General features: G+C 57.1%; 212 protein-coding genes and 2 tRNA genes (2 of these 214 only partly in view). 110 read left to right on the top strand and 104 right to left on the bottom strand.

Annotated elements, in window-relative coordinates:
- From guaA to ACR0LY_RS04320, 10 genes are all read left to right on the top strand, one after another.
- A protein-coding gene (gene guaA, locus ACR0LY_RS04275) for a glutamine-hydrolyzing GMP synthase (RefSeq protein ID WP_170348526.1) crosses the window boundary here: on the top strand, positions 1–250 show its 3' portion. Its footprint begins 1,310 nt before the window's first position; 250 of the gene's 1,560 nt are visible here — the last part of the coding sequence; the start codon falls outside the window, past its left edge; the stop codon is at positions 248–250.
- A gap of 95 nt (positions 251–345) precedes the next feature.
- Entirely contained in the window at positions 346–1,251 is a 906-nt protein-coding gene (locus tag ACR0LY_RS04280) for a DMT family transporter (protein ID WP_170348525.1), read from the top strand.
- Between the two features lie 121 nt (positions 1,252–1,372).
- On the top strand, positions 1,373–2,506 hold the full coding sequence (locus ACR0LY_RS04285; RefSeq protein WP_170348524.1) for an OmpP1/FadL family transporter: 1,134 nt from the start codon (positions 1,373–1,375) through the stop codon (positions 2,504–2,506).
- Positions 2,507–2,748: 242 nt separating this feature from the next.
- On the top strand, positions 2,749–3,639 hold the full coding sequence (locus tag ACR0LY_RS04290) for a hypothetical protein (RefSeq protein WP_170348523.1): 891 nt from the start codon (positions 2,749–2,751) through the stop codon (positions 3,637–3,639).
- A gap of 98 nt (positions 3,640–3,737) precedes the next feature.
- Positions 3,738–3,962, top strand: a complete 225-nt coding sequence (locus ACR0LY_RS04295; protein ID WP_480567086.1) for a hypothetical protein — start codon at positions 3,738–3,740, stop codon at positions 3,960–3,962.
- Positions 3,963–4,181: 219 nt separating this feature from the next.
- Entirely contained in the window at positions 4,182–5,054 is an 873-nt protein-coding gene (locus ACR0LY_RS04300; RefSeq protein WP_170348522.1) for an ATPase, read from the top strand.
- A 39-nt stretch (positions 5,055–5,093) separates the two neighbouring features.
- The gene (gene metA, locus ACR0LY_RS04305; protein ID WP_170348521.1) at positions 5,094–6,032 is read left to right on the top strand and encodes a homoserine O-acetyltransferase MetA; all 939 of its coding nucleotides are present in this window, start codon (positions 5,094–5,096) and stop codon (positions 6,030–6,032) included.
- A 7-nt stretch (positions 6,033–6,039) separates the two neighbouring features.
- Positions 6,040–6,987: an alpha/beta fold hydrolase gene (locus tag ACR0LY_RS04310; protein ID WP_170348520.1), complete on the top strand. Its 948-nt coding sequence runs from the start codon at positions 6,040–6,042 to the stop codon at positions 6,985–6,987.
- Positions 6,988–7,036: 49 nt separating this feature from the next.
- The gene (gene ppk2 / locus ACR0LY_RS04315; protein ID WP_170348519.1) at positions 7,037–7,906 is read left to right on the top strand and encodes a polyphosphate kinase 2; all 870 of its coding nucleotides are present in this window, start codon (positions 7,037–7,039) and stop codon (positions 7,904–7,906) included.
- A 75-nt stretch (positions 7,907–7,981) separates the two neighbouring features.
- Complete coding sequence (locus tag ACR0LY_RS04320) at positions 7,982–8,596, top strand: TetR/AcrR family transcriptional regulator (protein WP_170348518.1); 615 nt, start codon at positions 7,982–7,984, stop codon at positions 8,594–8,596.
- Between the two features lie 3 nt (positions 8,597–8,599).
- Here ACR0LY_RS04320 and ACR0LY_RS04325 read toward each other — a convergent pair whose 3' ends face one another.
- From ACR0LY_RS04325 to ACR0LY_RS04375, 11 genes are all read right to left on the bottom strand, one after another.
- A complete protein-coding gene (locus ACR0LY_RS04325) occupies positions 8,600–9,658 on the bottom strand; it encodes an adenylate/guanylate cyclase domain-containing protein (RefSeq protein WP_170348517.1) in 1,059 nt (352 codons plus the stop codon).
- Positions 9,655–10,023: a group I truncated hemoglobin gene (locus tag ACR0LY_RS04330; protein WP_170348516.1), complete on the bottom strand. Its 369-nt coding sequence runs from the start codon at positions 10,021–10,023 to the stop codon at positions 9,655–9,657. The genes ACR0LY_RS04325 and ACR0LY_RS04330 overlap by 4 nt, the downstream gene beginning before the upstream one ends.
- A 128-nt stretch (positions 10,024–10,151) precedes the next feature.
- A complete protein-coding gene (locus ACR0LY_RS04335) occupies positions 10,152–10,994 on the bottom strand; it encodes a glycosyltransferase family 25 protein (RefSeq protein WP_170348515.1) in 843 nt (280 codons plus the stop codon).
- Between the two features lie 134 nt (positions 10,995–11,128).
- A complete protein-coding gene (locus ACR0LY_RS04340) occupies positions 11,129–12,349 on the bottom strand; it encodes an aminopeptidase P family protein (RefSeq protein ID WP_170348514.1) in 1,221 nt (406 codons plus the stop codon).
- A 160-nt stretch (positions 12,350–12,509) separates the two neighbouring features.
- The gene (locus tag ACR0LY_RS04345) at positions 12,510–13,721 is read right to left on the bottom strand and encodes an ABC transporter permease (RefSeq protein WP_170348513.1); all 1,212 of its coding nucleotides are present in this window, start codon (positions 13,719–13,721) and stop codon (positions 12,510–12,512) included.
- Positions 13,722–13,727: 6 nt separating this feature from the next.
- Positions 13,728–15,002: an ABC transporter permease gene (locus ACR0LY_RS04350; protein ID WP_170348512.1), complete on the bottom strand. Its 1,275-nt coding sequence runs from the start codon at positions 15,000–15,002 to the stop codon at positions 13,728–13,730.
- 70 nt (positions 15,003–15,072) lie between these two features.
- The gene (locus ACR0LY_RS04355) at positions 15,073–16,170 is read right to left on the bottom strand and encodes an ABC transporter substrate-binding protein (protein WP_170348511.1); all 1,098 of its coding nucleotides are present in this window, start codon (positions 16,168–16,170) and stop codon (positions 15,073–15,075) included.
- A gap of 110 nt (positions 16,171–16,280) precedes the next feature.
- On the bottom strand, positions 16,281–17,372 hold the full coding sequence (locus ACR0LY_RS04360) for an ABC transporter ATP-binding protein (protein ID WP_170348510.1): 1,092 nt from the start codon (positions 17,370–17,372) through the stop codon (positions 16,281–16,283).
- A 146-nt stretch (positions 17,373–17,518) separates the two neighbouring features.
- A complete protein-coding gene (locus ACR0LY_RS04365; RefSeq protein WP_170348509.1) occupies positions 17,519–18,229 on the bottom strand; it encodes a maleate cis-trans isomerase family protein in 711 nt (236 codons plus the stop codon).
- Entirely contained in the window at positions 18,226–19,371 is a 1,146-nt protein-coding gene (locus ACR0LY_RS04370) for a M24 family metallopeptidase (RefSeq protein WP_170348508.1), read from the bottom strand. Before ACR0LY_RS04370 ends, ACR0LY_RS04365 begins: the two co-directional genes overlap by 4 nt.
- Positions 19,368–20,411, bottom strand: a complete 1,044-nt coding sequence (locus ACR0LY_RS04375) for a pyridoxal-phosphate dependent enzyme (protein ID WP_170349389.1) — start codon at positions 20,409–20,411, stop codon at positions 19,368–19,370. The genes ACR0LY_RS04370 and ACR0LY_RS04375 overlap by 4 nt, the downstream gene beginning before the upstream one ends.
- A gap of 85 nt (positions 20,412–20,496) precedes the next feature.
- On the opposite strand from ACR0LY_RS04375, the gene ACR0LY_RS04380 reads away from it, so the two are divergent.
- Both ACR0LY_RS04380 and argE read left to right on the top strand, forming a co-directional pair.
- Positions 20,497–21,681 (top strand): M24 family metallopeptidase, encoded by a 1,185-nt coding sequence (locus ACR0LY_RS04380; RefSeq protein WP_170348507.1) that lies wholly within the window; start codon positions 20,497–20,499, stop codon positions 21,679–21,681.
- Positions 21,678–22,835, top strand: coding sequence for an acetylornithine deacetylase (gene argE, locus ACR0LY_RS04385; protein WP_170349387.1), 1,158 nt, complete (start codon positions 21,678–21,680; stop codon positions 22,833–22,835). The genes ACR0LY_RS04380 and argE overlap by 4 nt, the downstream gene beginning before the upstream one ends.
- On the opposite strand, the gene ACR0LY_RS04390 is transcribed toward argE, so the two are convergent.
- Genes ACR0LY_RS04390 through ACR0LY_RS04415 form a run of 6 tightly spaced genes read right to left on the bottom strand, consistent with a single transcriptional unit; the run spans position 22,832 to position 28,517 of the window.
- Positions 22,832–23,698 (bottom strand): urea carboxylase-associated family protein, encoded by an 867-nt coding sequence (locus ACR0LY_RS04390; RefSeq protein ID WP_170348506.1) that lies wholly within the window; start codon positions 23,696–23,698, stop codon positions 22,832–22,834. The two genes, argE and ACR0LY_RS04390, sit on opposite strands and share 4 nt — an antisense overlap.
- A 29-nt stretch (positions 23,699–23,727) precedes the next feature.
- On the bottom strand, positions 23,728–25,206 hold the full coding sequence (locus ACR0LY_RS04395; protein WP_170348505.1) for an aldehyde dehydrogenase: 1,479 nt from the start codon (positions 25,204–25,206) through the stop codon (positions 23,728–23,730).
- Positions 25,207–25,214: 8 nt separating this feature from the next.
- Entirely contained in the window at positions 25,215–26,249 is a 1,035-nt protein-coding gene (locus tag ACR0LY_RS04400; protein ID WP_170348504.1) for an LLM class flavin-dependent oxidoreductase, read from the bottom strand.
- Positions 26,250–26,261: 12 nt separating this feature from the next.
- On the bottom strand, positions 26,262–27,170 hold the full coding sequence (locus tag ACR0LY_RS04405; protein WP_170348503.1) for a flavin reductase family protein: 909 nt from the start codon (positions 27,168–27,170) through the stop codon (positions 26,262–26,264).
- Positions 27,167–27,946, bottom strand: coding sequence for an alpha/beta fold hydrolase (locus tag ACR0LY_RS04410; protein ID WP_170348502.1), 780 nt, complete (start codon positions 27,944–27,946; stop codon positions 27,167–27,169). The genes ACR0LY_RS04405 and ACR0LY_RS04410 overlap by 4 nt, the downstream gene beginning before the upstream one ends.
- Positions 27,918–28,517 (bottom strand): amino acid synthesis family protein, encoded by a 600-nt coding sequence (locus ACR0LY_RS04415; RefSeq protein ID WP_170348501.1) that lies wholly within the window; start codon positions 28,515–28,517, stop codon positions 27,918–27,920. The genes ACR0LY_RS04410 and ACR0LY_RS04415 overlap by 29 nt, the downstream gene beginning before the upstream one ends.
- A 107-nt stretch (positions 28,518–28,624) precedes the next feature.
- Between ACR0LY_RS04415 and ACR0LY_RS04420 the strand changes: the two genes are divergently transcribed.
- The 5 genes from ACR0LY_RS04420 to ACR0LY_RS04440 all read left to right on the top strand — a co-directional run bounded on the left by ACR0LY_RS04420 (position 28,625) and on the right by ACR0LY_RS04440 (position 34,612).
- A complete protein-coding gene (locus tag ACR0LY_RS04420; protein WP_170348500.1) occupies positions 28,625–29,482 on the top strand; it encodes a LysR family transcriptional regulator in 858 nt (285 codons plus the stop codon).
- 84 nt (positions 29,483–29,566) lie between these two features.
- Positions 29,567–30,817, top strand: a complete 1,251-nt coding sequence (locus ACR0LY_RS04425; RefSeq protein WP_170348499.1) for a sarcosine oxidase subunit beta family protein — start codon at positions 29,567–29,569, stop codon at positions 30,815–30,817.
- 12 nt (positions 30,818–30,829) lie between these two features.
- Entirely contained in the window at positions 30,830–31,117 is a 288-nt protein-coding gene (locus ACR0LY_RS04430) for a sarcosine oxidase subunit delta (RefSeq protein ID WP_068335048.1), read from the top strand.
- Complete coding sequence (locus ACR0LY_RS04435) at positions 31,114–34,059, top strand: sarcosine oxidase subunit alpha family protein (protein WP_170348498.1); 2,946 nt, start codon at positions 31,114–31,116, stop codon at positions 34,057–34,059. Before ACR0LY_RS04430 ends, ACR0LY_RS04435 begins: the two co-directional genes overlap by 4 nt.
- Positions 34,052–34,612 carry a sarcosine oxidase subunit gamma gene (locus ACR0LY_RS04440; protein ID WP_170348497.1) on the top strand — a complete coding sequence of 187 codons (561 nt, stop codon included), beginning with the start codon at positions 34,052–34,054 and terminating at the stop codon, positions 34,610–34,612. The genes ACR0LY_RS04435 and ACR0LY_RS04440 overlap by 8 nt, the downstream gene beginning before the upstream one ends.
- Positions 34,613–34,620: 8 nt before the next feature.
- Here ACR0LY_RS04440 and ACR0LY_RS04445 read toward each other — a convergent pair whose 3' ends face one another.
- Together ACR0LY_RS04445 and ACR0LY_RS04450 are read right to left on the bottom strand one after the other, a co-directional pair.
- A complete protein-coding gene (locus tag ACR0LY_RS04445) occupies positions 34,621–35,625 on the bottom strand; it encodes a GlxA family transcriptional regulator (RefSeq protein WP_170348496.1) in 1,005 nt (334 codons plus the stop codon).
- Positions 35,626–35,669: 44 nt separating this feature from the next.
- Positions 35,670–35,918, bottom strand: a complete 249-nt coding sequence (locus ACR0LY_RS04450) for a hypothetical protein (protein ID WP_170348495.1) — start codon at positions 35,916–35,918, stop codon at positions 35,670–35,672.
- Positions 35,919–36,084: 166 nt separating this feature from the next.
- On the opposite strand from ACR0LY_RS04450, the gene ACR0LY_RS04455 reads away from it, so the two are divergent.
- Positions 36,085–36,954, top strand: coding sequence for a LysR family transcriptional regulator (locus ACR0LY_RS04455; protein WP_170348494.1), 870 nt, complete (start codon positions 36,085–36,087; stop codon positions 36,952–36,954).
- Position 36,955: 1 nt separating this feature from the next.
- On the opposite strand, the gene ACR0LY_RS04460 is transcribed toward ACR0LY_RS04455, so the two are convergent.
- Both ACR0LY_RS04460 and gcvA read right to left on the bottom strand, forming a co-directional pair.
- Positions 36,956–37,567, bottom strand: a complete 612-nt coding sequence (locus tag ACR0LY_RS04460; protein ID WP_170348493.1) for a YrbL family protein — start codon at positions 37,565–37,567, stop codon at positions 36,956–36,958.
- Positions 37,568–37,633: 66 nt separating this feature from the next.
- Positions 37,634–38,572, bottom strand: a complete 939-nt coding sequence (gene gcvA, locus ACR0LY_RS04465) for a transcriptional regulator GcvA (protein WP_170348492.1) — start codon at positions 38,570–38,572, stop codon at positions 37,634–37,636.
- Positions 38,573–38,685: 113 nt separating this feature from the next.
- Between gcvA and ACR0LY_RS04470 the strand changes: the two genes are divergently transcribed.
- Complete coding sequence (locus ACR0LY_RS04470) at positions 38,686–39,393, top strand: SDR family oxidoreductase (RefSeq protein ID WP_170348491.1); 708 nt, start codon at positions 38,686–38,688, stop codon at positions 39,391–39,393.
- A gap of 40 nt (positions 39,394–39,433) precedes the next feature.
- Here ACR0LY_RS04470 and ACR0LY_RS04475 read toward each other — a convergent pair whose 3' ends face one another.
- From ACR0LY_RS04475 to ACR0LY_RS04495, 5 genes are all read right to left on the bottom strand, one after another.
- Positions 39,434–39,910, bottom strand: a complete 477-nt coding sequence (locus ACR0LY_RS04475; RefSeq protein WP_170348490.1) for a hypothetical protein — start codon at positions 39,908–39,910, stop codon at positions 39,434–39,436.
- Positions 39,907–41,970 carry a glycosyltransferase gene (locus ACR0LY_RS04480; RefSeq protein ID WP_170348489.1) on the bottom strand — a complete coding sequence of 688 codons (2,064 nt, stop codon included), beginning with the start codon at positions 41,968–41,970 and terminating at the stop codon, positions 39,907–39,909. Before ACR0LY_RS04480 ends, ACR0LY_RS04475 begins: the two co-directional genes overlap by 4 nt.
- Positions 41,967–43,049, bottom strand: a complete 1,083-nt coding sequence (locus ACR0LY_RS04485) for a glycosyltransferase family protein (RefSeq protein ID WP_170348488.1) — start codon at positions 43,047–43,049, stop codon at positions 41,967–41,969. Before ACR0LY_RS04485 ends, ACR0LY_RS04480 begins: the two co-directional genes overlap by 4 nt.
- A gap of 5 nt (positions 43,050–43,054) precedes the next feature.
- On the bottom strand, positions 43,055–43,363 hold the full coding sequence (locus ACR0LY_RS04490; RefSeq protein ID WP_170348487.1) for a hypothetical protein: 309 nt from the start codon (positions 43,361–43,363) through the stop codon (positions 43,055–43,057).
- A gap of 77 nt (positions 43,364–43,440) precedes the next feature.
- Positions 43,441–45,000, bottom strand: coding sequence for a hypothetical protein (locus ACR0LY_RS04495; protein WP_170348486.1), 1,560 nt, complete (start codon positions 44,998–45,000; stop codon positions 43,441–43,443).
- A 1,025-nt stretch (positions 45,001–46,025) separates the two neighbouring features.
- On the opposite strand from ACR0LY_RS04495, the gene ACR0LY_RS04500 reads away from it, so the two are divergent.
- The gene (locus tag ACR0LY_RS04500) at positions 46,026–46,985 is read left to right on the top strand and encodes a radical SAM protein (RefSeq protein ID WP_170348485.1); all 960 of its coding nucleotides are present in this window, start codon (positions 46,026–46,028) and stop codon (positions 46,983–46,985) included.
- A 50-nt stretch (positions 46,986–47,035) separates the two neighbouring features.
- On the opposite strand, the gene ACR0LY_RS04505 is transcribed toward ACR0LY_RS04500, so the two are convergent.
- The 10 genes from ACR0LY_RS04505 to pyrH all read right to left on the bottom strand — a co-directional run bounded on the left by ACR0LY_RS04505 (position 47,036) and on the right by pyrH (position 59,140).
- Positions 47,036–47,125: transfer RNA gene (locus ACR0LY_RS04505), tRNA-Ser, on the bottom strand.
- 90 nt (positions 47,126–47,215) lie between these two features.
- On the bottom strand, positions 47,216–49,651 hold the full coding sequence (locus tag ACR0LY_RS04510) for a DUF3772 domain-containing protein (RefSeq protein WP_170348484.1): 2,436 nt from the start codon (positions 49,649–49,651) through the stop codon (positions 47,216–47,218).
- The gene (locus ACR0LY_RS04515; RefSeq protein WP_170348483.1) at positions 49,651–50,685 is read right to left on the bottom strand and encodes a cysteine synthase A; all 1,035 of its coding nucleotides are present in this window, start codon (positions 50,683–50,685) and stop codon (positions 49,651–49,653) included. Before ACR0LY_RS04515 ends, ACR0LY_RS04510 begins: the two co-directional genes overlap by 1 nt.
- 69 nt (positions 50,686–50,754) lie before the next feature.
- Positions 50,755–51,870: an NUDIX domain-containing protein gene (locus ACR0LY_RS04520; protein WP_170348482.1), complete on the bottom strand. Its 1,116-nt coding sequence runs from the start codon at positions 51,868–51,870 to the stop codon at positions 50,755–50,757.
- Positions 51,871–51,900: 30 nt separating this feature from the next.
- Positions 51,901–52,341 carry a TrgA family protein gene (locus tag ACR0LY_RS04525; RefSeq protein ID WP_170348481.1) on the bottom strand — a complete coding sequence of 147 codons (441 nt, stop codon included), beginning with the start codon at positions 52,339–52,341 and terminating at the stop codon, positions 51,901–51,903.
- 16 nt (positions 52,342–52,357) lie between these two features.
- A complete protein-coding gene (locus tag ACR0LY_RS04530; RefSeq protein ID WP_170348480.1) occupies positions 52,358–53,566 on the bottom strand; it encodes an SAM-dependent methyltransferase in 1,209 nt (402 codons plus the stop codon).
- Positions 53,567–53,635: 69 nt separating this feature from the next.
- Complete coding sequence (locus ACR0LY_RS04535) at positions 53,636–55,057, bottom strand: cryptochrome/photolyase family protein (RefSeq protein WP_170348479.1); 1,422 nt, start codon at positions 55,055–55,057, stop codon at positions 53,636–53,638.
- Positions 55,058–55,105: 48 nt separating this feature from the next.
- The gene (locus tag ACR0LY_RS04540; RefSeq protein ID WP_170348478.1) at positions 55,106–56,332 is read right to left on the bottom strand and encodes an aminotransferase class V-fold PLP-dependent enzyme; all 1,227 of its coding nucleotides are present in this window, start codon (positions 56,330–56,332) and stop codon (positions 55,106–55,108) included.
- Between the two features lie 258 nt (positions 56,333–56,590).
- On the bottom strand, positions 56,591–58,177 hold the full coding sequence (locus ACR0LY_RS04545) for a BCCT family transporter (RefSeq protein ID WP_170348477.1): 1,587 nt from the start codon (positions 58,175–58,177) through the stop codon (positions 56,591–56,593).
- A gap of 210 nt (positions 58,178–58,387) precedes the next feature.
- Positions 58,388–59,140, bottom strand: coding sequence for a UMP kinase (pyrH, locus tag ACR0LY_RS04550; protein ID WP_170348476.1), 753 nt, complete (start codon positions 59,138–59,140; stop codon positions 58,388–58,390).
- Positions 59,141–59,236: 96 nt separating this feature from the next.
- Between pyrH and miaA the strand changes: the two genes are divergently transcribed.
- The 5 genes from miaA to ACR0LY_RS04575 all read left to right on the top strand — a co-directional run bounded on the left by miaA (position 59,237) and on the right by ACR0LY_RS04575 (position 66,970).
- On the top strand, positions 59,237–60,142 hold the full coding sequence (gene miaA / locus ACR0LY_RS04555) for a tRNA (adenosine(37)-N6)-dimethylallyltransferase MiaA (RefSeq protein WP_170348475.1): 906 nt from the start codon (positions 59,237–59,239) through the stop codon (positions 60,140–60,142).
- Between the two features lie 312 nt (positions 60,143–60,454).
- Positions 60,455–62,125 carry an ABC transporter substrate-binding protein gene (locus ACR0LY_RS04560; RefSeq protein WP_170348474.1) on the top strand — a complete coding sequence of 557 codons (1,671 nt, stop codon included), beginning with the start codon at positions 60,455–60,457 and terminating at the stop codon, positions 62,123–62,125.
- Between the two features lie 136 nt (positions 62,126–62,261).
- Positions 62,262–63,308, top strand: a complete 1,047-nt coding sequence (locus ACR0LY_RS04565; RefSeq protein ID WP_170348473.1) for an ABC transporter permease — start codon at positions 62,262–62,264, stop codon at positions 63,306–63,308.
- 13 nt (positions 63,309–63,321) lie between these two features.
- Complete coding sequence (locus ACR0LY_RS04570) at positions 63,322–64,785, top strand: ABC transporter permease (RefSeq protein WP_170348472.1); 1,464 nt, start codon at positions 63,322–63,324, stop codon at positions 64,783–64,785.
- Positions 64,786–64,882: 97 nt separating this feature from the next.
- Positions 64,883–66,970, top strand: coding sequence for a dipeptide ABC transporter ATP-binding protein (locus ACR0LY_RS04575; protein ID WP_170348471.1), 2,088 nt, complete (start codon positions 64,883–64,885; stop codon positions 66,968–66,970).
- A gap of 127 nt (positions 66,971–67,097) precedes the next feature.
- Here ACR0LY_RS04575 and ACR0LY_RS04580 read toward each other — a convergent pair whose 3' ends face one another.
- Positions 67,098–67,676 carry a lytic transglycosylase domain-containing protein gene (locus tag ACR0LY_RS04580; protein ID WP_170348470.1) on the bottom strand — a complete coding sequence of 193 codons (579 nt, stop codon included), beginning with the start codon at positions 67,674–67,676 and terminating at the stop codon, positions 67,098–67,100.
- Positions 67,677–67,882: 206 nt separating this feature from the next.
- Here ACR0LY_RS04580 and ssb point away from each other — a divergent pair, with 206 nt between their 5' ends.
- A complete protein-coding gene (gene ssb / locus ACR0LY_RS04585; RefSeq protein WP_170348469.1) occupies positions 67,883–68,377 on the top strand; it encodes a single-stranded DNA-binding protein in 495 nt (164 codons plus the stop codon).
- An 18-nt stretch (positions 68,378–68,395) separates the two neighbouring features.
- Complete coding sequence (locus ACR0LY_RS04590; RefSeq protein WP_170348468.1) at positions 68,396–69,466, top strand: site-2 protease family protein; 1,071 nt, start codon at positions 68,396–68,398, stop codon at positions 69,464–69,466.
- On the opposite strand, the gene aroB is transcribed toward ACR0LY_RS04590, so the two are convergent.
- Both aroB and ACR0LY_RS04600 read right to left on the bottom strand, forming a co-directional pair.
- On the bottom strand, positions 69,467–70,579 hold the full coding sequence (gene aroB, locus ACR0LY_RS04595; protein ID WP_170348467.1) for a 3-dehydroquinate synthase: 1,113 nt from the start codon (positions 70,577–70,579) through the stop codon (positions 69,467–69,469).
- Positions 70,579–71,166 carry a shikimate kinase gene (locus tag ACR0LY_RS04600; RefSeq protein ID WP_170348466.1) on the bottom strand — a complete coding sequence of 196 codons (588 nt, stop codon included), beginning with the start codon at positions 71,164–71,166 and terminating at the stop codon, positions 70,579–70,581. The genes aroB and ACR0LY_RS04600 overlap by 1 nt, the downstream gene beginning before the upstream one ends.
- Positions 71,167–71,245: 79 nt before the next feature.
- Between ACR0LY_RS04600 and ACR0LY_RS04605 the strand changes: the two genes are divergently transcribed.
- The 4 genes from ACR0LY_RS04605 (at position 71,246) to ACR0LY_RS04620 (ending at position 75,235) form a co-directional block, all read left to right on the top strand.
- Positions 71,246–71,395: a hypothetical protein gene (locus ACR0LY_RS04605; RefSeq protein WP_170348465.1), complete on the top strand. Its 150-nt coding sequence runs from the start codon at positions 71,246–71,248 to the stop codon at positions 71,393–71,395.
- On the top strand, positions 71,385–72,908 hold the full coding sequence (locus tag ACR0LY_RS04610) for a hypothetical protein (RefSeq protein ID WP_170348464.1): 1,524 nt from the start codon (positions 71,385–71,387) through the stop codon (positions 72,906–72,908). Before ACR0LY_RS04605 ends, ACR0LY_RS04610 begins: the two co-directional genes overlap by 11 nt.
- 2 nt (positions 72,909–72,910) lie before the next feature.
- Positions 72,911–73,864, top strand: coding sequence for a tyrosine recombinase (locus ACR0LY_RS04615; RefSeq protein ID WP_170348463.1), 954 nt, complete (start codon positions 72,911–72,913; stop codon positions 73,862–73,864).
- A 63-nt stretch (positions 73,865–73,927) separates the two neighbouring features.
- Positions 73,928–75,235, top strand: coding sequence for an HlyC/CorC family transporter (locus ACR0LY_RS04620; protein ID WP_170348462.1), 1,308 nt, complete (start codon positions 73,928–73,930; stop codon positions 75,233–75,235).
- A 55-nt stretch (positions 75,236–75,290) separates the two neighbouring features.
- On the opposite strand, the gene ACR0LY_RS04625 is transcribed toward ACR0LY_RS04620, so the two are convergent.
- Positions 75,291–76,859: an ABC transporter substrate-binding protein gene (locus tag ACR0LY_RS04625; RefSeq protein ID WP_170348461.1), complete on the bottom strand. Its 1,569-nt coding sequence runs from the start codon at positions 76,857–76,859 to the stop codon at positions 75,291–75,293.
- A gap of 194 nt (positions 76,860–77,053) precedes the next feature.
- Between ACR0LY_RS04625 and ACR0LY_RS04630 the strand changes: the two genes are divergently transcribed.
- From ACR0LY_RS04630 to ACR0LY_RS04650, 5 genes are all read left to right on the top strand, one after another.
- Positions 77,054–79,471, top strand: coding sequence for a GcvT family protein (locus ACR0LY_RS04630; RefSeq protein WP_170348460.1), 2,418 nt, complete (start codon positions 77,054–77,056; stop codon positions 79,469–79,471).
- The gene (locus ACR0LY_RS04635; protein ID WP_480640582.1) at positions 79,449–80,102 is read left to right on the top strand and encodes a nucleotidyltransferase family protein; all 654 of its coding nucleotides are present in this window, start codon (positions 79,449–79,451) and stop codon (positions 80,100–80,102) included. The genes ACR0LY_RS04630 and ACR0LY_RS04635 overlap by 23 nt, the downstream gene beginning before the upstream one ends.
- Before the next feature lie 767 nt (positions 80,103–80,869).
- Positions 80,870–82,306, top strand: coding sequence for a DegQ family serine endoprotease (locus tag ACR0LY_RS04640; RefSeq protein WP_170348458.1), 1,437 nt, complete (start codon positions 80,870–80,872; stop codon positions 82,304–82,306).
- Positions 82,307–82,487: 181 nt separating this feature from the next.
- Positions 82,488–83,168, top strand: coding sequence for a response regulator transcription factor (locus ACR0LY_RS04645; RefSeq protein WP_170348457.1), 681 nt, complete (start codon positions 82,488–82,490; stop codon positions 83,166–83,168).
- Entirely contained in the window at positions 83,161–84,531 is a 1,371-nt protein-coding gene (locus ACR0LY_RS04650; RefSeq protein ID WP_170348456.1) for a sensor histidine kinase, read from the top strand. The genes ACR0LY_RS04645 and ACR0LY_RS04650 overlap by 8 nt, the downstream gene beginning before the upstream one ends.
- Here the strand turns inward: ACR0LY_RS04650 and ACR0LY_RS04655 are convergent.
- Genes ACR0LY_RS04655 through ACR0LY_RS04665 form a run of 3 tightly spaced genes read right to left on the bottom strand, consistent with a single transcriptional unit; the run spans position 84,528 to position 86,734 of the window.
- Positions 84,528–84,995, bottom strand: a complete 468-nt coding sequence (locus ACR0LY_RS04655; RefSeq protein ID WP_217360539.1) for a CYTH domain-containing protein — start codon at positions 84,993–84,995, stop codon at positions 84,528–84,530. The genes ACR0LY_RS04650 and ACR0LY_RS04655 overlap by 4 nt on opposite strands.
- Complete coding sequence (locus tag ACR0LY_RS04660; RefSeq protein WP_170348455.1) at positions 84,992–85,747, bottom strand: ParA family protein; 756 nt, start codon at positions 85,745–85,747, stop codon at positions 84,992–84,994. The genes ACR0LY_RS04655 and ACR0LY_RS04660 overlap by 4 nt, the downstream gene beginning before the upstream one ends.
- A gap of 3 nt (positions 85,748–85,750) precedes the next feature.
- On the bottom strand, positions 85,751–86,734 hold the full coding sequence (locus ACR0LY_RS04665; RefSeq protein ID WP_170348454.1) for a CHAD domain-containing protein: 984 nt from the start codon (positions 86,732–86,734) through the stop codon (positions 85,751–85,753).
- Positions 86,735–86,791: 57 nt separating this feature from the next.
- On the opposite strand from ACR0LY_RS04665, the gene ACR0LY_RS04670 reads away from it, so the two are divergent.
- Entirely contained in the window at positions 86,792–87,103 is a 312-nt protein-coding gene (locus ACR0LY_RS04670; protein WP_170348453.1) for a hypothetical protein, read from the top strand.
- Between the two features lie 388 nt (positions 87,104–87,491).
- Positions 87,492–87,839 (top strand): TfoX/Sxy family protein, encoded by a 348-nt coding sequence (locus tag ACR0LY_RS04675; protein WP_170348452.1) that lies wholly within the window; start codon positions 87,492–87,494, stop codon positions 87,837–87,839.
- Positions 87,840–87,892: 53 nt separating this feature from the next.
- Here the strand turns inward: ACR0LY_RS04675 and ndk are convergent, their stop codons facing one another.
- Both ndk and ACR0LY_RS04685 read right to left on the bottom strand, forming a co-directional pair.
- Complete coding sequence (gene ndk, locus ACR0LY_RS04680) at positions 87,893–88,315, bottom strand: nucleoside-diphosphate kinase (RefSeq protein WP_008757405.1); 423 nt, start codon at positions 88,313–88,315, stop codon at positions 87,893–87,895.
- A gap of 102 nt (positions 88,316–88,417) precedes the next feature.
- The gene (locus ACR0LY_RS04685) at positions 88,418–89,620 is read right to left on the bottom strand and encodes a multidrug effflux MFS transporter (RefSeq protein WP_170348451.1); all 1,203 of its coding nucleotides are present in this window, start codon (positions 89,618–89,620) and stop codon (positions 88,418–88,420) included.
- Positions 89,621–89,724: 104 nt separating this feature from the next.
- Between ACR0LY_RS04685 and ACR0LY_RS04690 the strand changes: the two genes are divergently transcribed.
- From ACR0LY_RS04690 to ACR0LY_RS04720, 7 genes are all read left to right on the top strand, one after another.
- Positions 89,725–91,578, top strand: a complete 1,854-nt coding sequence (locus ACR0LY_RS04690; protein WP_170348450.1) for an ABC-F family ATP-binding cassette domain-containing protein — start codon at positions 89,725–89,727, stop codon at positions 91,576–91,578.
- The gene (locus ACR0LY_RS04695; RefSeq protein ID WP_170348449.1) at positions 91,575–92,195 is read left to right on the top strand and encodes a MarC family protein; all 621 of its coding nucleotides are present in this window, start codon (positions 91,575–91,577) and stop codon (positions 92,193–92,195) included. Before ACR0LY_RS04690 ends, ACR0LY_RS04695 begins: the two co-directional genes overlap by 4 nt.
- Positions 92,196–92,236: 41 nt before the next feature.
- Positions 92,237–92,818: a retropepsin-like aspartic protease family protein gene (locus ACR0LY_RS04700; protein ID WP_170348448.1), complete on the top strand. Its 582-nt coding sequence runs from the start codon at positions 92,237–92,239 to the stop codon at positions 92,816–92,818.
- A 59-nt stretch (positions 92,819–92,877) separates the two neighbouring features.
- Positions 92,878–93,498, top strand: coding sequence for an ImuA family protein (locus ACR0LY_RS04705; protein ID WP_170348447.1), 621 nt, complete (start codon positions 92,878–92,880; stop codon positions 93,496–93,498).
- Between the two features lie 64 nt (positions 93,499–93,562).
- A complete protein-coding gene (locus ACR0LY_RS04710; protein WP_170348446.1) occupies positions 93,563–94,777 on the top strand; it encodes an MFS transporter in 1,215 nt (404 codons plus the stop codon).
- Complete coding sequence (locus ACR0LY_RS04715) at positions 94,774–95,370, top strand: YceI family protein (protein ID WP_170348445.1); 597 nt, start codon at positions 94,774–94,776, stop codon at positions 95,368–95,370. Before ACR0LY_RS04710 ends, ACR0LY_RS04715 begins: the two co-directional genes overlap by 4 nt.
- Positions 95,371–95,440: 70 nt before the next feature.
- Positions 95,441–96,661, top strand: a complete 1,221-nt coding sequence (locus tag ACR0LY_RS04720) for an MFS transporter (RefSeq protein ID WP_170348444.1) — start codon at positions 95,441–95,443, stop codon at positions 96,659–96,661.
- A 30-nt stretch (positions 96,662–96,691) separates the two neighbouring features.
- Here ACR0LY_RS04720 and ACR0LY_RS04725 read toward each other — a convergent pair whose 3' ends face one another.
- Entirely contained in the window at positions 96,692–98,365 is a 1,674-nt protein-coding gene (locus tag ACR0LY_RS04725) for a flotillin family protein (RefSeq protein WP_170348443.1), read from the bottom strand.
- A 32-nt stretch (positions 98,366–98,397) separates the two neighbouring features.
- A complete protein-coding gene (locus ACR0LY_RS04730; RefSeq protein ID WP_170348442.1) occupies positions 98,398–99,114 on the bottom strand; it encodes an OB-fold-containig protein in 717 nt (238 codons plus the stop codon).
- Positions 99,115–99,368: 254 nt separating this feature from the next.
- Here ACR0LY_RS04730 and metG point away from each other — a divergent pair, with 254 nt between their 5' ends.
- The 3 genes from metG (at position 99,369) to ACR0LY_RS04745 (ending at position 105,661) form a co-directional block, all read left to right on the top strand.
- Positions 99,369–101,087 carry a methionine--tRNA ligase gene (gene metG, locus ACR0LY_RS04735; protein WP_170348441.1) on the top strand — a complete coding sequence of 573 codons (1,719 nt, stop codon included), beginning with the start codon at positions 99,369–99,371 and terminating at the stop codon, positions 101,085–101,087.
- A 266-nt stretch (positions 101,088–101,353) separates the two neighbouring features.
- A complete protein-coding gene (locus ACR0LY_RS04740) occupies positions 101,354–102,520 on the top strand; it encodes an efflux RND transporter periplasmic adaptor subunit (protein ID WP_170348440.1) in 1,167 nt (388 codons plus the stop codon).
- 3 nt (positions 102,521–102,523) lie between these two features.
- Positions 102,524–105,661 carry an efflux RND transporter permease subunit gene (locus ACR0LY_RS04745; protein ID WP_170348439.1) on the top strand — a complete coding sequence of 1,046 codons (3,138 nt, stop codon included), beginning with the start codon at positions 102,524–102,526 and terminating at the stop codon, positions 105,659–105,661.
- A gap of 35 nt (positions 105,662–105,696) precedes the next feature.
- Here ACR0LY_RS04745 and glpD read toward each other — a convergent pair whose 3' ends face one another.
- Positions 105,697–107,283, bottom strand: a complete 1,587-nt coding sequence (gene glpD, locus ACR0LY_RS04750) for a glycerol-3-phosphate dehydrogenase (protein ID WP_170348438.1) — start codon at positions 107,281–107,283, stop codon at positions 105,697–105,699.
- Positions 107,284–107,471: 188 nt separating this feature from the next.
- Here glpD and ACR0LY_RS04755 point away from each other — a divergent pair, with 188 nt between their 5' ends.
- The 6 genes from ACR0LY_RS04755 (at position 107,472) to ACR0LY_RS04780 (ending at position 112,218) form a co-directional block, all read left to right on the top strand.
- On the top strand, positions 107,472–108,233 hold the full coding sequence (locus ACR0LY_RS04755; RefSeq protein WP_170348437.1) for a DeoR/GlpR family DNA-binding transcription regulator: 762 nt from the start codon (positions 107,472–107,474) through the stop codon (positions 108,231–108,233).
- A gap of 114 nt (positions 108,234–108,347) precedes the next feature.
- Positions 108,348–108,503 carry a DUF5993 family protein gene (locus ACR0LY_RS04760; RefSeq protein WP_170331252.1) on the top strand — a complete coding sequence of 52 codons (156 nt, stop codon included), beginning with the start codon at positions 108,348–108,350 and terminating at the stop codon, positions 108,501–108,503.
- 10 nt (positions 108,504–108,513) lie between these two features.
- Complete coding sequence (locus ACR0LY_RS04765) at positions 108,514–109,080, top strand: disulfide bond formation protein B (RefSeq protein WP_170348436.1); 567 nt, start codon at positions 108,514–108,516, stop codon at positions 109,078–109,080.
- Positions 109,081–109,114: 34 nt separating this feature from the next.
- Positions 109,115–109,477 (top strand): DUF3302 domain-containing protein, encoded by a 363-nt coding sequence (locus ACR0LY_RS04770; protein WP_170348435.1) that lies wholly within the window; start codon positions 109,115–109,117, stop codon positions 109,475–109,477.
- Between the two features lie 21 nt (positions 109,478–109,498).
- Positions 109,499–110,644, top strand: a complete 1,146-nt coding sequence (locus tag ACR0LY_RS04775; RefSeq protein WP_170348434.1) for an HlyD family secretion protein — start codon at positions 109,499–109,501, stop codon at positions 110,642–110,644.
- An 11-nt stretch (positions 110,645–110,655) separates the two neighbouring features.
- On the top strand, positions 110,656–112,218 hold the full coding sequence (locus ACR0LY_RS04780; protein WP_170348433.1) for an efflux transporter outer membrane subunit: 1,563 nt from the start codon (positions 110,656–110,658) through the stop codon (positions 112,216–112,218).
- 3 nt (positions 112,219–112,221) lie between these two features.
- On the opposite strand, the gene mprF is transcribed toward ACR0LY_RS04780, so the two are convergent.
- Both mprF and ACR0LY_RS04790 read right to left on the bottom strand, forming a co-directional pair.
- Positions 112,222–114,831, bottom strand: coding sequence for a bifunctional lysylphosphatidylglycerol flippase/synthetase MprF (gene mprF, locus ACR0LY_RS04785; RefSeq protein ID WP_170348432.1), 2,610 nt, complete (start codon positions 114,829–114,831; stop codon positions 112,222–112,224).
- Positions 114,832–114,933: 102 nt separating this feature from the next.
- On the bottom strand, positions 114,934–115,362 hold the full coding sequence (locus tag ACR0LY_RS04790; RefSeq protein WP_058280995.1) for an Lrp/AsnC family transcriptional regulator: 429 nt from the start codon (positions 115,360–115,362) through the stop codon (positions 114,934–114,936).
- Positions 115,363–115,448: 86 nt separating this feature from the next.
- Here ACR0LY_RS04790 and rocF point away from each other — a divergent pair, with 86 nt between their 5' ends.
- The 3 genes from rocF to ACR0LY_RS04805 are packed head-to-tail and all read left to right on the top strand — an operon-like array spanning position 115,449 to position 118,339.
- Positions 115,449–116,369, top strand: a complete 921-nt coding sequence (rocF, locus tag ACR0LY_RS04795; protein WP_170348431.1) for an arginase — start codon at positions 115,449–115,451, stop codon at positions 116,367–116,369.
- Positions 116,369–117,289, top strand: coding sequence for a citrulline utilization hydrolase CtlX (gene ctlX / locus ACR0LY_RS04800; RefSeq protein ID WP_170348430.1), 921 nt, complete (start codon positions 116,369–116,371; stop codon positions 117,287–117,289). The genes rocF and ctlX overlap by 1 nt, the downstream gene beginning before the upstream one ends.
- A 9-nt stretch (positions 117,290–117,298) precedes the next feature.
- Entirely contained in the window at positions 117,299–118,339 is a 1,041-nt protein-coding gene (locus tag ACR0LY_RS04805; protein ID WP_170348429.1) for an ornithine cyclodeaminase, read from the top strand.
- 52 nt (positions 118,340–118,391) lie between these two features.
- Here ACR0LY_RS04805 and ACR0LY_RS04810 read toward each other — a convergent pair whose 3' ends face one another.
- The 3 genes from ACR0LY_RS04810 to ACR0LY_RS04820 all read right to left on the bottom strand — a co-directional run bounded on the left by ACR0LY_RS04810 (position 118,392) and on the right by ACR0LY_RS04820 (position 121,508).
- A complete protein-coding gene (locus ACR0LY_RS04810; RefSeq protein ID WP_170348428.1) occupies positions 118,392–119,795 on the bottom strand; it encodes a TRAP transporter large permease in 1,404 nt (467 codons plus the stop codon).
- A gap of 3 nt (positions 119,796–119,798) precedes the next feature.
- Positions 119,799–120,428, bottom strand: coding sequence for a TRAP transporter small permease (locus ACR0LY_RS04815; protein ID WP_170348427.1), 630 nt, complete (start codon positions 120,426–120,428; stop codon positions 119,799–119,801).
- Between the two features lie 63 nt (positions 120,429–120,491).
- A complete protein-coding gene (locus tag ACR0LY_RS04820; protein WP_170349382.1) occupies positions 120,492–121,508 on the bottom strand; it encodes a C4-dicarboxylate TRAP transporter substrate-binding protein in 1,017 nt (338 codons plus the stop codon).
- A 418-nt stretch (positions 121,509–121,926) separates the two neighbouring features.
- Here ACR0LY_RS04820 and acs point away from each other — a divergent pair, with 418 nt between their 5' ends.
- The 8 genes from acs to ACR0LY_RS04860 all read left to right on the top strand — a co-directional run bounded on the left by acs (position 121,927) and on the right by ACR0LY_RS04860 (position 131,340).
- The gene (gene acs / locus ACR0LY_RS04825; RefSeq protein WP_170348426.1) at positions 121,927–123,891 is read left to right on the top strand and encodes an acetate--CoA ligase; all 1,965 of its coding nucleotides are present in this window, start codon (positions 121,927–121,929) and stop codon (positions 123,889–123,891) included.
- A gap of 7 nt (positions 123,892–123,898) precedes the next feature.
- On the top strand, positions 123,899–124,582 hold the full coding sequence (locus ACR0LY_RS04830; protein ID WP_170348425.1) for an adenylate kinase: 684 nt from the start codon (positions 123,899–123,901) through the stop codon (positions 124,580–124,582).
- A 184-nt stretch (positions 124,583–124,766) separates the two neighbouring features.
- Entirely contained in the window at positions 124,767–125,051 is a 285-nt protein-coding gene (locus ACR0LY_RS04835) for a DUF4212 domain-containing protein (protein ID WP_170348424.1), read from the top strand.
- Positions 125,052–125,056: 5 nt separating this feature from the next.
- Positions 125,057–126,841: a sodium:solute symporter family protein gene (locus ACR0LY_RS04840; protein WP_170348423.1), complete on the top strand. Its 1,785-nt coding sequence runs from the start codon at positions 125,057–125,059 to the stop codon at positions 126,839–126,841.
- 109 nt (positions 126,842–126,950) lie between these two features.
- Positions 126,951–128,774, top strand: coding sequence for a DUF294 nucleotidyltransferase-like domain-containing protein (locus ACR0LY_RS04845; protein ID WP_170348422.1), 1,824 nt, complete (start codon positions 126,951–126,953; stop codon positions 128,772–128,774).
- A 43-nt stretch (positions 128,775–128,817) separates the two neighbouring features.
- A complete protein-coding gene (locus tag ACR0LY_RS04850; RefSeq protein ID WP_170348421.1) occupies positions 128,818–129,336 on the top strand; it encodes a hypothetical protein in 519 nt (172 codons plus the stop codon).
- A 1-nt stretch (position 129,337) separates the two neighbouring features.
- Complete coding sequence (locus ACR0LY_RS04855) at positions 129,338–130,750, top strand: 3'-5' exonuclease (protein WP_170348420.1); 1,413 nt, start codon at positions 129,338–129,340, stop codon at positions 130,748–130,750.
- A gap of 89 nt (positions 130,751–130,839) precedes the next feature.
- Positions 130,840–131,340, top strand: coding sequence for a flavin reductase family protein (locus ACR0LY_RS04860; RefSeq protein ID WP_170348419.1), 501 nt, complete (start codon positions 130,840–130,842; stop codon positions 131,338–131,340).
- Positions 131,341–131,343: 3 nt separating this feature from the next.
- Here the strand turns inward: ACR0LY_RS04860 and ACR0LY_RS04865 are convergent, their stop codons facing one another.
- The 3 genes from ACR0LY_RS04865 to ACR0LY_RS04875 are packed head-to-tail and all read right to left on the bottom strand — an operon-like array spanning position 131,344 to position 133,576.
- Positions 131,344–131,823, bottom strand: a complete 480-nt coding sequence (locus ACR0LY_RS04865) for a DUF6505 family protein (protein ID WP_170349381.1) — start codon at positions 131,821–131,823, stop codon at positions 131,344–131,346.
- The gene (locus ACR0LY_RS04870; RefSeq protein WP_170348418.1) at positions 131,823–132,518 is read right to left on the bottom strand and encodes a biotin/lipoate--protein ligase family protein; all 696 of its coding nucleotides are present in this window, start codon (positions 132,516–132,518) and stop codon (positions 131,823–131,825) included. The genes ACR0LY_RS04865 and ACR0LY_RS04870 overlap by 1 nt, the downstream gene beginning before the upstream one ends.
- Entirely contained in the window at positions 132,515–133,576 is a 1,062-nt protein-coding gene (locus tag ACR0LY_RS04875; RefSeq protein WP_170348417.1) for an Mrp/NBP35 family ATP-binding protein, read from the bottom strand. Before ACR0LY_RS04875 ends, ACR0LY_RS04870 begins: the two co-directional genes overlap by 4 nt.
- Before the next feature lie 108 nt (positions 133,577–133,684).
- On the opposite strand from ACR0LY_RS04875, the gene ACR0LY_RS04880 reads away from it, so the two are divergent.
- The gene (locus ACR0LY_RS04880; protein ID WP_170348416.1) at positions 133,685–134,413 is read left to right on the top strand and encodes a c-type cytochrome; all 729 of its coding nucleotides are present in this window, start codon (positions 133,685–133,687) and stop codon (positions 134,411–134,413) included.
- On the opposite strand, the gene ACR0LY_RS04885 is transcribed toward ACR0LY_RS04880, so the two are convergent.
- The gene (locus tag ACR0LY_RS04885) at positions 134,407–136,359 is read right to left on the bottom strand and encodes a 4Fe-4S binding protein (protein WP_170348415.1); all 1,953 of its coding nucleotides are present in this window, start codon (positions 136,357–136,359) and stop codon (positions 134,407–134,409) included. The genes ACR0LY_RS04880 and ACR0LY_RS04885 overlap by 7 nt on opposite strands.
- 221 nt (positions 136,360–136,580) lie before the next feature.
- On the opposite strand from ACR0LY_RS04885, the gene ACR0LY_RS04890 reads away from it, so the two are divergent.
- The 11 genes from ACR0LY_RS04890 to ACR0LY_RS04940 all read left to right on the top strand — a co-directional run bounded on the left by ACR0LY_RS04890 (position 136,581) and on the right by ACR0LY_RS04940 (position 146,179).
- A complete protein-coding gene (locus ACR0LY_RS04890) occupies positions 136,581–137,135 on the top strand; it encodes a DUF3305 domain-containing protein (RefSeq protein WP_170348414.1) in 555 nt (184 codons plus the stop codon).
- Complete coding sequence (locus ACR0LY_RS04895) at positions 137,132–137,719, top strand: DUF3306 domain-containing protein (protein ID WP_170348413.1); 588 nt, start codon at positions 137,132–137,134, stop codon at positions 137,717–137,719. The genes ACR0LY_RS04890 and ACR0LY_RS04895 overlap by 4 nt, the downstream gene beginning before the upstream one ends.
- Positions 137,720–137,723: 4 nt before the next feature.
- Positions 137,724–138,335 carry a TorD/DmsD family molecular chaperone gene (locus tag ACR0LY_RS04900; RefSeq protein WP_170348412.1) on the top strand — a complete coding sequence of 204 codons (612 nt, stop codon included), beginning with the start codon at positions 137,724–137,726 and terminating at the stop codon, positions 138,333–138,335.
- Between the two features lie 61 nt (positions 138,336–138,396).
- The gene (locus tag ACR0LY_RS04905) at positions 138,397–138,585 is read left to right on the top strand and encodes a twin-arginine translocation signal domain-containing protein (RefSeq protein WP_170348411.1); all 189 of its coding nucleotides are present in this window, start codon (positions 138,397–138,399) and stop codon (positions 138,583–138,585) included.
- Positions 138,586–138,717: 132 nt separating this feature from the next.
- Positions 138,718–141,612, top strand: a complete 2,895-nt coding sequence (locus ACR0LY_RS04910) for a formate dehydrogenase subunit alpha (protein ID WP_170348410.1) — start codon at positions 138,718–138,720, stop codon at positions 141,610–141,612.
- Positions 141,613–141,624: 12 nt separating this feature from the next.
- Positions 141,625–142,218, top strand: a complete 594-nt coding sequence (fdh3B, locus tag ACR0LY_RS04915; protein ID WP_037307340.1) for a formate dehydrogenase FDH3 subunit beta — start codon at positions 141,625–141,627, stop codon at positions 142,216–142,218.
- A 110-nt stretch (positions 142,219–142,328) separates the two neighbouring features.
- Positions 142,329–142,679, top strand: a complete 351-nt coding sequence (locus tag ACR0LY_RS04920) for a putative quinol monooxygenase (protein ID WP_170348409.1) — start codon at positions 142,329–142,331, stop codon at positions 142,677–142,679.
- A gap of 27 nt (positions 142,680–142,706) precedes the next feature.
- Positions 142,707–143,906, top strand: coding sequence for a formate dehydrogenase subunit gamma (locus ACR0LY_RS04925; RefSeq protein WP_170348408.1), 1,200 nt, complete (start codon positions 142,707–142,709; stop codon positions 143,904–143,906).
- Positions 143,907–145,184, top strand: a complete 1,278-nt coding sequence (locus ACR0LY_RS04930; protein WP_170348407.1) for a c-type cytochrome — start codon at positions 143,907–143,909, stop codon at positions 145,182–145,184.
- Positions 145,181–145,306: a hypothetical protein gene (locus ACR0LY_RS04935; protein ID WP_264187089.1), complete on the top strand. Its 126-nt coding sequence runs from the start codon at positions 145,181–145,183 to the stop codon at positions 145,304–145,306. The genes ACR0LY_RS04930 and ACR0LY_RS04935 overlap by 4 nt, the downstream gene beginning before the upstream one ends.
- Positions 145,307–146,179, top strand: coding sequence for a helix-turn-helix transcriptional regulator (locus ACR0LY_RS04940; protein ID WP_170348406.1), 873 nt, complete (start codon positions 145,307–145,309; stop codon positions 146,177–146,179). It begins immediately after the preceding gene.
- A gap of 6 nt (positions 146,180–146,185) precedes the next feature.
- On the opposite strand, the gene ACR0LY_RS04945 is transcribed toward ACR0LY_RS04940, so the two are convergent.
- The 9 genes from ACR0LY_RS04945 to ACR0LY_RS04985 form a co-directional block, all read right to left on the bottom strand.
- The gene (locus ACR0LY_RS04945; RefSeq protein ID WP_170348405.1) at positions 146,186–147,001 is read right to left on the bottom strand and encodes an ABC transporter substrate-binding protein; all 816 of its coding nucleotides are present in this window, start codon (positions 146,999–147,001) and stop codon (positions 146,186–146,188) included.
- A gap of 18 nt (positions 147,002–147,019) precedes the next feature.
- Positions 147,020–147,754 carry an ATP-binding cassette domain-containing protein gene (locus ACR0LY_RS04950; RefSeq protein ID WP_170348404.1) on the bottom strand — a complete coding sequence of 245 codons (735 nt, stop codon included), beginning with the start codon at positions 147,752–147,754 and terminating at the stop codon, positions 147,020–147,022.
- The gene (locus ACR0LY_RS04955; protein ID WP_170348403.1) at positions 147,747–148,460 is read right to left on the bottom strand and encodes an ABC transporter permease; all 714 of its coding nucleotides are present in this window, start codon (positions 148,458–148,460) and stop codon (positions 147,747–147,749) included. Before ACR0LY_RS04955 ends, ACR0LY_RS04950 begins: the two co-directional genes overlap by 8 nt.
- Positions 148,461–148,614: 154 nt before the next feature.
- Positions 148,615–149,604 (bottom strand): ABC transporter substrate-binding protein, encoded by a 990-nt coding sequence (locus ACR0LY_RS04960; RefSeq protein WP_170348402.1) that lies wholly within the window; start codon positions 149,602–149,604, stop codon positions 148,615–148,617.
- Positions 149,605–149,660: 56 nt separating this feature from the next.
- Positions 149,661–150,506 (bottom strand): ABC transporter permease, encoded by an 846-nt coding sequence (locus tag ACR0LY_RS04965; protein WP_170348401.1) that lies wholly within the window; start codon positions 150,504–150,506, stop codon positions 149,661–149,663.
- Positions 150,503–151,420, bottom strand: coding sequence for an ABC transporter permease (locus tag ACR0LY_RS04970; RefSeq protein ID WP_170349379.1), 918 nt, complete (start codon positions 151,418–151,420; stop codon positions 150,503–150,505). The genes ACR0LY_RS04965 and ACR0LY_RS04970 overlap by 4 nt, the downstream gene beginning before the upstream one ends.
- Before the next feature lie 7 nt (positions 151,421–151,427).
- The gene (locus ACR0LY_RS04975) at positions 151,428–152,222 is read right to left on the bottom strand and encodes an ABC transporter ATP-binding protein (protein ID WP_170348400.1); all 795 of its coding nucleotides are present in this window, start codon (positions 152,220–152,222) and stop codon (positions 151,428–151,430) included.
- A gap of 56 nt (positions 152,223–152,278) precedes the next feature.
- A complete protein-coding gene (hydA, locus tag ACR0LY_RS04980; RefSeq protein WP_170348399.1) occupies positions 152,279–153,733 on the bottom strand; it encodes a dihydropyrimidinase in 1,455 nt (484 codons plus the stop codon).
- 91 nt (positions 153,734–153,824) lie between these two features.
- Positions 153,825–155,075: a Zn-dependent hydrolase gene (locus tag ACR0LY_RS04985; protein WP_170348398.1), complete on the bottom strand. Its 1,251-nt coding sequence runs from the start codon at positions 155,073–155,075 to the stop codon at positions 153,825–153,827.
- 171 nt (positions 155,076–155,246) lie between these two features.
- Here ACR0LY_RS04985 and ACR0LY_RS04990 point away from each other — a divergent pair, with 171 nt between their 5' ends.
- Together ACR0LY_RS04990 and ACR0LY_RS04995 are read left to right on the top strand one after the other, a co-directional pair.
- Entirely contained in the window at positions 155,247–155,855 is a 609-nt protein-coding gene (locus ACR0LY_RS04990) for a TetR family transcriptional regulator C-terminal domain-containing protein (protein WP_170348397.1), read from the top strand.
- A 108-nt stretch (positions 155,856–155,963) separates the two neighbouring features.
- The gene (locus tag ACR0LY_RS04995) at positions 155,964–156,260 is read left to right on the top strand and encodes a putative quinol monooxygenase (RefSeq protein ID WP_170348396.1); all 297 of its coding nucleotides are present in this window, start codon (positions 155,964–155,966) and stop codon (positions 156,258–156,260) included.
- Positions 156,261–156,473: 213 nt separating this feature from the next.
- On the opposite strand, the gene preA is transcribed toward ACR0LY_RS04995, so the two are convergent.
- The 3 genes from preA to ACR0LY_RS05010 are packed head-to-tail and all read right to left on the bottom strand — an operon-like array spanning position 156,474 to position 160,014.
- Positions 156,474–157,778, bottom strand: coding sequence for an NAD-dependent dihydropyrimidine dehydrogenase subunit PreA (gene preA, locus ACR0LY_RS05000; RefSeq protein ID WP_170348395.1), 1,305 nt, complete (start codon positions 157,776–157,778; stop codon positions 156,474–156,476).
- An 18-nt stretch (positions 157,779–157,796) separates the two neighbouring features.
- Positions 157,797–158,633: a methyltransferase domain-containing protein gene (locus ACR0LY_RS05005; RefSeq protein ID WP_170348394.1), complete on the bottom strand. Its 837-nt coding sequence runs from the start codon at positions 158,631–158,633 to the stop codon at positions 157,797–157,799.
- Between the two features lie 46 nt (positions 158,634–158,679).
- On the bottom strand, positions 158,680–160,014 hold the full coding sequence (locus ACR0LY_RS05010) for an NAD(P)-dependent oxidoreductase (protein WP_170348393.1): 1,335 nt from the start codon (positions 160,012–160,014) through the stop codon (positions 158,680–158,682).
- Positions 160,015–160,326: 312 nt separating this feature from the next.
- On the opposite strand from ACR0LY_RS05010, the gene ACR0LY_RS05015 reads away from it, so the two are divergent.
- From ACR0LY_RS05015 to ACR0LY_RS05025, 3 genes are all read left to right on the top strand, one after another.
- A complete protein-coding gene (locus tag ACR0LY_RS05015) occupies positions 160,327–161,322 on the top strand; it encodes a hypothetical protein (RefSeq protein WP_170348392.1) in 996 nt (331 codons plus the stop codon).
- Positions 161,323–161,394: 72 nt separating this feature from the next.
- Positions 161,395–162,687 carry an O-acetylhomoserine aminocarboxypropyltransferase/cysteine synthase family protein gene (locus ACR0LY_RS05020; RefSeq protein WP_170348391.1) on the top strand — a complete coding sequence of 431 codons (1,293 nt, stop codon included), beginning with the start codon at positions 161,395–161,397 and terminating at the stop codon, positions 162,685–162,687.
- A 3-nt stretch (positions 162,688–162,690) separates the two neighbouring features.
- The gene (locus ACR0LY_RS05025) at positions 162,691–163,449 is read left to right on the top strand and encodes a GNAT family N-acetyltransferase (RefSeq protein WP_170348390.1); all 759 of its coding nucleotides are present in this window, start codon (positions 162,691–162,693) and stop codon (positions 163,447–163,449) included.
- Here ACR0LY_RS05025 and ACR0LY_RS05030 read toward each other — a convergent pair.
- A complete protein-coding gene (locus ACR0LY_RS05030) occupies positions 163,405–164,100 on the bottom strand; it encodes an SIMPL domain-containing protein (protein WP_170348389.1) in 696 nt (231 codons plus the stop codon). The genes ACR0LY_RS05025 and ACR0LY_RS05030 overlap by 45 nt on opposite strands.
- Positions 164,101–164,309: 209 nt before the next feature.
- Between ACR0LY_RS05030 and ACR0LY_RS05035 the strand changes: the two genes are divergently transcribed.
- Positions 164,310–166,157, top strand: a complete 1,848-nt coding sequence (locus ACR0LY_RS05035) for a hypothetical protein (RefSeq protein ID WP_368040126.1) — start codon at positions 164,310–164,312, stop codon at positions 166,155–166,157.
- A gap of 40 nt (positions 166,158–166,197) precedes the next feature.
- On the opposite strand, the gene hppD is transcribed toward ACR0LY_RS05035, so the two are convergent.
- Positions 166,198–167,295, bottom strand: a complete 1,098-nt coding sequence (hppD, locus tag ACR0LY_RS05040; RefSeq protein ID WP_170348387.1) for a 4-hydroxyphenylpyruvate dioxygenase — start codon at positions 167,293–167,295, stop codon at positions 166,198–166,200.
- 145 nt (positions 167,296–167,440) lie between these two features.
- On the opposite strand from hppD, the gene ACR0LY_RS05045 reads away from it, so the two are divergent.
- Positions 167,441–167,896, top strand: a complete 456-nt coding sequence (locus ACR0LY_RS05045) for an Lrp/AsnC family transcriptional regulator (RefSeq protein ID WP_058281113.1) — start codon at positions 167,441–167,443, stop codon at positions 167,894–167,896.
- Positions 167,897–167,915: 19 nt separating this feature from the next.
- Positions 167,916–169,796, top strand: a complete 1,881-nt coding sequence (locus tag ACR0LY_RS05050; protein ID WP_170348386.1) for a monovalent cation:proton antiporter-2 (CPA2) family protein — start codon at positions 167,916–167,918, stop codon at positions 169,794–169,796.
- Positions 169,797–169,824: 28 nt separating this feature from the next.
- Here the strand turns inward: ACR0LY_RS05050 and cobT are convergent, their stop codons facing one another.
- Positions 169,825–170,838 carry a nicotinate-nucleotide--dimethylbenzimidazole phosphoribosyltransferase gene (gene cobT / locus ACR0LY_RS05055; protein WP_170348385.1) on the bottom strand — a complete coding sequence of 338 codons (1,014 nt, stop codon included), beginning with the start codon at positions 170,836–170,838 and terminating at the stop codon, positions 169,825–169,827.
- Between the two features lie 79 nt (positions 170,839–170,917).
- Between cobT and cobS the strand changes: the two genes are divergently transcribed.
- A complete protein-coding gene (cobS, locus tag ACR0LY_RS05060) occupies positions 170,918–171,682 on the top strand; it encodes an adenosylcobinamide-GDP ribazoletransferase (RefSeq protein WP_170348384.1) in 765 nt (254 codons plus the stop codon).
- Here cobS and ACR0LY_RS05065 read toward each other — a convergent pair.
- The 6 genes from ACR0LY_RS05065 to ACR0LY_RS05090 all read right to left on the bottom strand — a co-directional run bounded on the left by ACR0LY_RS05065 (position 171,679) and on the right by ACR0LY_RS05090 (position 177,577).
- Positions 171,679–172,449: a potassium channel family protein gene (locus ACR0LY_RS05065; RefSeq protein ID WP_170348383.1), complete on the bottom strand. Its 771-nt coding sequence runs from the start codon at positions 172,447–172,449 to the stop codon at positions 171,679–171,681. The genes cobS and ACR0LY_RS05065 overlap by 4 nt on opposite strands.
- 114 nt (positions 172,450–172,563) lie before the next feature.
- A complete protein-coding gene (locus ACR0LY_RS05070) occupies positions 172,564–173,079 on the bottom strand; it encodes a CarD family transcriptional regulator (protein WP_170348382.1) in 516 nt (171 codons plus the stop codon).
- A gap of 282 nt (positions 173,080–173,361) precedes the next feature.
- Positions 173,362–173,700, bottom strand: coding sequence for a ferredoxin FdxA (gene fdxA, locus ACR0LY_RS05075; protein ID WP_170348381.1), 339 nt, complete (start codon positions 173,698–173,700; stop codon positions 173,362–173,364).
- A gap of 66 nt (positions 173,701–173,766) precedes the next feature.
- The gene (locus ACR0LY_RS05080; RefSeq protein ID WP_170348380.1) at positions 173,767–174,132 is read right to left on the bottom strand and encodes an RNA-binding S4 domain-containing protein; all 366 of its coding nucleotides are present in this window, start codon (positions 174,130–174,132) and stop codon (positions 173,767–173,769) included.
- Positions 174,133–174,138: 6 nt separating this feature from the next.
- The gene (locus ACR0LY_RS05085; RefSeq protein WP_170348379.1) at positions 174,139–176,946 is read right to left on the bottom strand and encodes a helicase-related protein; all 2,808 of its coding nucleotides are present in this window, start codon (positions 176,944–176,946) and stop codon (positions 174,139–174,141) included.
- Positions 176,947–176,968: 22 nt separating this feature from the next.
- A complete protein-coding gene (locus tag ACR0LY_RS05090; protein ID WP_170348378.1) occupies positions 176,969–177,577 on the bottom strand; it encodes a tetratricopeptide repeat protein in 609 nt (202 codons plus the stop codon).
- 30 nt (positions 177,578–177,607) lie between these two features.
- On the opposite strand from ACR0LY_RS05090, the gene ACR0LY_RS05095 reads away from it, so the two are divergent.
- The 3 genes from ACR0LY_RS05095 (at position 177,608) to ACR0LY_RS05105 (ending at position 180,778) form a co-directional block, all read left to right on the top strand.
- Positions 177,608–177,898, top strand: a complete 291-nt coding sequence (locus ACR0LY_RS05095) for an SCP2 sterol-binding domain-containing protein (RefSeq protein WP_058280950.1) — start codon at positions 177,608–177,610, stop codon at positions 177,896–177,898.
- On the top strand, positions 177,898–178,875 hold the full coding sequence (locus ACR0LY_RS05100) for an alpha/beta fold hydrolase (protein ID WP_170348377.1): 978 nt from the start codon (positions 177,898–177,900) through the stop codon (positions 178,873–178,875). The genes ACR0LY_RS05095 and ACR0LY_RS05100 overlap by 1 nt, the downstream gene beginning before the upstream one ends.
- Before the next feature lie 82 nt (positions 178,876–178,957).
- Positions 178,958–180,778: a M3 family oligoendopeptidase gene (locus ACR0LY_RS05105; RefSeq protein WP_170348376.1), complete on the top strand. Its 1,821-nt coding sequence runs from the start codon at positions 178,958–178,960 to the stop codon at positions 180,776–180,778.
- Here ACR0LY_RS05105 and ACR0LY_RS05110 read toward each other — a convergent pair whose 3' ends face one another.
- From ACR0LY_RS05110 to ACR0LY_RS05120, 3 genes are read right to left on the bottom strand one after another with little or no spacing between them, the layout of a single operon-like run.
- On the bottom strand, positions 180,779–181,654 hold the full coding sequence (locus ACR0LY_RS05110) for a DMT family transporter (RefSeq protein ID WP_170348375.1): 876 nt from the start codon (positions 181,652–181,654) through the stop codon (positions 180,779–180,781).
- Positions 181,655–181,667: 13 nt separating this feature from the next.
- Positions 181,668–181,937, bottom strand: coding sequence for a DksA/TraR family C4-type zinc finger protein (locus tag ACR0LY_RS05115; protein WP_170348374.1), 270 nt, complete (start codon positions 181,935–181,937; stop codon positions 181,668–181,670).
- Positions 181,938–181,994: 57 nt separating this feature from the next.
- Positions 181,995–182,969, bottom strand: coding sequence for a Gfo/Idh/MocA family protein (locus ACR0LY_RS05120; protein WP_170348373.1), 975 nt, complete (start codon positions 182,967–182,969; stop codon positions 181,995–181,997).
- A 152-nt stretch (positions 182,970–183,121) separates the two neighbouring features.
- On the opposite strand from ACR0LY_RS05120, the gene ACR0LY_RS05125 reads away from it, so the two are divergent.
- Positions 183,122–184,300: a dipeptidase gene (locus ACR0LY_RS05125; RefSeq protein ID WP_170348372.1), complete on the top strand. Its 1,179-nt coding sequence runs from the start codon at positions 183,122–183,124 to the stop codon at positions 184,298–184,300.
- A gap of 207 nt (positions 184,301–184,507) precedes the next feature.
- Positions 184,508–185,587: a fasciclin domain-containing protein gene (locus tag ACR0LY_RS05130; RefSeq protein WP_170348371.1), complete on the top strand. Its 1,080-nt coding sequence runs from the start codon at positions 184,508–184,510 to the stop codon at positions 185,585–185,587.
- Positions 185,588–185,635: 48 nt separating this feature from the next.
- Here the strand turns inward: ACR0LY_RS05130 and rpoH are convergent, their stop codons facing one another.
- Both rpoH and ACR0LY_RS05140 read right to left on the bottom strand, forming a co-directional pair.
- Complete coding sequence (gene rpoH, locus ACR0LY_RS05135) at positions 185,636–186,532, bottom strand: RNA polymerase sigma factor RpoH (protein WP_170348370.1); 897 nt, start codon at positions 186,530–186,532, stop codon at positions 185,636–185,638.
- A 146-nt stretch (positions 186,533–186,678) separates the two neighbouring features.
- A complete protein-coding gene (locus ACR0LY_RS05140) occupies positions 186,679–187,713 on the bottom strand; it encodes an RluA family pseudouridine synthase (RefSeq protein ID WP_170348369.1) in 1,035 nt (344 codons plus the stop codon).
- On the opposite strand from ACR0LY_RS05140, the gene ACR0LY_RS05145 reads away from it, so the two are divergent.
- Entirely contained in the window at positions 187,712–188,017 is a 306-nt protein-coding gene (locus tag ACR0LY_RS05145) for a DUF6476 family protein (protein ID WP_170348368.1), read from the top strand. The two genes, ACR0LY_RS05140 and ACR0LY_RS05145, sit on opposite strands and share 2 nt — an antisense overlap.
- A 3-nt stretch (positions 188,018–188,020) precedes the next feature.
- Here ACR0LY_RS05145 and ACR0LY_RS05150 read toward each other — a convergent pair whose 3' ends face one another.
- The 6 genes from ACR0LY_RS05150 to ACR0LY_RS05175 form a co-directional block, all read right to left on the bottom strand.
- Positions 188,021–189,004, bottom strand: a complete 984-nt coding sequence (locus ACR0LY_RS05150; protein WP_170348367.1) for a hypothetical protein — start codon at positions 189,002–189,004, stop codon at positions 188,021–188,023.
- Positions 189,005–189,035: 31 nt separating this feature from the next.
- Positions 189,036–190,034: a glycosyltransferase family 2 protein gene (locus tag ACR0LY_RS05155; protein WP_170348366.1), complete on the bottom strand. Its 999-nt coding sequence runs from the start codon at positions 190,032–190,034 to the stop codon at positions 189,036–189,038.
- 110 nt (positions 190,035–190,144) lie between these two features.
- A complete protein-coding gene (locus ACR0LY_RS05160) occupies positions 190,145–192,142 on the bottom strand; it encodes a hypothetical protein (protein ID WP_170348365.1) in 1,998 nt (665 codons plus the stop codon).
- The gene (locus ACR0LY_RS05165; protein WP_170348364.1) at positions 192,139–193,080 is read right to left on the bottom strand and encodes a hypothetical protein; all 942 of its coding nucleotides are present in this window, start codon (positions 193,078–193,080) and stop codon (positions 192,139–192,141) included. The genes ACR0LY_RS05160 and ACR0LY_RS05165 overlap by 4 nt, the downstream gene beginning before the upstream one ends.
- A 5-nt stretch (positions 193,081–193,085) precedes the next feature.
- Complete coding sequence (locus tag ACR0LY_RS05170) at positions 193,086–194,069, bottom strand: glycosyltransferase family 2 protein (RefSeq protein ID WP_170348363.1); 984 nt, start codon at positions 194,067–194,069, stop codon at positions 193,086–193,088.
- Positions 194,070–194,960: 891 nt separating this feature from the next.
- Positions 194,961–195,902: a response regulator gene (locus tag ACR0LY_RS05175; RefSeq protein ID WP_170348362.1), complete on the bottom strand. Its 942-nt coding sequence runs from the start codon at positions 195,900–195,902 to the stop codon at positions 194,961–194,963.
- A 558-nt stretch (positions 195,903–196,460) separates the two neighbouring features.
- Here ACR0LY_RS05175 and ACR0LY_RS05180 point away from each other — a divergent pair.
- Positions 196,461–197,201 (top strand): acyl-homoserine-lactone synthase, encoded by a 741-nt coding sequence (locus ACR0LY_RS05180; protein ID WP_254437169.1) that lies wholly within the window; start codon positions 196,461–196,463, stop codon positions 197,199–197,201.
- A 403-nt stretch (positions 197,202–197,604) separates the two neighbouring features.
- Complete coding sequence (locus tag ACR0LY_RS05185; RefSeq protein ID WP_170348361.1) at positions 197,605–198,741, top strand: response regulator; 1,137 nt, start codon at positions 197,605–197,607, stop codon at positions 198,739–198,741.
- 63 nt (positions 198,742–198,804) lie between these two features.
- Here ACR0LY_RS05185 and ACR0LY_RS05190 read toward each other — a convergent pair whose 3' ends face one another.
- Complete coding sequence (locus tag ACR0LY_RS05190) at positions 198,805–200,055, bottom strand: cytochrome P450 (RefSeq protein WP_254440169.1); 1,251 nt, start codon at positions 200,053–200,055, stop codon at positions 198,805–198,807.
- Positions 200,056–200,440: 385 nt separating this feature from the next.
- Between ACR0LY_RS05190 and ACR0LY_RS05195 the strand changes: the two genes are divergently transcribed.
- Positions 200,441–201,874, top strand: a complete 1,434-nt coding sequence (locus ACR0LY_RS05195) for a sensor histidine kinase (RefSeq protein ID WP_170348359.1) — start codon at positions 200,441–200,443, stop codon at positions 201,872–201,874.
- An 835-nt stretch (positions 201,875–202,709) separates the two neighbouring features.
- Here ACR0LY_RS05195 and ACR0LY_RS05200 read toward each other — a convergent pair.
- A tRNA-Leu gene (locus ACR0LY_RS05200) sits at positions 202,710–202,796 on the bottom strand.
- A 142-nt stretch (positions 202,797–202,938) separates the two neighbouring features.
- Between ACR0LY_RS05200 and ACR0LY_RS05205 the strand changes: the two genes are divergently transcribed.
- Together ACR0LY_RS05205 and lipB are read left to right on the top strand one after the other, a co-directional pair.
- Positions 202,939–203,598 (top strand): DsbA family oxidoreductase, encoded by a 660-nt coding sequence (locus ACR0LY_RS05205; RefSeq protein WP_170348358.1) that lies wholly within the window; start codon positions 202,939–202,941, stop codon positions 203,596–203,598.
- A 39-nt stretch (positions 203,599–203,637) separates the two neighbouring features.
- Entirely contained in the window at positions 203,638–204,294 is a 657-nt protein-coding gene (gene lipB, locus ACR0LY_RS05210) for a lipoyl(octanoyl) transferase LipB (protein WP_170348357.1), read from the top strand.
- 289 nt (positions 204,295–204,583) lie between these two features.
- Here lipB and ACR0LY_RS05215 read toward each other — a convergent pair whose 3' ends face one another.
- Positions 204,584–205,528, bottom strand: coding sequence for a cation diffusion facilitator family transporter (locus tag ACR0LY_RS05215; protein ID WP_170348356.1), 945 nt, complete (start codon positions 205,526–205,528; stop codon positions 204,584–204,586).
- A gap of 81 nt (positions 205,529–205,609) precedes the next feature.
- On the opposite strand from ACR0LY_RS05215, the gene ACR0LY_RS05220 reads away from it, so the two are divergent.
- The gene (locus tag ACR0LY_RS05220) at positions 205,610–206,035 is read left to right on the top strand and encodes a MerR family transcriptional regulator (RefSeq protein WP_170348355.1); all 426 of its coding nucleotides are present in this window, start codon (positions 205,610–205,612) and stop codon (positions 206,033–206,035) included.
- Here ACR0LY_RS05220 and ACR0LY_RS05225 read toward each other — a convergent pair whose 3' ends face one another.
- Positions 206,036–206,455, bottom strand: a complete 420-nt coding sequence (locus ACR0LY_RS05225) for an HIT family protein (RefSeq protein ID WP_170348354.1) — start codon at positions 206,453–206,455, stop codon at positions 206,036–206,038.
- Positions 206,456–206,759: 304 nt separating this feature from the next.
- On the opposite strand from ACR0LY_RS05225, the gene ctaD reads away from it, so the two are divergent.
- The 4 genes from ctaD (at position 206,760) to ACR0LY_RS05245 (ending at position 210,850) form a co-directional block, all read left to right on the top strand.
- A complete protein-coding gene (gene ctaD / locus ACR0LY_RS05230) occupies positions 206,760–208,418 on the top strand; it encodes a cytochrome c oxidase subunit I (protein WP_170348353.1) in 1,659 nt (552 codons plus the stop codon).
- A 162-nt stretch (positions 208,419–208,580) separates the two neighbouring features.
- Positions 208,581–209,609: a bestrophin family protein gene (locus ACR0LY_RS05235; RefSeq protein ID WP_170348352.1), complete on the top strand. Its 1,029-nt coding sequence runs from the start codon at positions 208,581–208,583 to the stop codon at positions 209,607–209,609.
- Positions 209,610–209,714: 105 nt separating this feature from the next.
- On the top strand, positions 209,715–210,314 hold the full coding sequence (locus ACR0LY_RS05240; protein WP_170348351.1) for a 2-hydroxychromene-2-carboxylate isomerase: 600 nt from the start codon (positions 209,715–209,717) through the stop codon (positions 210,312–210,314).
- A 44-nt stretch (positions 210,315–210,358) separates the two neighbouring features.
- Positions 210,359–210,850, top strand: a complete 492-nt coding sequence (locus ACR0LY_RS05245; protein ID WP_170348350.1) for a DUF2244 domain-containing protein — start codon at positions 210,359–210,361, stop codon at positions 210,848–210,850.
- A gap of 25 nt (positions 210,851–210,875) precedes the next feature.
- Here ACR0LY_RS05245 and ACR0LY_RS05250 read toward each other — a convergent pair whose 3' ends face one another.
- Positions 210,876–211,361, bottom strand: coding sequence for a GatB/YqeY domain-containing protein (locus ACR0LY_RS05250; RefSeq protein WP_170348349.1), 486 nt, complete (start codon positions 211,359–211,361; stop codon positions 210,876–210,878).
- Between the two features lie 183 nt (positions 211,362–211,544).
- Between ACR0LY_RS05250 and carA the strand changes: the two genes are divergently transcribed.
- Positions 211,545–212,711, top strand: a complete 1,167-nt coding sequence (gene carA, locus ACR0LY_RS05255; protein ID WP_170348348.1) for a glutamine-hydrolyzing carbamoyl-phosphate synthase small subunit — start codon at positions 211,545–211,547, stop codon at positions 212,709–212,711.
- Positions 212,712–212,795: 84 nt separating this feature from the next.
- Positions 212,796–214,673, top strand: a complete 1,878-nt coding sequence (locus ACR0LY_RS05260; protein ID WP_170348347.1) for a twin-arginine translocase subunit TatC — start codon at positions 212,796–212,798, stop codon at positions 214,671–214,673.
- Here the strand turns inward: ACR0LY_RS05260 and ACR0LY_RS05265 are convergent, their stop codons facing one another.
- The gene (locus ACR0LY_RS05265) at positions 214,674–215,321 is read right to left on the bottom strand and encodes a GntR family transcriptional regulator (RefSeq protein WP_170348346.1); all 648 of its coding nucleotides are present in this window, start codon (positions 215,319–215,321) and stop codon (positions 214,674–214,676) included.
- Between the two features lie 100 nt (positions 215,322–215,421).
- Between ACR0LY_RS05265 and ACR0LY_RS05270 the strand changes: the two genes are divergently transcribed.
- The 3 genes from ACR0LY_RS05270 (at position 215,422) to ACR0LY_RS05280 (ending at position 217,674) form a co-directional block, all read left to right on the top strand.
- Positions 215,422–216,066: a pyrimidine 5'-nucleotidase gene (locus ACR0LY_RS05270; protein WP_170348345.1), complete on the top strand. Its 645-nt coding sequence runs from the start codon at positions 215,422–215,424 to the stop codon at positions 216,064–216,066.
- An 86-nt stretch (positions 216,067–216,152) separates the two neighbouring features.
- A complete protein-coding gene (locus ACR0LY_RS05275) occupies positions 216,153–216,401 on the top strand; it encodes a hypothetical protein (protein ID WP_170348344.1) in 249 nt (82 codons plus the stop codon).
- A gap of 76 nt (positions 216,402–216,477) precedes the next feature.
- Positions 216,478–217,674 carry a UbiH/UbiF family hydroxylase gene (locus ACR0LY_RS05280; RefSeq protein ID WP_170348343.1) on the top strand — a complete coding sequence of 399 codons (1,197 nt, stop codon included), beginning with the start codon at positions 216,478–216,480 and terminating at the stop codon, positions 217,672–217,674.
- A gap of 10 nt (positions 217,675–217,684) precedes the next feature.
- Here the strand turns inward: ACR0LY_RS05280 and ACR0LY_RS05285 are convergent, their stop codons facing one another.
- Positions 217,685–218,812: an aminotransferase class V-fold PLP-dependent enzyme gene (locus tag ACR0LY_RS05285; RefSeq protein WP_170348342.1), complete on the bottom strand. Its 1,128-nt coding sequence runs from the start codon at positions 218,810–218,812 to the stop codon at positions 217,685–217,687.
- Between the two features lie 233 nt (positions 218,813–219,045).
- On the opposite strand from ACR0LY_RS05285, the gene ACR0LY_RS05290 reads away from it, so the two are divergent.
- Positions 219,046–219,747 carry a GntR family transcriptional regulator gene (locus ACR0LY_RS05290; protein ID WP_170348341.1) on the top strand — a complete coding sequence of 234 codons (702 nt, stop codon included), beginning with the start codon at positions 219,046–219,048 and terminating at the stop codon, positions 219,745–219,747.
- Positions 219,748–219,753: 6 nt separating this feature from the next.
- Here ACR0LY_RS05290 and ACR0LY_RS05295 read toward each other — a convergent pair whose 3' ends face one another.
- Together ACR0LY_RS05295 and ACR0LY_RS05300 are read right to left on the bottom strand one after the other, a co-directional pair.
- Positions 219,754–220,212 carry an Lrp/AsnC family transcriptional regulator gene (locus ACR0LY_RS05295; protein ID WP_170348340.1) on the bottom strand — a complete coding sequence of 153 codons (459 nt, stop codon included), beginning with the start codon at positions 220,210–220,212 and terminating at the stop codon, positions 219,754–219,756.
- Positions 220,209–220,664 (bottom strand): Lrp/AsnC family transcriptional regulator, encoded by a 456-nt coding sequence (locus ACR0LY_RS05300; RefSeq protein ID WP_170348339.1) that lies wholly within the window; start codon positions 220,662–220,664, stop codon positions 220,209–220,211. The genes ACR0LY_RS05295 and ACR0LY_RS05300 overlap by 4 nt, the downstream gene beginning before the upstream one ends.
- A gap of 92 nt (positions 220,665–220,756) precedes the next feature.
- Here ACR0LY_RS05300 and ilvC point away from each other — a divergent pair, with 92 nt between their 5' ends.
- Together ilvC and ACR0LY_RS05310 are read left to right on the top strand one after the other, a co-directional pair.
- A complete protein-coding gene (ilvC, locus tag ACR0LY_RS05305) occupies positions 220,757–221,818 on the top strand; it encodes a ketol-acid reductoisomerase (RefSeq protein WP_170349375.1) in 1,062 nt (353 codons plus the stop codon).
- 78 nt (positions 221,819–221,896) lie between these two features.
- The gene (locus ACR0LY_RS05310) at positions 221,897–222,799 is read left to right on the top strand and encodes a DMT family transporter (RefSeq protein ID WP_170348338.1); all 903 of its coding nucleotides are present in this window, start codon (positions 221,897–221,899) and stop codon (positions 222,797–222,799) included.
- Here the strand turns inward: ACR0LY_RS05310 and glmM are convergent.
- The 6 genes from glmM to ACR0LY_RS05340 all read right to left on the bottom strand — a co-directional run.
- A complete protein-coding gene (gene glmM / locus ACR0LY_RS05315) occupies positions 222,796–224,139 on the bottom strand; it encodes a phosphoglucosamine mutase (RefSeq protein WP_170348337.1) in 1,344 nt (447 codons plus the stop codon). The two genes, ACR0LY_RS05310 and glmM, sit on opposite strands and share 4 nt — an antisense overlap.
- 34 nt (positions 224,140–224,173) lie before the next feature.
- On the bottom strand, positions 224,174–225,172 hold the full coding sequence (folP, locus tag ACR0LY_RS05320; RefSeq protein ID WP_170348336.1) for a dihydropteroate synthase: 999 nt from the start codon (positions 225,170–225,172) through the stop codon (positions 224,174–224,176).
- Positions 225,169–226,089: a dihydroneopterin aldolase gene (locus ACR0LY_RS05325; RefSeq protein WP_170348335.1), complete on the bottom strand. Its 921-nt coding sequence runs from the start codon at positions 226,087–226,089 to the stop codon at positions 225,169–225,171. The genes folP and ACR0LY_RS05325 overlap by 4 nt, the downstream gene beginning before the upstream one ends.
- A gap of 102 nt (positions 226,090–226,191) precedes the next feature.
- Positions 226,192–227,565 carry a multicopper oxidase family protein gene (locus tag ACR0LY_RS05330; protein ID WP_170348334.1) on the bottom strand — a complete coding sequence of 458 codons (1,374 nt, stop codon included), beginning with the start codon at positions 227,563–227,565 and terminating at the stop codon, positions 226,192–226,194.
- A gap of 73 nt (positions 227,566–227,638) precedes the next feature.
- Complete coding sequence (locus ACR0LY_RS05335) at positions 227,639–228,280, bottom strand: cell wall hydrolase (RefSeq protein WP_170348333.1); 642 nt, start codon at positions 228,278–228,280, stop codon at positions 227,639–227,641.
- Between the two features lie 186 nt (positions 228,281–228,466).
- Positions 228,467–230,028 carry the 3' portion of a putative PEP-binding protein gene (locus tag ACR0LY_RS05340; protein WP_170348332.1) on the bottom strand. Its footprint extends 1,000 nt past the window's final position, so only the last 1,562 of its 2,562 coding nucleotides appear in the window; its start codon lies beyond the right edge, outside the window; its stop codon occupies positions 228,467–228,469.

The raw sequence follows: 230,028 nt of genomic DNA on the forward strand, positions 1-230,028 counted from the left end.
TATCTGGCAGGCTTTTGTTGCCATCCTTCCGGTACGCACCGTCGGTGTGATGGGTGACGGACGCACATATGATTATGCATGTGCGCTGCGGGCTGTAACCTCGGTCGATGGCATGACCGCCGACTACTATCCGTTCAGCCACGAATTCCTCGGTGAGACCGCCACGCGGATCATCAACGAGGTCAAGGGCATCAACCGATGCACATATGACATCACCTCGAAACCTCCGGGAACGATTGAGTGGGAATGACAAAAAGCCGGGCTTTGACCCGGCTTTTTTGTTTAAGTCCTGCAAGAAACCCATAGGTTTTAAATTAGAATTTCGCGATTCCCGCAGGCAGGTAAATGGACAGCAGCAGACCGCAGATCGGCAAAGCCGCGCTTTGGATGACGGGGGCAATTGCCTCTTTCTCATCGATGGCGGTTGCCGGCCGCGAATTGAGCGTGGCCCACGATACATTCGAAATCATGTTTTACCGCAGCCTCGTCGGCATCCTCGTTGTAGCGGTGATTCTGACACTGTCGCGCAAATGGGATCAGGTCTCGACATACAGACTGGGGCTGCACGGCGTCCGAAACCTGACGCATTTTATTGGTCAGAATTTGTGGTTCTACGCGGTAACCGTCATTCCTCTGGCACAGGTTTTTGCGCTTGAGTTCACGCAACCCATCTGGGTGATCCTGCTGTCTCCGCTGCTGCTGAAGGAACGGCTAACACCTGTACGCGCGCTGTCTGCCTTGATTGGTTTTGCCGGTGTCCTGCTTATTACCCGCCCCGGTGCCGTGCCTCTGAGCGCTGGTATTTTGGCTGCTGCCATGTCTGCGGTATTCTTCGCATTTACAACGATTTCCACCAAAACCCTGACCCGTTTTGCCAGCATTGGATGCATCATGTTCTGGCTGACCGTCATGCAGGCTGTCCTGGGATTGATGGCCGCAGGGATCGATGGGCAGATCGCTCTGCCAACCGCGAACACGATCCCCTTCCTGGTATTGATTGGGTTGGCAGGACTACTGGCGCATTATTGCATCACCAACGCTCTGGCTATTGCGCCTGCGACTGTGGTTGTACCGTTCGATTTTGTCCGCCTGCCCACAATTGCCGTGATCGGAATGATTCTGTACCACGAGCCGCTGGATCACTGGACGCTGCTAGGGGCCGTCGTGATCTTTTCGGGCATCTTTTTGAACGTGCACGCCGAAAATCGTAACAGTTTGGCAACAGTTTCCCGACACACTCACCCTGAATAACGCACCGTCACTAGTTGACGGTAATATAACCCTCAAGAAAGTATCGAGCACCACAAGACAGATCGGCCTTCACCACTCGATAGTCCGGTCTGAATAACAGGACACCTTTTGGGAGGACAGAATGAAAAAAGCGCTTCTACAGGCGTGCGCGGTGTGCGTTGGGACAACAGGAGCTTACGCCGGCGGTCTGGATCGTAGCGGACAGGGTGTCAATATCCTGTTCGAAGAGGGATCAGTTGTACAATTCCGTCTCGGCTATACTGATCCAAGCGTAAGCGGCACTCAAAATGGCGTGGATTCCGGCAATGTTGCCGAGTCATTCTTCACACCGCATTTAGCCTATAAACATGCTTTTACAGACAGGCTGGATTTCGCACTGGTCTATGATGAGCCGTTCGGCGCGGATATCGAGTATCCGTCAAACTACCCGTTGTCGATTAACCCGACAACGCCGTTTGGTGGGCGCACGGATGTTCTGCGCGCCAAAGCGGATGTGGACGCAATTACTGCGCTTGTTCGGTATAAATTCGACGGTGGCTTCAGCGCTATCGGAGGTCTGCGCGCGCAACGTTTGAAAGCCAACGTGGCAGTACCCGCCGCTGCGGGGTACGAAGTCGACACAGATTCTGACATCGCATTTGGGTATGTCGTCGGCGTTGCGTGGGAAAAGCCAGAAATTGCCGCACGTGTGGCTCTGACTTACAACTCAAAAATCACACACGATTTTTCCCAGACAGAGTCATTCAACTTCGTGCCGCCTGTATTCCCGCCTAGTGCGGTACTGGTCACAGCGGAAACCGAGTCTGAGATTGAATCACCTCAATCCATCAATCTGGATTTCCAAACCGGTGTAGCCCCCAAAACATTGCTGTTTGGTTCAATTCGATGGGTGGACTGGCCGCAAACTGTTTTTGCGCCGCCCAACTATGTCAACATTGTCGGGGATAACCTCGTCGACTACGAAGATGATACGTTCACGTATACGCTGGGGCTCGGCTATCAGTTCTCGGAAGAGTTTTCGGGTGCGGTAACTGCTGGATATGAAACATCCACTGGTTCCGAAGTCACAAATTTGGGCCCGACAGATGGGTTCTGGAGCCTTGGGCTCGGTGGAACCTACTCTCTCGAACGCGCTCAGATTTCCGGTGGTGTCCGGTATACAGACATTGGAGACGCCACTACCACCACCGGGGGAGAATTCAGCGGCAACAGCGCTTGGAGCGTCGGCTTCCAAATCACCTACTCGCTGGGCTGATCCGCAACAGAGTGAAACGTTGGACCCCGCCCTTCCGGCGGGGTTTTTCTTTGCGGGCTATCCAAAATATGAATTCCAGAAACCTCATTGCGTTAAAGCCACAGTTTCCGTCAATTCGTCGGTATCACAATCTCACATTAGTTTTCTCTCTGTCGGTCCCTGGCCGGATCAACTAGGGGACCGGCACAACAAAAAAAGAGGACACTACATTGTTGAATCCAGGCAAAATTTCAATATTAGCAATGATTTCACTGACCCCGGCTATTGCAGGCGCACAGGAATTTAACGGTGCTGCCACCTTGGGCTATGGACAATCTTCCATTTCCAACGGCGGTGGCGATTTCGGCACCTTCACCGGCGATTTCACCGGTACTTTGAGCTTCGACAACGGTCTGCACTGGGGCTTTGACGCCAAGTATTACAATGCCGATCCCGACAATATTTCCGGGGATGTTTCCCTGTGGGATCTGGGCACGACATTGAACTACCAATTTGACAACGGCGGCGTTCTGGGTGGCTATCTCGACTATGCCGATTTCGATTCTGGTCTGGGGCTCAACCTTTCCAGCGATGTGACTTCGTACGGTATTTCGGGCGGGTATGTCGTTGAAAATGCCGGGTTCGAAGCCTGGATCGGCGAATCGGAAACCTCCCCAAGCCTGCCAAACGGCACGGATTGGACCGATTTCGGCGCACGATTCCGCTATCAAGTGTCGGATAGTGCCGTATTCGGCGGTCACTATGTTCGCAGCGACGTGTCAGGTGGTGGCGTAAACCTTGACCTATATAGTGTTGGCCTTGGCGGCTACTATCGGTTCAACAGCGGTTGGGGGACTTATGCAGGTCTCGTGCATCAGTCGTTTAGCGATCTTGATTTGGACTACACAACGCTTGGCATCGGCGTGGATTATAACCTGCTTGAGATCAGCGAGATCCCAGGCCAAGTGTCTCTGGAGTTGGCCAGAACGGATATCGATGTCGGCGGTGCAAGCGGCGATATCGACACCCTTCGCTTTGGTCTGACCTTCCCTCTTGGCGGTCGCACTTCCTCCACTCCGCTCAACAGCGTAGCGCGTGCGGCGATGGCCCCGCGTCACAACGCTCTGACAACGCTGGAAGACACCACTTTCTGAGGGTTTAGTACAACCTGCAAATCTCTGGAAAACCCTGCCTGTGCGGCAGGGTTTTTCTTTGCGCAGTTTCCAAGTCGGTAGAATCTTGGATAATAAAAATGGGCAAGGCCGTACTAATACACCTTTCCTCAACGAATTGGGCGAACTTTTTTGCTTGGCGTGTTCTGGGCTATGCTGATGCGTTGGCTGGTTACCCCAATCCAGCGTTTAACTTTTTTGCGCTGTCCGCGCCTTTGTATGGCTTTTTTGTTATGGGTATGTTGGACGAAGCGGCTCCGTTTTCCCTGCGGGCCGGGGGCGATTTCATATCTAGGCCGTACTGACCTGGGCTCTAAAGTCAGTGACGACGATTTTTGGCGTCACCACAGGGGCATTGTTTTTTAAACGATGAACACCTGATCTGATCTCTCGCCATAAAGGTGGGGCTTAGATACTAGGCGGTGCAGCCGCCATCAGGCCGTTGATCCAAATCCGTTCGGGTACACACGATTGACGCCACCCGCTGCCCGTTTTAGCAAGGTCGCAAAAAAGGACGGCGGACAATGATCTACAGCTCGGCAAAAGATTGGCGCGATGCGGCGCGAAAAAAGGTGCTGTTCTTTGGCATGTCGGGCCTGGGCAAAACCTATGTGTCGAACGTGCTGCGCGACTCGGGCGATTGGTTCCACTATTCGATCGATTACCGCATCGGTACCCGGTACATGGGCGAATACATAGCCGACAACGCCAAAGCCGAGGCGATGAAAGTCCCCTTTCTGCGCGAACTGCTGTTGTCGGATTCGATCTTTATCGGCTCGAATATCTCGTTCGAGAACCTGACGCCTGTCGCCGCCTATTTGGGTAAGCCCGGAAATCCGGCGCTAGGTGGTTTGGAACTGCCCGAATACAAACGCAGGCAGGAACAATTCCGGCAGGCGGAAATTCACGCGCTTCTGGATACCGAGTATTTTATCGACCGGGCACAACGTCTGTACGAATACCCGCATTTTATCTGCGACACCGGCGGGTCGATCTGCGAATGGGTAGACCCGTACAACCACACCGATCACGTGCTGTCCGAACTGTCTCGCCAAACCTTGATGATTTGGATTCAAGGGGATGAAGATCACACGGCAGAGCTGATCAGCCGCTTTGATAAAGCGCCCAAACCGATGTCTTATCAGCCTGAATTCCTGGTACGTGTTTGGGACGACTATCTGACCCAGCATAACTGCCGATCCGAGGATGTAGACCCCGACGCGTTCATCCGCTGGACTTACGCGCAGGCGCTGGCGCATCGGCAACCCCGCTATCAGGCGATGGCGGACAATTGGGGTGTAACAGTCACCGCTGATGACATGCACAAGGTCCGTGATGCCGCTGATTTCGATGAGTTGATCGAACGCACCCTTGAGACCCGCGCAAACCGGGCTTAATTACCGCCTCTACACTGTAACTCCAAAGGCTTGTACCTGATGCCGATCAAGATCCCCTCTGACCTGCCCGCATTTGACGTTCTCACCCAAGAGGGCGTATCGGTCATGGCCGAGGATCAGGCAATGCGTCAAGACATTCGCCCCCTGCGGATCGGGTTGCTGAATCTGATGCCCAAGAAGATTCAGACTGAAAATCAGTTTGCCCGCCTGATCGGGGCGACTCCGTTGCAGATCGATTTGTCGCTGATCCGGATGACGGAACACCGCACCAAGAACACCGCGGCCGAGCATATGGCCGAATTCTATCGCCCTTTTCAGGAGGTGAAGGACGAGAAATTTGACGGGCTGATCATCACCGGTGCCCCGATTGAGCATCTGGAATTCGACAACGTCACCTATTGGGACGAAATGCGCGAGGTGTTCGAATGGACGCAGACCAATGTGCATTCTACCTTTGGTGTGTGCTGGGGTGGAATGGCGATGATCAATCACTTCCATGGCGTCAAGAAACATATGTTGGACGCTAAGGCGTTTGGTTGTTTCCGGCATGCGAACCTTAATCCGGCCTCGCCGTTCCTGCGCGGATTCTCGGATGATTGCGTGATTCCGGTCAGCCGCTGGACGGAAATGAAACAGAATGAGATTGATGCCGCTAACGGTTTGGTAACCCTGCTGGGCAGCGACGATGTCGGTCCCTGTCTGGTCGAAGATCGGAACCATCGTGCCATCTATATCTTCAACCATTTCGAATATGACAGCGATACGTTGAAGCAAGAATACGACCGCGATGTTGCCAACGGCACGCCGATCAACGTGCCCATGAATTACTATCCGGACGACGATCCAAGCCAGACACCACAGAACAGGTGGCGCAGCCATGCGCATTTGCTCTATGGCAACTGGATCAGCGAGATTTATGGGACAACGCCCTATGATATCAATCGGATCGGTGTCGATCAGACCGATCTGAGGGCCTGATCCGGTGATGCGCGTCGGCCTCATAGCTTTGACTTTGCTGGTCTTGCTGTGGGCCCTCGCACTCTGGCGCGCTGGTCGGAATGAAGCCCGTGCCGAAGCCGCCTTTCCCCCCGAAGGTCAAATCGTCGAAGTCAATGGCATCCCAGTGCATGCAGTGGTGATGGGTGAAGGCCCGGATGTTGTGCTGATCCATGGGTCCAGCGGCAACACGCGCGACATGACCTTTGCCTTGGCTCCTATCCTGGCGGAAAACTACCGTGTGATTGTGTTTGACCGACCGGGTTTGGGGTATAGCGCCAGCTTCAATCAGGACGGTGAAACCATTGAGGAGCAAGCGGAAATTTTGCAAAAGGCCGCGGCTCAACTGGGTGCGGAAAAACCTATCGTTGCAGGGCAAAGCTATGGCGGATCCGTCTCACTTGCTTGGGCTGTTACGCGGCCAGACAATATCTCGGGGCTGGTCCTGATCGCAGCTGCCGCCATCCCGTGGGAGACACCTCTGGACGGGTTCAACACATTGGCGGCGACACCCACCGGCAATGTCACCGCCCTGCCCCTGATCACTGCCTTTGTGCCCGAATGGTACGTTGAAAAAGCTTTGGACAAGGTGTTCGAACCGCAAACCGCACCCGAAGGATATGCCGACCATTTCGGCCCCGGGCTGACCATGCGCCGGGCTTCGATGCATGCAAATGCCAAGCAGCGCGCCAATTTGCTGGAAGAAGTCCGCGCCCTACAACCGCGATACGGCGAGATCGACGTGCCGACCGAGATCGTCCATGGTACCGCCGATGATACCGTTGGGTTGGGCTGGCATTCACATCGACTGATCGAACAAATCCCCGGCGCGGAACTGATTGAACTGCCTGGAATTGGGCACATGCCACAGGTCGTTGCTGCACCCGAAGTTGCTGCCGCCATCGACCGTGCCGCGCAACGTGCGGGTTTGCGTTAGGCCCGCCGCTAATCCATAGTAGGATATGGATTTTATGGCGAGGTAACACATGGCCCGTTCCGAAAAAGGCTCCATCGAAAAGTACTTTAAGAATGACGCCCCGAAAGAGGTGCGTTCGGCCATCGAAAAGTCCGAAAAAGGCGACATCCTGAACCCCACCTACCCTTACGACGAACGAATGAAGCGTAAGGAATACGAAAAACAGATGGAAAAGCTGCAGATTGAGCTGGTCAAGATGCAGTCCTGGCTCAAGGAAACTGACCATCGCATTTTGCTTATTTTCGAAGGTCGGGACGCCGCTGGCAAAGGGGGCACGATCAAGCGGTTCCGCGAAAACCTGAACCCACGCGGCGCACGCAATGTTGCGCTAAGCAAACCGTCGGACACTGAGCGCAGTCAGTGGTATTTTCAACGATATATCGCACATTTGCCTGCCGCTGGTGAGATCGTGTTCTTTGACCGCAGCTGGTATAACCGCGGTGTTGTTGAAAACGTCTTTGGCTTTTGCACAGCAGAAGAACGTGAACGGTTTTTCCGACAGGTCCTGCCGTTGGAAACCGGTTTGGTGAATGACGGGATCAAACTGTTTAAATTCTGGCTCAATGTCGGACGAGCAGAACAGCTCAACCGTTTTCTGGCGCGTGAAACTGACCCACTGAAGCAATGGAAACTCAGCCCGATTGATATCGCGGGTCTGAACAAATGGGATGAATACAGCCAGTCGATCGAAGAAACCCTGACGCGCAGCCACACGGAACACTGCCCCTGGACCATCGTGCGATCCGACGACAAGAAACGCGCGCGGCTGGCGGCCATTCGTACGGTTCTGCACGCGCTGGACTATGACGAAAAAGACGAAGACGCCATAGGCGCGAATGACCCCGATATCTGTGGCGGGCCAGAGATTTGGGATGCGTGACAGGTGGTGGACGAATGTCTTTTCGCGAATTATGTCATGAATTCTATAACTTGAAAAAGGGCACCTGAAGCAGGAATGACAAAACGCGGGTATCACCACGGGAACCTGAAACAGGCTTTGATCGAGGCTGCCCTGTCTCTGATCGAAGAAAAAGGTCCGACCGGCTTTACCCTGTCTGAAGCGGCGAAAACCGCCGGCGTCACCCCCGCTGCGGTTTACCGGCATTTCCACGGGCGCGAAGACCTGATCGCCGAAGCCGCCCGGCAAGGGTTCGAGATGTTCTCGGATCTGATGCAATACGCCTATGACAAGGGCCAGCCCTCAGCGCTCGCCGCGTTCGAGGCGACAGGCCGTGCCTATCTGGCATTTGCCCGCAAACATCCTGGCCACTACATCGCGATGTTCGAAAGCGGGATTTCGATCAATCGAACGCCTGAACTATCCTTGGCCGCAAACCGTGCCAAAGCAGTACTGGAGAAAGCGGCGGCTGATCTGTCGCAACACATTCCACCGGAAAAGCGCCCGCCCGCATCCATGTTCAGCGCCCATATCTGGGCCATGAGCCACGGCGTTGTTGAACTTTACGCCCGCAACACTGGCGCCAGTTCCCCCTTTTCACCCGAAGACTTGCTGGAATCCGGCATCGGCATCTATTTGCGGGGTTTGGGGTTGGTGCCGCAGGACGACTGACAATCAGAACCTGCTCAGCGGCTGTGGTGCGCTGAGGCCAGAGGTGACGTTAATCAACTCCATTTCCCCCATGCCTTTGATATCCACGCGCCCGATATCCGCGACCTGGAACTCATCAATCAAGGCAAATTTCATCTCTTCCGGGGCGACGATATGCATTGGGTTTGCAAAGACTTGCAGGCGCGAAGCAATGTTCACAGCCGGACCGAACACGTCATAGACGTATTTCTGTATCCCAACGACAGAGCCCACCGCAGCCCCCATGCCAAGGCCAATCCGGGCCTGCCATTTATGGGGGTGACTTTCGTTTCGCCGCTCCAGATACCGCAGGAAGCGAACGGCGCAATGTGCCACGGCCGTGGCATGATCCGGTGTCGCGTCAGGCATACCAGACACCGCCAGATAGGCGTCACCGATGGTCTTGATCCGCTCGCATCCGAATTGTTCGACGATACGGTCGAACGCAGTGAAGATGTCGTTCAACTCGCTTAACGTGACGGTTGGATCGGTCTTGGCGGCGAAATCGGTAAAGCCCACGAAATCCAGCATCACCACCGACACCTGATCATATAGCTGCGGCGTGACGACACCGAAGGTCTTGAACTCTTCGTACACCGCCCGCGGCATAAGGTTCAGCAGCAACCGCTCGACACGCTCTTTCTCACGCTCCAATTCGCGCGTGTTGCGTTCGACCATTGTCGAGTAGCTATCGATCATGCTTTCCAGTTCGCGTATGCGGGTAATGTTCTGGCATTCCACAACCAAAACCTGTTCAGACAAGCCATTCGCCAGCGATACAGCCGTTGCAAAAATCAGCGTTCTGCGTTTCGGCTTGATCTGCAATTCAACGGTGTATCGAAGCCCCGATTGCTTGACGTCCTCCAATTCACGCTGATCCAAAGATGGGAGCAAATCCAGCAGCGTCTGTCCTTCGGTCGGAACCCCAAACCATTCGGCAAACGGCCCATTGTGAAACACAAAACTCAGGTCTGAGGCACGCACAACAGCCACGCCAACTCCGATCGCCCGCAGCAACTGTTCGTTTATCGCTGAAATACTCATGCGGCGTCACGGGTTACAATAATTGCGCGTTTGGATTCAATGGCGTTCAAGGCGATCTTGATGTGACCGTCTTCCATACCGTGCATAGAAAGGGCCTCGGCAAATAGTTCGGCCATCTCATCAAAATCCGCATGAGAGATATTCAGGTGTCGATGAACCGCCTCAATCCTGTCATCGCTAAAAGAAGCAGGACCACCAACCAGAGAAGACACGAACTTGGTCTGGTGATCGATCAGGCGCGGCATGTCGATGTCTTCGAAATGACCACCGATCTGATCGGAGTCCAATGCCATTTCATAGAACGTCATAACGATCCGACTGATCGTTTTGAATCCGCCGTATCTTTCATAGATTGTCTGACTCACACCGCACACCCAAGCTTCAACCACAAAAACACTGAAAGCTTATATCAAACTGACAGTTTTGTTAACGCTTATGCGAGGGTTACCAGATCAATGGTCACAAACGCCCTTTGGGCGGCCTATGTAACAAGTTAGACGTTCAGGTCTTCGGCGCAGGGAATAAAGCCCGCAAACCCACCCTGTGCCAACAACCTGTCCTGCCCGCCAGCGCGCCAATACAGTTTGCGCCGCGCGGCTTGCAGCTCGCGGCGTATACGGAACCCCAATGGCCCCTTGTCCAACCCGCTGTTGGTTTTCTGATCCTGCGACCGCTCGCTAACCTTGACGGGTTCGGCGGTCTGCTCCTGCTGCTTGGACCACATCATCTGTACCCCCACCGCCGGAAAACACTGACACATGCGCCAGTCGGGACGTGGGAGCGAGATAAAGTCGTCCAGATGGTCCGAATACTCCTCAGACCAGGACAGCAGTTTGCGACAAGCCGCTTGCGTCAGAATGTAGGCAGCAGAACTGGGGGCCATTTCCAACATTGGGCGAACTGGAACGCCTGCAATCGTCTCAAGCGGCCCGAACCGCATGGAACGTGGTGAATAATCCAGCTTGATCAGATCAAAACCCGCATCATCCGCCAGCAAAGCCGCGATGACGGCCCCGGCCTGAGCCGACATTTCAACGTCATCCTCAAAAATCGCTACCTTGCTCAGGTTCTGATCCACAGCAACCCGCCAAACGGCGCGGTGGCTTTCAAAACAGGCGATTTCGCTTTGCGTCAGCCCCCATCGGGTGCCGGTGCCGGGAACGTAGCAATTGTCATCCAGTGCGCCGGGTTGCTGACCGTCCACTGCGCTGAACCGCTGTGCGCCACGCAATCCTGTGTCGGCGAACTGACCTTCCATGAACTTGGCCCGCTCGGGCACCCGATCCAGGTTAATAAAATAGGCAGCGGCTCCCGATGGCAGTTCGTAATGTCCCACGGCGCATCCTTTCAAACACTGTCGTCAGATACACACCGCTGAGCCGGACAATCAACCCCAACAGGGCATGACCACGCTGACCCTTGCCGTCAACGTGAGGCAGGAAAGGCAGATCGCCCTTCCTGCTGATCCGATCAGGTGCTGATCGTGTTGTGTTCGGGGCCATAGGGGAAGCCGGTGATGTTTTCGGCACCGGAATCCTCGACCACAAGGATGTCATGCTCGCGATACCCGCCTGCGCCTTTCTGGCCTTCGGGGATCCACAGCATCGGTTCAATGGATACGACCATACCGGGCTCCAGCACAGTGTCGATGTCTTCGCGCAGCTCAAGCCCAGCCTCGCGACCGTAATAGTGGCTGAGAATGCCGAAGGAATGACCATAGCCGAACGAGCGGTATTGCAGCAAACCTTCGTCAGCGAAGAACCGGTTGATCTCTTCACAGATTCCAGAGCAGGTCGCGCCGGGTTTGATCAGGCTCAGGCCCAACTCATGCGCAGCGACATTCGCCTTCCAGATGCGCAGGCTTTCGGCGTCGGGTTCACCCAGAAACAAGGTGCGTTCCAGCGCAGTGTAATAGCCCGAGATCATCGGGAACGTGTTCAGCGACAGGATATCGCCCTTTTGCAGCGCCCGTTTTGTGACCGGGTTATGCGCCCCATCGGTATTCAGACCGGACTGGAACCAAACCCACGTGTCGCGATATTCTGCATCCGGATAGGCGCGCGCAATCTCAGCCTCCATCGCGTCGCGACCGGCCATGGCGATCTCAATCTCGGTCGCGCCTTCGCGGATCGCGGCGTGGATGGCCGCGCCACCGACATCAGCCGTACGCGCACCACCTTTGATCAGATCAATTTCTTCCGCAGATTTCACCATGCGCGCGGCCATCGTATCCGGCGCGATGTCCACTAACTCCGGCCCGCCCAACATGTCCAACGCCGTATCGCGCATCGCCAGTGTCATGTGATCGCCCTCGATACCGATCCGTCCCGCAGGCCCAATCAGGCTGGCCACCGCACGCCAATAGTTGTTCCGTTGCCAATCGGTATAGATCACATTCTCTTCGACCGAGCGCCGCCAAGGCTGGCCAGCGTCGATATTCGCCGAAACCGTGGTGCAGCTTTCTTGGGTGACAACGCAGCCATACGGGCGCCCAAACGCGCAATATAAAAAGCCCGAGTAGTAGGCGATGTTGTGCATCGACGTCAGCAGCACCGCCGGGATATCACGTGCCGCCATCGTCGCACGCAGGCTGGCCAGACGTCGGTCATATTCTGCCTTGCTAAACGGGAGCGGCGCCTTGTCACCATTGTGGCTGGTGAAGAACTCGGGGCGATTGATCAGGTCTTTCATCTTCTCTCTCCTCAATGCCGGACAGGCAAAGCCCGGCCACAAGTCCCGGCGTTCAGGACAAGCGGCCTCGGGAACCGAGAGCCATGCACCCCGCGTTGCGTCACGACGCCATCGTGACCGAGGTGCATGGTGAAATCGCTAAATCAGCTTTCGAGTCGCGTCAAGCCGGGCTGAGACCCCGCAAGCGTTCAGACCGACGCCGCAGCAGCTCGACCGTGGTCAGCAGCGCAATCGAGATCACAACAAGAATGGTCGCAACCGCCAGAATGGTCGGGCTGATCTGCTCGCGCAGGCCAGTGAACATCTGCCAGGGCAACGTTTTCTGACTGGCCGAACCGACGAACAGAACCACAACAACCTCATCAAACGACGTGATAAAGGCGAACAAGCCACCCGAGATTACGCCCGGCAAGATCAGCGGCATCTGGATTTTGAAGAAGGTCCGTACCGGTCCTGCCCCCATATTCGCCGCGGCCCGTGTCAGGGATCGGTCAAACCCGACCAACGTCGCCGTCACCGTAATGATAACGAACGGAATACCCAGAACCGCATGAGCCAGAACAACTTTGATGTATCCGACAAAGTTCTTGTCCATGCCCAATGTTCCCTCCATGAAACGACCGATGTCGCTGTAGAAAAAGAACATACCCGTGGCCGAAATGATAAGCGGCACAATCATGGGCGAGATCAGGATACCCATGATCGCCCGACGACCGGGCACGTGCGACTGGCTGAGACCAATGGCAGCCAGCGTCCCCAGTGAAACCGATATGACGGTCGCGATTGGCGCGATAATCAGCGAGTTTTTGAAACTGCGCTGCCATTCATTGTTGGTGAAGAAATCACGGTAATGCTTCAGCGAGTAGCCTTCGGGGTCCAAACGCAGCATCTCAGGCGTGAAGGTAAAGAAGTCCTGTGCGTTGAACGATAGCGGCAAAACCACAAGGATGGGCGTGATCAGGAACACGAAGATCGCGCCGCAGATAACCCGAAACAGGTAATGTCCAAACACCTGCTGGCCCGTCAAATAGGGCAGCAGCCTTTGCCGATAGCGCCCCTCGTACAGCCAGAAGATGAAGAAGGCAAAGAACCAACCGGCCAACAAGCCGACGATCAACCCCGTAAATCCGGCGAACAGAAAACCGATCACCCCCATCCCAAGAATGGTGATCCAGCGTGCGACACGTTCATTGTCCAGAACCGTGATATAGACCCAGGCCAGCGCCGCCATCAGCGCGGCACCTATCAGGATGCCCAGCAGGGCACTGCCCTGCCCGGCCCCGACGAACATGCCGAGGAAACCTCCGGCGGCGGCGACTGTGGGCAGAACCATCGACAACGGCTTGCGGGATATTGGTGTAAGTGCTGCCATGATATTTTATCCCAATTTCACGTTATCGATGCCCACGATCTTGTCGTAGCACCAGTACAGAAGCATGACGACCGCCAGCAGGATCGTCCCCAACGCCGCAGCCAGTCCCCAGTTCAGCGAGGACGAGATGTGATACGCAATCCGGTTCGAGATGAAGACACCCTTGGTGCCACCCACGATCTCGGGCGTGATGTAGTAGCCAATGGCCAGAATGAACACGAGGATCGAACCGGCCCCAATTCCCGGAATTGATTGTGGGAAGTAAATCCGCCAGAAAGTAGTCCAGTTGGTGGCCCCCATCGACTTGGCCGCACGGGTATAAGACGGCGGGATCGTCTGCATCACCGAATACATCGGCAGGATCATGAACGGCAGCAGGATATGCGTCATCGCGACGATCGTGCCGATCTGGTTGTTGATGATCACAAGTCGCGCATCATCTGCGACCAACCCAAGCCAAACCAGAGTTTCGTTAATGACACCTTGTTGTTGCAGCATCACTTTCCAAGCCGAAGTTCGCACCAGAAGCGATGTCCAGAAGGGCAACAGCACCAGGATCATTAGCATGTTTGAAACACGCATCGGCAAATTCGCCAACAGGTAGGAAACCGGATAGGCCAGCAGGATACAGGACCCAGTAATGATCAGGGACATGAACAGCGTACGGCCAAACAACTTTACAAGTATCTGCTTGTCTTCCGGCTGCGCAGAAACTCCGTCGGGCGTCAGCCTTAAATCGACGGCGGCAAGAAAATAACCGGGGGTCACGTTTCGGGAATGGGTCTTGATCACACGCCAGTTTTCGACGTCCCCCCATCCTTTGTCCGCGTCAATAAGCTTTTCTTTGAACGGCGCATCCGCTTCAGGGTCCCATTTCCGGATTTTTCGACCGGATTTACGGAACAGGGACGAGATGCCCGGTTCTTCATAGTTCAACCGTGATCCCAACCGGGTGTGTTTCTTTTCAGCAACCGCAACGATCATATCATTGACAAAGGCGTCATAGACGGCCTCGTCCGGCAGTTCGCCGCTTTTTTCATCCCAATTTTCCAACGCCACGACCGTCAGAGGCAGCGTTTTTTCCACGATACCGTTTTCCACCGAACGGAACAGCATCGACGCAATCGGAATTATGAACGAGAACAGAACGAACAGAAGAAGGGGCGCAATCAATAACAGAGCGCGCAGCTTTTGCCGTCTTAGTGAACGTGCCAGAGATTGCTTGAGCGGCGTTCCGTCCGCGGCCAGCATCGGTCCTGCGTTTTGGCTTGCGTCTGTCATCAGTGCCCCTTGGTTTTATGGGTCAAGGGGCAGCGTGCCGCCCCCTGACTGTTTTTTTGAACTTGAAAGGTTACTGCGACAGCCAGGCCTGGAAACGTGCGTCCAGATCATCGCGGTAGTCAGCCCACCATTCGTAGTTGTTCACAAAGGTGTTCTTCGCGTTACGCGGATCGGTCGGCATGTGCGGTGCCATGTCGATACCCAGATCGGCATGCTTATCGACCAGAGGCGCCGAGGACTTACGTGCCGGACCATACGAGATGTATTTTGCCTGATCCGCCAGACGCTGTGTATCGGACGAGAACCGGATGTAATCCAAGGCCCGTGCCTCACGCTCAGGGCTCAGACCAGCCGGGATCGCCCAGCCGTCCAGATCAAACATCTGCCAGTCCCAAGCCATGCCAACAGGCTGATTCTGCTCGACAATCATCGAGAACAGACGGCCATTATAGGTGGACCCCATAAAGATCTCGCCATCAGCCAAAAGCTGAACCGGCTCGGCGGCGGCCGACCACCAGATCGTCTGATCCTTGATCGTGTCCAGCTTGGCCAACGCACGTTCAACACCCTCTTCAGTTTCAAGCGTGTCGTATACGTCTTCGTAAGCTACGCCATCACAAAGCAGGGCCCATTCCATATTGGCGATTGGGCGTTTGTTGAGTGCGCGTTTGCCTGGATACTTCTCAAGGTCGAATACATCGCACGCTCCGGTCGGAGGCTCTACACCTTCTGGCACCATATCGGTGCGATAGCCGAAGGTTGTCGAGTATACGATCGTCGGAATATAGCAAGGTGAGACAAGTTGATCGCCAAAGTCCTCAGACGCTGGTGTTCCATCAGGCGCAGGGGCCAGATGCACGTCGGGGTCGATTTCAATAATCAGGCCTTCGTCGCAGGCTCGAATATTGTCAGCGGCTTCAAGATCGACAACGTCCCACGTGACGTTACCCGCTTCGTTCATAGCGCGCAGCTTGGCAACACCTTCGGGCGAGCTGTCATCATTCAGAATGGTGACACCAGTCTTTTCCGAATAGGGCTCGTGATACGCTTTCAACTGCGATTTGGAATACGCGCCGCCCCACGAGACGATTGTCATCTCTTCGGCCATAGCGCCACCAGCAATTGCGGCAACCGCACTCGCCAATAGAGTGGTTTTGGTAACTTTCATTGTTAACTCCCTGTTATTCCCGTTAATTTTAGCTTTTCAGATCAGGTCACGGGGTGCCTGATCATCTGATATCCCGCGCGTCCGGGCAGAGCGCGCGGGTATTTCCTTGCTCAGGCGTCAAGCGCCCGGCAATCATGGGCCAGCCAGCCGATTTCAACCTCTTGGCCCGGCTGCAGTTTTACCGCATCCGGCGCGTTTCGGGTTTTGATGATGAAATCGTCGTTCCCCGCAACAGACAGGCGGAAGCGGAACACGTCACCCATATAGATGAATTCTTTGACCGTTGCCTTCAGCGTATGCGCATCGGCGTGCAGACGATCTTTGTTGAACTCGACCCGTTCGGGGCGGATGGAAACCTTGGTCCGATCTCCCGGGTTGTGGACGTTTACCGGTTTGGCGTCAATCTCAGACCCATCGTCCAAAGCCACCACGCATGAATCGCCGTCGATGGATTTAACAACGCCTTCCAACGTATTGTTTTCGCCAATAAACTGCGCAACGAAGCTATTTTCGGGTTCTTCGTACAGAAGATCGGGTGGGGCCAATTGCTGAATGCGCCCATCGTCAAACACTGCGACACGGTCCGACATCGTCAACGCTTCGGTTTGGTCGTGTGTCACATAGACCGTGGTGATCCCAAGCTCATGCGCCAGTCGGGTGATTTCAAACTGCATATGTTCGCGCAACTGTTTGTCCAGCGCGCCCAGCGGTTCGTCCATCAACACCAGTTCGGGTTCGAAGACCAGCGCCCGCGCCAAGGCGATACGCTGTTGCTGACCACCCGAAAGCTGCGCCGGACGGCGGCTGCCAAATGCCCCCATCTGAACCATATCCAGCGCGCGCTTGACCTTTTCCTCGCGCTGATCCTTGCCCATTTTCCGCACTTCCAAAGGAAAGGACAGGTTTTCGGCCACGGTCATGTGCGGAAACAGGGCATAGTTCTGGAACACCATCCCGATGCCACGTTTATGCGGGGGAATATTGTTGATCGGTTTCCCGTCCAACATGATCTCACCATGCGTGGCGGTTTCAAACCCTGCCAACATCATCAGGCAAGTTGTCTTACCAGACCCTGACGGGCCCAACATTGTCAGAAACTCACCTTTTGGCAACGAGAGGTTTAGATCTTTTACAACGAGTATTTCACCATCATAAGACTTCTGGACACGTTGAAACTCGACGAACGCAGCGTCATTGGACATATACCGACTTGGCTCCCTGTGCGGTCTGTTGGTTGCCCGGTTTATCCGGATCTCAAAGACCATTGGGGACATTTAAGGACATGCAGGGCGCGCCGTGCAACCAAAAATATATTTGAAGCACTACAATTTTGGATACGGTCACCCCTTCAATGATGCGAATTCAGTTCCCGCATGTGCCACGCAAGGCTTTGATTGCTGGACAAAACCGGCTTTCCTAGCCGCTCCTGAATCTCACGGATCGCATCAAAAGTTCTTAGATTTGTGCAACTTAGAAAAATAGCTTCAACCGAAGAATCAGCACCTAGCTTGAGCGCTGCATCAACCACAGAGCGCCGCGAAATGCGCACAACTTTCGATTCTTCAGCCTCTCCGAACGAGCCGAAAACATCCATTGAAACCCCGTTTTCGGCGAATGCCCGACGTAATGGTTCGTTCACATCTTGTATATATGGCGACAGCAGCGCGAATTTTGAGACTCCCAAATGCGCCGCGCAGGCCGATGCAGCACGCAAGGGATTGGTGACCACAGCGGCATTGCAGGTCTCTTGTACCATACGCTCGACCTGCTCGGACCCGATGACCGAACTGGCGGATGTGCATCCATATCCAACCACCTTGTAGGGGCGAATTTTCGGCAGCAAATCCGCCGCTGCGGGCAATGCCTTTTCCATTTGCGCCAAGGTATCGGTCGTAACTTCAGTTCCGCTTGGAATACGCGAGACATAGATCGGATAGGTTCGATCGGCGAAATAGGCATTGAACTCGGGCTCAATGGTCTCATCCGTTTGCAAAACGATCAGGCCCATTGGTGAGGCAGCTGGATCATCCGCATCCAACGTATAGGGAAGATAGCTCATATCTGGGGCAACTCCGGACCGACTCTTGGGCTGATAAAGCGCGGTGCGCCTTGCGTGATGACGATATTTTCTTCGTGGACCAGTATTTTATCGCCCACGGCGATGCCTGGCTCTAATGTCAGGACCATCCCGGGTTCCAATACCGTGTGATCCGATGGGATCAGAGAAGGCCATTCCGTCAACGACATGCCAAGGCCATGTCCCAACCTCCCTGCACCGGTGTCTTCGCTGTTTCGGGACAAGATCGCGTTCATTGCTTGGAACAGATCAGCTGCAGTTGCGCCTGGGCGTGCCGCTTCAAACCCCGCATCTGATGCTTCGATCAACGTGGCATAAGCGTCGCGCACTTGCGCCGACGTCTGCCCGACCGACCAATTGCGGTCGTAATCGCAAAAATACCCGTCCCACACCAAGCCTGTGTCCAACATTAAAACATCCCCCGACACCAATGCGGTTGGACGGGCTGGAGAGATCACGTCGGCATACCCGCCCTGCTCGGCCCCGCCAGCCAGATACGGCACCCAATCCGCGCCTTCCTCAAGGCACAGCATCTGAAAACGGCGGAACACCTCGTCCAAAGCAACATCTTCTCCGGCGATCTCGGGCACGCGTTGAAAGGCCCTGCCCCCGATTGCGCAGGCGGTTTCGATCTTGGCGATCTCTGCCTCGGATTTCACCATTCGCAACGCACGGAGAATACCTCCGTCGCTGACCAGACGACGGGAACCCAACCTTTCCTGCAACCTGTTAAGATCGGCCAAAGGCATGCGAACATGGGTTTCGTGACCATCCGGCAGACCGATTACCGCATCTGCAGGGCAGATTTCGAACAAAGCGTCGGCCAGCAGGCTAACACCATCGTCGGTCAAGTCCGGCGCGCTCCAGGTGCGAATGTCTTCGATCCAGGTTGTCGCCATCAATGCCGCCCCGATCGATGGGATGACGGCGATCGGTTTGCCAGTTGCAGGCACGATCAGGTACCACGGGCGCGTCGGGCTTTCCCAAAACCGGGTCAGATACCCTGTAAAATAGCGAACCTCGGGTTCTGTGGTCAGCAACAGCGCCGACAGCCCCTCTTGCGCCATCCGATGTTGCGCACGCTCGGTCCGCGACTGGAATTCGGACGCTTCAAAGCCCCTCATTCGGCAATCTCTGAGATAATGCACAGAACACGAGCATTTGGTTCGATGCCCAGACCCGCCCGCGCATCCGCATTCATCACGGCGGCAACCCCCGCCCCGCCCGAAGCCGTTGTAGCGATGCCAGCATCGGCCATTGCGGGAAGATGTTCAGTCACCTGCTCATCGGTCAGGGTCAGGAAACTGTCGGCATCCCTGGCCAATCCGTTCAAGGCAATCAGAGACGGTTCCTTGCAATCGAGACGCCCCATGACGCTGTCCGGACCATCGGCGAACACGCAGGCGCCAGCCTCAATACTGGCTTGCAAGGCCGGAGCTGCATCGGGTTCGACAACGATGATCTGAGGTTCTTGCCCCCAAGCCGTCCTCATATAGGCTGCGGCCGCTCCGGCCAAACCACCAACACCGGCCTGCAACATGATATGGGTCGGCACTTGCGGGCATTGGCGCACAGCTTCGGCGGCCATCTGCAGGTACCCCTCCATCAGAGTATGCGGCAGTTCGTAATACCCCTCCCACGAACTGTCCGACAGCAATATCCATCCGTTATCCCGCGCTGCTTTACTTGCAGCCTCCATGCTGGCGGCATAGTCCACGCCCTCGCGCACAACATCAGCACCCTGAGCGCGCAGGCGTTCGGCAAAACTTTCGGGTACGGTGTCTGCGATATAGACGACAGAATTGGCCCCGAAACGGCTCGCACCGGACGCGACGCTTAGGCCGTGATTGCCTGCGCTGGCGGTGACATAGGTCCGACCCGCCAGTGTCGAGGCGTCCGGGTTTTCCGCGATATCCGCCGCATGGCGCGCGATGACATAGGCCGCACCCAAGGCTTTGAACGACCCCAGATCCATCCGACCACGTTCATCCTTTGCCCACAGGTGTGCGACATCGGCCAACCCCTTCACTTCGGTCAGAGGCGTTTCTTTGTCCGACAGGCAGCGTGCGATCAATTCTGACGCGCGCGCGACATTGGTCGAAGGGTACGGCGCGGCCTCGATCAGTTTCTGGCCGCCGCGATGAGGGTTGGATGTGATTTTCAATTGAGCGTCTTTCCTGAGTTGCCCATTGACGTGATCGGATTCGTCAAGTTCTGTCAACAAAACTCGGTCACCACAGGAGCGTCCCATGGCCCATGCCAATCCGGCATTCAGCCCATCTGAGTATGATCGTCGGCTGGCAAAGACGCGTGCTGCCATGGCAGCAGCTGGTCTGGATGCGCTGTTCATTGAAGACCCGTCTAATATGACATGGCTGACGGGATATGAGGGTTGGTCATTCTACGTGCATCAGGGCGTATTGGTTCTGCATGACCGTGATCCGATTTGGTGGGGCCGCAATCAGGACGCCAACGGTGCCCGGCGCACGGTCTGGATGAAAGACGATCGGATTCGCGGGTACGCGGATCACTATGTGCAATCGACCGCCCGCCACCCGATGCAGGACCTTGCAGCTTTGATCCAGGACTGTGGACTGGCAGCGGGTCGGATCGGTGTCGAATTGGACAACTACTATTATTCGGCCAAGGCGCATCTGACCTTGATGGCCGAACTGCCGCAGGCCGAACTGGTCGACGCGAATGGGTTGGTGAACTGGCAACGCGCGGTGAAATCAGACGAGGAAATCACCCTGATGCGCAAGGCCGCGCGCATCTCGGAACATGTCACCGACGGCGTGATTGACCGGATTGAACCCGGATTGCGCAAGAACGAACTGGTCGCGCAGATTTATCACGATGCAATCTCGGGTGTGGGTGAAGACTGGGGGGATTACGCTGCCATCGTGCCCTTGCTGCCTTCGGGCAAGGATGCTGCCGCACCGCATCTGACATGGGATGGTGCGCCCTTCAAATCCGGCGAGTGCACGTTCTTTGAACTCTCTGGCTGTTACCGCCGCTACCACACGCCTTTCTGCCGGTCAGTTTTTCTGGGTCAACCGCCCGATTTTCTGTTGCGAGCCGAGGCGGCGCTGGTCGAGGGGCTTGAGGCTGGGCTGGACGCCGCCCGCGCGGGCAATCAGGCACGTGACATCGCGTTGGCCCTGGCCGCCCCGCTGGAGCGCGCCGGGATCGAACGCGGTGCGCGATGCGGCTATCCGGTTGGCCTCAGCTATCCGCCGGATTGGGGCGAGCGCACAATCTCTTTGCGCCCCGAGGATGAGACCGTTCTGGAACCCGGCATGACCTTCCACTTCATGCCCGGTCTTTGGATGGACGACTGGGGGCTTGAGATCACAGAGTCGATCCTGATCACCGAAACCGGAGCCGCGGAATGCTTTTGCAACCGGCCCCGAAAACTGTTCGTAAAGCCATGACCCTGCTAAGAACCACGGAAATCCTTGCCGATCTGATCGCCTTTGAAACGGTATCCGCTGACAGCAACCTTGAGATCATCCGCTATCTGACCGACCGCCTTGAGGCTTTGGGCGCGCGCTGTATCGAAACGCGGGATGCAACGGGCAAAAAGGCCAATGTCTTTGCCACGCTCGGGCCGGAAATGGCGGGTGGCATTTTGCTGTCAGGCCATACGGATGTGGTTCCGGTGGCCGATCAGGACTGGACAACGAACCCGTTTGAGATGACCGAAAGGGACGGCAAACTCTACGGTCGCGGCACCTGTGACATGAAAGGGTTTATCGCCGCCGCATTGGCCTTTGCCGAGACCTTGGACGTAAGCAAACTGACCCAACCGCTGCATTTCGCCTTTACCTATGACGAAGAAACCGGCTGTCTGGGCGCGCAGAACCTTGTCAGTGACCTATCCGAACGCGGCATCGTACCGGACATCGCCATCATCGGCGAACCAACCGAGATGCGCGTGATCGAAGGGCACAAGGGCTGCTTCGAATACACCACCAGTTTCGTTGGGCTTGAAGGGCATAGTTCGGCCCCTGATGACGGCGTCAATGCGGCTGAATACGCGGCGCGCTATATCGGCAAACTACTGGAGCTGCGTCATATCTTGAAATCGCGCGCGCCAAAGGGCAGCCCGTTTGAACCGCCCTGGACCACGGTCAATGTCGGGCGCATCTCGGGCGGTGTTGCCCATAATGTCATCGCCAGCAAAGCCGAGGTCGCGTGGGAAATGCGCCCCGTTCAATCCAGCGACGCCGAACTGGTCAGAAGCACCCTATCAGATTACGTCAAGCACAGCTTGTTGCCCGAAATGCAGGCCGTCCACCCCGACGCGAGCATCACGCAAGAAGCCGTGGCCGAGGTCGAAGGGCTTGAACCCATGGACGAAAACGCCGCGCGCGAATTGGTGGCCGAACTGACCGGCGCCAATGGCACTGGCGTCGTCGCCTTCGCCACCGAGGCCGGCCTGTTCCAACAACTGGGCGTACATGCCATTGTCTGCGGGCCGGGCTCGATCACCCAAGCGCACAAAGCGGACGAGTATGTCGAGATCGAGCAGCTTGATCTGTGCTGCCGAATGCTGAACCGCCTGGGCCGCCGCCTGATCGCTTAACCAGCTCCGTGTGTGCGGTTATAGGCCGAGCGCGCGGGTTGCACATGCGCGGCGCGCGCATCCTCGCCCGGATCATAGACCTCCATCACCAGCGGATAGCAGGCGGCAGCGTCCGAGGAATGCTCCGACGAACAATCCCCTCCGGGACAGGCCGAAAGACCGACGATCAAATCGATCTCGGCGTAGAACTCAAGATAGTCGCCGGGGCGCACCGGGCTTGCCTTCATGAAATACTGCCCGGTGTCTCGGGTGAACCCGGTACACATGAACACGTTCAGGACGTCATGCACCAGCATCTCGGCCTCGTGCAGCGGCAGGTTGCAATGGCTGGCCAGCGCACGGGTCAGGTTGGAATGGCAGCAATAATGGTAATCGTCGCCGGACAACAACCGCCCCGTATAGGGATCGCAGCGCGTGCCGATTACGTCATGGACCGATCCGCCGAACGCGTCGAACCCGTACCAATCCAGCGTATCATCGACGACAGTCGCCATAGGGCGCATGTTGGGAAAGCTCGACCACATGCGATCCCCGGTCGACAGATGGGTGCCGTGCAAAGCGCGGGTTTTGCCGGAATAGAACCGCTCGGACAGGTCGTGCTTGTTCCACATGTTCAGGTCGCCGACCTGCGGCCCATCGACCGACAACACCCGAACAAACGCGCCTGCCGGTACGTCGATACAGGCCGCATCACGTGGCGCTGCGATGGCCTCGGCGGTCTTGCTGGCGCCCTGCCGCAGTTTGGCCAACCCGGTCAGGTCCGGTTGCGTCAACGTCTCGGGCGGGTAGCAAATGACCGGTTGGATGGCCTTGCGGTCATCTTCATCCGTTGGTGCCGCGAAGTTCGGGTTTACCAGTTTCATCAACGCTCTCCCCGTGCTTTTGCACAGGCTTAGCGCATAATGAACGGGTTCGCCATCGGCTCTTGCGCGGTGTTGATCCAGGTTGTTTTGGTTCTGGTGTAATCCAATATTGCCTCAACCCCGGCCTCGCGCCCATAGCCTGATTGGTTGAACCCGCCAAAGGGCGCAATCGGTGAGATCGCACGATACGTATTCACCCAGCAAATCCCTGCTCTGATCCGTTTCGACACCCGATGCGCCCGCGCGAGATTCTGCGTGAACACGCCTGACCCCAGCCCATAAGGTGTGCTGTTCGCAAGCGCGATCGCTTCATCCTCGGTATCAAACGGCAACAGAGACATCACTGGCCCGAACATTTCGACCTTTAGCGTTTCTGTATCAGCCGAGGCGCACTGAACCAGTGTTGGCTTCATATAGTTCCCCGGTCGATCCGCGATCTCGCCCCCAAAGCGGACCGTCGCGCCCTGCCCGCGCGCTTTGGCCAGCGTTTCCTCGATCCGTCGCACCTGTGTTGCAGTGCAGAGCGGCCCCACATGCGTTTCCGCCTGCAGTGGGTCGCCCAGCCGGATGCCGCTGGCCTTTTGCTCAATCCGTTCGATCAGCGGTTCCAGAATGGATCGATGCACCAAACCTCGTGTTCCTGCTACGCAACTCTGCCCCGAGGCGCCAAAGTTCCCGGCGATCAGACCATTGGCCGCGCCATCCAGATCGGCATCTTCAAACACCAAAATAGGGGATTTGCCCCCCAGTTCCAACGAGGTGACAGCAAAGTTCTCGGCCGAGTTGCGCACCACATGCCGCGCAGTCTCTGGCCCACCCGTAAAGGCAATACGGTCAATATCCGGGTGGCGGGTCAGCGGAATGGCGCAGTTTTCAGCGTCACCTGTGATGACCGAGACGACGCCGGGTGGAAACCCGGCCTGTTCAATCAACCGCGCAAACTCCAGCATTGGCGCAGGCGCAATTTCTGAAGCCTTCAGAATAACCGAGCACCCTGCCGCCAATGCCGGACCCAATTTGGTCGCCGTCAGGAACATCTGCGCGTTCCATGGCACGATGGCAGCAACAACTCCAATAGGTTCGCGGGTCGTAAAGACGTGCATGTCGGGCTTGTCAATAGGCAGAACCGTTCCTTCGACCTTATCCGCCAGACCTGCGAAATAGCGGTAGTAGTCCGCTACATAACCCGTTTGTGCCGAAGTTTCCGCCAGCAGCTTGCCGCTATCGGTCGTCTCCAGTTCACCCAACTTAGTCGCATGTTCGGCCACCAGATCGGCCAGCCGGTATAACAGCTTGCCTCGCGCAGTCTGCGTCATATCCCGCCACGCCGGATCGTCCAAAACGCGTTTGGCAGCCGCAACTGCGCGATCGACATCCGCGGCCGAGGCACAAGCGAACGTGGCCCATCCCTGCCCCGTCGCTGGGTTTTCTGATGTCATGACCTGTGCGTTTGACCCTTCGGACCATTTGCCATCAATGAACAGTTGAAAATGCGGAAGATTTCCCATGGTGGTCCTCACTGAAAAGCTGGCATAACGTCGTCTATGAACCGCGCCAGAGAGGCGCGTTTACGTTCGTTGGTCATGCCGCTGTCGACCCAGAACGAAAACTCATCATATCCCAGATCCTCGTACCGTTTGATCCGGTCAATCACCTGCTGCGTGGTTCCTACGGTCAGATCACGGCCCAGCTTTTCGGTGGTATACATCGGGTTGGCGTCCATTTCGGCCTGCGTGATCGGTTCGATCAAGCCCTGCTGGATTGGTCGTTTATTCAGGAACCACGCACCGAAATAGTTATAGTAGCGCCGCAAATCCTGAATGCCCTGCGCCACGTCGTCATCATCCTTTCCAACATAGGTGTGATGCAGCAACATGATCTTTGGACGCGGCCCCGCATAGGTGTCGCAGGCATCGTTGAAGCGGCCCATCAGCGTTTCGATCTCCTCCATGCCCTGCCACAGCGGCGTGACCTGAATGTTAAATCCGTTATGGACGCCGAACTCGTGGCTGTTCGGGTCTCGAGCGGCGATCCATATAGGCGGGCCACCATCCTGCAACGGTTTCGGGGCCGAAGTCGTGGCCGGGAAGGTATAGAACTCACCATCATGCGCGCAGTCCCCTCGCCAAATTTGCGGCAATAGTGGCGTAGACTCTCGCATCCTTTGGCCGGCTTCCCAAGCGTCCATCTCGGGCATCAGACGCTCGTATTCAAAGGAATAGGCCCCGCGTGCAATGCCCAATTCGATCCGGCCCTTGGTGATCTGATCTGCCGCTGCGGCCTCACCGGCCAGCTTGATCGGATGCCAAAATGGCGCGACCACCGTACCCGTGCCAAGGCGCACATTCTTTGTATGATGCGCCAGATCGACCAGAGACAGGAACGGATTCGGCGCAATGGTGAATTCCATGCCATGATGCTCGCCCGTCCAAACCGCGCGCATGCCGCCCTCATCGGCCATTTTCACCAGACTAACGAACTCGTCATACAGAACGTCATGCGGCTGATCCGGCGTCAGGCGTTCCATATGGGCAAACAGCGAAAACTCCATCAATCGGCTCCTTTAGCGAAAACTGTGAATGTCGCCGCGTTCGGCGTCGCCCAGATACAAGGCGAAATCCCCGGTCTGAACCTCGCGTGCAAAGCGGGTCATCATGTGGTGAATGCCTTGGGTGGCGAAGGTCAAGTTGGGCAGGTTCGCAACCGGTACCCACTGGGCATTCGTAGATGCGCAGGGCTGATCTGCTGACGCCAGGAAAAACGTATATTGCAGCTTGGTCTCGGCGTCATTGAACGACGAATAAACCTGTTCGATCCGCGCATGGATACCGCGTTCCGACAACCCCTGCGCCAGCCTGTTCCGTTGACCACCAGTCTCAGCACCCGAGACTTGAACCGGGCGAAACGCAGTGCCATGGCGTTCCAGAAGTACTTGGTCGCCAGCTGTAATAATCGCACCGCAAACCGTTGGAACTTTGGCGTCCATCTCGGCCTCAAGACCCAGGCTGAAATACGATCCGCCCACATAGCCCAATCCGTCACCTGCAACGTGTGAGAATTCAAGCACACGGCCCATCAGGATGGTATGATCGCCTGCCGGAATGGCCTGATGGGTTTCGCAACAAAACTGCGCCACCGCTCCGTCAATCAGCGGCAAGTCATGCTCGCCGTTATGATGGGGAACTTTCGCGAACCGGTCGCCTTTATACCCTGCAAAAGTGTTCGAAACCTCTTGCTGACCTTCAGCCAGAATGTTGACGGCGAAATGACGGCAATCGGTGAACACTTTATAGCTGGACAGGAACTTGCCTGGGCACACCAGCAGCAGCGGCGGGTCTAGAGACACCGAGGAAAACGAGTTTGCCGTGAATCCAACCGGCACGCCATTTTCATCGCGGGTGGTCACCACTGTCACGCCGGTCATGAAGCTGCCAAAGGCATCGCGCAGGGCGCGTGGGTCCAACGTGGTCATGTCAGGCACTCCTGAACAAAGGGCAACAGCGTGGCGTTGACCTGCGCCGCATGGGTCATCGGCATCATGTGTGCTGCACCGGGGATGATCTCTGCCCGCCCCTTTGGTGCAAGGCTGGCCATCTGTAGCGACATAACGGGGGTCGAATTCGGCTCATCCGCGCCGGTCACAAACATGGCCGGACATGTAACCGCAGCCAACTGCGCTTCGGTCGGGCCGTCGCTTTCGGCAAAGACCGTATAGGCCGCCTTATAGGCGCGTGGATCGACCTCTTGCAGCCATCGCGCGCAGGCATCGCGTTCCGCTGATGCACTCTCTGCAAACCACCGGCGCAGAGTGACCGAGGCGTCGTTCGGCTGCTGCGCATCAAGCGCATGAGCCCGCGACAAGACTGCTTGTCGCGCCGCGAAGGAGCGCTTGTAGATGGCATTCAGGGCCGCAACCCCTTTGACATTTCGATTGTCCGAGGCCGCTATTTGCGTCGCAATCAGCGCACCCATCGAATGCCCGATCAGCACCGCAGGCTCGTTCAACAACGCGGTAATCGGCGCGGCGAAGCTATTCAGTCCACTTGGCGCGGCAAAAGCCGTTTCCCCGTGACCCAGCATGTCCGGGCAAACCACGCGATACCCAGCAGAAACCAAAGGCTCGATCTGCCCGCCCCACGCTTCGGCCCGCAGACCGACACCGTGCAACAGCACGACCAGAGGCCCCTCGCCCACGTCAATCGCGGCCAGATCATCGAACTTAGACCGAGGCCGGGTTGTCCACGTCATGACCCAAATCCTTCAAGTCCTGATAACGATCTCCAATCCGATGGTGCGGACGCCCCGTCGTCGCGCCGCCCAGCACAATCACAACCTCATCAGCGCGCGGTGCGTCGGGAATGGCGAATTGCAGCGTCAGATAATGCGACCGGCGACCGGCATCGTTCTTGTCCATCAGCGGCACCATGATCGGTGCGTTGGCTGGCCCTCGGGTATTGGTGAAAGACAGGTAGGATTTCGCCCCAACCGCCTGCCGGAAATGATTACCGAAATGCAGCGTGTGGATCAGGCCCGAGGCATGTTCGACCTCTCCGTCCAGCCCGACAACAGCCGCCTTACCATAGGCTTCGATTGCATCGCCGCTGCCAGCCAACGCAATCATTCGTCCGGTCAGTTCCTCACCTAAAACAGGGGCAAAGCTCAGAATCTCAGGCCTCAGGTCCTCGACATAACGTCCGGCCCACGGGTTGGTGACCACAGCCGCCACCGCGAACATCCGCCATGGGCGGTCTGCCTTGCGAAACCCTTCAACCAGAACCTCTTCGTCGTAGGTCACGATTTTTCGAATATTTGGCTGCACAAACGCCCCCTTTGATTGATTGGCAAACTATCCTCGGCCAGGGGCTGCTTTGACAAACGAAAGAACTTTGGTCTTAGGTATTAGTGACTCTAATATGTAGGTTACAAATGCCCAAAACCCTGCCCCCGCTCACGTGGTTCAGATCGTTCGAAGCCGCCGCACGACGGCTCAGTTCCACCGCCGCCGCTGACGAGATCGGCCTGACGCAATCCGCCGTCAGCCAACAGATCAGATCGCTGGAAACGCGGTTGGGTGTGGTGTTGTTTCACCGCCACGCGCGCGGCCTGTCGTTGACCGACGAGGGCCGAAAGCTGCTACCGAAGGTCGAAGCCGCGCTGGAGATGCTGCACTCGGCGGCGTCACCGTATCTGGCCGAGGAACGCGCGCGTCACCTTACCGTTGCGGCGTCGGTCAGCGTGCTGGAATGGGTGATATCCCCTGCGTTGCCGCTATTCCGGTCGCGAAACCCGGACACATCCGTGCGTTTTGTCAGCACGATCTGGCCGGATGAATACTCGGCCTCTCGCGCGGACATCGAAATACGGTTCGGATCTGCAAAACAGGTGGGTCGGGACGCAACCGAACTGTTGCCCAATGACCTGATCGCGGTGAAATCTCCCCAGTTGGACGGCGACTTGCCGGACCTGCCGTTGATCGAGGCGGTCGGCACATCCGGCAATTGGTCGTCCTGGTCCGAGGCAACTGGGTACACAATCCCAATCCCCACCTTCTACGTGGACTCTTACGGTCTCGCTCTACAACTCGCCACCACCGGAAACGGGGTGGCTTTGGTCAACGCTTTGGTCGCGGAACATGCATTACGCACCGGTCAGGTCATACGTGCCACCGAAGCTTCGGCCCCCGCAACCGAAGGGTATTTTCTGGCGGTCCAACGCCGCTCGCCCGAGGTAGACGCATTTCTGGAATGGTTTTCCGGCGCACTGCCTGAGGTAAGTCGCATTTAACGTCTGATTCAAACACGTGGATGTCGCATCTGAGGATATCCAAAGGCCTTATTTTAGTGAATTCTGGCGAAAAAGGTCCGATTCATGCGATATTCCGGCTTCCGAGTCATCAAAGAGGCGCTCACCGGCCACAAAGGGTGGAAACCGGTCTGGCGTGAGCCCGAACCCAAGGCGCATTACGACATCATCGTCATTGGCGGTGGTGGTCATGGGCTGGCAACAGCGCACTACCTGTCCAAGGTCTATGGTCAGCGCAATGTGGCGGTGGTCGAAAAAGGTTGGATCGGCGGCGGCAATGTGGGGCGGAACACGACGATTGTGCGCTCGAACTATATGCTGGACGGGAATGAACCGTTCTACGAGTTCTCAATGAAGCTGTGGGAAGGGCTTGAACAGGACCTGAACTACAACGCCATGATGAGCCAGCGCGGGATCATCAACCTGTTCCACACCGACGGTCAGCGAGATGCTTATACGCGGCGCGGCAATGCGATGATCCTGAACGGTGCGGACGCTGAACTGTTGGACGCTGATCAGGTTCGTAAGGAACATCCCTATCTGAATTTCGACGATGCCCGCTTTCCGATCAAAGGCGGCTTGGTTCAGCGCCGCGCGGGTACTGCTCGTCATGACGCGGTGGCATGGGGGTTTGCGCGATCGGCTGACCTGCACGGCGTCGACATCATCCAGAATTGCGAGGTCACAGGCTTGCGGATTGAGAATGGCAAATGCCTGGGCGTTGAAACGACTAAGGGCTTCATCGGCGCGAACAAAGTGGGCTGCGCGGTTGCGGGCAGTTCCGGCCGCGTGATGGGAATGGCCGGAATGCGATTGCCCATCGAGAGCCACGTTTTGCAGGCGTTTGTGTCCGAGGGGTTGAAACCGGTTCTGCCCAGCGTCATCACCTTTGGTGCCGGTCATTTCTATGTCAGTCAATCCGACAAGGGCGGGCTGGTTTTTGGCGGTGATATCGACGGCTATAACACCTATGCCCAACGCGGCAACTTGCCCGTGGTCGAGGATGTTTGTGAAGGCGGCGTGGCCCTGATGCCGATGATCGGCCGCGCCCGCCTGTTGCGGATGTGGGGTGGTGTGATGGACATGTCGATGGATGGCTCGCCCATCATCGACCGTACGCCGGTCGAGGGGCTCTATTTCAACGGCGGTTGGTGTTACGGCGGGTTCAAGGCAACCCCGGCCTCGGGTCATTGCTTTGCGCATCTTTTGGCGAAGGACGAGCCGCACCCGGTCGCCACCGCCTACCGCCTCGACCGGTTCCAGACAGGCCGGATGATCGACGAAAAAGGCGTGGGCAACCAGCCCAATCTGCACTGAGGGGACTGTACTATGATTATCAACCATCCCCTTTTGGGTCCGCGCGATGCCTCGGAGTTCACATATCTGGGTGATGCCTCACTGATCGATCGCCCGGACTGGCAGGCCGAGAACGCATCCGAGGCATTCTATGAATACGGCTACCTGCGAGACAATCCCGCCGGCGAGCATCAAGAGCTATGGTATCACGAGGCCGGAGACCGATCCTGGTTGGTCGTCACGCGCAACACGCTGACGCATGAGATTTCAAAGGTGGAACTGGCCCGCGACGTGGCCCGCGCACGGGGGCGATCCAAATGACTCAGACAAACCGGCTGAATGGCGGCCAGATCGACCGCAACACCTCTTTGTCCTTCAAATTTGACGGGCGCAGCTATACGGCGCATCCCGGCGATACTCTGGCCTCGGCCTTGCTGGCCAATGACGTGCGGCTGATCGGGCGGTCGTTCAAATACCACCGCCCTCGCGGGCTGCTGACCGCCGGGTCCGAAGAACCCAACGGCATGGTCGAACTGCGCACCGGTGCCCGCAAGGAACCCAACACCCGCGCCACAACAATTGAAATGTTCGACGGGCTTGAGGCGAAGTCGCAGAACCGCTGGCCCAGCCTGAAATTCGACGCGCTGGCCGTGAACGATATGTTCTCGAACTTCCTGTCGGCAGGGTTTTACTACAAGACCTTCATGTGGCCTGCCGCGTTCTGGGAAAAGCTCTACGAACCGATGATCCGCCGCGCCGCCGGTTTGGGATCGCTGTCGCAAGAGGCTGACCCGGATGAATATGACAAAGGGTTCCGTCACTGCGATCTGCTGATCATCGGCGCTGGACCCTCTGGCCTGATGGCTGCCCTGACCGCAGGACGTGCCGGGGCAGACGTTATTCTGGCGGATGAGGATTTCACCCTTGGTGGACGTCTAAACAGCGAGACCTATGCGCTGGGTGACCACAGCGCCCCGGACTGGGCGGCTCAAGCGGTTGCAGAGCTATCGTCTTTGCCTAACGTCAGGCTTATGCCGCGCACCACAGTCATCGGCGCGTTTGACCATGGCGTCTATGGCGCAGTGGAACGGACTGGGGATCATTTAGCCACCCTACCAGTGGGCAAACCCCGTCAGATCCTATGGCGTATTTACACTCAAAAAGCACTGCTTTGTGCCGGAGCCACGGAGCGCCCCATCGCGTTCGAAAACAACGACCGGCCCGGCATCATGATGGCCAGCGCATTGCGAACCTATGCCAACCGGTTCGCTGCCACCGCGTCGCAACGTGTGGCGATCTTTACCAACAATGATGACGGCCATCGCACCGCAGCCGATCTGCATGCCAAAGGCGTCACAATCACTGCCGTCGTGGATGTGCGCGAGGACGCACCTACCTGCTATGATTATGAGGTCCTGAAAGGCGCACAAGTCATTGATACCAAAGGCCGCCACGGGCTGACCTTTGTCGAGGTCGCCCTGGCTGACGGCTCAACCCGTACTCTGGAAAGCGGGGCGCTGGGCGTGTCCGGCGGCTGGAACCCGAACGTGCATATGACATGTCACCAGCGCGGACGCCCGGTCTGGGATGACGCTTTGGCCGCCTTTGTACCCGGAGAAAACCTGCCCGTCGGCCTGTCGGTTGCTGGTGCCGCAAACGGGGTGATGTCGACACATGGCGCCCTGCAATCCGGAGCGGAAGGCGCGGCCGACGCGTTGGAACTGACAGGTGTCTTGCCCGACTTGCCCGAAGCTGAGGATGCTCCTGTCTCGCAAACGCCATTCTGGTATGTGCAAGGATGCAAACGCGCCTGGGTGGATCAGCAGAACGACGTAACCGTTAAGGACGTCAAGCTCAGCTATCAGGAAGGGTTCCGATCAGTCGAGCACCTGAAACGCTATACCACGCTGGGCATGGCAACGGATCAGGGCAAGACCTCGAACATCACCGGCCTTGCGATCATGGCCGAGGTGGCCGGCAAGTCGATCCCCGAGGTCGGAACCACCATCTTCCGCCCGCCTTACACGCCCGTGCCGATTGGCACTTTCGCGGGCCGGATGAAGGGGCAGGAATTTCACCCGACCCGCCTGACGCCCTCGCACTATTGGGCCAAGGAACGCGGCGCCGTGTTTGTCGAGGTTGGCAACTGGCTGCGTGCGCAGTGGTTCCCCCTGCCCGGTGAAACCCATTGGCGGCAGTCCGTGGATCGTGAGGTACGCCAAACCCGCGCCTCGGTCGGGGTGTGCGATTGTACGACACTGGGCAAGATCGACGTGCAGGGCACCGATGCGGCCGAGTTTCTGAACCGCATCTACGCCAATGGCTTCGCAAAGCTGGCCGTAGGAAAAACCCGGTACGGACTGATGCTGCGCGAAGACGGAATGGTCATGGATGACGGCACCGCCGCGCGGATGGCCGAGGATCACTTCGTCGTCACCACAACCACGGCGAACGCTGTAAGTGTCTACCGCCACATGGAATTTGCGCGCCAGTGCCTGTATCCGGACATGGATGTGCAGTTGATTTCAACCACCGAAGCCTGGGCACAGTACGCCGTGGCCGGCCCCAATTCGCGCAAACTGCTGCAAAAGATCGTGGACCCAGAGTTCGATCTTTCAAACGACGCCTTCCCGTTCATGGCCTGTGGCAACGTCACCGTCTGCGGTGGGTTAAGGGCGCGGCTGTTCCGAATCTCGTTCTCAGGCGAGCTGGCCTACGAAATCGCGGTGCCCTCACGTTATGGCGACGCGCTGATGCGGCGGCTGATGGCCGAGGGTGAGGAATTTGACGTGGTGCCATACGGCACCGAAGCGCTGGGCGTGATGCGGGTCGAAAAAGGCCATGCCGCAGGAAGTGAACTCAACGGCACCACCACGGCACTGAACCTTGGCTTGGGCAAAATGGTGTCAAAGAAGAAAGACAGCATCGGCTCGGTCCTGTCCGAACGCGAGGCTCTGGTCGAGCCGGATGTCCTGCGACTTGTTGGGATCAAACCTCTGCAACCCGAAGATAGGGTCACAGCAGGCGGGCATCTGATGAACAGCGAAGGCGCGGTCGATGCGGCGCATGATCAGGGGTATGTCACTTCGGCTGTCTACTCGCCGATCCTCAACAGCAATATCGGCCTAGGCCTTGTGAAAAATGGGGCTGAGCGACTAGGCGAGAAAATGCGTCTGGTCTCACCCCTGACTGACCTGACCGTCGAGGTGGAACTTGTCTCCGCCCATTTCGTCGACCCTGAAGGAGAGCGTCTACGTGCATGATCTTGTTGCGATAACCGCCCTGGGCGGGACTGACCCACACGTGGACACCGTCGGAGGTGTCACATGTACCGAAGTGCCCGGCGTGGCGCTGGCTTCGGTCGCGGCCCGGATGGGGCAGGAAGACAAAGCCGCCACTTCTCTGGCCAAGTTGATCGATGCCCCCACCCCCGATATTGGTCGCTGGGCGGGTACAACGATCAGCGCGTTCTGGGCCGGCCCCGATCAATGGATGATTGAGGCCCCCTTTGACACCCACGAAGCGCTTGCCGAACAGGTCAAAACCGCCACGGGAGATGCCGCCTCGGTCACCGAGCAAACGGACGGCTGGACGCGGTTCGACCTGAACGGAGATCCTATTCCTGCGGTTCTGGAACTCCTGTGCCAGCTTGATCTGCGCAAGCTTGACCCAGGCAGCGCGGCGCGCTGTTCGATCCATCATATCGGTTGTTTTGTTCTGTGCCGAACACCCGAGAGTTTCAGTTTCTACGGTCCACGATCCTCGGCCGGTTCACTGCATCATGCCCTTTTGACGGCGATGCGCTCGGCACTTTGATCCATCGGTCAGACCGACGGGAGCGGCGCGTTATCTTCAACGCGAAAACGGTTGATTCTGCGGCGGTCTTCGCTGGGGCTGAGCCCGAAGGCCGCCCGATAATGCGTCACCAGAGGCGCGACCGAACCGTACCCGACGGCTGAGGCGATCTGGGGGATCGGGTCTTTGGTATAAACCACCATCTGCCGCGCAGCCTTCATACGCATGGCGCGGTAATAGTGGCTGGGGCTTTGACTGGTTGCCTGTTTGAAAGCCCGTTCGATCTGTCGGGGCGTCACCCCCATCTGCTGCGCCACCGCTGCCACGGAAATCGGCTCGCTCATATGCGCAGCGAACAACGCAACACTGCGGGAAACCAGAGGCGGCAGGTTATCGCCCGTGTCGGGCGCAGTTGCTCTGGGCACCTGCTGTTGCACACCGGCGCCGCGCATCATCGGGTGCTGGAACCAACAGGCGACTTCATGTGCGACGTCCCCACCCAGCCTATCCTGAATAAGATGCAATGCCAGATCAAACCCTGCCGCCGCGCCCGAAACGGTTGTTCGACTGGCATCTCTGACGATCACTTCACTGCGGGCATCCATGTCAGGGAATTCCGCTTCGAACGCGGCCTCATAACACCAATGAACCGACACCGGATGACCCTGCATGACACCCGACCGAACCAACGGAAAAACACCTGCGCTGATCCCGCCCAGAACCGTCCCGTGGCGGCCTAGATTGCGCAGGGCACCGTTGCCAAAACTCGGGTTGTCGAAGACCGAAGTCGGACTGCTGAGAAGGAAAATAATGTCAATGTCCTTGCAGGCTGCCAGAGATCGCTCGGCTTCGAATCCAACACCTGCGCTGGATTGGACCTTTTGGCCATTCTCGGAAATCAGGGACCAGAGGAACGCTTCTTGCCCCGCGATTTCATTGGCCGCCCGCAGCGGCTCGATCACCGAGGTCAGGCATGCCATGGGAAAGCCATCAAACAGCAAAAAGCCGATCTCGATTCTGTTTTCAGTCCGCATGGACCTGTCCTAGCAGGAAATCCGCCGCTGCCCTAAGCGAAGTTTCAAGCCCAGCGGATCAACCCGATGATGGCTGATGTTGCGTAAAACCCCTGTAGCAACAGAAATGTCCAGCGACGGTCGATCACAGCCCAGGCTGCGAACAGACCCGACGACAATAGCAGAAGCGTAAAACCCAACAGCTCCGCCCCGATATTCGAGGCGATCAGCAAGGCATAGGCCATCGCCAACACGGACCCGGTGATTTCAAACACCGTAGTCAGATTGCGACGCGAGGTTTCGAGTTTTTCCATGCTTCACCCCTGTCCTGTCATGCGGTTTATCGGAGCGGGCTCAGTGAAAAAAAATGTCATTTTGGGCCTTTGATGTTTTGTCTTTTCCTGTGACTAGACCAAGGTTATCATGTGACTCAAATGAATGATTGTCATTCTGTGATCTTTTTTTGTCATAGATCGGAAAATGAACGAACGCCTAGAAATTGACGCCCTACGCGCCTTGCTGGCCATTGCTGCACATGGTGGCGTGACCCGCGCAGCGGAACATCTGGCGTTGTCTCAATCTGCGGTCAGCCACAAAATTCGTCGGCTAGAGCAGGCGTTGGATTGTAACTTGCTGGCCCGCCGCGCCGGTGGCCCCTTGTTTACCGAAGCCGGTCAACGGCTATGCGACTATGCACGCCGGATCACTGATTTGCATGACGAAGCGTTGTCATCTTTGGGCAAGAAACCTCTGACCGGAACCATCCGCTTGGGCATGACCGAGGACACCGCCACAAGCGACATCGCCCGAATTGTGGGTCGTTTCACGCGGTTGTACCCTGACATTCGTGTCCGCACCCGCACCAGTCAAAGCCTAAACGTGCAGACCTGGTTGAAAGCCGGAGAGCTGGATGTGGCGGTGATGCAGATCTTTCGCCAGGACATTCTGCCTGACGATTTGATCCTGTTTGAAGACACGCTGCACTGGGTCAAATCGCCGGAATTTCACTTGGATTTATCCTCACCCGTGCCATTTCTCTCCTTCGATAGCCAATGTTTTTACAAACAATGGGGCATGGGACGAAAGCTGCACCAGTTCGACAATGTTCTAGAGTGCCCGAGTGCGGCGGGCATCCAATCGGCGGTGCGGTCGGGTTTGGGTGTTGCATTGTTGAACGGTATGCACATCACTTCGGACATGGAAATCATCGACAAGCTTTTCCCTGTCCCGCCCCGTATCGCCTTTGTCGCGCGCACGCATCTAAAGCGCCGAAACCCGGCTGCAATAGCTCTCATTCAGGAAATCCGTAAAGAGGTTGAGACCACGATGCCTGTGACCGACGCAGGCTGAGTTAACTCGCCCCGAGATTGAACGCTTTGGACATGCGTTCCCGGCGACGTTCGATCGATTTGTGAAACGCCAACTTGCTGAACAAAACAAGCGGGAACATCACCCGTTCCCCTAGCCCGTCGATGATGACCAGCTTTCCGCCGCGTTCCTGCGCGCGGACGATGTTTTCAAACCCCATGTCACCGACAATGATCTGCCCTTTTTTGAGATCGTCCATCAGTTCCATGAACTCATCATGCAGCCGTTGGCGCGCCTCCCTGTCCGACGCAACCGCGCGCTTTTCGGATTGCAGGGTCGGCGCAAGCCCACCATCTGAACCGGTCAGTTTTTCAACAACCAATGCCGGGCCTTGCGACGTCGGCGCATACCCCATGAACCGCGCGAGGCGTTCGATTTCCGGGCAGCCGCGATTCAACGCGGCCAGATATTCGTTCGCTTCTCGATTCCACTGCCGCAGATTGCCATAGCGCCAGGCCGCATATCGCGGAATCGTATGATGTCGAATAGGTTCATCCACCCGAACTTTCAACAACGCGCCTTCAATTTCAGGGTGTTGGAAAATCTTGTAGTTGCGGCTTTCGCGCAGCGGGGTGTGGCCGCTTAGGTCAATCATGTCTGTCAGGTCCCAATCATGAGAAACGTGCGCCGCAGGGGCACTTAGTGCTAAAATCAGTGCCCTTCATAGGGCGTTCTGATTTCCGTGACAATTCACCTTTGTTTCAGCCTGAACTAGCGATGACGCTTCCTGAACCTGTTTGATCAACCAGTTCCGAACCGCCTCGGCGACCTTTGCCTGTCTGGGCGTGCGTTGGGTGACGACGTGGTACCCCTCTTGCACCGGGGTTGCAAAAGAAACGGGTTGGCACAAGCGCTTGGCCTCAAGGTCCCCAGCGACAAATTCCCGGTTGGCCAGCGCGATGCCTTGCCTGGCGATTGCTGCATCGATGGCCAGCGAAGTCTGGCTGAACGCCATGGTCTTTAGCCCGGATACAGGCACCTCTCCCAAAGCGGCCTCCAGAAACAGGGGCCACTGGCCATGGGTGTCTTCGAGCAGAACATGGTTGATCAGGTCTGCAGGCGACTGAATGGGGCTATGCCCTGACGCGAGATCAGAATGGCAGACAGCGATCAACTCTGCAGAAAACAAAGGCTCGGAGACCAATCCCGGACCAAACGGTGGCTTACCCTGCCGGATCGCGATATCGACCCCGTCCGTCTGGAAATTCGCCAGCGTGTTCGACGCATCCAGACGTAGCCGGATATCGGGATGATCCTGTGCGAAATACCCCAATCTCGGCACCAGCCACCGTGTAGCAAAAGAAGGGGTTGAACTGATCGTGGCAACAACGTCTTGCGGTGACAAGTTTGCGGTTGCCTCGGCCATCAAGTCAAAAGCGCGACGGAGCGGTGCAAGATAGGCCCGGCCCTCATCAGTCAGGGACAGCCCTCTGGCCTGCCTGTGGAACAGCTTGATTTGCAATACTTCCTCAAGCGCCCGCACCTGTTGGGCCACAGCGCCTTGCGTGACGCCCAACTCATCAGCGGCCCGGCTGAAGTTCAGATGGCGCCCTGATGCTTCAAACGCCTTTAATGCGTTCAAGGGGGGTAAATTACGCATGGTTAGGGATTCAACCCGATAGATTTTCTACAAGGTTAAGGCAGAATTACTGATTGGTCAAACGTCATCGCTGACGCCATTTTTCATCCTAAGTAGACACAATGAGGTGCAACATGACGGACAACAAAGTCGCGATCATTATGGGCGGCGGCAGCGGCATGGGCGCGGAAAGCGCCCGTCGTTTGGAAGCTGATGGGTTCAACGTCGCCATCCTGTCATCATCGGGTAAAGGCGAAGCTTTGGCGACTGAATTGGGCGGCATCGGCTTGACCGGCACCAACAGGTCCAGCGCAGACATGCAAAGGTTGGTGGACATGACCATGGACCGCTGGGGTCGCGTTGATGTGTTGGTGAATTCAGCTGGTCACGGCCCCCGCGCCCCGGTTCTTGAGATCAGTGATGACGACTGGCACGAAGGGCTTGAGGTCTATTTCCTCAACACGGTAAGGGCCGCGCGGATCATCACCCCGATCATGATCGACCAAAAGTCCGGAGCAATCATCAACATCTCGACCTTCGCGGCGTTCGAACCCGACCCGGTGTTTCCAACGTCTGGTGTGATGCGGGCGGGTCTGGCAGCCTACACCAAATTGTTCGCGGACAAACATGCGACTGAAAATGTGCGCATGAACAACGTGCTGCCGGGCTTCATTGACAGCCTGCCGGAAAACCCGGACTGGAAGGCCCGCATCCCGATGGAACGATATGGCAAGGCCTATGACGAAATCGCAGCAACCGTAGCTTTTCTAGCGTCGGACGGTGGAGCATATATCACCGGCCAGAACATCCGAGTAGACGGTGGGCTGACACGGTCGGTGTAACACCGGCGACCGCCCTGCCCCGGCTCATAACGCTGTACGGTCATTTGCTGTTATCCGCCGGGCTCTGGGACTGAGCCTTTTGCCCGGCCCAAAGCCCGATATCGTCGCCGTCGATAATGATCGCCAGATCCCAGAATTTTCGGATCTCTTCTTCAGCGAACTGCGCAGCCATCGGTTCATCCGGTACGCGCTCAACGCGGAAGCCGAACTGCTCAAATCCGCTGTAATCTATGCGGCTTAGAATGACCGGATACACCTCGCGCTCCAACGCGGCTGCGGCAAGAAATCTTGCCACATTGTATACTGATTTCATGGGGCTCACGATCCGAACACCGATATGCGTTGGCCCGCCCTCATCCCGCTCCCAAAGCGCAACGGAAGGGATCAGGCCCATTTCAGGAAATACAACATTCCCGTGCGGCTTGGGTTCTTGATCGCCAGAGATCAGATCATCCAATTGAACAGGTCGTTTAGGCGTTGTTCTGCTTAGGATATCGTACCATGAAATATCTGTCATTTTCTGCACTTGGCCTCTGCAATGATTTCGGCCGCTTTCGCCGCCCCCGGTTCTGGCAATTCAATTTTATTCAACGCGGTCCGATAGACCTCCAGATCACCTTGATCCAGGCAGTCTGAAACCGTTCGCTCGAGTTTCATGAACTCTTTCTCGGTGATGATCGCGCACAGATCGCGGTCAGCCAACGCCTGGGCGCGTCGTTCCTGATTGTCCAGATACGGTGCTGATTGGGGGATCAGGATTGCCGGAATCTTGTTGTACAGGATCTCGAGAACAGAATTGTATCCCGCCGCCGAAATGACCAAATCCGCGGCCAGGCAAAGGGTTGTGGCCTCAAAGGTCTGAACAACGTGAGTATTTGACCAACCGAAGGTGGCCGGCTGAACCTTGCTGCCCGGCCAGGTTACGACAAGATGCAAACAGTCTGACCGGTCCTCAAGCATCCCGGAAATTGCCTGAAGTTGCGCCGACCGGTCCGACGCCACGCCGCCGCCTAACATGCTGACAACCAGATGATCAAACTCACGCCCGAACCGTTCAGCCAGCCGACCCCTAAGTCCTTGGCGTTCATCACCCGACTGGACCACACGGCGAAAGATCGGGCCAACGTTGCGAACGTGATCGCCGTAACTGTAGGTGTCGTTTAGCTCTTCAAAGGCTTCGGATGGCACTATGACCTTGTCGAATACGGCCTCACGCTGGAGCATTCTTGGCCTGGACCGCCCATCAGGCCACAACCCACGCCGTATCCAAACCGCCGACAAGTTGCGCTCAAGGATCGTTCGGTAGACGGAATCAAAGACATAGCCGCCGTCAAACACCAACCTGTCATTTTCCTGCAGAGCTGCGCCAAGTCGGCGGTAAGTCAGGATATCGTTGCCATTAAAGTTGGCTGATACTTCAGTCCGCTGAACCAGAGGGATACTGTCCATGCCTTCGCGGCGCACAAGTGGAACGCAGCTGGGAAAGGCCGCAAAAATCGGGGCTATATCATCCGGCAATTCTTTGGCAATGATAGCGCATCGCTGAGCGTGTCCCAATCCAACCCCGTTGGTTGGAAAAAACACTGTTCGCTGTGCCGTTCGAATAGGTTCGCGTTTTTGGGGCTTTAGGTCTGCTGCCTTTTCCAACCGGGAAATGTCCACCGAATGCAGCCACTGGGATTTTGTCGCCTGTTCAGCCACCCCGGCAAGGTTCTCAAGTATCTTCCCTGTGAGGTACCCGTCCAGCGCAAGCGGCGTTTTGGGCCCGATCAAAGCCGGGGCGCCGGAGGACACAATGGCCTCATCATCCGTGCAATCTATCGCGACCCCACCAGTGGCGATCAGCTCGACTGCAAGTGCGGCCATGCGAACCCCGGCGACACCATGACCAAACATCACCAGGACATCTGTCGTTTTTGCCAAAATACGGGCGGAAAGATCGGTATACAAAATAGTCGGCAGATCATGAAAGGGCGACTCATTGATCACCTTGTTCTGCGCCCCGTTGACGATAAGTTGCAGAGTATAGTCACTGCGATTGCTCATCCGGGCCAAGCAAGAGAGCGTCTCGGGCGCGTCAAGTTCCATGGACCCCAAGACCACGGCGACATTTGGCTTTTCGACCGCCGAACGAGCCGTTGGTCGAATGTCTGCGACCAAGGGACAGGCCGCCGAAGGTAACATCGAGCGCGGCTGGAAGTCCGTAATGTCCAACACCGTGGCTTCACGCCCAAGGGCATATGCCAGACGCGCCTTTGCACCGATATAACTTTGCTGCGTTTCGAAACGGCCCGTGGCAACCACTGGTACGTTTGCCGCCAGTTGCCTTTGCCGCAGGGACGCAAGAAGAAGATCATCAATCTCCTCGGCGCCAAGCACAAATACCCTTTCGACCTCATGCTCGCCCGGATCGACCAAAAACTTGGCAGCATCGTAAACCCGGCCGCGACCTGCGTCTTTCGGCAAGTATTCGGCATCGATACACACGTTAAAACCGCGTGCGGTCAGCTGATCGGCAAAGATCAATTGCGCATCAAAGGTCCGCAGCGAGTGCGTGCCAGCCTCGATGAAAATCATTTCATAACCCCGCTGTCTGCAGTCAGGACATTTGACAACATTGCCCTGAAACTCTCTGCCGAGTAACGCTCCAGCACCTTTTGCGACCTTGAGACCTGTTCATGATATCGCTGCGGGTCAGCGACCAAATCAGATATGACCCGGTCCACGTCGCCCGGATGACACGTAAGGACACCATCGCCGAAATTTGCCCCGGTTTCCGGATTGGTAAGAACCACTTTGCCAGCGGCCAGCGCTTCGGTCACGACGCGGCCAAAGCTTTCTTGCCAGGTCGGCGCCGTAAAATAGACGTAGAAATCGATCATTCCAAAAAACTCGTCCACTCTAATGGCGTCAAAAGGCAGCAAGGTCCAATGGGCCCGAAGAACACCCGCGTTCAGCATGGCATCAGCACCCAGAATGACATTGCTTTGAGAATGCTCGGGAAAGCACATGTCGAGGTCGGAAAGCGATGGGAACTTTTCAAACCCCGGTCGTGAATGCCTGCCCCGACGGTCCTGTGGCTTTTCGCACGGAGGACTTACATCCGTATGGCAGATGTTGAACCAGTCGGTGTCCCGAACCCTCCACTGCCTTGCCACGCGCGAGCTGTCCAACCAATCGTTCACGGTCTTGCGATTATGGGGTGAAATCGGAGCCAGGGTTCGCCTCAGCACAAAAGATGACGCCTCAATCTGGTTCAGGCAGCCGGAAACGTCGAACCCTTCCTCGCCGCCCGGACGCAAGAAATTTTCATGCGTCACAACGATCAGATCACGGGCAAAAATTTTGGTGCTCAGTACCTCGTTGAACTTAAGAAACGATGGATTGTGCAGGATCACGTAATCCGCACTAATACGCGGCGCATCCCAAATCAGCGGGATATGCAATTCGTCCAACACCTGCCGCAGTGCCGGCGCAACAGATTGATTTTCGCCAAAAGTTCGCGAAGTTATCGCGTGCACCTCTAGCGTTCCAAAGTCCACAGCCACCCGCAGTTCGGCCGCAACCGCTGCTGACGTTCCACCGGAAAACCGCGGTTCAATGATGTAGGCGATCTTTGGACGCACTGAGCAATTGATGGCCTCGAGCGCCGACATAAGCTTTAATGCGCCAGCTCGTTGTCGGTCGCAGCAGCCGCGGTACCGGCTGTCGGTCCGGCGGTATAGCCAAAGTTCAAAGTGCCCGTGGACGCGGCCTCGTAAAAGCTGCGCAATTCGACCGACAGTTCATCGGTTCCGGTCAGCAATCCGGGATTTCTTTCCAGATACGAGCGTAGCGCCTGGGTGTCATTGGCCGACAAGAGTTGATCGATGGCAAGGAGATGCTCAAGCGTGATCTCAGCGCGCGCATCCTGCGCCGTCGTCAGAAATAGTAGCGCGGTTACTATGCCAATAAGTCTGCTTTCAGTCATTTTACAAAAACCCGTCGATACTTTTTAACTTTTCACAATTCAACTTAGTCCTTCGCACTTACCCTATAATAGCGCCATTAGTTTGTCGTTGTCCTGAGTTTTTTCAGGACCTGACTTTTAAGGCGGTTAACCGGGCTACTTTGGGTCGTGGTCCGGCGGCTTTTCTTGGCCACCCGTTTGACCGGAGCTTGGCCAAGACCTTCGCCGGCCAAATACAATTCGATCACCCCGGTGGGTGTTTTGGATTTCGATCCCGTGAAATCGCGCAACAAGGCGCCTGCGTCCTTAGCAAGGGCGGCAGCTTTGGCCGCATCCTGTCTGTGATAAAACCGCACATTGGATTGGGATACTTTGTAACCAACGCGCGCCGTTCCGCTAAGTTCATGCCCCGTCGTTGTTAATTCAGCAACAAATGAGTCCACAGCATCATTGGGAATCTTGTTTGGCGCGTAGAGCCTGAATGACGCGCCGCCTCCACTTGCACTCGGATTCGATGGCTTGGCGTCTTCGCTCGGTAGGGCCGCAATATCCTCGGCAGGCAATGCCGCGGGTGTGACCGAATCCAGCGGGTTTGGTGTCTGTTTCAAAGTAAGCGCCTGTGGGATTGGAGGGCTAAGCGCTACGTCTTCCAGCTGGATAGAAGGATCAGATGAAACGACTTTCAAAGGACGCTCAGCAAGATTACCCGCCAAAGGACGATCTGGCTGAGGTTCCAGGATCCGAATTGACAGCAACTGGTGATCTTCTTCGGCCTCCAAAGCCACCGGAGATTGCAACGACACAAGCTGTGAAGACACGCTGGGCGCGCGCTGCGGGGGAATGATCTGGTCGATCGAAATCGTCAAAGGATCAATTTCTGTGGAAATCTCATCCACCAGGGCAATCCGCGTGGCGAAAAGCTCTGGTTCAAGTTCATAAGGCAGAAAACTCGGGTTTGCCTCTTGTTTTCGTAGGTCACCAGCTCCACCCACCGGCAACAGCGGTGGTTCAAGCGCCGCAACAAATGACAAAACGCTAGGCGGCACGCTTGAGGTGCTGGGCTCAACAACCTCGGTGCTAGAAGAAACAGTAGTCGAACGCCGCGAGGGCGGAATCGGGTCAATCGAAATCGCCACTGGATCAAAGCCTGCCGAAATTTCGTCCAGCAAAGCGATCGACGTAGTAAAAAACTCTGGTTCGAACTCATAGGGCAGGAAACTGGGATTAGCCTCTCGTCTCGGCAAATAGCCAGCGCCGCCTACCGGTAGTAACGGTGGTTCAAGCGTCGGAACATACGACAGAACGCTAGGGGCCAGACTTGGAGTGCCGGGCTCAACGATCTCGGCCGTTTCCGCCAACTCGGACTGAAGGGGCGCTGATGAGGCAAGACTGCTCAAATCCTGCGTCGCTTCCAATTCTGCGCCGGATGACGACGGCAATGATGACGCGTCGAACAAATCGGCGGAAATGACAGTTTCGCCCCCTGCTCCACTCGGCACATCAGGTTGCGATGGTCCGGTTTGGCCAAAATCGTCTGCCGCTGCACCATCAGTAGACCCAATAGCCGCGCTTTCAATCGGGTTCGATACACCCAATCCGAACAAAGTCAGAAATATCGAAGACGAAGCAACCACACCGATGGTGCATCCAAGGGCCACCAAGCTCCACCTGATCCTGCGCCGCGTCCGTTGGTGATCTTTCAGCTGTTGCAGGAGCCTTTTGGACAGGCGATGATCAACTTCCTCGGAAGACAGTATTAAACTTAACTCTGCCCTCGTCAGCGCGCTTAAGGACGCGTCTTCGCTGACCAGAGCGTCATCAGACGGGCCCGGCCTCCCTGCGTCCTTTTCTTCCAGAACGCTCTTGGCTGTTGCTTGGTCTGATTTAGCAGCTGCACGATCAGTCTGTTCACGATTGGTCGGCTTGTCTTTCTGTCTGGGTGTCCGTGTAGAGGTTGCTTTGTCTCCGCCTTGCAGATCTCCCTGACGAGCCTCAGGACTACTGGGGTCTGCTTTTTTCGACTCGGCTGCACGACGGGCAAGCACTTCATTTCTTTTGTGTCTTGCTTCCTCGACCTGAGCGGACCATGGCTTTTGCTTGCTTTGGGCACGCTCATTTGTGGTTGATTGGTTGGTCCTACGGCGAACCGGTTTGGGTTGTTGACCCTCTTTGTTTTGCTGCGCAGGCGCCGAAAGGTTTTTTTCTCGTTCTACCCGCGCTTTTTCAAGCACCTTCTGCCACTCGGGGGATTGCACAAAATCATAAATATCCGCCGTTTGATTGGCAGTTTTCTTGGCAACTTTAGGTCGAGTTCTTGGGCCGTTAGCCTTTGTCATAAATTCCCCCGACTGGCCGCCGAAACAGGCCCTAATTTATTGTAAATTCGACAAACCGATTACGCCTTAGCGCCGAAAATTCTAAAAGATTATGTTCAAACTATAAAAAGATGGCCACTCGAAAACAAGTCGACCGAACCCGCAATCGCCCTGTCACATAGGCAATTGGCCTTGTGAAATGGGTTCTCAGGTATCCGAAACCGTCCACCAAAGCGCCATTGATGCCTAGTGTTCCAAAAAATTTTGTTCCAATTCCTATTTCAAGATAGGCTGTGGAAAATTGGTGGGGGCCACAGGACCACTCTGGTCGCACTGTCGGAGGAACTTAGCTAAACGCTTGGATTTTAATGGAAGATATCCAGAACCATCCGGACCTATTTACTCTGATTGACCACCCCGATCCTGCGTGTGGCAACATGGTCGTGGTGGACTGGACGCTCGGGAATTCGTGCAGCTATGCGTGCAGTTATTGCCCAAAGGCTTTGCACGACGGTTCGCTTGAGTGGCAGAAAACCGGTGACGTTCTGAATCTGTACCGTCAATTAAATCGACACTATGTGGATGAATTAGGCAAGATTGTCTGGCTGCAGTTTACAGGCGGCGAACCCACAATGCATCCTCGCATCATTGATCTGCTAGGTCATGCGTCCGATATAGGGTTTAAGGTCAGCCTGATCAGCAATGCGTCGCGCACACTTCGGTTTTGGGAGATGATCAACAGCCGCCTGAACAGCGTTATCCTGACCTATCATGCCGAATTTGCAGAGCTGAGCCATTTTATCCAAGTGGCGGGTACGATGACTGACCGTATCACCGTTCATATCAACGTGACGATGCATCCAGATCGTTTTGATCAGACGCTTGAAGATGCGCGGGAATTACGCGCGGCGCTGCCCACCGCTTCGATTTCCTTGAAACCGTTGCGGAAAGATTTCGGAGTGCAGCTGTACGACTACACCGACGACCAATTGCAGGTTCTCGCGGTGGGTTTGCCCTCGGACAGGGCCCCGGTTGGTGAAGAACCTCGATCAGTGATGCGCGCAACCACGCGGTCGGGCCACACTGAGATACTCCGCCCCAATGACTTCCTTCTTAGGGATATGAACCGCTGGCGTGGATATAAATGCAACGTAGGGCTTGAATCCCTTCGGGTCCGGGGGAATGGCGAAATCTTCCGGGGCGTTTGCGGCGTTGGGGGCAGAATAGGGACTCTCGGCGACGCGCTTGACCTGCCTCGCGATCAAATTCGATGTACAAAAGACGCATGCTCTTGTCTGGCCGACATCCTGATCCGTAAGGAGATGTAACTTCCCCGCAATTAATAGGTCAAAGTTCAAATGCGGAAATCAGGTAAGGATGGCGGAGAGACAGGGATTCGAACCCTGGAGACGGTTTCCCGCCTACACACTTTCCAGGCGTGCGCCTTCGACCACTCGGCCACCTCTCCGTGCGCGCGATATTTGGACCATCGCCGAGGGATTTGCAAGGGGCGATTAAAGCGAAAATTCAACCTTCCGCAGTTCCGCCACAGACCCCGTTACAGCTCATCCCCATCACCGTCTGCCAGATCGGCCTCGGTCATGTCCGCAGGCTTGGAAGACAGGGGTTCGGTAGGTGTTTTTTCCGTTGCAGGTTCGGCTTCTTGCGCAGGCCCCTGCCCTCGCAGCGTCTCAGGATTGCGCAGCCAGACATCGCGCTGCGCGAAGGGGATTTCAATACCTTCTTCGACAAACCGGCGGTTGATTTCGTGGTTCATATCCGATTTCACCGAAAGCACCCAGTTCACGTCGCGCAAGATGGCGCGAATTTCAAAATCCAGCGAATCCGCACCAAAGCCCTGAAACACCACGCTGGGCGCTGGATGCGCCAGAACCATCGGATGGGAATTGGCAATCTCACCTAAAATCTTCTCGACCACGCGGGTATCCGTGCCGTAGGCCACGCCCACCGGCACGATAACGCGCCCGATCGTGTTGCCCCGCGTGTAGTTCGTCACCACCCCGCTGATCAGGTCCGAGTTGGGAACGATCACATCGGTACGATCAAAAGTCTCAATCCGCGTAGACCGCACCGAGATATCGCGCACATAACCCATCATCCCATTCACATCGATCCAGTCCCCCTTGGAGATTGGACGCTCGACCAGCAGGATGATCCCCGACACAAAATTCGACACGATGGTCTGTAGTCCAAAGCCGATCCCAACCGACAGCGCGCCGGCGACAATGGCCAGCGAAGACAGATCAAACCCCGCCAACATGATGGCCACCAGCGCGGCCAGGAATATCCCCACATAGCCGGTGCCCGCGGCAATCGCGTTCTGACCGCCTGGATCAATACTGGTCTTGGGCAGCAGCGAATTGCGCAGCCCGCTTTGCAACAGCCGGGTCAAGCCATAGCCGATGACAAACACGATTAGGAAGGTAAAGAAGTTGCGGGGCGAAATCGTAACGCCGCCAATGTCAAAACCAAGCAGCAAACGCGACCAGACTTCAAGCAAGTCAGTCTGTCGTGCGCCCCAATACAGCGCCAGAACCGGCAAGGTCAGAATGGCGATTATAAACCCGGCCAACACCGAAAACAGTGAGTCCCGCGCCGACTCACCTTGCCCGCTGAGCCAGCCGTAAACCGAGGTGATAAAGCGATGAAAGATCGTCAAAGCCGCAAACAGAACCAGCGTTTTCACCGCCGGGAAAACGATCCCCTCGGCTGCGTTGGTATATCCAATAGCCGCCAAAATCGGGCTCGCGATCCCCAGCAAAAAAATCGCCTTGCGCAGAAAGTCCATCAGCTGGGTCAGCCCGGCACTTCGCGGCGTTTCACCAGATTGCCCATCTTCGGCTTCCGGTTTTGAGGTCTGAATCCGGCGGATACGCAGAAGAACCAGCGCGGTTCCCACTACCACAGGAAAGCTGATAACGGCCCGGGTCGCGTCCGAAATGTTTTCGATCTGATCAAACAGCAGCCCGAATTCGTACACGATCAGGAAGATCGCCAGAATATCCAAGTATACCCGCAACTGCGTGACACTTTTGCGGGACAAGCGGTTAAAGTTCTGTGCCGCCTGCGAGATGTGAACCTGACGTCCGATCCAGTCGTAATAAAATATAATCGCGGCCCAATAAGGAACATTCTGGATTAATAGCGTTCCGCGCAATCCCGGCAGGCCAGTCATGATGATCGCCTGAACCAGCAACCAGACACCCAGCCATGGCAGCAGAATCCGCAGCAGTGAAACCAGAAACGACCACACGCCGCTGCCCCGGCCGCCCAACTGCCGCAGATATTCACCGGCAGCCTCGGACCAGTAACGTCCGTAGTACAGTAAAATTCCAGCCGCGACGGTCAGGAAGAAAATGCCCAGCCCGCGCTCTTTCAGGTGTTTTTGAACGATGTTGGTTTTCAGGTTCAGCGCAGATTCATTGATCAGGCCTCGCACGGCCTCGACAATATCGACCCAGGCTGGGCCCCAATAGACAGGGTTAAGTGGCGATACACCGCGTTCTAAAAGCTCTTTTGTCTGCCGCTCGCGCAACAGGCTGTCTATCTCGCTGATCAGGCCGTTGGCGCGGCTGAACGCTTCTTCCGAGATGATTTGCGGCACCTGCAGGCTGGTCAGTTGGTTTTCCAGATGCTCGCGAAGCTTGGCAATCTCTTCGGGTTCGGTCGCATCCCCTTCGGGGGCTGGCCCCAACGCCTTGATCTGCGCGTCCAGCGTCTGGATACGGTCGGTATTAGCGCCACGTGCCTTGTTGAAATCCTCACGATAGTTGTGGATTTCAGCCCGCAGGTTTTCCAATGCCGCGTTTGACGTGCGATCGGATTCGATATCCTTCTCGGCGCGATCCGCCGTCTCAAGCCAGTTCTGGTAATATTCGCTTTGCCGATCAGTCAACTGGGCGGCAACGGGGCTGCCCAGCATGGCAAAACAAACCAGAAGAAACGCAAGAAACAGGCGAACCTGCCGCAGCATCATACGTCCTCGAATACGCCAGGAATGCTGCGTGGGGCTTCGGTCATCCAATCTGGCACCGGCAGCTCCTTTTCACGCAGGAATTCGGGATTGAACAGTTTGGACTGATAGCGCGTGCCAAAGTCGCACAGGATCGTCACAATGGTGTGGCCCGGCCCCAGATCCTTGGCCAGACGCACCGCGCCCGCCATGTTGATCGCGGTCGACCCGCCCATAACCAGACCCTCCTCGCGCAGCAGATCAAAGATGTATGGCAGCGCCTCGTTATCGGTCATCTGGTACGAGAAGTCTGGCTTGAACCCTTCAAGGTTCTTGGTAATGCGCACTTGACCGATACCTTCGGCGATCGAGCTGCCCTCCATAGCGATTTCACCAGTGGTGTAGTACGAATACAGTCCTGCCCCCATCGGATCGACCAGAGCGATCTTGACGCCCTTGGGCTGCAACGCGTCCGCCACGCCGGCCAGCGTACCACCCGAGCCTACTGCACTGACAAAGCCATCGACTTTGCCGCCCGTCTGCTCCCAAATTTCGGGGCCGGTGGTTTCCACATGGGCCTGACGGTTGGCAACATTGTCGAACTGGTTGGCCCAGATGGCGCCATTGGGTTCAGTCTGCGCCAGTTCCTCGGCCAGACGGCGCGAATAATGCACAAAGTTGTTGGGGTTGCGGTAAGGGGCGGCCGGAACCTGAACCAGTTGCGCGCCCGCCAGACGCAGCATGTCTTTCTTTTCCTCGGATTGGGTTTCCGGGATCACGATCACCGTTTTGAACCCCATCGACGCGCCCACCAATGCAAGGCCAATACCGGTGTTACCGGCCGTGCCTTCGACAATGGTTCCGCCGGGCTTCAGCTCACCGCGCGCAATTGCGTCCTTGATGATGTAGAGCGCTGCGCGATCCTTGACCGATTGCCCCGGGTTCATGAACTCGGCCTTCCCGAGAATCTCGCAACCGGTCTCTTCACTGATGCGCTTCAACCGGATCAGCGGTGTTTTCCCGACTGCGTCGGCAAGGTCTCGTGCAATGCGCATGGCGCCCTCATTTCATTACGTATCAACGAAGATTTACAGATGCCGTGCGACAACCACAAGCGGCGATAGTTAACCGCGCAAACGATCGCGATGCCGGGCCAGCCAATTTGCCATCATCAACAGGGGCAAATCCTTGAATTCGTTGTTGTCGACCTTTTTAAGGAACGCGTCATATGGCAGGATTTGTGTGCGAATATCCTCACCTTCCGTAGCAACGCCACCATTGTCGATGGTCCGGGTCAAATCAGCCAACCCAACATAAAGGTAGACATACTCGGTCGATGACCCGCTCGAGGAGTAGGCACCGCCTGCATATTCCAAGGCGTTCAGCGACACCTGCGCCTCTTCCTGCACTTCGCGGTGGGCGGCCTGATCCGGCGTTTCACCGGGGTCGATCATGCCTGCTACCGGCTCCCACATCCACGGTTCGGGATCGTCGATCAGAAAAACCGGCGCGCGGAATTGTTCAACCAAAAGAACAGTGTCGCGCACCGGGTCATAAGGCAGAACAACGACGGCGGCCCCCTGCATCAATCCGCTCCGGTGCAGCACGGGACCCATCGTTCCGTCATGCTGGCGGTGCTGCACATCCAATTCTTCCACACCGAAATAATTGACATAGGCCCGCCGATGGCTTTGCACGATCACATCTTTTGCGACGTCACGCGGATCGCCCGTCTGGCGTTTTCGCGCAGCCAGCTTAGCCCAAGCCCGGGTGCGGATCGGCGCAAAGTTACGAGCGATCGTGGTTGCGTCGACCTTACCGTAATAGGCCAGCTCTTCTTGTGCAGCCAGCAAGGTCACTTCGGACCATTCATCAACCCAGGCCTGCAACGACCACGGCTTGTCTGGTGTCCACAATTCGGGTTCGGGAAAGAACACACTAGCCTCGGCGCGTGAGCCGTCAGCAACGTCCACACCGTGCGGGCTGAGGTCATAGTCGAACCCACCTTCGTAAAAAGCCAATCGTTTCAGGTCTTCGGCGCTGAAACCCTGAACCAGCAACCCCATGGCCTGACTGCCCTTTTCTGGAACAATCATCGGGAAGGCCTGGCCTGCCACGCCATAAACCGCATGGTCCGGCAAACTGGCCTGAGATATTTTTATTTGTGACAGCGGGTGGCCAAGCACACATTCCAGCAGCGGCAAATGCCTGAGCGTGCCGTAAAAAAACAAATCGGACACTAGAGTAAAGCTCGTCTAAATTCTGGTGAGTTATCGCCAGCGACGGCCGGCTTCTTCGGTTGCAAGCCCTGCGATAAGAGCTCCGATAGCCAAAGTCCACAGAATTTCCGGAACGATGAGCAGTTTGCCGTACTCCACACCAATCTGGAAAATGGCCGTGAGCGCCTCAAACGGGCCGTCATAGCGATGACGCATGGCCAGTCGGAACATCTCGTAGCAACCCTGAACAAAAAGGGCCCAGAACACCAAGGATACAACCCCAGCGATGCCATTATTGACCGCGGCGGTCCAGCCGCGACCAACGCGCTTTCCCATCACCTTCCAACCACAGGCCACCGCAATAATCATGTTGACATAGGTGAACCAGCCATAGTCCTTGCCCTCTTCGCCGTTGCTGATAATCATGCTCGACACGATAAAGGCCACTGCCAATAGGCATAGTGAAGCAACAAGTCGCGGCGCAGTGGGCATTCGGAATTTCCCTTTGTTAACTGGGTTTTGCTATAGTGATCTGTGTCACATCGCAGTTGCCAGTGTCAAAGGCCGCGCCACACGCGGTTAAATAATAGTTCCACATGCGCCGGAAACGCTCGTCAAAGCCCATTTCGGAAATTTCGTCCCATTTGTCGTTGAACGTTTCGTACCAACGACGCAATGTCAGGTCATAACTTTTACCGAATTCCCGCGATTTCACGACGTTCAATCCTGCCTCTGCCACCTGCTGTTTCAGGATCGTCGGCGCGGGGAGCATTCCGCCGGGAAAGATATATTTCTGAATGAAATCAACGCCGTTCTTGTAAATATCCCACCGGTGATCGGCAACGGTTATGATTTGAAGGGTCGCGTGCGCACCGGGTTTTAGCCGATCACGCACAGTCTCAAAGTAAACCGGCCAGTATTTCTGTCCGACGGCTTCGAACATCTCAATCGAGGCGATGCCGTCATACTGGCCACGCTCGTCGCGATAGTCTTGCAATTTGAACTCAACAAGGTCAGAAAGTCCTGCTTTTTCAATTCTTTGCCTTGCAAAGTTTAACTGTTCCTGACTGATCGTCAAACCTGTGACCCGAAGGCCACGCTCTTTTGCGGCATATTCAGCGAAACCGCCCCATCCGCAACCGATCTCAAGGATGTGGTCACCGGGTTTGGCACCCATTTCATCGACTAGGCTGGCATATTTCGCAGTCTGCGCTTTTTCCAGGCTTTCCTGCCCTGTTTCGAACAGCGCGCTGGAATAGGTCATCGTTTCATCCAGCCACAGCCTGTAGAAATCGTTCCCCAAATCGTAATGGTACGAGATGTTCTTCTTGGCCTGTCGACGGTTGTTGTTGTGCAACCAAAATCGAAGCCGTTCATAGGCTTGCACCAGGAACCTTCCGGTGAAGTCGTCATACACCGTCTCGGTCCCTAAATGCACCAGATCCATGAACGATCGCAGGTCGGGCGTGCTCCACCCACCTTCTAGGTAAGAATCCGAAAAACCCAACTCACCCTCTCGGATCAAACGCGCAAATACGTCGGGATCGTGAATGTCCACGCGCGCCACTGGCCCCGGCTTGGCACCTTCGGATCGGAACACGCGCCCATCGGGCAAAGCGATATCCATTCGCCCCGAACCCATCCGGTTCAACATTTTGAACACTTGAGCAAAGTATCTGGGCAGGTCTTTTTGCCCTTCAGTTGTCGTCAGGATCATCCGCTCTCCCCTGTGCGGCCGCAGTTAAAAGCTAGGCCGAGTTTGTGTTTCTGGCAAGTTTTCAGTTCCTTACCCGGTTTTTCGGCCTTCATAAGCCGCCAAGGCCCGTGCTCGGCCAGTGGCCAGATCAACCACTGGTGAAGGGTAATTTTCCGCCGGATCAAGCGCCCACGAATGCGGTACCGCCCGGAAATATGCCAAAGCCGTAGCCGAAGGCTTGGCCCGCCCTTCGGCGATCCAGTGCTTTAGATAGACATCATCAGGATCAAATTTTTCCTGCTGTGTCAGCGGGTTAAATATCCGATAGAATGGTGATGCATCCGGACCCGAGCCTGCAACCCACTGCCAGCCCATCGCGTTGGCCGCCGGATCCCAGTCAATCAGGCAATCTTCAAACCAGTTTAATCCGATTTTCCAGTGCGTCATCAAATGCTTGGTCAAGTAGCTGGCGACGATCATGCGCGCGCGGTTGTGCATACGACCGGTCACATACATTTGACGCAATCCCGCATCGACAACAGGAATACCGGTGCGGGCCTGTCGCCAAGCAACAACTGAGGGATGATCGGCGTCCGTGTTCCACGGAAACGTATCCCACTCCGGTTTCCAGTTCCCGCTGAGCAAACGCGGTGTGTGATACATCAAGTGGTACGCAAACTCACGCCAAACTAATTGACGCAAGTAGGCGTCTGCCCCTTGCGTGCCATTCATTGCAGCCCGCTGTACCGCATGCCAGACACTGCGGGGGCCGATTTCGCCAAGCGATAGGTATTCGGACAGATTCGAGGTGCCCTCCAAATCCAAATAGTCCCGATCGTGCGAATAGTCTTGGATTCGGTCCAGAAACTCGTGCAAAGCCTCAAAGGCGGCATTCTCACCGGGGCGGACAAAAGGTGCGACCACGGCTGCGCCCCGGTTCATTGCCGCACCCAGGTTCCAATCGGTCAGGTTTTCCGAAGTCGACCAAGTCAAGGGTGCTTTGATCGACGACACGCCTTCAGGCGTGGCAACTTCTCGGCCTTGAACGGATCGCCACATCGGTGTGAACACACGAAACGGCTGGCCTGTTTTGGTTGCTACGGTCCAGGGCTCAAATAGTAAGTGACCCGCAAAGGATTTGGCCTCTACGCCCTGCTCTGCCAAAGCAGACTTAGTGCGTGTGTCACGGTCGATGGCATCAGGATCATACGCTCGCGTCCAATAGACGCCGCTGGCTCCGGTTTCTGCGATAAGGTTCTGCAAAACAGTCAGCGCGTCCCCGCGCCGCAGGATTAACCGGCTGCCAATGTGCGACAGAGATTGCGCGAAGGCCTCAAGCCCCAGCCCAAGCCGCCATTTCGGCGCGGCACCGAGCGCTTGAGCCAAATCATCCAGAATGAAAACCGGCAGAATAGGGCGACCCGTTTGGGCCGCAGCACTTAGCGCGGGATGGTCCGACAGGCGTAAATCCCGTCGGAACCACATGATGATCGGTGATTGTTTGTTTTCCATGACCGCCCGGCTGTTTTCTTAGCATTACGAAGCCGAGCAGAAACCGGATCACAAAACGGCGTCAAGTGCGCCCAATAACTGATCAATTTCCTGTTGCGAGGTATAGTGCGTAAAGCTGACCCGCAGCACGCCCTGATCCAAATCCACACCCATCGCCTGCAACGGGCGCACGGCGTAAAAATCGCCGCCTCCTGCCATGATCCCGTGTTCAACCAGATCGGTGGCCACGGCTTCGGCATTCCGGCTCAGCGATAACGCTACGGTCGGAGCGCGACGTGTAGCATCTGAGGTACCGATCAAGCGTACGGCATTTCGATCCTTGACCGCGTCCAATACGGGCTGCAGCAGCGCAACCTCCTGACCGCGCATCAAGTCATGCACAAAGGCTCCCCGTTCGGTTGCGTTACCCTTGGGGCCGTTATGGTGGTCGCACAACAGATCAACGTAATCCGCCATACCTGCACTGGCCGCGATCTGAGCGTGATCCGGGCCCGCCGGGGTGAAACGCTTGTACAGCGCGTCTGCATTGAAATAGTGCGCCTGGTTTGGCAGCAGCTCACCAAGCGCACGCCTGATCACCATGCAACCCTGATGAGGACCGTAGGTTTTATAGGCCGAGAACAGATAGATATCCGGCCCCAGATCGCCGACATTTGGGAACCCATGTGGCGCGTATGAAACGCCATCTACACAGACAAACGCTCCCGCCGCATGGGCAATGGCGGTGATTTCGGTGACCGGGTTGATCTCTCCGATCACGTTGGAACAATGCGGGAAACAGACCAGACGCACCTTCTCGTCCAGCAAGTTCTCAAGATCCTGCGGGTTGAGCGAACCGGTTTCCGGGTCGATCTGCCATTCGCGGATTTCAAACCCGTCCTCGACCAGACGCCGCCACGGTCCCGAGTTGGCCTCGTGATCCTGATTGGTGACAACGATGGCATCGCCCGGCTGCATCCATTGGCGAAATGCCTGCGCCAAAACATAGGTGTTCTGAGTGGTCGAGGGACCAAAGCTCAGCTCATCTGTGTTCACGCCCAGAATCGCAGCCATGCGTGCGCGGGCTTCATCCATCTCTTCGCCTGCCAGACGGCTGGCGTCATAGGGGCCGTAGGGCTGCACTTTGCGTTGAGTATAGTAGCGCGTCAGCCGGTCCAGCACCGGCTTACAAGTGTATGACCCGCCTGCATTTTCAAAGAACGCCTGACCTTGCAGGCAGGGCTCGGAAAAAGCCGGGAACTGCGCCCTAACGAAATCGATATCAAGAGTGCCCATGGCACGTCGCTCCTTGCTCATGCTGCTTGTTCCGATGACGTGCCCGCGCATGATTTCGGACAACTCGGAAATCACGGCAGGTCTTCCAGCCCAGCCACAGCCCCAGTCAAACAAACAGAAGCACGGGCAGTCTTTCGGGACCAGATCTGGCAATCAAAAGACGCGGATACATAGCCAGCGGCCCTGAGCTCGGTCAACCCGGCATGAAACAAAAAAGCCCCGACGCTTGTCCGGGGCTTTCGAAGGGCTGAATTGGATTCAGCGGCGTCGCTTTTCGTTCGCAAGACCGATGAAGATCGACACGCACATCAGCACCAGAACGATCGCAAACGGGAAGCCTGTTGCAATCGCAGCAGCCTGCAGCGCACCCAGGCCGCCACCCAGCAATAGAACGATCGCGATTGCGCCCTCCAGAATGCACCAGAACACACGCTGCGCCGTCGGCGCATCGGTTTTGCCACCTGCCGTGATCGTATCAATCACCAACGAGCCGGAATCCGAGCTGGTGACGAAGAATACAACCACCAGAACGATGCCAACGAAGGACAGCAAACCTGTCATCGGGAATTGTTCAAACATGGAGAACATCTTGAGTTCTAGCGCAGCATCCGACAGGGCCTGCCCCGAACCGGACATAACCTGATCCAACGCGGCACCGCCAAAAACGCTCATCCACAAGGCGCCAACGACGGTTGGAATCAGGATCACGCAAGTCACGAATTCGCGCACGGTTCGGCCGCGCGAGATTCGGGCGATGAACATGCCGACGAATGGTGACCAGGAGATCCACCACGCCCAGTAGAAGGTGGTCCAGCCCTGCATAAAGTTGGTGTCTTCGCGACCGACCCAGTTCGACAGTGCAGGCAATGCGACGACGTATTCAATCAGGCTGTCGAAGAAGCCGGTCAGAATCGCCACGGTAGGCCCAAGGATCAGCACCAGCAGCAACAAGGCCGCGGCCAGGATCATGTTGGCCTCGGACAACCGCTTTACGCCCTTATCGAGGCCAGCAACCACTGAGATCAATGCGAATGCCGTGATCAGACCGATCAGCAGAACTTTCATCCCGTCCGTGATCGGAACATCGAACAGATAATTCAGACCAGCCAGCGCTTGCGTTGCACCCAAGCCCAGCGAGGTCGCCAAACCGAAGATCGTGGCGAACACGGCTAGAACGTCAATGATGTGACCCAACGGACCCCATGTCGCCTCACCAAACAGCGGGTAGAACACCGACCGCATGGTCAGCGGCAGACCGCGGTTAAAGCTGAAGAACGCCAGCGCCAGTGCCACTACCGCATACACGGCCCAAGGGTGCATACCCCAGTGAAAAATGGTGGCTGCCATCGCCAACTTCTTCGAGGCTTCGGGGTCCTCTAGACCGGCACCTAACGGTGCCCAGTCGGTGCGAAGACCATCCTCGCCAGCGGCAACCCCGCCCAGCGACGACCCGTAATGCGAGATTGGCTCGGCCACGCCCCAGAACACCAGACCGATGCCCATACCCGCGGCAAACAGCATCGAGAACCATCCGGCATAGCTGTAATCCGGCTTGGCATCATCCCCGCCCAGACGGATCGAACCATACGGCGTGACGATCAGCAGTAGTGAAAACACGACAAAGATGTTCGCCGCAATCATGAACACCCAGTCGAAATTGCTGGTCAAAGCCGGTCGAAGCCACCCAAAGAACTCGCTCGCCTGCTCGCGGAACACCAGCGAGAAGAACACGAATGCAATGATGGTTAGCCCCGAAACGGCAAAGACCGGATTGTGGACGTCCAGACCCATGATCTGAACGTTGTCCTGACCGACTTCATAGTCGGTTTCCGTATTGTCGGACATTATCTTTCCTTCCCCTTATCGATGCGCAGGACATCCAATATCCGGATCGGCAAGGGCGTAACTGAGAAGACCACCTATTACTTAAAAGCGACAAAATGCGTAAAAGTGACAGGCTTGCTTCATATGACCGCCATGACGAAAATCGGCCGCTGTAAATGAAAACAGGCCGGGCAATCGCCCCGGCCTGCACACAAAAAGCTGTCGAAGGATTTAGCCCTGAACCTTGGTATAGGTCCCCTCACCCGCCAGAATTCCACGGAACCCGCCCGGCTCATCCAAGCCAAATACGATCAGCGGCAGGTTGTTGTCGCGTGCCAGTGCAATGGCCGAGGCATCCATGACGCGTAACCGCTTGGCCAGCACGTCATCATAAGTAACCGTGTCATAGCGCACTGCGTCCGCGTGTTCTTTGGGGTCTTTGTCATAAACCCCATCCACACCATTTTTGCCCATGAAAATCGCCTCACACGCCATTTCATTGGCACGCAGAGTCGCGGCGGTGTCGGTGGTAAAATAAGGGTTGCCAGTTCCCGCAGCAAAAATGCAAACCCGCTTTTTCTCAAGGTGGCGCACGGCGCGACGGCGGATATAGGGCTCGCACACCTCATCCATGCGAATGGCCGAGATGACACGAGTGAACACACCGATTTCCTCAAGTGCCGACTGCATCCCCAGCGCGTTCATCACCGTGGCCAGCATGCCCATATAATCGGCTGTTGTGCGCTCCATCCCCTGTGCTGAACCGCTGAGGCCGCGGAAAATATTGCCACCGCCGATGACCATGCAAATCTCGACCCCCAGATCATGCACCGACTTGACCTCTTGCGCGATGCGCTGAACGGTGGGGGGATGCAAGCCAAACCCCTGATCGCCCATCAACGCCTCGCCCGAGATTTTCAGCATCACGCGATTGTACTTGGTTTTGGCGGTCTCGGTGGATTCGAGGGTCGGGGAAAGGCTCATGTTGCGCTCCGGGCTGGCACGGGTTTATTTTCCGGCGCAAAATGAAGCAAAACCTCCGCAGGTTCAATGCGATTGGTGACGATTGAGGCAGCCCGAATGGACAATAACGACAGATCGCAGATTTGGGACCGCCTGCCCCCCATCCCCGACGACAAACCGGTGTTGATTGCGGGGCCGACCGCCTCGGGCAAATCGGCCCTGGCCCTGCAGATTGCCGAGACGTTCGGCGGCGTGATCGTCAATGCGGATGCGAGCCAAGTCTATGACTGCTGGCGTGTAATTTCGGCCCGCCCTTCGATCGAAGAAGAGGCCCGCGCGCCGCATCTGCTTTACGGCCACATCGCGTATGATCAGGAGTATTCGACGGGTCATTGGCTGCGCGAGGTAACGCCACTGCTGACCGGGGGACAGCGCCCGATCATCGTGGGCGGCACCGGCTTGTATTTCTCGGCGTTAACCGAAGGGATGGCCGACATCCCCGCCACGCCGCTGGAAATCCGCGCCGAGGCAGACCAACTGGACCTGACCGCATTAATTGCTGGTGTCGATACGCGGACACAGGAACGGATCGACACGCAGAACCGCGCCCGTGTTCAGCGAGCTTGGGAGGTGCAGCGGGCTACCGGACGAAGCCTGAGCGACTGGCAGGCTGAGACACCGCCGCCCGTTCTGAATTTGACTGACACGGTTCCGATCGTTTTTGACGTGGACAAACAATGGCTTCTTGATCGCATCACCCGGCGGTTCGATCTGATGCTGGACTCTGGCGCGCTGCAAGAGGTCGAAGCGATGCGAGACCTCTATGATCCGACGTTGCCCGCCTTCAAAGCCATCGGCGTTCCCGAATTGCTGGCCTATCTTGACGGTCATCTTACGCTGGACGCCGCCAAAGAGCGTGCAACGATTGCCACCCGCCGATTCGCCAAACGTCAGCGCACCTGGTTTCGCGCACGGATGAAGAATTGGAATCAGATAGATTTCTCAAAACGATACAAGCCGTAGTTCAAACTTCATCTCCGAGAATCCTTTCCAGCGATTCCCCCAAACGCCAATTGTTTCGGTTCACGACAGTATACATCGCTTGAAATAAGACGCTGCGGGCCCGAGACAACAGCAAACACTCCCAGCCATGTCGTTTTTGTGCTATCTACGTCGATTTCGAACATTGACCTCATTTGAATTCTAGGGCGGAATAGCCCCATGGGGATGATGAAAATCCAACGAGTATTCCGAGAACCTGCTGTTCGCCTCAATATGGTCTGAACGGTTCCAACCTTCTTCAATAAAAAGAACATGTCACAGGGAGAGACATCGATGAATAAGCAAACCTTTACCGGAGCACCGATTCACTGGGCGGCAGAGATGCATGCTCAGGAATATCGGGACGGCAAATTAAGCCGGCGCGAGTTTCTGACCCGCGCCACGGGTCTGGGTGTTACTGCTGTAGGTGCTTACGGCATGATTGGCTTAGCAGCCCCTGTCCGCGCCGAGGGCGAAGATACCAGACAAGAAGGCGGCACCCTGCGCGTCCAGATGAGCGTTCGTGCCCTGAAAGACCCACGCACGTATGACTGGTCGGAAATGGGCAACCAAACCCGCGGCACAATGGAATACCTGGTCGAATACAACTCGGACGGTACATTCCGCGGAATGTTGCTGGAAGGTTGGGAAATCAATGATGACGCCACTGTCTACACACTGAAACTGCGCCCGGGTGTGAAGTGGACCAACGGCGATGATTTCACTGCAGATGATGTGGCACGCAATATTGCGCGTTGGTGTGACAAAAGCTCGGAAACCAATTCGATGGCAGGTCGCTTTGCGACACTGATCGACGCGGACACCGGCCAGGCTATCGAAGGCTCGATCGAAGTTGTTGATCCGACGACGGTGAAACTGAACCTGCCAAGCTCGGATATTTCATTGATTGCCGGCATGTCCGACTATCCGTCGGCCATCGTGCATAGTTCGTTCAATGAAAACGACCTACTCAACAACGTCGGAACCGGTCCCTACATCCTTGAAGAGCTGGAAGTCGGGGTCAAATGCACATTGGTGCGCGCACCTGACCACACCTGGTGGGGTGAAGAAGTATTTGGTCCTGCGACATTGGATCGTATCGAATATATCGACTACGGCACCGATCCGTCGGCATGGCTGGCAGCCCTGGAATCGGACGAAGTCGATATGCTGCACGAATCCGTTGGTGAATTCATCGATGTGATGGACGGCCTCGGCTATGAGAAATCCGAAGTGATCACCATGGGAACCCTCGTGATCCGTCCCAATCAGCTGGCCGAAGTTGACGGCAAACAGGTTTATGCCGACAAACGCGTGCGCAAAGCTCTGCAAATGGCGGTGGACAACAGCGTTCTGCTTGAATTGGGCTATGGCGGCCGCGGCACGCTGGCTGAAAACCACCATGTCGGGCCTATCCATCCGGACTATGCAGAACTGCCCAAGCAAACGGTCGATCCGGCTGGGGCGAAAAAGCTCATGGAAGAAGCTGGCATGGCTGATTTCGAGCACGAACTGCTGTCGATTGACGACGACTGGCGCCGTAACACAACCGACGCTGTTGCCGCGCAGCTGCGGGACGCGGGCATCAATGTAAAACGCACGGTTCTGCCGGGGAACACCTTCTGGAACGACTGGACGAAATACCCCTACAGTTCAACCAACTGGAACCACCGCCCTCTGGGCGTACAGATCTGGGCATTGGCGTATAAATCCGGTGAAGCTTGGAACGAGTTCGGTTGGGCCAACTCCGAATTCGACGCCATCCTGACCGAAGCCCTGGCGATTGCCGACGCCGACAAACGGCGCGAAGTGGTCGCCAAAGGCGAGGCGCTGATTCAGGAAGAAGGCGTGACCATTCAACCCTACTGGCGCGCGCTGTATCGCCATATGAAAGATGGTCTGGTCGGAACCGATATGCATATCGCTTTCGAACATCACCACTACAAGTGGGGCTGGTCGGCCTAAAACCTGTCAGACAATCAACGGGGGCGCCTGATCCAGGCGCCCCTTTCCAGCCGCAGACAACCCGGCGTCAAGTCGGAAGTCCGAGGCCAGAAAATGGTCCAAAGATCTGCGGAACACTCGAAAAACAGGGGCCATCATGGGACTATTCATCCTCCGACGGTTTGGCGTCATGCTGTTGACAGCATTGTGCCTGACGTTCGTGGTCTTCTTTCTGACCAACCTATACCCAAACTTGGAAAAGCTGGCCAAAACCCAGGGCAACCAACGGATGTCCGACGAACAGGTCGAGGCCTGGCTGGGTAATCGTGGCTACCTGCAACCCACGCTGGTCAAATATGGCCAATGGCTGGGCGTGGCACCGGGGTTTTCCAAAACTCTGGATGACGGCACATTCGTGGGCACCTGCACCCGACCCGGATTGACCGAGGAAACCACGCCCCGGTTTTGCGGCATCCTTCAGGGGGACTGGGGCTATTCCACTGTTTTCAAGGATGAGGTCGGCACCATTGTCGCCAAGCGATTGGGCAATACCGGCTACTTGATGATGTGGGTTTTGATCCTGATGGTCCCATCAGCCCTGTTGGTGGGCGTACTGGCCGGGATGCGCGAAGGCTCAGCGCTGGATCGGTCTCTGTCTACGTTCTCAATCATAACGACGGCGACGCCCGAATATGTGTCGGGCGTGATCTTCATTGCCATCTTCACCTCATCCACCGTTGGTCTGAAATGGTTCAAAGGCACTGCAACGCAGGCGATGGACAATCCGACCTTCGAGAACTTTTTCCTGCCGGTACTGACCATTGCGTTGTATGGTATGGGTTATATCGCCCGAATGACCCGCGCCTCGATGACCGAGGTGATGACAGCGCAGTACATCCGCACCGCACGGCTGAAAGGCGTATCCTTCCCCAACATCGTCATGAAACACGCGCTGCGCAATGCGCTGATCGCGCCCTTTACCGTCATTATGCTGCAGTTCCCATGGCTGCTGAACGGCGTGGTGATTGTTGAGACGCTGTTCAACTACAAGGGCTTCGGTTGGGCGCTGGTGCAGGCGGCGGGCAACAACGACATCCAGCTATTGCTAGCGATTTCCGTGGTGTCGGTCTTTGTGGTGCTGTTGACCCAGCTGATCTCGGATATCGGCTATGTCTACCTCAACCCGCGCATTCGCATTTCTTAAGGAGGGTTAGAACATGGAACCACTTACCTGGACCGGCTCTATCGCCTTCCTGAACCCGCTGCTGATGATCGCAATCGCAGCCCTTCTGGTCTCCATCGTGACTTGGATAGTTGGCAGTATCGTACTGCCCGAGGCGCCGATGAGTGTGAATCTGGACGGCACGCTTAGCTCAGGATCGGGCATGCGTGGGTTGACGCAAAAGGCGCTGCGCTACAGCTTTGCTGCCTGTGTCGCACTTGCCGTGGCCTATATCGTGCTGGGCATCGTGTTGGGTACCAGCGCGGGAATCATCGGTGCGATCTCACAGCAGTTTCTACCTGTCTGGCTGTCGCTGATCATCCTGTACGCCATGTCGATCGCGTTTAAACGGCGTCTGGGCCTTTATGGCAAACTGTTCGACAGCCCTATCGGCATGATCGGCTTTGGCCTTGTGATGTTCTGGGTTTTCACCGGCATCTTTGGGGCATTGGACCTGATCGTTACCCATGACCCGCTGTCACAGATTTCTGGGATGAAAAACAAAGTTCCCGGAACACCTCTGCCCAGCCCGGAAGAGGGGGAATACACCTGGTATCTGTTGGGGGGTGACAACCTTGCCCGCGACGTCTTCAGCCGCATGGTCAAAGGTGCCTGGATCGTGGTGCAGATTGCGCCGCTGGCAACGTTGTTTGCCTTTATGGTCGGGATCACTCTGGGTCTGCCCGCGGGTTACTATGGCGGTCGGTTGGATACGTTCCTGTCCTTCCTGGCCAACCTTATCCTGGCCTTCCCGGTGATCTTGCTGTTCTACCTGCTGGTGACACCGGAAATCGTAGCGACGGGCGTGCCGAACTATATGGCAGCTGTGTTGTTCGTCTTTCCGATCCTATTCATAGGCGTTCTGCTGAATTCACGCTACTACACGCGACCGAATTTCCGCACACCGCTGCTGATCGGGGTGTTGGGAGTTGCGATCTGGTTCTACCTGTCGCTGATCTCGACCGGTGGTTACATCATCAATACCGATAGCTATCGCATCTGGGGACTGCCGACTTATCTGGACCTGTTCGATATTCCTGGCGGCATCCTGGTGGTGTTCGTATCCGTTGTGTTCGTGAATTCACCCACCGTGTTCCGCATCGTGCGTGGTTTGGCGTTGGACATAAAGACGCGAGATTATGTGGCGGCGGCGCAAACCCGTGGAGAAGGTCCATGGTACATCATGCTGTGGGAAATTCTGCCAAACGCGCGCGGTCCGCTGATTGTCGATTTCTGCCTGCGGATTGGCTACACCACCATCCTTTTGGGAACCTTGGGTTTCTTCGGGCTGGGGCTGCCACCGGAAAGCCCAGACTGGGGTTCGACGATCAACGAGGGGCGCAAGCTGTTGTCGATCTATCTGCACCCTGCCCTTCCGCCTGCGCTGGCCCTGTTGTCACTGGTTCTTGGATTGAACCTGCTGGCGGACGGCCTGCGTGAGGAAAGTCTGAAGGACTGATGTGATCGAGGCCGGGGGCCCTGCCCCCGGACCCCCGAAGTATTTTCGAAAAGATGAAAATGGTCGCTTGATCGATTTCATCAGGGAGTAGGAAACGATGAACAAACTGGCGGATTATGACGGCCCGATCCTCGAGATCGATAAGCTGTCGATTTCCTTCTTTACCCGTCTGCGGGAAATTCCGGCCGTGATGGATTTCTCGGTCAGTGTGCAACCGGGTGAAGCTGTAGGATTGGTCGGTGAGTCAGGATGCGGCAAATCCACAGTGGCATTGGGTGTCATGCAGGACTTGGGCAAAAACGGTCGGATCGTCGGCGGCACCATCAAGTTCAAGGGGCGTGATCTGTCCGAGATGACCTCGGACGAGTTGCGCGACATTCGTGGCAATGAGATCGCGATGATCTATCAGGAGCCGATGGCCTCGCTGAACCCGGCGATGAAGATCGGCAAGCAGCTGATGGAAGTGCCCATGATCCACGAAGGCGTCGGCGCAGAAGAGGCCTATGCCCGCGCGCTTGAGGTGGTCACCGATGTACGCTTGCCCGACCCTGAGCGTATGCTGAATTCCTTCCCCCATCAGTTGTCGGGTGGTCAACAGCAGCGGATCGTCATCGCCATGGCGTTGATGTCAAAACCAGCGCTGCTGATCCTGGACGAACCAACCACCGCGTTGGATGTGACGGTTGAGGCCGCCGTGGTAGAGTTGGTCAAGGATCTAGGAAAGAAATACGGCACCTCGATGCTTTTCATCTCGCACAATCTGGGTCTAGTGCTTGAGACCTGTGACAGGCTGTGCGTGATGTATTCGGGTGAAGCGGTCGAGCGTGGCTCGATTCATGATGTGTTCGACGAGATGCAGCATCCTTACACGCAGGCGCTGTTCCGCTCGATCCCCTTGCCCGGCGCTGACAAGAACGCACGCCCGCTGGTGGCCATTCCGGGGAACTTCCCTCTGCCGCATGAACGCCCGCCGGGCTGTAACTTTGGTCCGCGCTGCGACTATTTTGAGGAAGGCCGTTGTGACGCGCAAAACATTCTGATGGAGCCGGTACCGGGCAATGATCGGCACCACACGCGCTGTCTGAAGTTCCAGGAAATCGATTGGAACGCACCGATCACCATGGCTGAACAGAAGGAAAAGGGCGAAATCGGGCGCACAATTCTGAAGATGGACAATCTCAAGAAATACTATGAGGTGGCCGCAAATGCCCTGTTCGGGGGTGGAGAGACCAAAGTTGTAAAAGCCAATGAAACGTTGAGCTTCGAGGCCCACGAGTCCGAGACACTGGCCATTGTGGGTGAATCCGGTTGCGGCAAGTCCACCTTCGCCAAGGTGTTGATGGGGCTGGAAACGGCCACCGACGGTCAGATCCTGCTGGACAACCGCAATATTGAAGCTGTCCCGATTGAGGAGCGCGACACCAAGACCGTGGGCGAGGTTCAGATGGTGTTCCAGAACCCGTTCGATACGCTGAACCCATCGATGACTGTGGGTCGTCAGATCATTCGTGCGTTGGAAATCTTTGGCGTCGGCAATTCCGAGGCTGAACGTAAGCAACGTATGCTGGAACTGCTGGACCTGGTGAAGCTACCCCGCGCCTTTGCGGATCGAATGCCGCGCCAGTTGTCGGGCGGACAGAAGCAACGTGTCGGTATCGCCCGCGCCTTTGCAGGGGACGCCCGCATTGTGGTGGCGGATGAGCCGGTCTCGGCCCTGGATGTGTCCGTTCAGGCGGCGGTGACTGATCTGTTGATGGAGATTCAGCGCGAGCATAAAACCACGCTGCTGTTCATCAGCCACGACCTGTCCATTGTGCGTTACCTCAGCGACCGGGTGATGGTGATGTATCTTGGCCATGTGGTCGAACTGGGCACCACTGATCAGGTCTTTGCCCCGCCCTACCATCCCTATACCGAGGCTTTGCTGAGCGCGGTGCCTATTGCCGATACCTCAATCGAGAAGCAGCACATCGTACTTGAGGGCGATATCCCGTCGGCCATGAATCCTCCGCCGGGTTGCCCGTTCCAGACCCGGTGCCGTTGGAAATCCGAAGTTCCGGGCGGGTTGTGTGAACGCGACGTACCGCCAGTGAAAACTCTGGCCGATGGTCATCAGGTGAAATGTCATCTGGCCGAAGATATTCTGGCCCGTATGGAGCCGGTCATCAAAATCGCCGCGGAATAGGCTTCAAAATTGGTGCAAAGGGCGTCGGTTTCTGATCGGCGCCCTTTGGCATTACTTGAACAAATTTTCTCATAAGCATTTTAGCTAAATGTACCTGGTCAAAAGAGACCTAAGCATCGAATTTAGCTCAACCGCCCCAGATAACCTTCACGTAGTTCTGGGTTTCCTTGTAAGGTGGTACGCCGCCATGTTTCTCAACCGCCTGAGGTCCGGCATTGTAGGCCGCCAGCGCCAGACGCCACGATTTGAACTTGCGGTATTGCCAGGATAGATACCGCGCGCCACCTTCCAGATTTTGCTGTGGATCATGCGGATTCACACCCAAAAGCTGCGCTGTACCGGGCATCAACTGTGCCAGTCCCAAAGCGCCTTTGTGTGATACTGCACGTGGATTCCAACCGCTTTCTTGTTGAACCAAGCGCAGGAAAAGCTCTTCCGGGACGTTATGTTTGCGTGCCGCCTGACGCGCCAGTGTCATATACTGACCGCGATACTTCCCGGTATAGCGTTTGTTAAACTTCGGTTGAGCAGTCTTGGGTTTAAGCCGTTCGGAATCCCGATACTGGGTTGCGGCGCGCGTGTCCAAAATCTTGGATTGTTTAAGGAAAATGTCCTTCCGGCTTTTGGTCGACAACGTTTGCGCGGCCACCGGAACCGAGACCAGAGCAACACATAAACCAACAAAACAACCAACCAGAAAACGCATTAAAGCCAATCTCGCTTAGTCAGGAACCTTATGGAGTATAGATATCTCAGTTTATAATGAAAGCATGGTTAACCGAACCTGAGTAATTTCTTGCTCAGTGTTGCATGCAGTAACTGTGTTTCAACCAAGACGCAGGCCGTATAGGGTCGCTGGGAAACACTGCGCCAGATTCGGCGCGCATACGTCAATTCAAAACGGGGAAATACATGGCGGGTTCAGTCAACAAGGTCATTCTGGTCGGAAATCTTGGCCGCGATCCCGAAGTCCGGACATTCCAGAACGGTGGCAAGGTTTGCAATCTGCGCATCGCAACATCCGAGACCTGGAAAGACCGCAACACAGGTGAGCGTCGCGAACGTACCGAGTGGCACTCGGTCGCGATCTTCAACGAGGGGCTTGTCCGTGTGGCCGAGCAATACCTGCGCAAAGGGTCTAAGGTTTATCTTGAAGGCCAACTGCAGACCCGCAAATGGCAGGATCAATCCGGACAGGATCGGTATTCGACCGAGGTTGTTCTACAGGGCTTTGGCTCTACCCTTGTGATGTTGGATGGCCGCGGCGAAGGCGGCGGCGGTGGCGGCCAATCGGGCGGTTACGGCGGCGGTCAGGCCGGGGGTGGATACGGCGATCCTTATGGCGCACCGTCCAGCGCCCCTGCCCCGGCATCCGGTGGAATCGACGACGACGAGATTCCGTTCTAAGCGTAGCGGAGGCAAATCATGACATGGTCCTTCTCACTCGGCCGGTTTCTGGGGTCCGAGTTGAGGGTCCATGTCACCTTTTTCCTGCTGCTGGCTTGGGTCGGTTTCGCCGCCTATTCCCGCGGCGGGCTGCCAGCCGTCATCGAAAACCTGATCTTTGTGCTGGCTTTGTTTGCCTGCGTCGTCGCGCATGAATTCGGCCATGCGCTGATGGCACGGCGATACGGCATCAAAACCCCAGACATAACCTTGCTGCCAATTGGCGGTCTGGCGCGGTTGGAACGGATGCCCGAAAAGCCGATGCAAGAGGTTTGGGTGGCCCTTGCCGGTCCGGCGGTGAATATCGTCATCTGGATCATTCTGGTCGCGCTGGGGGCCGGTATGCCACTTGAGACAATGGCGCAGATCGACACCACTGTTCCGGGTCTGTTGAACCGTCTGGCATATGTGAATTTGCTGCTGGCCGCCTTCAATATGATACCAGCTTTCCCAATGGACGGCGGGCGGGTGTTCCGCGCCTTGTTATGTCTCAAAATGGATCGGGTGAAGGCAACCAGGATCGCGGCAATCGCAGGACAGATCGTGGCTGTCGCCTTTGGCTTTTGGGGGCTGAGTACCGGCAACGCCATTCTGGTCCTGATTGCGGTTTTCGTTTTTGTCGCCGCCAATTCCGAAAGTCAGGACGTGGCCATGCGTTCGGTCGCGCGGCGGGTTCTGGCGCGTGATGCGATGATCACTGAATTCCACGCTTTGTCCCCGTCCGATACGCTGGCGACGGCAGCGCAGGCAGTCATACACACGACGCAGCACGAATTTCCCGTTTTGGATGATGAAGGTGCATTGCTTGGGTTTGTCACCCGCGGTCGTCTTTTTGCAGCCCTAGCCGGGGAAACTCCGCGGTCCGACCCCGCCACGTCGGTCATGGAAACCAATATCCCAAGGGTGCAACTGACCAGCGGGCTTGAGATGGTTCTGGAAACGCTCCACAAGGGCGCACCGGCTATCGCCGTCTGCACGCAGACTGGTAAAATGGTCGGCTATATCACCCGGGAAAACATTGGTGAGTTGATGGTGATCCGGGGGCGCTGATCAGGCCGTCGCCAGGGCGTCTTCCAGCACGGATATCACCGCCTCACGCGGGACGTCCGATGTCACGAAAGCTTCACCGATCCCACGTGCCAGGATGAACCGCAATTGACCGTCGATGACCTTTTTGTCCTGCGCCATCAGATCGACCAAGGCTTCGGCCCCAGGCAGGTCGCCGGGGATGTCATTCAGATCGGTTTTCATGCCCATAGCGCGCAAATGTGCCCGCACGCGGCTGGGGTCTTCCTGTGAACACAGACCCAGGCGCGCCGACAGTTCGAACGCCAGCGCGCAGCCAATGGCGACGCCCTCGCCATGCAGCAGACGGTCGGAATAACCAGTGGCAGCCTCAAGCGCGTGACAGAAGGTATGACCAAGGTTCAGCAACGCGCGGTCGCCCTGCTCAGTCTCATCCCGCGCCACGATATCGGCCTTCATCTGCACCGAACGGGTTACGGCCCGCACCCGTGCGGCCATATCACCGCCTGAGACATCCGTTCCGTTGGTTTCCAGCCACTCAAAGAACGCTGCGTCTCCCAGCAGGCCGTACTTCACCACCTCGCCATAGCCTGACAAGAAATCGCGCGGGGTCATCGTCCCCAACACCGAAGTATCTGCCAGCACCAGCGACGGCTGATGGAATGCCCCGATCAAATTTTTGCCCTGCGGCGCGTTGATCCCGGTTTTGCCCCCCACCGAACTGTCGACCTGCGCCAGCAGCGAGGTCGGGATTTGCACAAACCGTACTCCGCGTCGCAAAGCCGCAGCGGCGAACCCCACCAGATCGCCAATCACACCGCCACCAAAGGCAACGACGACGTCGCGGCGTTCAATTTTCTCAGCCAGCAACCACTCTACAGTGCGTTCGAAATGCGGCCAGCTTTTGGTCGCTTCACCAGCGGGCAAAGTCAGCGACGTCATCTCGATCCCGGCGTGGGCTAAACCGTCACGCAAAGCGTCCAGATGCAGCGCGCCCACGTTCTCGTCCGTCACAACCGCCACTTTGGGCCGGTGCAACAACGGTGCGATCCGTGTACCGGCCTGAGCCAGCAATTCCGGGCCGATTTCTACATCATACGAGCGCTCGCCCAGCTCTACATGTACGGTTTGATGCATTACTTCCGTTCCAAAACATCGGGGCGTGTTGCCAGCGCATCCACCACCCGGTTCACCATATTCTCGATCGAGGTCTCGCCGTCGGACTCGGCGATCAAATCCGCCTTCGCATAAACCGGGACACGCTGTTCATACAAGCCGCGCAAAGTCGCATAAGGATCAGAGGTACGCAGCAAGGGGCGCGTGTCTTTGTGTTTGACGCGATTCCACAAAACCTCGAGTTCGGCCCGCAGCCAGACCGAGACCCCGCGTTCCGTGATCATTGTGCGGTTCTGTTCCGCCAGAAACGCGCCGCCACCGGTCGATAGGATGCCTTTTTCCTCATCCAGCAAACGCCCGATAACCTGAGATTCCTTAGCGCGGAAAAACGGTTCTCCGTCACGTTCGAAAATCTCGGGGATGGTCATATTGGCTGCCGATTCGATCTCGGCGTCGCTGTCGAGAAAGGGAACGCCCAGCCGCGCGGCCAGCGCACGGCCCACCGCCGTCTTTCCCGCCCCCATCATGCCTACAAGTACAACCGTTTTGTGCAGTGCAAAGCCCGCATCTGTGTCCGAGCTGTGGGTGTTATGCTTAATTTCGCTCATTTCACTGTGAATGACGTGATCTTAGGAAAAATGCTAGCTATAACTATGACAAAAGAGAAAATTGGGGCAGCGTTGAGCAATGGGCCGTCTAATCAAGTTCCTGTTATATCTGATTTGCCTGGGTTTTATCGGGCTGGTGGCATATGCCTATCTTGGGCCGTTTTTCGGTGCGGATTTCTCGGCGCCGCAAGACGAGATACGAGAGCCGGTAATCCTGAATGTCGAATAAGGCCGCAGTGTTCGCACTGTGTTTGGCCGGTTCGGCGCAAGCGCAGCAGGAACCTCTTTCTGTCATTGATTGGTTGAGCAACCCGCCAGAAAACCTGCCGGGAACCGTTTTGCTGGAACCGCCCGTGACACAGACCGGTGTGCGGCCAGATATCGAAGTCACACCTCTTGAGGCGCTGTCGCAACCGCTGGGGTTGGTGTCGTCCTCTGTAACGGGCCTGCCTGTGAGCCTATGGCAGAACAGTGATCCCGAACGGTTGGCGCAGCTGATCGCTCGGGTTCCTGTTAAGTACAACCCAGCAATGCAGCGGCTGTTATTCACGCTGCTATTGTCCGAAGCGCGGGCCCCTGCCGGGCCGAGTGCGGAGGAAACCCTCTTGTTAGCTCGCCTCGACCGCTTGATGCAGCTGGGCGCCGCCGATCCGACGCAATCGCTGGTGCAACTGGCCGGACCCACCGACAGCCGCGCGCGGTTTCAGCGTTGGTTCGATGCAACGCTACTGACCGGGGATGAGGATCGCAGCTGCACAGCGCTCATCGCGCAACCGCACCTATCGCTGGATTATGCAGCCCAGATTTTTTGCAAGGCGCGCCGAGGCGATTGGAACTCTGCCGCGCTAACGCTTGAGGCGGCCCATGCGCTGCAAGTCTTGCCCCCCGAGGATCTGGATGTGCTGGACCGCTTCCTGAGCCCCGAGCTGTTTGAGGATGCCGATTACCTTCCCCAGCCCGACAATCCCGATCCGCTGACTTTTCGATTGTTTGAAGCGATTGGCGAACGTTTGCCCTCGGCCCCTCTGCCGCGGGCTTTTGCCAACGCTGACCTGCGCGATGTGGCGGGCTGGAAAGCCCAGATCGAAGCGGCCGAACGCCTGACGCGGATTGGCGCGCTGACCCCTAACCAGCTATTGGGCTTGTATACCGAGCGTGCCCCGGCGGCGTCGGGTGCGGTCTGGGACCGGGTGTCAGCCATTCAGAAATTCGAAAACGCGCTGGAAACTGGTAAACCCGAAGCCATCGCCATGGCATTGCCCCTTGTGTGGGAACAGATGCGCAGTGTCGGGCTTGAAGTTCCCTTCGCCGATTTATTTGCTGGTCGCCTGTCACAAGTCTCTCTGCCGGATGACAAAGCCGAAAACCTGCGGTGGCGTATCCTGCTGCTGTCCGATCTCTATGAAACCGCAGCCGAGTCTCCGCCGGACAAATCAGAAGATGCGCTTTTTCTTACCGCTTTGGCGCAAGGTGATCCGGGGCGTGCGCGCAGCCCTTCACCTTTGGCCGATGCGGTGGCTCAAGGCTTTGCCTGGGCGGCGCCGATCCCATCGGACATTCAGGCGATGCTGAACAACAACCAGCTGGGCGAAGCTATTCTTGAAACGATGGAAATGTTTGCTCATGGCGCCAGGGGCAATCTGGTCGATCTGACGGCTGCCATTGCGACCCTACGCCAGGTGGGCCTTGAGGATACGGCGCGGCGTGCGGCCCTGAACCTTTTGATCCTGCAGGGCACATGATCATGGCGTCCCCGGCAACTTCTGAGTTTTGGATTTCCTCCTTCCTGCAAGCGCAGGCGGCCGAGCTTGGGGCAGCCAACAATACCCTGTTGGCCTATGGCCGCGACCTAAAGGATTTCGCCGCCTGGCTGCAGCGCCGCAAAACCAACTTTGCCGAGGCAGAGCGGGATCAGATCGAGGCATATCTGATCGACTGCGACACCCAAGGTCTGGCGCAGTCCACCCGTGCCCGACGATTGTCAGCGATCAAACAAATCTACCGTTTCGCGTTCGAGGAAGGCTGGCGCGACACCAACCCCGCCATTCAGATCAAAGGGCCTGGACGCCAAAAACGCCTGCCCAAAACGCTGGACGTACCCGAGGTGGACCGGCTGCTGCAAGCTGCCCGCCAGACCGGGCGCACTAAGGCCGACCGGGTGCGGAATACCTGCCTGATGGAAGTTCTCTATGCCACCGGTATGCGGGTGACCGAACTGGTCTCATTACCTGTGTCGTCAGCCCGCGGCGATCCGCGCATGTTGCTGGTGCTGGGCAAAGGCGGAAAAGAGCGGATGGTACCCCTATCTCCACCTGCACGTGACGCATTGGCGGTCTGGCTAAAGGTGCGGGATGAAGCCGAGGATCAAGTGGTTGCCGATGGCGGCCAGCGATCCAAGTTCCTGTTCCCCTCACGCGGCAAATCCGGGCATCTAACTCGGCATATGTTCTTTCTGCTGGTCAAGGAATTGGCCGTTCAGGGCGGCGTGTCACCGGAAAAAGTCACGCCGCACACGCTGCGCCACGCATTTGCGACGCATCTACTGGCCAACGGTGCCGATTTGCGGTCGATCCAGACCCTGCTGGGGCACGCGGATGTGGCGACTACCGAGATTTACACTCATGTTCTCGACGAACGTCTGGCCGAGCTGGTGTTAGAGCATCACCCACTGGCGAAAGACCCCGACAACAAGGGCTAACCCCTTGATCCGCAGGGGGCGCGCCCCCATAACGGATGCAGCAACACCAACAACCAAGGACCAATGGAACCCTCTTCTTCTCTGATCGACGGCGCATTCTGGTTTACCACAGGCGCCATTCTGCTTTTGCTCGTCCTGTCGGGCTTTTTCTCGGGTTCTGAAACGGCATTGACCGCATCGTCACGCGGCAAGTTGCGGGCGCAGGCCGACAAAGGCTCACGCGGGGCGCAAAAGGCGCTGGACATCACCGATGACAATGAACGGCTGATCGGCTCGGTCCTGCTGGGCAATAACCTTGTGAATATCCTTGCCGCCTCGCTGGCCACGGCCTTGTTCACCCGGTTGTTTGGCGAAAGCGGCGTGGCGCTGGCAACGCTTGTCATGACTTTGCTGGTACTGGTTTTCGCCGAAGTTCTGCCCAAGACCTATGCCATTACCAACGCGGAAAAAGCGGCAGCATTGGTCGCGCCGATCATCAGTATTGTGGTGACGGTTTTCTCGCCCATGGTCGCAGCCGTACGCCTGCTGGTGCGCGGTGTCTTGCGCTTGTTCGGTGTTCGGATCGACCCGGACAGCAACATTCTTGCCGTACGTGAAGAGATCGCGGGCGCGCTGCAGCTGGGCCATTCCGAAGGTGTGGTAGAAAAAGAAGACCGCGACCGCATCCTTGGCGCGCTGGATCTGGGTGATCGGACGGTGGAAGAGATCATGCTTCACCGCTCGAACATCGAGATGATCGATGCCGACGACGCGCCCGAGGCCATTCTGCAACAATGTCTGAAAAGCCCGCACACCCGTCTGCCCGTCTTCCGGGATGAGCCCGAAAACATCGTGGGTGTCGTGCACGCCAAGGACCTATTCCGCGCCATGTATGCCCATGCAGGTGCCAGTGAAAGTGACACCAACCGGCTAAAAGAATTCGATATCTCCAAAGTGGCAAACGACCCGTACTTTGTGCCGGAAACCACGACGCTGGACGACCAAATGCGGGAATTCCTGCGGATGCACAGCCATTTTGCACTGGTGGTCGACGAATACGGATCATTGCGCGGTTTGATCACGCTGGAAGATATCCTGGAAGAAATCGTGGGGGAAATCGCCGACGAGTTCGATATCGAAGAAGACGTTCCGGTGACCCGCACTGAAGACGGGCAGTATCTGGTCGAAGGCGCAATGACGATCCGCGACGCAAACCGCGCGATGGACTGGTCATTGCCAGATGATGAGGCGAATACAGTCGCCGGGCTTGTCATACATGAGGCACAGATGATCCCGGTAGTAGGTCAGGTCTTCTCATTCCACGGGTTTCGGTTCGAAGTCACCGCGAAGGACGGCAACCGGGTGACCGAGTTGAAAATCCGACCGCTGTAACTCGGCTAAAGAAAAAACCGGCGCCCACCATCGGGCGCCGGTTTCATTTCCGGGGTTACGCGAACCAGGTACGGCTAGCGACATAGCCATCCATCAGGTCACCGTTCGCATGTGCGGACCAACCCGTCACCTTGTCCGAATATCCGTCGATGAACTGATTGAACATCGGGTTGATCAGACCGCCCTCTTCCCAGACGATGCGCGCCATCTGGGCGTAGATGTCTTTGCGTTTAGCGGTGTCCAACTCGGCACGGGCTTTCAATACCAGCGCGTCGAACTCTTCGTTCTTAAAGTTGGTGTCGTTCCAGTCTGCGGTCGACAGATAGCCAACCGACCACATCTGATCCTGCACCGGACGCCCACCCCAGTAGGATGCACAGAACGGTTTGTTGTTCCACACTTCCGACCAGTAGCCGTCCGCCGGCTCACGCTGAATCTCAAGCGGGATACCAGCCGCTTTTGCCGACAGCTGGAACAATTGCGCCGCGTCAAGTGCACCGGCAAACGCGGCGTCAGACACATGCAGAACGATGGGCGAGCCGTCATGACCCGACGCTTTGTAGTGCTCAGCTGCCTTGGCCAGATCGAACTGGCGCTGCTCCATGGACGCATCGAACAGCGGATAGGCTTCGTTGATCGGAATATCGTTCCCGACCGAACCAAAACCGCGCAGAACCTTGTCGACCAGCTCCTCGCGATTGATGGCGTATTTCAGCGCCAGACGCAGGTCTTTGTTGTCAAACGGTGCGGTGTCGGTGTGCATGACAAAGATGTAATGCCCCCGGCCCGAGGTCGCGTTGATGGTTACGCCCGGCGCGCGGCCAAACAGCTTGGCGGTACGCGGTGGCACCACGTTAATGGCGTGTACCTGACCGGCCTGCAATGCTGCCGAACGTGCAGTGTCATCGTTCAGAACAAGGATCTCATGGCTGTCATAATGGCCAACGCTTTCATCCCAGTGGTTGGCGAACTTCTCGAACGCATAGCGCACTCCAGGTTCATCTGCGGTCACCTTGTAAGCACCGGTCGAAACCCCCTCGCCGGGGTTATCGATCCCGCCACCCGGCTGCATGACCAGGTGATAATCCGACATCAGATACGGCAGGTCTGCGTTGGGTGTGGTCAGCGTGATCACCACATAGTCACCGTCGACCCGCACATCCTCGATCCCGCGCATGATGCCCAAAGCACCCGACTGCGAATCTTCGTTCGAGTGGCGCGCTAGGGTCTGCTGTACATCTTCAGGCGTCAGTGTCTTGCCATTGTGGAATTCGACGCCTTTGCGGATCAGGAAAGTCCAGACCTTACCGTCCTCATTCGCTTCCCAGCTTTCCGCCAGACTGGGTGCGATCCCACCATCAGTAGTCACCACGGTCAGGGTGTTTCCATAGGCCCGCAGCGCCTTGGCTGTCACATGCGACGCCGACAATGCCGGGTCCAGTGAGTTGGTGCTTTCACCGCCCGTCAGCCCCAAAACGAAATGGCCCCCTTTTTTGGGCGTCTCGGCCAGACCGGCCTCGGCCCAGATCAGGTTCGCAGCAGTGGCTGTCAGGCCAAGTGCTGCGGCTTTGGCCATGAATTCACGGCGGCTCAACGCTTGGGGTTGGGGATCAAACTTGCTCATCTTATGTCCTTGCAGAGTAGTTACACAGGGTCCTTCCCGGATGCCTGGTAGATCGATTCCGTAACAGAACCGCTACACCCTTTAGCGGATGTTTTCCGCAGATGCGATTTGCTGCGGCGACACGTTTTGTCGCATTCAGAATTGCATCCTGTTCCTCACTGATCAGACTGGCAAAAACACTGACGGAGGCCTTCATGAAACTTGAAACCCGCGTAGCAGTTATTGGCGGTGGCGTCGTCGGTTGTTCCGTGCTGTACCACCTGACCAAACTGGGGTGGTCCGACGTCATGCTGCTGGAACGCTCAGAACTCACCAGCGGCTCAACCTGGCACGCGGCGGGCGGGTTCCACACGTTGAACGGTGACACCAACATGGCCGCGCTGCAGGGGTACACGATCCGCCTGTATAAAGAGCTGGAAGAGATCACCGGTATGTCTTGCGGTTTGCACCACGTAGGTGGCGTGACTTTAGCCGACAACCAGGACCGGTTCGACATGTTACTGGCCGAGCGCGCCAAGCATCGGTTCATGGGATTGGAGACCGAGATCGTCGGGCCGGACGAGATCAAGAAGATCGCGCCCATCACCAATACAGACGGCATCATCGGTGCACTGTATGATCCGCTGGACGGGCATCTGGACCCATCGGGCACCACTCATGCTTATGCCAAGGCAGCTCGGATGGGTGGGGCCACAATCGAAACGCATTGCATGGTGCGCGAGACCAAGCAGCGCCCCGATGGCACCTGGGATGTGGTCACCGACAAGGGCACCATTCACGCCGAACATGTGGTCAACGCCGGTGGCCTCTGGGCGCGCGAGGTTGGCGCGATGGCCGGCGTCTATTTCCCGCTGCACCCAATGGAACATCAGTATCTGGTGACAGATTCGATTCCGCAGATCGAAGCGATCATCGACGCTGGCGGAGAACACCCGCATGTCATGGACCCTGCCGGCGAAAGCTATTTGCGGCAAGAAGGGCGCGGGCTGTGCATCGGGTTCTATGAACAGCCCTGCAAGCCGTGGGCCGTCGACGGCACCCCGTGGGAGTTCGGGCATGAACTGCTGCCAGACGACTATGACAAGATCACGGACAGTATCGAATTCGCCTATCGTCGCTTTCCTGTTCTGGCCGAAGCCGGGGTGAAATCGGTGATCCACGGACCGTTTACCTTTGCACCGGACGGGAACCCTCTGGTCGGGCCGGTACCGGGCATGCGAAACTATTGGTCGGCCTGCGGCGTGATGGCCGGATTCAGCCAGGGTGGCGGAGTTGGCCTGACGTTAGCGCAATGGATGATCGAGGGCGAACCGGAACGTGATGTCTTTGCGATGGACGTGGCCCGGTTCGGAGATTGGATCAGCCCCGGGTACACCCGCCCGAAAGTGATCGAAAATTATCAAAAGCGCTTCAGCGTCGCCTACCCGAATGAGGAACTGCCCGCCGCGCGCCCGAACCGAACAACCCCGATGTACGATATTTTCAGCGATCTGGGCGCTGTCTGGGGTCAGCAATACGGATTGGAAGTCCCGAACTATTTTGCCCAAGGAGACGAGCCGGACTATGAAACTCCCTCATTCCGTCGCTCGGACGCGTTTGACGCGACGGGGCGCGAAGTGCGCGCCGTTCGCAACAGTGTCGGCATCAACGAGGTCCACAATTTCGGCAAGTACCGCATTGCCGGCCCTACGGCCCGCGCGTGGCTGGATCGGATTATGGCCGGACGCATTCCACAACCTGGCCGAGTGTCTCTGACACCGATGCTATCACCCAGGGGTAAACTGATCGGAGACTTTACCGTTTCGTGCCTGGCTGAAGGCGAGTTTCAACTGACCGCATCATACGGCAGTCAGGCGTTCCACATGCGCTGGTTCCTGACACATCAGCAGAACGGCGTACAAATCGATAACATCAGCGACCGGTTGAACGGGTTTCAGATCGCGGGTCCAAAAGCAAAGCAAGTCCTGGACGCCTGCACCCGCGACAATGTTTCGGACCTCAGCTTTCTAGACGTGCGGCGTATGACCGTTGGCATGACCGACTGCATCGTGCAGCGGGTCAGCTATACCGGCGATCTGGGGTACGAGATTTATTGTGATCCGATGGCACAAAGACAGCTCTGGTGGGTTCTATGGCAGGCTGGGCAACCGCACGGGATGGTGCCGTTTGGAATGCGTGCGATGATGAGCCTGCGTCTGGACAAGTTCTTTGGCTCATGGATGAGGGAATTCTCACCTGACTATACCGCCGCGGAAACAGGTCTGGATCGGTTCATATCATTCTCGACAAACGCCGATTTCATCGGCCGAACCGCCGCCGAGCAAGACCGATCGCAGGGCCCGGCGCGCAAATTGGTGGCATTTGAGGTGGACGCCGACGACGCCGATGTGAATGCGTATGAACCGATCTGGTTGGACGGTAAGGTTGTTGGCTTCTGCACGTCTGGCGGATACTCGCACCATGCCCAAAGATCGGTTGCAATGGGGTTCTTGCCCGTGGACCGGGTGATTGACGGACTGCAGGTCGAAATCGAAATCCTTGGTCAACTGTGTAAGGCTAGGGTGATCTCGGAACCACTATTTGACGCAGATGGCGCACGCATGCGGGGATGACTCTGCCCTGTTGCGGCGGCATGGTGGTGGTATGACACAAATACCCATAATTCTATTGGCCGCTGGGCAATCCAGCCGCATGGGCGGCCAAGACAAGCTGTTGCAGATCATCGACGGCCAACCCTTGCTACGTCGCGCGGCATTGATTGCCGGGCTAGCGGCACCAGTCATCGTCGCATTGCCCTCCGCCCCGCATCTCCGTTACCAAGCCCTTGATGGATTGGATCTGCATCAGGTCGAAATTCCGGATGCCCAAGAAGGTATGAATGCCAGCCTGCGCGGCGCACTTGCGCACGTGTCTCCCGAAGCGAGCGGCGCAATGATCTTGCTGGCAGATTTGCCGGACATCACAACCGAAGATTTGCTTGCAGTGCTATCCGCGGTCCAGGCCCACCCGGACAACCTGATATGGCGCGGCGCCACAGAGAACGGCAAACCAGGTCATCCGGTCATCTTTGATCGCAGCCTGTTTGATCAGCTCAGCCGTCTGACAGGAGACGAAGGTGCGCAATCCGTGGTGCGCGCGCATGCGGACAAGGTGCATCTGCACGCCCTGCCCGGCCAACACGCGTTGCTGGATTTGGATACGCCCGCGGATTGGGCGACATGGCGCGCAAAGCGGACCATCTAAAATCGACAGGTCTGAAAGTAAGTCGGCCCGGTCGATAACGACCGGGCCGGTACCCAAAACAGGACTACCACTTTTCATCAATCCCGGAAACGCGGCCAATAATGTCTGTCGACACTCTGGCTATTCCGCCGCCGAACCTAAACAAGACCCCCTCGTTAACATGCCGCTCAGCGTTTCCAGTGACTGTGACAAGCCTTGGGCACCCCCTAGTGCCTTTGGCTCCCCCTCGCTTGGGCACGTTCATCGTCACCCATCCGTTGGATTCAAACAACGTAAAATTGGAAAGAACGGTTAATTTTGCCGATATCAGGATGGTTTTTCCGCAACATTTATTAAGCGTGAATCAACCATAAGATGAGTGCCATTCTTGCTCGAAACACCACATTTCACCATTAAGCATAAACCTAATGTGCTATCTGGTCTAAATGTTATAAATTGTTTTCGATAACCGCATTAACACTTGAAGGTCGACACAACCAAGACGGTATCACCTGAAAATCGGAGTTTGCGACGGCTGACTTGTTAACGATTTTGATTCAATTCAACCTTTTTCGCGCTTTGGCGTCCAAACCGGCAACAATCCACCGATTCGTGCTCAGTGATTCGCACAAATCCTCCGACTCCAGTCCTCGAACGTCGCGATAGAACCGCTAGTTTGTGGCAAAATTAAGATATCTTAACAATTCGCTCAGGAAACACACAGAGTGAAGGCGCATCTCCTGTTTCAACGCGCGGCCGCACCCGCGTGATATAAACAGGAGATAAAAATGAGCATCCGCAAGTCCTCACTTCTTTTGCCCGGGACAGCCAGTTGGGTTGGCGCTGGCGCACTGAGCGCCGCATTGCTGGCGACCACCGCCCTGCCCTCGATGGCCGACGAAGCACTGGCCGATCTTGTTGAAAATGTATCGCCCTCGGTCGTCACCATCATCGCCGAACAAGGTGCCACACCGGTTCCCACGCAGGGACAGGAGTTTGACTTTGACCAACACCCGTTCGGAGAATTTTTCAAACGCTTCGGCGCGCCCGAAGGGTTTAACGCCCCGCAGCGTGGACCGGCACAAGGTCTGGGTTCGGGTTTCGTTTTGGATGAAGCGGGTTACATCGTTACCAATCACCATGTCGTAGACAATGCCGAGTCCGTAACGGTTCGCATGTCGGACGACCGTACGTTTGACGCCGAGGTTATTGGCACCGACCCGCTGACCGACATCGCAGTTCTGAAGATCGACGCAGATGAAACCCTGCAGGCGGTTGAACTGGGTGACAGCGACGCCATCCGCGTGGGCGAAGACGTCGTAGCCATCGGCAACCCGTTCGGGCTGCATTCAACCGTGACGACCGGTATCGTATCGGCCAAAGGGCGCAACATCTCGCAAGGGCCGTATGCTGAATTCATTCAAACCGACGCAGCTATCAACAAAGGCAACTCGGGTGGTCCGCTGTTCAACATGGAAGGTGAAGTCGTCGGCGTAAATTCGGCGATCTACTCGCCCACCGGTGGCTCAGTGGGTCTGGGGTTTGCGGTGACATCGAACATTGTGGAACACATCGCGGCCGACCTGCGCGATGACGGCCAGGTCAGCCGGGGTTGGCTGGGTGTGTCGATCCAGAATGTCAGCCCCGAGCTTGCGGCAGCCATGGGCATCGATAGCTCAATCGGCGCGCTGGTTGCGGACGTTGTTGCCGACAGCCCGGCCGAGGGCGTTCTGCAACAGGGTGATGTCATTCTGACCTTCAACGATGAAGTGGTCGATTCCAGCAGCGATCTTCCGGTCCTTGTCGGCACCACCAAAGTGGGCACTGACAGCGTTCTGACCGTTCTGCGCGATGGCAAGGAACAACAGATCGAGTTGACCGTCGGCCAGCATCAAAGCGCATCGGCCCAGATCGATAAGTCAGTGGACGAAACCGTCTCGGGCACTGCTTTGGGCGTAACTATTGCACCGCTGACCGACACCAACCGCGCCGAGATGGGTGTGGCTGATAATGTCGATGGTGTGATCGTCACTGACCTGAAACCCGATAGCCCGGCAGCCAAAGCCGGTCTGCAACGGGGCGATGTGATCGTGAAACTGGGCGGCCAGGAAACCGCAACACCGGACGCGTTGAAGGCCGCCCTGGACAGCGAAAAAACCGACCCCGCGCTTGTTCTTATCAATCGCGGTGGAAACCAGATCTTTGTAGCGGTGGAAATCGCCTGATCTGACACCAGCGCGCGCCACGTGATGGGGAAATCTGGCGGGCGCCTCCTCGGTGGTTTGAATTGTCCGCAAACCTCCGAGACTGCCGGGTGCGATACACCGCACCCGGCAGATTGATTAGCCAACCCATGTGCTTTGCCCAAAAATTGTGTTTAAATCCCGGTAGAAAGGAACTCGCATCATGAGCCGTCGCTTGCTGATCGTCGAAGATGATGAAGACACACGAGAGTTCATCGCCAAGGGATTTGGCGAAGAAGGTTATGTCATCGAGCAGGCCGAGGACGGCCGGGAAGGTCTTTACCATGCCACCGACGGCGGGTTTGACGCGGTTGTTCTGGACCGGATGTTGCCGGGTTTGGATGGCCTGTCGCTGATCAAATCGATGCGTGCGGCGGGCGTTAAAACGCCGGTTCTGATGCTAACCGCCATGAGCGCCGTTGATGAACGTGTCAAAGGGCTGCGTGCCGGTGCGGATGACTATCTGGTCAAACCGTTCTCGTTCCAGGAATTGCACGCCCGGATCGAGGCCCTTCTGCGCCGACCGCAAGAGGCCGAGGAAAGCCCGACCCTGAATTGCCGCGACCTTGAGATGGACCTGCTGACCCGCAAGGTCACCCGCAACGGGCGCGAGATCACCCTCACCCCGCGTGAGTTTCAGATCCTCGAGTTTTTCCTGCGCCGGAAGAACCGCGTGGTATCGCGCACCATGCTGCTTGAGGGGGTTTGGGACTATCACTTCGACCCCAATACCAATGTGGTCGATGTCCATATCTCGAAACTGCGGCGTCAACTGGACGAAGGCGGCGAGCCGCCGTTGATTGAAACCGTCCGGGGCGCCGGTTACATGATATCTGATGGATAACCTGCGACTTTCCTTTAACAATTCACGCACACGCCTCGTACTGGCCAGCATGGTCCTCAGTACCTTGCTGACCGCGACCGTGCTGGCGTTGGTCTATGTAACGGCGAACCGCAGCATTGAAAGCGAGACACGCTCGGTCGTGTCGGCAGAGCTGACAGGGTTGGCGGATGAATACGAACGCCGAGGCCTGATCGGGTTGATGCGGGCGATTGAGCGGCGTCTTCCAACCGCCGCTGACCGCGATGCGTTATATCTTCTGACCGATCGCTTTGGCGTCAATCTGGCTGGCAACCTCAAACAATGGCCCGAGAATATCGCAGCCGGAAGCGGCTGGGTCGATCTGGAACTGCGCCGGGCCGAAAATGATGAATTGGTGCCTGTCTCGGCCGCCTCAGTTCGCCTGCCCGGCGGTGAACGCCTGCTGGTAGGACGCGACGCACTGGCGCGGCAGCAATTCGACCGGGTTCTGCTGCGGTCGGTCGGCATCGCGCTGGCAATTGCCCTGGCGCTGAGTGTACTCACCGGTTGGCTATTCACCCGCCTGGTCTTTTCTCGCTTGTCCGATATCGCCAACACGGCAGAGAACATCGTATCGGGCGACCTAACCCGGCGCATGCCCCTGCGCGGCACTGGGGACGAATTCGATCAGGTATCCGGGACGCTCAACACCATGCTGGACCGGATTGAGGAACTGGTTAGCAATCTACGTACAACGTCAAACTCAATCGCCCACGATCTGCGCTCGCCACTGTCGCGGTTGAAGCAACGAGTTGAAACGTTGTCTGACCCTTCGAAAACGGATCAAGAGCGCGAGATTGATATCGCGCGGGCCAGTGTGGAAATCGACCATGTGTTGCGAGTATTAGGGCAACTGACCGAAATCTCACGCGCCGAAGCTGGTGTTGGTCGGGAACAATTCGAACCGGTCGATCTGCAGCAACTGGTGGCGGATGTAGTGGAGCTTTACGATCCCGTGGCAGTCGATCAGGGTATCCAGCTTGAGGTCACGGGCACAGCAGCGCCAATACCGGGGCATCGCCCGCTGTTGTCCCAGGCCCTGTCGAACCTGCTGGAAAACGCGATGCGCTATGCGCCGCAGGACACTACTGTCACGATCCACCTGTCCGAAGATGGTGCCCATACAAATCTGAGCGTTCGCGATCGTGGTCCCGGCGTTCCGCAAGAAGACCTGCCGCGCCTGCAAATGCCGTTTGTCACACTGGACCCGGCCCGAACCGAGCGGAATGCCGGTCTGGGCCTGGCCCTTGTCGCTGCGATTTCCCACATGCATGGCGGCGCGTTTGAAGCCAGCAATTGCAATCCGGGGCTTGAAGCGAAGATCAAATTGGCGCGCAAACCCTAAGTGGGCACGCCGTTGATTGCCATTGTCTTGTTTTTATAGCGTTTATCAGCGGTAACATCCTCACCGAACCAATCCGGCGGAGTGTAGACCATAGCCTCGGCTTCGGTCTCAAATTCCACCTCGACCAATTGCAGAGGGGCCAGATCGCCCTGAAACACGTCCAACTCGAACGTGCGCCCGTCGGACAACTGGCCTGTGAAACGTTCCTTTTCCACCCGGCGCCCATCAGTTTCCGGCCAGAACGTTTCGAATTGCTCGGCCGTAATTTCAGCCTCACGCTCGACCCGCACCATCGCGCCGCCACCTTTGAGGGTTAGGAAGAACCGGTCATTCTTTTGACGCAGGCGCAGTTCGGTGGAATCGTCGGGCGCTGTCAAATATCCCTGCCGCACGACAGCTTTCTCTGCGCCGCTGAGGTCCGGCAGGTCCGCGACCAAAAACTTGCGTTCAATTTCCATGCTCATTTGCTTGAAATCACTCCGTTTTCCAATTCATCGAACAACGACTGATAAGCAGAACTGGCGTCTCTGCGACCAGCAAAGATACTGACCGGGGCGCGGTTTTGGCCCATACGTTCGATATCGGCGGCAAAAGGTATTTCGGTTTGCAGGAACCGTTTTTTATGCTGTTTACGCATCTTCTCCATCGTTTCCAGATGCAAGGTTTTGCGCCCCTGCACCATCGAAAAGAACGCCCTAATCTTTTTCTTGGGCAGCTTCTGTTGGTCAAAGAAGGCCACCAACTGCGCAAGCGTTCGCTCGGACAAAGTGGTCGGAATGACCGGCACCACGATCTGATCCGCCGCCTTAAAAACGTTCTCGGACAGGGTCGAAAAATTCGGGGGGCAATCCAGAATGATCACGTCGTAGTCACTGCCGGCGGCGGCCAGAGCCTTTTTCAACCGGGATCGCTTGTTTCGCATACGCGATAGGAATACGTCAAAGTCGCGGAAGGTCAGGTTCGATGGCAACACGTCCAGCCCTTCGAAATCACTGGCCTTGATAGATTTGGTGAACCGGGAAACATCCTCGAAAAACCGCGCGTCGGTCAACTTTTTTGAAGGTTTTACCCGAAAATAGAACCCCGCCGCACCCTGCGGATCAAGGTCGCACAACAACACGGTGTACCCTGCTTGCGCATAGGCATAGGCCAAGTTTACCGAGGTTGCGGTTTTACCCACACCGCCCTTGTTGCTGTAGCAGGCAATGATCTTCACCAGTCAATCCTCCTTTTGGCGAAACAGGGCTCGGAACAGGTTCTGAATCTCCGGGCTATCGAAATGCTGAAAATTGGTAATCACATGGTCACGCTCTGCTTTTTGGCGCTGATCGAGTACGGCGATCAGCCCTCCGGCGGCCATGGCAAGCGGCGCACTTGTCCGATTGCGGGCATCACTTTGAGTGGAAACAAAATTAAGCAGCGCCTCTTGTTGCACCGAATAGTCATTGAACAAACCCAAATTATCTTGCATTTTTTTCAATGGCTTAATGAGCGTTTTGAAATCACTCTTGTCGAACAAAGGCGCAAAGAACTCCATCAGATAGCGCAGCTTCTTGCAATCTATCCGCAGTTCATGCACCGCCTCGTCTGGAGTTTTCGGGGTAATCCCACGGGCAAGCTTGCATACTTTTCGGTAGCGTTTCCAGATCAACGAACGGGCATAGTCATAAGCTTTGCGCTCGGCGTTGGGTCCGGTTTCCAACCGTTTAGTATCAGCAAACAGTGCTAGAAGTTGCTTCATCTGTCTGCCATAGGCGGCACTGCGCAAACGCCGACTCAGCACAGCAAGTTCGCGGTTACGTTCTTTCTTAAACTGCGCAAACATCGCCTCGGCACCAGGATGAAGATTGGGCGGTATCAATTTGAAGTAAAAGTCTTTTTCCAAAAGATAGACATCCAAATCCCGCACCCGCCCGGTAGACGCCATCAGGTCCGAGAATTCGCGTTTTAGTGCGCTTGTCTGATCTGGCGAAAACACGCCTTTGAACAGGCTGAGCACGGACCGCACGCGCCTGAGCGAGACGCGATAATCATGCAAAAATTCCGTGTCTATATCCGCGACAATTCCCGCCTCGTTCTTGCGCGCGACCTCCAGATAGGTGCGGATGATATCCACCGCCACTTCGATCGAGGGTTCCTGTTTGCCCAACTCGATATCGGGTTTGGCATTGTAGGCAGGGAAATCTGCAAAAAGGCCTTGCATGACCACCTCTGCACCTGACGCGCCAGCCGCCAATTCCTCTAACGCCAAACAGACCTTTTGAAAGGCGCGTTTATACCCGCGCAGGGGTTGAACGGTCAGGATCGTCACCTGCCCTTGGTGTGTGCCCAAAGTCAGGGCGTGACCGAGAACTTGTGTCTTTTGCAGGTCATCCAATACGGCAAAGGTGCTGCTTTTGATGGTGCCAGAGCCGATACACATAAGCGCGCGCAACTTTGGGAAATCTTTCAACGCCGCGCGGACAGGTCCATCCGGCAAGTCCTGTACGAACATGCCTGTGCCGCCGCCATCCTGAAACAGAAAGTCCCTGTCGTTCAGCAGCTGCAACGAGCCGCCTGTTTCGATCAATAACCACCCTTTGGCCCGTAGCGACTGATCATGGCTGTCTAGCAGGTCAAAGGAGCGGGCAGCGGAAGGCGGTTCAAACGCGATCGTCAACCCCTTAACTAATCCTGAGAATTCGTCCTGGTCGAACTTGCCTGAAAGGACGAACACCCTGCGTTTCCGCCCCATCACCCGCGCCTCGTTTTCAAGGCATCAAGGCTTCGTAGTGCCGTGCCATCGAACTGCCAGCGCGGGTTCTTGCCGTGTCTCTTAGCGGTCTCCCGGTTCTTGAACATCGGCACCCTCATGACAGCATGGTGCCATGAAATCGCATACTATTCCGTCTGGCAAGCTTGATGTCTTACTGACCGTGCGTCAGGTCGACAGCCCCTAAACACCCCGCTAGAAGTAGCGCATGTCCGACCCTATCTCCTCAATCCGCAACCTCGGCCCGGCTTACGAACAAGCCTGCGCCCGTGCAGGTATTCATTCGGCACGGGAATTGCGCGAATTAGGTCCCGATAAAGCCTATTCCCGGCTTTTGCAGACAGGAACCAAGCCGCATTTCATCGGCTATTACGTGCTGGTCATGGGGTTGCAGGGCCGCCCGTGGAACGATTGCAAGGGCGATGAGAAAAAGGCCCTGCGGCAGCGGTTCGATGCCATTAAGGCCAGCGTCACCGCGATGCCTGAAACCCAGATGATCTCGGATCTGGATGCAATCGGTGTGCGGGTGTCTGCCGACGACCTCAAGCCGAAATAAAAAGAGCCGCACCCGTAAACGGGAGCGGCTCAAGAATCCGATTTGACGGCCGCTTAGCCGACCAGTTCGATGCCCGAGAAGAAGTAAGCGATTTCAACCGCTGCAGTTTCCGGAGCGTCCGAACCGTGGACCGAGTTTTCACCAACCGATTCAGCAAACTCGGCGCGGATGGTGCCGGGGGCTGCGTCTGCAGGGTTGGTTGCGCCCATGACTTCGCGGTTCTTTGCAATGGCGCCTTCGCCTTCCAGAACCTGAACAACAACCGGAGCCGACGACATGAATTCGCACAGTTCGTCATAGAACGGACGCTCGGCATGCACGTCATAGAACTTGCCAGCCTGAGCTTTGGTCATGTGGATGCGCTTTTGCGCAACGATGCGCAGGCCGGCTTCTTCGAACTTGGCGTTGATCTTGCCAGTCAGGTTGCGGCGGGTTGCATCAGGTTTGATGATCGAGAATGTGCGTTCCAGTGCCATGTCGGCCTCTCCTTAACATAAGGCGCGGGGTCGCGCCGAAATCCATCGCGCGCCGCGTAGCACGGTCTGTCTGATATGAAAAGGACTATGATGCGCAGCGGCTCAGATCGTCTCGGGCAGTGGGTCCTGACGGTCAACCCAGCGCACATAAACCACGGCCAACAGTCCGGCAGAGCTGCAGGCCCACATCATACCCAAAACCAGAAACGGCCCGTTGTCGGGGCTGACCCATAACCCGGTCAGCGAGGTCAGTACCGCCCCAAGCGCCACGATCATCGCACCTGACAAGCCAGCGGCGCTGCCTGCCAGTTTGGGCCGGACAGACATCAGACCGGCCGAGGCATTGGCGTTGGTCAATCCGTTGCCAAAGCCAACAAAAATGGCAGACCCGAAAAACACCCAGACCGAGCCCAGATCCGCAAGAAACAGCAGAAGACCCAAAAGTGGCCCAGTCGACGCGACGATGCGTCCGATCAGGATCATGGTTGTCAGTGGTGTTCTGGCGGCGATCCGACCCGTGATGAAATTCCCCACCATGAAGCCACCGGTGATGATGCCGATCCCCAATCCCAACATCGCGGGGCTTAGATCGAACCATGCCGCCGCCACCAATGGAGCTCCGGTGATGAAACTGTAGAACCCACCGATCGAAAAGGACGCACACAAGGCATAACCCCAGAACCGGCGAGCACGAAAAAGGTGGGGGTATTCACGCAACTGCGCCGCGAAGGTTGAAGAACGGTTGGTATTGGTCTCACCCATATCGACCCACAACAACAGCAGCATCCCCGCTCCCAGCGCCGAGTACAGAACAAAGCCTGCCCGCCAGCCGAACAGGCCGTCCAACGCACCGCCTAGCATTGGCCCAAGCATCGGGGCCAGCGCCATCGCCATGGCCACATAGCCCAGTTTGCTGGCGGCCTCGTTCGGCGGGTACATGTCCCGGATTGCGGCGCTCGACAGCACAGGCCCGGCAACCACAGCCGCCTGCAACAGACGAAAGCCCAGAAAGGCCCAGATTGATTCAGCCAAAACGCAACCAACCGAGGCCACAACAAAGACCGACATACAGATCAGCAAAACGGGCCTGCGACCAAATCGGTCGGACAGCGGCCCCATGATCAGTTGCAATACTGCAGACACCGCTAGATATCCGGCCACCGACAGGTTCACCAATGCATAGTCGACCTGAAAATCCCCGGCCATTCGGGCCAGCGACGGCAGGAACATATTCAACGTCAACACGGAAATCGCCGTGGCGAACACCAAAGTGACCAGAGAGGGAGGCGAAGAAGCCGCGCGCATGTTAAAACCGTCAAAATCCAACCGGACCAGCGCTAGCACATAGGCTGACCGATGAACATGCCAACCCGCTGGCGGCGTCTGACATGCTCTGTTATGAGCGGCCCATGTTACGGATCGAAGACATCACCTATGCGGTCGAAGGCCGCCCCCTGTTTGACGGTGCCAGCGCCACCATTCCCGATGGCCACAAGGTTGGTCTGGTGGGGCGTAACGGCACTGGCAAGACCACTCTGTTCCGCTTGATCCGGGGCGAGTTGGCGCTGGAATCGGGCAATATCGTGTTGCCGAAACGCGCACGGATCGGCGGCGTGGCGCAAGAGGTCCCCTCGTCCGACGTGTCGCTGATCAACACGGTACTGGCCGCCGACACCGAACGCAGCGCGCTGATGACCGAGGCCGACTGCGCCGAAGACCCCGCGCGCATTGCCGAGATTCAGACCCGGCTGGCGGATATCGACGCGTGGTCTGCTGAATCCCGCGCGGCCTCGATCCTCAAGGGTCTGGGATTCGATGACGGAGATCAATTGCGCCCCTGTTCCGACTTCTCGGGCGGTTGGCGGATGCGTGTGGCACTGGCGGCGGTGTTGTTTTCGCAGCCCGACCTATTGCTGCTAGACGAACCGACCAACTATCTGGACCTCGAAGGCGCACTGTGGCTGGAAAGCTATCTGGCGAGATATCCGCATACGGTGATCATCATCAGCCACGACCGCGGGTTGCTGAACCGTGCGGTGGGCTCGATCTTGCATCTGGAAGACCGCAAGCTGACCTACTACGCGGTGCCATATGACAAATTCGCCGAACGCCGGGCGGAACGGTTGGCGCAAGCGGAATCGGAAAACGCCAAGGCCAAGGCCCGCATAGCCCATCTGCAAAGCTTCGTGGACAGGTTTCGGTACAAAGCATCGAAAGCCGTTCAGGCCCAGTCGCGCCTGAAGATGATCGAACGCATCCAGCTGGTCTCGACCCCACAAGAGGCCGCTTTGCGGGCGTTTTCCTTCCCCGAGCCCGAAGAGTTGTCACCCCCGATCATCCAGATCGAAGGCGGTGTGACAGGCTACGGCGAAACCGAAGTGCTGCGCCGTCTGAACTTGCGCATTGATCAGGACGACCGCATCGCGTTGTTAGGTAAAAACGGTCAGGGTAAATCGACGCTATCCAAGCTGCTATCCGACCGCCTGCCCCTGATGGCGGGGAAGATGACCCGCAGCAACAAACTCCGCATCGGGTATTTCGCACAGCATCAGGTGGATGAGCTTCATGTGGACGAAACACCGCTAGACCACCTGCGCCGTCTGCGCCCAGATGAGGCACCGGGCAAGTGGCGCTCGCGTCTGGCCGGGTTCGGGCTGAACGCGGATCAGGCGGAAACGCTGGTTGGGCGCCTTTCGGGCGGTCAAAAGGCCCGCTTGTCACTGCTGATCGCAACCATCGACGCGCCTCATATGCTAATCCTGGACGAACCGACCAACCACCTGGATATCGAAAGCCGCGAGGCGCTGGTCGAGGCGCTGACTGAATACTCCGGCGCAGTCGTTCTGGTCAGCCACGATATGCATCTACTGTCACTGGTTGCTGACCGACTTTGGCTGGTCTCGGACGGAACGGTCAAACCCTTTGACGGAGACCTTGAGGCTTATCGCGCCATGCTGCTGGCCCGTGACAAACCGGTCAAAGAGAAACCCAAGGCGGCGAAACCCAAACGCCCTTCGCGTGATACGATGCAGGCCCTGCGCGCCGAACTGCGCAAATGCGAGGACCGGATTGAAAAGCTGACGGACATGCATGAGAAACTGTCCGCAAAACTAGCAGATCCAGCATTGTACGAAGACGACCGCATCAACGATCTGGAAACCTGGAACCGGAAATTTGCCGAAGTGGTTGAAGCCATGAAAAAGGCCGAGACTTTGTGGGTGGCAGCCGCCGAACGACTTGAACAGGCAGAAACAGCAGCATGATAGACAGCGCATTCCTTATCACCGCGTTCACGACGCTTTTCGTGGTCCTCGACCCGCCGGCCCAAACGCCTATCTTTGTGGCGTTGACCCAGGGCATGGACTGGCACACCCGTCGCTCAATCGCGATCCGGGCCTGTCTGACAGCAGGTGTGATTTTGGCCGCCTTCGCTGCCTTCGGTGAGGCCCTTCTGGGGTTTGTAGGCATCTCGATGGAAGCGTTTCGCGTCGCGGGGGGCGTTCTGTTGTTTCTGACCGCGCTCGACATGCTGTTTGAACGCCGCACCAAACGTCGGGAAAACAGTGCCGAGGAAGAGGAACATCCGGATCCATCGGTATTTCCGCTGGGTATTCCACTGATCGCTGGCCCCGGCTCGATTGCGACAATGATCCTGCTGGCAGGTCAGCAGCCCGGTATTCAGGGCTTGGCCGTGGTCGTCGGAGTAATGCTGGTCGTGTTGGCAATGGTCTTTGTGATGTATCTGACATCTGGGGCGGTGGCACGTGTATTGGGCAAAACCGGGCTGAATGTGTTGACCCGGCTGCTGGGCATGCTGCTGGCGGCGTTGTCGGTTCAGTTTATTTTGGACGGGCTTAAAGCCTTTGGTTTTGCGTCGTAAATCCCCATATAGATTAAAGTGAGCGTGGTAAGGGGTACGGCATGGACGGCGACAGCATTGGACGTTTGGTATATCTGGCCGTGCTTGGTGCGGCGGTGGTGGCGTGGTTCGTCTCGCAGAACCGTCAGTCTCTGAACAAGACCATGCAACAGGCGATGGCCTGGGTGTTCATTTTCGTCGGTGCCATTGCCGTTGTCGGACTGTGGGAAGACATCCGATCAACCGTTGGCCCTGCCCCGCAGATGACTGTCACTGGCGAAACGATCGCGGTGCCTCGGGCACGTGACGGACATTATTACCTGCCCGTTGTGGTGAACGGAGAGCCGATAACCTTTCTTGTCGACACCGGTGCCAGCCAGATCGTGCTGAGCGATCAGGACGCCCGACGCATTGGTATTGACCCTGACCAACTGAACTATCTCGGCCGCGCCTCGACCGCGAATGGAGAGGTCCGCACCGCACCCGTTCGGCTGGATAGCCTTGAGTTGGGGCCGATCACCGATCACAACGTCTCGGCCTGGGTCAACGAAGGCGATTTGCGCCAATCGCTACTGGGCATGGATTATCTGCATCGCTTTTCGAATATCCAGTTCGCGGATGGCCGTCTGATCCTGTCTCGTTAAAGGGTCTGCGGCGGCATTTCCGAATTGAGAACAAAATAAGAACATGCTAAGCTGCGGGCATGTCTACAAACCTTCTTGGCCGCAAACCTGCGCGTGAGGCGCCGGGGCTGACCTTACACCCTCAGATCACTCTGCAGCTGGCCCGCGTGCATGAGGCCTGCGGCCCCGCCCGGCGCAGCTTTGCCATGTGGTTGGCCGGCCAGGCGCAGGGGCCGGTGCTGTGGATTTCTCCAGCTTGGGAGTCCGGCCAATTGAACCCGGACGGGATGATGCCCTTTGCCGATCCTGCCCGGTTCCTGTTCGTCCGCCCCACCCGCGCCGAAGACCTGCTGTGGTGCATGGAAGAGGCGCTGCGCAGCGGGGCCATTCCGCTGATCATCGGCGACCTGCCGGGCGCACCGGGGCTGACGCCGGTGCGGCGCATGCATCTGGCTGCTGAACAGGGTGGCACGATGGGGCGGGCGCCGCTAGGGCTGCTGCTGACGCCCGGCGACGGTGGCGCGCAGGGGGTCGAGACCCGCTGGCACATGGCCGCGAACCATCAGGGCGAGGCCCGCCGCTGGACCCTGACCCGCCGCCGCGCCCGCGCCCTGCCTCCGGTCAGCTGGCACGCCACCCAGATCAAACCGCGCGCCGGGCTGAATCTGACCCGGACCGAAGCCGAAGATGTTTTGGTGTGACACATCACGCAGTTCACGCAACTTGTGACTGGCAAAAGCCGGACCCCCGCCCTAGCGTGCCAGCATGGGCCATCCAATCCATGACAGCCGATATTCCTGGCTTCGCCTTCTGATCACGCTTGGCATCGCCATGGTGGCGAATGCCGGTATGTGGGCGGTGGTCGTGGTGATGCCCGCAATCGAGGTACAGTTCAACGCCGGAAGAGCCGAAGTGTCGATGCCCTACACGCTCGCCATGATCGGCTTTGCGTTTGGTAATATGTGGCTGGGGCAACTGGTGGATCGGCTGGGCGTGACCAAAGCGCTGATCGGGGCTTCTGTGCTAAGTGCAGTCAGCTATCTATTGGCGACATTGGCCCCGAACATGTTGATGCTCTCGGTGGCGCATCTATTGATGGGCTTGGGCGCATCCATCGGGTTTGGCCCCTTGATCGCGGACATTTCCCATTGGTTCATGCGGCGACGCGGGATCGCCGTCGCGCTGGTCGCCAGCGGAAACTACCTGTCTGGGGCCATCTGGCCCACCCTGCTGGCCGGAATTCTGGCCCGAGAAGGGTGGCAGCAAGTCTATCTGACATTGGCCATCGTGACACTGATCGTTGTTATACCTCTTTCCTTACTACTAGGTCGTAAGGTTCCGGACGAAGCCCACAGTACTGCAGCTGCTACTGCTCAAATAAATACGCGCAGCGTTGGAATACCTCCGCGCACCCTTCAATACATCCTGGGTCTGGCCGGGATCGGCTGTTGCGTAGCCATGTCCATGCCACAAGTTCATATCGTGTCCTATTGCGTCGGACTGGGCTATGGCCCTGCGGTCGGGGCCGAGATGTTGTCACTAATGCTGTTGGGTGGCGTCCTCAGCCGGATCGTTTCGGGGTTGGTCGCCGACAAGTTGGGTGGAATCAGGACCTTGCTTATCGGTTCTACACTGCAATGCATCGCCCTGTTTCTATTCCTGCCCTATGACGGGATGGTCTCGCTTTATGTCATCAGTATGCTGTTCGGGCTGGCGCAGGGTGGGATCGTGCCCAGCTATGCCTTAGTGGTGCGCGAATACATGCCCCCGAAAGAGGCCGGCGCACGGGTGGGGTTCGTCCTGATGATGACCATCATGGGTATGGCTTTGGGCGGGTGGATGTCCGGGTGGATATACGACGTGACGGGAAGCTATCAGTTGGCCTTCGTCAACGGCCTTCTTTGGAACGGGTTGAACATCGCCATCCTGCTGGTGCTGCTGCACCGCTCGCGCCCTCGCGGGCACGGGGCGTTGGCATGAGCCTGCTGTCCCGGCGCATCGTTCTGGCCGGGTTGGCCGCCTTGCCCATGGCGCGTCCAGCCCAAGCTGCGCTTACTCAATACGAGCTGGTGTCACAGGGCACATCCGTCGACTTTACCTTTGATCTGTCGGGCCTTGCACAATCCGGTACCATGCCAATCCAGTCGGCGGATATTCAGATCGACTTGAGCAATCTGATCAACAGCCGCGTCAGCGTGACCCTGAACGCGGCTGAAGCCCGCACCAGATTGCCCTTTGCCCGAACCGCAATGCTGAGCGCCGGGGTGCTGGACGTTGAGAACTTTCCAACCATTCACTTTACGTCAACCAAGGTGCAGCTTGGAGAAGGCGGTCGAATTTCGCGCGGTGCAGAGGTTACCGGAGACCTGACCCTGCGCGGTGTCACCCGCCCGATCACCCTGCAAGCCAACCTTCACCGACCGCCCGGCAGCGCCGCAAATATCCTGGATATGCTCTCGATCCAATTGACCGGCTCGCTCAACCGTCACGACTATGGGGCGTCCGGCTATGCCGATCTGGTACAGGACACCGTCGGGCTAGACATCCGGGCTGAAATCAAAAAAGCCGAATAGGCAAAAAACGACGTCCCCGCGTCGATTAGGCGCGCGCATCACCGGCAAAATTCGCCAAGGTGCCCCCATCATGCGTACGATCATTTCTTTTGCCGCCCTCTTTCTTTCAGTCATTCTGCTGCAACTTTCCACAGGTGGCGTCGGGCCGCTGGACGCCATCTCGGGCATTACACTGGAATTCACGACCGAGCAGATCGGTCTGCTGGGCTCGTCCCATTTCCTAGGCTTTTTCATTGGTTGCTGGTGGGCCCCGAGACTGATGGGGAATGTCGGCCACTCTCGCGCCTTCGCGGTCTGCACGGCTTTGGGTGCAATGGGGTTGATCGGGCATACCCTGACCGACAACCCCTATCTATGGGCCGCATTGCGGATCGCTTCGGGCACCTGTGTGGCGGGCTGCTATACCGTGATCGAGGCCTGGCTGAATGCCAAGGTCACCAACGAAACCCGTGGCCGGGCAATGGGGACCTATCGGTTCGTGGATATGGGGGCGTCACTGGGGGCACAGTTGATCATCGCCGTGCTGCCGCCCGCCTCATACGTGTCTTATAACCTGTTGGCGATTTTGTGCTGTGCCGCCCTGCTGCCGCTGACCCTGACCCGCGCCAGTCAGCCGATCACACCTAACGCCCCCCGCTTGCGGCCCAAACTGGCCTGGCGCAGTTCGCCCCTTGCTGTGGCAGGTGTGATTGTTGCGGCGCTCAGCTCAGCCTCGTTCCGAATGGTCGGTCCGGTTTATGGGCAAGAGGTCGGACTAGGCGTGGATCAGATCGCGTTCTTCCTGGCCTCATTTGTTCTGGGTGGGGCGCTGGCGCAATATCCGCTGGGATGGTTGGCCGACAAATTCGACCGGCGCTGGGTACTGATCTGGTTGTCCGGTGCTGCCGTGCTTAGCTGTGGCGTAACAATGGCCGCCAGCGGAACCGGCACCTTGGGCGTCATGCTGGCCGCTGCCATTTTTGGCCTGACAACTTTCCCGATCTTCTCGGTGTCATCGGCGCACGCAAATGACTTTGCTACCACCGAGGAACGGGTCGAATTATCAGCCGCTTTGATGTTCTGGTACGCGCTGGGGGCTATTGCTTCGCCCTACATTTCGTCCACCCTGATCCAGCAATTCGGTCCAAGTGCCCTGTTTGCCTTTGTGGCAGCCGGGCATCTGGTTTTGATCGTGTTTGGCCTGGCCCGGATGCGGTCCCGCCCAACACCGGACGAGCGGACCAACTATGTTTACGCCCCACGCACTTCGTTCACCATCGGGCGGTTGTTGAAAAAGTCGCGCGAAGATTAAAGGGCCGGGAAATCCCGGCCCCTTATTCCGTTATTGCTGTGTCGGCGGTGTTTCGTCTTCCACCACCTCGGCCACTTTGGCGGGTTCAACCGACTGCTCCAGCGCGCCGTTCACAACGCCACCGACGCCTTGCTCCATCGACAAACCAAGTTCTTCACCCAGCTTCTTGAGCGCGGGCATCTGCACCGCCATACCCATGATCGAATCCAGCGCCTGATTGACCACCGGCTTGTCGCCATCTGCAACCCCGCCTCCATTGGCAGCGCCGATGCCGCCGACCTGATGGATCTTGATCGAGTCGATCTTTTCAGCCGGCTTCACCATTTCCGAGATGATCGACGGCATGGTTTCGATTCGGGTCAGATCAACCTTCATGCGGATCTGTTCGGGCGACAGGGCATTGTCTGCCTCAACAATCGCGCGCTTACCTTCCGCTTCTGCCAGCATGTCGTTCTTCTTGGCCTCGGCGCGGATATTCAGCGCGTCCGCTTCGGCCTGCGCTTCTTCGCGGCGGGCTTCGGCGCGGTCGGCGGCGGCCTCTTTCTCGGCCTGTGCGGCCAAACGGATAGCGGTGGCCTGACGTTCGGCTTCACGCGTGGCTTCGATCAGTACGATCTGCTTCTGACGCTCGGCCTCGGCCACCTCGCGAGCAGTTGCCACGGCTTCGGTCGCCTTGGTCGCCTCGGCACGGGCCAAGTCAGCAGAGGCACGCGCGCGGCTTTCCTCTTCGGATTTCTGCGCGATGATGATCTGGCGTTCTTGCTCAGCCACTTCCAGTTCCCGCTCTTTCGCAATTTCGGCATCACGGATATTGCGCTCACGCTCGATCTCGGCGGCACGAATGGCTTCCTCACGGGCAATCCGGGCGCGTTCGGTTTCACGCACCGAATCTTCGGTTCGCGCCGCAATTTCAGCCTCTTGTGCCACGCGCAAGGTTTCCACCTTCTGCGTCTGCTCGATCCGCGCCTGCGCTTCATCCTGCTCGATCAGCAGCTTCTGACGTTCCGCTTCCATCGCGGCACGACGGACCTCAACCTCAGCTTCAGCGTCGATCTGCGCGCGTTCTTTCTTGGACACGGCGATAACCTCGGCCAGTTTGCGCATACCTACCGCGTTAAACGCGTTGTTCTCGTCCAAGGCCTCAAACGGCGTCTGGTCCAGCGCGGTCAGCGAGACGGATTCCAAAGACAGACCGTTTTTCAACAAGTCCTCAGACACCGCATTCTGCACCTCTTGCACAAAGTCGGCGCGGTTTTCGTGCAGCCCGTCCATGGTCATTTGAGCGGCCACAGCACGCAGACCGTCGATCAGCTTACCTTCGATCATCTCGCGCAGTTGCTCGACGTCAAAAGTGCGACCACCAAGTGTTTGAGCCGCGCGCGAAATACCTTCTTCGGTGGCCATGACCGAGACGTAGAATTCCACGCCAACGTCCACACGCATCCGGTCCTTGGTGATCAGAGCAGCCTCGCCGCTGCGCTGCACTTCAAGGCGCAAGGTCTTCATGTTGACCGGGCTGACCTCGTGCAGCAGCGGTACGATGATGACGCCGCCATCCATGATGACTTTCTTGCCACCTGCCCCGGTTTTCACCAGACTGACCTCTCGGGTCGCGCGGCGATACAGACGGCCAAGAACAAGGCCGATGAACAAAACGACTGCTAATAAGGTCACAACTGTGACGGCCAGGAATGGTAGTTCCATGCTAAATCCTCCAGGTTGGGGTTTGAATTTTGTTAGTCTGACAAGCCGACCAGAACGAACCGGTCACGCCGTCGGTCACGCAAAACCAGCACTTCGGTGCCTTGTTTCAGCGCATCCTTGTCCTGCAGCGGTTCCGCGCGAAGGTAGTGAGAGTTTCCAAAACGGTCGGTGACGCGGACCTCAGCCGGACGCCCGCGCGAGGCCGTTCCTTGCGTGATCAAGCCACGACGGCGTGCAAGCATGCGTTCCGACATTGCCTCGGTCTCGGTTTTCGGCAACAAGCGGGCAAAGACACCACCAAAGCCGCGCGCAAACCACAGGGCAAAGGCACCGGCCGGAAGTGCCGCCATCCAGCTTGGCAGGTCAAAGCCCAGCAGATCGCGCAGCGCCAATTGCAGGCCAATTCCCGACAGGCCGAATCCAGCCAGCAAAACCGCCAGCCATATCATGAATGGCACCTTGCCGATCCCAAGCCACGCCAACGGACCCGAAGGGGCTGCGCCCGGTGCGTCCGCCTCAACCTCGGCCAATTCGAATTCGCCCAGATCAACATCTGCGTCGACATCCAGGTCAAAATCACCAATGTCCAGATCGGGACCGTCAACCACATCCAGATCAACCTCGGCCTCGCCTGCCATAAGACTTCCGCCCAGAACCAATGCGATCAGTTCCAGCCCAAGAAGACCGAACAGAAGCGCAAGCGCCAGAGTAAAGGGCACAAACGCACCCTCAAGCAGAAAGTCGAACATCAGTAGACTGCCCTCATTTTGTGTATACTTTTGTATACATTAGATAGGTAGCGATAACACAAATTCAAGTAGCCGTGATTCCATTATTCAACCTAGGGGTATTGTGGACCACCAGCCGGATGCAATCGCATTCCTCTGCCAGATGGATTTTCGGGGTTGTTGTTGTTTTAAATCGCCCCTGCGCGAAACCCGGGGTTTTGCTGGCCGGTTACATAAGGTAGACGGGCGCGCAGATAGATACGTGGAAACGCAAAATGGCTCGGATTCTCATCACCTCGGCGATCCCTTACATCAACGGGATCAAGCACCTCGGCAATCTGATCGGCTCGCAATTGCCTGCCGATCTGTACGCGCGTTATCAGCGTGGCCGGGGAAATGAGGTCATGTTCCTGTGCGCCACGGATGAACACGGCACCCCCGCCGAACTGGCCGCCGCCAAGGCGGGTAAACCAGTGGCCGAATATTGCGCCGAGATGTACGGCGTTCAGGCCGACATCGCCAACCGCTTTGGTCTGAGCTTCGATCACTTTGGCCGTTCGTCCAGCGATCAGAACAAGAAGCTGACCCAGCATTTTGCAGGTAAGCTGGATGACGCCGGACTGATCCGCGAAGTCACGGAAAAGCAGGTTTATTCCAATGCCGATGGCCGCTTTCTGCCCGACCGTTATATCGAGGGCACCTGCCCCAATTGCGGCTATGAGCGCGCGCGCGGCGACCAGTGTGAAAACTGCACCAAGCAGCTGGACCCGACCGACCTGATTGAGCCGCGCAGTGCGATCAGCGGTTCTACCGATTTGGAGGTGCGCGAAACCAAGCACCTGTATCTGCGTCAGTCGGCCATGAAGGATCAACTGGACGCCTGGATTGACAGCAAGACCGACTGGCCGATCCTGACGACCTCCATCGCCAAGAAATGGCTACACGATGGCGACGGTCTGCAAGATCGCGGCATCACCCGTGATCTGGATTGGGGCGTACCGGTCAAGAAAGGTGATCAGGACTGGCCGGGGATGGAGGGTAAAGTCTTCTATGTCTGGTTCGACGCGCCCATCGAATACATCGCCTGCGCCAAGGAATGGGCCGACGCAAACGGCAAAGCCGACGCCGATTGGCAGCGCTGGTGGCGCACCGACAAGGGCGCGGATGACGTGCGCTATGTGCAGTTCATGGGCAAGGACAACGTGCCCTTCCATACGCTGTCCTTCCCGGCCACCATTCTGGGTTCGGGTGAGCCGTGGAAGATGGTCGACCACCTGAAATCGTTCAACTACCTGAACTATGACGGCGGCCAGTTCTCGACCTCTCAGGGCCGCGGCGTCTTCATGGATCAGGCGCTTGAGATTCTGCCCGCTGATTACTGGCGCTGGTGGCTGCTGAGCCATGCGCCCGAAAGCAGCGACAGCGAGTTCACGTGGGAGAACTTCCAGCAATCTGTGAACAAAGACCTTGCGGATGTACTGGGCAACTTTGTCAGCCGGATCACCAAATTCTGCCGGTCTAAATTCTCTGAGGCCGTGCCAGAGGGCGGTAGTTTTGGTGAACGTGAAAAGACCCTGATTGACGATCTCACAAAACGCGTTCGGGCCTATGAAGGACATATGGAGGCGATGGAGGTTCGCAAATCCGCGCAGGAATTGCGGGCGATTTGGGTCGCGGGCAACGAATATCTACAGGCCGCTGCCCCTTGGTCAACCTTCAAAGAAGATCCGGAACAGGCCGCAGCTCAGGTACGTCTGGGCTTGAACCTGATCCGCCTGTATGCCGTTCTCAGCGCCCCTTTCATCCCCGAAACCTCGGCCCGGATGCTGAGCGCGATGAATACTCTGGACACCAGCTGGCCCGACGATATCGCGGCTGCGCTGAACGCACTGCCCGCTGGGCATGCCTTTACGGTACCAGACGTGCTGTTCGCCAAAATCACTGACGAACAGCGCGAAGATTGGGAAAACCGGTTCGCCGGCACGCGCGAATGATCCGATGCAACATCTGAATTTGGAAACGGGGGCCAAACGGTCCCCGTTTTCGGTTGTCTCAACTGAAGCCAGCCATGCGACCACAGGCAAATCGGCCTAAGTCGGCCTGTTGACGAGAAAATTCCCGCAAGTCTCCGCCCGTTCGTCGTATTCAAGAAGCTTGAGATATAATCCCAAAACGGTCATCCTGACCTGAATTCAGTCGACTCGCCGGGGCGACCAACCTGCCCGGGCGCAAAATCCTTATAATGAACGAGGCGCCTGCCATGTCCCTTGCATTGAAGAACTTGAATATCCGTCACAGCGGACCGGTCCAGGCCTTTGCTGTCTTGGTTTATCTGGGCATGGCACACACAGCCACAGCACAAGACCAAAGCGACGCCCCGCCGCCCAAAGTTTCGATCGCGGCTGCGTATACTGAGGAAATCACCGAAGAGGCCAGCTTTATCGGCCGCGCCGAGGCCCTGAACAAGGCCGACATCGTGGCGCGCGTCAGCGGGTTTCTGGAAAGTCAGAATGTCGAAGACGGCGCGCTGGTGAAACAGGGCGATTTGCTGTTCACCATTGAACCCGACCTCTATGAGGCGACGGTAGAGGCACGCAACGCCGACCTGGACAAGGCCGAGGCCAATCTGGAACTCGCCAAGGTCGAGCTGGCCCGCAAACAAGAGCTGTACGAACGAGACGCCACCCCTGAATCCGAACGCGATATCGCCCGCGCGAATGAACTGGTGGCCGAAGCACAAGTCAAAGCTGCCAAAGCCGCGATCCAGCAGGCCGAACTTGATCTGAGCTACACCAAAATCCACGCCCCGTTTGACGGGCGCATTGGTCGGGTTGCAATCAGCGTCGGTGACGTGGTCGGTCCGAACAACCCGCCGCTGGTCAATATCGTCAGCGAGGCGCCGATCTATGTGAATTTTTCACTGAATGAAAAGCAGTTTACCTCGGTTCTTGAAACCGTGGGTGAGAACCCCGCATCCCTAAGCGAAAGCGACAAAAGCCCGAATGTTCATATAGATCTGCCAAACGGCTCAGAACTGGATGAAACGGGCAAAATCGTGTTTGTCGACAACCGGATCGACCCTCTGACCGGTGCCATTACGATGCGTGCCGAATTCTCGAACGCCGACCGGTTGATCGTGGACGGTGCATTTCTGAACGTGCGGATCGAGGCCCTGCAACCTACTCTTGAGGTTCTGGTGCCACAGGCCGCACTGCAACGTGATCAAAGGGGTGAATTCGTTCTGGTCGTCAATGACCAGCAAATGGTCGAACAGCGTTATATCACCACCGGCGACAATGAAGGAACGGCTGTGATCGTCAAAGACGGCCTGCGCGAAGGCGAAAGCGTCATTGTCGAGGGCCTGCAAAGGGTTCGTCCCGGGGTTGCCGTCGATGCCGTCGTGGCATCTGAGCAGCCGGGAGAGTAACAGATGTTCTCAGCCCTGTTCATCAGCCGGCCCAAGCTGGCGCTTGTTATTTCGCTTGTCCTGACCATCATGGGCGCCATCGGCTATCTGGTTCTGCCAGTGGCCCAGTTCCCGGACATCACGCCACCCGTGGTCAGCGTGACCACCACCTATACCGGTGCCAACGCCGAGACCGTTGAAAACACTGTTGCCGCGCCCATCGAGGCGCAGGTGAACGGTGTGGATGACATGATCTACATGACATCTACCTCGGCCGACAACGGGTCGTATTCATTGAATGTCACCTTCGAGGTCGGCACCGATCCCGATATCGCCTCGGTGAACGTGCAAAACCGCGTAGCACAAGCGATGTCCTCGCTACCGGCCGAAGTGACATCTTCGGGTGTGGTGACGCAGAAGGCGTCCACCAACATGCTGCTGCTGGTGACGCTGACCTCGCCCGAGGGAACGTATGACAGCGTGTTTCTGTCGAATTATGCCTCGATCAACCTGAAAGACGCACTGGCGCGCGTTCAGGGCGTTGGTAAGGCGGACGTTCTGACCAATCTGGAATACGCCATGCGGATCTGGATGGACCCGGATCAAATGGCCGCGTTGTCCATTACTCCGGGCGACGTGATCAACGCCATCCGCGAGCAGAACGTCGAAGTATCGGCAGGTTCGATCGGTGCCCCACCAGTGCCCGAGGGGCAGACATTTCAGTATACGATCAAGACCAAGGGCCGCCTGACTTCGGCCGAGGAATTCGGCGAAATTGTCATCCGCACCGGCGATGCAGGATCTATCGTGCGGGTCAAAGATATCGCACGGGTGGAACTGGGTGCAGAATACTATGCGGCGTCTGGCTATTTCGATAGCGTTCCGGCCACCGTCATTGGCATATATCAGGCCCCTGGCGCAAACGCGCTGGCGGTTTCTGAACGTGTCGAGGCCGAATTGCAGCGGCTGTCTCGCAGCTTCCCTAACGATGTGGAATATGACGTTCCATTCAACACCACCGACTTTGTCGAGCAATCACTGAACGACGTGGTGACGACCCTGATCTTGACGTTCACGTTGGTAATCTCGGTTGTGTTTGTCTTTCTGGGCAGTTGGCGGGCGACGATCATCCCGGCTGTTGCGATCCCGGTCTCTCTGATCGGTACGTTCGCGTTTTTGCTGCTGTTCGGAATGTCACTGAACACGATCTCGCTGTTTGCGTTGGTTCTGGCCATCGGCATCGTGGTGGATGACGCGATTGTTGTGGTTGAAAACGTCGAACGGATCATCGCGGACGAAGGCTTGCCCCCGGCCGAAGCAACCCGAAAGGCCATGGGACAGATCACCGGCCCGGTTATTGCTACCACGCTGGTTCTGCTGGCCGTGTTCGTACCGGTGACTTTCATGCCCGGTATCTCGGGGCGGCTGTATTCACAGTTCGCGGTGACCATCTCAACCGCCGTTGTGATTTCCTCGATCAACGCGCTGACCCTGTCGCCAGCCTTGTGCGGCCTTGTTCTGAAGGCGCGATCGGGGCCACCCAAGGGGTTGCTGGCCGTGTTTGAACGCTTCATCGGCACAATTCGCAACGGCTATGTCGCCATCGTGCGCAAACTGTTGATCCTACCGGTCGTCGGTCTGGGCGTTATCGTTGCGCTGGCGATGGGCACCGGGACCATCATGTCCAACACATCCAGCGGCTTCCTGCCGCTTGAGGATAACGGTTACCTGTTCGTCGACATTCAGCTGCCAGACGCGGCAACGCTGGAACGGACCGAGGTCGTCTCGGCCCGTGTGGATGATCAGATTCAGCAGATTCCTGGCGTTTCAAGTACCGTTCTGATCAACGGATTTTCGATCCTGAATGGCACCACCACAAATGGCGCGGCGATCTTTGTGAACCTCGAAAACTGGGATGATCGTCAGGACGATGACCTGAGTGCAGATGCTATTCTGCAAAAGGTTCTGGCGATTGCGTATGGGGAATCCGCCGCCTCGATCGTGGCCTTTAACCCGCCGCCTATTCAGGGCCTTGGCAATTCGGCCGGTGTCGAGATGGAGGTGCAACAAACCGGGGGCGGAACACCGCAGGATCTGGCCTCAGCCGTGGGGTCGTTCGTATACGCGGCGAACCAGCGGCCCGAAATCGGGCAGTCCTATACGACCTTCCGCGCAAACGTGCCGCAGTTGTTCGTCGATCTAGATCGCGAAAAAGCCAAAACACTGCAAGTGTCCGTGGCCGAAGTGTTCCAGACCATGCAGGCGCAGTTGGGGTCGTACTACGTCAACGACTTCAACCTGTTCGGACGGGTGTATCGCGTGATGATCCAGGCCGATGGCAGCTATCGCGACAATGTCGAAGATATCTCGAACCTCTATGTCCGCTCGGAACAAGGTGAGATGGTGCCACTGGGCACGCTGATCGACGTGGAAAACGTGCTGGGACCAGTGCTGCTTAAACGGCACAACCTGTTCCGGTCGGCGACCGTTACAGCTGTGCCTGCGCCGGGTCTATCCACTGGTGATGCGATAAACGTGATGACCGAGGAATCGGCAACCGCCCTGCCCCCGGGATACGCGTTCGAATGGACTGGTACAGCGCAACAGCAGTTGGCCTCGGGCAGTCTGGTGATTGTGATCCTGGGGCTGGCGATCTTGTTTGGCTATCTGTTCCTTGTGGGGCAATACGAAAGCTGGTCGATGCCGGTGTCGATTCTGCTGTCGGTGATTGTGGCCCTGTTCGGGGCGGTGGCCGCCGTGGCCATCGTGGGCAGTGATATCAACCTCTACACACAGATCGGGATGATCATGCTTGTGGGGTTGGCATCGAAAAACGGCATTCTGATCGTTGAGTTCGCGATGGAGCAACGGGCAAATGGCCTTTCGATCCGGGATGCCGCCGCCGAGGCAGCCTATCAGCGTTTTCGCGCGGTGATGATGACCGCCCTGTCCTTCCTGCTGGGCGTTGTACCGCTGCTAGCAGCGAGTGGTGCGGGTGCGGCCAGCCAGAAAGCGATCGGTGTTGCCGTCTTTGGCGGGATGCTGGCAGCCACGCTGGTTGGTGTCATTCTGGTGCCGGTTCTCTATGCCCTGATGCAGAGTCTCAGGGAATGGATCAAGGGCACCAAGAACGACCCCGGTCCCTCGGAAGAAACAGCGTAATAATAAAAGCCCCGCCAAATCGGCGGGGCTTTTTCTTAGGCAGCAGCCTGAGCGCTGCGATGGTCCATCCAATCCTGTATCCGGGCGATCTGCTCAACGCTCAGACGCAAGCCCAGCTTGTTTCGACGCCAGACGACATCCTCGGCCGTGCGGGCATATTCTTTATCCATCAGCCATTCCAACTCGCGCGCAGTCAGTGTGGCACCAAAGTCCTCTCCCAAGTCTTGGGCGGATTTCGCATCCCCTAGAATGATCCTGGCCTCGGTGCCGTAGGCGCTCACAAGACGCTCGGCCCAGGCGCGCTCCAAAAAGCCAAAGTCAGCTTCCAACCCAGCCACCAGATTTTGCACCCCGTCGACAGGGAAATCTCCGCCAGGCAAAGCCACACCAGCCGTCCAGGGACCGGGTAAGTCCGGGAAATGCTCGGCTGCTTTCTCCAACGCACTCTCGGCCAGACGTCGGTAGGTTGTGATCTTGCCGCCGAAGACATTCAGCACCGGTGCCCCGCCTTGCGCGTCCACTTTCAACGTATAGTCCCGAGTCGCGGCGGTGGCGCTACTGGCACCGTCATCGTACAGCGGGCGGACACCTGAGTATGTCCAGACGATTTCATCTCGCGTCACTGGCGTCTTGAAATATTTGGTCGCAAACGCGCACAGATATTCCTGTTCCGCCTCGGTACACACCGGAGATTCAGATGGATTCGGATGATCCTGATCTGTCGTGCCGATCAAGGTGAAATCACGCTCGTACGGGATGGCGAAAATGATGCGCCCATCCTCGCCCTGAAAAAAGTAACACTTGTCGTGGTCAAACAGCCTGCGGGTCACGATATGACTGCCCCGCACCAACCGGACGCCCTCGCGCGAATTCACGTGGATTTTCGATTGAATGATATCCCCAACCCAGGGACCACCAGCATTGATCAGCATTCTAGCCTTGATCACGCGTGTCTCGTCACTGTCGCGGTCCCGAACCGTCACCTCCCATAGGTCGTCTACGCGCTTCGCCGCCAGAACCTCGGTGCGAACCATAATATTAGCACCGCGTGCCGCGGCATCGCGGGCGTTGAGAACGACAAGGCGCGAATCCTCGACCCAGCAATCGGAATACTCATAGGCGGTCTCAAACTTGTCCTGCAGCGGTCGCCCTTCGGGTGCTGTTTTCAGGTTCAGAGACGCCGTGCCCGGTAGAATTTTACGCCCACCCAGATGGTCGTACATGAACAACCCCAACCGGATCAGCCAGGCCGGACGACGACCCTTCATCCAAGGCATCACGGTGCTTAACAGGCGCGAGGTCGGCGTTTCGGAATCGAACCGCATGTCTGCGTGGTACGGCAGCACAAATCGCATCGGCCAGCTGATATGCGGCATCGCCTGCAGCAAGGTTTCACGTTCGATCAGGGCCTCGCGGACAAGGCGGAATTCAAAGAACTCCAGGTACCGCAATCCGCCGTGAAACAGTTTGGTCGACGCCGACGAGGTTGCCGAGGCCAGATCGTTCATCTCGGCCAGAGTCACCGACAGCCCGCGCCCCGCTGCATCGCGTGCGATGCCGCATCCATTGATGCCGCCGCCAATGATAAAAAGGTCTGAGATCTGGTCGTCTGACTGTTCCATATCTGGATGATTCCCGTTTGCCGAAAACGCGCGCTCATTAACCGTACAGGCCCGCGCTTCGTCAATGTTTGTTTTCGTTTTTGTTCGTTTTGCCACAAAATACTTGCTTTTTTGTGCATTCGCCCAGCACATTATTGCAATTCAACGGAAACAGAACAAAAACGAACACATCATAATTGGAGCCAACCGTGTCCCTTTCCTTTCGCCAGTCAGACATTCTGAACATCGCTAAACAAGATGGCCGCGTGATGGTCGAAGACCTGGCGCTGCGGTTTGATGTGACGGTTCAGACCATCCGCCGCGATCTTTCGGAACTTGCTGACATGGGCAAACTGGACCGCGTGCATGGTGGTGCTGTCCTTCGTTCGGGGGTGTCGAATATCGGGTATGAGGATCGCCGGGCGCTTCACGCAGACGCCAAGACGAGCATCGCGCAACTTTGCGCGCAGGATATTCCCGATGGCGCATCTGTGTTCCTGAACATCGGCACCTCGACCGAGGCTGTTGCCCGGCAATTACTGAACCACAAAGACTTGATGGTGGTGACCAATAACATGAACGTCGCCAATATTCTGGTCGACAACCCAAACTGTCAGATTGTTGTGGCGGGCGGTGTGCTGCGCCGTTCGGATGGGGGACTGGTCGGCAACCTGACGATTGCTACCATCGAACAGTTCAAGTTCGACTATGCCATCATCGGATGTTCGGCGTTGGATGCCGAAGGTGATCTGATGGATTTTGACTTTCAAGAAGTCCGGGTCAGTCAGACCATCATTGCCCAAGCCCGCCGAACCTGCGTGGTGGCCGATCACTCCAAATTCCAACGTTCAGCCCCCGCCCGAATTGCCTCATTGTCCGATGTCGATGTGTTCTATACCGACAAAGCCCTTCCCAATTCTCTGACCAAGAAATGTTCCGAATGGCGAACACAATTAAAGCTGTGCGCCTGACCCCAAGTAATTCGCATTAAACGGGAATTTCCTTCGCGACTTCTTGCCAGAACCAAATTCACCTGACACACTCCCCCATATTGCAATCGTCGCACGGGAGGGGAGAACCGAGCCATGATAGCGCTTTTATTTGCGTTACTTACAGCCACGATGGGACTGAATTACTTTAATCGGACAACAGCGGCCAATGTGCTGTTCTTTTTCACGCTGGCGTTGAGTGTGTATTGGCTGAAATTCCATGCCACCAGCCAACTGACGATCCAATTGTAAGGGGGCCGCGATGACACCGGAACTTTCACGCAATCTCAACGCTCTTGGTATGCTGGCTGTCAGTCTGGTGTTGGTGCTGGCCTATTTCTACCAGCTTAAACTCGATGAACTGCCCTGCCCTCTGTGCCTGTTGCAAAGGGTTGGACTGGTGGCCGTGGGCGTTGGTCTAGGCCTGAACCTGCTGTACGGAGCGCGGCCGCAGCACTATGCGATCATGCTGCTTGCGGCGCTGTTCGGCGGCAGCGTCGCCGTACGCCAGATTCTGCTGCATATCGTACCGGGCACAGGTCACTATGGGTCACCGGTTCTGGGGTTGCACTATTATACCTGGTCCGCGATCTGCTTTTTCCTGATCTTGCTGGGTACGGCCTGTATGCTGCTGTTTGACCGGCAATACGCCGAAAACACCCAACAGCCGCGTTTTGGTGGCAGCGTACTGGCCAAAAGCGCATTCTTTATCATGCTGGGGCTGGCGGCGCTGAATGCGGTCTCGACACTGGTGGAATGCGGGCCTGGAATCTGCGCAGACCCACCCACCAGCTACAAATTGATTGACGAACTGGGCACCGACGGCTGAGGATAGGACAACCTGCCCAAAAGGAGGCACGAGCATGGGACTATTGGGGCAGCCACTTGGCTACTATGACTACCTGACTTTCGTGGCATTGATCCTGCTTCTTGCGGCTGTGATGGCGCTGATCCTGTTCATCATGGGGTTACCGGGGCGGATCGCGATCAAACGCAATCACCCCCATGCCGAAGCCGTCAAGATCATGGGGTGGATGGGTTTTCTGGCTGTTGTGCCGTGGGTGCATGCCTTTATGTGGGCCTTCCACGATGGCGTCACAGTCGACATTCGGCGCACACCCGATGACGAAAAAGATGCGATCCGCAAGGAAATCAAGCGGTTGGGCGGAACGGTGAACGAAGAATACAGCGATCCGCTAGACCCTGACGAGACGCAGAAAAGCTAAGGCCAAAGGAAGTCACAGAATATGTTTGTCGCCCTCGGCATTACGCTGTTCTACATCATTTTCGTCTGGTTCATTTTCTTCAAAGCGAAGTTACTGAAGTTCAACATCACCTGGGGTGTCGTTTCATTCTGGGTCGGCGCGCATCTGCTGCTGATTTTCCTTGTCGCACTGCGCTTTTTTCAACCGTTTTCGCTCGACAGCCACGTGGTGCGTTCGACCATCCAAATCGTGCCGCGATTGACTGAACCGACGATCCTGACCGAGGTGCTGGTCGAGCCGAATACCGAGGTGAAAAAGGGCGATCCCCTCTATCGCTTTGACGACACGGTATTCGCTTTGGAAGTTGAAGAGGCAACCGCGCAGCTGGTGGCCGCCGAGCAGAATGCCAAAATCCTGGAACAGGACGTGATCGCGGCGTCCGAGGCCATCGAGCGCGCAAATGCGCAGCTCGCTTACGCCCTGACCCAACAGGCGCGGTACGAGAACCTCGTGCCCGCTGGTGGCGCAAGGCAGGACGAACTGGATCGCTGGGATGAGCAGGTCACCGAGGATCAGGCACAGGTCAAAGAGGCCGAGGCCAATCTCGAAAAGGCTCAACTGGCGCTGGATTCCCAGATTGACGGGGTCAATACCGGCATCCTTCAGGCGCAGGCACAGCTAGAAAAAGCCCAGTATTTTCTTGATAACACGACGATCTATGCACCCGAAGACGGTATGATCGTCTCGCAACAGGCGCGTCCCGGTCTGGTAGTTGGCGATATCCGGCTGGGTGCAATTGCCAGTTTCGTGACCAAGGACAACCCTTACATTCTGGCCACCTATCGCCAGCAGAACCTGAAATTTGTCGAGCCCGGTCAGGAGGTAGAAGTCGCGCTGGACCTTTATCCCGGCGAGATTCTAACCGGCAAGGTCGAAGCAATCTGGTGGGCTACGCGTCAAGGTCAGTACCTGCCCTCAGGCCGCCTGCCCGGCTTTGAGTTTCCAAAACTGCCGGGTCGCATCGCGGTGCAGATCTCGGTCGACATCCCAGACAGTCACACATTTCCCGCCGGCGGCCACGCGGCGGTCGCCATCTACACCGGTCAGGGCAAAAGCTTTGAATTCCTGCGCCGCATCAATATCCGCCTGTATTCCTTCGCCAACTTCATCCGACCACTGGATATCTGAGGACACATGACATGACCCGGGCCAGACTTCACCGCAGATTGATCGGCACCGCCCTATGCGCGGCCCTGCTGGTCGGCTGCACGCCAGTTGGCCCGGATTTCGTGCGCCCGAACTCTCCGGTCGTGAAAGAATGGATCGAGGTGAACAGCCCCAGCGCCGGACCCAGCGGCCTAACCTCGCGCAGCGCGCCGGTGGTGAAATGGTGGGAGACGTTTAACGACCCCATCCTGAACAAACTGGTGGCCGAGGCTTATGCCCAAAACCTTGATCTACAGGTGGCAGGTGCCCGTGTCCTGCAGGCTCGCGCGCAGTTGGGGATTGCGTTCGGCGAGCTGTATCCGCAATCGCAAGCCATCGGCGGATCAATCGAGCGGCGCCAAATCAGTGACAATCTTGGGCCGATTTCGGATGTAAATCGGATCATCCCCTTAGATACCGAGTTTTCGACATCTCAGGTCGGGTTCGATGCGCAATGGGAGCTGGACGTCTGGGGTCAGCAAAGGCGCGGCGTTCAGGCGGCGCGGTCCAATCTGGCGCTGCAGGTGGCAAATTACGACGACGCACTGGTGACGCTGACCGGCGATGTCGCCGCCCTGTACGTAAATATCCGCGCTTTGCAGGAATCTCTGGCGGTCGCGCGTGAGAACATTCAGCTGCAACAGGCGTCTGCTGATCTGACGCAATTGCGCTTTGACAACGGTGTGACGACCGAGCTGGACGTGCAGGAATCCACTGCCCTGCTGAACAACACCAAGGCGCTGGTCCCCGAAATTGAAAGCGATCTGCAACAGGCCAAGAATGCGCTAGCTGTGTTGCTGGGGGCAACGCCCTCGCGCATGACCAGTCTGCTGGGTAATTCGGGGCGCATCCCTTCAGCCCGGTCGAATGTAGCCGTGGGTGTTCCGGCCGAGCTGCTGCGTCGCCGTCCCGATGTCCGCGCGGCCGAGTTGGCGGCGGCAACGCAATCGGCCGAGGTCGGCATTGCGATGGCTGATCTGTACCCGCAATTCATTCTGTCTGGGTCCATCGGCCTACAAGCCTCGGGCGGGCGGGATTTGTTTTCCGCAGCCAGCACGACCAGTCTGGCCAATGCAGGTGTGGTCTGGAACGTGCTGAACTACGGCCGGATCAAGAACAACGTCCGTGCGCAAGACGCGGCTTATCAAGCGCTGATCGCCAACTACCAAAACACTGTTCTAACCGCCTATTCCGAGGTGGAAAGCGCGATGGTCGCCTATGCCCAATCGCGCAAGCAGGTGGGCTTTTACGAAAACAGCGTCACAGCGTCGCGCAAGGCCGCCCAGATTGCGGTGGATCAATATCGCGACGGTATTGCCGATTATTCCCGCATCCTGAACACTCAGACCGCGTTGCTGCGGTCGCAGGCCAATCTGATCGAGGCGCGGCAACAGGTCTCGAGCAATCTGGTTGCCGTGTACAAGGGGCTGGGCGGCGGCTGGCAGATTCGCCAAAATCAGGAATTCCTGCCTGAAACCGTGCTGGCCGAGATGGCATACCGCACCGATTGGGGCGACCTACTGCAACAAGACCCGACGCGGGCAAGCCTCAACTAATCGCTATTTGGTCAATCCGCGCAGCCCGCCGGAAATCAGGATGTTCACTTCATACAGGATGCGCGGCGCTGCAAAACCGCCTGGGCTGGCCAGATAATTCGGGCTCCATTCCGGGTCGAACTTCTGCTTGAAGGATCGCAATCCTTCAAAGTGATAAAACTGTTCGCCATGCTCATAGACGAACCCGCCGACACGGTTCCAGAACGAAGCCAGTTGCCGGTTCTCGATCCCCGAAAACGGCGCCGCGCCCAGCGAGAACCAGTGGAACCCCTGCTCTGCCCCCCATGACATCATCTCGGCAAACAGCGCGTCCATAATGAAGTTCGAGCCGTCAGGTTCGTAGCGCATCAAATCCAGCGACAGTTCAGATTTATGGCCGCCTTGGAACAGATTGGCAAAAGCCACGATCTTGCCTGTGTCCCCATTTCGCAGCACAGCAAAATCGAAATAGGACAGGTAGCCATCGTCGAACCCGCCTAGGGCAAATCCCTTTTCCTCACCCGCTTTATGCTCGAGCCAGTCGTCAGAAATTTTGCGTAGCTCCGGCAGGACCGGGGTCAGTTCTTCCTTTGGGATGATCTCGAACACATACCCTTCACGCTCGGCCCGGTTCTTGGCCTGGCGGAACCGTTTGCGGGATTTGCCATCCAGCGAGAAATCTTGCAGCGGCACCCGCGCGACCTCACCGATTTTCAAGATGGACAGACCCAGATCCAGAAAGGTTGGCAGATATTTGGTAGAAACGCTGTAAAACGCACAGAGCTTGCCCTCGCGATCCGCCATTTCGCGCAGCTGCCAGATCAGTTGTTGACCGGCTTTTTCATCGCCAACCGGCTCTCCCTTGGTGATTAGAGCGTTGCCGGTGTCGGCATAAGCAAGAAACGCGGATTCATCGGGCGCGATCAGAAACTGCTTGTCACCGGTCAGTGAAATCTGCGCTTCGGTATCTTCGCTTTCCAATGCCAACCGTTCGACGGCAGGCGGTATTTCTGTGCGTACCGGTTCAGGGATTTCCCGCCCGAAGAGTGAGTTCACAGCCACCACACCGAGTATGACCGCTACCACCAAGCTGGAACGCAGGAACCGTGAGGCGTCGCCGCTCCACGCGAAATCCCACCACAGGGCGTTCTGGTATTCGACATGCGAATAGGCAAACAGCCCGATCCAGAAAATGACCGCCAACAGGGCCACTACGCTGACCAGCCACGGGATGTTCAGCCGAAAAATCGACGCGCCGCTGACTCGGTAAAACGCACCCCGGAATGTGGCCAGCACCGCGATTGAGGCCAGCATGCCGATCGCCTCGTGCGTATCCAACCCCTTGGTCAACGAGGCAACGAAACCGGCTACCATCAGCAACATCGCCACGATCCAGGCACGATAAAGTTTGCGAAACAAACCGCGCGAAATCAGGATCAGAAGAACACCTATTGCACTGCCTGCCAGATGTGAGGCTTCGACAAAGGACAAAGGCAGAAAATCTCGCAAAACACCAAGGCTTTGACTGCTGGACGGTAAGGCCCCGGACACCAACAGGATGATCCCGGCAACCGCCGTCACGCCTGCGGCAACCATCGGCACAATCGGCCGGATCGCGCGATAGACCCACGTGGCCGCGCCACTGATATGGTGGCGATGCGTCAGCGCCGAGGCCACAGCAATCGACACGCTGGCAATGACAAAAGGCAGAAATGTGTAGACCAGACGATACAGCAGCAAGGCCGCGATTACGTCAGACCGGCCAGAGGCACCCAAACCTGCGATCAATGTCGCCTCGAACGCGCCAATGCCGCCCGGCGCGTGACTTACGATCCCAACGGCAATAGCCCCAATAAAGATCGTGAAGAAATAGGGGTAGCCGACCCCAAGGTCATCGGGCATCAGGGTATAAAGCACCATCGAAGCGCCAAACAGGTCCCCGATCGCGGCCAGCGTTAGCAAGCCTGCCAGTTTGCCGCCAGGCAGGTTAAACCCAAATCCGCCATAGGCCAACTTGCGCCCGCCCCGCGCGAGCCAGAGGAACAAGGCCACCAACGCGGCCAACAGGCACAGACCGATTATGGTTTCAGTCGTGTCGCTGATCGGCAGAACATTTGAAATACCATCGGGATGCAGGGTAAGCAGTATGCCCAGCAACAGCACCAGCCCGGACCAGAACGCGATCCAAGAGGTCGCGATGACCCCGGCAACCCGGCTTAGGTCCAACCCAAGCGAGGCGTAGATGCGATAGCGGATCGCCGTTCCGGTAATGTAGGAAAAGCCAAGGCAGTTCGATACGGCATAACCACTGGCTCCGGCCATGCCAGCTACGGTCAGGGGAACCTCTCCGTCCGCCACGCTTTGCACGGCCAGCACGTCGTACATGGACAAGGACAAAAAGCTGAAACAGGTCCAGCACAGGGCGATGAACATCAGTTTCCAGGATGTATTTGCCACATCCACCTGAACATCGGCCCATTTCACGTGCTGGGACAGTTCGTGCAGTACGACCAGCGCAATCAACGTCACCAGGATCGGAACCGCAATTCTGACCGCGGGCTTTTCAAGGAACCCGGTAACCCGCTCGGCCAGACGAACGGCCCAAAGCTCTTTGTCAGTCTCCTGCGTGGTCATGGTTCCCCCCGGCTCTGAGGCACTGCAACGATCCTGTGCGTGGATCGGCGACGCAGGGCAACATTGGCACAATTTCCTTGAACGTCAAAGCACTACAAGGGATCAGACCCGCCCTTTACGCGTGGACAGCAACAGATTGGTCTCGGACCGCGTTATCCCCTCCATCCGCCGGATCTGAAACAAGACCTCGTCCAGTTCCGCCAAAGTTTCGGTGCCGATCTCGGCAATCAGATCCCAACTGCCGTTGGTCGTATGCACGGCGCGCACTTGGCGCAGGGCCGCGATTCTGGCCATCGTGCGTTCGGTCCCGCGGCCTTCGATCTCAAGCATCATAAGGCCCCGCACCGGGCTTTCCGCCACATCCAAACGGGTCAGGACGGTAAAGCCCACAATCTCACCCGATTGTTTCAGACGCTGCAGGCGGCTGCGCACCGTGGTGCGGGTGACGCCCAGCGTCTCGGCCAGTTCAGACAGCGAGGCCCGCGCGTCCCGGTGCAGCGCATTCAGCAACCTACTGTCCAAATCGTCCATAGTCATTTCTCATTTCGCTTATTGAGGTTTCATTTTGAACATTTTGCTCTCTTTTCGCAACCCACCCTGCGGAACTAAACAAACATATGGACAACAAACACGTAATATTGGTCGGCGCCCCGATGGACGCTGGCAAGCGTCGTCAGGGCTGCCGTATGGGGCCTGACGCCTATCGAGTGGCCGGTCTGGATCAGGCTTTGGCCAATCTGGGTCATCAGGTTTCAGACATTGGCGATGTCCACCCGGACAGCACGGATGTGGCTGAGGACACACATCTGTTCGCCCTGCCCGAGGTTATCGGCTGGACCAACGCGCTAAGCCGTGCGGCGCAGGAAACTGCCCCCAAGGGTCTGCCGATCTTTATGGGCGGCGACCACGCGCTGTCGATGGGAACTGTTGCAGGGATGGCCGCCCATGCCCAGCAGATCGGACGCCCTCTGTTCGTGCTTTGGCTGGATGCCCATAGCGACTTTCACACCCCCGACAGCACTGGCAGCGGCAACCTGCACGGTACTCCTGTCGCCTATTTCACCGGCCAGGCGGGTTTTGATAATTTCCCAACCGTACCCTCACCGGTTCCAACAGATCGCGTGGGCATGATTGGCTTGCGCTCAGTCGATCCTGCCGAGCGCGCACGGCTTGAGGAAGATCACGCCATGCTGGCCGATATGCGCAGCATTGACGAACACGGAATCAAAGCCCCATTGAACGCGTTTCTTGATCGGGTCCGGGCGGAGAATGGCATCCTGCATGTCTCGCTGGATGTCGACTTTCTTGATCCCTCGATCGCCCCTGCCGTCGGCACCACCGTCCCCGGCGGCGCGACCGAACGCGAGGCGCATCTGGTGATGGAGTTGCTGCACGAAAGCGGCCATGTCTGCTCTTTGGACCTGGTCGAGCTGAATCCGTTTCTGGACGAACGCGGCCGTACCGCAAAACTGATGGTCGATCTGGCCGCCTCCTTGCTGGGCCGCCGCATTTTTGACCGCCCAACACGGAGCTTCTGATGCACTCTCTGCAAGCCCCCCCTGCCGTCGTGATGATCCGGCCCCACGCGTTTGCTTCTAACCCTGAGACGCGCGACGACAATGCGTTCCAGACTTTGGCCAACCGCTCGGCCGCGGCCACCTCTGCTCAGGCGCGTGATGAACATGATCAGGCGGTCGCATTGCTGCGCGATGCGGGTGTAAAGGTTCATGTCTTCGACGATCACGGGGACCTCGACACACCCGACAGCGTATTTCCAAACAATTGGTTCTCGACCCATCCCGGCGGGCATGTGGCGATCTATCCGATGTTTGTACCGTCGCGCAGGCGGGAACGCCGCGCGGACGTCATTGAGATGCTGAAACAGGAATACCGTGTTCAGGACGTGATTGACTATTCCGGGCTTGAGCAGGACAAACTGGCGCTGGAAGGCACCGGAGCGATGGTTCTGGACCACGTTGGCCGCGTCGCTTACACAGTCAAATCCAACCGTGCCGATCCCGTTTTGTTGGAGCGCTTCTGCACTCATTTCAATTATGAGCCTATTGTTTTCGAAGCACATGATGCCGAAGGGCGAGATGTCTATCACACCAATGTTCTGATGGGCATCGGCAGCGAATATGCACTGATTTGTCTGGAAATGATCACCGATCCGGAACGGCGCGCGACCGTAAAAGCCCGGTTGGAAGAATCCGGTCGTACGGTCATTGACCTGACCCACGAACAGATCGCCGAATTTGCGGGCAACGCCATCGAACTCAGCGGTCGGGATGGCCTGGTTTTGGCGCTGTCGAGCCGGGCGCTTGCCGCCCTGACCCCGGATCAACTCGCAACAATCGAAGCCAGCGCAACGCCGCTGCCGCTGTCGGTTCCCACAATTGAAACTGCCGGTGGATCCGTGCGCTGTATGATTGCAGGCATCCACCTGTCCCGTCGATAGGAGACCCCAATGCAACCATCTGAAAAGGCGCTTGTGCCCTTTGTATCCGTCGACAACATGATGCGTCTGGTGCATCACGTCGGGCTTGAGAAGATGATCACCCAAATCGCGGCCCAGATCGAATCCGATTTCAAGCGTTGGGAGAGCTTCGACAAAACCCCACGCATCCCGGCCCACTCACCGCATGGCGTGATCGAATTGATGCCCACATCGGATGGTGAGGCCTACGGATTCAAATACGTGAACGGTCACCCCAAGAACACCTCCGAAGGGCTGCAGACCGTGACCGCTTTTGGCCTGCTGGCTGATGTCTACACCGGCTATCCCACCCTGCTGACCGAGATGACGATGCTGACCGCCCTGCGTACAGCCGCAACCTCGGCACTAGTGGGCAGTTACCTGGCACCGAAGTCTTCGTCGGTTATGGCCATGATCGGCAACGGCGCGCAATCAGAGTTCCAGTGCCTGGCTTTCAAGGCCATGTGCGGGATTGATACGGTTCGTTTGTATGACACCGATCCGAATGCCACCACGAAATGTGCCGCGAACCTTCAAGGCAAGGGTCTGACAGTTGTGCCCTGCAAAACCGCCGAAGAGGCCATCGAAGGCGCACACATCATCACGACCTGCACCGCCGACAAGAAATACGCCACGATCCTGACTGACAACATGGTCGGCCCCGGCGTTCACATCAACGCCATCGGCGGTGACTGTCCCGGCAAAACCGAATTGCATCGTGATATCTTGTTGCGGTCGGAAATCTTCGTGGAATACCCCGAGCAGACCCGTATCGAAGGTGAGATTCAGGCGCTGGACGACACCCATCCGGTGACCGAAATGTGGCAGGTCATGACCGGCCAGGCCAAAGGGCGCAGCGATGATCGTCAAATCACTCTGTTCGACAGCGTCGGCTTTGCGATCGAGGATTTCTCGACCCTCCGCTACATCAAGTCCGCGATCAAGGACACTGATTTCTTTGAACCTTTGGACATGCTGGCCGATCCTGATGATCCGCGCGACCTGTTTGGAATGCTGATGCGGGCAAGCTAAAGAACCCGCAAATGGCATTACCTCGCCCCCGGTTCATCACCGGGGGCTTTTTCTATCCGGCCAGTGACGGCAGGTAGAGGACGATGGCCGGGAACGCCACAAGCAACGCGATGGTAATCGCGTCGGCGATGAAGAACGGTGTCACGCCTTTGAAGACGTCTTGAACGCTCAGGTCCGGGCGCACGCCAGCGACGACAAAGCAGTTCAGGCCAATCGGCGGCGTGATCAGGCAGAATTCGGCCATTTTCACAACCAGAATACCGAACCAGATCGCACACATCGGCCCCGACATGCCAAAGGCGCTTTCAGCGGCGCTGACGGCTTCCCCACCGTTCAGAGCCATGACGGCCGGGTACACGACCGGTAGCGTCAGCAGCAGCATTCCGATGGCATCCATGAACATGCCCAACACCGCATAGGCCAGCAGGATGCAAATCAGGATCAGCATCGGCGACATCTCAAGCGAGGTGATCCAGTCCGAAAACGCGCCCGGCAGGTCGGCGAAACCAAGGAACCGCACGTAGATCAGCACGCCCCAGATGATCGAAAAGATCATCGCGGTCAGTTTGGCGGTTTCAAGCAACGCGGATTTCAGCTCGGTCCAGCGCATGCCGTGGAACAGGGCAAAACAGAAGACAATGAAGGCACCGATGGCACCACCCTCGGTTGGCGTGCCCCAGGCCTTTTCTCCGAACGGGTTATAGACAAAGCAGATAATGATCAGGATCACAGCCACAATCGGCAAGGCACCGGGCAAGGACGCAAAGCGCTGTTTCCATGTAAACCCCGTGACCGGAGGCCCAACGGTTTTGAAAATCACCGCTATTCCCACAATAAGCAGCCCATAGATAACTGCCGAAAACGCCCCCGGGATGAACCCGGCCAACAGTAGCTTACCCACGTCCTGTTCAACGATGATGGCATAGATCACAAGAATGGCCGAAGGCGGGATCAACGAGGCCAGCGTACCCCCGGCAGCAACGACCCCAGCAGCGAATTGCTTGTTGTAACCGACTTTCAGCATCTCGGGGATGGCGATGCGGGCGAAAACCGCGGATGTGGCGACCGACGCGCCCGACACGGCGGCAAACCCGGCTGTCGCGAACACGGTCGAAACTGCCAGCCCACCCGGCACCCACGCCACCCAGCGTTTGGCCGCCTCGAACAATGCCTTGGTCAGGCCCGCGTAATAGGCCAAGTATCCGATCAGGATAAAGGTTGGGATCAGGCTGAGCGTATGGGCGGCCACCTTGGAATGCGGCACCTGCCCGGCCGTTTTCACCGCAACTGTTAAGGCTTTGCCAAACCGGTCGGGGTCATATCCGAATTTGGCCCAGAAGATCCACACCAGCCCGACCAACCCGGCAAGCCCAGCGGCAAAGGCGACCCGCATCCCTGTGACGACCAATACAAGCAGGCCACCTGTAACCCACAGACCAATATCTATTGTGTCCATGCGTTAGTCCTGCCCTTCGAATTGCTCAGCCTCGGCAGCGGCCTGCGCCGCAGCATCCTGAATCAACGGCACGGCCACCGGATGTTCGAGCCCCAGCAAAAAAGCACGCCCATATCCCCAGACCTGCAACATCAGCCGCGCGCACAGGACCGAAAACGCCACTGGCGCCAGCAGCTTGGCGGGCCAAAGCGGAATGCCAATGTCAATTGAACTGTCACGGCTCCACAGCGGTGCACCAAAATCGAAAGAGCGGTCGAAATGGGACCAGCTTCCCCAGACCAGTGCCAGCATAAGCACAAGGATCAAAACTACCGAGATCAGTTCGAACAGCCACAAAGCCCGCCCGTGCAGACGCGCGATTACGATATCCATTCGGATATGACCGCCTTCGCGCTGCACGTATGAGATTCCAAGGAAAGCAATCAGCGGCATGGCCTGTTCGATCCAGTCCACATAACCGGGCAAAGGCGCGTTAATCGCGTTGCGGCCACTGACCGAAACCACCGCAAGCACCATAAGGCCAAAAACGGTAAGCCCGCTGATCAATGCCAAAAACTGCTCTAACCTCAAGAGCTGACGATCCAGCCAACTGAGCCGACTGCCGTCCTCAAGCACCGTGGCTTGTCCTGCCATTCCGGTGATCCCCTGTTTTTTGATGAGTGTCCGGGTGCCCGGTCAGGCACCCGGAAAAGGAACTCAGTTTCCGCCGCGCTGTTGCTTCAGCGTAGCTTGAACCAGATCATAGAGGTCCTGCGCTGGCAGACCCTGTGCTGACATATCCGCAATCCACTGTTCACGGATCGGATCGGCTGCCTTAGCACGGAATTCTTCAAGAACGGCATCGTCGATCTCAACTTTTTCAACGCCCTTCTCAGACAAAACGCTATCCCACTGCTCAAGCAGCCCGCCGTAGTTCGCAAGGTAATGATCAATCGCCTCGTCGATCGAACTGTTCAGCGCCTCCTTGTGCTCCGCAGGCAGCGCTTCATAGGCTTCGATATTCACCACCACCGGGCAGTTGACCGTGCCGGGGTTCAGGTTAGCGGTCCACCAGTCGGCTTCATTGATGGTGCCGAAAGACAGGTGAGCGTGTTGGGCAAAGGCAACCGTGTCGACAACACCTGATTCCATCGCGTTGAACGCTTCTGTTGCTGGGACAGAGGTCGGCACACCGCCCACAGCCTCGAACGCCTGCCCCAGGCCACCAGTGGCACGTACACGCATCCCGTCAAAATCCGCCAATTCGTCGCGCGGATCACCAGTACCGACCAGATTGTACTGCGGCATTGGTGAGGTCATGATGATGCGCGCGTTCCACTGCGCCATCTCATCCTTAACGGCCGGGTGATCGTAGACCGCGTGGCTGACAGCCACTTCTTCGTCAAGATTGTTCACGCCCAAAAACGGCAGCTCAAGCACGGTGATCGCTCGGTTCTTGTCGCGGTGATACCCGGCGCAGAATTGAGCCATTTCAAAAGCACCGATTTCAATGCCGTCCAGATTTTCCTTGGGCTTTGACAGGCCACCGTAGCTGACGTTGATGGTGAACTCGCCACCCGTCTTTTCGCCAACCAGTTCGGCCAACTTTTCGACATGTTCAGTAAAGGCGCGCCGCTTGCCCCAAACCGAGGCATTCCATTCGGTTGCAGCAGCCTCTGAGACGAATGCAACACCCAAGGCGGCGACGGCCGCGCCGCTCAACATCTTTTTCATCATGAATTCTCCCTTTGTTGCGCTTCTTCTCCAAGCGCTTGCGATCAAAGCTAGCGCCAACATTGATGTGTGCCAACCCCGGACAAATTCACCAAGCACCAGAAGACAGCGCTAACAACCAATAGGTGTATCCAAGATTCAAAAATTACGGTTGATCATCTGCATCCACCAATCAAAAATTTCATGACACTTACTATTTTGGTTTTATTTATTTTTTTGAAATTCATAGTGGTTTTATTTACTATTATTTGCACACTAACAAAATTTCTTTACAAACAAATCTAAAGATATCGGTAATTTATTTAATTGTTTTCATTTTCGCTTATTATTTGACGTGGGGAGGAAACGGGTCGACATCGCCCGTTCCGCGGGCAAGATTTGGCCCAGTGAAATAAAGTCCAGAGGGAGGAGCCTCAGAATGACAACCGCTGCTCAAGCAGATGCCAAGGTCTATCCGCCATCCGCAGAAACCGTTGCCCGCGCCCATGTCGATGCCGACGCATACACCCAGATGTACAACGCCTCGATCGAAAATCCTGTGGCGTTCTGGGATGAGCAAGGCAAGCGAGTAGATTGGATCAAACCGTATACACAAGTCAAAGATGTCAGCTATGATTTCGGCTCGGTTGGAATAAACTGGTATGCCGACGGCACACTGAATGTGGCAGCCAACTGTCTGGATCGCCATCTGAAAACACGCGGCGACCAGACCGCGATCATCTGGGAGCCGGATGACCCGAACGACGACGCCCAGCACATAACCTATGCCGAGCTGCACCGCCGCACCTGCCGAATGGCCAATATTCTGGAATCTCTGGGCGTTCGCAAAGGTGACCGGGTGGTGATCTATCTGCCGATGATCCCCGAGGCAGCCTATGCGATGCTGGCCTGTGCGCGTATTGGCGCGATCCATTCCATCGTATTCGCGGGCTTTTCGCCCGACGCGCTGGCAGCGCGGATCAACGGCTGCGATGCCAAGGTGGTTATCACGGCGGATGAGGCCCCGCGCGGCGGTCGCAAGACCCCTCTTAAGTCCAATGCGGATGCCGCTCTGCTGCACTGTAAAGACACCGTGAAATGTCTGGTGGTCAAGCGCACCGGCGGCCAGACCACATGGGTTGACGGCCGCGATTTCGATTACAACGAAATGGCGCTTGAAGCGGATGACTATTGCGCGCCCGCCGAGATGAACGCCGAAGACCCTTTGTTCATCCTGTATACTTCCGGATCAACCGGTCAGCCCAAAGGCGTGGTGCATACCACTGGTGGCTATCTGGTCTACGCAGCCATGACGCATCAGATCACCTTCGATTACCACGATGGCGACATCTATTGGTGTACCGCAGACGTAGGCTGGGTCACCGGCCACAGCTATATCGTCTATGGCCCGCTGGCCAATGGTGCGACGACCCTGATGTTCGAAGGCGTGCCGACCTACCCCGACGCTGGCCGTTTTTGGGAAGTCTGCGCCAAGCACAAGGTAAACCAGTTCTATACCGCCCCCACGGCGATCCGCGCATTGATGGGTCAGGGTACCGAATGGGTCGAAAAGCACGATCTGAGCGATCTGAAAGTGCTGGGCACCGTGGGTGAACCGATCAACCCCGAAGCGTGGAACTGGTATAACGAGGTTGTCGGCCAGGGCAATTGCCCCATCGTCGACACATGGTGGCAGACCGAAACCGGCGGTCACCTGATGACCCCCCTGCCCGGCGCACATGCGATGAAGCCCGGCTCGGCGATGAAGCCGTTCTTTGGAATTCAGCCTGTCGTTCTTGACCCGCAATCGGGTGTCGAAATCACAGGAAACGGGGTCGAGGGTGTGCTGTGCATCAAAGACAGCTGGCCCGGACAGATGCGCACCGTCTGGGGCGATCACGAGCGGTTCGAGAAAACCTATTTTGCCGACTACAAAGGCTATTACTTCACGGGCGACGGTTGCCGCCGGGATGAGGATGGCGACTACTGGATCACTGGCCGCGTCGATGACGTGATCAACGTCTCGGGCCACCGTATGGGTACGGCCGAGGTAGAAAGCGCGCTGGTGGCGCACGCCGCCGTGGCCGAAGCTGCTGTTGTCGGTTATCCCCATGATATCAAAGGGCAAGGCATTTATTGCTATGTCACTCTGATGAACGATCGCGAGCCTTCGGATGAGCTTCTGAAAGAGCTGCGCACTTGGGTTCGCACAGAAATTGGCCCGATTGCCAGCCCCGATGTGATCCAATGGGCCCCCGGCCTGCCCAAGACCCGTTCCGGCAAAATCATGCGCCGTATCCTGCGCAAAATCGCCGAAAACGACTTTGGCTCGCTGGGTGATACTTCGACCTTGGCCGATCCGTCGGTGGTCGAAGATCTGATCGAAAACCGCGCAAGTAAGTGAGGATGTGATGGACGCTGCCACGACCACCACCCCCGCCGTTCTGATCCTTCTCGGCCCTCCGGGCGCCGGGAAGGGCACGCAGGCGCGGATGCTCGAAGACACGTTCGGGCTTATACAACTCAGCACCGGCGACCTGTTGCGCGCCGCCGTTGCCGCCGAGACCGAGGCCGGACTTGCTGCAAAGGCCGTTATGGAAGCTGGCGATCTGGTCAGCGACGAGATCGTCATCGCTATCTTGCGCGATCGGCTGGATGAACCGGACTGCGCCAAAGGCGTCATTCTGGACGGCTTCCCGCGTACGACCGTGCAGGCCGAGGCGCTGGACGGTTTGCTGTCGGAGAACGGCCAGAAAATCAGCGCCGCAATCAGCCTTGAGGTCGAGGACGCCGAAATGGTCACCCGCATCTCGGGCCGTTATACCTGCGCAGGCTGTGGTGAAGGGTTTCATGACACGTTCAAGGTCCCCGCGGTCGAGGGCAAATGCGACAAATGCGGCCATACCGAGTTCAAACGCCGCGCCGACGACAACGCCGAAACTGTTGCCTCGCGCCTTGCTGCCTATCACGCCCAAACCGCGCCGCTGATCACCTATTATGAAACCCACGGCGTTCTGCAACGCACCAACGCAATGGGCAAGATCGAAGACATCGCGAGCGACCTCAAGGATATCGTGGGTGGCGCGATGAGTTAAGGGGAGGAGAAAAGCCCCCCAAGGCTTTGATCCAACAAGAGAATACTTCAATGGACCCGCCTTGGCGGACCAGAGGAGTCTTGCCTGACATCATGCTGGTGCCAGGCACAATCGAGAAGCGGCCCAAGTCACTGGAGGAGTTGGGCACGGGCCGCCCAACGAGGAAGCGAAGGAGGAACCCGCAATGGCGGATCAATCAACAAACTCCGCGCAGGCTGCCGAGGCCGACAAGGGCTATTGGCAGGCCAACCTGCGTCTCATCTACATCAGCCTCGTGATCTGGGCGCTGGTGTCTTTTGGATTCGGCATTCTGCTGCGTCCGCTGCTGTCTGGTATCGCCGTTGGCGGCACCGATCTGGGCTTTTGGTTCGCTCAGCAGGGATCAATCCTGGTCTTTCTGGTGCTGATCTTCAACTACGCCTGGCGCATGAACAAGCTGGACGCCGAATACGGCGTGGATGAGGAGTAAACCCCATGGACCAGTTTACTATCAACCTGCTGTTTGTCGGCGCGTCCTTTGCGCTGTACATCGGCATCGCGATCTGGGCCCGGGCGGGTTCCACATCGGAATTCTACGCCGCCGGTCGCGGCGTTCACCCGGTCACCAACGGTATGGCAACAGCGGCCGACTGGATGTCGGCGGCTTCGTTCATCTCGATGGCGGGTCTGATTGCCTTTACCGGCTATGACAACTCGACCTTCCTGATGGGTTGGACCGGTGGGTACGTGCTGCTGGCACTGCTGCTTGCTCCTTACCTACGTAAGTTCGGCAAATACACCGTATCGGAATTCATCGGCGACCGCTTCTACAGCCAGACCGCACGTATCGTTGCGGTGATCTGTCTGATCGTGGCCTCTGTGACTTACGTAATCGGTCAGATGACCGGCGTTGGCGTGGCCTTTGGCCGCTTCCTCGAGGTGTCCAACACATCCGGTCTGCTGATCGGTGCCTGTGTCGTGTTTGCTTACGCGGTGTTCGGAGGGATGAAGGGTGTGACCTATACTCAGGTCGCTCAGTACTGCGTGCTGATCACAGCCTATACCATCCCGGCAATCTTTATCTCGCTGCAGCTGACCGGCACGCCGATTCCGGCGCTGGGTCTTTTCAGTGATACCGCCAGTGGTGAGCCTCTGCTGACCAAGCTGGACGCAATCGTGACCGAGCTGGGCTTTGCCGACTACACAGCGCACCATTCGAACACGTTGAACATGGTGTTGTTCACGCTGTCGCTGATGATCGGTACTGCTGGTCTGCCGCACGTGATCATGCGCTTCTTCACCGTGCCTCGCGTGGCTGACGCCCGTTGGTCGGCTGGCTGGACGCTGGTCTTCATCGCGCTGCTGTATCTGACCGCCCCTGCGGTTGGTGCAATGGCCCGCCTGAACATCACCGACATGATGTGGCCCAATGGTGGCATCGAAGGTGGTGCCGTTTCGGTCGAGGAAATCGACACGGATCCGCGTTATGACTGGATGCAGACATGGCAGAAAACCGGGCTGCTGGATTGGGAAGACAAGAACGGCGACGGTAAAATCCAGTACTACAACGATCAGAATGCAGACATGCAGGTGCTTGCCGAAGAAAAAGGCTGGGTTGGTAACGAGTTGACCAAGTTCAACCGCGACATCCTGGTTTTGGCCAACCCCGAGATCGCCAACCTGCCAGGTTGGGTGATCGGTCTGGTCGCTGCCGGTGGTCTTGCGGCTGCTCTGTCGACCGCTGCGGGTCTGTTGCTGGCGATCTCGTCGGCTGTGTCCCACGACCTTGTCAAAGGCGCGATCAACCCGCAGATCTCGGAAAAAGGAGAGCTTCTGGCGGCGCGGATCGCAATGGCCGTGGCCATCGTTGTTGCAACCTATCTGGGTCTGAACCCACCGGGCTTTGCAGCGCAAACTGTGGCCTTGGCCTTCGGTCTCGCGGCAGCCTCGATCTTCCCGGCGCTGATGATGGGGATCTTCTCGACCCGCATCAACAACACCGGCGCGGTTGCTGGTATGCTGGCAGGTCTGACCGTGACCCTGGTCTACATCTTCCTGCACAAGGGCTGGCTGTTCATTCCGGGCACCAACTCGTTCACCGATGCTGATCCGCTGCTGGGTCCGATCAAGTCGACCTCGTTCGGTGCAATCGGTGCGATGATCAACTTCGGTGTCGCCTACGTGGTCGCTGGTATGACCAAAGAGACCCCGCAGGAGATCGTGGAATTGGTCGAAAGCGTTCGCATTCCCCGTGGCGCTGGCGCAGCTCAGAATAAATGAGCATGATGCGGCATATGGATAACACCCGTGTGCCGCGTCTTTCGACCTACTGTTCCCGCCCGGCATTCCACCGGGCGGGATTTTTCAAATGGAAGCCCAGGATTGTCTGATGCCCCTGTCCCATGACCAGATCACCCGGTTTCTGAAATCCGTACACCCCTATGACGCCTTGCCGCCTGACACGCTGGACGATCTGGCCAACCAGATCGAGGTGTGGGAGGTCGATGAAGGGTTTCCCGTGTATGAGCTGGGCAACACCCTACCCGGCATATTTGTAATCTATGAAGGACAGGTTGAGATCACGGATGAAAACGGCGCTGTCGTTTCGCATCTGGGACTGCGCAATTCCTTTGGGGAACGTGGTCTTCTGAAGGACGGCAAAGCTGCAACCCATGCACATACGCATACGCCGTCCGTTCTGATGGTTCTGCCCCCCAACGTGGTGCGCGGGCTGATCGACGGCCATGATGTTGTCGCCAACTTCTTCAACCGTACGCGCGGGGAACGTGCCGGTCCGCAAAGCTTGGCCACCAGCGCGATTGACGTTTTGATGGCCCACAACCCGGCCACCTGTCCTCCGGACATGCAAGTTCAAAAAGCCGCTCAGGTGATGCGCGATCGCCATATCTCGTCTCTGTGCGTGACCCAAGACGACACGCTGCTGGGCATCGCAACGCTGCGGGACGTAGCCGGAAAATACGTGGCGGACAACATGCCCGAAACAACACCCGTTTCAGCGATCATGACACATGATCCCATCACTCTTTCACCCTCCGATATCGGATCGGACGTGTTGCATGTGATGATGGAGCGCGGGATCGGCCATATCCCGATCTGTGAAGGCGGCAAGCTGGTCGGTATCGTCACGCAGACCGATCTGACCCACTATCAGGCCGTAAACTCGGCCGAACTGGTTCGGCGGATCGCTCATGCCAACTCTGCGGGTGAAATGGCACTGGTCACGGCTGAAATTCCTCAACTTCTGGTGCAGCTGGTGGCCAGCGGTAACCGGCATGAGATCGTTACCCGTCTGATCACCGACATCGCCGATACTGTGACCCGCCGTCTGCTGGCGCTGGCAGAAAAGAAATTAGGCCCGCCGCCCGTGCCCTATCTGTGGCTAGCCTGTGGTTCGCAAGGGCGGCAAGAGCAGACCGGCGTATCGGATCAGGACAATTGCCTGATGCTGGACGACAACATGTCTGACGGCGACATGGCCTATTTCAGCGAACTGGCAAAATATGTTTCGGACGGGTTGGACACTTGCGGGTATTTCTATTGCCCGGGCGACATGATGGCGACTAACCCCCGCTGGTGTCAGCCGGTGCGGGTATGGCGGGAATATTTCAACGGCTGGATCGCCAAACCGAACCCCGAGGCGCAAATGCTGGCCTCGGTCATGTTCGACCTGCGCCCCATCGGCGGCGCGTTCGAACTGTTCGAGGATCTGCAAGCCGACACACTGGCTGCAGCCAACGCGAATTCGATCTTCGTGGCGCACATGATTTCCAATTCATTAAAGCACACGCCCCCGCTCGGCCTGTTACGAGGTTTTGCCACCATCCGTTCGGGCGAACATCGCAATACGCTTGATCTGAAACATAACGGCGTTGTGCCGGTGGTTGATCTGGCCCGCATCTACAGCCTTCAGGGTCAGTTGCCCGAGGCCAACACCCGCGCCCGCTTGAAAGCCGCCGAAGCGGCCCAGGTTCTTAGCCCTTCGGGCGCGCGGGATATTCTGGACGCCTATGACTTGATCGCTGAAACACGGCTGGAACATCAGGTGAGGCTGGTCAAATCCGGCAAAAACCCCGACAACTATCTTCCACCATCGACTTTGTCTGACTTTGAGCGAAGTCATCTGCGAGACGCCTTTGTCGTCGTAAAAACAATGCAGTCGGCGGTGGGCCATGGCAAAGGTATGCTGAACTAGGCAGACCCAAACGGGCGCAAAAGCGTTAAACCAGGAGAAGAACATGTTTCTGGAACTGATCGGCACCATCTTTGCAGGGATCGCCTTTGCAGGTGTGGTGATGGGAGTGAACAAACTGACGGGTGGCCGCCTGCCCCGCTGGGCCGCTCCGGTCGCGGCTGGGTTGGGTATGATCGGCATGACCATCGCCAGCGAGTATTCCTGGTACGACCGAACCACTGAAACGCTGCCGGAAGAAATGGAAATCGTGCAAGAGGTCGAAAGCCGGGCCTTTTATCGCCCGTGGACCTATGCCGTGCCGTTCGTCAATCGCTTTGCCGCGATCGACACCGCCTCGGTCCGCACCAACGAGCAGGTGCCGGATCAACGCCTTGTGGACATGTATTTCTTTGGTCGCTGGTCCCCGATCTCGAAACTGCCGGTGGCCGTCGACTGCGCCACCAACAGCCGTGCCAGCCTGGCCGATGGAGCCGAGTTCGGTGACGACGGCCAATTGCTCAATGCCGACTGGCTGACCGTCAACGCCGAGGACCCCATCGTCGAGGCCACCTGCGGAGTGTAACATGCTGACCCGGCTTAGCCTGCGCGTCCGAATTTTTCTGTTCTTCTGCTTGATGGCAGTGGGCGCGCTGGCCGTTAGCTCTGTGGCACTTTGGGTAAGCTATCTGCGTGTCGCTGATCCTGCGTTAGCAAGTGCTTTTATCCTGGCTGAAATCCTTATGGGTTTCGGCTTCATCGCCTTGATCATTGCCGTCTGGCTGCTGTTTGACGACAACGTGGCAAAGCCCATCGAACGTCTATCGGCCCAGCTGCGCGCCCGCGCACATGCGGGCGTCAGCACGGATATGGACATGCAGGCCGCGCGTTATCTGGGCGACCTTGCCCCAGCGGCCGCCGGGCTGGCGGATCAGCTGTCAGGCAAGACCATGGATGTGGCTCAGGCCGTGGCTGCTGAGACTGCGCATCTGTCTGCTGAAAAACAAAGACTGACGGCCCTGCTGACCGAGATTCCGGTGGCGATGGTGCTGGCCAGCCCCACCCACAAAATCGTGCTGTACGATGGGCAGGCCGCCGGAGTGCTGGCCCAAATCGCCCATCCCCGCTTGAACGCCTCGCTTTACGAATACCTACAGCCCGTGCCACTGCAACAAGCCTACGAGAAACTGTCAAAATCCGGGCTTGAGGTCGATTGCACCCTGACCAGCATCGACGGCGCGCAAACCTATTCCGCCCGCATGAAGCCGCTGGGCGACGCGCCCGGCTATCTGCTGATATTCGACGAAAGCGCCGCTAATATCGCACCCGAGGCTGCGCGCCCACTGGTATACGACTTTGACTTGCTGAACAGCGCGGTCGCGGGCGAGTTCGAATCTCTCGCTCTTCGCGATCTGTGTTTTGTGGTGTTTGACACCGAAACCACGGGACTACTGCCGCACAAGGACGAAATCGTACAGATCGGCGCGGTCAGGGTTGTGAATGGACGCATCGTTCAGGGCGAGCGGTTTGATATGTTGGTTGATCCTGGCATGCCGATCCCGCCGGCTTCGACCAAAGTTCATCATATCAGCGACCACATGGTTCAGGGCGCACCGGATATTGCTGCGGCGGGGCGCACGTTCCACCAATTCGCGCGGGATGCGGTGATCGTGGCCCATAACGCGCCTTTCGACATGGCCTTTCTGCGGCGCCATGCAAAACGCATGGATGTCGACTGGGATCACCCCATCCTCGACACCGTTTTGCTATCTGCCGTTCTGTTCGGCGCCAGCGACAAGCACACCCTGGATGCGTTGTGTGACAGGTTAGAGATTGCCATTCCGCACGACCTGCGCCACACCGCCCTTGGCGACGCTGTCGCCACAGCGCAAGCGCTGGTCAAGATGCTGCCTATGCTGCAAGCCCGTGGCATGACAACCTTTGGCGCAGTCATCGAGGCAACCCGTCAGCATGGCCGCCTGCTGGAAGACTTGAACTGAACGTCAAAATATTCGCTCAAGATTCAGCTTTTCATGGACAATTCCGGCAGACCGTGGCACCTGATGCGCGGCCACTGCACGAGCGGACTATGACTGAAAAGACCTTCACCCCAACTCCTGACCAAAGTACCGCTTTTCGCGAAGCGCTGGGGTGTTTCGGCACAGGTGTCACCGTCATCACGACGAACACCGAAAACGGACCGCGTGCGATAACCGTCAATTCGTTCTCATCGGTCTCGCTGGACCCACCGCTGGTGCTTTGGTGCCTGGCAAAAGACTCGTTCCGGTTTAATTCCTTTAATGCCTGCCAACACTATTCCATTCACGTGATGGCACAGGAACAGCAGGATCAGGCACTGCAGTTCGCGCGTGATGGGTTGGATTTCTCGCACGTGGAATGGGATACGGATCACAAAGGCAGACCGCAACTGAACGAGTGTCTGGCCCGGTTCGATTGCCAATTACATGCCAAGCACGAGGCCGGGGATCACCTGATCTTGGTTGGTGAGGTCGAACAGGTGATGTATCGCACAGGCAAAGGCCTGATTTTCAAACGCGGTCAGTTCGGCGGCTTCGCGGACCTGCTGTAACCTTCATTCATCAAGCGAGCCGTGAACGGCCAACGCCTCAAGCTGTGTTTCCTGTGGGGTGATAATACGGAACGCTTCGTGCACACCCGTGTCGGACAACTCGCGCGCGACTGTCAACAGCGTGTTCGGGGCGTGTTCTTCGCAAAGCTCACTCATATGGACGATTTCGGCCTTTGCCACACCCAAGGCCGCTTCGACTGAAGGCGCACCGTAGAATTGCACAAAATGCTCGGCCAGAGTTTGCACGATCTGGTCCAACTCGGCCTGTTCGATCTGGGTCACGGCGACAAATGTCACGCGCCCAAAGGTTTCGACGCCCAACCAACCGTTTGAAAACGCCTGCCGCGACTTACCTTCCAGATCGGCCTCACCCCAGTTCGAGAATTCAAACCCGCCTGATATGCACCATTCCCCCGTCCGCGCCGGGGAATGGAACACGTTCATGTCGCTTTCATCGAAATGGATCGCACGGGCCAGTTTCATCATTGGTTCTCCAATAGTTCGGTCAGCGGGCGTAAACGTGTTTCATCGCCGTCACGGATCAGCATACCGAACCGCTCATCGGTGCCCAGAAACACGCCCGTCTGTCCGTAGGGCTCTCCGACGCCGCGCAGCAGCCCCATCCATTCGCCGTGCAAAGGGGCGTTGCCGTCCTCTTGCCAGCGATTGAGCCAGGTCAGCATATGCCGCGACCAGCTTTCAACCAGTTGTGCTGCTGAGACATCGGCGCACCCTTCGTCATACAGTGCGGTGACATCCGGCGTTTTCCCCGGATCATCCCCGGTTTGCAGCAACGCCAGTTCCCAACTGACCACCAGCCAATCGGGTTCTTGCCCGGGATCGCGGCCTGAGGCGGCGGTGCGGAACATTCCACACTTCGCCCCGTTCACGCAAATCAGTCCATCCCAGCCCAAATGCACGGCAACCTCGGGCGGAGCCAGCGCACCCAGCGCGTTCTGAAACCCCACGGCGCACAAAGGCAGCATCGCCATAGCGTCCTGCAAAGGCACCTCGGGCGCAAAAACGATGGCAACGCGCAAGCGGTCGGCCTGAATGTTGTAAACCACCGTCCCCGCGTCGCAGCCCAGCGCGGCCATGGCTTGGGCGCGGTCGAACGGGTCTTCCCCGCCCTGCACAGGATGGCCCGTCAGCAATGGCGGAAAGACCGGTTGGTTCATGCGTTACCCTTGGCGATCATATCGCGGGCGACTTTGCGGAATGCCTCAGCCTGCGGGCTGTCGGGTTTGCTGACCACGATGGGCGCGCCCCCGTCCGCAGCGACCCGGATATCCAGATGCAGGGGGATTTCGCCCAGCAGCGGAACACCCAGCGCTTCGGCCTCGGATTTCACACCGCCGTGGCCGAACACGTGTTCCTCATGCCCGCAGTTGGAGCAGATATGGGTCGACATGTTTTCGATCATGCCGACGATAGGAGTCTTGAGCTGGTTGAACATGTCGATCCCTTTGCGGGCATCGATCAAGGCCACGTCCTGCGGGGTAGATACAACAATGGCACCGTCCACCTTGAACTTTTGGCTCAGCGTCAGTTGCACGTCACCGGTGCCTGGCGGCAAGTCCACGATCAGCACGTCCAAAGCGCCCCACTGAACCTGGCTCATCATCTGTTGCAGCGCGCCCATCAGCATTGGGCCGCGCCAGACAACCGCTTGCCCTTCATTGGTCATCAGACCCATCGACATCATGGTGACGCCGTGATTGCGCAGCGGCAGGATCGTCTTGCCATCGGGGCTGGCCGGACGGCCCGAGACACCCAGCATCCGGGGCTGCGACGGGCCATAAACATCAGCGTCCAATAGACCGACACGACGACCCTCGGCCGCCAGCGCACAGGCAAGGTTGGCCGAAACGGTGGATTTACCTACCCCGCCTTTACCCGAGGCAATGGCGACTATTCGATCCACCCCCGGTACGGCCTGCGGGCCGGTTTGCGATGGCTTGGGTTTCGGTTTCAGATCTGGCGGAGCCTTTTCCGAATGCGCGGTCAGCAGAGCAGACACATTGGCCACACCGTCTGCCAACTTTGCGGCCTGCTCGGCGGCGGCACGAACGGGCTCCATTCGCTCGGCCTGTTTCGGATCAATCTCAAGTACGAACCGAACGGTGTCACCTTCGACATTCAGCGCGCGCACCACTCCGGCGCTGACGATATCCTGCCCGGATACAGGGTCAGTGATCTTTTTCAGGTTTGTCAGAACCGCGTCACGAACACTCATGCCATTACCCCTTTAATTCCACCCACGATGAGGTTGCGTTTCATTGCATGTGTCTCCGTCTCATTCAGTTCATTTGACGCAATCGGGACCAGACCGTTAGGTTGGGCCATGCGCGTTGTCCTTTTGTGCCTGAGCCTGACGCTCTCTGCCAGTCCCTCTTGGTCGCAGGAGGCCATTGGCCTTGCCGCCCCGACGGAAGTAACAGACTCTGGTCTGCTGCAACATATCCTTCCTCGCTTCTCTCTCAAGACCGGGATACGCGTTATTGCGGATGACGGGGGCATTTTGGTGCTGGAAACCTCCCCGCCGGGCGATCCAGTCTTTGCACGCGGCGGCGTGGTGTACCATCTACGGATCGGAGACAATGCCCGGCACGAACGGTTCCGCGACTGGCTGCTGTCCGATATCGGCAAGAATACGGTCGAAAGCTTTGTCCCTGACCAAGGGGCACCCTTCTCTGCGAGTTTCGAAGTAACGGCAACCCAGCAGGAAACCGTGATCGAAGGCGACGCTGCCCGGGGCGCGGAACTGTCGATGACCCATTGTGGCCGGTGTCATGTGATTGGGCCGCAGAACCGGATGAACGGTCTGGGTTCAACCCCCTCGTTCGCGGTATTGCGCGCCATGCCGGACTGGTCTGAGCGGTTCGAGGCGTTCTTTGCCCTTAACCCCCATCCCGCCTTCACACAAATTGACGGGCTAACACCGCCGTTTGACCCAGAACGCCCCTCGCCCATTTACCCGGTCGAGATGACGCTGGAAGAGCTGGAGGCCATTCTGGCGTTTGTCTCAGCCATCCAGGCTGCTGATTTAGGCGCGCCGCTACAGCTTCAGTGATCCTTTCGCTTTGAGAAATAATCCTCGGTCGTGACAACCTTGGGTCTTGGGTTGGACTGGAACGGATTGTCTGATTGTTGAAACTGCGCGTTCACCCGGCAATTGTCGCACATCTGGATCATTCGTGCCTTGTCCGAGGTGGCAAACATCGGATGCGTGCCAGACAGCTTTTCCATGATCCGTTCGACCGTAGATTTCACGCCGAACAACGCACCGCATTCAACGCAGGCAAAGGGTTCTTCCTCATTCAGCACCTGCTGAGACAAGGCTGCGTCGCTCAGGTCCAGTTGCGGGACAAGGGTAATCGCATCCTCGGGGCAAACGCCCTTGCACAAGCCACATTGCAAACAGGCGTCCTGCTGAAAGTTCAGCTGCGGTTTGTCCGGGTTGTCAGCCAACGCACCTGACGGGCACAGCGACACGCAGCTGAGGCACAATGTACAGGCGTCCGTATTCACCGCCACCGCCCCGTACGGAGCATTTTCGGGTAATGATAAAGGTGTATCCGCCTGCGGATTCAACGCCTGTGCGGACAAGCGCGCGATTTGTCTGCGGTTGCCCAGCGGCAGCACCGGATCGGACAGCGGTGACGGAACATCCTGCGCATATAGCAGGTCTGCCATCGCATCGGGGTCGGCCTGATCAATCAAGGACAATCCATCTGGTCTTGCAATTGCCTGCGCCAGAACCAATTCACGATCCAGCGCGTCGCGTTCGGTGGTTGGGGCCAGAAGGATATCGACACGTGCGAACCCATGCGCCAATGCGGCCAGCATTTCGGCGTGGCCGAACCCCGAAATCACGTTTAACTCAAGCGGGATGACATCTGCGGGCAAGCCGCGCCCGAACCGGGCGGCCAGCCGGATCATCTCAGCCCCGTGGGCATCGTGGACCAACAAACGGGGCGACGTCCCCCCTGCCCGCCGATAGGTCCGCGCCAGAATGTGCATGCGTGACAACAGGGCAGAAACTGGCGGGTCCTCGTATGTGATTGCGGTCGATGGGCACACCGCCGCACATTCCCCGCATCCGGCGCAGACCATTGGGTCAATGGACACATGTTCCTTCGCCGGCACGATCGCACCCGTCGGACAGATATCCAGACAGTTGGTACAGGCGACCTGCTCGGCACGGGAATGGGCACACAGCGTTTCTTCGAGCCGCACGTAAAGCGGCTTTTCAAACGTGCCAACCAGTTGCACTGCCTCATAGGCCAACCGTTCCACAGCAAGCGGGTCTTTGGGATCGGCGCGCAAATAGCCTTCGCGTTTGGCCGGGGCCTGAACGAAGGCAGTGCCGCCGGACAGGTCTATTATAATATCGCAGGCCGAGTGCGCCCCATCGCGGGCCTCAGTCCAGGTAAACGCCCCACGACCGCCCGGTTTCAGCTGTTGCAAAGCGTCCAGCCGCAACGTAAACCCGCCCAGCGCGCCGTTCAGCGACTGAAGTTGGCCGCGCACCACGTCAAATGACCGCGAAACCGGCGACGCGTCATCGGTCACCAGCACCGTCACAGCCAAAGTGTCCGACAGCCGGGCCGCCAGATCAAAACTCACCTCACCTGCCCCGACAATGAAACAGGTGCCTTCGCTAAAGACGTCAACGCTGGGCGTGATGGGCTGGGGCAGCAGCGCCTCAGCCGCCAAAGCGGCCATCTTGGGGGTCGCATCGCTGCTCTGCTCTGACCAACCGGCGCGGTCACGCAAGTCGACAAACCCCGGCATGTCGATATTCAATTCGTCTGCAAGATCCCGGAACACATCTTGCTCCTGCCCGCAGGCAATCACCGTATCCCCGTCCTGCATCAGGGATGCAGCGGTCTCCAACTCAGCCGTACACAGGGCCGCATGAACTTTTGAGCAGGCGATCCCACAAGCGGATGCGATTTTCTCGGCCTCAAGATCCTGCGTTCCGGCGCAATCGCATAGTATTAGTTTTGTGCCCATGGCATCCCCTCCCCATCTTGGTTTCAGCTTAGGGTGTCTTGGAAAAGTGGCAATGCCCCATGGCAAATCTTTCGGCATGGCCGGGTCTTCAATGCCTCTCGGGTTCGTAAACAATCGGTGATCAGATCATTAGCCCAGCAATTCAGACTTGGCACATGGTTGCTTTGTGTACCATAGTAGACCCAGGGAAAGGCAGGGGAGAGCCTTCCGGGGAGGACTAAGTGGCCAAGGCCGCAAGCCAGATTGAAATGCCAATCGGCGTCGTCGTGCGCAAAACACCCGGTGTTACCCGCTGGGCGAAATGGAACTGGCGCGCCGTTGCTGTGCTGCCCGGTGCTGGGCCAGCGGATTGGCTTGAGATGCGCCGCGAGGGTGAAGCCGTGGAGTACCACGCCGCCACCCTTCCCCTGACGCTTTGGGCTGATGAAACTGAGGCCTACATGGTCAACCTGTCCGACGGACAACCTTCGATCTACCTTGTTCTTCGCGATGCGCTGGATGGCGAACGCCCGATGGATGCGGTGCTGGTCACGGCGTCCCCGTTCGAAGGGCAGGATTATGCAGATACCGGCGAAGAGATTGTCGAAAAAATCCCGATGACTGAAGGGCTGATTGCCTGGGTTCGGGATTTCGCGCTGGAACACCACCGTGATGAGGTTTTCGTTAAACGCCGCCGCGACAAGAAACGGACGGACCTTGTAGAGGACGGCAAGGGGGATGCGCGTATCCGGCAGACCTCGGACGTATACCGCGCACCGCGGAGGCTGTTGCAATGACCCAAGCTCGCGATTTCTGGTCCCGCCGCAAAGCTGCCGTTCAGGCCGAAGCCGAGGCCGAGGTCATCGCAAGTGAAGAACAGGTCATCGCCACGCAACACGCCGAGTTGGAAGAAAAGAGCGACGCCGAGATTTTGGCACAGTTCAACTTGCCCGACCCCGATCAGTTGCAGGCTGGGGATGATGTCTCGGGGTTTATGGCAAAGGCCGTCCCTGACCGGTTGCGCCGCCGTGCCTTGCGGCGGCTGTGGCGGCTGAACCCGGTATTGGCCAATGTGGACGGGCTTGTCGACTATGGCGAGGACTATACCGACGCGGCCTGTGTGATCGAGAACATCCAGACCGCCTATCAAGTTGGCAAAGGAATGCTGAGCCACATCGAAGCATTGGCTGCAGAGGCCGAAGAGGATGCCCCTGAAATCGAACCCTTGGTGGATGAAGGTGAAACCCTGGCAGCCGAAGAGGAACCGGAAGTGGTTCCAACCCCAGCCCCTGCCCAGGTGGCCGTGGCATTTACCGATGAGGTGGACGAGACAGCGCCGCAGGTTGCCCCGCGCCGCATGAAATTTGAATTCGAAGGATGACGAAATGACCGCAGGCAATGCGCAAAATCTGGAAGTCTCGGCCGAAGATCGCCTGCGCGCGGATTTCTACAATTTTCTGGGTCTGCTTCTGTCAGGCCCACCAGATCAAATGCTGCTAGATCAGGTCGCGGGTCTGACCGGGGATGGCACAGACCTGGGTCAAGCCATTCAAGCCATGGCGCGGGTGGCCAAAGTCACCAAACCCGCCGCCGCGGAACGGGAATTCAATGCGCTGTTCATCGGACTGGGTCGGGGTGAGCTGCTGCCTTATGGCAGCTATTACCTGACCGGTTTTTTGAACGAGAAACCTCTGGCGCAGTTGCGCAATGACATGGCCGTCCGCGGAATCACCCGAGCGCAGAACGTATTCGAGCCCGAAGACAACATAGCCTCGCTGATGGAAATGATGGCAGGCATGATCGTTGGCCGTTTTGGCGCACCCGCCACGGTCGAGGATCAAAAGGTGTTCTGGAACAAACATATCGGCCCCTGGGCCACACATTTCTATTCTGATTTGGAAGCAGCCGAAGCGTCGGTTCTCTATGCCTCGGTCGGCACAGCCGGTCGGGTGTATATGGAAATCGAACGCGAGGCCTTCCGAATGACGGCGGTGTGAACCACCGCAACTCGCCAGCGCCCGAATTGGCGCTAAATCGCAAATGGGAAAGGAGAAGCCCATGAGCAAGACCAAGGAAGAAGGCGCCTCGCGCCGCGACTTCCTCAAACTGGCCGGAACCGCAGCGCCCGCTGCTGTTGCCGCAGCCACATTAAGCGGAAAAGCCGAAGCAGCCGAGCTGCCCACGGACGAAACCCGCATGCAGGACACGGCGCACACCCGCGCTTACCTGGACAGCGCGCGCTTCTAAGCCGCCTCGACTGCGCCCGGTTCACCGACCGGACGATGTCACCAACCGACTGACGGTTGCGATTGGCCCTGACGTCGGCATCAGCAGTACCAAGCCAGCCGTGGCTTACACGGCGCGCAAGGGAGGAAAACAATGCTAAGGAAAAAGACCAACGGGGTTGCGAGACGCCCCCAGCGGACAAGTATCCTGTCCCAGGTCGGCGAGAAAACCGTCGATCGCCGCGCATTCCTGCGTGGATCGGGCCTGACGATCGGCGGCCTTGCCGCGATCAGCGCCACGGGTGGAACCGTGACGCCAGCCAGCGCCCAGACAGCGGCCAATCAGGCCGTTGAAAACATCAAATCCGTATGCACCCATTGTTCAGTCGGCTGTACAGTCGTCGCCGAAGTGCAGGACGGCGTCTGGATCGGGCAGGAACCCGGTTGGGACAGTCCGTTCAACCTGGGTGCGCACTGCGCCAAGGGGGCCTCGGTTCGCGAGCACGCCCATGGCGAGCGCCGCCTGAAATACCCGATGAAAAAGGAAGGTGGCGAGTGGAAACGCATCAGCTGGGAAGAGGCGATCAACGAGATCGGCGACGGCATGATGAGCATCCGCGAAGAGTCGGGGCCAGACAGTGTTTATTGGCTGGGTTCCGCGAAGCACAATAACGAACAGGCCTATCTGTTCCGCAAGTTCGCCGCCTACTGGGGCACGAACAACGTGGACCATCAGGCGCGTATCTGCCACTCGACCACTGTTGCGGGTGTTGCGAATACATGGGGCTACGGCGCCATGACCAATTCGTATAACGACATGCACAACAGTAAGGCGATCTTCATAATCGGCGGTAACCCGGCTGAAGCGCACCCTGTCTCGCTGCTGCATATATTGCGCGCGAAAGAGCAGAACAACGCACCGCTGATTGTCTGCGACCCGCGGTTTACGCGCACCGCGGCCCATGCAGATGAATATGTCCGCTTCCGCCCCGGCACAGACGTTGCGCTAATCTGGGGCATCCTGTGGCACATCTTCGACAACGGCTGGGAGGACAAAGAGTTCATCCGCACCCGTGTCTGGGGCATGGACCAAATCCAGGAAGAGGTTGCCAAGTGGAACCCGGAAGAGGTCGAGCGCGTCACCGGTACGCCCGGTTCGCAGCTCAAGCGCGTTGCCCGCACCATGGCCAACAACCGGCCCGGCACAGTCGTTTGGTGTATGGGTGGCACCCAGCACACCAACGGCAACAACAACACCCGCGCCTACTGCGTGCTGCAGCTTGCGCTTGGCAACATGGGCACCTCGGGTGGTGGCACCAACATCTTCCGCGGTCATGACAATGTGCAGGGCGCGACGGACCTTGGTGTTCTGTCTCATACCCTGCCCGGCTATTACGGCCTGTCCGCAGGTGCGTGGGGCCACTGGGCACGTGTCTGGGGTGAAGAACCCGAATGGCTGGCAGGTCAGTTCGCCACGATCAAGGACAAGGAAGGCAAGGATAAACCGCTTCAGAACGAGCGCGGCATCCCTGTCTCTCGCTGGATCGATGGTGTTCTGGAAGACCCGGCAAATATGGATCAGGACAACAACGTCCGCGCCATGGTCTTGTGGGGTCACGCGCCGAACTCACAAACGCGTGGGCCGGAAATGAAGACGGCGATGGAGAAGCTGGACATGCTGGTCGTGATCGACCCGTACCCCACCGTCTCGGCCGTTCTGCATGACCGCACCGATGGCGTTTACCTTTTGCCTGCCTGTACGCAGTTCGAAACCCGTGGCTCGGTCACGGCCTCGAACCGCTCGCTGCAGTGGCGCGACAAGGTGGTTGATCCGCTGTTCGAAAGCTTGCCGGATGAGGTCATTATGGCCAAGTTTGCCAACAAGTTCGGCTGGGCGGACCGGTTCTTCCGCAATATCGAAATGGAAGACGCCGAAACCCCGAATGTTGAAAGCATCACGCGTGAGTTCAACTCGGGCCTCTGGACCATCGGCTATACCGGTCAGTCGCCGGAACGTCTGAAAAGCCATATGGCCAACCAGCACACGTTCGACAGAACGACGCTGCAGGCTGTTGGCGGACCAAACGACGGCGAATACTATGGTCTGCCATGGCCCTGCTGGGGCACGGCCGAGATGGGTCATACGGGGACTCCAAACCTCTATGACATGTCCAAACCGGTGGCCGAGGGTGGCCTGACCTTCCGCGCCCGTTTCGGGGTGGAACGCGATGGCGACAACCTGCTGGCCGAAGGGGTCTATAGCGTTGGGTCGGAAATTCAGGATGGATATCCCGAATTCACGATGCAGATGCTGATGGATCTTGGCTGGGATGGCGATCTGACGGATGAGGAACGCGCAGCAATCGACGCCGTTGCGGGTCCGAAGACCAACTGGAAAACCGACCTTAGCGGCGGCATCCAACGGGTCGCGATCGAGCATGGTTGTGCGCCCTTCGGGAACGCCAAAGCCCGTGCGGTCGTCTGGACCTTCCCGGATCCGATCCCACTGCATCGCGAGCCGCTGTATACCAACCGGCGCGATCTGGTGGAGGATTATCCGACCTACGAAGACCGTCAGGCCTATCGCCTGCCTACCCTTTACGCTTCGATCCAGAAGAACGACTTTTCAAAGGATTACCCGCTAATCCTGACGTCTGGTCGTCTGGTCGAATATGAGGGTGGCGGCGAGGAAAGCCGATCGAACCCGTGGCTGGCCGAACTGCAACAGGACATGTTCGTCGAGATCAACCCGCGCGATGCCAACAACCTTGGTATTCGTGATGGGTCTCAGGTCTGGGTCGAAGGTCCCGAGGGCGGCAAAGTCAAGGTGATGGCGATGCTGACCAACAGGGTCGGTGCCGGCGTGGCCTTCATGCCATTCCATTTCGGCGGCCATTTCCAGGGACAGGACTTGCGGGACAAATACCCCGCTGGCGCTGATCCCTACGTGCTGGGTGAAAGCTCCAACACCGCCCAGACCTATGGCTACGATTCAGTGACCCAGATGCAGGAGACGAAATGTACTCTCTGCAAAATCTCGGCAGCGTAAGGAGGACGATTTATGGCTAGAGCAAAGTTTCTCTGCGACGCTGAACGCTGCATCGAGTGCAACGCCTGCGTCACCGCGTGCAAGAACGAGCACGAGGTCCCATGGGGCATCAACCGCCGCAGGGTGGTGACGATCAATGACGGCAACCCGGGCGAACGCTCAATCTCGGTGGCCTGCATGCATTGCTCGGATGCGCCTTGCATGGCGGTGTGCCCGGTCGACTGCTTCTATCAGAACGAAGAAGGCGTCGTCCTGCACTCCAAGGACCTGTGCATCGGTTGCGGCTATTGCTTCTATGCGTGCCCCTTCGGCGCGCCGCAGTATCCGCAGGCCGGAAACTTTGGATCGCGCGGCAAGATGGACAAATGTACCTTCTGCGCCGGTGGTCCCGAGGAAACGCACTCGACCGCAGAGTTCGCCAAATACGGTCGCAATCGGATCGCCGAGGGCAAACTGCCCATCTGCGCCGAGATGTGTTCCACCAAGGCCCTGCTCGCCGGTGATGGCGACGTGGTTTCGGCCATCTACCGCGAACGCGTCGTGGCGCGCGGGTTTGGCTCGGGCGCCTGGGGTTGGGGCACGGCCTACGACCAGAAAGACGGTTAGTCCCGTTTTGAAATTGGCGGTCCCGTAGTGTCAGCTACGGGACCGTCCCAGCCCGGCCAAACCACTTGGCCGGGCATAAGTTGGCTCGACCAACCTGAACGGAGTAATTCATGACCGAAGATGTTTATTGGCTGCTGAAACTTGACCTGCAAGCAGATCAGGATGACATATTCGATGCGCTAATGGCTGAAATGGTGGATGCAACACTGAATGAAAGCGGTGCGAAGTCCTATGAATGGCACCGCAGCGGATCGGCAGTTCACATATTTGAACGATACGCCAGTTCTGATGATGCGATGATCCACATGCAAAACTTCGGGGCAAATTTCGCAGATCGTTTTCTGGCAATTCTGACGCCAACTCAGCTGGACGTTTACGGCCCCGCTAAAGAAGACCTGCACGCGGCGCTTACGCCGGTTGGAGCGGTCTTTCACAAACAAGTCAGCGGCTTTGACCGATAGACACGAACGACACAGGAGATTCGACAGATGCGCCTGATCTTAATGCTGCTGATCCCCCTATTCCTCACCAGTGTCGCCTTGGCTCAAGAAAGTGCGGATGTCCCGACTGATTCCGAACGCAGCACCACTGGCGGCGCCACGACACTGGAAGACATTCTGGCCCGTCAGCGCGGTGAAAAGGTCGACAATCGCTATCGCTCGGACAACACCGGTCAAGGCAATGCCGAAGGTCTGCTGGGCCAGTTGGGAACACGCGGCGTTGCCTCAGACAGTGATGTCTATCGCGCGATCCGGTATGGCTCAGCCGATACAACAGTTTCATCCAAGGGGCCTGCGGCTGGCGTTCTAATCCAGGACGGTGGCATGTGGTGGCTGAACTTCCGCACAGGCCCCTTGCGCGAATACGGAACGTATATCCTGGGCGGAATGGCGGCCATCATCGTGTTGTTTTTCCTGATCCGCGGAAAAATCCGCATCGACGGGGAAAAAACCGGCCGCACCGTAACCCGCTTTAACAGCTTTGAGCGGTTCGGGCACTGGCTGTTCGCCGGGTCTTTCCTTGTACTTGGCCTGACCGGCCTGCTGACCCTTTATGGCCGTGATTTCCTGATCCCGCTTTTCGGGAAAGAAGGGTTTGCCACCATCGCGCAAGGCTGCAAGTGGTTACACAACAATCTCGCATGGGCCTTTATGCTGGGTCTGGTCATCGTCACCGTGAACTGGATCGCCCACAACATCCCCAACCGGGTGGACCTGAAATGGCTGGCCGCCGGTGGGGGCCTTTTCACCAAAGGCAGCCATCCGCCTGCCAGGAAGTTTAACGCAGGACAAAAGGTCATCTTCTGGGCCTGTATCCTGCTGGGCGTTTCGATCAGCCTGTCCGGGCTGTCGCTGCTGTTCCCGTTCGAACTGCCGATGTTTGCCAAGACCTTCTCGGTCGCCAATTCCACCGGTATTCCACAGATGTTTGGCCTGAATTTGCCAACTCAGATGTCACCGCAGGAGGAGATGCAATACGCGCAGGTTTGGCACGTGATGATCGCCTATGTGTTCATCGCCATCATTATCGCCCATATCTATTTGGGTTCAGTGGGCATGGAAGGTGCCTTTGACGCAATGGGTACCGGCGAAGTCGAAGAGCAATGGGCACGCGAGCATCACTCGCTGTGGTTGGAAGAGGTACAAGAAAAAGAGGCCGGTAAGGCAGCGGCCTCACCCGCAGAATAGATGCGTGGGCTGGTCCTGGCCCTGGCGCTGGTCCCCCTGCCCGCCATGGCCGAGTTTTTTACGCTCAAGGGTCACGGCGGGCCGATCATGGGGATCGCCACAGCACCGGACGGACGGATCGCCACGGCAAGTTTCGACAACTCGGTTGGCTTGTGGTCGAACCGTACGCCCGAATGGCTGGAAGGGCACGAGGCTGCGGTCAACTCGGTCGCGTTTAACGGGCGCGCGATCTATTCGGCAGGCGATGATTTCACCCTGCGCCGCTGGCCGGGCGGAGAGGTTGTTGGCCAGCACAAGGGCAAGATCGTGGGGGTCGCGGCCTCGAAAACGCATGTCGCCACTGCCAGTTGGGACGGCACCATTGGACTCTGGCCCGAAGATGGATCAGCCGCACAAACGCTTACGGCGGGCAGCGGTGTGAACGCCGTAACTTTTTCACCAGATGGTGCAACGCTGTACTCGGCTGGCATAGATGGAACACTGCGAGTTTGGGATGTAGCCAGTGGACAGGAAATCCGGCGACTGGTGGAACACGGGTTCGGGATCAATGAATTGGTTCTGAACGCCGCCGACAACTGGATTGCCTATGGTGCAGTCGACGGTGTGACCCGCATTTTGGACCTGACCACCGGCGAAGAACGCGACTTTACCCTGGATCGCCGTCCTATACTGGCGCTGGCACTCAGCCCGGATCGTAGCCTTTTGGCCGTGGGTGATGGTGAGGGCTACATCATGGTGATCGATACGGCTGAATGGCACATCGCGCAGGATTTCCGCGCCACTCTGCGCGGGCCGGTTTGGGCGCTGGCCTTTTCTACAGACGGTCAGAACATCCATGCGGGCGGCATTGACGAAGCTATGTATAGCTGGCCGGTTTCATCCCTCGGCGATCGCGCACAGATGGCAGCCACCGAGCCCAGTTTCCTGAAGAACCCCGAAGAAATGAGCAACGGGGAACGGCAGTTTTCCCGCAAATGTTCGATCTGCCACAGCCTGACACCCGACGGGCAAAGGCGTGCCGGGCCAACTTTGTATGGAGTCTTCGGACGCAAGGCCGGTACGCTGGCGGGATATTTCTACTCGGATACGCTGCAAGACTCTGATATCGTTTGGAATGACGAAACGATAAATGCCCTTTTCGACGAGGGGCCAGACCACTACATACCGGGATCGAAGATGCCGATGCAGCGGATCACTCAGGCCCAGGATCGCGATGACCTGATTGCCTATTTGCGCCGCGCAACGGCACCGGAGAATAAGACCGGAGGAGACCAATGAAAGCCTTTCTTGCCGCTGTGGCCGTAATGGTCGTAATCACCGTCGCTGCGCCCTATGCACTGCAACAGGTCGGCTTCAGCGCCGCCGATGCGGGAACCGGTTCGGCTGTGCGTCTCGACTGAATGTCCGAATACCTGACCACAAAAGAGCTGGCCGACCTGCTGCGCATTGGCGAGCGCAAGGCCTATGATCTGGCCTCATCCGGCGCGGTCCCCTGCGTGCGCGCCATGGGCAAGCTGCTGTTTCCACGGGCAGAGGTCATCGCCTGGCTGAACGCATCCCGGTCGGGTCCGCAAGTGGCGGAACCGGCCCTGCCCCCGATCATTGCTGGCAGCCATGATCCGCTGCTTGATTGGGCTTTGCGCGAAAGCGGCTCGGGTCTGGCCACGTATTACGACGGTTCCTTCGACGGGCTGATCCGCCTGAAGGACCGCAGTGCGCAGGCTGCGGCGCTGCATATTCATGAGGATCAGGGGTTCAATACGCAATCCCTGCGCGCAAATCTGGGTGAAGCCCCGGTGGTTTTGTTTGAAGTCGCGCAGCGGCAACGCGGATTGCTATTGGCACCGGGCGTCACCGGTATCACTGACTTTGCCGATCTGAAAGGACGGCGGGTGATCCTGCGGCAGGACAGCGCCGCCAGCCAACGGCTGTTCGACGCACAGCTAGAAGCCCACGATCTGACACGCGACGATCTGGACGCCCTACCCGCCTGCGCCCGGACCGAAGAAGAACTGGCCATTGCCTTGCATGACAGCAAGGCCGAAGCCGGGTTTGGGTTGGGTGCCCTGGCCAGCCTATACAATCTGGGCTTCGCGCCCACCCATACTGAACGGTTGGACCTGGCCATCTGGCGCCGCGCTTATTTCGATGACCCGATGCTGAAACTTCTCAGCTTTTTTCAGTCTGAAAGTTTCGCCAACCGTGCTGCCGAATTCGGTGGTTATGACTTGTCCGAGTTGGGCACGATCCACCACAACGGCGCAAGCGGCTGACCCCGATCACTCGGCGTTGGGAAAGAACAACTGCTCACCATCCAGCTTGTAAGACGCAATGGCCGCCTGCCCGTCGGGGCCGATCAGCCAGTCAATGAACCGTTGACCCGCTGCGGCCCGGACCTGCGGGTGCTTATCCGGGTTCACAAGGATGATCCCGTATTGATTGAACAGACGCGGGTCACCCTCGACCAGAACCTCTAGATCCCCCCTGTTGCCAAAGGATTGCCACGTGGCGCGATCCGTCAGCACATAGGCCCCCATCCCGCTGGCCACGTTCAAAGTCGCCCCCATGCCCGAGCCGGTCTCGCGGTACCACGTCCCCGATGCGGCGGTCGGATCGGCGTCCGCCCAGTCCCACAGGCGCATCTCGGCCTTGTGCGTTCCGCTGTCATCCCCGCGCGAGGCAAAGGGCGCTTCAGCCTCGGACACCGCAACCAGCGCCTCAACGATATCCATGCCACCCCGCACCTTGGCCGGATCGGATTTCGGCCCGACCAGAACAAAATCGTTGTACATCACGTCAAACCGCTCGACCCCCCAACCGTCGTCAACGAATTGTTCCTCGGCCGGTCTGGAATGCACCAGCAAGACGTCCCCATCCCCGTTGATGGCATTGCGGATTGCCTGACCGGTGCCCACGGCAACAACACGTACGTCGATACCCGTCTCGGCCTCGAACCCCGGCAGGATGTAATCCAGCAAACCCGAATTCTGAGTGGACGTCGTCGATTGCACCACGATAAAGGGTTCCTCGGCGTTGGCGGACGCAGCGGTCAAACCAACGGCGAAAAGAGCTGCTCGAAAAAAAGTTCGGATCATTTAGATCTCCGTTATTGTTTAAGTGACTAGCCCGCCAGCCAGATATCGGCGTGCGGCGTCGCTTTTGGGGGCATCCAGTACCTGTTTGGCCGCCCCATGTTCAACCACGTGACCACCCTGCATCATCACGATATCGGCGGCTAACCGCCGGGCCTGCCCGATGTCATGCGTCACCATAACAATGCGGACACCCCGGGTTGAGGCGCGCAGGATCATCTTTTCGATCATCTGCGTGGCATTGGGATCAAGCGCGCTGGTAGGTTCATCCAGAAACAACGTCTCTGGGTCCAGCGCGAGGGCGCGTAGAATGGCCAGCCGCTGCGCTTCTCCCCCTGACAGGGACCGGGCGGATTGGCGGGCTTTGCCATCCAGGCCGCCTTCGGTCAGCAATTCCTCGATCCGGGACTTGCGCGTGCTGCGCGGCATCCCCTGGCGCTTCAGCACAAAATCCAGATTGGAAGCAACGGTCCGGCGCAACAGCACGGGCTGCTGAAACACCATCGCCTGCCGCGCCTTGTGATCAGCATTCAGCTCGACACCATCCTGCCGAACCTGCCCGCGATCCGGTACGATCAGTCCATGCAGACAGCGCAGCAACAGGCTTTTGCCCGATCCATTCGGCCCAAGGATCAAGGTTGGCCCCGGACCATCAAGGATAAGTTGCGGCACATCCAACAAGGCCTTGCCTTTACGGGTGATCCGCATCCCATCAACCGACAAACAACTGGCCAATTGCAAAGTCAAATCACGCATGGCGCAACCCCTCCTGCTCGGCTCGCAGGCTGAGCGTGCTGACCATGGCGTTCACCGCCACCGCGATACCGATCAGGATCGCCCCCAGTGCCAACGCCAGCGCCAGATTGCCCTTTGAGGTCTCCAAAGCAATGGTCGTCGTCATAACACGCGTCACGTGATTGATGTTGCCGCCAACGATGATCACCGCACCGACTTCGGCAATGGCCCGACCAAACCCAGCCAGCAGTGCGGTCACCAGCGCCAATCGCGCATCCCACAACAGCACCGGAACCGATGCCAGCCGGGACACCCCCAGTGAGCGGAGCTGTTCCGAATACTCCTCGGCCAGCAATTCGACCACTTGCCGGGTCAACGCTGCGATGATGGGGGTAACTAGAACAACCTGCGCAATGATCATCGCGGTCGGCGTATACAGCAACTCAAGCACACCCAACGGACCCGAGCGTGACAACATCAGATAGACCAGCAGCCCGACAACGACCGGTGGGAACCCCATCAAAGCATTCATCAGCACGATCAGAATTCGACGTCCCGGAAACCGAGCGACCGCCAAAGCCGCACCAACGGGCATGCCAATCAACGCAGAAATCAGCACGGCAAAGATGGAAACTTTCAGGGACAGCAACACAATCGCCCACAACTCTGCATCCCCGTTGAGGATCAGGGTCATTGCCAAGTTGAATTCTGATGCAAATCCCTGCATTCCCTACCACATATCGAGCATTTCGTACAAAATGCGCCTAATTTCATAAAGATACTAGACCATTTACTCACCAAGTACAGACACGATTCCGACATCCCCAAACGAAAACGCGGCCCCAATTGGAGCCGCGCGTGTTCAGGCAATTGAACTGGGATCAGTTCAGCGCCGCATCTGTGATCTGATGTGTCCAGGCCCCGTCGGGCTGCTTGGTGATCACTGGGTCAGACCCACCTGCCAGCAAGGTACCCACGGTACGTTCAAAATCGGCCGGATCCAACGCGCCATTCGAACCCGCGGTCAGTTTGGCGATCTCGCCCATCATGCGCTTCTGATGCTCTTCGATCTGGGCACCGGTCGCGTCATTCTCAAGCACGATGTCGGCTGCCTCATCAGGGTGTTCTTCAGCGTATTTCCAGCCTTTCATCGAAGCACGAACAAAACGCTCCATTTTTTCAACAAAGGCCGCGTCACCCAAATTTTCCTCAAGCACATACAAACCGTCCTCCAGCGTCGCCACGCCCTGGTCTTCGTACTTAAAAGTGACCAGCTCATCCGGGCTGACGCCAGCATCGATGACCTGCCAGTATTCATTATAGGTCATGGTGCTGATGCAATCGGCCTGACGCTGCAGCAAAGGATCAACGTTAAAGCCCTGTTTCAGAACCTCGACGCCGTTTTCACTTTTGCCGCCGGTGTCGATACCCAACTGGCTCATCCAGCTCATGAACGGGAATTCATTACCAAAAAACCAAACACCCAGCGTGCGGTTCTTTAGGTCCTCGGGCGAGGAAATCCCGGCATCTTTCCAGCAGGTCAACATCATGCCTGAGCTTTTGAACGGTTGCGCGATATTCACTAGGGGCAGACCCTTTTCGCGCGCGGCCAGTGCGGCGGGCATCCATTCGACGGTCACATCCGCACCACCGCCCGCAATGACCTGAGTCGGTGCGATATCCGGGCCGCCGGGCAAAATGGTGACGTCCAGTCCCTCTTCCTCGTAGAACCCTTTGTCTTTGGCCACATAATAACCCGCGAACTGCGCCTGAGTGACCCACTTGAGTTGCAAAGTCACCTCATCTGCGGCCAGCGCTGCGCTGGCAGTCAGGCTAAAGGCAGCAATCACCCCGCTGAGTAGCTTGTTCATCTTCATATCTCCTAGTTGTTGTTGGCGCCCCATTTTCGGGGTCTGTTAATTTCCATTTATCCGCGTTGCGATGGGTGCCAGAATGTCACCCCCTTTTCGATCATGGCGACCAGCCCATAAAACGCCGTCCCGGCCAAAGCAGCCACGACAATCTCGGCCCAGACCATATCCAGTGACAGTTGCCCGACACTGGTCGATATCCGAAAGCCCATGCCCAGAGTTGGAGAGCCAAAGAACTCGGCCACGATAGCGCCGATCAGCGCCAGAGTGGTAGAAATCTTTAGCCCGTTGAAAACAAACGGCATCGCTGCGGGCAAGCGAAGTTTCAGAAAGCTCTGCCAATAGGTCGCGGCATAGGTCTCCATCAGGTCGCGCTGCATGACGGTGGCTTCTCGTAGACCGGCAACGGTGTTCACCAGCATGGGAAAGAACACCATCACCACGACCACCGCCGCCTTGGAATGCCAGTCGAACCCGAACCACATCACCAGAATGGGGGCCGTCCCGACAATAGGCAGGGCCGCCACAAAGTTCCCGACCGGCAACAATCCGAGGCGCAGGAAATCCCAGCGATCTACGGCAATCGCCATCAGGAAGGCCGATCCGCAACCGATAATGTAACCGCTCAGCGCGCCTTTGATGATGGTTTGCACGAAATCCGCCCACAGGATTGGCAGGCTGTCAGCAAAGCGCACAGCGATCACTGACGGTGCAGGCAAAATGACCAACGGCACATCAAGCCCGCGCACCAGCAGTTCCCAAATTGCAATCACGGTCAGTCCAAAGATCAGCGGCGCCAAAAACCGCACCGTCTTTGTATCGGCATAAGGTCCACTGGCCAGGCGGCTGTTCAACCACCAGCCAAACAGCCAGACGCCAATTGCACCAAGAACAGGTATCATTGCGCCATCCCCATCCGTTTCAGGACCGCGCGCTCGATCAGACCCAACAGCCCGACCAGACAGGCCGCCAGGATGGCCGCCGCAAACAATGCCGACCAGATTTGCACGGTCTGACCGTAATAGCTGCCGGCCAGTAGCCGCGCACCCAAACCAGCCACGGCCCCTGTCGGCAGCTCTCCGACGATAGCCCCGACCAGTGAGGCTGCGATACCAATCTTCAGCGAAGTAAACAGATACGGCATCGACGCTGGTAAGCGCAGCTTCCAGAATCCCTGAGACCGACTGGCGTTATACGTGCGCAACAGGTCCAGTTGCATCGCATCGGGGCTGCGCAGCCCCTTCACCATACCGACCACGACGGGGAAAAAGCTAAGGTAGGCCGAGATGATCGCCTTGGGGATGATCCCCTGAATACCTATCGAATACAGCACCACGATGATCATTGGGGCCAGCGCGATGATTGGAATAGTTTGGCTTACAATGGCCCAGGGCATGACCGACAGGTCCATCACTCGGCTGTGTACAATTCCCACTGCCAGCAGAATGCCCAACCCGGTGCCAATCGCAAAACCCAGAATAGTGGCGCTGAGTGTCACCCAGGAATGATAGATCAATGATCTTTTCGAGGTGATTTTCTTCTCGACCGTGGTGTCCCACAGCTCTTCGGCCACCTGATGCGGTGCTGGCAAACGCGGTCGGTCCTGTTCCCATGTCTCATCAATGGCATAGGGGTTGTCGATGACCAACTCGAACTCGCTCATGTCGCGGCGGTCAACAGCTTTGGGCGGATCGACCTGTTCCCCGGCTCGTTCGAATTCAGTCAGAACACCTTTGATGTTCATCGGCACGCTGGCGGCATACCAGAACAGGATAATGACGCCTACAACAGTCAAGACGGCCCAGACAGCTTTGATCCCTGCACTAGTCATCCGTATGCCCCGCCCGCAGACCCTCGCGCACACGATGGGCGACTTCGATGAATTCCGGCGTGTCGCGGATATCCAGCGGCCGTTCCTTTGGCAGAGGGCTGTCGATCACATCAGTGATCCGCCCCGGTCGCGGGCTCATCACCACGATCTTTGTGCTGAGATACACCGCCTCAGGGATCGAGTGCGTCACGAAACCGATGGTCTTTTCAGTGCGCGCCCAAAGTGCCAGAAGCTGTTCGTTCAGGTGATCGCGCACGATCTCATCCAGCGCGCCAAAGGGCTCATCCATCAAAAGGATATCGGCGTCAAAAGCCAGCGCCCGCGCAATGCTGGCGCGTTGCTGCATACCGCCAGAAAGCTGCCAGGGGAATTTCCCGCCAAATCCCTCTAGATCAACAAGTTCCAGAACTTTTTTAACTCTCTCTTCCTGCTCGCTGGCGGAATAACCCATGATTTCCAAGGGTAGTTTAATGTTCTTGGCAATGGTCCGCCAAGGATATAGCCCCGCCGCCTGAAACACATAGCCATAGGCCCGGTTCCGCCGCGCCTCATCCGGGGTCATTCCATTGACGGTTAACGTTCCCCCTGTCGGTGTTTCCAGCGCCGCGATACAGCGCAGAAAGGTGGTTTTTCCACAGCCCGAGGGGCCGATGAAGCTGACGAAATCGCCTTTGTCGACTGTCAGGTTCACATCCTTGAGCGCATGGATTGGCCCGTCGTTTGTTTGGAAGGTAAGGTCCAACTGCCTTGCCTCGATTACGGGCTGGGTAGTGCTTTCAGTATTCATTCCATTGCCTTGAAAAGGTTTGGCTTTAGGGTGCCTTGGTGACAATCCCTGCGCAATCAGACACCCGTCGCCGGAATGCCCGTCCGCTCAACCGGGCGCGGCGCAGTCAGCTCTTTCCACGTACTCAGCGCCTTGTTCACGTGACCATTGGGCTCGCGCGCTACAAACTCTCCATGCCCTTCCTGCGTGCGGATTTCACCGTCATGCACGGCCACCTGTCCACGGGTCAGCGTAAAGCGCGGCAGACCTTTGACCTCTTTACCCTCGAACACGTTGTAATCGATCGAGGATTGCTGGGTATCAGCGCTGATCGTTTTGGCTTTCTCAGGGTCCCATACAACGATATCGGCATCCGCCCCCACAAGGATCGCACCCTTTTTAGGATAGCAATTCAATATTTTGGCGATGTTTGTTGAAGTCACGGCCACAAACTCATTCATCGTCAAACGCCCCGTATTCACACCATGGGTCCACAGCATCGGCATCCGATCCTCCAGCCCACCGGTCCCATTCGGTATCTTGGTAAAGTCACCGACGCCAAAACGCTTTTGGTCGGTGGTAAAGGCGCAATGGTCAGTGGCCACAACGCTCAATGTCCCGGAATGCAATCCGTTCCACAGACTGTCCTGATGCTGTTTGTTCCGGAACGGGGGGCTCATGACGCGTCGCGCCGCGTGATCCCAATCTTGGTGGAAATATTCGCTTTCATCCAACGTCAGATGCTGGATCAAGGGTTCTCCCCACACTCGCTTTCCATTCATCTTGGCCCGGCGAATGGCCTCATGCGCCTCTTCGCAGGATGTATGCACCACGTAAAGCGGCACGCCCGCCATATCGGCGATCATGATGGCGCGGTTGGTGGCCTCACCTTCCACCTGCGGCGGACGCGAATAGGCATGCGCTTCGGGGCCGGTATTGCCTTCGGCCAGCAGCTTGGCGCTTAACTCAGCCACGACATCGCCGTTTTCAGCATGCACCATCGCGATTCCACCCAACTCAGCCAATCGCTTGAACGAGGCAAACAACTCATCGTCATTCACCATCAGTGCGCCCTTGTAGGCCATGAAGTGCTTGAACGTATTGATGCCGCGCGTCTCGATCACCGTTTTGATGTCGTCAAAAACCTGTTCACCCCACCAGGTCACCGCCATATGGAAGGAGTAATCGCAGTTTGCACGGGTCGACTTGTTATCCCAGCGCTTCAAGGCATCAAGCAGACCCTCACCGGGGTTTGGCAGCGCGAAATCGACCACCATCGTGGTGCCCCCGGCCAGCGCCGCTCGCGTCCCGCTTTCGAAATCATCGCTGGAATAGGTTCCCATGAACGGCATCTCAAGATGCGTGTGCGGGTCAATCCCACCGGGCATCACGTAACACCCCGTCGCATCAAGCACTTTGTCGCCCTTAAGATCCATTCCGACCTCGGTGATCACACCGCCTTCGACCAGCACATCCGCCTTATAGGAAAGATCGGCGGTCACGACGGTTCCGTTTTTGATAACAGTGCTCATTTTAATCTCCCTGACGCGGTCTGCGCCGCTTGCTTCATCTGGCCAAAATACCTCGGGTGAGTCGCTTTTCGGGCGACAGGGGCAGCGTCCCTTACTCCACAATCTCTGCGGTTTCGACGACCGCATGAAACAGAACATCTGCCCCGGCGGCCGCCCAGTCTTTACTGATCTCTTCGGCCTCGTTGTGGCTCAGCCCATCAACGCACGGACACATGACCATCGCGGTTGGTGCCACTCGGTTGATCCAGCACGCATCATGTCCTGCGCCCGAGATGATGTCGGTGTGCGAATACCCCAACCTCTCTGCCGCATCGCGAACCGCCTTTACGCACCCCTCGTCGAACGTCACAGGGTCAAAGCCGCCAACTTTCTCGAATTCGATCTGAAGGCCCATCTCTTCGACGATATCTTCGGCGGCAACACGCAGGCGGTTAACCATGTCGGTGATCACGTCCAATTCGGGTGAGCGGAAATCGACCGTGAAAACAGCCTTGCCGGGGATCACGTTGCGAGAGTTCGGATAGACATCGATATGCCCTGCTGCACCGACCGCATGGGGCGCATGCGACCAGGCGATTTCATCCACTTTCTCAAGGATGCGTGCCATTGCAAGGCCAGCATTCTTGCGCATTGGCATCGGGGTCGACCCAGTATGGGAGTCCTTGCCCGTCACGGTGATCTGTGTCCAGCTCAGGCCCTGCCCATGAGTAACAACGCCGATGTCCTTACCCTCGGCCTCAAGGATCGGCCCTTGTTCGATATGCAGCTCAAAGAAAGCGTGCATCTTACGTGCGCCGACCTCTTCGTCGCCCCGCCAGCCGATGCGATTCAATTCATCGCCAAACTTTTTGCCCTCGGCATCCTCGCGGTCATAGGCCCAATCCTGCGTGTGCATTCCAGCAAAAACGCCCGAAGACAACATAGCCGGCGCGTAACGTGTGCCCTCTTCGTTGGTCCAGTTGGTCGCCACGATGGGATGTTTGGTTTTGATGTCCAGATCATTCAGCGTCCGTATGATCTCTAACCCGCCCAGCACGCCCAGCACGCCGTCATATTTCCCGCCGGTCGGCTGCGTATCCAGATGTGAACCTACATAAACCGGCAGAGCCTCGGGGTCAGCCCCCTCTCGGCGAGCAAACATATTGCCCATTTGATCCAGGCCCATTGTACAGCCCGCGTCCTTGCACCATTTCTGGAACAAGGCGCGCCCTTCAGCATCCTCATCCGTCAGGGTCTGGCGGTTGTTGCCCCCAGCAACACCGGGGCCAATCTTTGCCATCTCCATCAGGCTATCCCAAAGTCTGTCGCCATTGATCCTGAGGTTTTGCGCCGGAGCTGCCATTGGTGTCTTCCCTGTTGCTTGCGATTTGGCTCGCTTTTGGTGTCTTGATTTGACCATCTGGTCAAACTCACGCTATCACGGGTTCGAGATCAGTCAAGAAATTGCATGGTGCCGCCGGAATTTTCGGCATAATTGGCCCCCGCATGGCAAAAAAAGAGACACGCTGGAAACATGCCCAAGGATCGCGCCCCGACCCGAATACAGAGAAAGAACCGCGCTGCGATTCTCGAGGCCGCGCTGAACGTGTTTTCCGCCCACGGATTTCGCGGCGCAACTGTTGATCAGATTGCTGCCGAAGCTGGGCTAAGCAAGCCGAATTTACTGTATTATTTCCCGTCGAAAGAGGCGATCCATACTGCCCTGCTTTCGGGGCTGTTGGACACATGGTTGGCCCCCTTACACGAGTTGGATGCCGACGGAGACCCGATGGAGGAAATCCTGTCCTACATCCGCCGCAAATTGCAGATGAGCCGTGAGTTGCCGCGTGAAAGCCGCCTGTTCGCGAACGAGCTTGTTCAGGGCGCACCGCGCATTCACGAGGCTTTGTCGAATGACCTTAAGGCGCTGGTGGACGATAAAACCACGATCCTGACGCAATGGATGGATGAGGGCAAAATTGCGCGCCTGCATCCCTATCATCTGATCTTTTCAATCTGGGCCTTGACGCAGCACTACGCCGATTTCGATGTGCAGGTCCGTGCCATTCTGGGCAACGAGGATCCGTTCGCAGGTGCTGAACCGTTTATTGATACGCTTTATCGCAAACTTCTGGCACCCTAGAAAAACAGTCTCACGGAACCCTTGGCAGACCATTCCATCTTGCCATGATATACTGGGTCAATTGAGGTGACTTTCATGCGGCAGCAACACCGAAAGGAAGGTGACTGCATGATCATTCGCATATTTCAGGTCGTTACACGCCCCGGCAAAGAAGAAGAGTTCGGGAAGTTCTTTCACGAGACGGCGATCCCGCTCATGAAGGGAACGAAAGGGATAGTTCAGGTCATACCCGGGGCGCCGCGTGCCGATACACCCAGAGAGTTTAGTTTTGTTATGGTTTGGGAAGACCTTGAGTCTCTGAAGGCTTTTGTAGGTGACGATATTTCCAGCCCTCATATTGATCCTATGGAAGCTGAACTGGTCGAGTCGCGCTCAATCAGACATTATGAGCTTGTCGACAGTTAGCTTACGGCGATTTTCCATCTAGTTCGCGATTCCCAATGGATAGCTTTGGCTTTACGAGCGGGCGCGTTTCAGAAGGGCTTCGGTCGTTTTTTGATTCCCGATAGCCTATCGAGAGCGAACATTGACCAGACCTGCAGGATCGCTCAAATTTTCTGAGCCATTTGAAAAGGGCTGGCCTATACCAGCCCCTTGTCTTTGTTTCAGTTAACCAATCTACTCGGCCGCTTTCGCCATTGGATTATTGGGATGCGTCGTCCAGTTGGCATAGCCAGGCTGCACTTCATCTCCGGTACGCGGATCGACCTCACCGGCTGTCATCGGCTCCATTGAGATACACCCGTCCACCGGGCAGACATCCACGCACAGATTACAGGCGACGCATTCGTCATCCATGACCTCAAAAACCCGATCTTCGGACATTGAAATCGCCTGATGGCTGGTGTCTTCACACGCGGCATAGCAGCGACCGCATTTGATGCACTGATCTTGGTCGATCTTGGCCTTGGCAACGTAGTTCAGATTCAGATACTGCCAGTCGGTCACATTCGGCACAGCAAGACCTACGACTTGCGATACGTCTGTATAGCCCTTTTCATCCATCCACTTGGACAGTCCGGCAGTCAGTTCGTCGATAATCTTGAACCCATAGGTCATTGCGGCGGTACACACCTGCACGGTCCCACATCCCAACGCCATGAATTCAGCCGCATCGCGCCACGTGGTCACGCCACCGATACCGGATATCGGCAGGCCTTGCGTGGCTTGGGCACGGGCAATTTCGGACACCATCGACAGGGCAATCGGCTTTACCGCCGGGCCACAATACCCGCCGTGGCTGCCCTTTCCATCAATCGACGGCTCGGGGCTGAATGTGTCCAGATTGACGCTGGTGATCGAGTTGATCGTGTTGATCAACGACACCGCGTCCGCGCCGCCATTTCTAGCCGCCTCAGCTGGCTTGCGGATATCGGTGATGTTCGGCGTCAACTTTACGATAACCGGGCGGTCGTAGTACTGCTTACACCAGCGGGTCACCATTTCGATGTATTCCGGCACCTGCCCCACGGCCGAGCCCATACCGCGCTCGCTCATCCCATGCGGGCAACCGAAGTTCAACTCGATCCCGTCTGCGCCTGTTTCTGCCACACGCGGCAAAATGGCTTTCCATGCCTCTTCTTCGCACGGCACCATGATCGAAGCGATCAGAGCACGGTCCGGGTAATCTGTCTTGACCCGCGCCATTTCTTCAAGGTTCACCTCAAGCGGGCGATCGGTGATCAGTTCGATGTTGTTCAGGCCCAAAAGCCGACGATCAGCGCCATAAATCGCGCCGTAGCGCGGCCCGTTGACGTTTACGACCGGAGGTCCCTCGGCCCCGAGCGTTTTCCACACAACTCCGCCCCATCCGGCCTCAAAGGCACGGCGGACGTTATATTCCTTATCCGTCGGTGGCGCGGAGGCCAACCAGTATGGGTTGGGGCTGGAAATACCCAGAAAGTTTGTTGTCAGATCGGCCATAGCTTCTCCCTTCCCGGCTCAGCCGGATTTCTTGAATATCATTTCGGTCGGGCGAATGCGCCCGGCCTTGAGGTTCATGACGTAGTTTTGAAACTTTTCGGGCGCCGTCTCGCCCATCATAAGGTGGATGCCCAATGGGGGCGGGCCGCTCTCGGCGATGCGCGCGAAAACTTCTTCGAAAAAAGCAAGCGCGAACTCGGACCGGTCTGTCTCGGCTACCAGCTCAAGACCCGCCGAGGCCGCCGCGTTCTTGTAAACCTCTGGTGAATCTACAAAAGAGGTCTCGGCAACGGTTGACCAGGGCAGAGGAAAGGCCAGCGGTTCGTCCACGTCCCCTCCCATCACATCAAACAGGGCAAAGGAACCATCCCAGGCCAGAGCGCGCGACACTTCTGCAAAAAGACCCGCCTTGTCTTCGATGTTCATCCCAACATGCATCATAACGGCAAGATCAAAACCCGCATCGGGCACGGGCATATCCAGTGCGCTACCCACCAGAAAACTTGTTTTGTCGGAATGCCCGACAAGTTCACTCAAAGCAGTGGCCGTTTCGACAAATTCAGGCGTCAGGTCGACCCCGGTCACTGTCGAGTCATAGCGATCCACGATGTAGCGCGACGTCCCGCCGATGCCGCTCCCGACATCCAGGACGCGGGTCGCATGGGTCGGCGAAAGCTGGGCAAACAGGTTGTCCGTTGCCAGAACCCCGCCTGTGTGGAACTCATCACCAGCCTTGAGGTCTGCAACCGTGGCCGCGTTTGGGTCAATGCCACTTGCCTTAAGCGCCTCACGCATGCGCTCCGTGAGGGCACCGGTTGTGTAGTGTTGCGCAACAGCTTTTTCGATCTGGGACATGAGTATACCTCAGCAGCGAATGGGATGGGGTGAATGCCCCATCCTATCACGAAACAAGCGTTGAGTGGATGTCCATCGCCGCATCGCGGCCCTCGGCCACGGCGGTTACGGTCAGGTCTTCGCCACCAGCTGCGCAATCGCCCCCGGCCCAGACGCCATCCATCGAGGTACGCCCAGCGCCCGTCACGGCGATCTTGTTGCCGTCCAGCGTCAATCCATCCGGTGCGCCATCCAGCGTCTGGCCAATCGCCTTGAGGACCTGATCGGCGGGCACGCGGATGATTTCTCCGGTCCCCGACAGCTGACCGTCATGGCTGGATGTGTACTCCAGCTCGATCTCTGCCGCTGCCCCGTTTCCATGAACGGCAACGGGTTGCACGTTGGTCATGATCTTGACGCCGTGGGATGAGGCGAGGTCCTGTTCATATCGGCTGGCCCCCATCGCATCGCGGCCACGCCGATAAGCGATGGTGACATGCTCGGCCCCCAGCAGTTTTGATTTCACTGCGGCGTCAACGGCCGTCATTCCGCCACCGATCACCACGACGTTGCGACCAACCGGCAAATGCGCCAGATCAGAAGCCTGGCGCACATCCGAGATGAAATCGACGGCAAAGCGCACGCCATCCAGATCAGCCCCTTGTGCGCGCAGGGCGTTCACGCCGGCCAAACCGATGGACAAAAAGACAGCGTCGTAATTTTCGACCAGACCGTCCAGCGAGATACCCTCACCCAGAACCGAGCCGGTCTCGATCGTGATACCGCCGATCTTTAGCAGCCAGTCCACCTCGGCCTGTGCAAAGTCATTGGTCGACTTATAGGCAGCGATGCCATATTCGTTCAGACCGCCCGGCTTGGGTTTGCCCTCGTGGATCACCACGTCATGCCCAAACATCGCCAGGCGGTGCGCGCAGGCCAGACCAGCAGGCCCTGCCCCGATCACAGCAACAGTCTTGCCAGTTGACGCGGCGCGTTCAAACGGGTGATCCCCGGAAACCATCACGCTGTCCGTCGCATACCGCTGAAGGCGGCCAATCTCGACCGGGGCCCCTTCGGCCGTTTCACGTACGCAGGCCTCTTCGCACAATGTCTCGGTCGGACAGACACGGGCGCACATGCCGCCCAGAATGTTCTGTGCCAGAATGGTTTCACCCGCCGCCTCAGGTTGCCCTGCCTGAATCTGACGCATGAACAACGGAATATCGATATCCGTCGGACAGGCCGTCACACATGGCGCGTCATAACAGAAATAGCACCGATCTGCGGCCACTGCGGCCTCATGCGTGGCCAATGGCGGGTGCAAGTCCGTGAAATTCGATGTCAGCTCATCGCTGGAAAGCCGCCCGGAGACAATGCCGGGGGCAATCTGGCCCTGTGCCATCGCTCTACTCCCTGTAGATATGTTCGTTATGTTCTCAGCTTGCCACAATCTGATTTTTTATCAATTGGTAAAATTTAGAAATTCATCAAAAAATCAAAAAACCGGAAAATTCCGCCCGTTTTACTGAGGAAATTGCCTGTTTTATTGGCATTCGATACTCCTGTTGTGCCCAAAGACCGATTGCGCAGGGCAGACTGCAGCCACGTATTCCGGTTTTTCCGGCATCTGGTTTTGACGGAGCCAGCTGCGTAATGTAGGTCAAACTCAACCCGAGCAGCGCCGGTCAACGGCCAGATACCTGAAAGTCATTCGATGCAGGCCACCCACCCGAAGTTCAACATCGTCATCATCGGGCAAAACAACCGGCTACAGTATGAGGCACTGCTGTTTGCCGCCTCTCTGCGCCATAGCTCACCGAATTTCGAGGGTCGGCTGTTTGTGGCGGTACCACAGCCCGGCCAGCGCTGGCCGCAAGACCCAAGCATCCGGAACGAGGACGTTCTGAAAGCGTTGCGGCAACTAGATGCGGAAATCCTGCCATTCGACAACCATGTCTTCGGCAACAGCTATCCCCACGGCAACAAGATCGAGGCATTGCTGGCGCTGCCAGAAGGCGAGCCTTTCGTGTTCTTTGACAGCGATACGCTGATCACCGGTGATCTGGCTTCGGTACCGTTTGATTTTGACCGACCTGGCGCCTCGCAAAAGGTCGAAGGGACGTGGCCCAAACCCACCCTGTATGGCCCTGGTTTCGATGGTATCTGGAGCGCCCTCTATCACCGGTTCGAACTGGACTTCGAAAGCTCATTGGATACCAGCCAGCCCGAGAATTACTGGCGGCGGTATTTGTACTTCAACGCGGGCTACTTCTTTTATTCCTGCCCGCGCAAGTTCGGCGCGCGTTTTCTGGACTTTGCCCGCACGATCCGGGATGGGAATATCCCCGAACTGGCCGGGCAGAACCTTGACCCATGGCTGGATCAGGCCGCGCTGCCGTTGGTTGTCCATTCCTTCGGTGGCGGGCGGGATACCCTGCCCCCGGGCCTGCTGGATGGATCGGTCAGCTGCCACTATCGTCTGTTCCCCCTGCTCTATGCCCGCGAAAGCGACCATGTGATTGAGGTGCTTGAAACCGTCGTGGCCCCCAACCGGGTCAAGAAGGTTCTCAAGGGATATGACCCGATCAAAAAGCTGGTTTTGCAGCGTAAGGGCCACAAGATCCGGGACCTGTTCGACCGTGATAACCTGCCCCAGCGCGAACAGGTCATTCGCAATACAATCAAGAACAAGGGCCTGTGGATGCGCTGACAGGATTGTTGTGCGCGCGCGCTCAATCGCCTAGAGATTCAGCAACAAACATTCCAACAGGAGATTTTAGCGATGTCTGACGGCCCTACCTACGGTTTTGACACACTTCAGATTCACGCGGGCGCACGGCCCGATCCGGCAACGGGCGCGCGTCAGACTCCGATTTATCAAACAACAGCTTATGTGTTTCGCGATGCCGATCACGCGGCGGCGCTGTTCAACTTGCAAGAGGTTGGCTTCATCTATTCCCGCCTGACCAACCCTACTGTGGCCGTATTGCAAGAACGTATCGCCACACTGGAAGGCGGAGTGGGCGCAGTCTGCTGTTCTTCTGGTCATGCGGCACAGATCATGGCGCTATTTCCGCTTATGGGACCGGGCTGCAACGTGGTGTCCTCGACGCGCCTTTATGGCGGCACGGTCACGCAATTCAGCCAGACGATCAAACGCTTTGGCTGGTCGGCCAAGTTTGTCGACACCGATGATCTGGATGCCGTAAAGAATGCCATCGACGAAAACACCCGGGCGATATTCTGTGAATCAATTGCCAATCCGGGTGGGTATGTGACCGACATTCAGGCTATGGCGGATATCGCTGACGCAGCAGGTATCCCCCTGATCGTCGACAACACCTCGGCCACACCGTACCTATGCCGCCCCATCGAACAGGGCGCGACGCTGGTTGTGCATTCGACGACCAAGTACCTGACCGGCAATGGCACGGTCACCGGCGGCTGTATCGTGGATTCGGGCAAGTTCGACTGGTCGGCGAATGACAAGTTCCCTTCGCTCAGCGAACCGGAACAAGCCTATCACGGACTGAAGTTCCACGAGACCTTTGGCCCGCTGGCTTTTACCTTTCACGGTATCGCCATTGGCCTGCGCGATCTGGGCATGACCATGAACCCGCAAGCCGCGCATTACACGCTGATGGGGGTTGAAACCCTATCCCTTCGGATGGAACGCCACGTGGAAAACGCCCAAAAGATCGCTGCCTGGCTCGAAGCAGACGACCGCGTGGACTACGTGACCTATGCGGGTCTGCCCTCCTCGCCCTATCATGACCGGGTGAAAGCACACTATAGAAAGGGTGCCGGCGCATTGTTCACCTTTGCGGTCAAGGGTGGTTATGACGCCTGTGTCAAACTGGTGAACGCGCTTGAGATTTTCAGCCATGTCGCCAACCTTGGCGATGCGCGGTCGCTGATCATTCACTCAGCCTCGACCACCCACCGTCAGTTGACGCCTGAACAGCAAGAGGCAGCAGGTGCAGGCCCCGGCGTAGTCCGCGTCTCCATCGGCATCGAAGACGCAGACGACCTGATCGCCGATCTGGATCAGGCGCTGGCCAAGGCAACGGCCTGAGTCATGAGCGGCCACGATACCAACGAACTGGGTCAACCCATCGGTCTGCCGGTTTCGGGCGAATTCCCGCGTCCCACGCCGCCCTATACACCGATGGAAGGTCAGTATTGTTCCGTCGTGCCGCTGGACGTGAACCGGCATGCGCCCGGACTTTACCGGGCGTTTGCCAACGACGCGGATGGGCACAACTGGACCTATCTGCCCTACGGTCCCTTCGACAGGGAGCAGGATTTCGAGGATTGGACCCGCGCCACATGCATGGATGCCGATCCGATGTTCCACACGGTCTTAGACGAAGACGAAACGCCAATTGGCATGGCTTCATTTTTGCGGATCGAACCCGCGGCAGGTGTGATCGAGGTCGGCCACATTCACTTTTCACCCCTGCTGCAGCGCAGCCCAAAATCGACCGAGACCATGTATCTGATGATGCGCCGCGTCTTCGACGAGTTGGGCTATCGCCGCTATGAGTGGAAATGCGATGCCCTGAATGCTGCTTCCTGCCGTTCGGCTGAACGATTGGGTTTTACATTCGAAGGCATTTTTCGGCAGGCCACCCATTACAAAGGTCGGAACCGGGATACGGCCTGGTATTCGATCCTCGACAGTGAATGGCCGCGGATCAAGGCCGCGTTTGAGGCTTGGCTATCACCTGACAATTTTGACCAGACGGGCCAACAGCGACAACCGCTGCAGGCCCGCAGTCAAGGCAAAGGATCACTCGGCCATCCCGAATTCCATCGACACGTTGACCGAGACTGAAATCTCACCCCCCGCGACAGGCACACCGCCCCCTTCGGCCATGGCCATCGCACGCATCTGCGGTGCGGGGTTGATTCCTCCGACCCGCTCGCTGATCTGCTGAACCTGACCCAGAGTTACATCGGCCGCCTGTGCCAGTTGTTCCGCCTTTGCAGTTGCTTCGGCAACAGCTTTGGCTCGCGCCTGCGCCTGCAGCGGTGCGGGGTCCTGCACACCAAAACTGAGCCCACCGAAATCATTCGCACCGTCCTGAATGACCCCATCCATGATCGTGCCCAACTGTGTCAGGTCACGGACACGGACCTGCACATTGTTCGATGCCACAAAGCCGGAAATCTCGGGCCGTTCACCACTTTGATTGTTGCGCCCGGACCAAACCGGCGACAACGACAGATCGCGGGTTTGAACGTCGCGGGATTCGACGCCCATATCCTCAAGCCGTTTCAGAATCTGCGCCACCGCATCAGATGTCGCCTGCATCGCATTTGACGCCTGCGGGTCTTCGTTGGTGACACCCAATGTGATGGTTGCCATATCCGGTGCAGCCTGAACGGTGCCGGTTGCATCTACCAAGATGCGACGTTCTTCCGCATGGGCCATACCTGCGGCTGTCACGGCCAGCATTGCGGCCAGAAAAGCGATTTTCTTCAAGGTCTTCCCTCCAATATCTTCTGTACCAAGATGGGGCCGCCAGGGTTTATCAGACAAGGGGAAGCGCTGGCTTTTTCTTTCCCTCGGCGAGATCCTGCTTTAATGTCAGCCTGCGGACGAAAAGTCGTTTGCATCGATGCTGACAATTATGGTTCCTCGGGAATATGAAACCCGCCTTTGCGCTGTCTTTTTCTGCAACCGGAATATCTGTGCACCACCAATCCGATGAGGATTGGTTTTGCATTGGTAAGGTTGCATTGGACGCGCCGGACCTGAATGCGCAACTTCACGCCCTGCGGGAAAAAGCATTTGCTTTGGAAAACAACCTACGGTGCAAGGTCATAATCCCGACCGAGCAGGTGCGTTTTTTGTCGGTGGAAACTGACAATCAGCCCTTGGGAGAAGACGCAAAGGAAAAGCTGGCCGAGGCTACGCCATATACGGTCGAGGACTTGGTTTTTGACACCGCGACCGTCGGCCCCACCACCTATGTCGCCGCCGTGACGCAACAAACACTGGATGAGGCACGCGACTTTGCAACCGAACACGGTTTCATACCGGTTCATTTCACTACAGATACCGACGCCAGTTCTTTCCCTTCTGAACCATTGTTTGGGGCTTCAGAAACTGTACCCTTTTCGACCGAGGCCAAAGATGAGGTTCAATCGGACGCAGCAGAACCAAATGTACATCCCATCGCCGCAGAAGCAGCCCCGGATGTATTCCGATCTGCGCCGGCGGCCTCCGCCCCCACCAAAATACCCACTGAGGTATTTACAAAAAAGTACGTTGTACCAGCCACGGCAGCGCTGGGGATAGCGGCAGTGTTGGGCGCATGGGCGCTGATCGGATCAAACGAGACACAAACAGCCGAACCGGAAACGGCACAGGTAGAAGACGCCCTGCCCGCACCCACCCCTCAGGCCAGTGTCGAAACCGAGAACCCGACCACGCCCGGAGTGCCACCTGCCGAAACGGCTGAGCTTGATACGGACGCCACCCTTTCTGAACAGGACGCACCTGCCCAAAACGAGAATATTCAACCCGATCTTTCGCCCACGGACACAGCTATTCTCGAGGCCTTAAACATCGCCCCGACAATCGTGGAAGAGGTTGCCCGCGACCCTGTGATCCAAGCAACGTCAGCCCAACCCGGTCTTGAGATCATCGCGCCAGATCCCCTGTTACCCCCGGCTTTCCCCCCCCAGGATGAGCCGTATCTGGCTTCGGTCGACAACTCCAACCTGTCGACTGACGCCGTTGCCCTGCCCGCGGCACAAAGCTTTGACACAGATGAACCCTTTGAACAGGTTGTACTGCCCAGCACCGCCGGCGCCCAGTTCGAGCTTGATGATCGCGGCCTGGTCACACCCAGCGCCGAGGGGACGCTGAACCCGGACGGTATTGTCGTCTATCTCGGGCGCCCTTCGAAGACACCACCCGAGCCACCTGTCCGGTTCGAAGAGGAACCCATCCTTGAGGAAACTCCTGACAGGTTGGCCGGGCTGCGCCCAAAGCCCCGCCCCAGCGATCTGATCGAACAGTTCGAACGTCAGCAGTTGGGCGGACGAACGCGTGAAGAACTGGCGGGGCGGCGCCCCAAACTGCGCCCTGCCTCACTGCAACAACAGCCGCAGATTGACTATACCCCCACTGCACTGGCGGTGGTGCGCGTGCCGCGACCAAAATCCCGCCCAGCAGGTCTTGCACCACCTACCGGGACGCAAACCGCCAATCTGGGGTCAACGGCGGCCATCGGTCAGGTCGAGGCCGGGTCATTCCAACCCAAAGCCGTTGCCCCCAAGATTCCGTCCGCGGCCTCGGTCGCGCGTCAGGCGACAATCGACAACGCGCTGAACCTGCGCAAACTGAACCTGATCGGGGTTTATGGAACACCCGCCAACCGCCGCGCGCTGGTTCGGCTGCCTAGCGGTCGTTATAAGAAGCTGAAGGTCGGTGACAGGGTGGACGGCGGCAAGGTCATCGCAATTGGTGACAGCGAATTGCGCTATCAGAAAAAAGGCAGGAACCTGACGCTGAAGATGCCGCGCAGCTAACGCGGACGCGAACGCCCGCATTATGCTTTAACACACGAACTCAAGCCGCTGAAATTTCGCCGCTTTCGATCTGTTCGCGTTCGATAGATTCGAATAGGGCCTGAAAGTTTCCCTCGCCAAACCCATCGTCGCCCTTTCGCTGAATGAACTCGAAAAAGATCGGGCCGATCACGGTTTTTGAGAAGATTTGCAGCAAGATTCTGGTCTCGCCGCCATCCAGAACACCTTCGCCGTCAATCAGAATGCCGTGCTTCATCATACGGTCCAACGGCTCGTCGTGGTCGGCAACCCGTTCCTTGGACATCTCGTAATAGGATTTGTTCGGGCCAGGCATGAATTTCAAACCCTTCTCGGCAATCGCGTCGGTCGAGGCATAGATATCTTCGCTGCCCACTGCGATATGCTGGATCCCCTCACCTTTATACTTGTTGAGATAGGACACGATCTGCCCGGTTTCGCCCCGATCTTCGTTGATCGGAATGCGAATGCGTCCACAAGGCGACGTCAGGGCGCGGCTGAATAGGCCGGTAAATTTGCCCTGAATGTCAAAAAATCGGATTTCGCGGAAGTTGAACAGAGTTTCGTAGAATTCGAACCACTTATCCATATTCCCGCGATAGACGTTGTGCGTCAGATGATCGAGGTAATAGAAACCGTCGCCACGCGGCTTGGACTGTGTGGTCCAGGTGAACTCTTGGTTATATGGCGAAGTGTCGTGGTACTGATCGATGAAATAGATCAGCGAGCCACCGATCCCCTTGATCGCCGGAACATTCATGACCTTGTCCGCCGCATCATAGGGTTCTGCACCTTTGGCCACAGCGTGTTCATAAGCTTTTTGCGCGTCCACAACGCGCCAGCCCATCGCCGAAGCACAGGGGCCATGTTCTGCAGCAAAGCGGGCCGCAAAACTTTCAGAGTCAGCGTTGAGGATATAGGTCACGTCACCCTGCTGCCACAGCTCGACCGTGGGCTTATCCTTGTGGTGGCCGACTTTTTCATAACCCATTCTGGCAAACAGGTCGCGCAACTCCTGCGGTTCGGGGTGGGCGAACTCTACAAATTCAAACCCGTCCGTACCGACCGGGTTTTCTTTGCTGATCACAGATTTCGGGGCGTTGTGGGGGAAAGGACCCATGGCGCGTCTCCTTAAAACAGGAATTTCTTTGCTGATTCCAAAATATGCCTTAACTGGCGCTGTTTCTGCGCATAGTTTTCGTGTAAACTAGGCAAGAGTGCGCAAATTCCGCATGTTTGCGCGAAATTTTGGAGATTTTCCGCATATGTTGGATTCCACCGATATGCGCCTGTTATCCGCTTTGCAGGTGGATGCCCATCTGACTGCACATCAACTGGGTGAGATGCTGAACCTGTCGCCCAGTCAGGCCGGGCGGCGGCGGCAACGGCTGGAGGCCGAAGGATACATCACCGGATACGCGGCGCGACTGGACCCGCTGAAACTTGGGCTGCATGTTCAGGGATTCGTTCAAGTACATCTGGGCACCCACGGCCCCGAACAATCGCAAAGCTTTGCACGCATGGTGGACACGCGGCCTGAGATCACCAGCGCCTGGACGATGACAGGTGAGGCAGATTACCTGCTGCATGTCTATTGCGACGATCTAGCCGCGCTCAACCGCTTGCTTCACCAGGTGATCCTGCCGCATCCTGCCGTGGCGCGGGTTCAAAGCCAAATCGTGATGGACCAACTCAAACGCGACGCCCCGTTGCCCACCTGACCCGACCGAAAGGACCGACATGGACGACTTCCTCTATCAGGCTTCGATCTATCTGGCAGCTGCCGTGATCGCAGTGCCGTTATCGGCGCGTCTGGGATTGGGGTCGGTGTTGGGATATCTGGCCGCCGGGATCGTCATCGGACCCATATTCGGGCTGGTTGGTGCGGAAACAGAAAGCCTGCAGCATGTGGCCGAGTTCGGCGTAGTTATGATGCTGTTCCTGATCGGACTGGAACTTGAGCCGCGCGCGCTTTGGGACATGCGCGACAGGCTTTTGGGGCTAGGCGGCTTGCAGGTCGGTCTGTCAACTGCCGCCATTGCTGCTGTTGCTATTTATGCGAACCACCCATGGTCCGTGGCGTTGGCCGTTGGCCTGACACTGTCGCTATCCTCGACGGCGATTGTGCTACAGACCCTGTCCGAAAAAGGGTTGATGCAGACGAACGGAGGCCGCGCCACGTTTTCCGTGCTGCTGACGCAGGATATCGCAGTGATCCCCATTCTGGCCTTGCTGCCGCTGTTGGCGCTGCCAGCCATGCCACATATCGAAAGCGACGGATCGATTGACCGCGGCGCGAAGGACTTGCACGACACGGCGCATCACAGCTTATCTCTGGTCGAGGGCCTGCCCGGTTGGGCCGTCACGCTGGTCACCCTTGGTGCCATCGCGTTTGTAATCCTGGCCGGCGTCTACCTGACGCGCCCCCTGTTCCGTTTCATCCACGCCACCCGCCTGCGCGAGATGTATACTGCGCTGGCCCTGATGATCGTCGTTGGGATATCCTTCCTGATGACCCTTGTTGGTCTGTCCCCCGCCCTGGGCGCTTTCCTGGCAGGCGTTGTTCTGGCCAGCTCGGAATTTCGGCACGAAATGGAAAGCGACCTTGAGCCCTTTAAGGGTTTGTTCCTAGGCCTGTTCTTCATCACTGTTGGTGCCGGAATTGACGTCGCCTATTTCTTCAACGACCCGCTTGAGCTGATCGGACTGGCGCTGCTGGTCATTCTGACAAAGGGGGCCATCCTGTATTTGGTCGGGCGCGCCTTCAAGCTGCGCGGGCGCGATCACTGGCTGTTCACGCTGGGTCTGGCGCAGGCGGGTGAGTTCGGATTTGTCCTGCTGGCCTTTTCCACGCAGCAGAACGTAATCCCACCTGATTTGTCGCAGAAACTGCTGATGATCATCGCCCTGACCATGCTGATCACTCCGCTGCTGTTCATCATCTACGACCTTCTGTCCCGTCGGATCAGGGAGAATACCCCGCAGGTCGAACCTGACGAGATCGACGAAAAAGGCCCGGTGATCATCGCGGGCATTGGACGTTTTGGTCAGATCGTGAACCGGTTGGTGCGGGCTAGTGGGTTCAAGACCATCGTTCTGGATCATGATATCGAGACCATTCAACTTATGCGCCGCTTTGGCGTCAAAGGCTTCTTGGGCGATCCGACACGGCCCGAGTTGTTGCGTGCAGCGGGGCTTGATAAAGCCGCCGTTCTGGTTGCTGCAATGGATGACCGCAAGACTGTGACCCGTCTGGTCAGCTTTGCACGTCGCCAACGCCCGGATCTGCACATCATCGCGCGCGCGCATGACCGCACCCATGTGTATGAACTGTACCAGGCGGGCGCGAATGATATCGTGCGCGAGATGTTTGACAGCTCACTGCGCGCCGGTCGCTATGTGCTCGAGAATATCGGCCTCAGCGAATATGAGGCCGCACAAGCCGAGCAGACCTTTTATCACCACGACCGAGCCTCGATCCGGGATCTGGCCGAGCTTTGGATTCCCGGCATGCCGACGGCGGAAAACAAGAAATACATCGAGCGCGCCCAGCAATTCGAGAAAGACCTGGAAACCGAACTGCTGGAACTGGCTGAGAAACACGCTCAGAAATCGGCCTGATCCTTTTGGGCGGATCAGGCCGTCCGGGTCAGCCGCCGGACACGCCGGCTTCAGCAAAGGTTGCCATGCCTGAATGACAGGCAACCGCGCTTTTGAGGATATTGATCGCCAGCGCACCGCCCGACCCTTCGCCCAGGCGCAGCCCAAGGTTCAACAGTGGCAGTTTGCCCAGCTTTTCCAATACCGCACCGTGTGCGCCCTCGGCACTTTGATGGCCAGCTACGGCGTGATCCAAAGCCCCGGCAGACACATCGGCCAGACAGGCCGCCGCAGCCGAGCAGATGAAGCCATCCAAAATGACCGGAATACACAGAACACGGGCTGCTGCGATCGCTCCAGCCATGGCCGCAATCTCACGCCCGCCCAGACGGCGTAGGATCTCAAGCCCGTCACCCGATGCAGCGTGCAAGGCCACGCCCTCGGCCACCACGCGGGTTTTGTTCGCCAACCCGGCGTCATCCACACCGGTGCCACGCCCTGTCCAGTCCGAGGCTTCTCCCCCGAACAGAGCGCACGCGATTGCAGCAGCCGGGGTTGTGTTGCCGATCCCCATCTCTCCGACGACTAGCAGGTCGGACTTGGGGTCAACAGCTGTCCAACCGGCGCGCAAGGCGGACAACAGGTCTTCCTCGGACATCGCCGGGCCTGCGGTGAAATCCGCCGTTGGCCGGTCCAATTCCAATGCATGCACATCCATGGTGGCCCCTGCGGCCTTGGCCAATTGGTTGATTGCCGCACCGCCATGTTCAAAGTTCATGACCATCTGCACGGTCACATCTGGTGGAAAAGCCGACACACCCTGCGCCGTCACCCCGTGATTTCCTGCAAACACGATAACCTGCGGTGCCAAGATTTGCGGGCGGGCATCGCCACGCCAACCGGCATACCAGATCGCCAATTCCTCAAGCCGCCCCAGCGCGCCGGGCGGTTTGGTGAGCTGTCCGTTCCGGTCAGCCGCGCCCTGCAATGCGGCATCATTCGAACCCGGCGCCTGACTCAGGGCGTCGCGGAGTGTTTTCAGGTCATTAAGTTCGGGCAGCATCCAAAGCCTCGTTGCATCAGAGTGGTCCTGTGTGTTTAACCGAAGCGTCCGATCCAACAAGACCCCGAAAGGCGCGGGAGTGCATAAAAACGACACCAAGCTGTTTTCCGTGTGGGATATACCACTAGCGCTGGTCTTGCTGACCCGCCTACCGCTGCCGCGGCTACCGGAAAACACCTTTGCACGGCAGGCCAGCGCCGCCTGGGCGTTTCCCGTGGTCGGTTTGACTATAGGGCTGCTGGCTTGCGCGGTTGGTTGGGCCACGATGGCTTTGAATTTACCCGCTATGGTCAGCGCGGCTTTCCTGGTTGCGGTTCTGATCATGACCACCGGTGCGATGCACGAAGATGGTTTGGCCGATACCGTAGACGGACTTTGGGGTGGGTTCACCCAGGAGCGCCGATTAGAAATCATGAAGGACAGCCATATTGGCGCCTATGGTGTTCTGGCTCTGATCTTCACGCAGTTGATACGCGTCGCTTTGATTGCAACCCTGTTAACGGCAAGCAACTATGCCGCAATCCTTGCGGCCTGCATCTTGTCCCGCGCGGTTATGCCGGTTCTGATGAATGCCCTGCCAAATGCGCGCAATAGTGGTCTGAGCCACTCGGTCGGAGGGCCGCGAGGTGTGACGGTTGCATCGGGTTTTGGATTGGCTTTGCTAGGCGCGGTACTTTTGATGGGCGCTGCGGCCATTCCACCAACTTTCGTCGCTGCGCTGGTTGTTGCGGTGCTCGCCGGGGTCGCAAAGGCCAAAATCGGTGGTCAGACCGGTGATATCCTAGGGGCTTCGCAGCAATTGGCAGAACTGACATTCATGACCGCGGTCGTAGCCGCGCTTTAGGCCGTACCACCGGTTTCGATACGCAGCGTTTCGCCGCAGTGCTTGCAATGTACCGCGTCAGGATCATGCCGATAAAGGCCACAGCTGGGGCACTTGTGGCGCACTTTCTGCGGCATGAAAACGGCCTGCGCCAGACGCACGAACAGCGCCACACCCACAACCATTATGAAAACTGAGAACAACTTGCCTGCCGGTGTCGCCAAGGTGATGTCGCCGAACCCTGTCGTCGTCAGCGTCGCCATGGTGAAATAAAGCGCATCAATATAGGCATGCGGGCTGCTATCAGGAATGAAGAACACCAGAACCGCCGTTGAGGTCGCGAATACGAATACAAGCAGATTGATCGCCGCGATGACGGCATCCTCATGCGTTCGGAAAAACTGACTGTCACGCCGCAAATCCCGCAGCAAGTGATAGGAATGGATCAGGCGCAACGCGCGCAATATTCGCACGAAGGCCAAGTTTCCGGGCAAGAACGGCTCAAGCAGCAGCGAGGCGATCACGACGATATCGGCCAGTGTGTAAATCTTGCACAGAAGTTTCCAGCGGTCTTTCGAAATCCATAACCGGGCCAAAAAATCCAGCAAGATGAGAAACCCGACGCACAGACTGGCAAGCGTGATCCCCGGCCCATGCGGCACATTCGCCGTGGACACGAAGAACACGATCGACGCGGCGTCAAACAGGATCAAGCCATAGCGGAACCAGACCGAAATCGGGTCATGCGCGATGTACAGAAACTTAACGGTTTGCTTTATCCTGGTCATGTATCCGCCTCTGACTACTGGAAAATTAGCGGCAAAAGCGGATTTCACCAAGACAAGACACAAAAAAGGCCGCCCCCTTTTCAGGAGCGGCCCCAATTTCAGAATTGCCAGATATCAGGCGGCAGCAGCGCGCGAGGTCAGCACCTCATCAACTTGCTTGGCGGCCGAAACCTCACCGGCGCCGGACACAGCGGCCACTTCGCGGGTCAGACGCTCTAGCGCGGCTTCGTACAGCTGACGCTCGGAATAGCTCTGCTCGCGCTGATCGTCTGTGCGGTGCAAGTCGCGCACCACTTCGGCAATCGAAATCAGATCGCCCGAGTTGATTTTTTGTTCATATTCCTGCGCCCGGCGCGACCACATGGCGCGTTTCACCTTGGCCTTGCCCTTGAGCGTCTTCATCGCCTGGCTGATGACATCGGGCGAACTGAGTGACCGCAAGCCGGACTCGGTGACTTTGTTGGTCGGCACCCGCAGGGTCATTTTGTCTTTTTCAAAGGAGATAACGAACAGCTCAAGCGAATATCCCGCGACTTCCTGCTCTTCGATCGAGATAATCTGACCCACGCCATGCGCAGGGTAGACAACATAGTCATTCGGGCGGAACTCAAGCTTTTTCGACTTAGACATACAGGTTCATCCTTGGTTATAGAGTAAGATGCGGACAACAAAACAGCCTAGCCGGTGCCATTTCGGCCCCGTCAGGTGGCTTGTTTGTCAAAAAATCAGAACTCCAAAGCACACATACTTACGGAGTACATCCCCATCTCATTCATCATTCAGCTTTCGATTATATCACAAAATTACGACATCTGAAAGGGCACGCCCAAAAATGGCCGTGAAACCTTATAAGTTTCAAAGCGTTGCAACTTGTTTCTACACCTGAACCGACAAGTTCAGAGAGCGAATCGCTTAGCCGCCTTCGCCGGGCGCTTCCGAGAAATACTTCTCCATTTTACCCTCTTCGCCGTCGCGCTCTTCGGCCTCGGGCAGCGGGTCTTTCTTGGTCACGATCACCGGCCATTGTTCCGAGTATTTCCGGTTGAATTCCACCCACTGGTCCATCCCCGGCTCAGTGTCAGGGCGAATGGCGTCAGCGGGGCACTCGGGCTCACACACGCCGCAGTCGATGCATTCATCGGGATGAATGACCAAAGTGTTCTCACCTTCGTAGAAACAATCCACCGGGCATACTTCGACGCAGTCGGTGTATTTGCAGCCAATGCAGTTTTCGGTGACAACATAGGTCATAGTGGGAATCCCGTTTGCGGTTTGGGCGTTTAGCTAATCCAGTATTATACTGTCTTCAAGGGCGGATCAGCCCCTAGTGGTACGAGAAAGATCAAGCGCGCGCCGATCTTTCTTGGTTGGACGACCTTTTCCTTCGAATCCGGGGTTTCCGGGCGGCGCGTCCTTCTTTTCGGTCATATCGAAGTACAGTGTTTGCGCTTCGGGTGCAGGGCCACGGCGTTCACCCAGCTTTTCCACTCGAACGACGCGGACAATTCGCCCCTGCGGAAAGGTCAGAACATCACCGGGTCCTACAGCTTGCGCCGGTTTCAGAACCCGGTTTCCGTTCAACCGAACATGGCCGCCGCTGACCTGTTTGGCGGCCAGGCTGCGGGTCTTGAAGAACCGCGCCTGCCAAAGCCATTTGTCGATCCGCAGCTTGGCCTCAGCCATCGGCGTTTAGTTACCGTCTTTCAAACCCATTAGCGCAGCTGCAAACGGGTTATCGGGGTCGATCGCCTTTTCTTTCTTGGGCGGTCGGGAGGAGAAGGTCTTGGCCCCTTGCGGCTTGCCACCCTTCTTGCCCTGCGGTTTACCGCGACCATCCTGCGGTTTACCGCGCGGCTTGCCTTTGCCCTGCCCCTGCCGCTGTTCACGACGCGGGCCACGGTTGGCCTGACGCTGACGACCCCAAGTGAACGTATAGAACACCTCGACCTCGGGTTCATCCGTTGCCGGAGCCTCGGCTGCCGCCTCGGTGCTGTCGGTGGCCTCGGCTGGCGCCTCGGCGGGGGTGACGACCTCTTCGGTTGCCGCTTCTGGTGCTGGGGTTTCTTCAACAGCGGGTTGCTCGGTCGCTTCTACCGCCGGTTGTTCGACTGGGGTTGGTTTGACCTTTTCACGCTCGCCGCGTTCAGCCTTATAGCCAAGCCCTTGCATAAGGTCAGCGAACTGTTCCAGCGTCATACCGGTGATCGACAGCATGTCGGGCTTGGCTTCAAACCCGCCACGGCTGTCTTCGGCGCGCAACATGTCGGCCAGACGTTCCAGCATATCGATCCGGATCGAGCGCTCGCCCGCATCGCGGTAGCCACACATAGTGTCGTACCCTTCGGGTGCATCCTTCGCGACCGGTACGGTGACAAGACCCGGAGGCGGTGCTTCGGGGAATTCCTGCAGCCCATTGGCCAGAGCCCACAAAACCAGACGCAGACGCGTCGGCGCAGGTTTCAGCAGCAGCGGCATGAAGATGGTGAACTGACCGAACCGGATGCCGTGCTTGCGTAGCGCGCCGCGGGCGTCCTGATCCAGATCCTTGACCTCTTGCGCGACGCCTGCACGCGGCAGCACGCCCAGTGCCTCTACCATGCGGAAGGCGAAGCCCTTGGCCACTCCGGACAGTTCCTCGTCCCGCGACAGGTTCAGCAACGGTTCGAACAACGCGGCCACTTTACGGTCGATGAAATGCTGCAGACGGCGCTGCACTTTCTGCTCAACCTCTGGGCCTGCGGCCTCATCCACAAACACCTCGACCATTGGCTTGAGCGGTTCAGCCCCGGCAACCAGTTTGCCAACGGCATGTTCGCCCCACATCAGGCCGCCCTGATCGGTAAAATCAATTTCGGTATCGGGCGCATTGTAGAAGCGATCGGCGCGCAGATGGAATTGCGGCGCGAGTGCTTGCAGGGAGGCCGTTTTCAAAGCTTTCGCCTCGGTTCCTTGCGCGCTTTTGTCCGGGATAAACCGGAACCCTTCCAGACGACCGACGAATTCGCCTTCGACGGTCACTTCACCCTTGTCATTTACTTCGGCCAAAAGGGCCTCCTTCTGTTTGAGCCGGCGCAGCAACACTGACGTGCGCCGGTCCACAAATCTTTGAGTCAAACGATCATGCAATGCGTCTGACAGCCTGTCTTCTACAGTGCGTGTTTCGTCACGCCAATGTGATTCGTCATGCACCCAACCGTTTCGCTGCGCAACATATGTCCAGGTGCGAATATATGCCAACCTTTTAGACAAAGCATCGATATCTCCGTCGGTTCTGTCGATCCGGCGGATTTGCCGCGCCATGAAATCATCTGGGATCGAACCGCGTTCATGCAAGTGGCCATAGATCACTTCGAGCAGGCTGGCGTGTTCCGCGTGGCTGATGCCGCGAAAATCGGGGATTCGGCACACATCCCACAACAAACGGATCGATTGACCATCACTGGCGCGGGCGGCAACCTCGGTCACTTGCGAGAGCGATTTCAGCACATTCAGATCGTCTGCAGGCCGCGCCTTGACCAGGTGTTCGTCATTCGGGCTGACCTCAAGCGAGTCGATCAGTGCGTCAATCGAGCCAAATCGCAAAGAAGCATTCCGCCAGTTCAGCTTTTTCATCGGCGTAAAGCGACTGTCCATGATCGCCTGCGCCACGCCGTCTTCCAGCGGTGGGGCCTCACCGGTCACGCCAAAAGTGCCGTCCGACATGCCGCGCCCGGCCCGACCTGCGATCTGCGCCAGTTCGTTCGGGGCTAGAGGGCGCATTCTGCGTCCGTCAAATTTGCTGAGGGACGAGAACGCCACATGGTTCACATCCAGGTTCAGCCCCATCCCGATGGCGTCGGTGGCGACCAGATAGTCGACCTCGCCATTCTGATACAGATCGACCTGCGCGTTCCGTGTGCGCGGGCTGAGGGCGCCCATGACCACGGCCGCACCACCCTTTTGGCGGCGCAAAAGCTCGGCAATCGCATAGACACTATCAACCGAGAACCCGACAATTGCGCTGCGCGATGGCATGCGGCTGATTTTTTTGGATCCTGCATAGACCAGCTGCGACATCCGCTCGCGCCGGACAAACTGTGCCTCAGGGACCAAAGCCGCGATGGAACCGCGCATGGTGTCCGAACCCAGAAACAGCGTCTCGTTCGTACCGCGTGCGCGCAGCAGGCGGTCAGTGAAGACATGACCGCGTTCGGGATCGGCACATAGCTGGATTTCGTCGATGGCCACGAAATCTGCGCCCATGCCTTCTGGCATCGCCTCGACCGTGCAGACCCAATATTGGGCGCGGGGTGGTACGATCCGTTCCTCGCCCGTGACAAGCGCCACGACAGAAGGGCCGCGAATGGCGACGATCTTGTCATAAACCTCTCGCGCCAGCAAACGCAGCGGCAGACCGATTACTCCGGTCCGATAGCCCAGCATCCGCTCGATCGCGTAATGGGTTTTACCTGTGTTTGTCGGGCCAAGTACGGCCACGATTCGGGATGACCCGCTCACCTTTGCCCCCTGCCCCGGTTCTTTAGAGGGCCGAACCCTCGACCTGAGGCTTCAGTCGATTCACCGCATTGGTTACTTCTTCATGATGAGGATGTATAGCCAGCGCGCGCTCATACGCATCCAGTGCCTTGTCGGGCTGTTCGATGATCTCAAAAATCAGGCCAAGCCCGAAAATGGCCTCGTAGTTATTCGGGTTCAGCGTCAGCGCATGTTCCAGATCAGCCGCGGCCATGCCAAAGCGATCCATCCCAAAAAACGCCGAAGCACGCAGGTGCCACCCTTCGGCAAAGCCGGGCGCATGGTCGGTCAGGGCCGTAAGGTGTTCAACCGCGGTCAACACATCCCCGTCATCCAGCGCCTCGCGCCCGCGTTCCAGCAACAAATCCGCCGAGGCTGAGCCCGATTGCGACCACAGAGCTTTGAGTTGACGGTCGATACCAATCGCCTGTTCCGGCGTGGATAGCGCCAATTGCTGTAGCAAGACGTCCTCGTCCCGCGAATCCGCCTGTTGTGCCACCGAACTGGTGGAAAACATGACCGTGACAAAAAGTGCCGTGACGGTACGTTTGAGATTGTTGATTGCAATGCCCATAACAATGTTCAGTGTAGCGTTGCGACCGGGGATGTCCATTCACGGCGCAGAAACAATAAGAGGAACACCATGAGCGACATTCTTGAAAAAGCCGCAGCCGCGCTGAACGAAAAGCTGTCCGGCGGCGATTTCGACGCATCGGCCAAATTTGCCATCGCCGATCTGGGTGCTATCGTACTGGACGCGGACGGCGCACGTGTCAGCGATGACGACGCAGATGTCACCCTGAGCGCAGATGCGGATACGTTCGAACAAATCCTCAGCGGCGACCTGAACCCCACCGGTGCGTTCATGTCGGGCAAGCTGAGCGTGGATGGAGACATGGGTATTGCCATGAAACTCGCCTCGGTGCTGGCCTGATGAAGTTCTCGCCGGCCCCTTTCTTTGAAGACGTGGCCGGCGGGCCTGCCGGTGGTGCGGCCCATTGGGTGACGACTGCGGACGATACGCGTATCCGTGTGGGTCACTGGTACCCCGAAGGTGCAACAAACGGCACGGTGATGATGTTCCCCGGCCGGACAGAATACATCGAAAAATACGGTAACACGGCGGTTGAATTTATCGACCGTGGGTTTGCCTTTCTGGCCGTCGACTGGCGCGGTCAGGGGTTGGCAGACCGTTTGCTGGACGATCCCCGGGTCGGCCATGTCGATCAGTTCACCGACTATCAACAAGACGTGCATGCCGCCCTGGAACTTGCCGTCCAACTTGATTTGCCCAAACCCTGGTACGTGATCGGCCATTCGATGGGCGGCGCAATTGGTCTGCGCGCGGTGCTGGAGCGAGATGTTTTTGCAGCCTGCGCCTTTACCGGCCCGATGTGGGGGATCTTTTTCACTCCGATCATGAAACCGCTCAGCCGGTTGACGGCCTATTGGGGGCCACGAATTGGGCTGGGTGAAAAAACGCCTCCGACCACGTCGCTGGAAAGTTACGTCGCCTCACAACCCTTCGAAGGCAACATGCTGACGCGCGATGCGGCGATGTATCAAATGATGAAAGACCAGCTTGAGGCGCACCCGGAACTGGCCCTTGGCGCGCCTTCGACCATTTGGCTGCGCGAAGCGCTGGACGAATGCGCCTGGCTGATGGAACAAACCGCGCCCTCCACACCTGCCCTGACCTTCCTTGGCAGTCACGAGCAAATCGTTGACCGCAAAGCGATCCGGGCGCGGATGGCCAACTGGCCCAGCGGCACACTGGTTGAAATTCCCGATGGCGAACATGAGGTACTGATGGAGGCGCCTGACGTGCGCGGGCCCGTCTTTGATCAACTGACGGGACATTTTTTGGCCGCCCACTCGGACGCACCGACCTCGGCTGCTCTTTCCAGCTAAACAAAACCTCACGCAAAGGCGGCTTGTGATCCGGGTCGCCCGCGCCTAGATGTTTGCCAAAGCAGATATTCCGAGGTGATCCATGCGCGACCTTCCCTTTCCCGTCCGTGACGCAAACGCAGCCGGAGGCGCCGGCGATCTTGGCAACCTGCCGGAATGGGATCTGACTGACCTCTACAGCTCGGAAGAAGCGCCGGAACTGGACCGCGATCTGGAATGGCTTGAGGGTGAGTGCGCGTCCTTCGCCGCCGACTACGAAGGCAAGCTGGCTGATCTGGATGCCGAAAGCCTGCTGAACTGCGTGCAGCGCAACGAAAAGATCAACGCCATCGCGGGCCGCATCATGTCCTTTGCCGGTCTGCGCTATTACCAACTGACCACAGATGCTGAGCGCGCCAAATTCCTGTCGGATATGCAGGAAAAGATCACAATTTACACCACGCCGCTGGTGTTCTTCACATTGGAAATCAACCGCATCGACGATGACGCGCTGAAAGCGAACTTCGACGCAAATGCCGATCTGGCCCGATATGAGCCCGTCTTCCGCCGCATTCGCGCGATGAAGCCCTATCAGCTGTCTGATGAGTTGGAAAAATTTCTGCACGATCTGGGCGTTGTAGGTGACGCTTGGGAACGCCTGTTCGACGAAACCATCGCCGGGCTGACATTCACCGTTGATGGTGAAGAGTTGAACATCGAAGGCACCCTGAACCTGCTGACTGAACAGGACCGCTCCAAGCGTGAAGCGGCGGCACGCGAACTGGCGGCTGTGTTTCAGGACAACGTCAAAACCTTCGCCCGCGTACACAACACGCAGGCCAAGGAAAAGGAAATCGTCGACCGTTGGCGCAATATGCCCACGGCACAAACCGGTCGCCACCTTTCAAACGATGTCGAACCCGAGGTGGTCGAGGCCCTGCGCGAGGCTGTTGTGGCTGCATACCCCAAGCTCAGCCACCGCTACTACGAACTGAAGCGTAAGTGGCTTGGTCTGGACATCATGCAGGTCTGGGATCGCAATGCGCCGCTTCCGATGGAAGACACCCGCATCGTGGGCTGGGACGAAGCCGAGAAAACCGTGATGGACGCCTATAACGCGTTCGACCCGCGTATGGGCGAAATCGCGGCACCGTTCTTTTCGAAGGGCTGGATCGACGCGGCTGTAAAACCGGGCAAGGCACCGGGCGCATTTGCGCATCCAACCGTCACCGAGGTGCACCCCTATGTCATGCTCAACTATCTGGGCAAGCCGCGCGACGTGATGACCCTTGCGCATGAACTGGGCCATGGCGTGCATCAGGTTCTGGCCGCAGATCAGGGTGAGATGCTGTCATCCACCCCGCTGACCCTGGCCGAAACCGCCAGCGTATTCGGCGAGATGCTGACTTTCCGCAAAATGCTGGACCAGGCAGAAACGCCCGAGCAGCGCAAGGTGCTGTTGGCCGGTAAGGTAGAGGATATGATCAACACGGTTGTCCGTCAGATCGCCTTTTATGATTTTGAATGCAAACTGCACGCGGCACGGCGTGAAGGCGAACTGACCCCGGATGACATCAACGCCCTGTGGATGAGTGTTCAGGCTGAAAGCCTTGGCCCCGCATTCGAATTCATGGACGGGTACGAAACCTTCTGGGCTTATATCCCGCATTTCGTCCACTCACCCTTCTATGTCTACGCATATGCGTTTGGGGATGGGTTGGTGAACGCGCTCTATTCCGTTTACGAAAGCGGGTCCGAAGAGTTCGAAGACAAGTATTTCGAAATGCTGCGCGCCGGTGGGTCCAAACACCACAAAGAACTGCTTGCCCCGTTCGGGCTGGACGCCAGCGATCCGAAATTCTGGGACAAGGGCTTGTCGATGATTTCGGGCTTCATCGACGAATTGGAAGCGATGGAAAACTGATCACTTCTGACTTTTGGTCGTCAGGAACACGGCGGCTACGATCAACACCGCCCCAAGGGCTGCAATCGGCGTGATTGCGGCCCCGAGAAACAGCGCCGAGTTGATGAAAGTGAACACGACCGAGGCGGCGAACATCAAGGTCGCTGTCAGCGTCGACACCCGCGCGGCGGCCTCGTACCACAAGTAATAGGCCAGCGCGGTCGGAAGCACCCCCAGCAGGAGCAGGAAGACCACGTCATTGGCCGTCGGAACTTGCAACGAAAACACGGCCAGCGGCAGCAACAAAACGCCAGAGCATAGGAATATCCCGAAGAGGAAATTCAGACGCTCTGCGGTTGATTCCGAATTGCGCATCGCGCGGCTGCTTGAGATCAGAAATACCGCCCAGCTGAGGCCCGCACCGATTTCAAGCAGATCGCCGAACAAGGGGTCTCCGCCCCCTTGGAAATCCTGATAAACTGTTAGAAAAACGCCCAGAATTGCCAACGCTGTGGCCAGAACATCGGTGCGTGTGACGGGGGTGTCGGCAAAGAAGTACAAAAACACCAGCACGAAGAATGGCGCCGTATTTTCAAGCACCATCGCATTGGCCGCACCGGTATATTCCAAGCCGATATGGAACAGGATGTAGTTGACGACCGTCGACAGAACCGCCAGCCGAAAGTTCCAGTCGCTCAGACGGATCGACACGGCAACCCGCATCACGCGCAGCATGCAATAGATGGCCATTGCGGCAATGAACAGGCGCGTCACCGCAATTTGCAGCCCGCCCAGATCGCTGGTCAGATAGCGCACGATGACGCTGTGTGTGCCCCAAAGGAAGGCGGCCAGAAACCCAAGCACCAGACCATTTTGAAAAAGCTTGGTGTCGGGCATCCTTCGGATCCGGTTACTTCAACTGACTGTCTTTAGAGCCACGCCGATTGATCCCAGAACGCGCTTTGAAAGCCCCATCCCGTTCCTGCTGGCAATCCAGACACAATTTGACGCCCGGCAAGGCCAAACGCCGTTTCTCGGGGATCGGTTCCTCGCATTCGGCGCAATGGGTCAGGCTTTCGCCCACTGGCTGCTTTTGCGCCTGCATCCGGGCAAGCTCATCCGAAATGGATGCTTCGATCTGTTCACTCACTGCGCCGTCACGCGCCCAACCGCCTGCCATGGCGTCCTCCTGATCAGGTGCACGCCAGATTAGCCGAGCCGGGCGCGACGTGGCAAGTCAGAGGGAAACCGCCCCTTCCAGCACGCGATCGATCATCTCCTGCGTCCCGCGTGAGAATTCAAGCGGACATGGGTATTTGACACCTTCGCGCACGGATCGGCAAAACGCCTCGACCTGCAGCTTGTAATGGTCATCCCCGGGAAAGCGCGTGACCTGAACCTCAAGCCCCGGACGGTGCAATTCCACGCGCGCCTCACCAAAGACGCGTGCGTTGAACGGAGCAGTCAGGCGAATAACCCCACCTTCACCGTGAAACACCATCTCTTGATGCGGATGCATGCGGATCGAGACATATGCGGAATAGGTAAAATCCGGAAATTGTGCGCGAATTTCCGTGAAGGTGTCGATCCCGTCCTGCCAACGAATGGCCGACTCCACCCGTACCGGCTCCTGCCCCGTCGCAAATCGCGCGCCGCCGATCACATAAACACCGATGTCGCGCAGCCCGCCACCGCCGGTCTCGGCACGATTGCGGATGTTTCCGGTATCCGCGCGATTGTCGAAACTGAAGGCACCGGTCACATGCACCAATTTGCCGATGGCCCCATCGGAAATCAACTTTCGCACCAATTGCCACTGCGGATGATGGACGATCATGTAAGCCTCGGCCGCCAGCAGCCCGGTCTTATCCCGTTTTTGGATCAGAGTGTCGAACTCGGCCCCGGTCATGGCCATCGGCTTTTCGCACAGGACATGCTTGCCCGCATCCAATGCTTTGAGACTCCATTCCACATGCAGGTGGTTGGGCAAGGGAATATAAACAGCCTCAATCTGAGGGTCCGCAAGCAACGCGTCATAACTGTCATAAACCACCAAGTCAGAACAAAAGGCCCGAAACGGTTCAGCCTTGGCAGCGTCTGACGTAGCCAGCCCGGCCAGACGCGCGCCGTGGGCCGCATGAATCGCCGGTGCCATGAATTGCCGCGCGAACTTGGCAGCACCCAGAACGCCCCATTGAACTGGTATATGCATAATTTCCTCCGACATGTGTAATCAGGGGCGATCCAAGCGTTATCGCTAACAGCCCCATTTCCTGACCTTCTAGCAACCATCCGACGTTAAGTCAGGCTTTTATCTGCATGGAACCTTCGTAGTCTGCCCCCAATGGTTGAAAGGGAGTGAGAATGAAACGGGTCCTCAAGTGGATTGGCGGTCTGCTGTTGCTTGCAGTTGTGGTCGGTGCCGTCGTGTTTTTCGGATTTCTTCCGTCTTACATTGAAGCTGATCGGAACAACGTGATCGCCCATGCTCCCTATGCGGTGTCCGACGATGCCGCCGCATTGCACGAAGTCCTGATCGTCGGCGACTTACACGCGGACCCCCTTTTATGGAGCCGTGATCTGACCGAACGAGGCACCCGCGGTCAGGTAGATATCCCACGACTGATCGAGGGTAACGTCGCGCTACAGGTCTTCACCGCCGTCACCAAATCCCCTGCCGGTCAGAACTATGAGGCGAACTCGGCTGAGTCTTTTGATAACATTACCCTTTTGGCCATCGGACAGTTGTGGCCATTGCGTACGTGGGACAGCCTGAAGGAACGCGCCGTCTATCAGGCGGAAAAGTTACATCAGTTCGAAGCGGCCTCGGACGGGCATCTGAAAGTCGTCAAGACAAGGGCTGACCTAGACGCCGTGCTGGCTGCCCGTGCGGCAGGCCAACCCGTTGTCGGAGGCATCCTGGGCATTGAAGGCGCGCATGCGCTAGAGGGCGATCTGAACAATCTGGACGCTCTTTTCGACGCCGGCCACCGAGTGTTTGGACTGCACCACTTTTTTGACAACGAACTGGGCGGATCATTGCATGGGGTGGGCAACGCTGGCCTGACAGAGTTCGGCCGTCAGCTTGTGGCAGACCTGACGCAACGGCCCGTAGTGATCGATTTGGCCCATTCCAGCCCTCAGGTCGCGCGTGACGTGATCGATATGACTGATGTTCCCCTGATCGTCAGCCACAGCGGCTTGCACGGATTCTGCCCGGTCAAACGCAATTATCCCGACGATCTGATGCAACAGATTGCCGCCACCGGCGGTGTAATCGGCATGGGTTATTGGGCGGACGTTACCTGCGGGGACATCACCCCGACCGGCATCGCCAAGATGATAAAGGCAGCCATCCAGACCGTTGGCGAAGACCATGTCTCGTTGGGGTCAGACTATGATGGCTCAGTAGAAACCGCATTTGACACATCGGAATTGGCGGCCCTGACCTCGGCATTGTTGGATCAGGGATTGACCGAAGCTCAGGTTCGGAAAGTGATGGGTGAGAATATGGTGAGAGTTTTCCAGCAACAATTGAACTAGTTGCACCTTGTGATTCAAATTGTTGAAATTTAAATGAGATTCGGCGCCGCCAAACCGGATCTTATCCAGGCTCTCAATTGATAAATCCGAATTTCGTGATCCGTTTTCCAACTCACTCCGTAACAACTTTACCGCCGGGGAGAGATACCTGACCTGTCAGTATTACTCCCGACCAAAGGCGCGCAACCGGGTGGGAGATAAACCGATATGCCAGCTAATACAGAACTACCTTCGATTACCGGAAAAGTCCTGGAACTAAGCGGGGACCCGGGAACCTTCGACCATAACGCTCATGATTTCGACATCCTTCGCGAGGCTGTTCTTGCAGCAGGTCTGGACGGAGCGTTGGCCGACCCCAACGCCGATCTGACCGTTTTTGCGCCGAAAGATGCGGCATTCATCGGATTGGCTCAGGCTTTGGGCTTTGAAGGCTCGGACGAAGCCGGAGCGCTGAATTACATCGTGAAAGCCCTGACCCTCTTAGGCGGTGGCGATCCGATACCTCTGCTGACCGAAATCCTAACCTATCACGTCGTCGATGAGTCATTCACGAAACAAGAGGTCGTCAGTTTGGGTGACGGTGCGGCCATCGAAACGCTGCAGGGTGGTGAAGTGGAACTGAACCTTTCCAGCATGCCACCCAGCTTGGGCGATGCGGACCCGGGAATCGACGATCCAGGTCTTGTCGGTTTCGACGTTCCCGCCTCGAACGGGATCATCCACGTTTTGGATGGGGTACTACTGCCAGTTTCCGTGACCGGTATCCTGGGCCAGAAGAATACAGATTTCATTCTGGGAGATGACTCGGACGAATTCCACTTCACCGGTCGTGGCAAGGATTTTGTGCATGGTGGTGGCGGAAATGACGTCATCGGCGCCGGTCGCGGTAAGGATATTGTTCTAGGTGGTGATGGCAATGACACCATTTTCGGCGGTCGTGGCATGGACATTCTGCGCGGCGATGATGGGAACGACAAAATCTTTGGCGGTCGCGGCAAAGACCTGATCGATGGCGGCGCTGACGATGACTTTTTGGTCGGCGGCCGTGGGCGTGACACCTTTTTCTTCGAAGAAGGCGACGGAGAAGATACCATCCTCGACTTCGAGATCGGCAAGGACAAGATCGACCTCAGCGGCTACGACGGTATCGACAGCTTCGAGGATATCGAAGACCACATCGAAAGCGGGTTCTTCCGCACCACAATCGAGTTGGGAGATGGCGACAGCATCGATCTACTTGGTGTTGGAAACGGTCAACTGTCGGAAAGCGATTTTATCTTTGCTTAAACAAAAAAGCCCGCCATCTACGGCGGGCTTTCTTTGCTTGGGTCCGTCTCAGACGTTGCCCAGCATCCCTTTTTCACGCGCCAATTCGCGCATTTTCTTTTGGAGCTTCTCAAACGCACGAACCTCGATCTGACGAATACGCTCGCGGCTGACATTGTACTGCGTACTCAGGTCCTCCAGCGTGACGGGCTGATCCATCAAGCGGCGCTGAGTCAGGATGTCCTTTTCCCGATCATTCAGGACTTCCAGAGCAGCCGCCAGAAGCTCGCGCCGGGCGTCCAGCTCGTCGCGGGCTTCGTAATCGCCAGCCTGATCGGCATCCTCATCCTCAAGCCAATCCTGCCACTGCATGGTGCCTTCGCCTTCGGACCCAACAGTCGCGTTCAACGAAGCGTCACCACCGGACATACGGCGGTTCATGCTGATGACTTCTTCTTCGGTCACGCCCAGATCATTTGCGATCTGCTTGACGTTCTCGGGACGCAGGTCGCCTTCTTCCAGCGCACCAATGCGTGCCTTGGCTTTGCGCAGGTTGAAGAACAGCTTTTTCTGCGCGCTGGTCGTGCCCAGTTTCACCATGGACCACGACCGCAGGACGTACTCTTGGATCGAGGCGCGAATCCACCACATGGCATAAGTCGCCAACCGGAAACCTTTTTCCGGATCGAACTTTTTGACAGCCTGCATCAGGCCCACGTTGGCCTCGGAAATCACCTCGGCCTGCGGCAAACCATAACCGCGATAGCCCATGGCAATCTTGGCCGCCAAGCGCAGATGCGATGTGACCATTTTATGAGCCGCTTCAGTATCTTGCTCTTCGACCCAACGCTTCGCCAGCATGTACTCTTCTTCCGGCTCCAGCAGCGGAAACTTGCGAATTTCCTGCATATAGCGGTTCAGGCCGCCTTCTGGCGTCGGCGCGGGGAGATTTGCGTAATTTGCCATGATTCATGTCCCTCCGACAAATGTTTAATTCGTTAACATGGGATATGGGAGGTCGTCCCAATCCGTTCAAGAGGTACCGTTAACAGTTTGGAATTAACGATAGATAAAGGAAACCAAAGAAAGTCTTAATCACGTAACTTTGCGCATTATGTCAGCGGTGCGCGAAGCTGTTCAATCAGTTTCTGCATATCTTCGGGCAATTCGGCCTCAAACCGCAGGTTTTCACCAGTTACCGGGTGTTCAAAACCCAACACAGCGGCGTGGAGTGCCTGCCGCGGAAAGGCTCTCACGGCCTCGGCTGTGGTCGCGCTGAACGCCTTGGCGGCCAGTTTTCGCTTGCCGCCGTAAACCGGATCGCCCACCAAACCGTGCCCGGCATGGGCCATGTGCACGCGGATCTGGTGCGTGCGCCCGGTCTCCAACCAGCATTCGATCAAAGCCAACCCTGCTGGTGATCCAAAAACCTCAACCAGACGTGCCCGCGTCACCGCATGACGCCCGCCATGAAACAGCACCGCCTGCCTTTGCCGGTCGGTCTTGTGCCGTGCCAGTTGCGTGGTCAGGCGCATGATGTTTCCGGGCTCGAAGCTGACGCCTTTGACACCGCGCAAACGAGGGTCATTCGCATCCGGCACGCCGTAGCAAATCGCGCGATAGTAGCGCTCGACCGTGTGCGCCTCGAACTGTGCAGCCAGACCGTGATGGGCCGCATCGGATTTCGCCACCACCAGCAGGCCGCTGGTTTCCTTGTCGATGCGATGTACGATTCCGGGACGCTTGAACCCGCCTACCCCGGACAGGTCGTCACCGCAGTGATGCAGCAACGCATTGACCAATGTACCGCTCGGAGACCCCGGCGCAGGATGCACAACCATGCCCGCCGGTTTGTTGATAACGATCAGGTCTGCGTCCTCAAAGACAATCTCCAACGGGATATCTTCGGGACCAATATGGCTGTCCTCTGCCTCATTCACGGTAATCGCCACGGATGCGCCCTCGGCCACTTTGGCTTTTGGGTCGCGCGCCTCGATGCCGTCGATCAGAACAGCGCCCTGATCAATCAGCCGGGCCAACCGCGTGCGCGAGAGGTTTTCATCGGCTGGCACATCCCGCGAAAGCGCCTTATCAAGACGAGGCGGCGGATCGGCCGCAATCTGAAATTCAATCTGGCGGGTGCCCATGACTGTCCCTTCCGAACCCCAAGAACCGCAGGAAACACCGCAGCTTCGCCTGCTGCGGAGAATGGTCATGTTGTTGACCGCGGTGATGATTGGCGGGGTTCTAGTGACATTCGCGCTGATTGTCATCCGACTATCGGACAGAACCCCCACCCTGCCCGATCAGATCGAGCTTCCAGACGGCGCCAAAGCACAGGCAGTGACAATCGGCAGCAACTGGTATGCGGTGGTGACCGATGACAACCGTATTTTGATCTTTGACAAAACAACTGGTCGCCAGCGTCAGGAAATCACCATCGAACGATAGGGTTCAATCCTCTAGCGCCATGCGAAAGACGATCTCGGACGCGCGGCGCAGGGCGTCGTATTCCTCGGGCGTGTCGCGTCGGAATTTCTGGTCTTCTTCGTTTAGTTCAACCGGCTCAAACAGCCTTGGCCGGTCGGGAAAGAACTCTTGCTGGAATGTGACGTCTAGCTTGGTCAAATACTCATCCAGCCAGGCCCGCTCGTCCGGCTCCAGCACATCATAGCGCCGGATCATGACCGGATCACTGACCACGCGCCGACGCAGCTGGCGACTTTCCTTGCGCCCCATGGAACGTGAGACAATGCCAAAAGCTTCGCTGGCCACACGCGACTGAGATTGGTTAGCGGGCCGTTTAGCCGCCGTGCCTTCCGGCAAAGGCACGCCTATGCGCAACATGAAATCATCCACGATATGGCCTTGGACCATCTGCGCGCGATCATACATCATCGGGACAATCGTAACGCCCGGAAAAGCCTGCCGGATTTGGTCCAGTTTCGCCGAAAAGGTGAAGGTCCCAGGGTCATTCTTGATTTTCGCCAGCCTGTCCCGGACATATTCCGACGCGCTGGTGCCCATACGGCCATTCTTAGCGCGCTGCTTGTAGTCGGCTTCAAAGAAATCCGAGTAGCGGCGGCAATAGTAGGTGATCCTTAAGTCGCGAGAGGGGATTTCCGCGAATACCTGTGCCAACTTGTTCAAATCACAGGAATAGAACATCTCTGAAGACACTAGGCAGGTCTGATCGCTGTGCGCCTCATACTCGGTTGCCATCAACGCGCGGAACGGGTCCATCGACTCATTGGTCTGATTGATGCGAAAGGCGATGATGTTGTGGCTGATCGCCAGACGTCCGCTTCCTTCCAACCGACGACGGCCCGCCTCAAGATAATGCAAGCCGACATCAGCCAGTGGGGCCTTGTTCTGACGCACATATGCCTGCAACGCAGTCGTGCCGGTCTTGGGCATACCTATATGCAGCCAAAGCATCACAGGCCTCCTGTTTCAAAGAGAATTCCGCTCATTCCCTGTGACTGGCCGCAAAATCCGCCGTCATCTGCTGCATGAGGTCCTGCATCTCTGGTTGCGCCCGCAGGTCCATGATCTTCTGCCTGTGCAGATCGCAGGACAAATGATGCAGCCGGGCCGTTTCAGTATCTGACAGCAACTCGTAAAAATGTTCGCGCTTGCGATCCAGGATGACATCGATCGAGCCATCTTCCTCGGCGTTTTGGTTCATCATGTTCCAATAGTCCATGCCAAGGCTTTCCCCCAGATGGTGGGCCCGCCCGCGCATTTTCTTGACCAGGTAGCTTTCACAGGACTTCAGCGCATAGTGATTGATCTGCACCAGATCATACCCAATGGAATCCCGTGCCGAGCGCCAACTGGCACTAAAATACCGGTCCGGCATCAATTGCCCCGATCCGTTGTACCAGTGACAATCTTCCATGGTCTCAACTGTCGGGCGTTTGGGTCGATGAACCCCCAGCGCACTCCAAAGTTCGCGCTGAAACATCGTTTTGAAACCCCAGGCTTGCGGTGGACGGTATTTCTGCTCTTGCGCCGCTCGTCGAAACTGGTCCGACAGGAATCGATCCTCATATCGAACGACACCAGCATTTCCGAACAGGCGCCATGTCATCGAAATCATCTTGGCGTCCGGGATGGCATCGGTCAGAGCGCGCAATGTGTTGTCACCGGTTTTGACGTTGATGTGTTCATCAGCGTCAATCACAACCACCCAGTCTTGCGGCCGCGCCACCTCCATCGCCAAGAATTTTTTGTAGGCGCGCTTTTGGGGGCTGGTCTGACGGCGCGAGTTGTTGTCGACATGAGTGAGGATGCCCCTTTCATCCAACCGGTTCAGCAAAGCATCCGTACCATCCGTGCAGTCGTTGGTCATCACCACTATTTGGTCGACGCCAATTGCCCGGTTATGGGCCACCCATTCCAGCACAAAGGGGCCTTCGTTTTTCATTGGGGTTACGCTGATAAATCGGGGGTCCTGATCGGTCATGACTGACTGCCTGTTCATTTATTGTTGCCCCGACACTCTCGGAGGTAGCATTTGGAAATTTTGGGTAAATTACGTTCTATTGCACTCGCAACCAAGTGAAATCCAGCCATCTACCCGCCTGCCCGTTTCAATTGATTGGTAAAGCGTTTGTAGGTCGGGCACAGATCTCTGGCTTTTTGCAGATACGCCCGGGCTCTTTCCTTTTCACCGCGTTGCAACAGAATTCGGCCGGCCTCACCCTGAACGGAAGCGGTGTCGTGATCAATTTCAGCCGCCTGAATAATCTGGTTCCGCCCCTGCTCTTCCGCGCCGTTTCGCTCTAGAAACCGGCCCATCGCAAAAATCAGAAACGGGTTTCCTGGATCACAGGCCAAAGCCTCTGCCATCGTCAAACGAGCTGAGGCGCGATCACCTTCGGCTTCGTAAAGTTCAGCCAAACGCTTGTGGTAGAGAGGATTATCAGGAACGTTCGCGGTAATATTTCGCATTATATCAACCGCCTGCGCCGCATGGAGTTCTCCCAAATGCATATTCAACACCGTTGCGAAACTCTGCACTCGGGGATCACAGTCCGGGATATCAGTCATACGCACCAGCCCGTCATGCAACTGCTTTAAGCGGTGCTGGCTGTCAAACAACCTGCGCGCTTTTTGATCCAGCGCCAAATCCGACCAGTCCAATAGAAGGAAATCGAAATTGCACGGCAAACGCACCAGTACGTTGCGTTGCGCGACGTGGGAATTGAAGTTGAACCAGGGTCTGCGGATCACCTTTTGCAAAGACCAGTCCGTCGGTGGAAACAGCCGAAGGGCAATCTGATCCCGGTACACAACCCGCGACCCGAAAACCAGAACGTCCGGCCTAATCGGTTTGGCCCAAAAGGCTTGGCTGAAGGCCTGACCGGCCTGCCAGCGCTTTCGCATTTCTCCCAGTGCAGCGGACTTTAGCGCGCTTAGTACGGCGTAGTCTTCGGGCCAGACATTTTGATTCTCCAAAGCAAAATCGGCCATTTCCTTGGCCTCTGCCCATTTGCCCAGATAAAACAGGTTGAGCGCCTGCAGCAGTGGCAGAAATGCATTGTCCGCACCTGCATCCAATATCTTCGCGGCAAGCTCGAGGGACTCTTGCGTTCGGTCTTCTGCATTCAGTCGGTTCAAGTGGAAGAGAGCTTTGGCATAGATATGCGCAGCCTCGGATGCGCTCAGAAACTCATCAGACTGCTGATGGAGCCTGATCAATGCTGCTTCGTTGGCAGCCTCGATCTCAGCCTCGCTAAGCACATCGCGAAACACCACGCGTTGTTGCCCAGAGATTCTTGCAGCGGCCATCGAAAAGGCCGAAATAACAGGCGCAATCACCTGATCGGCCCGCGACATCGCATAAAGCTCGAGAAAGTCGCGCTGCGCGCGGGTCATGCCCGAGACATCCGCGATGTCCGACATTTGCAGCAGTTGCGGAAACCGCTTTTGAAACCGGGTGATCAATTCAGCCTGATCCGAAAACATGATGGCCGTTTGCCCGTCGGCTTTCTCCAGATGTGCCTCGTAAAGCTCTTCGAGTTCGATCTTGGCGGGCCAGGTTGTGTGTTTCCACGGCGAACCGTTCAGAATGTCGCCCCGCCGGATGTGATAAGCCGTCACCCCCTGTCCCGACAGCTTTTCATCCGCCCGGTCCATGATGGCGCGGATTTCGTCCTTAAAGCCGATCTGATGGATGAAATCCCGATACCGAGGGCGGATCGCTTCGATATCCTCCCAGGGAAAGGCCAGCACTTCGAACCCTTCCTCAACCACAACCGACCGGCCCGAATTGAGATGCGCGATCAGGCGGTCAGGGGTTTTGTCCCCCTGAAAGGTCCAGATTGGCAAAGCCTTGTCGCTGAGTTTTTCAAACGCCTTTGCACTGAGGAATTGTGCATCCATCCAATCCTGAGCAAACAGTTCCTGCGGATGATCCAGCTCGGGTGCATCCGATCCTTTCGGAAACCAATTGACCTTGTAAGTGGTGTCAAAATCCTCGGCCAGACGAATGCAGGTCAGCATCATCAGCAGGCGCGCGCCCATGCGGTCTTTGCGCTGGCCGATGAACACTCCTTTCGCAGGCGTCATTGGGACTTCTCTGCCTCAACCAATGCGGCGCGACGCAGTATGCGGAATTTATGGCGCGCCTGACCCACCAACTTTGGATGACGTTCGCCTGCCTGCGCCTCAATCGCGCGCATCACCATCGGCAACCGGCGCCGTGCGCGCATCATCTGATAGAAATCACCTGCCTCAAGCGATCCGTCCATAGCCTTCTGCATGACGGGCTTGAGGATACCCAGCTTGCGCAACATAGGGGCTGCAAAATGGTTCGAAAACCATGTCTTAAGCAGCATGACATTTTCACCCTTCAGCCGAGTGACCTGCTGCCGGTCAAGGTCGAAAAACGGGTCATAGAAGACATAGGCCTTACCCGCCTGCTTCACCGTCTGCGCGGCGTCACCATATGGCAGATCCCAATCCTGCACCCGCCCGAAACGATACCGCGTTTCCCACGGGACCAATCGTTCATCCAGTGACGTCTGAGGGTTAAATGCGATCACATTTGCGCCCGGGACCAATTCAGAAAAGGTCAGCGCCCCGAAGCCGCCCATCGAGGCCCCGGCAAAGACGACCTGGTCGAACTGATCGAAAAACCCTTCGGCTGCGCGGTTCTGGAAATACGTGATGATCTCTGGATCTCGATACCAGGCCTTGGTGCGCGCGAATATCCCCATATGCGACCAGCCCTCATCACGAAAGAACTTCCAACCCCAGGGTTCACGCGCAAAGGACAGGTCGTTCGCATTGGCGATATTGTCAAAACTGACAACCAGTTGCGAGGCAGAGCGTTGATGAAACAGCACCGAATGGCGTTCCAGCTTTTGCAGGAAACCGGCCCCATCTCCACCAGGATAGAGTTCGACAAACCACGGCGGTGCAGGGTCGGTCAGAATACGTTCATACCCCGTCTTGCGGTCGGGGTGATCGGGTTTCAACTGCTCTTTCGAAAGGTCGTCTGCCATGATCTTCAGATAAGATTATCCGCCAGCCAAACCCGAAAATCCACCCAGTCAGGCCGCATTTTTATCTCGGCGACCTTGGCACGGTGCCAGTCACAGGCATTTGCGTGCAGCGCGTCCAACGTTTCGTCCGCCTTCAGTTCTGCCAACAATGGCGCCGCGCGTCGTGCGATGGGCTGAATGGATTGGTCAGCTTCTTTGTTGGCATTCATGTCCTGCCAGTAGGATTGCCCCTGATCCACTTTGATATGGTTAGTCCTCCCCCGGTCTCGCTTGATCAGAAATCCGTCCAGCGATCGAACCGAGTAATGGTGCAGGCGCCCAAGTGAATGATCGAACCCACGCCAAGCGCGCCAGCCCACCTTTTCGGCCGGAAACAGCTTGCCCCCGGCGTCAGACCAGGCAATCTCACTTTCCTTGCCTTCTTCCATGCCCTTTGGGCGATGCGGGCCAAACCGGGTGAATTTGCCATTGTTGCGAAACAGGGTTTTAAGTCCAAACGCCCGGCCCGAATGGTATGGATACTCCTGATCTCCCATCGCGAAGGTTTCGGTTACGGGCCTGTCTTCAAAACTGATATTGCCGGAACTGCCAAACAGTTTCCAAGCGAATGAAATCGCATCCACCTGCTGCCCTGCACGGTTTTCGACCTCGGTGATCAACGCGTCAAAGCTGTTGTCGCCGTGGCGGATGTTCCAGAACTCATCCACATCCAGACATAACAGCCAATCCGCTTCCTTGACCTTGGGCTGACGCCGCGCCCGACGCAGCATCTGATGCTGTGGATTGCCCCCCTCTTTCACCTCGTTCGAGACATGGGTGGCCAACCCCAACTCCTGCAGTCGGCGGGCAATATCGTCGGTGCCATCGTCGCAATCGTTGGTGAAGATCACAAAGTGATCGACCCCCAATGTTTTATGAAACGCGACCCATTCCAGCATATAGGGGCCTTCGTTCTTCATAGTGGTGAATACGGTAATGGCCTGAGACATTAATACTTCCCGACTTGCGTTGACCTTCGTCATACACAACCCAGAAGGCGCGGGCGAGACAGGAATTGGAGTAATCAGCAATCCGGCACAAACTGGTGCAACTCTACCCCGATCCAAAGGGCTGATCGCCATGAATTAAGAAGAGAATGGTGCGGTCGAGATGCATTGAAGACTTGAACACGCATACTTCTGACCGTTTCTGTTTGCTTCAAAAAGTCGTCTAGATTACTGAAAAATATAAAAATGTGGCTTCATTTCGCTTCAGAGTGGTTCACTGTGTCTCACACTAAAAGGTGGACCATAGGGTGGACCAAATTCCAGCACTCAACAAGCTATCATCATTGCAAGTGAAGAACACTCAAACCGGCTAGTGCTTGGATGGCGAGTACCTCTGGCTGCCAAAAACGACGGTGATGCTGGCAAGTAGTGCTTCGGGTTCCTATCCACAGGCTTCGCAGAGGGATGGGGTGGAGTGCTCTGTCAGCCATAGCTCTAAAGATTCACGCCAAGAAGTAGAGAAATGGCGACCCGTAGCCCGTAAAGGCAAAGACCCCATCAAAGAACAAGAAGGGATACGCCGGGAAGCTGCTTAGACCGATCACGCTTTGACCGTGGTCGCGAAAGAAACCTTCAGGAAATTAGAGAGAGGCGAATACGCCAGATCTCGCATCAGATCAAATTTCGAGAAGAAGCTTACGGGTTCTTTCTCCGAGTTGTTGCCGCCGGGTAGGCACTGAGAACGGACAAAGTAGGCCAAAAGCACAAAGGTTGAACGTCTGATGAACGAGCGCGCGGATCGATTTAAACCAGCAAAATGAAAAACTCAGGGCGTTCTAATGTATTTTTTACACCAACAGCCTAGTCTCAATCACCATCCATAAATGCAGTTTTTCAACCAATATTCGCCGCTCGGCCTTCCGACATTTCAGCCATTTCGACGGCCTTGTCTATCAAGAACAACGCCTCCATCTTGGTTTTGGCTTTAAGCATAACTTCTTCGCTAACTTGGAAGCCAATTGGCCGACCTGAAGTGGTGTCACCGGAAACTTCTTTCAATGCCTCCGGAAGCGGAGCTCCTAACTGGTCCACGCTCAAATTAACTTGATTGTCGTAGATCACCAAGAACACGCCATTTCCCCAATAGGTCGCCACTTTACGCCCTTCCTGACTAGCTGACAGAACCGCTGTACCAGCTAAAGTCATGGCACTACGGAATTCACTGACCGTGCTCGTCTCATAGATTTGTTCGGCGCCTATACATTTCACCGCCACAAGCTTTGCAGCCATGGAGTGCATCGTTGAAAGCTGAATTACGTAGTTCTCAAATTCAGCTAACCCAATGAAACCGGGCAAATCTCCGAAACATTGCGGATCACTTAAGCGAACGTCCGGACTATTGCCAAAACACAACTCAAAATCCGCTTCAGCTTCCAGCACTTCGATTGCCGCTCTGCGTTCCGCTGCCATTCTATAGGCGTCAGACAACCTCTGCTTCAGATCAGAGAACTCAAAAGGCTTTGTAACGTAGTCCGTCGCCCCAACTCCGAATGCTTCGTCGATGTACTCTTTTTGCACCATGGCGGTCACCATGATAATAGGCGTGTAAGTGTAATCTGGTAATTTTCGCACTTCTTCGCAAAGAGTTATGCCGTTCATTTGCGGCATCTGCACATCCAGTAGCAAGCAGTCGAACGCTTCGTTAGGTCGTGACAGTATTTCAATGGCCTCTCGCCCACTTCTGGCGGTGACGACGTCTTTATAACCGAACGCGTCTAGAACTCTATCTAGCAACTCCAGGATGCTAGGATCGTCGTCTACAGCAAGAATACGCATAACTTTTCACCAACCTTTTACACCTCACCAAACGTTGGGCATTGCAGACTTCAGGCAACGGTTGGCTCGCGCATGATACACTCAGGGTTTTCTCATCCTCTCTTACGAAGACGGCAAAACGGTGACACAAGGTGGGCTTCCTTATGTCTGTGCATTTTTTTTAACTTGCGCAATTCTTCCCGTGCGAGAGCGCATACTGAAAAGCAAATCCCTCCAATTCTTGATGCCATTTTAACTTTGCTCCTCTCAGCCGTCACGACTGCCTCAAAATACTATTGGATAGCGAAACCGCGCCTGATCCGGGCGAGAATTTGAAAGGAATACATAAGAGAAGCTGTATTTTTTCAAAATGTTGCCAGACATGGGGAAAAAAGTGGAACCTGCGGGAGAAAATAGAAGCCAAGAACTTTCTAGAGTTTTTGGTCAATTAGCGAAGGTAACCAAAGGAAGGGAGGAGATTTAGACACACCTATCCATCTATTCGGGCAACTACCGCATAGGGTTGTGGACTTGCTGAGTTGAATCTTGCCATAAGTGTGTCAGAAATATGAGTAAAATATGGACCAACCACTCAGGTATAAGCAGACATACCCGGTCCCGGAGGAGCTTCCGGAACTGACACCTGCTAACGGCACTTCAGGCGCACCAAATACTTTGGCGCGACTAGAAATATTTGCTGCCAATAGCAGTCCGCCAATGCCACGTGGCAACATTGGCCATATTCGCGCGACTACACTTAATTTTCGCAATATTTCCGAGCATGGCACCCTTCTGACAAAATACCTTGAAACCAGAAAATCAATTTTCATTGACCAGTTAAAGTGGCAAGTTGGCGAAGCTGACGGGATGGAATTTGACCAATACGACACGCCAGCCTGTCGATGGGTTGTGTTGCATGAATTCGGTGAGGTCTTAGGAGGTGTGCGACTTCTGCCCACGACTGCAGAGTGCGGGGTATACAGTTATATGCTGCGCGACGCGCAAAGAGGTATCCTTAAAGGAATACCAACTGACGTTCTATTTATTGACGCCCCGGTAAAGCGCTCGGTTTGGGAAGCATCCCGTTTCTTCGTGGCAAAGGATGTTGCATCGTCACGCAGGCTTCCGGTTCAACAGGAGTTGTTTCACCAGATGACTACTGTCGCGATGGAAGGTGGTGCGACCAGCATCCTGGGCATCGTCCCCTCAGTCTGGGCACGGTGGTCACGGCGACTGGGCATCAATGCCTCGCCTGTCGGCGCAAAGTTTTCCATCGATGGCACCATCAGTCAGTCGGTTTTATTCAACATCCACAAGTAAATGGAACACCTCATCCACTAGATTGTCTTATTTACTCTTGGACGCCCGACGCATATTTCATTGCAACTAAGGTTGATTTTAAGACTATTGGGAGAACTCGGCTGTATTGCATTTTCGTGGGGTTTCCAGAGACGATGCTTAGACTTCCAACCGTTGTTCAATTCCGTAGTTTTGCGATCGTAGACTGCCCTTTAGCGCCAACAGATTGCCGAAAAAATAACGTTAAGAGAAAGCGACGCTAGTTCACAACAATGACTGGCAATTCGTTATTGAGGCCGTTGGCGCCAAATAAAGGTCAAGAAAAAGCCCCTTTCTAAGAAGACTTTCTCCATTTTTGCCGCTGTTTCGGCCCACTCTCCTCATAAGTTTATCCCGTTATGAGGATATCAACGGTTCACCAGTTATGAGACATTCCACATTTGGCAGTGATCGGTTCCAAAGAAATTTAGAGCATCGAGCGCAAAGAAAGACCGCACTTACTGTACTGGCGGTTGATGATGATCCTGACATTTTGAAATTGCTCCAGTCAGCACTTCCTGAACTCGAAAACTGCAATGTGGCTGCTGCCAGTTCAGCTGATGAAGCGCTTGGGATGATAGAAGCAGCAGAATCCCCGTTCGACTGTCTGCTTGTTGACATTCAGATGCCTGGAACCTCAGGGATAGAATTGCTTTCGCAAATCCGAAACCTGCCGGAAAATCTGGAAACACCTGTCATAATGCTGACTGCACTGGATGACAGGCACAACATCGAGAAGGCATTTTTAGAAGGCGCGTTTGATTATGTAACTAAACCCTTCGACTTCTTTGAATTGCGCAGCCGTATGAACGCTGCTCACCTTCTGATGATGGAAAGAAGGAAAACCCAATCCTCATCGGCGTCGATAGAAAACCTTCGCAGTGAATTGGATTTCAACCAGAAATTCAATTTCAAGGATCCTTTGTCTATCGACGAGCAGGAACAATGCTTGGGGTATGTCGAATTCGATAACTATGTCGAGCAGCTTTCACGGAGGCGTCGATTTGACACCTGGGTCACCGCAATCAAATTTCGTGACGCCGAGTATCACTTTGATCTGAAGAATTTTGGTGATTTTCGGCGATCTGTTTCCGACATTGGATTCTGCATTGAAAGAACAACACAGGCTGCTGGAGGAATTTATTCCTATCGCGGGAGTGGCGCATTTCTCGTTGTTACACATGGGCGGGAACGCACCCAGAATATTCCGACCGAAGCTTTCCTAAACCAAGAACTAGGGACTGTTCTCAGCAACCGCTGCGCATCTGTCCATCTTAAAGTGGTGAAAGGTACACCGGTATCGCTTCGTTCTTTTACGAAGGTTGGAGCATTCGCCTCTTTGGACATGGCTATCAAAAAAGTGAATCATCGTGAGGCCAATCTCAGAAAGGGCCTGGTTACAACCTCTTCCACATTTTCAGAGCCCACACCGCATCGCAAAGAAATGGTCAACGATAGATTGTTTGATGTAGTCTTGCGTGAGCTGTACGGCGATAACACTTACCTCACTCGCCGGCAGTAAGCTAATTCTATCGCCAGGCCTGACGTCGATCAAAGGTCAGGCACTGGAGTTTAGATATCAACTTTATTCGCGAACCCGTTCGGCATTGAGGATGAGTGGGCCACTGGTACGCATGGTGAATGTCAAAACTGGTTCCGGTAATTCAGACTCTGTAATCGAAAAATTTATTCGACGGAGCACCGAAGCCATAAGTACCATGATTTCAGTTTCAGCGTACTGAGCACCAATGCAGATTCTGGGACCATCTCCAAATGGAATGTACTGACCTCGAGGTAGTGTAGATCCCAAGAACCGTTCCGGTCGATAGTGGTCAGGAGCATCCCAAAGTTTTTCGTTTCTGTGCAAAGAGTAAACTGGGAAGAATAGCGCGTCACCATTTGCAATCTTTACCCCTTTGATTTCAAGGTCGGCAGTTGCGTCTCTAGCAAAGAACGAGGCTGAAGGGTAAAGCCGCAGCGTCTCTTTTACATGGGCGCGCAGGAGTGGCATTGCCTCCAGGTCAGAAAACTCCATTGGACCTTTGGGGCGAACCGACCGAATTTCTTGTCTAACCTTAGCTTGCATATCTTGGTGCAACGCCAGCAGATAATACCCCCAGGCCAGAGCGTTGGCGGAAGTTTCATGACCAGCGACGACAAAGGTTAAAAGGTTGTCAACGGTTGTCGCTTCATCCTCGAAATCTGTTTTCAACGCCTCAATCATGAAATCGAGGAAATCCTGTGGCTCGCTGCGGCATTCGGAGCGACGCTGATCAATAACCTGTCTGGCAAGGTTCCGCATATTAGTCACCGGGGCCAGGCTGCGTAGCCAATTCTTGCGCGGCACCCACTTTGGCAAACCCATTAAATCGAAAAGAGACAAATCAGAAATGTACTCAAAATACTTGATCAGCCCCACGCGTATTTGCTCTGAACTGACTTTCTTGTTACCCGAAAAAATCACCCTGGAAATATTCGTCAACGTTGATGCAGGCGCAATTTGTGCAACATCTACGGGGCCTTCGTGTTCCGCCAATGAATCTGCAATCTCGACACCAGTCTCTGCAAAATGCCGAGCCAGAACCGGGAGGTTCCTGGCGGCGAATAGTGGAGAATACCTACGCCGCTGCTGACGCCATTTTTCCCCTTCAGAGAGTATCAACCCGTTGCCTACAGCCGATCCAATAATGTCTTTAGTGAACTTGGCTTTGGGAAACGAACGGCCCTGCCCGACAAGTAACTCGGTTATTATTTCAGGATCGCAGATATAGTGTATGTTTAAAGGCCCACGAACATAAGTTTCACGCAGAGTTTCGGCCGGGATGACTTCAAACATGTTTCGACCCGCGGACCTTGCAAACTGAAGCAGTGTCACCGGCTTTTTTGCAAGCCTAGCCGAAACAGGAGCGACAGCGCCCTGCCCCAACTTCGTAAATTGAACTGCAGTCAAACCCCAACCCTTTTAGATTTTCTCCTTCTTTATGGCACATTAAGATAAAAAAAATTGCACTTAGCAACGAGATCGTCGATTCTGGGCGCCCCACACTGCATTTGCGCAACAAAAATTTTTCAACCTCTCACATCAGAATCTTGCGTGAAACGCCAACAATCTCGGTGGCCTTCAAAGGATTAGCGCCAAACTGTGAACCCAATTCAGACCAACTAAGTCCTCATTATGCCGCTAATGGTACTGTCCAAGCGCGAAAAACGAAGACATCTAGATGACAGCCATCGACGCCAATCTGCCGGACCGGGATTCTGGTGAAACGGAAAACCGGCTTCTGCAAAACATAATAGATTATACTGCCATGAGCTTTGCGCTTCTGTGGCAGCGGCAGGCTATTTATCTGGCCACGACCATTTTGACTGCGTTCTTCTTCGATCCCGTAAACGCCATGCTGTTCTATGGGACAATCCTCATATGCGAAGCGCAAGATCTATTGCTGGCCAAACGCGTACCGCGCTTAAAGCCAGATCAGCACAAAGCAATTAGTATGATGGTTGCTTGGATTCTGTTGAACACGATCCTCAGCTCAACTGCAATCTGCCTGTATGCTGTTTCAGTTGCTTTCGCACAACCCGCCGGCGGTCACTTTACTCCAATGTTCTTCTTGTTTGCTGCGGCGTTGTTTGCTGCAATGAACAACCATCAGTTTCTGTGGGCAATGATTGTCCGTCTGACCATGTACGGCGTATCGTTCATGTTGATTGTCGTAAAAGATATCTGGACCGAACGCCCCGAGCTTTCATCTGAACTCTGGCTGCACTTCTTCACCGTTATCTTTGTAATGTACTTTCTGATTGACTGTTCGATGGTGTTTCTGAAGCTCTACCGCAGGAACTTGGAACAACTCGAAAAGCTCAAAGCAGAGCACGAAAGAACAAAAGCGGCCTACATTGCGAAAACTCAGTTCATATCGACAGTTAGCCATGAACTGCGTACGCCTCTCACTTCGATCAAGGGATCACTTGACCTAATCAACACAGGCGCATTGGGTGAAGCACCAGAATCAATGCAAAGCCTCATTCATTTAGCAGGTAAAAACTGCGAACGGCTCGCATCCTTAATCAATGATGTGCTGGACATTCAAAAAATGGAAGCGGGCGAGATGAACTACCGCGAAGGAACTGTTGATGTACATGCGCTGATTCAGGAAGCGATTGCATGTAACATGGGATACACCAGTGCTCACAACGTAGAAATTGTAGAAGACTTAAGGGGAAACAATGATCTGTACGTTAAAGGTGATCCCTCCCGCCTTCTTCAGGTGTTGGCCAACATTATCTCCAACGCAGCTAAATTCTCCCTTGATGGAGGCGAGATAACCGTCGGATGCGAGAAAGTCGGCGGGAATATTCGCCTCTTCGTCAAAGACCATGGCATCGGGATACCTGAGGGGTTCCATGACAAAGTATTCGATCGCTTTTCCCAGATAGACTCCTCCGATGAACGTCACGCAGGCGGTACCGGACTCGGGATGCACATTTCAAAGGAAATTGTTGAGCATTTTGGCGGTACAATAGACTACAGAAGCAAACTTGGTGAAGGCACAGAGTTCTTTGTTATGTTTCCCGCGATAAGCGGGCACGAGGTAGGTTCCGCCGGAGCCGAGCACACCTCACTAACCTGCGCCGCGCAACCGGAGCAACGATAACGAATTCCTGCCAAGCAATTTCGATGGCACATCACTTTGCATCTTTGAAGCAATCCCGTGATTCAGTAGCGGATTTTCAGTGGTGAAGTTATCCCTATGATCACAAGACCTCGTGGCACACTCGAGATCGTCAGTGGTAAAATGAGGGAGCCTGCATATTGCCAAAGCAACTCCAAAAAGAAAATGCTGTCCCGATCATACGATCGAAACAGCACACTCGTTACCAAATACACTTCCGAAGATGCAGTAGATTCACAACTTTCGGCAAATAGGCCTACTACTTGCAGGCCGCGATATTACTACGAACATCATAAGGGATGAGCTGTCCGAGCACCGAGAAATTCTCGTGTTTTGTTCGTTTTAGTTGTTCTAATTGATGTAAACCGGAAACAAAAAAGCCAATGACCGCAGGACTGTCAACATATTCAGCTGCTTCATCGATTGGGCGCACTCTATTTGAACTAATTCACTCAAGTTTTGACGCCCAACTCAGATTGTATGGTCGTCGCAGTTATTAGGCCCGTGTTGCACGTTTATCTCAATACTCGCGGCTGATCAGCCTTCACATGTGCGGCAGCTAATTACGTTGACGCCCTCATACAGCCTTTTAACCAGCAGTGGAGATTCATCCTCGATAAACAGTAGTTGGTGGAAGCCATTTATGTACTTGATCGGTTGTCGGCACTCTACTCGACGATCGGAGGCATCAGCGCACGCGTGCAGAAGCAGCGAAAGCGACTACGTTGCGCCGATGACCAAATCACAAGCCTTTAGGTGGACCAAGATCGTTCACGCCAACATGATAAATTGAAATTACACAACGAGATGAATTATTTGGTGCGGTCGAGAAGACTCGAACTTCCACGGGAGTTACCCCACAGCGACCTCAACGCTGCGCGTCTACCAATTCCGCCACGACCGCACTGCCAGTGACTTAGTAGTGGGGCGTATAGACGCAGATGATCAGGATGTGAAGAGACAAAAACACGCCAGTTTGAATTCCCCGTCTGTATTCATATCTGTATCGTCAACGTATCCTTCATCTTCCGCTCAGGAGTCTGAACATGACTGCCGCAGATCCCCGCCCCGTCCTTCAGATCGACATCATTTCAGACGTCGTCTGCCCCTGGTGTATCGTCGGATTTCAACAGCTTGATCTGGCTCTGAAGCAGGAAAATGTTCTGGCGCGCCTTAGATGGCATCCGTTCGAACTGAACCCGACCATGCCGCCAGAAGGCCAGAACCTGCGCGAGCATATCATGGAGAAATACGGCTCGACCGCGGAACAAAGCCAACTGAATCGGGATCGGCTGACGCAGTTGGGGGTCGAGCTGGGGTTTGCGTTCAATTTCAATGAAGACAGCCGAATGGTGAACACCTTTGCGGCCCACCAACTGTTGGACTGGGCCGAAGCTCAGGGCCGCCAGCATCCGCTTAAACTTGCCCTGTTCAAGGCGTATTTCACCGACCAGAAGGATGTGTCGAAGATTGATGTGTTGCTTGAAGCAGTTGCAGAGGCCGGTCTGCCCGTTGACGCGGCGCGATCTGCGCTGGAATCCGGTGCGCATGTCGCCGCAGTACGTAAGAAGCAAGAGTTCTGGACCAGCCGGGGTATTTCCGGTGTCCCGTCAATGGTGTTCGGCGGCAAATATCTGGTGACCGGGGCGCAGGGCACAGACACCTATGCCCAGATTCTGCAAAGGTGCCTGGCCGAGGCCGCCTGACCCCTTCCCCTTGCCGCACCTGCGCGATATGGAACCGCCATGGAATGGAAGATCACCGACGGGTTAACCGATTACACCGAAGCCGTCGCCTTTATGGAGGCGCGCGTCGCGGCCATCGCTGCGGGCGAGGCGGACGAGTGTGTCTGGCTGCTGGAACACCCGCCGCTCTATACGGCAGGCACCTCGGCCCGGTCCGAGGATCTGACGGATCCAGATCGCTTTCCGGTCTACGAAGCCAAGCGTGGTGGAGAGTATACTTATCACGGCCCCGGTCAGCGCGTGGCTTATGTCATGCTGGACCTGAACAAACGCGGTAAGGACGTGCGGGGCTTTGTCAAAAAGCTTGAGACTTGGGTGATCGCAGCCTTGGCCGAGTTCAACGTTAAAGGCGAAATTCGCGACGGCCGTGTCGGCGTGTGGGTGCAACGTGATGACAAGCCGCTTACGGTGACCGGCCAGCCAGCCGAAGACAAGATCGCAGCCATTGGATTGCGCCTGCGCAAATGGGTCAGCTTTCACGGTATCTCAATCAATGTTGAACCTGATCTTGAGCATTTTTCCGGCATCGTCCCCTGTGGAATCAGCGAGCATGGTGTGACGTCTCTGGTCGATCTAGGCTTGCCTGTAACGATGGCCGACGTGGACGCTGCCTTGCAAAAAACCTTTGCGGATAGTTTCGAAACGACCATCGCATAACCTGAATTCGAATCGCTAAACGCGGCAAGGCGAATTGACAATTCCCCCTAAGAATTCCCTTTGTTTCCGAACCCGTATGCAATCTGCCATTTAGCTCGTTAATTTTGAGTTTATTTGGCGGAAAGCTCACTCAGAACGATACAAATTGCGCGTTAACGGGTAGTCTAACTTTACCGTTCTAGAGTGAGTGGTGTGTTAAACCGGTGATCCCTGAAGACCTGGGTGTCGGAAAAAGTGTTTGTTTACGAGTCTGCCGTTCCGACCCCAAAATCGGAACGGCAATTCCTTTTCAGGACCCTTGCAAATTGTCATGTCCAAACCGGGGCAATGCTGCATGCGTTTTGCCCGCGCGCTCTAACTCCAATGTGACATGCCCGATTGCGAACCGCGACCTCAGGGTTTCTTTCACCAACAATCTTATGGTTTCCGCGTCTGTCCAGCTTTGGGCGTCGATCTCAAGATGCGCGGTCAGGGCTGGTTCCTGCTCCTGCATGCTCCAAAGGTGGATATGGTGGACACCGGCCACTCCTTCAGTGGCTTCGATCGCGGTGGCCACATCCTCGGGCGACAGATTGGGCGGCGCGCCCAGCATCAGCACCCGGATCGTTTCTCCGATCTCAGATTTCACGTGCCACAGGATGTAGACCGAGATCAGGATCGTCACCGCAGGGTCGACCCAGGTCCAGCCAAACAGTATGACGGCCGCACCTGCGACAATGACGGCAACCGATCCAAGGGCGTCAGCGACATTGTGGATAAAGGCCGCACGGATGTTCATGCTGTCCTTCGACATCGAATAGGTCAGCGCAGCGGTGATAAGGTCGACGACCAAAGCAAGCGCGGCGATCCAGACAACCATCCAGCCGTTGACAGGCTCGGGCTGGAAAAACCGCATGACACCTTCGTACAACAGATACACCGACAACACGATCAGTGTGGTGTAATTGACCAGCGCCGCGACCACCTCAGCGCGACCATAGCCAAAACTCATACGCGGATCGGCGGGTCGACGGGCAATCTTACGTGCGAAAAAAGCGATGATCAGGGCGATAGCGTCCGAAAAATTGTGCAACGCGTCTGCAATCAGTGCCAGAGACCCGGAAAGGATGCCGCCGATGACTTGCGCCAGGGTCAGCAGCATGTTCACCCCTATCGCCCCTGCGACGCGCATATCGCCTGCGTCCGGGTCGATAGGGTGATGTTTATGTCCCTCGTGGCCGTGATGATGTGCCATGGTGCCGGTGTTCCTTGTTTTGGCGGGACAGTACATGTAATTCCTCTAGTCACTAGAGGTTCAAGAGAGGAAAGCCGAAAAATGTACTCGATCGGAGAGCTTTCCCGGCGAACCGGCGTCAAAGTGCCCACAATCCGGTTTTACGAAGACAAAGGGTTGCTGCCAAAGCCGGAAAGAACGGCTGGAAATCAGCGCCGGTATGACACTGCCGTATTAAATCGGTTGCAGTTCATTCGCCACGGGCGAGACCTTGGCCTGCCTTTGAGCGATATTGAGGCACTGTTATCCTTGGAAGGCGCGCATGGCGATGATTTGAACCGGGCACATGAAATCGCCGAACGTCAATTGGCGGATGTACGCGAGCGTATCGCCCAATTGGTCAGGCTTGAGGCGGAACTGACCCGTATCGCCTCGGCTTGTGACGGTGGGCACGACCATGTTTGCGCCGTGCTCCACACGTTCGGCGACCACAGCGCGTGCCTTGGGCCGCACGACGGCAAGGGGTGATCAGACCAGCGCTGCTTTGATCTTGTCCGCATGCTGGGCGATCAGGTCGAAGTCACCCATCTTGCCCGGAGGCCGCATGGCAACACCTTCCTGACGCGGCAGGATGTGGACATGCAGGTGAAACACCTCTTGTCCGCCTGCGGCCTCGTTAAATTGCTGAACGGTGACCCCGTCTGCGTCAAACGCCTTGACCACAGCGTTCGCCAGCTTCTGCACGGTTGCCGTAACGGCAGCCAGTTGCGCAGGTGATGCGTCCAGCAGGTTCCGGCAGGGTGTTTTGGGGATCACCAACAGATGCCCGTCGGACCGCGGCATGATATCCATAAAAGCCAGCGTTTCGTCATCCTCGTACACGCGGGTCGCGGGAATTTCCCCGCGCAGGATCTTGGCAAAGATGTTGTCGGGATCGTAAGCGGCCATATCTTGTCTCCGGTTTCGGGAATTGGGGATAGTACTGCGACCCACACAACCGGGGGTCAAGGCGGAACTCTGCCACGCCGCACGAATGGGCAGAAGCGGACCCTTGAAATTTTGACAGCCATCGCCAGATAGGGCCTGACTGAGACCAAGAATTCGCGGGATTTCCTCCCACCCGCGACAATTATTCTTGATCCAGATCAAACTCGGCCATTGAAGGTGCCCCCTTCGCCCTCTAAAACCAGCAGGAATCCCGCGCGCCAGAGAGGTCTGGCTGCGCGGTGCAGTTGCAACAGGAGGCACCTAAATGGCAGACGCAGCCATTCATGGTCACGAGCATGAAGATAATCGCGGATTCTTTACCCGCTGGTTCATGTCGACCAACCACAAGGACATCGGGATTCTGTACCTGATCGTCTCGGCACTAGCCGGTCTGATCTCGGTTCTGATGACCGTTTACATGCGGCTCGAGCTGATGCACCCCGGTGTGCAGTTCATGTGCCTGGAAGGCTTCATGGCCGACCCGTGTACCCCGAACGGACACCTGTGGAACGTGATGATCACCTACCATGGTGTTCTGATGATGTTCTTCGTTGTCATCCCGGCTCTTTTCGGCGGATTTGGCAACTATTTCATGCCGTTGCAGATCGGCGCGCCGGATATGGCGTTCCCGCGGATGAACAACCTGTCCTTCTGGCTGTACGTCGCCGGTACCTCGCTGGGCGTGGCTTCGTTGCTGAGCCCCGGTGGGAACGACCAGCTTGGTTCGGGTGTCGGATGGGTTCTATACCCGCCGCTGTCCACGACCGAGGGCGGCATGTCCATGGACCTTGCGATCTTCGCCGTACACGTATCGGGCGCCTCCTCGATCCTCGGCGCGATCAACATGATCACCACCTTCCTGAACATGCGTGCCCCTGGCATGACGCTGTTTAAGGTGCCGCTATTCAGTTGGTCGATCTTCGTCACTTCGTGGCTGATTCTTCTGTCGCTGCCGGTTCTGGCCGGCGCGATCACCATGTTGCTGATGGACCGCAACTTTGGCTTCACCTTCTTTGACCCGGCAGGTGGCGGTGACCCGATCCTGTATCAGCACATCCTGTGGTTCTTTGGCCACCCGGAAGTGTACATCGTGATCCTGCCCGGCTTCGGCATCATCAGCCACGTGATTGCGACCTTCGCACGCAAGCCGATCTTCGGTTACCTGCCAATGGTCTGGGCGATTATCGCAATTGGCGTTCTGGGCTTCGTCGTATGGGCGCACCACATGTACACCGTTGGCATGTCGCTGCGTCAGCAGGCGTACTTCATGTTGGCCACAATGGTCATCGCGGTGCCGACAGGCGTCAAGGTCTTCTCGTGGATTGCCACAATGTGGGGCGGTTCCATCGAGTTCAAGACGCCGATGCTGTTTGCCTTCGGCTTCCTGTTCCTGTTCACCGTTGGTGGTGTGACCGGCGTTGTACTGTCGCAGGCAGGTATCGACCGCGCCTATCATGACACCTACTATGTCGTTGCGCACTTCCACTATGTGATGTCGCTGGGTGCTGTTTTTGCAATCTTTGCCGGTGTCTACTTCTACTTCTCAAAGATGACTGGTCGTCAGTACTCAGAGTTCTGGGGCAAGGTTCACTTCTGGCTGTTCTTCATCGGCGCCAACCTGACCTTCTTCCCGCAGCACTTCCTGGGCCGTCAGGGCATGCCCCGCCGCTACATCGACTATCCTGAGGCTTTCGCCCAGTGGAACTTTGTATCGTCGATTGGTGCGTTTATTTCCTTCGCTTCGTTCCTGCTGTTCTTCGGCATCGTGATCTATGCCCTGCTGCGTGGCGCGAAAGAGACCCGTCCGAACCCTTGGAACGAATACGCGGACACGCTGGAATGGACCCTGCCCTCGCCGCCGCCTGAGCATACGTTCGAGCAGCTGCCAAAGCAGGAAGACTGGGACAAAGGCCACGCGCACTGATCCCGCAGTCCGATAAACCCATTAAAGCCCCGCCTTGAGCGGGGCTTTTTTTTGTGTCCGGTCTCTGCACCCTGTCCGGCACGTGCATAGACACATCCAGCACCATGGGAATAGTATTCAAAAACAGGAATTCAGGGCGCCCCGGCGGAAGACACGCAAACCATGATACTTCATGATGGCATTTCGATTAGAAAACTGCTCAAAGGTTCGGTCGGTTTTATCGGTATCGTTCTGGCCTGGATTTTACTGGTTCAGGTGATCGATGAACTGACGCCGATTGACCTGATTTCGAATCCCAGCCCACCAGTAGCGATGTTGGGTTTGGCAGTGGCGTTTTTTCTGGGCTTCAAGAACACTTCCACCTATGGCCGCTGGACCGAAGCCCGCGGGGTTTGGGGTGATATCGCCAATACAAGCCGGGACTGGGGCAATACGATCAGTACCTTGGTTCAACCAAATGGCTCAGTGATTGAAGAAGACCTGCGCGATGAACTGATCGAGCGGCACATCGCCTGGATAAACATGCTGGCCTATCAGCTGCGCCAACCTGCAATTACCGGTCGCAAACGCAGGCCATGGATGTTCGGCCACAAGCCCGTATCAGGCCACGAAGACCTGCATCAAAATCCCGAAAGCTGGCGGAGTAGTCAACTTGAGGCGGATTTGCCGCTGTTAGAGGACAAGACCAACCGCGCGGCCTGTCTTATCAACCTGCAGGCCCGTCGTTTGTCAGATATGGCGCAACAGGGAAAGATCGACCCCTTCTGGCACGTGGCGCTGATGGATCGCTTATCCCGGTTTACGACGGCGCAAGGCCAGTGCGAGCGGATCAAAAACACTCCATTCCCGCGTCAGGTTGCCGAGGTCGGCCGCCTGTTCAGCTGGATATTCATTTTCCTGTTGCCTCTGGCCTTCAACGACGAACGTTCCATCATGGTGGGCACCGATGCCTCGATGATAAGAACATTGCTGTTCGACTGGATGACCTTTGCCCCTGTCGGAGCGCTGGTTTGCTGGATCTTCTTTGTGACCGAGCGCGTCAGTGCCTCGATGGAGGATCCGTTCGAAGGGGATGTCACCGACGTGCCAATCTCGGCGCTGTGCCGAACAATCGAGATTGATATGCGTCAGATGACCGGCTGCGGTGTTGCGCCCCAACCCGCGCAACCTGTCGAAAAAGCCCTGTTTTGAACAACGTGCCACCACGCTGGTGAACCGCGTGTTTCAGGCAAAATTCGAAAATCCGACCATTTTAGGGTATGATAGGTGAAGGAACTCTGAGATCGGAGTGATTACATGCCCGAAATTGATTTTTGGTATTCCATTGGCAGCACCTACAGCTTCCTGACGATCATGCGGCTGGATGATTGGTGCGACGAACATGACGTTGCCGTAACTTGGCGGCCCTTCAACGTACGCACGGTCATGGCGGATCAGAAGAATATTCCCTTTGCAGGTAAACCGGTGAAGTCCGCATATATGTGGCGCGATATCGAACGTCGGGCCGCAAAATATCACATCCACGCCAAGCTGCCTGTACCCTACCCGATCTCGGACCTGGCGCTTGCCAATCAGGTTGCCTTGCTGGGTATGGGCGATGGCTGGGGTAAGAATTTCACGTTGGCCCTGTATCGCATTTGGTTCGAAGAAAATATCGAAGCCGGCAGCGAAACCGCGATCTCAGAAGCGCTGCACAGATGCCAGCAGGACCCGCGCCTGGTACTGTCCCGCGCTCGCAGCCCTGATACCGTGGCCGCACTTGAAGCGGAAACCGAACGGGCCGCCAAGCTGGGTGTTTTCGGCGCCCCCAGCCTTGTCGTCCGCGGCGAGGTTTTCTGGGGAGATGACCGACTGGACGACGCGCTATCCTGGGTGCGTGTTGGCCACGTTGCGTAATCATTTCCCTTCGAAACGCCACAGCATTGCGCTACATATCAGCCATGCCCTACCGATGGACAAAAACGTCTGAAACTGAACAGGAATTGCGCCTCTGGCCGCATAATTCACTGCCTCCACGCGGGGCGATGATCGTGATTCTGTCCGTGTTTCTGTTTGGACTGATCCCGCTGTTGGCAGTGCTTGGGTCGATCATCCTTTGGGGGCTTTTGCCTTTCCTGCTAGTAACCGTTCTGGGACTGTGGCTGGCGATCCAGACCAACTATCGCGCGCGCAGCGTGTTCGAGATTCTGACACTGACTGGCACGCGGGCGCACCTCGTCCACCATGACCCGCGCAGCGGTCAGCAAGAATGGACCTGCAACCGCTATTGGGCCCGCCCCGAAATGCATAAACGCGGTGGACCTGTCCCGAATTACGTGACGCTGACCGGAGATGGGCGCGAAGTTGAAATAGGGTCATTTCTGTCCGAGGAAGAACGCATCGCGCTATACGACGACCTGATACAAAAACTGCGCGAACCGGTCGCGCAGTAAAAGCCGTTTCAGACTGAAAGAAGGATCAGCAACCGCCGCCTGTTGCCGCGCAAAGCTGATCTTTGACCATCGGCCCGACTTTGCCAAAATCCATCTGGCCGGTGTACCGGGTCTTAAGTTCTCCCATCACTTTGCCCATGTCGCGGATCGAACCCGCACCTGTCGCAGTGATTGCCGTTTGAATGGCCTTGGAAACCTCGTCATCGTCCAATTGCTTGGGCAGAAACTCCTCGATGACTTCAACCTCACGCAACTCTCGCTCGGCCAAGTCCAGCCGTCCGCCTTCTTCATAGGCGCGTGCGCTTTCCTTGCGCTGTTTGGTCATTTTACCAAGAATTTCAAGGACCTCGGTATCGCCGCAGCCCTTGGCCTCTTCGTTTTCTGCAGCCCGCGAGGCAATATCGCGGTCCTTGATTGCGGCATTGATCAAGCGCAGCGTCGACAGACGCTCGGCATTCTTGTCTTTCATTGCTTGCTTCAGGGCTGAGTTCACCCGTGATCGCATATCCATATGTTCTGTCCATCCCCATGGAAAAGGAACCCTGACCATATCGAAACAAAAAGCGTGATACAACAGGGGGTGAATATCGCTAAGTAATTGATTTTTCACAATAGCCCAAATTTTGAACAGACTTGACCCAGCGCCACAACCCCCTTAGGTATGCGCCGATTTACCCAGCAGGAGAGTCGCCCCATGGCCCAGAACGCCCCGTCCAAGCCCACCGCATGTCTGGCTTTGGCCGACGGAACATTGTTCTACGGGATGGGCTTCGGTGCCACCGGCCAAACCGTGGCCGAGTTGTGCTTTAACACTGCCATGACCGGATATCAGGAGATCATGACCGATCCCTCTTATGCCGGTCAGATCGTGACCTTTACTTTCCCCCATATCGGCAATGTCGGTGTAAACCCCGAGGATGACGAAACCGGCGATCCGGTTGCTGCCGGGATGGTGGTAAAATGGGACCCGACCGATGCGTCCAACTGGCGCGCAACTGAAGAGTTGAAGACCTGGCTGGCCAGCCGTGGCCGCATCGCTATCGGCGGTGTGGACACCCGCCGTCTGACGCGCGCCATCCGGCAGCAAGGCGCGCCGCATGTGGCGCTGGCCCATGACCCCGAGGGCAATTTCGACATCGCTGCGCTGATTGCCGCTGCGCGGGGTTTTGCTGGGCTTGAAGGCATGGATTTGGCCAAAGAGGTCACCTGCGCCCAAAGCTATCGCTGGGATGAGATGCGTTGGGCCTGGCCCGACGGATACACCCGTCAGGAAGCCCCCGTGCACAAGGTTGTCGCCATCGATTACGGTGCCAAGCGCAACATCTTGCGTTGCCTGGCGTCGGCTGGATGCGATGTAACCGTATTGCCCGCCACCGCGACAGCGGCCGAGGTACTGGCCCACAATCCTGACGGAGTGTTCCTCTCCAACGGCCCCGGCGACCCGGCCGCAACGGGCGAATACGCCGTGCCGATGATCAAAGAGGTTCTGGACACCACCGAACTGCCGGTCTTTGGCATCTGCCTTGGCCACCAAATGCTGGCGCTGGCGCTTGGCGGTCAGACCGTCAAGATGAACCACGGCCACCACGGCGCCAACCACCCGGTCAAGGATATGGACACTGGCAAGGTCGAGATCACCTCGATGAACCATGGCTTTGCGGTTGATGCACAATCCTTGCCCGACGGCGTGGTGGAAACGCACCGCTCGCTGTTTGACGGGTCAAACTGCGGTATCCGCATGACCGACCGTCCGGTTTATTCGGTACAGCACCACCCCGAGGCCTCGCCCGGCCCACAGGACAGTTATTATCTGTTTGAACGCTTTGCTGAGGCAATGGCAGCCCAGAAAGCACAGGCATAATAGCCAGTTCGATCATAGTTAACCTGGTGTTAACCTAAATTGCGCAACCCTGACGTCTGGTAACCGCGTCAGGGTTGTTTCATTATGGTCGAATTAAACCTGCAGCATTTCGCGCGTGCCGCACCGATCCCTGCGCAAGACCGTAAGCCATTGGGGGCGTGTCTGATTGATCGAGGTCTGATCACCCGGTCACAACTGGACGAGGCGTTGTTTCTGCAATCCTGGCAACAGGCACCGCTGGGCGAAATTCTGGTGGCCGAAGATTGGGTCACCCGTCAGGATATTCTCTGCGCGCTGTCCGAACAAACCGGTCTACAGATTGCCGATATCAACAGTTCGCCCCCGCCCCTGGAACTGTGTCAATTTAAACCAGTTGAATTCTGGCTGAAACATAACGTCATTCCCTGGCGCCGCCTGGGTCCAATCCTGCTTGTGGCAACTGCGCGACCCGATCTGTTCCCCGCCGTGCGCAGCGGGTTTGAGGATGCCGGTTACACCGTCATGCCGGTACTCGCCGGTGCCGATCAGATCGACAACACCATCGCGCGCATTTACGCCTCTTCGCTTGCCCAATCGGCCGAAACGCGCGTGGAGCTGGATCAAAGCTGCCGATCATGGACCCCGAAATCTCGTATAGGACCCGCCCTTGCCCTAACAGGGCTTACGGGGCTGTTTGCTGCTTTCCCCAAGACAGGGCTGACCGTTCTGGTCGCCGCCGCCGTGATCAGCCTGGTCTTGTTTTTGTGCCTGCGTCTTGCCGGGCTGCTGGCCTTTGTCTGGCATTCGGTAAAACACCGGCCCAAGGCAAACCCAGCAGCCCCGCCACAAGCGTTGCCTTGTGTGTCGATCATGGTGCCGCTTTATAAGGAACGTGAAATCGCCGATGCGCTCATTCATCGGTTGCAACGGCTTACTTACCCCAAGGCACTACTGGACATTATTCTGGTGCTTGAGGAAACCGACGAGGTAACACGCGCCACTCTTGCCCAGGTTGCTCTGCCCAGTTGGATCAGAATCGTCGAAGTGCCCGAGCTGAACGGTCTGACCACCAAACCCCGCGCCATGAACTATGCGCTGGATTTCTGCCGCGGCGATATTCTGGGTGTCTGGGATGCCGAGGACGCGCCGCAGCCTGATCAGATCGAACGTGTCGTCCGCCATTTCGCGCAGGCGGACGAAGATGTTGTCTGCTTGCAGGGCGTATTGGACTACTACAACCCTCGAACCAATTGGCGGTCCCGCTGTTTTACCATTGAATACAACAGCTGGTTTCGGGTCGTCCTTCAGGGCGTCGCGCGGCTTGGGCTTGTTGTGCCCTTGGGCGGAACCACGTTCTTTTTCCGCCGCGACAAGCTGTTGGAGTTGGGCGGCTGGGACGCCCACAACGTCACCGAGGACGCCGATCTTGGTGTGCGCCTTTCGCGCGCGGGCTATCGCACCGAAATGGTGGACACCGCCACCTATGAAGAGGCCAATTTCCGCGCCTGGCCTTGGGTACGACAAAGATCACGGTGGCTAAAAGGGTTCATGGTGACCTACCTGGTTCACATGCGGGCCCCCACGCGGCTGCTTCAAGATCTGGGGCTATTTCGGTTTTTAGGCGTGCAGGCCTTTTTCCTGGGAACTGTCGGGCAATTCCTGCTGGCACCGGTTCTGTGGCTGTTCTGGCTGACAAGCTTTGGCTTGGCCAGCCCACTAGACCTCATTCTCTCTGACAACGCTCTGGCGGCACTGATCGGCCTTTTTCTAAGCGCCGAGATCATCAATATCGCATTTGGCGCCATCGCCGTTTCAGCACGTGAAAGACGGTTTCTATTGCCATGGGTGCCGACCATGCCGCTGTATTTCCCATTGGGTGTTCTGGCGGCCTATAAAGCCTTATGGGAATTGGTGCTGAACCCGTTCTTCTGGGACAAAACGCAACACGGGCAGGCCAGTGAAGAAAGCCTGCCGCCCGCGTGATCAGTTCTCGCGCAGAACCGCGTCCTGTTTCAGCCGCGTCATGAACGCCACAGAAATGTGATCCTTGAGCGCGCGTGCCGCGGCCTCTTCGTCGCGCGCAGCGATGGCTTCGACAATTCCCTTATGTTCGCTCTGCGCAATCTCACCGCGCCCTTGCACCGCCAGCGACGTCGTGGCCATCAGCGCCATGGTGCGATGCACAAGATCCAGCTGCTGCACCAGATAGCGGTTGTGCGAGGCCAGATGTATCTGCTCATGAAACCGGCGGTTCGCCCGAGACAAAGCCTGAGGGTCGTCGACCAGCGCGTCATCCTCGGTCACCATTTCCTGCAGCACTTTGATTTCTTCTTCGGTGGCGTGCTTTGCGGCCAGCTTGGCCGCTAACCCTTCCAACTCGCGTCGTACGACGTACAACTCGGCCATCTGGTTGTGGTTCAGCGAGGCCACGATCAGTGACCGCCCGTCCCGCTCCAAGAGGGATTGCGTTTCTAGTCGCTGCAGAGCTTCGCGAATAGGTGTGCGCGATACACCGAACCGTTCGGCAAGCTCGCTTTCGACCAGACGGTCGCCAGGCTTGTAAACGCCTACGTCGATCGCTTCGAGAATTAGGCTATAGGCGTCTTTGGACGGCTGTCTGGACTGGGGCATATGGTGATTTGTCTCCTCGTTCGGATATGTCTATCCGTCACTTGCCCTTTGGATCAAGAGCAGCATTGAAAACCGTGCCTTTGCGGCCTAAACAAACCCCATGGTCAAACCAGCTTTTGCTCACGTCACCCAATGGGTGTTCGACCTCGACAACACGCTCTACCCGCCGCATATGCGCCTGTTCGATCAGATCGAGGTGTTGATGACGGATTACGTGGTGCAGGCTATCGGCGTTGACCGGGCCGAAGCGGATCGGCTGCGCTCACATTACTGGCGGCAATACGGAACTACGCTGGCTGGGCTGATGGCCGAGCATGATCTGGACCCCGATCCCTATCTGCACGCCGTCCATCAGGTCGACATGAGCCACATGGACCCCGATGCCGAACTGGCCGATCACATCCAATCCCTGCCCGGTCGTCGGATCGTGTATACCAACGGCAGCGCGCCCTATGCGGAACGTGTACTTGAGGCGCGCGGCCTCAACGGTCTGTTCGATGCGATCTACGGGGTCGAACACGCCGGTTATCGCCCCAAGCCCGAACAGGCAGCGTTTGAGGCGATCTTTGCGCAAGACGGAATCGATGCTGCGCAGGCCGCCATGTTCGAGGATGACCCGCGCAATCTGGCCGCCCCGCATGCAATGGGAATGCGCACCGTCCACGTCGCGCCCGAGCCGCACGAGGCGGACCATATCCACCATCACACCGACGATTTGACCGCCTTTCTGGCTCGCCTGCGATAGGCTGTCACACTGCGACGATCCGCACATTCTGCAGGTGCGAAATCGATCCTATATGCGCCTCAGCGACGAACAGAATCGGAGACCCCATGAGCGCGATCGAGATGCCTCGGCGCCTGCCCATCTGGCAGCGCCTGTTGTTTGCAATCCCCGTTTTCGGCTGGCTGGCCCGCGATGCCGCCAATGGAACGGCCGAAGATTGGTATTACACGGCAGCCGCCATTTTCAGCATGTGGGGATGTTCGGCGCTGCTCTTCGGCCTGCCTGGGCTTTACATCCCGGCCGTCATGATGGTGCCGATGATGTTCATCCTGCTCATCCTGATCTCGCGCGGCTGACACACGGGACAGGATGTCACTTGGCACCGGCCTTGGAACCGAACTAGGTTCTGCCCAAGACTCGGAGACCAAGGCCATGACTGACAGCTGTGATATCCTGATTTCTGGCGGAGGAATCGCCGGACTGACCGCTGCGGCGGTCTTTGGAACTGCCGGGTTCGACGTGGTTTGCGTCGACCCCGCGCCACCGATTACCGAACGAGATGTGGACGGATCCGACCTGCGGACCACCGCCTTTTTGCAACCTGCGCATGGGTTGTTGGCTCAATGCGGGCTGTGGCAACGGCTGGACGAATACGCGGCACCCCTTCAGATCATGCGAATCGTGGATGCAGGAGGCGACGTTCCCGAACCCCGCGTAGTGCGCGATTTCAACGCTGCCGATATTTCGGACCAACCCTTTGGTTGGAACCTGCCCAACTGGTTGCTGCGGCGCGAGATGGTGACCCGCCTGACCGAACTTCCCAATGTCGATTTCCGCCCCGGCACCGGTACCGTCAGCCTGTTTACGCGCACCGCCGAAGCCCGTGTGGGGCTGAGCGATGGCAGCCGTATTCGCTGCAAGCTGGTGATCGCCGCAGACGGGCGCAATTCCCCGATGCGCGAGGCCGCGGGAATCAGCGTCCACACCACCCGGTATGGCCAAAAAGCACTGGCCTTTGCGGTCACACATCCGATTCCGCACGACAATGTCTCGACCGAGATTCACCGTTCCGGCGGGCCGTTCACTCTGGTCCCCCTGCCCGACTGGCAAGGACAGCCCTCATCGGCGATTGTGTGGATGGAGCGCGGCCCAAGGGTGGTTGAATTGCTAAACACCGACCCCGAGGCGTTCGAGGCGCTGATGACCGAACGCTCTTGCGGGTTGTTCGGGCCGCTGAAACTGGCCTCGCGCCGGACGATCTGGCCGATCATCAGCCAGTCGGCAGAACGGCTGGCGGGCGAAAGGGTTGCCCTAATGGCCGAGGCTGCCCATGTGGTGCCCCCCATCGGCGCGCAGGGATTGAACATGTCACTGGGTGATCTGCGTACCTTGCTGGATTTGGCACAAGCACGACCCGAGGGTCTGGGCGATGCTCAGATGTTGGACGCTTATCACAAGGCCCGCCACACCGAAATCGAGATGCGTGTCAAAGGTATCGACCTGCTGAACCGCGCCTCGATGATCGAGGCGCGTCCACTGCGGGATGCACGGGCGATGGGGTTGAGCGCGCTCTATTCCCTGCCGCCCGTACGAAAGACATTGATGCAGATGGGCCTCGGCGTACGCTGAGGCTCTGCAATCAAAGAACCAGATCCAGTACACGCTTGAGCCGCGCGATTGTGCCATCAACGTCATAAAGCTTGTCCAACCCGAACAGACCCAACCGGAACGTGCTGAACCCTTCGGGCTCATCACATTGCAGCGGAACACCTGCTGCGATCTGCATACCCAAAGCGGCGAATTTCTTGCCATTCTGAACTTCGGGGTCCGACGTGTAAGTGACCACAACCCCCGGCGCGCCGAACCCGTCGGCCGCGACCGAGATCAGCCCTTTGTCTTTCAGCATCGCCCGCACCCCGTTGCCCAAGGCCCACTGAGCGTCCCGCAACTTTTCAAAACCGTAATCACGGGTTTCAACCATGGTGTCCCGGAACGCTTGCAGCGCGTCGGTTGGCATGGTCGCGTGATACGCGTGCCCCCCGTTCTCATACGCCTGCATAATCTGTCGCCATTTCTTCAGATCTACAGCGAAACTGTCAGACGTTGTCTCCTCCAGCCGCGCTTCGGCCCGTTCGGACAGCATGACCAGACCGGCGCAAGGCGAGGCGCTCCACCCTTTCTGAGGGGCAGAAATCAGGACATCCACGCCGGTGGCCTTCATATCAATCCAGGCACAGCCCGAAGCGATGCAATCCAGCACCATCAATGCGCCAACCTCATGCGCGGCCTCCGCCATGGCAGTCACGTAATCATTCGGCAATATGAGGCCTGCGGATGTTTCCACATGCGGTGCAAATACGACATCGGGGCGTTGCTCGCGAATTGTTGACACCACCTCTTCAATCGGTGCCGGCGCAAATGGGGATGGGCTGGAGTTGCCGGTTTGCCGCGCCTTGAGCACGGTCGCCGATGCCGTCAAATCCGCAGATTCGATTATCTGGCTCCAACGATAAGAAAACCACCCGTTGCGCACGACCAGAACGTTGGCGTTACGCGCGAATTGGCGCGCCACAGCTTCCATCCCATAAGTACCGCCACCAGGGATCACCGCAACGCCATCGGCGTTGTAAACATCACACAAGATGGACGAAACATCGCGCATGACAGTCTGAAACCGGGCTGACATGTGGTTCAGCGACCGATCCGTAAAAACAACCGAAAACTCTTCGAGCCCGTTCGGGTCGATACTTTCCAAAAGCGCGGGCATGATATGTCCTTTCAAACTGTCCTTCAGAATTTTGAGGCCTTTTTCGAGAATGGTACAGCCCCAGTCTCGTGCTGATAATTGACGCAACGGAAGTCAAAATCCTAACAAAAAATTAACCACGAAAAGCTCTAATTGAACAACTCGTTGACGCCAAATAGGGTCACCACCCCTTTACACCCAGAGGTGTTTCTGAACAGATACATACACTTTGTACAAGAAAGGTATTGCTTCTCGTGACTGCTCAAAAGCGGATCAGTTTTCAGGTCGTACGTGACGAAGTTAAGCGGCGAATTGAAAGCCGGATTTGGCCACAAGGATCTCTGCTGCCGACAGAAACGCAGCTTGCTGAAGAATTCAATTGCGCGCGTGCAACGGTAAACCGCGCCCTGCGCGAGCTTGCCGAGCAAGGGTTCGTAGAGCGCAAACGCAAAAGCGGCACGCGGGTAAAAAAGGAGCCCAGCAAACACGCCAAGCTGGAGTTTTCTCTGGCCCGTCAATCAGTTGAGAATCAAAACTCAATCTATCGCTATGCACTTGTTGAACGGAATGTCGTATCCAGCCCCGGTTGGCTGGCCTCGCAACTCAGCGTTTCGTCCGAAGCGCGGGTGCTGCATGTGATCTGCATGCACTATGCGGACAACCGCCCCTTTCAGCTAGAGGAGCGCTGGATCAACATCGACACAGTACCTGACGTTGAGCATGCGGATCTCAACACGCGGGGCCCCCACGAGTGGCTGCTGAACGTTGCCCCCTTTACCGAGGCTGAGGTTGCATTCTGCGCAATTTCCGCCGACGGGAGGCTGGCAGAATTCATGGGCACCACTGCCGGAACGTCGATGATTCAATTGGAACGCACTACTTGGAAAGATGGTGTTCCGATGACCTTTGCCCGGATGACGCATCACCCCGGCTATTGCATCCGCACCAAATACTAACCTTGCTTAGCCGATTGGGCCGGGCAAGCGCTCTTCGCTCAGCAATACGTTTGCCTCGACCTCACCCGCGCCGGGTAAGGTCATGATCCGCCGTCGCAGCACCCGTTCGAAATCGGACAGATCACGTGCAACTACCCTCAGGCGATAGTCGTAAAGACCCAACACATGTTCGACCATCTGCACCTCGGGGATGGCGCTGACGGCGCGCTCAAAGTCTTCAAGGCTGACTTGTCCCTTGCGCGCCAGTTTGACGCCCAGAAACACGGTCACGCCGAACCCCAGCGCCTCGGCATTCAGACGCAGGCGACGGCCCTTGATGACCCCTGCTGTTTCCAGCCGGCGGATGCGCCGCCAGGTTGCCGGTTGGGACAACCCCAGCTTGCGCCCTAACGCCCCGGCACTTTGCGTGGCATCCTGTACCAGCGCACGCAGGATGGTCCGGTCGGTTTCGTCCAGTTCGATCATACCGGCAACACCTCGTTCCGCTTGACCCGCGCGATATGCATCAGCGCTTCGATATCGGCTATGTGCGGCAGGGTAAGAATACGATCGCGATAGATTTGCTGATAGTGCGTCATGTCGCGTGCAATCACCGACAGCCTCACGTCCACACGCCCCAAAAACGTCTGAATTTCAATAACTTCGGAAACACTCCGCGCGGCAACAGTGAATTCGTCAAACGCGCGCGGCTGGGTTTTGTCCAGCGTCACGCGCAGTGAAACCTCGACCGCATATCCCATCGCCGGCCAATCAATGACAACCTCTTGCCCCAGAATGACACCCGAGGCCTGCATCTTTTCAACCCGGCGCCAGCACACTCCCTGACTGATCCCGCAACGCTCGGCCAATTCGGCCATGGTCAGGGTCGGTTCGGCCTGTAAGTGACGCAGAATGCGCCTGTCCATATCATCCAGCATGATTTTTCCGGTTAAGTCAGATATCGCGCATAAATTTTCGCATTTCGCTTCAATAGTCGATTGTAAAGCGCTCGCCAATAGCTTTGGACCCTATTAGAACCGCAGCAACCGCAAATGAAAGGACCGAAAACATGCGCGTCTATTACGATCGCGATTGCGATATCAACCTGATCAAAGACAAAAAAGTAGCGATCTTGGGCTATGGCTCGCAAGGTCACGCCCACGCGCTGAACCTACGCGACTCGGGCGCCAAGAACCTGGTTGTCGCTCTGCGCGAAGGGTCGGCATCCGCCAAGAAAGCAGAAGCCGAAGGCCTGACCGTCATGGGCATCGCCGAAGCGGCGGCCTGGTGTGACGTCATCATGTTCACCATGCCCGACGAACTGCAGGCCGAAACCTACAAGAAATACGTGCATGACAACATCAAGCCGGGCTCGGCCATTGCCTTTGCCCACGGCCTGAACGTCCACTTTGGCCTGATCGAGCCGAAAGAAGGTGTCGACGTCATCATGATGGCCCCCAAAGGCCCCGGCCACACCGTGCGTGGCGAATACGTCAAAGGCGGCGGCGTACCCTGCCTGGTGGCCGTGGATAGCGACGCAACCGGCAAGGCGCTGGAAATCGGCCTGTCCTATTGCTCGGCCATCGGTGGCGGCCGTTCGGGCATCATTGAGACCAACTTCCGCGAAGAGTGCGAAACCGACCTGTTCGGCGAGCAGGCCGTTCTGTGCGGCGGTATCGTTGAGCTGATCCGCTGCGGTTTTGAGACTCTGGTCGAAGCGGGCTATGCGCCTGAAATGGCCTATTTCGAATGTCTGCACGAGACCAAGCTGATCGTTGACCTGATCTATGAAGGCGGCATCGCCAATATGGATTACTCGATCTCGAACACTGCCGAATACGGCCAGTACGTCACCGGCCCGCGCATTCTGCCCTATGAGCAGACCAAGAAGGCGATGAAAGAGACCCTGTCGGACATCCAAACCGGTAAGTTTGTGCGTGACTTCATGCTGGAAAACGCGGTTGGTCAGCCGACCATCAAAGCGGCACGCCGCCACAATGACGAGCATCAGATCGAGCAGGTTGGCAAGAAGCTGCGCGACATGATGCCGTGGATTTCTGCTGGCAAGCTGGTAGATCAGGAAAAGAACTGATCCTGACTGTTCTAAACGAAGGGGCGGCCAAGTGGCCGCCCTTTTTCGTCACAACCGCTTTTGACCCCAAGGCGCAACATGGTTGATCAACCCACATCCCGCGATTGGAGCGGCGTGATCGCTTTAGGCCTCATATGGGGCGGCACGTTCATGGTCGTCGCAATGGCGCTTGAGGGATACGGGCCAGTGACAGTCGCTACGGCGCGCACGACGCTGGGTGCCGTGACATTACTTGGGATGATGGCGTTGACCGGTCGCAAGCTGCCGACGGGCGATCTGAACTTGTGGGTGTTCATCGCCATTATCGGTCTGCTGTCTACCGCCCTGCCCTTCATGTTGCTCAGCTGGGGGCAGCAATATGTGGCCTCGGCCTTTGCCGGGCTGTCGATGGCGGCAATTCCGCTGATGGTTCTGCCATTGGCCCATTTCTTTTCAGACGAGCCGCTGAATGCCCGCAGGTTCCTTGGAGTCTCACTGGGATTTTGCGGTGCATTGGTGTTGATCGGGCCGGGTTTGGCGCAGATCGGACAAGGGGCTGAGCCGTTGGCGCAGCTGGCCTGCATCGGCGCGGCTTTGTGTTACTCCTGCGCGTCTATCTTCACACGGCGTTGCCCACCGATTGATCCTGTGGTGCTGGCGGCGCTGTCCTTGGTGGTGGGCGCCGTTCTTTTGTTACCCATCATGCTGGTGACCGAAGGCCTTCCACGTTGGGAAGGAACGCGCCCCGGTCTAGCCATCGTAGCGCTGGGGCTGGTGCCGACCGCCTTTGCCACCTTACTTCGCGTGTCGATCATTCGCAGCGCCGGGTCCGTCTTTCTGACGCTGGTCAATTATCAGGTGCCAATCTGGTCGATGGTTTTCGGTGCCTGGATCTTGTCCGAGGCCCTGCCCCTGCGCTTTTACATCGCGCTGACCATGATTTTGACCGGGCTGGCGATCAGTCAGTGGTTCAGCCTGCGAAAGATGCTGATCGGGCGTTAACCGGCGACCGCCTCGACCTCGGCCACGATACCGTCGACGACTTGTGTCAACAGGGCATCATCCTCGCATTCTGCCATCACGCGGATCAGGGGTTCCGTCCCTGACTTGCGGATCAGCAGCCGGCCTTGCCCGTTCAGGCGCGCCTCGGCATCCGCAATGGCCGCTTTCACGGCGCTGGTTTCCAGTGGGGTTTGCCCCTCGCCGTAACGCACGTTTTTAAGCAGTTGTGGAACGGTTTCGAATTGCACCGACAGCTCGGACGCCTTGCGACCTGAATGCACCATCTCGGCCAGGAAATGCAGACCGGCCATCAGGCCGTCACCGGTGGTGGCATAATCGCTCATGACGATGTGGCCCGACTGCTCACCGCCCAAGTTGAACCCGCCTTCGCGCATCCTTTCGACGACATAGCGGTCACCAACGGCCGTTCGTTCCAGACGCAGCCCTTGCGCAGCAAGGTGCCGTTCCAACCCAAGGTTCGACATGACCGTCGCAACCAGCGCGCCGCCTTCAAGACGATCCGCCTTGGCCCAACAGGTCGCCAGCAACGCCATTAGCTGATCTCCGTCAGCCACCTGCCCGTTTTCGTCAACCATCACCACGCGGTCGGCGTCACCGTCCAGACAGATACCCACATCCGCGCCGTGCGCGACAACCGTCTCGGCCGCCAGCTGAGGTTTGGTCGAGCCGCAATTCAGGTTGATATTCTTACCGTTCGGCGCGATTCCGACCGGAATGACATCTGCGCCAAGCTCCCACAAAACCTCGGGCGCCGTGCGGTGGGCCGCGCCGTTGGCGCAATCGACCACTACTTTCAGCCCGTCCAGACGCAGATCGCGGGACAGCGAGGATTTTACCCGCTCACCATATCGAAACCGCGCATCATCCACCCGCCGGGCACGGCCAATGTTCTGTGCTTGCGCCGGTTTGACACCCTCTTCGATCAGACGTTCAATCTCCAGCTCAGCCTGATCGGACAGCTTGTACCCGTCGGGGCCAAAGAACTTGATACCGTTATCCTCAGCCGGGTTGTGGCTGGCCGAGATCATCACCCCCAGATCCGCGCGCATCGAGCGGGTCATCAACCCTACCGCCGGTGTCGGTACAGGACCCAACAGCAGCACGTTCATCCCTGTCGAGGTCAACCCAGCAGTCAGCGCGTTTTCCAGCATATACCCGGACAAGCGCGTATCCTTGCCGATCACCACCCGGTGCGCACCGGATCGATCGCGACGGAAATACCGCCCCACGGCAGCCCCAATGCGCAGGGCCATTTCGGCCGTAATCGGATGAGTATTGGCGGTGCCCCGCACCCCATCGGTTCCGAACAGCTTGCGCATTGTCTAACTCCGTAGTTACTCGTCTAGGACGGGATTACCGGACGGCGGCCCACAGACGCAAGGCCTGAGCGGTTTGAGCCACGTCATGAACACGCACGATCTGCATGCCTTGCGACAATCCGGCCAGCGCTACAGCGATTGATCCCGGCGCACGGGCATCCTTGCGCGGCTCTTGCCCGATTTGCCCGATAAAGCCCTTGCGCGAGACGCCCAGCAGAATCGGGCATCCCAAGCCATGGAAAAGGCTAAGATTTTTCAACAATGTCAAATTATGCGCCTGGGTTTTACCGAACCCGATACCCGGATCGACCAAGATCTGATCGCGGCTCAGCCCAATCTGCTCCAGCTTTTCAACCTGACCTTCAAGGAAATCATAAACGTCCAGCGACACGTCATCATATTGCGGATCGTCCTGCATCACAGTTGGATCGCCCTGCATATGCATCACACAGACAGGCGCGTTAACCTCGGCGCAGAACGGCGCGAGCTGCGGATCAAAGGTAAAGCCCGATACGTCATTGATCAGCCCCGCGCCCGTCGTCCACGCAGCCCGCGCCACGCTGGCCTTGCGGGTATCGATGGAAATCAGGGCGCTCGTCTTGGCGCGAATGGCTTCGATCAGGGGTTGCGTCCGGGCGATTTCCTCATCCTCGGGCACATAGGTAGCCCCCGGTCGGGTCGATTCACCGCCGATATCCAGAATGCTGGCACCATGCTCCACCATCTGCTCAGCAGCGGACACTGCCGTTTCAACCGAGTTGTGCACCCCGCCGTCCGAGAAGCTGTCGGGCGTGGCGTTGAGAATTCCCATGATCTGCGGGCGATCCATCGCCACACCAGCAATCTCTGCGCGTGGGCGCGTCAGACGGTTCAGTGCATCGGCTGGAATATCCCGCGCCGTGACAATCGTCGGCGCATCCGTGCGGGACATCCGTTCTGCATGGGTGAACCACAATTCCTGCCCGGCAAGAGAAACCGCCCCGTCCGGGCGTACAGACCCGTGCTGTACCAGCGGTCGAAAATACGCAGTCACAGTTGCGCCTGATCCACTGGAATAGCGCGCAGAGGCGTCTTTGGAGCGTTCGGCAAGGCACCGCCGATCACCATCATTTCGCTGGCTTCAAAAGTGGCCGCAAACCAGGCTGCCAAGGCTACAGCGTCCGAAGGCGCTGCCGAAGGGCCATCAACCGCATCCAGCACAATCTTTGATGGGGCCCAGACACAAATCTGCCCATTCTTCATTGCCCAATCCAATTCCGTCCGCGTCGACACCACCACACAGCGATGATCCCGTGCGGCCAGAACCCAGGCGTTTTGCTCGATCGCCAGCAGATCAATCCGGCGTTGGGTCATCGCGTGACCAGTCTGTGGCAGCGTCAGTTTCGATGCGCCAACACACAGGATCAGCGGGCGCTGACGGTTCTCCAACTGATCAATCCAACCCGTCAGGTTGGCGGATGAAATGGCCTCGTTCGACAGGAATACCAACCGCGGATGGGGGCGTTCTTCTTCGACCACATCGTGGTGGAGCGTGTCCTTGCCGCGCACGATTTCGACACCCAGCGCGCCCGGTCCACGATCAAGTTTTTCGATGCGAACAAAAGCTCTTACAGCCTGAGGCTCAAGCAAAATGCGCTCTGCCACGCGATCCGCCAACGTCTCAAGCAGGTTCAGACGTTCAGCGGCCAGTTCATGGGCAATCGCCTCGGTCACTCGGTCGTATGACAGAATGCGATCAACATCATCGTCAATCGGATCGGTCAGCGGCCGAACCTCTACAACAATGTTGAAGCAGATACGCTGTGTGGTGCCACGTTCGGCCTGAAAGGCACCTATCTCAACTTCAACGGTATGATCCCTGAGCGAGATGCGATCCAGCGGGCCGCGCGTCGCGGTCGCTTCTGACCGTTCAGACGGGTGCGCAAAGGCAAGGCGGATTTCAGAGCTCATTCGGCGAACCTTTTCGGGCTTGGTAAACTAGTCTACCAAATTTATAGGATGCGCGCGCATATAGCATCGCAACAAACGCCATTCTAGTCGTTGATTGCGGCGTCAGGTTACGCGAAACCAGCTCATCATCCCGGATGCGGCGTGCCCCAGCATATGGCAATGCAGCAACCAGTCGCCCGGATTGTCGGCCACAAGGGCGATTTCACGGGTTTGTCCGCGCTCCACCAGCACCGTATCGCGCCATGGGCCAAGGCTGCCGTCGGGCAGGATTAGCCGAAAATGGTGCCCATGTAGGTGCATAGCATGCGGAAAAGCGGTTTCGTTGACGAACTCGATCCGGTGGGTACTACCGCGCTGCGCATCCAGAAAAGGGTCCAACGGGCGTTCAGCATACCCGTTCAAGGCCCAAAACCGGCCCAGTTGCGCCAATTCGCGGCCAGAAAGCTGCGTGTCGCCAAGCTGCGCGGATTCCAGCCACCGCATCGCACCACCCTGCAACGTCATCCGATGAACCGGCGCGCCGTCCAATACCACCTGCGCCAATGGATTCGCGGGCAAGGGCACAACGCCTGACCGGGCAGTCGTTGCCGAAGTACCGGAAACCGGGAACCGCACCAGACCAAAGCCCCCGTCCCGCTCGCGACTGATCAGCCCGGCGACGGTGTCAGATTCCGCTGTTACGTCCACAATCAAGTCCGCGCGTTGAGCCGGGGCGAGTGGAAAACCTTCCTCAACCTCTAACGGGCTTTCAAGCGGCATTCCGTCCAGCGCAACGATCCATCCTGCCACCCCATCCAGAGCCAGATCGTAGATTCGCGCGTTAGAGGCATTGATCAGCCGTAGGCGCAAACGCTCGTGGCGGCGCGCGGGAAAAACAGGATCAAACTGGCCGTTGACCGAGATCAAGTTCCCCAACCGCCCGGCATGGCTTTGATCATGACCGTTGTCGAAATCCTCAACGATATGTCCGGTGTCTGGGTCCAGTCGCCAATCGTCCAGCATCAGTGTCAGGTCTTGGTCGACATCTGGCCCTGTAGCCTCTTCAACGATCAGCGGGCCGTATAAGCCGCGCGCCACCTGCTCGACCGAGCGGTTATGCGCGTGATACCAATAGGTTCCCGCGTCCGGGACGACAAAGTCATAATCGAACCCCTCGCCCGGTGCGATCACATCTTGCGTCAGGCCCGGCACACCGTCCATCGCGTTGTCGATCCGGATGCCATGCCAGTGCACTGTTGTTGGCTGAGGCAGCTCGTTCACCAACCTGCGCTGAACCCGCGCGCCCTGAGGCAAACGGATTTCGGCACCAGGTACACCACCGCCATAGGACCAAACAGGCGTTTGGGGAAAACCATTCGGGGCGATCTGCTGCATCGCGGTCTGTGCGATCAGATCAGAGCTTGATGCGCGGGCCGAGTGTGGCAGTACCGCCAGTGCGGCTGCTGATTGCAGAAATTGTCTGCGTGTAAACGTCATTGCGGGCCTCCTGGCCCGCAACATAGGTTATAAAACGCCCCGCGCCAGCAAGGTTCCAGCGCGGGTGCGTCAATCAGTTGCTCGCTGTTCGATAATTATGCCTGTAGAAAATATGAACTCCGATCCGCGCGGTTTCTTTATACACGCGCGACCAAGACGGACGAACCGCCGTGGTGTGATAGTGTGTGGCACCTTCGGTCAGTTCTTTGGTGACACCGTCGATGGCCGCACGCGCAACTTTAGCTACGCGCTCATACGCCTTCTTTTCGCGGATCACTTCCTTTTGGCCATCACAGGTGTAAGTGAACTGGCACTGATATTTCTTACCGGTTCCCTGCTTGATCACGCCGCACAGCGAGTCCGGAAACCGGCCACTGTCCACGCGATTCAGGATAACCTCGGCCACGGCAAACTGTCCGCGCACGCTTTCACCACGTGCTTCAAAGTACAGCGCCTCAGCTAGACATTTAAAATTTTCGTCCCCGGTGGCCTTGGGCTGTTGGTCCAGCCAATCCTTCGAATACGACATTTTTTCAGGCTCAAGCTCTTTTCGGGGCTTGAACAGAGTCAGATAGTCGCGAAAATTTTGCCCGGGCACTTCGGTCCGGGTGACAAGTTCGCGTTCGGCAGTATCGGTGGCTTTCTTTTCAGCGAAAGACACACTTGGCAGCATGGTTGCCGCCAACGTGGCAGCAGCCAGTATGTATCGTAGCATCAGATAACCTCGCACAGGCACATATCGCGCCGTACCCTCCCCCGGCGGGCGCGACGAGGCATTTAGCGCAGTCCGGCGCAGACGTCCAGATCAGAAGAAAACGCAAGTGGAAAATCGCCCGTGGCGAAAATTAATTCTGCCACAAGGTTGCTTGAAAACCACTAATCCTAGGGCAATCAGCCTGTGTCAACCCCCAAGTCTGGACGAAATCGCCAGCTGAGCGGAAGCCAGCCGAGCGACAGGCACCCGGAACGGAGAGCATGACACATAGTCAAACCCCAGATCGCGGCAGATGGCGATTGATTCGGGGTTTCCGCCATGCTCACCGCATACAGAAAGGGTGACATCCGGCTGGGCCTCACGTCCACGTTCCGCGCCGAGTTTCAGCAATTCTCCGACCCCGTCGGGGTCAAGCACATGGAACGGGTCTTCGACAAAAACGCCCTGACGAACATAGTCAGACATGAACCGGCCGGCATCGTCGCGGGACAGGCCATAGGTCATTTGTGTCAGGTCGTTGGTACCAAAACTCAAGAACGCGGTCTGAGGTGCAATTTCATCCGCTCGCAAACAAGCCCGAGGCGTTTCTACCATGACACCCAGGCGGTATTCGAACTCTTGCCCTTGTTCGGTTGCAACCGAGGCCGCGACCGTATCGATGCGGGATTTGACCAGCTCAACTTCGCGCTTGGCTGAAACCAACGGGATCATCACCTCGGGCACGACGGGGGCGCCGTCCTTGCTGGCCTCAAGCGTCGCTTCAAAGATAGCGCGGGCCTGCATGTCGTAGATTTCGGGCACTGTCACCCCCAAACGCACACCGCGCAGACCCAGCATCGGGTTGTATTCAGTCATCGCCGCAACACGCCGTTCGACATCCGACACAGGCAAATCCAGCGCCTCGGCCAGCTCGCGCTGTCCACTGCGCGTGGTCGGCAAAAATTCGTGCAAAGGTGGGTCGAACAGGCGGATACAGACGGGCTGACCTTCCATGATACGGAACAGCTGAACGAAATCCTCGCGCTGCATGGGCAGCAGACGCTCCAGAACCGCCGCGCGACCCGATGAAGTTTGCGCAAAGATCATCTCGCGCATCACGATCAGACGACCGGGATCAAAGAACATATGCTCGGTCCGACACAGGCCGATCCCCTGCGCCAGAAAGTTCCGCGCAGTTTGTGCGTCGGCCGGTGTATCCGCGTTGGCGCGGATGGCGATGTCGCGTTCATCATCCGCCCAGCCCATAAGCGTTTGAAAACAATCGTCCAAAGCCGCCTCAAGCATCGCGGGCTGTCCGGCCAGAACTTGCCCCGAGGACCCGTCGATCGTTAAAACGTCGCCCGTCTTGAACACCCGCCCATCGGGGGCAGACAACAGCCGTTTCTTGGTCTGAAACCGCATCTCGGACGCGCCGACGATGCAGGGCAAACCCAACCCGCGGCCGATCACGGCGGCGTGGCTGGTCATACCGCCCTTTTCGGTCAGTACGGCAACCGCCGCATGCATCCCGCGCACATCTTCGGGCGAGGTTTCGCGGCGCACCAGAATACACGGCTCACCCCGCGCAGCGCTGGCCTGAGCCTCGGCGGCGGTGAACACGATTTTGCCGGTCGCAGCCCCCGGGCTGGCGGCAATACCGGTGGTCAGAACATCCCGCTCTGCTTCGGGGTGAACCTGCCGGTGCAGCATCTCATTCAGGGAATGCGGATCGACCCGCATCACCGCTTCTTGCGGCGGAATGATGCCAT

This window comes from Ruegeria sp. BC5 (assembly GCF_056539205.1).

Coding starts and splice junctions, on each gene's coding strand:
- ACR0LY_RS04280 (WP_170348525.1), top strand. CDS start 346: ATGGACAGCAGCAGACCGCAGATCGGCAAAGCCGCGCTTTGGATGACG.
- ACR0LY_RS04285 (WP_170348524.1), top strand. CDS start 1,373: ATGAAAAAAGCGCTTCTACAGGCGTGCGCGGTGTGCGTTGGGACAACA.
- ACR0LY_RS04290 (WP_170348523.1), top strand. CDS start 2,749: ATGATTTCACTGACCCCGGCTATTGCAGGCGCACAGGAATTTAACGGT.
- ACR0LY_RS04295 (WP_480567086.1), top strand. CDS start 3,738: ATGGGCAAGGCCGTACTAATACACCTTTCCTCAACGAATTGGGCGAAC.
- ACR0LY_RS04300 (WP_170348522.1), top strand. CDS start 4,182: ATGATCTACAGCTCGGCAAAAGATTGGCGCGATGCGGCGCGAAAAAAG.
- metA (WP_170348521.1), top strand. CDS start 5,094: ATGCCGATCAAGATCCCCTCTGACCTGCCCGCATTTGACGTTCTCACC.
- ACR0LY_RS04310 (WP_170348520.1), top strand. CDS start 6,040: ATGCGCGTCGGCCTCATAGCTTTGACTTTGCTGGTCTTGCTGTGGGCC.
- ppk2 (WP_170348519.1), top strand. CDS start 7,037: ATGGCCCGTTCCGAAAAAGGCTCCATCGAAAAGTACTTTAAGAATGAC.
- ACR0LY_RS04320 (WP_170348518.1), top strand. CDS start 7,982: ATGACAAAACGCGGGTATCACCACGGGAACCTGAAACAGGCTTTGATC.
- ACR0LY_RS04325 (WP_170348517.1), bottom strand. CDS start 9,658: ATGAGTATTTCAGCGATAAACGAACAGTTGCTGCGGGCGATCGGAGTT.
- ACR0LY_RS04340 (WP_170348514.1), bottom strand. CDS start 12,349: ATGAAAGACCTGATCAATCGCCCCGAGTTCTTCACCAGCCACAATGGT.
- ACR0LY_RS04345 (WP_170348513.1), bottom strand. CDS start 13,721: ATGGCAGCACTTACACCAATATCCCGCAAGCCGTTGTCGATGGTTCTG.
- ACR0LY_RS04350 (WP_170348512.1), bottom strand. CDS start 15,002: ATGACAGACGCAAGCCAAAACGCAGGACCGATGCTGGCCGCGGACGGA.
- ACR0LY_RS04355 (WP_170348511.1), bottom strand. CDS start 16,170: ATGAAAGTTACCAAAACCACTCTATTGGCGAGTGCGGTTGCCGCAATT.
- ACR0LY_RS04360 (WP_170348510.1), bottom strand. CDS start 17,372: ATGTCCAATGACGCTGCGTTCGTCGAGTTTCAACGTGTCCAGAAGTCT.
- ACR0LY_RS04365 (WP_170348509.1), bottom strand. CDS start 18,229: ATGAGCTATCTTCCCTATACGTTGGATGCGGATGATCCAGCTGCCTCA.
- ACR0LY_RS04370 (WP_170348508.1), bottom strand. CDS start 19,371: ATGAGGGGCTTTGAAGCGTCCGAATTCCAGTCGCGGACCGAGCGTGCG.
- ACR0LY_RS04380 (WP_170348507.1), top strand. CDS start 20,497: ATGGCCCATGCCAATCCGGCATTCAGCCCATCTGAGTATGATCGTCGG.
- argE (WP_170349387.1), top strand. CDS start 21,678: ATGACCCTGCTAAGAACCACGGAAATCCTTGCCGATCTGATCGCCTTT.
- ACR0LY_RS04390 (WP_170348506.1), bottom strand. CDS start 23,698: ATGAAACTGGTAAACCCGAACTTCGCGGCACCAACGGATGAAGATGAC.
- ACR0LY_RS04395 (WP_170348505.1), bottom strand. CDS start 25,206: ATGGGAAATCTTCCGCATTTTCAACTGTTCATTGATGGCAAATGGTCC.
- ACR0LY_RS04400 (WP_170348504.1), bottom strand. CDS start 26,249: ATGGAGTTTTCGCTGTTTGCCCATATGGAACGCCTGACGCCGGATCAG.
- ACR0LY_RS04405 (WP_170348503.1), bottom strand. CDS start 27,170: ATGACCACGTTGGACCCACGCGCCCTGCGCGATGCCTTTGGCAGCTTC.
- ACR0LY_RS04410 (WP_170348502.1), bottom strand. CDS start 27,946: ATGACGTGGACAACCCGGCCTCGGTCTAAGTTCGATGATCTGGCCGCG.
- ACR0LY_RS04420 (WP_170348500.1), top strand. CDS start 28,625: ATGCCCAAAACCCTGCCCCCGCTCACGTGGTTCAGATCGTTCGAAGCC.
- ACR0LY_RS04425 (WP_170348499.1), top strand. CDS start 29,567: ATGCGATATTCCGGCTTCCGAGTCATCAAAGAGGCGCTCACCGGCCAC.
- ACR0LY_RS04430 (WP_068335048.1), top strand. CDS start 30,830: ATGATTATCAACCATCCCCTTTTGGGTCCGCGCGATGCCTCGGAGTTC.
- ACR0LY_RS04435 (WP_170348498.1), top strand. CDS start 31,114: ATGACTCAGACAAACCGGCTGAATGGCGGCCAGATCGACCGCAACACC.
- ACR0LY_RS04445 (WP_170348496.1), bottom strand. CDS start 35,625: ATGCGGACTGAAAACAGAATCGAGATCGGCTTTTTGCTGTTTGATGGC.
- ACR0LY_RS04450 (WP_170348495.1), bottom strand. CDS start 35,918: ATGGAAAAACTCGAAACCTCGCGTCGCAATCTGACTACGGTGTTTGAA.
- ACR0LY_RS04455 (WP_170348494.1), top strand. CDS start 36,085: ATGAACGAACGCCTAGAAATTGACGCCCTACGCGCCTTGCTGGCCATT.
- ACR0LY_RS04460 (WP_170348493.1), bottom strand. CDS start 37,567: ATGATTGACCTAAGCGGCCACACCCCGCTGCGCGAAAGCCGCAACTAC.
- gcvA (WP_170348492.1), bottom strand. CDS start 38,572: ATGCGTAATTTACCCCCCTTGAACGCATTAAAGGCGTTTGAAGCATCA.
- ACR0LY_RS04470 (WP_170348491.1), top strand. CDS start 38,686: ATGACGGACAACAAAGTCGCGATCATTATGGGCGGCGGCAGCGGCATG.
- ACR0LY_RS04475 (WP_170348490.1), bottom strand. CDS start 39,910: ATGACAGATATTTCATGGTACGATATCCTAAGCAGAACAACGCCTAAA.
- ACR0LY_RS04480 (WP_170348489.1), bottom strand. CDS start 41,970: ATGATTTTCATCGAGGCTGGCACGCACTCGCTGCGGACCTTTGATGCG.
- ACR0LY_RS04485 (WP_170348488.1), bottom strand. CDS start 43,049: ATGTCGGCGCTCGAGGCCATCAATTGCTCAGTGCGTCCAAAGATCGCC.
- ACR0LY_RS04490 (WP_170348487.1), bottom strand. CDS start 43,363: ATGACTGAAAGCAGACTTATTGGCATAGTAACCGCGCTACTATTTCTG.
- ACR0LY_RS04500 (WP_170348485.1), top strand. CDS start 46,026: ATGGAAGATATCCAGAACCATCCGGACCTATTTACTCTGATTGACCAC.
- ACR0LY_RS04510 (WP_170348484.1), bottom strand. CDS start 49,651: ATGCTGCGGCAGGTTCGCCTGTTTCTTGCGTTTCTTCTGGTTTGTTTT.
- ACR0LY_RS04515 (WP_170348483.1), bottom strand. CDS start 50,685: ATGCGCATTGCACGAGACCTTGCCGACGCAGTCGGGAAAACACCGCTG.
- ACR0LY_RS04525 (WP_170348481.1), bottom strand. CDS start 52,341: ATGCCCACTGCGCCGCGACTTGTTGCTTCACTATGCCTATTGGCAGTG.
- ACR0LY_RS04530 (WP_170348480.1), bottom strand. CDS start 53,566: ATGATCCTGACGACAACTGAAGGGCAAAAAGACCTGCCCAGATACTTT.
- ACR0LY_RS04535 (WP_170348479.1), bottom strand. CDS start 55,057: ATGGAAAACAAACAATCACCGATCATCATGTGGTTCCGACGGGATTTA.
- ACR0LY_RS04540 (WP_170348478.1), bottom strand. CDS start 56,332: ATGGGCACTCTTGATATCGATTTCGTTAGGGCGCAGTTCCCGGCTTTT.
- ACR0LY_RS04545 (WP_170348477.1), bottom strand. CDS start 58,177: ATGTCCGACAATACGGAAACCGACTATGAAGTCGGTCAGGACAACGTT.
- pyrH (WP_170348476.1), bottom strand. CDS start 59,140: ATGAGCCTTTCCCCGACCCTCGAATCCACCGAGACCGCCAAAACCAAG.
- miaA (WP_170348475.1), top strand. CDS start 59,237: ATGGACAATAACGACAGATCGCAGATTTGGGACCGCCTGCCCCCCATC.
- ACR0LY_RS04560 (WP_170348474.1), top strand. CDS start 60,455: ATGAATAAGCAAACCTTTACCGGAGCACCGATTCACTGGGCGGCAGAG.
- ACR0LY_RS04565 (WP_170348473.1), top strand. CDS start 62,262: ATGGGACTATTCATCCTCCGACGGTTTGGCGTCATGCTGTTGACAGCA.
- ACR0LY_RS04570 (WP_170348472.1), top strand. CDS start 63,322: ATGGAACCACTTACCTGGACCGGCTCTATCGCCTTCCTGAACCCGCTG.
- ACR0LY_RS04575 (WP_170348471.1), top strand. CDS start 64,883: ATGAACAAACTGGCGGATTATGACGGCCCGATCCTCGAGATCGATAAG.
- ACR0LY_RS04580 (WP_170348470.1), bottom strand. CDS start 67,676: ATGCGTTTTCTGGTTGGTTGTTTTGTTGGTTTATGTGTTGCTCTGGTC.
- ssb (WP_170348469.1), top strand. CDS start 67,883: ATGGCGGGTTCAGTCAACAAGGTCATTCTGGTCGGAAATCTTGGCCGC.
- ACR0LY_RS04590 (WP_170348468.1), top strand. CDS start 68,396: ATGACATGGTCCTTCTCACTCGGCCGGTTTCTGGGGTCCGAGTTGAGG.
- aroB (WP_170348467.1), bottom strand. CDS start 70,579: ATGCATCAAACCGTACATGTAGAGCTGGGCGAGCGCTCGTATGATGTA.
- ACR0LY_RS04600 (WP_170348466.1), bottom strand. CDS start 71,166: ATGAGCGAAATTAAGCATAACACCCACAGCTCGGACACAGATGCGGGC.
- ACR0LY_RS04605 (WP_170348465.1), top strand. CDS start 71,246: ATGGGCCGTCTAATCAAGTTCCTGTTATATCTGATTTGCCTGGGTTTT.
- ACR0LY_RS04610 (WP_170348464.1), top strand. CDS start 71,385: ATGTCGAATAAGGCCGCAGTGTTCGCACTGTGTTTGGCCGGTTCGGCG.
- ACR0LY_RS04615 (WP_170348463.1), top strand. CDS start 72,911: ATGGCGTCCCCGGCAACTTCTGAGTTTTGGATTTCCTCCTTCCTGCAA.
- ACR0LY_RS04620 (WP_170348462.1), top strand. CDS start 73,928: ATGGAACCCTCTTCTTCTCTGATCGACGGCGCATTCTGGTTTACCACA.
- ACR0LY_RS04625 (WP_170348461.1), bottom strand. CDS start 76,859: ATGAGCAAGTTTGATCCCCAACCCCAAGCGTTGAGCCGCCGTGAATTC.
- ACR0LY_RS04630 (WP_170348460.1), top strand. CDS start 77,054: ATGAAACTTGAAACCCGCGTAGCAGTTATTGGCGGTGGCGTCGTCGGT.
- ACR0LY_RS04635 (WP_480640582.1), top strand. CDS start 79,449: ATGGCGCACGCATGCGGGGATGACTCTGCCCTGTTGCGGCGGCATGGT.
- ACR0LY_RS04640 (WP_170348458.1), top strand. CDS start 80,870: ATGAGCATCCGCAAGTCCTCACTTCTTTTGCCCGGGACAGCCAGTTGG.
- ACR0LY_RS04645 (WP_170348457.1), top strand. CDS start 82,488: ATGAGCCGTCGCTTGCTGATCGTCGAAGATGATGAAGACACACGAGAG.
- ACR0LY_RS04650 (WP_170348456.1), top strand. CDS start 83,161: ATGGATAACCTGCGACTTTCCTTTAACAATTCACGCACACGCCTCGTA.
- ACR0LY_RS04655 (WP_217360539.1), bottom strand. CDS start 84,995: ATGAGCATGGAAATTGAACGCAAGTTTTTGGTCGCGGACCTGCCGGAC.
- ACR0LY_RS04665 (WP_170348454.1), bottom strand. CDS start 86,734: ATGCAAGGCCTTTTTGCAGATTTCCCTGCCTACAATGCCAAACCCGAT.
- ACR0LY_RS04675 (WP_170348452.1), top strand. CDS start 87,492: ATGTCCGACCCTATCTCCTCAATCCGCAACCTCGGCCCGGCTTACGAA.
- ndk (WP_008757405.1), bottom strand. CDS start 88,315: ATGGCACTGGAACGCACATTCTCGATCATCAAACCTGATGCAACCCGC.
- ACR0LY_RS04685 (WP_170348451.1), bottom strand. CDS start 89,620: ATGCGCGCGGCTTCTTCGCCTCCCTCTCTGGTCACTTTGGTGTTCGCC.
- ACR0LY_RS04690 (WP_170348450.1), top strand. CDS start 89,725: ATGTTACGGATCGAAGACATCACCTATGCGGTCGAAGGCCGCCCCCTG.
- ACR0LY_RS04695 (WP_170348449.1), top strand. CDS start 91,575: ATGATAGACAGCGCATTCCTTATCACCGCGTTCACGACGCTTTTCGTG.
- ACR0LY_RS04700 (WP_170348448.1), top strand. CDS start 92,237: ATGGACGGCGACAGCATTGGACGTTTGGTATATCTGGCCGTGCTTGGT.
- ACR0LY_RS04705 (WP_170348447.1), top strand. CDS start 92,878: ATGTCTACAAACCTTCTTGGCCGCAAACCTGCGCGTGAGGCGCCGGGG.
- ACR0LY_RS04710 (WP_170348446.1), top strand. CDS start 93,563: ATGGGCCATCCAATCCATGACAGCCGATATTCCTGGCTTCGCCTTCTG.
- ACR0LY_RS04715 (WP_170348445.1), top strand. CDS start 94,774: ATGAGCCTGCTGTCCCGGCGCATCGTTCTGGCCGGGTTGGCCGCCTTG.
- ACR0LY_RS04720 (WP_170348444.1), top strand. CDS start 95,441: ATGCGTACGATCATTTCTTTTGCCGCCCTCTTTCTTTCAGTCATTCTG.
- ACR0LY_RS04725 (WP_170348443.1), bottom strand. CDS start 98,365: ATGGAACTACCATTCCTGGCCGTCACAGTTGTGACCTTATTAGCAGTC.
- ACR0LY_RS04730 (WP_170348442.1), bottom strand. CDS start 99,114: ATGTTCGACTTTCTGCTTGAGGGTGCGTTTGTGCCCTTTACTCTGGCG.
- metG (WP_170348441.1), top strand. CDS start 99,369: ATGGCTCGGATTCTCATCACCTCGGCGATCCCTTACATCAACGGGATC.
- ACR0LY_RS04740 (WP_170348440.1), top strand. CDS start 101,354: ATGTCCCTTGCATTGAAGAACTTGAATATCCGTCACAGCGGACCGGTC.
- ACR0LY_RS04745 (WP_170348439.1), top strand. CDS start 102,524: ATGTTCTCAGCCCTGTTCATCAGCCGGCCCAAGCTGGCGCTTGTTATT.
- glpD (WP_170348438.1), bottom strand. CDS start 107,283: ATGGAACAGTCAGACGACCAGATCTCAGACCTTTTTATCATTGGCGGC.
- ACR0LY_RS04760 (WP_170331252.1), top strand. CDS start 108,348: ATGATAGCGCTTTTATTTGCGTTACTTACAGCCACGATGGGACTGAAT.
- ACR0LY_RS04765 (WP_170348436.1), top strand. CDS start 108,514: ATGACACCGGAACTTTCACGCAATCTCAACGCTCTTGGTATGCTGGCT.
- ACR0LY_RS04770 (WP_170348435.1), top strand. CDS start 109,115: ATGGGACTATTGGGGCAGCCACTTGGCTACTATGACTACCTGACTTTC.
- ACR0LY_RS04775 (WP_170348434.1), top strand. CDS start 109,499: ATGTTTGTCGCCCTCGGCATTACGCTGTTCTACATCATTTTCGTCTGG.
- ACR0LY_RS04780 (WP_170348433.1), top strand. CDS start 110,656: ATGACCCGGGCCAGACTTCACCGCAGATTGATCGGCACCGCCCTATGC.
- mprF (WP_170348432.1), bottom strand. CDS start 114,831: ATGACCACGCAGGAGACTGACAAAGAGCTTTGGGCCGTTCGTCTGGCC.
- ACR0LY_RS04790 (WP_058280995.1), bottom strand. CDS start 115,362: ATGGACGATTTGGACAGTAGGTTGCTGAATGCGCTGCACCGGGACGCG.
- rocF (WP_170348431.1), top strand. CDS start 115,449: ATGGACAACAAACACGTAATATTGGTCGGCGCCCCGATGGACGCTGGC.
- ctlX (WP_170348430.1), top strand. CDS start 116,369: ATGCACTCTCTGCAAGCCCCCCCTGCCGTCGTGATGATCCGGCCCCAC.
- ACR0LY_RS04805 (WP_170348429.1), top strand. CDS start 117,299: ATGCAACCATCTGAAAAGGCGCTTGTGCCCTTTGTATCCGTCGACAAC.
- ACR0LY_RS04810 (WP_170348428.1), bottom strand. CDS start 119,795: ATGGACACAATAGATATTGGTCTGTGGGTTACAGGTGGCCTGCTTGTA.
- ACR0LY_RS04815 (WP_170348427.1), bottom strand. CDS start 120,428: ATGGCAGGACAAGCCACGGTGCTTGAGGACGGCAGTCGGCTCAGTTGG.
- ACR0LY_RS04820 (WP_170349382.1), bottom strand. CDS start 121,508: ATGAAAAAGATGTTGAGCGGCGCGGCCGTCGCCGCCTTGGGTGTTGCA.
- acs (WP_170348426.1), top strand. CDS start 121,927: ATGACAACCGCTGCTCAAGCAGATGCCAAGGTCTATCCGCCATCCGCA.
- ACR0LY_RS04830 (WP_170348425.1), top strand. CDS start 123,899: ATGGACGCTGCCACGACCACCACCCCCGCCGTTCTGATCCTTCTCGGC.
- ACR0LY_RS04835 (WP_170348424.1), top strand. CDS start 124,767: ATGGCGGATCAATCAACAAACTCCGCGCAGGCTGCCGAGGCCGACAAG.
- ACR0LY_RS04840 (WP_170348423.1), top strand. CDS start 125,057: ATGGACCAGTTTACTATCAACCTGCTGTTTGTCGGCGCGTCCTTTGCG.
- ACR0LY_RS04845 (WP_170348422.1), top strand. CDS start 126,951: ATGCCCCTGTCCCATGACCAGATCACCCGGTTTCTGAAATCCGTACAC.
- ACR0LY_RS04850 (WP_170348421.1), top strand. CDS start 128,818: ATGTTTCTGGAACTGATCGGCACCATCTTTGCAGGGATCGCCTTTGCA.
- ACR0LY_RS04855 (WP_170348420.1), top strand. CDS start 129,338: ATGCTGACCCGGCTTAGCCTGCGCGTCCGAATTTTTCTGTTCTTCTGC.
- ACR0LY_RS04860 (WP_170348419.1), top strand. CDS start 130,840: ATGACTGAAAAGACCTTCACCCCAACTCCTGACCAAAGTACCGCTTTT.
- ACR0LY_RS04865 (WP_170349381.1), bottom strand. CDS start 131,823: ATGAAACTGGCCCGTGCGATCCATTTCGATGAAAGCGACATGAACGTG.
- ACR0LY_RS04870 (WP_170348418.1), bottom strand. CDS start 132,518: ATGAACCAACCGGTCTTTCCGCCATTGCTGACGGGCCATCCTGTGCAG.
- ACR0LY_RS04875 (WP_170348417.1), bottom strand. CDS start 133,576: ATGAGTGTTCGTGACGCGGTTCTGACAAACCTGAAAAAGATCACTGAC.
- ACR0LY_RS04880 (WP_170348416.1), top strand. CDS start 133,685: ATGCGCGTTGTCCTTTTGTGCCTGAGCCTGACGCTCTCTGCCAGTCCC.
- ACR0LY_RS04885 (WP_170348415.1), bottom strand. CDS start 136,359: ATGGGCACAAAACTAATACTATGCGATTGCGCCGGAACGCAGGATCTT.
- ACR0LY_RS04895 (WP_170348413.1), top strand. CDS start 137,132: ATGACCCAAGCTCGCGATTTCTGGTCCCGCCGCAAAGCTGCCGTTCAG.
- ACR0LY_RS04900 (WP_170348412.1), top strand. CDS start 137,724: ATGACCGCAGGCAATGCGCAAAATCTGGAAGTCTCGGCCGAAGATCGC.
- ACR0LY_RS04905 (WP_170348411.1), top strand. CDS start 138,397: ATGAGCAAGACCAAGGAAGAAGGCGCCTCGCGCCGCGACTTCCTCAAA.
- ACR0LY_RS04910 (WP_170348410.1), top strand. CDS start 138,718: ATGCTAAGGAAAAAGACCAACGGGGTTGCGAGACGCCCCCAGCGGACA.
- fdh3B (WP_037307340.1), top strand. CDS start 141,625: ATGGCTAGAGCAAAGTTTCTCTGCGACGCTGAACGCTGCATCGAGTGC.
- ACR0LY_RS04920 (WP_170348409.1), top strand. CDS start 142,329: ATGACCGAAGATGTTTATTGGCTGCTGAAACTTGACCTGCAAGCAGAT.
- ACR0LY_RS04925 (WP_170348408.1), top strand. CDS start 142,707: ATGCGCCTGATCTTAATGCTGCTGATCCCCCTATTCCTCACCAGTGTC.
- ACR0LY_RS04930 (WP_170348407.1), top strand. CDS start 143,907: ATGCGTGGGCTGGTCCTGGCCCTGGCGCTGGTCCCCCTGCCCGCCATG.
- ACR0LY_RS04935 (WP_264187089.1), top strand. CDS start 145,181: ATGAAAGCCTTTCTTGCCGCTGTGGCCGTAATGGTCGTAATCACCGTC.
- ACR0LY_RS04940 (WP_170348406.1), top strand. CDS start 145,307: ATGTCCGAATACCTGACCACAAAAGAGCTGGCCGACCTGCTGCGCATT.
- ACR0LY_RS04945 (WP_170348405.1), bottom strand. CDS start 147,001: ATGATCCGAACTTTTTTTCGAGCAGCTCTTTTCGCCGTTGGTTTGACC.
- ACR0LY_RS04950 (WP_170348404.1), bottom strand. CDS start 147,754: ATGCGTGATTTGACTTTGCAATTGGCCAGTTGTTTGTCGGTTGATGGG.
- ACR0LY_RS04955 (WP_170348403.1), bottom strand. CDS start 148,460: ATGCAGGGATTTGCATCAGAATTCAACTTGGCAATGACCCTGATCCTC.
- ACR0LY_RS04960 (WP_170348402.1), bottom strand. CDS start 149,604: ATGAACAAGCTACTCAGCGGGGTGATTGCTGCCTTTAGCCTGACTGCC.
- ACR0LY_RS04965 (WP_170348401.1), bottom strand. CDS start 150,506: ATGATACCTGTTCTTGGTGCAATTGGCGTCTGGCTGTTTGGCTGGTGG.
- ACR0LY_RS04975 (WP_170348400.1), bottom strand. CDS start 152,222: ATGAATACTGAAAGCACTACCCAGCCCGTAATCGAGGCAAGGCAGTTG.
- hydA (WP_170348399.1), bottom strand. CDS start 153,733: ATGAGCACTGTTATCAAAAACGGAACCGTCGTGACCGCCGATCTTTCC.
- ACR0LY_RS04985 (WP_170348398.1), bottom strand. CDS start 155,075: ATGGCAGCTCCGGCGCAAAACCTCAGGATCAATGGCGACAGACTTTGG.
- ACR0LY_RS04990 (WP_170348397.1), top strand. CDS start 155,247: ATGCCCAAGGATCGCGCCCCGACCCGAATACAGAGAAAGAACCGCGCT.
- ACR0LY_RS04995 (WP_170348396.1), top strand. CDS start 155,964: ATGATCATTCGCATATTTCAGGTCGTTACACGCCCCGGCAAAGAAGAA.
- preA (WP_170348395.1), bottom strand. CDS start 157,778: ATGGCCGATCTGACAACAAACTTTCTGGGTATTTCCAGCCCCAACCCA.
- ACR0LY_RS05005 (WP_170348394.1), bottom strand. CDS start 158,633: ATGTCCCAGATCGAAAAAGCTGTTGCGCAACACTACACAACCGGTGCC.
- ACR0LY_RS05010 (WP_170348393.1), bottom strand. CDS start 160,014: ATGGCACAGGGCCAGATTGCCCCCGGCATTGTCTCCGGGCGGCTTTCC.
- ACR0LY_RS05015 (WP_170348392.1), top strand. CDS start 160,327: ATGCAGGCCACCCACCCGAAGTTCAACATCGTCATCATCGGGCAAAAC.
- ACR0LY_RS05020 (WP_170348391.1), top strand. CDS start 161,395: ATGTCTGACGGCCCTACCTACGGTTTTGACACACTTCAGATTCACGCG.
- ACR0LY_RS05025 (WP_170348390.1), top strand. CDS start 162,691: ATGAGCGGCCACGATACCAACGAACTGGGTCAACCCATCGGTCTGCCG.
- hppD (WP_170348387.1), bottom strand. CDS start 167,295: ATGGGTCCTTTCCCCCACAACGCCCCGAAATCTGTGATCAGCAAAGAA.
- ACR0LY_RS05045 (WP_058281113.1), top strand. CDS start 167,441: ATGTTGGATTCCACCGATATGCGCCTGTTATCCGCTTTGCAGGTGGAT.
- ACR0LY_RS05050 (WP_170348386.1), top strand. CDS start 167,916: ATGGACGACTTCCTCTATCAGGCTTCGATCTATCTGGCAGCTGCCGTG.
- cobT (WP_170348385.1), bottom strand. CDS start 170,838: ATGCTGCCCGAACTTAATGACCTGAAAACACTCCGCGACGCCCTGAGT.
- ACR0LY_RS05065 (WP_170348383.1), bottom strand. CDS start 172,449: ATGACCAGGATAAAGCAAACCGTTAAGTTTCTGTACATCGCGCATGAC.
- ACR0LY_RS05070 (WP_170348382.1), bottom strand. CDS start 173,079: ATGTCTAAGTCGAAAAAGCTTGAGTTCCGCCCGAATGACTATGTTGTC.
- fdxA (WP_170348381.1), bottom strand. CDS start 173,700: ATGACCTATGTTGTCACCGAAAACTGCATTGGCTGCAAATACACCGAC.
- ACR0LY_RS05080 (WP_170348380.1), bottom strand. CDS start 174,132: ATGGCTGAGGCCAAGCTGCGGATCGACAAATGGCTTTGGCAGGCGCGG.
- ACR0LY_RS05090 (WP_170348378.1), bottom strand. CDS start 177,577: ATGGACATCCCCGGTCGCAACGCTACACTGAACATTGTTATGGGCATT.
- ACR0LY_RS05095 (WP_058280950.1), top strand. CDS start 177,608: ATGAGCGACATTCTTGAAAAAGCCGCAGCCGCGCTGAACGAAAAGCTG.
- ACR0LY_RS05100 (WP_170348377.1), top strand. CDS start 177,898: ATGAAGTTCTCGCCGGCCCCTTTCTTTGAAGACGTGGCCGGCGGGCCT.
- ACR0LY_RS05105 (WP_170348376.1), top strand. CDS start 178,958: ATGCGCGACCTTCCCTTTCCCGTCCGTGACGCAAACGCAGCCGGAGGC.
- ACR0LY_RS05110 (WP_170348375.1), bottom strand. CDS start 181,654: ATGCCCGACACCAAGCTTTTTCAAAATGGTCTGGTGCTTGGGTTTCTG.
- ACR0LY_RS05115 (WP_170348374.1), bottom strand. CDS start 181,937: ATGGCAGGCGGTTGGGCGCGTGACGGCGCAGTGAGTGAACAGATCGAA.
- ACR0LY_RS05120 (WP_170348373.1), bottom strand. CDS start 182,969: ATGCATATACCAGTTCAATGGGGCGTTCTGGGTGCTGCCAAGTTCGCG.
- ACR0LY_RS05125 (WP_170348372.1), top strand. CDS start 183,122: ATGAAACGGGTCCTCAAGTGGATTGGCGGTCTGCTGTTGCTTGCAGTT.
- ACR0LY_RS05130 (WP_170348371.1), top strand. CDS start 184,508: ATGCCAGCTAATACAGAACTACCTTCGATTACCGGAAAAGTCCTGGAA.
- rpoH (WP_170348370.1), bottom strand. CDS start 186,532: ATGGCAAATTACGCAAATCTCCCCGCGCCGACGCCAGAAGGCGGCCTG.
- ACR0LY_RS05145 (WP_170348368.1), top strand. CDS start 187,712: ATGACTGTCCCTTCCGAACCCCAAGAACCGCAGGAAACACCGCAGCTT.
- ACR0LY_RS05140 (WP_170348369.1), bottom strand. CDS start 187,713: ATGGGCACCCGCCAGATTGAATTTCAGATTGCGGCCGATCCGCCGCCT.
- ACR0LY_RS05150 (WP_170348367.1), bottom strand. CDS start 189,004: ATGCTTTGGCTGCATATAGGTATGCCCAAGACCGGCACGACTGCGTTG.
- ACR0LY_RS05155 (WP_170348366.1), bottom strand. CDS start 190,034: ATGACCGATCAGGACCCCCGATTTATCAGCGTAACCCCAATGAAAAAC.
- ACR0LY_RS05160 (WP_170348365.1), bottom strand. CDS start 192,142: ATGACGCCTGCGAAAGGAGTGTTCATCGGCCAGCGCAAAGACCGCATG.
- ACR0LY_RS05165 (WP_170348364.1), bottom strand. CDS start 193,080: ATGGCAGACGACCTTTCGAAAGAGCAGTTGAAACCCGATCACCCCGAC.
- ACR0LY_RS05170 (WP_170348363.1), bottom strand. CDS start 194,069: ATGTCTCAGGCCATTACCGTATTCACCACTATGAAGAACGAAGGCCCC.
- ACR0LY_RS05175 (WP_170348362.1), bottom strand. CDS start 195,902: ATGCGTATTCTTGCTGTAGACGACGATCCTAGCATCCTGGAGTTGCTA.
- ACR0LY_RS05180 (WP_254437169.1), top strand. CDS start 196,461: ATGGACCAACCACTCAGGTATAAGCAGACATACCCGGTCCCGGAGGAG.
- ACR0LY_RS05185 (WP_170348361.1), top strand. CDS start 197,605: ATGAGACATTCCACATTTGGCAGTGATCGGTTCCAAAGAAATTTAGAG.
- ACR0LY_RS05190 (WP_254440169.1), bottom strand. CDS start 200,055: ATGTTTGAAGTCATCCCGGCCGAAACTCTGCGTGAAACTTATGTTCGT.
- ACR0LY_RS05195 (WP_170348359.1), top strand. CDS start 200,441: ATGACAGCCATCGACGCCAATCTGCCGGACCGGGATTCTGGTGAAACG.
- ACR0LY_RS05205 (WP_170348358.1), top strand. CDS start 202,939: ATGACTGCCGCAGATCCCCGCCCCGTCCTTCAGATCGACATCATTTCA.
- lipB (WP_170348357.1), top strand. CDS start 203,638: ATGGAATGGAAGATCACCGACGGGTTAACCGATTACACCGAAGCCGTC.
- ACR0LY_RS05215 (WP_170348356.1), bottom strand. CDS start 205,528: ATGGCACATCATCACGGCCACGAGGGACATAAACATCACCCTATCGAC.
- ACR0LY_RS05220 (WP_170348355.1), top strand. CDS start 205,610: ATGTACTCGATCGGAGAGCTTTCCCGGCGAACCGGCGTCAAAGTGCCC.
- ACR0LY_RS05225 (WP_170348354.1), bottom strand. CDS start 206,455: ATGGCCGCTTACGATCCCGACAACATCTTTGCCAAGATCCTGCGCGGG.
- ctaD (WP_170348353.1), top strand. CDS start 206,760: ATGGCAGACGCAGCCATTCATGGTCACGAGCATGAAGATAATCGCGGA.
- ACR0LY_RS05235 (WP_170348352.1), top strand. CDS start 208,581: ATGATACTTCATGATGGCATTTCGATTAGAAAACTGCTCAAAGGTTCG.
- ACR0LY_RS05240 (WP_170348351.1), top strand. CDS start 209,715: ATGCCCGAAATTGATTTTTGGTATTCCATTGGCAGCACCTACAGCTTC.
- ACR0LY_RS05245 (WP_170348350.1), top strand. CDS start 210,359: ATGCCCTACCGATGGACAAAAACGTCTGAAACTGAACAGGAATTGCGC.
- ACR0LY_RS05250 (WP_170348349.1), bottom strand. CDS start 211,361: ATGGATATGCGATCACGGGTGAACTCAGCCCTGAAGCAAGCAATGAAA.
- carA (WP_170348348.1), top strand. CDS start 211,545: ATGGCCCAGAACGCCCCGTCCAAGCCCACCGCATGTCTGGCTTTGGCC.
- ACR0LY_RS05260 (WP_170348347.1), top strand. CDS start 212,796: ATGGTCGAATTAAACCTGCAGCATTTCGCGCGTGCCGCACCGATCCCT.
- ACR0LY_RS05265 (WP_170348346.1), bottom strand. CDS start 215,321: ATGCCCCAGTCCAGACAGCCGTCCAAAGACGCCTATAGCCTAATTCTC.
- ACR0LY_RS05270 (WP_170348345.1), top strand. CDS start 215,422: ATGGTCAAACCAGCTTTTGCTCACGTCACCCAATGGGTGTTCGACCTC.
- ACR0LY_RS05275 (WP_170348344.1), top strand. CDS start 216,153: ATGAGCGCGATCGAGATGCCTCGGCGCCTGCCCATCTGGCAGCGCCTG.
- ACR0LY_RS05280 (WP_170348343.1), top strand. CDS start 216,478: ATGACTGACAGCTGTGATATCCTGATTTCTGGCGGAGGAATCGCCGGA.
- ACR0LY_RS05285 (WP_170348342.1), bottom strand. CDS start 218,812: ATGCCCGCGCTTTTGGAAAGTATCGACCCGAACGGGCTCGAAGAGTTT.
- ACR0LY_RS05295 (WP_170348340.1), bottom strand. CDS start 220,212: ATGATCGAACTGGACGAAACCGACCGGACCATCCTGCGTGCGCTGGTA.
- ACR0LY_RS05300 (WP_170348339.1), bottom strand. CDS start 220,664: ATGCTGGATGATATGGACAGGCGCATTCTGCGTCACTTACAGGCCGAA.
- ACR0LY_RS05310 (WP_170348338.1), top strand. CDS start 221,897: ATGGTTGATCAACCCACATCCCGCGATTGGAGCGGCGTGATCGCTTTA.
- glmM (WP_170348337.1), bottom strand. CDS start 224,139: ATGCGCAAGCTGTTCGGAACCGATGGGGTGCGGGGCACCGCCAATACT.
- ACR0LY_RS05325 (WP_170348335.1), bottom strand. CDS start 226,089: ATGAGCTCTGAAATCCGCCTTGCCTTTGCGCACCCGTCTGAACGGTCA.
- ACR0LY_RS05330 (WP_170348334.1), bottom strand. CDS start 227,565: ATGACGTTTACACGCAGACAATTTCTGCAATCAGCAGCCGCACTGGCG.
- ACR0LY_RS05335 (WP_170348333.1), bottom strand. CDS start 228,280: ATGCTACGATACATACTGGCTGCTGCCACGTTGGCGGCAACCATGCTG.